Origin of the sequence: Acaryochloris sp. 'Moss Beach', from assembly GCF_021497025.1 — a bacterium.
In the GTDB taxonomy this organism is placed as follows: domain Bacteria; phylum Cyanobacteriota; class Cyanobacteriia; order Thermosynechococcales; family Thermosynechococcaceae; genus Acaryochloris; species Acaryochloris marina_A.
Genome location: NZ_CP071718.1, coordinates 57,672 through 288,357, shown reverse-complemented (window position 1 = coordinate 288,357; position 230,686 = coordinate 57,672). Strand labels below are relative to the sequence as shown.

Annotated in this window: 186 protein-coding genes and 21 pseudogenes (2 of these 207 only partly in view); 100 read left to right on the top strand and 107 right to left on the bottom strand. The window is 45.4% G+C overall.

Annotated elements, in window-relative coordinates; translation table 11 throughout:
• The 3 genes from HRE53_RS27840 to HRE53_RS27830 all read left to right on the top strand — a co-directional run.
• Window positions 1-187: the 3' portion of a hypothetical protein gene (locus HRE53_RS27840; protein WP_235111391.1), read on the top strand. It extends 92 nt beyond the left edge of the window; 187 of the gene's 279 nt are visible here — the last part of the coding sequence; its start codon lies off the left edge, out of view; its stop codon occupies window positions 185-187.
• Between the two features lie 413 nt (window positions 188-600).
• The gene (locus HRE53_RS27835; RefSeq protein ID WP_235111390.1) at window positions 601-1,140 is read left to right on the top strand and encodes a Crp/Fnr family transcriptional regulator; all 540 of its coding nucleotides are present in this window, start codon (window positions 601-603) and stop codon (window positions 1,138-1,140) included.
• A gap of 317 nt (window positions 1,141-1,457) precedes the next feature.
• Window positions 1,458-2,114: a hypothetical protein gene (locus HRE53_RS27830; RefSeq protein ID WP_212661540.1), complete on the top strand. Its 657-nt coding sequence runs from the start codon at window positions 1,458-1,460 to the stop codon at window positions 2,112-2,114.
• Between the two features lie 106 nt (window positions 2,115-2,220).
• On the opposite strand, the gene HRE53_RS27825 is transcribed toward HRE53_RS27830, so the two are convergent.
• Window positions 2,221-2,580, bottom strand: a complete 360-nt coding sequence (locus HRE53_RS27825; RefSeq protein ID WP_212661541.1) for a PleD family two-component system response regulator — start codon at window positions 2,578-2,580, stop codon at window positions 2,221-2,223.
• A 483-nt stretch (window positions 2,581-3,063) separates the two neighbouring features.
• On the opposite strand from HRE53_RS27825, the gene HRE53_RS27820 reads away from it, so the two are divergent.
• Together HRE53_RS27820 and HRE53_RS27815 are read left to right on the top strand one after the other, a co-directional pair.
• Window positions 3,064-3,468 carry a hypothetical protein gene (locus HRE53_RS27820; protein ID WP_212661542.1) on the top strand — a complete coding sequence of 135 codons (405 nt, stop codon included), beginning with the start codon at window positions 3,064-3,066 and terminating at the stop codon, window positions 3,466-3,468.
• 293 nt (window positions 3,469-3,761) lie between these two features.
• Window positions 3,762-4,457 (top strand): EAL domain-containing protein, encoded by a 696-nt coding sequence (locus HRE53_RS27815; protein ID WP_212661543.1) that lies wholly within the window; start codon window positions 3,762-3,764, stop codon window positions 4,455-4,457.
• On the opposite strand, the gene HRE53_RS27810 is transcribed toward HRE53_RS27815, so the two are convergent.
• From HRE53_RS27810 to HRE53_RS27800, 3 genes are all read right to left on the bottom strand, one after another.
• Window positions 4,431-4,589 (bottom strand): hypothetical protein, encoded by a 159-nt coding sequence (locus HRE53_RS27810; RefSeq protein ID WP_235111389.1) that lies wholly within the window; start codon window positions 4,587-4,589, stop codon window positions 4,431-4,433. The genes HRE53_RS27815 and HRE53_RS27810 overlap by 27 nt on opposite strands.
• A gap of 102 nt (window positions 4,590-4,691) precedes the next feature.
• Window positions 4,692-5,666, bottom strand: a complete 975-nt coding sequence (locus HRE53_RS27805; protein ID WP_212661544.1) for a ParB/RepB/Spo0J family partition protein — start codon at window positions 5,664-5,666, stop codon at window positions 4,692-4,694.
• A complete protein-coding gene (locus tag HRE53_RS27800) occupies window positions 5,659-6,432 on the bottom strand; it encodes a ParA family protein (protein ID WP_212661545.1) in 774 nt (257 codons plus the stop codon). Before HRE53_RS27800 ends, HRE53_RS27805 begins: the two co-directional genes overlap by 8 nt.
• Before the next feature lie 114 nt (window positions 6,433-6,546).
• Here HRE53_RS27800 and HRE53_RS27795 point away from each other — a divergent pair, with 114 nt between their 5' ends.
• Window positions 6,547-6,708, top strand: coding sequence for a hypothetical protein (locus HRE53_RS27795; RefSeq protein ID WP_212661626.1), 162 nt, complete (start codon window positions 6,547-6,549; stop codon window positions 6,706-6,708).
• Window positions 6,709-6,852: 144 nt separating this feature from the next.
• A complete protein-coding gene (tnpC, locus tag HRE53_RS27790) occupies window positions 6,853-8,304 on the top strand; it encodes an IS66 family transposase (RefSeq protein ID WP_396133477.1) in 1,452 nt (483 codons plus the stop codon).
• A gap of 28 nt (window positions 8,305-8,332) precedes the next feature.
• Here tnpC and HRE53_RS27785 read toward each other — a convergent pair whose 3' ends face one another.
• Window positions 8,333-8,665: a hypothetical protein gene (locus HRE53_RS27785; protein WP_212661546.1), complete on the bottom strand. Its 333-nt coding sequence runs from the start codon at window positions 8,663-8,665 to the stop codon at window positions 8,333-8,335.
• Window positions 8,666-8,934: 269 nt separating this feature from the next.
• On the opposite strand from HRE53_RS27785, the gene istA (HRE53_RS27780) reads away from it, so the two are divergent.
• From istA (HRE53_RS27780) to HRE53_RS27770, 3 genes are read left to right on the top strand one after another with little or no spacing between them, the layout of a single operon-like run.
• Window positions 8,935-10,461 carry an IS21 family transposase gene (gene istA / locus HRE53_RS27780; RefSeq protein ID WP_235111388.1) on the top strand — a complete coding sequence of 509 codons (1,527 nt, stop codon included), beginning with the start codon at window positions 8,935-8,937 and terminating at the stop codon, window positions 10,459-10,461.
• The gene (gene istB, locus HRE53_RS27775; RefSeq protein ID WP_235111387.1) at window positions 10,462-11,250 is read left to right on the top strand and encodes an IS21-like element helper ATPase IstB; all 789 of its coding nucleotides are present in this window, start codon (window positions 10,462-10,464) and stop codon (window positions 11,248-11,250) included.
• Window positions 11,251-11,284: 34 nt separating this feature from the next.
• The gene (locus tag HRE53_RS27770) at window positions 11,285-11,662 is read left to right on the top strand and encodes a hypothetical protein (protein ID WP_235111385.1); all 378 of its coding nucleotides are present in this window, start codon (window positions 11,285-11,287) and stop codon (window positions 11,660-11,662) included.
• Window positions 11,663-11,771: 109 nt separating this feature from the next.
• Here HRE53_RS27770 and HRE53_RS27765 read toward each other — a convergent pair whose 3' ends face one another.
• The 7 genes from HRE53_RS27765 to HRE53_RS27735 all read right to left on the bottom strand — a co-directional run bounded on the left by HRE53_RS27765 (window position 11,772) and on the right by HRE53_RS27735 (window position 17,560).
• The gene (locus tag HRE53_RS27765) at window positions 11,772-12,407 is read right to left on the bottom strand and encodes an alpha/beta hydrolase (protein WP_212661547.1); all 636 of its coding nucleotides are present in this window, start codon (window positions 12,405-12,407) and stop codon (window positions 11,772-11,774) included.
• Between the two features lie 109 nt (window positions 12,408-12,516).
• A complete protein-coding gene (locus HRE53_RS27760; protein ID WP_235111384.1) occupies window positions 12,517-13,323 on the bottom strand; it encodes an alpha/beta hydrolase in 807 nt (268 codons plus the stop codon).
• Between the two features lie 474 nt (window positions 13,324-13,797).
• Window positions 13,798-14,826, bottom strand: a complete 1,029-nt coding sequence (locus HRE53_RS27755; protein ID WP_235111383.1) for a rod shape-determining protein — start codon at window positions 14,824-14,826, stop codon at window positions 13,798-13,800.
• 3 nt (window positions 14,827-14,829) lie between these two features.
• Entirely contained in the window at window positions 14,830-15,465 is a 636-nt protein-coding gene (locus HRE53_RS27750) for a pentapeptide repeat-containing protein (RefSeq protein ID WP_212661549.1), read from the bottom strand.
• A 143-nt stretch (window positions 15,466-15,608) separates the two neighbouring features.
• Window positions 15,609-16,187, bottom strand: a complete 579-nt coding sequence (locus HRE53_RS27745) for a hypothetical protein (protein ID WP_235111382.1) — start codon at window positions 16,185-16,187, stop codon at window positions 15,609-15,611.
• Window positions 16,188-16,222: 35 nt separating this feature from the next.
• Window positions 16,223-16,885 (bottom strand): PRC-barrel domain-containing protein, encoded by a 663-nt coding sequence (locus tag HRE53_RS27740; RefSeq protein WP_212661551.1) that lies wholly within the window; start codon window positions 16,883-16,885, stop codon window positions 16,223-16,225.
• Between the two features lie 63 nt (window positions 16,886-16,948).
• On the bottom strand, window positions 16,949-17,560 hold the full coding sequence (locus HRE53_RS27735) for a hypothetical protein (protein WP_212661552.1): 612 nt from the start codon (window positions 17,558-17,560) through the stop codon (window positions 16,949-16,951).
• A gap of 392 nt (window positions 17,561-17,952) precedes the next feature.
• Here HRE53_RS27735 and HRE53_RS27730 point away from each other — a divergent pair, with 392 nt between their 5' ends.
• From HRE53_RS27730 to HRE53_RS27720, 3 genes are read left to right on the top strand one after another with little or no spacing between them, the layout of a single operon-like run.
• Window positions 17,953-18,411 (top strand): ATP-dependent zinc protease, encoded by a 459-nt coding sequence (locus tag HRE53_RS27730; RefSeq protein WP_212661553.1) that lies wholly within the window; start codon window positions 17,953-17,955, stop codon window positions 18,409-18,411.
• 16 nt (window positions 18,412-18,427) lie between these two features.
• The gene (rimK, locus tag HRE53_RS27725; protein WP_235111381.1) at window positions 18,428-19,333 is read left to right on the top strand and encodes a 30S ribosomal protein S6--L-glutamate ligase; all 906 of its coding nucleotides are present in this window, start codon (window positions 18,428-18,430) and stop codon (window positions 19,331-19,333) included.
• 30 nt (window positions 19,334-19,363) lie between these two features.
• A complete protein-coding gene (locus HRE53_RS27720) occupies window positions 19,364-20,314 on the top strand; it encodes a succinylglutamate desuccinylase/aspartoacylase family protein (RefSeq protein WP_212661554.1) in 951 nt (316 codons plus the stop codon).
• On the opposite strand, the gene HRE53_RS27715 is transcribed toward HRE53_RS27720, so the two are convergent.
• The 4 genes from HRE53_RS27715 to HRE53_RS27705 all read right to left on the bottom strand — a co-directional run bounded on the left by HRE53_RS27715 (window position 20,311) and on the right by HRE53_RS27705 (window position 23,034).
• Entirely contained in the window at window positions 20,311-20,790 is a 480-nt protein-coding gene (locus HRE53_RS27715) for a phosphatase PAP2 family protein (protein ID WP_212661555.1), read from the bottom strand. The two genes, HRE53_RS27720 and HRE53_RS27715, sit on opposite strands and share 4 nt — an antisense overlap.
• An 85-nt stretch (window positions 20,791-20,875) precedes the next feature.
• Window positions 20,876-21,022, bottom strand: a complete 147-nt coding sequence (locus HRE53_RS35025) for a hypothetical protein (protein ID WP_315876716.1) — start codon at window positions 21,020-21,022, stop codon at window positions 20,876-20,878.
• Window positions 21,023-21,066: 44 nt separating this feature from the next.
• Window positions 21,067-21,513, bottom strand: coding sequence for a DUF1622 domain-containing protein (locus HRE53_RS27710; RefSeq protein WP_212661559.1), 447 nt, complete (start codon window positions 21,511-21,513; stop codon window positions 21,067-21,069).
• 9 nt (window positions 21,514-21,522) lie between these two features.
• Complete coding sequence (locus HRE53_RS27705) at window positions 21,523-23,034, bottom strand: cation:proton antiporter (protein ID WP_235111380.1); 1,512 nt, start codon at window positions 23,032-23,034, stop codon at window positions 21,523-21,525.
• Between the two features lie 77 nt (window positions 23,035-23,111).
• On the opposite strand from HRE53_RS27705, the gene HRE53_RS27700 reads away from it, so the two are divergent.
• A protein-coding gene (locus HRE53_RS27700) for an IS630 family transposase (RefSeq protein WP_235108531.1) occupies window positions 23,112-23,986 on the top strand; the annotation gives its coding sequence in 2 pieces (ribosomal slippage) (window positions 23,112-23,441 and window positions 23,444-23,986; 873 coding nt in all).
• Between the two features lie 10 nt (window positions 23,987-23,996).
• Here HRE53_RS27700 and HRE53_RS27695 read toward each other — a convergent pair.
• The 3 genes and pseudogenes from HRE53_RS27695 to HRE53_RS27685 all read right to left on the bottom strand — a co-directional run.
• Window positions 23,997-24,605, bottom strand: a pseudogene (locus HRE53_RS27695) (cation:proton antiporter); the annotation flags it as partial.
• 94 nt (window positions 24,606-24,699) lie between these two features.
• Entirely contained in the window at window positions 24,700-25,698 is a 999-nt protein-coding gene (locus HRE53_RS27690; protein WP_212661562.1) for an RNA polymerase sigma factor, RpoD/SigA family, read from the bottom strand.
• Window positions 25,699-25,834: 136 nt separating this feature from the next.
• Window positions 25,835-26,968 carry a HAMP domain-containing sensor histidine kinase gene (locus HRE53_RS27685; RefSeq protein WP_212661563.1) on the bottom strand — a complete coding sequence of 378 codons (1,134 nt, stop codon included), beginning with the start codon at window positions 26,966-26,968 and terminating at the stop codon, window positions 25,835-25,837.
• A gap of 108 nt (window positions 26,969-27,076) precedes the next feature.
• Here HRE53_RS27685 and HRE53_RS27680 point away from each other — a divergent pair, with 108 nt between their 5' ends.
• The gene (locus HRE53_RS27680; protein WP_212661630.1) at window positions 27,077-28,564 is read left to right on the top strand and encodes an ATPase domain-containing protein; all 1,488 of its coding nucleotides are present in this window, start codon (window positions 27,077-27,079) and stop codon (window positions 28,562-28,564) included.
• Here the strand turns inward: HRE53_RS27680 and HRE53_RS27675 are convergent, their stop codons facing one another.
• Window positions 28,565-29,671, bottom strand: a complete 1,107-nt coding sequence (locus HRE53_RS27675; protein WP_212661564.1) for a cell wall metabolism sensor histidine kinase WalK — start codon at window positions 29,669-29,671, stop codon at window positions 28,565-28,567.
• A 136-nt stretch (window positions 29,672-29,807) separates the two neighbouring features.
• On the opposite strand from HRE53_RS27675, the gene HRE53_RS27670 reads away from it, so the two are divergent.
• Window positions 29,808-30,551, top strand: a complete 744-nt coding sequence (locus tag HRE53_RS27670) for a response regulator transcription factor (protein WP_212661565.1) — start codon at window positions 29,808-29,810, stop codon at window positions 30,549-30,551.
• Window positions 30,552-30,801: 250 nt separating this feature from the next.
• Here HRE53_RS27670 and HRE53_RS34655 read toward each other — a convergent pair whose 3' ends face one another.
• Window positions 30,802-30,927 carry a hypothetical protein gene (locus HRE53_RS34655; RefSeq protein WP_255801505.1) on the bottom strand — a complete coding sequence of 42 codons (126 nt, stop codon included), beginning with the start codon at window positions 30,925-30,927 and terminating at the stop codon, window positions 30,802-30,804.
• 94 nt (window positions 30,928-31,021) lie between these two features.
• Between HRE53_RS34655 and HRE53_RS34650 the strand changes: the two genes are divergently transcribed.
• The 4 genes and pseudogenes from HRE53_RS34650 to groL form a co-directional block, all read left to right on the top strand.
• Complete coding sequence (locus HRE53_RS34650; protein WP_255801504.1) at window positions 31,022-31,345, top strand: transposase; 324 nt, start codon at window positions 31,022-31,024, stop codon at window positions 31,343-31,345.
• Window positions 31,346-31,361: 16 nt separating this feature from the next.
• A pseudogene (locus HRE53_RS27665) lies at window positions 31,362-32,306 on the top strand (transposase); the annotation flags it as partial.
• Window positions 32,307-32,726: 420 nt separating this feature from the next.
• Window positions 32,727-33,251 carry a tetratricopeptide repeat protein gene (locus HRE53_RS27660; RefSeq protein WP_212661566.1) on the top strand — a complete coding sequence of 175 codons (525 nt, stop codon included), beginning with the start codon at window positions 32,727-32,729 and terminating at the stop codon, window positions 33,249-33,251.
• 492 nt (window positions 33,252-33,743) lie between these two features.
• Window positions 33,744-35,265 (top strand): annotated as a pseudogene (groL, locus tag HRE53_RS27655) (chaperonin GroEL); the annotation flags it as partial.
• A 56-nt stretch (window positions 35,266-35,321) separates the two neighbouring features.
• Here groL and HRE53_RS27650 read toward each other — a convergent pair.
• On the bottom strand, window positions 35,322-35,804 hold the full coding sequence (locus tag HRE53_RS27650; RefSeq protein ID WP_235111745.1) for a double zinc ribbon domain-containing protein: 483 nt from the start codon (window positions 35,802-35,804) through the stop codon (window positions 35,322-35,324).
• An 81-nt stretch (window positions 35,805-35,885) separates the two neighbouring features.
• Between HRE53_RS27650 and HRE53_RS27645 the strand changes: the two genes are divergently transcribed.
• The 4 genes from HRE53_RS27645 to HRE53_RS27630 all read left to right on the top strand — a co-directional run bounded on the left by HRE53_RS27645 (window position 35,886) and on the right by HRE53_RS27630 (window position 41,349).
• Window positions 35,886-36,056 carry a hypothetical protein gene (locus HRE53_RS27645; RefSeq protein ID WP_235111752.1) on the top strand — a complete coding sequence of 57 codons (171 nt, stop codon included), beginning with the start codon at window positions 35,886-35,888 and terminating at the stop codon, window positions 36,054-36,056.
• 40 nt (window positions 36,057-36,096) lie between these two features.
• The gene (locus HRE53_RS27640) at window positions 36,097-37,380 is read left to right on the top strand and encodes an IS256 family transposase (protein WP_235111375.1); all 1,284 of its coding nucleotides are present in this window, start codon (window positions 36,097-36,099) and stop codon (window positions 37,378-37,380) included.
• Window positions 37,377-38,165: a tyrosine-type recombinase/integrase gene (locus tag HRE53_RS27635; protein WP_235111744.1), complete on the top strand. Its 789-nt coding sequence runs from the start codon at window positions 37,377-37,379 to the stop codon at window positions 38,163-38,165. The genes HRE53_RS27640 and HRE53_RS27635 overlap by 4 nt, the downstream gene beginning before the upstream one ends.
• Before the next feature lie 223 nt (window positions 38,166-38,388).
• Window positions 38,389-41,349 (top strand): Tn3 family transposase, encoded by a 2,961-nt coding sequence (locus tag HRE53_RS27630; protein WP_235111374.1) that lies wholly within the window; start codon window positions 38,389-38,391, stop codon window positions 41,347-41,349.
• A 529-nt stretch (window positions 41,350-41,878) separates the two neighbouring features.
• Here HRE53_RS27630 and HRE53_RS27625 read toward each other — a convergent pair.
• Window positions 41,879-43,426 (bottom strand): annotated as a pseudogene (locus HRE53_RS27625) (ISL3 family transposase); the annotation flags it as partial.
• A gap of 133 nt (window positions 43,427-43,559) precedes the next feature.
• Window positions 43,560-44,390, bottom strand: coding sequence for a hypothetical protein (locus tag HRE53_RS27620; protein ID WP_235111373.1), 831 nt, complete (start codon window positions 44,388-44,390; stop codon window positions 43,560-43,562).
• Between the two features lie 1,051 nt (window positions 44,391-45,441).
• Between HRE53_RS27620 and HRE53_RS27615 the strand changes: the two genes are divergently transcribed.
• Window positions 45,442-46,170 (top strand): hypothetical protein, encoded by a 729-nt coding sequence (locus HRE53_RS27615; RefSeq protein ID WP_235111372.1) that lies wholly within the window; start codon window positions 45,442-45,444, stop codon window positions 46,168-46,170.
• Entirely contained in the window at window positions 46,124-46,843 is a 720-nt protein-coding gene (locus HRE53_RS27610) for a type IV pilin-like G/H family protein (RefSeq protein ID WP_235111371.1), read from the top strand. Before HRE53_RS27615 ends, HRE53_RS27610 begins: the two co-directional genes overlap by 47 nt.
• A gap of 1,243 nt (window positions 46,844-48,086) precedes the next feature.
• Here the strand turns inward: HRE53_RS27610 and HRE53_RS27605 are convergent.
• Both HRE53_RS27605 and HRE53_RS27600 read right to left on the bottom strand, forming a co-directional pair.
• Window positions 48,087-48,455, bottom strand: a pseudogene (locus HRE53_RS27605) (IS4 family transposase); the annotation flags it as partial.
• A 130-nt stretch (window positions 48,456-48,585) separates the two neighbouring features.
• Window positions 48,586-49,500, bottom strand: coding sequence for a hypothetical protein (locus HRE53_RS27600; RefSeq protein WP_235111370.1), 915 nt, complete (start codon window positions 49,498-49,500; stop codon window positions 48,586-48,588).
• Between the two features lie 488 nt (window positions 49,501-49,988).
• Here HRE53_RS27600 and HRE53_RS27595 point away from each other — a divergent pair, with 488 nt between their 5' ends.
• Both HRE53_RS27595 and HRE53_RS27590 read left to right on the top strand, forming a co-directional pair.
• Window positions 49,989-51,200 (top strand): MFS transporter, encoded by a 1,212-nt coding sequence (locus HRE53_RS27595; protein ID WP_235111369.1) that lies wholly within the window; start codon window positions 49,989-49,991, stop codon window positions 51,198-51,200.
• A gap of 93 nt (window positions 51,201-51,293) precedes the next feature.
• The gene (locus HRE53_RS27590) at window positions 51,294-52,541 is read left to right on the top strand and encodes a hypothetical protein (RefSeq protein WP_235111368.1); all 1,248 of its coding nucleotides are present in this window, start codon (window positions 51,294-51,296) and stop codon (window positions 52,539-52,541) included.
• Here the strand turns inward: HRE53_RS27590 and HRE53_RS27585 are convergent.
• The gene (locus HRE53_RS27585; protein WP_235111366.1) at window positions 52,531-53,037 is read right to left on the bottom strand and encodes a transposase; all 507 of its coding nucleotides are present in this window, start codon (window positions 53,035-53,037) and stop codon (window positions 52,531-52,533) included. The two genes, HRE53_RS27590 and HRE53_RS27585, sit on opposite strands and share 11 nt — an antisense overlap.
• Before the next feature lie 38 nt (window positions 53,038-53,075).
• The gene (locus HRE53_RS27580; protein WP_235111364.1) at window positions 53,076-53,594 is read right to left on the bottom strand and encodes a winged helix-turn-helix domain-containing protein; all 519 of its coding nucleotides are present in this window, start codon (window positions 53,592-53,594) and stop codon (window positions 53,076-53,078) included.
• A 101-nt stretch (window positions 53,595-53,695) separates the two neighbouring features.
• Between HRE53_RS27580 and HRE53_RS27575 the strand changes: the two genes are divergently transcribed.
• The gene (locus HRE53_RS27575) at window positions 53,696-53,914 is read left to right on the top strand and encodes a hypothetical protein (protein ID WP_235111362.1); all 219 of its coding nucleotides are present in this window, start codon (window positions 53,696-53,698) and stop codon (window positions 53,912-53,914) included.
• Window positions 53,915-54,037: 123 nt separating this feature from the next.
• Here HRE53_RS27575 and HRE53_RS27570 read toward each other — a convergent pair whose 3' ends face one another.
• From HRE53_RS27570 to HRE53_RS27525, 10 genes are all read right to left on the bottom strand, one after another.
• Entirely contained in the window at window positions 54,038-54,373 is a 336-nt protein-coding gene (locus HRE53_RS27570) for a DUF2470 domain-containing protein (protein WP_235111361.1), read from the bottom strand.
• Window positions 54,374-54,386: 13 nt separating this feature from the next.
• A complete protein-coding gene (locus HRE53_RS27565; protein ID WP_235111360.1) occupies window positions 54,387-55,202 on the bottom strand; it encodes a methyltransferase domain-containing protein in 816 nt (271 codons plus the stop codon).
• A gap of 58 nt (window positions 55,203-55,260) precedes the next feature.
• The gene (locus HRE53_RS27560) at window positions 55,261-59,229 is read right to left on the bottom strand and encodes a non-ribosomal peptide synthetase (RefSeq protein WP_235111358.1); all 3,969 of its coding nucleotides are present in this window, start codon (window positions 59,227-59,229) and stop codon (window positions 55,261-55,263) included.
• 14 nt (window positions 59,230-59,243) lie between these two features.
• Window positions 59,244-60,188: an isochorismatase family protein gene (locus HRE53_RS27555; RefSeq protein ID WP_235111356.1), complete on the bottom strand. Its 945-nt coding sequence runs from the start codon at window positions 60,186-60,188 to the stop codon at window positions 59,244-59,246.
• Window positions 60,189-60,224: 36 nt separating this feature from the next.
• Window positions 60,225-61,865, bottom strand: coding sequence for a (2,3-dihydroxybenzoyl)adenylate synthase (locus tag HRE53_RS27550; protein ID WP_235111354.1), 1,641 nt, complete (start codon window positions 61,863-61,865; stop codon window positions 60,225-60,227).
• Window positions 61,862-63,103, bottom strand: coding sequence for an isochorismate synthase (locus tag HRE53_RS27545; protein ID WP_235111353.1), 1,242 nt, complete (start codon window positions 63,101-63,103; stop codon window positions 61,862-61,864). The genes HRE53_RS27550 and HRE53_RS27545 overlap by 4 nt, the downstream gene beginning before the upstream one ends.
• A 47-nt stretch (window positions 63,104-63,150) precedes the next feature.
• Complete coding sequence (locus tag HRE53_RS27540) at window positions 63,151-63,945, bottom strand: 2,3-dihydro-2,3-dihydroxybenzoate dehydrogenase (protein WP_235111352.1); 795 nt, start codon at window positions 63,943-63,945, stop codon at window positions 63,151-63,153.
• 109 nt (window positions 63,946-64,054) lie between these two features.
• Window positions 64,055-65,332 (bottom strand): MFS transporter, encoded by a 1,278-nt coding sequence (locus HRE53_RS27535; RefSeq protein ID WP_235111350.1) that lies wholly within the window; start codon window positions 65,330-65,332, stop codon window positions 64,055-64,057.
• A 32-nt stretch (window positions 65,333-65,364) separates the two neighbouring features.
• Window positions 65,365-67,980: a TonB-dependent receptor gene (locus tag HRE53_RS27530; protein ID WP_235111349.1), complete on the bottom strand. Its 2,616-nt coding sequence runs from the start codon at window positions 67,978-67,980 to the stop codon at window positions 65,365-65,367.
• Between the two features lie 284 nt (window positions 67,981-68,264).
• Window positions 68,265-69,266 (bottom strand): AraC family transcriptional regulator, encoded by a 1,002-nt coding sequence (locus HRE53_RS27525; RefSeq protein ID WP_235111348.1) that lies wholly within the window; start codon window positions 69,264-69,266, stop codon window positions 68,265-68,267.
• 320 nt (window positions 69,267-69,586) lie between these two features.
• Between HRE53_RS27525 and HRE53_RS27520 the strand changes: the two are divergent.
• Together HRE53_RS27520 and HRE53_RS27515 are read left to right on the top strand one after the other, a co-directional pair.
• A pseudogene (locus tag HRE53_RS27520) lies at window positions 69,587-70,935 on the top strand (ISKra4 family transposase).
• Between the two features lie 38 nt (window positions 70,936-70,973).
• Window positions 70,974-71,252, top strand: a pseudogene (locus tag HRE53_RS27515) (ISKra4 family transposase); the annotation flags it as partial.
• A 171-nt stretch (window positions 71,253-71,423) separates the two neighbouring features.
• On the opposite strand, the gene HRE53_RS27510 reads toward HRE53_RS27515, so the two are convergent.
• Window positions 71,424-72,329, bottom strand: coding sequence for a TetR/AcrR family transcriptional regulator (locus HRE53_RS27510; protein WP_235111347.1), 906 nt, complete (start codon window positions 72,327-72,329; stop codon window positions 71,424-71,426).
• A gap of 505 nt (window positions 72,330-72,834) precedes the next feature.
• Here HRE53_RS27510 and HRE53_RS35335 point away from each other — a divergent pair.
• The 5 genes and pseudogenes from HRE53_RS35335 (at window position 72,835) to HRE53_RS27490 (ending at window position 77,010) form a co-directional block, all read left to right on the top strand.
• Window positions 72,835-73,515: a hypothetical protein gene (locus HRE53_RS35335; RefSeq protein ID WP_396133476.1), complete on the top strand. Its 681-nt coding sequence runs from the start codon at window positions 72,835-72,837 to the stop codon at window positions 73,513-73,515.
• A gap of 189 nt (window positions 73,516-73,704) precedes the next feature.
• Window positions 73,705-73,881 (top strand): annotated as a pseudogene (locus HRE53_RS35330) (hypothetical protein); the annotation flags it as partial.
• Window positions 73,882-74,362: 481 nt separating this feature from the next.
• The gene (gene istB, locus HRE53_RS27500) at window positions 74,363-75,112 is read left to right on the top strand and encodes an IS21-like element helper ATPase IstB (protein WP_304518439.1); all 750 of its coding nucleotides are present in this window, start codon (window positions 74,363-74,365) and stop codon (window positions 75,110-75,112) included.
• Window positions 75,113-75,348: 236 nt separating this feature from the next.
• On the top strand, window positions 75,349-76,188 hold the full coding sequence (locus HRE53_RS27495; RefSeq protein WP_235111345.1) for an alpha/beta fold hydrolase: 840 nt from the start codon (window positions 75,349-75,351) through the stop codon (window positions 76,186-76,188).
• Between the two features lie 201 nt (window positions 76,189-76,389).
• Window positions 76,390-77,010, top strand: a complete 621-nt coding sequence (locus HRE53_RS27490) for a hypothetical protein (protein WP_235111344.1) — start codon at window positions 76,390-76,392, stop codon at window positions 77,008-77,010.
• Between the two features lie 592 nt (window positions 77,011-77,602).
• Here the strand turns inward: HRE53_RS27490 and HRE53_RS27485 are convergent.
• The 6 genes from HRE53_RS27485 to HRE53_RS27460 all read right to left on the bottom strand — a co-directional run bounded on the left by HRE53_RS27485 (window position 77,603) and on the right by HRE53_RS27460 (window position 100,585).
• On the bottom strand, window positions 77,603-78,181 hold the full coding sequence (locus tag HRE53_RS27485; protein ID WP_235111343.1) for an SMI1/KNR4 family protein: 579 nt from the start codon (window positions 78,179-78,181) through the stop codon (window positions 77,603-77,605).
• A gap of 54 nt (window positions 78,182-78,235) precedes the next feature.
• Window positions 78,236-97,063, bottom strand: coding sequence for a putative Ig domain-containing protein (locus tag HRE53_RS27480; protein ID WP_235111743.1), 18,828 nt, complete (start codon window positions 97,061-97,063; stop codon window positions 78,236-78,238).
• Entirely contained in the window at window positions 96,954-97,517 is a 564-nt protein-coding gene (locus HRE53_RS27475; RefSeq protein ID WP_235111735.1) for a hypothetical protein, read from the bottom strand. The genes HRE53_RS27480 and HRE53_RS27475 overlap by 110 nt, the downstream gene beginning before the upstream one ends.
• Before the next feature lie 55 nt (window positions 97,518-97,572).
• Complete coding sequence (locus HRE53_RS27470; protein WP_235111734.1) at window positions 97,573-98,469, bottom strand: hypothetical protein; 897 nt, start codon at window positions 98,467-98,469, stop codon at window positions 97,573-97,575.
• A gap of 112 nt (window positions 98,470-98,581) precedes the next feature.
• On the bottom strand, window positions 98,582-99,340 hold the full coding sequence (locus HRE53_RS27465) for a hypothetical protein (RefSeq protein ID WP_235111733.1): 759 nt from the start codon (window positions 99,338-99,340) through the stop codon (window positions 98,582-98,584).
• 504 nt (window positions 99,341-99,844) lie between these two features.
• A complete protein-coding gene (locus tag HRE53_RS27460; RefSeq protein WP_235111731.1) occupies window positions 99,845-100,585 on the bottom strand; it encodes a hypothetical protein in 741 nt (246 codons plus the stop codon).
• A gap of 116 nt (window positions 100,586-100,701) precedes the next feature.
• Here HRE53_RS27460 and HRE53_RS27455 point away from each other — a divergent pair, with 116 nt between their 5' ends.
• Window positions 100,702-101,595 (top strand): Rpn family recombination-promoting nuclease/putative transposase, encoded by an 894-nt coding sequence (locus tag HRE53_RS27455; protein WP_235111730.1) that lies wholly within the window; start codon window positions 100,702-100,704, stop codon window positions 101,593-101,595.
• On the opposite strand, the gene HRE53_RS27450 is transcribed toward HRE53_RS27455, so the two are convergent.
• Together HRE53_RS27450 and HRE53_RS27445 are read right to left on the bottom strand one after the other, a co-directional pair.
• Window positions 101,590-102,441, bottom strand: a complete 852-nt coding sequence (locus HRE53_RS27450; protein WP_235111729.1) for a site-specific integrase — start codon at window positions 102,439-102,441, stop codon at window positions 101,590-101,592. The genes HRE53_RS27455 and HRE53_RS27450 overlap by 6 nt on opposite strands.
• Window positions 102,362-103,003 carry a phage integrase N-terminal SAM-like domain-containing protein gene (locus tag HRE53_RS27445; protein WP_235111728.1) on the bottom strand — a complete coding sequence of 214 codons (642 nt, stop codon included), beginning with the start codon at window positions 103,001-103,003 and terminating at the stop codon, window positions 102,362-102,364. Before HRE53_RS27445 ends, HRE53_RS27450 begins: the two co-directional genes overlap by 80 nt.
• 291 nt (window positions 103,004-103,294) lie before the next feature.
• Here HRE53_RS27445 and HRE53_RS27440 point away from each other — a divergent pair, with 291 nt between their 5' ends.
• Together HRE53_RS27440 and HRE53_RS27435 are read left to right on the top strand one after the other, a co-directional pair.
• The gene (locus tag HRE53_RS27440) at window positions 103,295-104,215 is read left to right on the top strand and encodes a DUF4351 domain-containing protein (RefSeq protein ID WP_212666895.1); all 921 of its coding nucleotides are present in this window, start codon (window positions 103,295-103,297) and stop codon (window positions 104,213-104,215) included.
• 186 nt (window positions 104,216-104,401) lie between these two features.
• Complete coding sequence (locus tag HRE53_RS27435) at window positions 104,402-104,710, top strand: DUF1816 domain-containing protein (protein WP_212666896.1); 309 nt, start codon at window positions 104,402-104,404, stop codon at window positions 104,708-104,710.
• A 491-nt stretch (window positions 104,711-105,201) separates the two neighbouring features.
• Here HRE53_RS27435 and HRE53_RS27430 read toward each other — a convergent pair whose 3' ends face one another.
• The 3 genes from HRE53_RS27430 to HRE53_RS27420 form a co-directional block, all read right to left on the bottom strand.
• Window positions 105,202-105,459 (bottom strand): hypothetical protein, encoded by a 258-nt coding sequence (locus tag HRE53_RS27430; RefSeq protein ID WP_212666897.1) that lies wholly within the window; start codon window positions 105,457-105,459, stop codon window positions 105,202-105,204.
• Between the two features lie 19 nt (window positions 105,460-105,478).
• Window positions 105,479-105,730 carry a DUF1830 domain-containing protein gene (locus HRE53_RS27425; protein WP_212666898.1) on the bottom strand — a complete coding sequence of 84 codons (252 nt, stop codon included), beginning with the start codon at window positions 105,728-105,730 and terminating at the stop codon, window positions 105,479-105,481.
• Window positions 105,731-106,419: 689 nt separating this feature from the next.
• A complete protein-coding gene (locus HRE53_RS27420; protein WP_212666899.1) occupies window positions 106,420-106,656 on the bottom strand; it encodes a hypothetical protein in 237 nt (78 codons plus the stop codon).
• Window positions 106,657-106,967: 311 nt separating this feature from the next.
• On the opposite strand from HRE53_RS27420, the gene HRE53_RS27415 reads away from it, so the two are divergent.
• From HRE53_RS27415 to HRE53_RS27395, 5 genes and pseudogenes are all read left to right on the top strand, one after another.
• Window positions 106,968-107,135 carry a helix-turn-helix domain-containing protein gene (locus HRE53_RS27415; protein WP_235111727.1) on the top strand — a complete coding sequence of 56 codons (168 nt, stop codon included), beginning with the start codon at window positions 106,968-106,970 and terminating at the stop codon, window positions 107,133-107,135.
• Between the two features lie 36 nt (window positions 107,136-107,171).
• The gene (locus HRE53_RS27410; RefSeq protein ID WP_235111726.1) at window positions 107,172-107,633 is read left to right on the top strand and encodes a hypothetical protein; all 462 of its coding nucleotides are present in this window, start codon (window positions 107,172-107,174) and stop codon (window positions 107,631-107,633) included.
• Window positions 107,634-107,811: 178 nt separating this feature from the next.
• On the top strand, window positions 107,812-108,015 hold the full coding sequence (locus HRE53_RS27405; protein ID WP_235111725.1) for a hypothetical protein: 204 nt from the start codon (window positions 107,812-107,814) through the stop codon (window positions 108,013-108,015).
• Between the two features lie 9 nt (window positions 108,016-108,024).
• Window positions 108,025-108,273: a DUF6399 domain-containing protein gene (locus tag HRE53_RS27400; protein ID WP_235111724.1), complete on the top strand. Its 249-nt coding sequence runs from the start codon at window positions 108,025-108,027 to the stop codon at window positions 108,271-108,273.
• Window positions 108,274-108,288: 15 nt separating this feature from the next.
• A pseudogene (locus HRE53_RS27395) lies at window positions 108,289-108,408 on the top strand (DUF6399 domain-containing protein); the annotation flags it as partial.
• Window positions 108,409-108,547: 139 nt separating this feature from the next.
• Here the strand turns inward: HRE53_RS27395 and istB (HRE53_RS27390) are convergent.
• Together istB (HRE53_RS27390) and istA (HRE53_RS27385) are read right to left on the bottom strand one after the other, a co-directional pair.
• Window positions 108,548-109,399 carry an IS21-like element helper ATPase IstB gene (gene istB / locus HRE53_RS27390; RefSeq protein WP_235109312.1) on the bottom strand — a complete coding sequence of 284 codons (852 nt, stop codon included), beginning with the start codon at window positions 109,397-109,399 and terminating at the stop codon, window positions 108,548-108,550.
• Window positions 109,400-109,411: 12 nt separating this feature from the next.
• Window positions 109,412-110,965 carry an IS21 family transposase gene (gene istA / locus HRE53_RS27385; RefSeq protein ID WP_235109311.1) on the bottom strand — a complete coding sequence of 518 codons (1,554 nt, stop codon included), beginning with the start codon at window positions 110,963-110,965 and terminating at the stop codon, window positions 109,412-109,414.
• A 73-nt stretch (window positions 110,966-111,038) separates the two neighbouring features.
• Between istA (HRE53_RS27385) and HRE53_RS27380 the strand changes: the two genes are divergently transcribed.
• Entirely contained in the window at window positions 111,039-111,446 is a 408-nt protein-coding gene (locus HRE53_RS27380) for a DUF6399 domain-containing protein (protein ID WP_235111721.1), read from the top strand.
• A 99-nt stretch (window positions 111,447-111,545) separates the two neighbouring features.
• On the opposite strand, the gene HRE53_RS27375 is transcribed toward HRE53_RS27380, so the two are convergent.
• Window positions 111,546-112,076, bottom strand: a complete 531-nt coding sequence (locus tag HRE53_RS27375; protein WP_212666900.1) for a phosphate-starvation-inducible PsiE family protein — start codon at window positions 112,074-112,076, stop codon at window positions 111,546-111,548.
• A 944-nt stretch (window positions 112,077-113,020) separates the two neighbouring features.
• Between HRE53_RS27375 and HRE53_RS27370 the strand changes: the two genes are divergently transcribed.
• Window positions 113,021-113,935, top strand: coding sequence for a LysR family transcriptional regulator (locus tag HRE53_RS27370; protein WP_212666901.1), 915 nt, complete (start codon window positions 113,021-113,023; stop codon window positions 113,933-113,935).
• Window positions 113,936-114,595: 660 nt separating this feature from the next.
• Here HRE53_RS27370 and HRE53_RS27360 read toward each other — a convergent pair.
• Complete coding sequence (locus HRE53_RS27360; RefSeq protein ID WP_212666902.1) at window positions 114,596-115,168, bottom strand: DUF1269 domain-containing protein; 573 nt, start codon at window positions 115,166-115,168, stop codon at window positions 114,596-114,598.
• Between the two features lie 1,089 nt (window positions 115,169-116,257).
• Between HRE53_RS27360 and HRE53_RS27355 the strand changes: the two genes are divergently transcribed.
• On the top strand, window positions 116,258-117,334 hold the full coding sequence (locus HRE53_RS27355) for a glycosyltransferase family 9 protein (RefSeq protein ID WP_235111718.1): 1,077 nt from the start codon (window positions 116,258-116,260) through the stop codon (window positions 117,332-117,334).
• 291 nt (window positions 117,335-117,625) lie between these two features.
• Here HRE53_RS27355 and HRE53_RS27350 read toward each other — a convergent pair whose 3' ends face one another.
• From HRE53_RS27350 to HRE53_RS34645, 11 genes and pseudogenes are all read right to left on the bottom strand, one after another.
• Entirely contained in the window at window positions 117,626-118,288 is a 663-nt protein-coding gene (locus HRE53_RS27350; RefSeq protein ID WP_235111717.1) for a Na(+)/H(+) antiporter subunit B, read from the bottom strand.
• Window positions 118,285-118,833: a DUF4040 domain-containing protein gene (locus HRE53_RS27345; protein ID WP_212666905.1), complete on the bottom strand. Its 549-nt coding sequence runs from the start codon at window positions 118,831-118,833 to the stop codon at window positions 118,285-118,287. The genes HRE53_RS27350 and HRE53_RS27345 overlap by 4 nt, the downstream gene beginning before the upstream one ends.
• Window positions 118,833-119,115 (bottom strand): annotated as a pseudogene (locus HRE53_RS27340) (monovalent cation/H(+) antiporter subunit G). The gene HRE53_RS27345 and the pseudogene HRE53_RS27340 overlap by 1 nt, the downstream one beginning before the upstream one ends.
• Window positions 119,115-119,363 (bottom strand): hypothetical protein, encoded by a 249-nt coding sequence (locus tag HRE53_RS27335; RefSeq protein ID WP_235111716.1) that lies wholly within the window; start codon window positions 119,361-119,363, stop codon window positions 119,115-119,117. The pseudogene HRE53_RS27340 and the gene HRE53_RS27335 overlap by 1 nt, the downstream one beginning before the upstream one ends.
• The gene (locus tag HRE53_RS27330) at window positions 119,360-119,746 is read right to left on the bottom strand and encodes a Na+/H+ antiporter subunit E (RefSeq protein ID WP_235110983.1); all 387 of its coding nucleotides are present in this window, start codon (window positions 119,744-119,746) and stop codon (window positions 119,360-119,362) included. The genes HRE53_RS27335 and HRE53_RS27330 overlap by 4 nt, the downstream gene beginning before the upstream one ends.
• Window positions 119,743-121,173 carry a cation:proton antiporter gene (locus HRE53_RS27325; protein WP_235111715.1) on the bottom strand — a complete coding sequence of 477 codons (1,431 nt, stop codon included), beginning with the start codon at window positions 121,171-121,173 and terminating at the stop codon, window positions 119,743-119,745. The genes HRE53_RS27330 and HRE53_RS27325 overlap by 4 nt, the downstream gene beginning before the upstream one ends.
• Window positions 121,170-121,505 (bottom strand): cation:proton antiporter subunit C, encoded by a 336-nt coding sequence (locus HRE53_RS27320; RefSeq protein ID WP_212663851.1) that lies wholly within the window; start codon window positions 121,503-121,505, stop codon window positions 121,170-121,172. The genes HRE53_RS27325 and HRE53_RS27320 overlap by 4 nt, the downstream gene beginning before the upstream one ends.
• Before the next feature lie 103 nt (window positions 121,506-121,608).
• Window positions 121,609-122,982 (bottom strand): cation:proton antiporter, encoded by a 1,374-nt coding sequence (locus HRE53_RS27315; RefSeq protein ID WP_212666456.1) that lies wholly within the window; start codon window positions 122,980-122,982, stop codon window positions 121,609-121,611.
• 367 nt (window positions 122,983-123,349) lie between these two features.
• The gene (locus HRE53_RS27310) at window positions 123,350-123,682 is read right to left on the bottom strand and encodes a P-II family nitrogen regulator (RefSeq protein ID WP_212666907.1); all 333 of its coding nucleotides are present in this window, start codon (window positions 123,680-123,682) and stop codon (window positions 123,350-123,352) included.
• 139 nt (window positions 123,683-123,821) lie between these two features.
• Window positions 123,822-124,910: a sodium-dependent bicarbonate transport family permease gene (locus HRE53_RS27305; protein ID WP_212666908.1), complete on the bottom strand. Its 1,089-nt coding sequence runs from the start codon at window positions 124,908-124,910 to the stop codon at window positions 123,822-123,824.
• Between the two features lie 488 nt (window positions 124,911-125,398).
• Window positions 125,399-125,524 carry a hypothetical protein gene (locus HRE53_RS34645; RefSeq protein ID WP_255801538.1) on the bottom strand — a complete coding sequence of 42 codons (126 nt, stop codon included), beginning with the start codon at window positions 125,522-125,524 and terminating at the stop codon, window positions 125,399-125,401.
• A 232-nt stretch (window positions 125,525-125,756) separates the two neighbouring features.
• Between HRE53_RS34645 and HRE53_RS27300 the strand changes: the two genes are divergently transcribed.
• From HRE53_RS27300 to HRE53_RS27290, 3 genes are all read left to right on the top strand, one after another.
• Window positions 125,757-125,945, top strand: a complete 189-nt coding sequence (locus tag HRE53_RS27300) for a M23 family metallopeptidase (protein WP_212666909.1) — start codon at window positions 125,757-125,759, stop codon at window positions 125,943-125,945.
• A gap of 475 nt (window positions 125,946-126,420) precedes the next feature.
• Window positions 126,421-128,223 carry a bifunctional diguanylate cyclase/phosphodiesterase gene (locus HRE53_RS27295; protein WP_212666910.1) on the top strand — a complete coding sequence of 601 codons (1,803 nt, stop codon included), beginning with the start codon at window positions 126,421-126,423 and terminating at the stop codon, window positions 128,221-128,223.
• Window positions 128,224-128,255: 32 nt separating this feature from the next.
• Entirely contained in the window at window positions 128,256-130,019 is a 1,764-nt protein-coding gene (locus tag HRE53_RS27290; RefSeq protein WP_235111713.1) for an EAL domain-containing protein, read from the top strand.
• Window positions 130,020-130,087: 68 nt separating this feature from the next.
• Here the strand turns inward: HRE53_RS27290 and HRE53_RS27285 are convergent, their stop codons facing one another.
• Window positions 130,088-130,624, bottom strand: coding sequence for a hypothetical protein (locus HRE53_RS27285; RefSeq protein ID WP_212666912.1), 537 nt, complete (start codon window positions 130,622-130,624; stop codon window positions 130,088-130,090).
• Window positions 130,625-131,045: 421 nt separating this feature from the next.
• The gene (locus HRE53_RS27280; protein ID WP_235111712.1) at window positions 131,046-132,038 is read right to left on the bottom strand and encodes a diguanylate cyclase domain-containing protein; all 993 of its coding nucleotides are present in this window, start codon (window positions 132,036-132,038) and stop codon (window positions 131,046-131,048) included.
• Window positions 132,039-132,704: 666 nt separating this feature from the next.
• Here HRE53_RS27280 and HRE53_RS27275 point away from each other — a divergent pair.
• Window positions 132,705-135,122: an ATP-binding protein gene (locus tag HRE53_RS27275; RefSeq protein WP_235111710.1), complete on the top strand. Its 2,418-nt coding sequence runs from the start codon at window positions 132,705-132,707 to the stop codon at window positions 135,120-135,122.
• 608 nt (window positions 135,123-135,730) lie between these two features.
• On the top strand, window positions 135,731-136,174 hold the full coding sequence (locus HRE53_RS27270) for a pentapeptide repeat-containing protein (protein WP_235111708.1): 444 nt from the start codon (window positions 135,731-135,733) through the stop codon (window positions 136,172-136,174).
• A gap of 152 nt (window positions 136,175-136,326) precedes the next feature.
• Here the strand turns inward: HRE53_RS27270 and HRE53_RS27265 are convergent, their stop codons facing one another.
• The 5 genes from HRE53_RS27265 to HRE53_RS35005 form a co-directional block, all read right to left on the bottom strand.
• On the bottom strand, window positions 136,327-136,518 hold the full coding sequence (locus HRE53_RS27265) for a diguanylate cyclase (RefSeq protein WP_235111706.1): 192 nt from the start codon (window positions 136,516-136,518) through the stop codon (window positions 136,327-136,329).
• Complete coding sequence (locus HRE53_RS27260) at window positions 136,469-137,299, bottom strand: response regulator (protein WP_255801552.1); 831 nt, start codon at window positions 137,297-137,299, stop codon at window positions 136,469-136,471. The genes HRE53_RS27265 and HRE53_RS27260 overlap by 50 nt, the downstream gene beginning before the upstream one ends.
• Before the next feature lie 65 nt (window positions 137,300-137,364).
• On the bottom strand, window positions 137,365-138,570 hold the full coding sequence (locus tag HRE53_RS35015) for an ATP-binding protein (RefSeq protein WP_315876775.1): 1,206 nt from the start codon (window positions 138,568-138,570) through the stop codon (window positions 137,365-137,367).
• 55 nt (window positions 138,571-138,625) lie between these two features.
• Entirely contained in the window at window positions 138,626-139,183 is a 558-nt protein-coding gene (locus tag HRE53_RS35010; RefSeq protein WP_315876773.1) for a histidine kinase dimerization/phospho-acceptor domain-containing protein, read from the bottom strand.
• Window positions 139,173-139,847: a hypothetical protein gene (locus HRE53_RS35005; RefSeq protein WP_315876771.1), complete on the bottom strand. Its 675-nt coding sequence runs from the start codon at window positions 139,845-139,847 to the stop codon at window positions 139,173-139,175. The genes HRE53_RS35010 and HRE53_RS35005 overlap by 11 nt, the downstream gene beginning before the upstream one ends.
• A gap of 329 nt (window positions 139,848-140,176) precedes the next feature.
• Between HRE53_RS35005 and HRE53_RS27250 the strand changes: the two genes are divergently transcribed.
• The 3 genes from HRE53_RS27250 to HRE53_RS27240 are packed head-to-tail and all read left to right on the top strand — an operon-like array spanning window position 140,177 to window position 142,415.
• Entirely contained in the window at window positions 140,177-141,316 is a 1,140-nt protein-coding gene (locus tag HRE53_RS27250; RefSeq protein WP_235111695.1) for a PAS domain S-box protein, read from the top strand.
• A complete protein-coding gene (locus tag HRE53_RS27245) occupies window positions 141,235-141,693 on the top strand; it encodes a PAS domain S-box protein (protein WP_315876777.1) in 459 nt (152 codons plus the stop codon). Before HRE53_RS27250 ends, HRE53_RS27245 begins: the two co-directional genes overlap by 82 nt.
• 2 nt (window positions 141,694-141,695) lie before the next feature.
• Window positions 141,696-142,415 (top strand): histidine kinase dimerization/phosphoacceptor domain -containing protein, encoded by a 720-nt coding sequence (locus HRE53_RS27240; protein WP_235111693.1) that lies wholly within the window; start codon window positions 141,696-141,698, stop codon window positions 142,413-142,415.
• Between the two features lie 75 nt (window positions 142,416-142,490).
• Here HRE53_RS27240 and HRE53_RS27235 read toward each other — a convergent pair whose 3' ends face one another.
• From HRE53_RS27235 to HRE53_RS27225, 3 genes are read right to left on the bottom strand one after another with little or no spacing between them, the layout of a single operon-like run.
• Complete coding sequence (locus tag HRE53_RS27235; RefSeq protein ID WP_235111688.1) at window positions 142,491-143,015, bottom strand: hypothetical protein; 525 nt, start codon at window positions 143,013-143,015, stop codon at window positions 142,491-142,493.
• Window positions 142,984-143,250 carry a hypothetical protein gene (locus HRE53_RS27230; RefSeq protein WP_235111687.1) on the bottom strand — a complete coding sequence of 89 codons (267 nt, stop codon included), beginning with the start codon at window positions 143,248-143,250 and terminating at the stop codon, window positions 142,984-142,986. Before HRE53_RS27230 ends, HRE53_RS27235 begins: the two co-directional genes overlap by 32 nt.
• A 27-nt stretch (window positions 143,251-143,277) precedes the next feature.
• A complete protein-coding gene (locus tag HRE53_RS27225; protein WP_235111681.1) occupies window positions 143,278-143,838 on the bottom strand; it encodes a DUF6431 domain-containing protein in 561 nt (186 codons plus the stop codon).
• A gap of 247 nt (window positions 143,839-144,085) precedes the next feature.
• Here HRE53_RS27225 and HRE53_RS27220 point away from each other — a divergent pair, with 247 nt between their 5' ends.
• Window positions 144,086-144,433 (top strand): response regulator, encoded by a 348-nt coding sequence (locus HRE53_RS27220; RefSeq protein WP_235111679.1) that lies wholly within the window; start codon window positions 144,086-144,088, stop codon window positions 144,431-144,433.
• A gap of 228 nt (window positions 144,434-144,661) precedes the next feature.
• On the opposite strand, the gene istB (HRE53_RS27215) is transcribed toward HRE53_RS27220, so the two are convergent.
• From istB (HRE53_RS27215) to HRE53_RS27200, 4 genes and pseudogenes are all read right to left on the bottom strand, one after another.
• Window positions 144,662-145,411: an IS21-like element helper ATPase IstB gene (gene istB, locus HRE53_RS27215; RefSeq protein WP_304518439.1), complete on the bottom strand. Its 750-nt coding sequence runs from the start codon at window positions 145,409-145,411 to the stop codon at window positions 144,662-144,664.
• Window positions 145,412-146,256: 845 nt separating this feature from the next.
• The gene (locus HRE53_RS35325; RefSeq protein ID WP_396133493.1) at window positions 146,257-146,628 is read right to left on the bottom strand and encodes a hypothetical protein; all 372 of its coding nucleotides are present in this window, start codon (window positions 146,626-146,628) and stop codon (window positions 146,257-146,259) included.
• 73 nt (window positions 146,629-146,701) lie between these two features.
• Window positions 146,702-148,369 (bottom strand): ISL3 family transposase, encoded by a 1,668-nt coding sequence (locus tag HRE53_RS27205; protein WP_235108595.1) that lies wholly within the window; start codon window positions 148,367-148,369, stop codon window positions 146,702-146,704.
• Window positions 148,370-148,447: 78 nt separating this feature from the next.
• Window positions 148,448-148,753: pseudogene (locus HRE53_RS27200) on the bottom strand (IS21 family transposase); the annotation flags it as partial.
• A 153-nt stretch (window positions 148,754-148,906) separates the two neighbouring features.
• Here HRE53_RS27200 and HRE53_RS27195 point away from each other — a divergent pair.
• From HRE53_RS27195 to HRE53_RS27180, 4 genes and pseudogenes are all read left to right on the top strand, one after another.
• Window positions 148,907-150,655 (top strand): annotated as a pseudogene (locus HRE53_RS27195) (putative bifunctional diguanylate cyclase/phosphodiesterase); the annotation flags it as partial.
• Between the two features lie 76 nt (window positions 150,656-150,731).
• Window positions 150,732-150,998, top strand: a pseudogene (locus HRE53_RS27190) (transposase); the annotation flags it as partial.
• A 269-nt stretch (window positions 150,999-151,267) separates the two neighbouring features.
• Window positions 151,268-154,057 (top strand): response regulator, encoded by a 2,790-nt coding sequence (locus HRE53_RS27185; protein ID WP_235111673.1) that lies wholly within the window; start codon window positions 151,268-151,270, stop codon window positions 154,055-154,057.
• A 696-nt stretch (window positions 154,058-154,753) separates the two neighbouring features.
• A complete protein-coding gene (locus HRE53_RS27180; RefSeq protein WP_235111671.1) occupies window positions 154,754-155,689 on the top strand; it encodes a M23 family metallopeptidase in 936 nt (311 codons plus the stop codon).
• 222 nt (window positions 155,690-155,911) lie between these two features.
• On the opposite strand, the gene HRE53_RS35320 is transcribed toward HRE53_RS27180, so the two are convergent.
• On the bottom strand, window positions 155,912-156,112 hold the full coding sequence (locus tag HRE53_RS35320) for a transposase (RefSeq protein ID WP_212667174.1): 201 nt from the start codon (window positions 156,110-156,112) through the stop codon (window positions 155,912-155,914).
• Window positions 156,113-156,211: 99 nt separating this feature from the next.
• On the opposite strand from HRE53_RS35320, the gene HRE53_RS27175 reads away from it, so the two are divergent.
• A complete protein-coding gene (locus HRE53_RS27175) occupies window positions 156,212-157,042 on the top strand; it encodes an AraC family transcriptional regulator (RefSeq protein WP_235111669.1) in 831 nt (276 codons plus the stop codon).
• Between the two features lie 40 nt (window positions 157,043-157,082).
• Here HRE53_RS27175 and HRE53_RS27170 read toward each other — a convergent pair whose 3' ends face one another.
• Complete coding sequence (locus tag HRE53_RS27170) at window positions 157,083-158,366, bottom strand: transposase (protein WP_235111667.1); 1,284 nt, start codon at window positions 158,364-158,366, stop codon at window positions 157,083-157,085.
• Window positions 158,367-158,456: 90 nt separating this feature from the next.
• On the opposite strand from HRE53_RS27170, the gene HRE53_RS27165 reads away from it, so the two are divergent.
• The 9 genes and pseudogenes from HRE53_RS27165 to HRE53_RS27125 form a co-directional block, all read left to right on the top strand.
• Window positions 158,457-159,410: an ISL3 family transposase gene (locus HRE53_RS27165; RefSeq protein ID WP_396133492.1), complete on the top strand. Its 954-nt coding sequence runs from the start codon at window positions 158,457-158,459 to the stop codon at window positions 159,408-159,410.
• 155 nt (window positions 159,411-159,565) lie between these two features.
• A pseudogene (locus HRE53_RS27160) lies at window positions 159,566-160,985 on the top strand (IS4 family transposase).
• Window positions 160,986-161,009: 24 nt separating this feature from the next.
• Window positions 161,010-162,326, top strand: a pseudogene (locus HRE53_RS27155) (ISKra4 family transposase); the annotation flags it as partial.
• Window positions 162,327-162,570: 244 nt separating this feature from the next.
• Window positions 162,571-164,271 carry a protein kinase domain-containing protein gene (locus tag HRE53_RS27150; RefSeq protein WP_235111666.1) on the top strand — a complete coding sequence of 567 codons (1,701 nt, stop codon included), beginning with the start codon at window positions 162,571-162,573 and terminating at the stop codon, window positions 164,269-164,271.
• 224 nt (window positions 164,272-164,495) lie between these two features.
• Window positions 164,496-165,242: an FHA domain-containing protein gene (locus HRE53_RS27145; protein ID WP_235111664.1), complete on the top strand. Its 747-nt coding sequence runs from the start codon at window positions 164,496-164,498 to the stop codon at window positions 165,240-165,242.
• A gap of 414 nt (window positions 165,243-165,656) precedes the next feature.
• Entirely contained in the window at window positions 165,657-166,100 is a 444-nt protein-coding gene (locus HRE53_RS27140; RefSeq protein ID WP_235111662.1) for a hypothetical protein, read from the top strand.
• A 29-nt stretch (window positions 166,101-166,129) separates the two neighbouring features.
• The gene (locus HRE53_RS27135) at window positions 166,130-166,555 is read left to right on the top strand and encodes a hypothetical protein (protein ID WP_235111660.1); all 426 of its coding nucleotides are present in this window, start codon (window positions 166,130-166,132) and stop codon (window positions 166,553-166,555) included.
• Window positions 166,556-166,566: 11 nt separating this feature from the next.
• Entirely contained in the window at window positions 166,567-168,600 is a 2,034-nt protein-coding gene (locus HRE53_RS27130) for a LysM peptidoglycan-binding domain-containing protein (RefSeq protein ID WP_235111658.1), read from the top strand.
• Between the two features lie 105 nt (window positions 168,601-168,705).
• A pseudogene (locus HRE53_RS27125) lies at window positions 168,706-169,139 on the top strand (ISKra4 family transposase); the annotation flags it as partial.
• 9 nt (window positions 169,140-169,148) lie between these two features.
• Here the strand turns inward: HRE53_RS27125 and HRE53_RS27120 are convergent.
• Window positions 169,149-170,501: an ISKra4 family transposase gene (locus HRE53_RS27120; RefSeq protein WP_235111657.1), complete on the bottom strand. Its 1,353-nt coding sequence runs from the start codon at window positions 170,499-170,501 to the stop codon at window positions 169,149-169,151.
• A 528-nt stretch (window positions 170,502-171,029) separates the two neighbouring features.
• On the opposite strand from HRE53_RS27120, the gene HRE53_RS27115 reads away from it, so the two are divergent.
• Together HRE53_RS27115 and HRE53_RS27110 are read left to right on the top strand one after the other, a co-directional pair.
• A complete protein-coding gene (locus HRE53_RS27115) occupies window positions 171,030-171,755 on the top strand; it encodes an IS1 family transposase (protein WP_235111656.1) in 726 nt (241 codons plus the stop codon).
• Window positions 171,668-172,132 (top strand): hypothetical protein, encoded by a 465-nt coding sequence (locus HRE53_RS27110; protein WP_235111655.1) that lies wholly within the window; start codon window positions 171,668-171,670, stop codon window positions 172,130-172,132. The genes HRE53_RS27115 and HRE53_RS27110 overlap by 88 nt, the downstream gene beginning before the upstream one ends.
• A 127-nt stretch (window positions 172,133-172,259) precedes the next feature.
• On the opposite strand, the gene HRE53_RS27105 is transcribed toward HRE53_RS27110, so the two are convergent.
• On the bottom strand, window positions 172,260-172,676 hold the full coding sequence (locus tag HRE53_RS27105; RefSeq protein WP_235111654.1) for a hypothetical protein: 417 nt from the start codon (window positions 172,674-172,676) through the stop codon (window positions 172,260-172,262).
• Window positions 172,677-173,228: 552 nt separating this feature from the next.
• Here HRE53_RS27105 and HRE53_RS27100 point away from each other — a divergent pair.
• Window positions 173,229-173,504, top strand: a complete 276-nt coding sequence (locus HRE53_RS27100) for an RNA-binding protein (protein ID WP_212666698.1) — start codon at window positions 173,229-173,231, stop codon at window positions 173,502-173,504.
• Window positions 173,505-173,554: 50 nt separating this feature from the next.
• On the opposite strand, the gene HRE53_RS27095 is transcribed toward HRE53_RS27100, so the two are convergent.
• A complete protein-coding gene (locus HRE53_RS27095) occupies window positions 173,555-174,391 on the bottom strand; it encodes a hypothetical protein (protein ID WP_235111653.1) in 837 nt (278 codons plus the stop codon).
• A gap of 141 nt (window positions 174,392-174,532) precedes the next feature.
• On the opposite strand from HRE53_RS27095, the gene HRE53_RS27090 reads away from it, so the two are divergent.
• From HRE53_RS27090 to HRE53_RS27080, 3 genes are all read left to right on the top strand, one after another.
• Window positions 174,533-175,336 carry a hypothetical protein gene (locus HRE53_RS27090; protein ID WP_235111652.1) on the top strand — a complete coding sequence of 268 codons (804 nt, stop codon included), beginning with the start codon at window positions 174,533-174,535 and terminating at the stop codon, window positions 175,334-175,336.
• 327 nt (window positions 175,337-175,663) lie between these two features.
• Window positions 175,664-176,446: a response regulator transcription factor RpaB gene (gene rpaB / locus HRE53_RS27085; RefSeq protein ID WP_235111651.1), complete on the top strand. Its 783-nt coding sequence runs from the start codon at window positions 175,664-175,666 to the stop codon at window positions 176,444-176,446.
• Window positions 176,447-176,643: 197 nt separating this feature from the next.
• Window positions 176,644-177,198, top strand: a complete 555-nt coding sequence (locus HRE53_RS27080) for a hypothetical protein (protein WP_235111650.1) — start codon at window positions 176,644-176,646, stop codon at window positions 177,196-177,198.
• 151 nt (window positions 177,199-177,349) lie between these two features.
• Here HRE53_RS27080 and HRE53_RS27075 read toward each other — a convergent pair whose 3' ends face one another.
• Window positions 177,350-177,874 carry a hypothetical protein gene (locus tag HRE53_RS27075; protein WP_235111648.1) on the bottom strand — a complete coding sequence of 175 codons (525 nt, stop codon included), beginning with the start codon at window positions 177,872-177,874 and terminating at the stop codon, window positions 177,350-177,352.
• 197 nt (window positions 177,875-178,071) lie between these two features.
• Window positions 178,072-178,689: a hypothetical protein gene (locus HRE53_RS27070; protein WP_315876759.1), complete on the bottom strand. Its 618-nt coding sequence runs from the start codon at window positions 178,687-178,689 to the stop codon at window positions 178,072-178,074.
• A gap of 115 nt (window positions 178,690-178,804) precedes the next feature.
• Between HRE53_RS27070 and HRE53_RS27065 the strand changes: the two genes are divergently transcribed.
• Window positions 178,805-179,062 (top strand): RNA-binding protein, encoded by a 258-nt coding sequence (locus HRE53_RS27065; protein ID WP_235111646.1) that lies wholly within the window; start codon window positions 178,805-178,807, stop codon window positions 179,060-179,062.
• A gap of 21 nt (window positions 179,063-179,083) precedes the next feature.
• Here the strand turns inward: HRE53_RS27065 and HRE53_RS27060 are convergent, their stop codons facing one another.
• Window positions 179,084-179,347, bottom strand: coding sequence for a putative dsRNA-binding protein (locus HRE53_RS27060; RefSeq protein WP_235111643.1), 264 nt, complete (start codon window positions 179,345-179,347; stop codon window positions 179,084-179,086).
• A gap of 794 nt (window positions 179,348-180,141) precedes the next feature.
• On the opposite strand from HRE53_RS27060, the gene HRE53_RS27055 reads away from it, so the two are divergent.
• From HRE53_RS27055 to HRE53_RS27035, 5 genes are all read left to right on the top strand, one after another.
• Complete coding sequence (locus HRE53_RS27055) at window positions 180,142-180,954, top strand: reverse transcriptase N-terminal domain-containing protein (protein WP_235111641.1); 813 nt, start codon at window positions 180,142-180,144, stop codon at window positions 180,952-180,954.
• Window positions 180,869-181,612 carry a group II intron maturase-specific domain-containing protein gene (locus HRE53_RS27050; RefSeq protein ID WP_235111639.1) on the top strand — a complete coding sequence of 248 codons (744 nt, stop codon included), beginning with the start codon at window positions 180,869-180,871 and terminating at the stop codon, window positions 181,610-181,612. Before HRE53_RS27055 ends, HRE53_RS27050 begins: the two co-directional genes overlap by 86 nt.
• Before the next feature lie 70 nt (window positions 181,613-181,682).
• Entirely contained in the window at window positions 181,683-181,871 is a 189-nt protein-coding gene (locus HRE53_RS27045; protein WP_235111637.1) for an HNH endonuclease, read from the top strand.
• A 786-nt stretch (window positions 181,872-182,657) separates the two neighbouring features.
• Window positions 182,658-183,023, top strand: coding sequence for a hypothetical protein (locus HRE53_RS27040; RefSeq protein WP_235111636.1), 366 nt, complete (start codon window positions 182,658-182,660; stop codon window positions 183,021-183,023).
• A 4-nt stretch (window positions 183,024-183,027) separates the two neighbouring features.
• Complete coding sequence (locus HRE53_RS27035) at window positions 183,028-186,447, top strand: SNF2-related protein (protein ID WP_235111634.1); 3,420 nt, start codon at window positions 183,028-183,030, stop codon at window positions 186,445-186,447.
• Here HRE53_RS27035 and HRE53_RS35315 read toward each other — a convergent pair.
• A pseudogene (locus tag HRE53_RS35315) lies at window positions 186,397-187,787 on the bottom strand (ISKra4 family transposase). The gene HRE53_RS27035 and the pseudogene HRE53_RS35315 overlap by 51 nt on opposite strands.
• A 58-nt stretch (window positions 187,788-187,845) precedes the next feature.
• Between HRE53_RS35315 and HRE53_RS27015 the strand changes: the two are divergent.
• The 3 genes from HRE53_RS27015 to HRE53_RS27005 are packed head-to-tail and all read left to right on the top strand — an operon-like array spanning window position 187,846 to window position 189,420.
• A complete protein-coding gene (locus HRE53_RS27015) occupies window positions 187,846-188,490 on the top strand; it encodes a hypothetical protein (RefSeq protein WP_235111625.1) in 645 nt (214 codons plus the stop codon).
• The gene (locus HRE53_RS27010) at window positions 188,450-189,136 is read left to right on the top strand and encodes a hypothetical protein (RefSeq protein ID WP_235111623.1); all 687 of its coding nucleotides are present in this window, start codon (window positions 188,450-188,452) and stop codon (window positions 189,134-189,136) included. The genes HRE53_RS27015 and HRE53_RS27010 overlap by 41 nt, the downstream gene beginning before the upstream one ends.
• An 11-nt stretch (window positions 189,137-189,147) precedes the next feature.
• Window positions 189,148-189,420 (top strand): hypothetical protein, encoded by a 273-nt coding sequence (locus tag HRE53_RS27005; protein WP_235111621.1) that lies wholly within the window; start codon window positions 189,148-189,150, stop codon window positions 189,418-189,420.
• Window positions 189,421-189,451: 31 nt separating this feature from the next.
• Here the strand turns inward: HRE53_RS27005 and HRE53_RS27000 are convergent, their stop codons facing one another.
• From HRE53_RS27000 to HRE53_RS26970, 7 genes are all read right to left on the bottom strand, one after another.
• On the bottom strand, window positions 189,452-189,961 hold the full coding sequence (locus tag HRE53_RS27000) for a type II toxin-antitoxin system YhaV family toxin (protein WP_235111620.1): 510 nt from the start codon (window positions 189,959-189,961) through the stop codon (window positions 189,452-189,454).
• Between the two features lie 2 nt (window positions 189,962-189,963).
• Window positions 189,964-190,296, bottom strand: coding sequence for a type II toxin-antitoxin system PrlF family antitoxin (locus tag HRE53_RS26995; protein ID WP_235111618.1), 333 nt, complete (start codon window positions 190,294-190,296; stop codon window positions 189,964-189,966).
• A gap of 275 nt (window positions 190,297-190,571) precedes the next feature.
• Window positions 190,572-191,081 carry a hypothetical protein gene (locus tag HRE53_RS26990; RefSeq protein ID WP_235111612.1) on the bottom strand — a complete coding sequence of 170 codons (510 nt, stop codon included), beginning with the start codon at window positions 191,079-191,081 and terminating at the stop codon, window positions 190,572-190,574.
• 22 nt (window positions 191,082-191,103) lie between these two features.
• On the bottom strand, window positions 191,104-191,649 hold the full coding sequence (locus HRE53_RS26985) for a KilA-N domain-containing protein (protein ID WP_235111611.1): 546 nt from the start codon (window positions 191,647-191,649) through the stop codon (window positions 191,104-191,106).
• A gap of 91 nt (window positions 191,650-191,740) precedes the next feature.
• The gene (locus HRE53_RS26980) at window positions 191,741-192,391 is read right to left on the bottom strand and encodes a sigma-70 family RNA polymerase sigma factor (RefSeq protein ID WP_235111609.1); all 651 of its coding nucleotides are present in this window, start codon (window positions 192,389-192,391) and stop codon (window positions 191,741-191,743) included.
• A gap of 145 nt (window positions 192,392-192,536) precedes the next feature.
• On the bottom strand, window positions 192,537-192,887 hold the full coding sequence (locus HRE53_RS26975) for a hypothetical protein (protein ID WP_235111607.1): 351 nt from the start codon (window positions 192,885-192,887) through the stop codon (window positions 192,537-192,539).
• 75 nt (window positions 192,888-192,962) lie between these two features.
• Window positions 192,963-194,567, bottom strand: a complete 1,605-nt coding sequence (locus HRE53_RS26970) for a DUF6399 domain-containing protein (protein WP_235110408.1) — start codon at window positions 194,565-194,567, stop codon at window positions 192,963-192,965.
• 124 nt (window positions 194,568-194,691) lie between these two features.
• Here HRE53_RS26970 and HRE53_RS26965 point away from each other — a divergent pair, with 124 nt between their 5' ends.
• Window positions 194,692-194,865 carry an EAL domain-containing protein gene (locus HRE53_RS26965; protein ID WP_235111605.1) on the top strand — a complete coding sequence of 58 codons (174 nt, stop codon included), beginning with the start codon at window positions 194,692-194,694 and terminating at the stop codon, window positions 194,863-194,865.
• Here the strand turns inward: HRE53_RS26965 and HRE53_RS26960 are convergent.
• The 4 genes from HRE53_RS26960 to HRE53_RS26945 all read right to left on the bottom strand — a co-directional run bounded on the left by HRE53_RS26960 (window position 194,846) and on the right by HRE53_RS26945 (window position 196,891).
• Complete coding sequence (locus HRE53_RS26960; protein WP_235111603.1) at window positions 194,846-195,133, bottom strand: hypothetical protein; 288 nt, start codon at window positions 195,131-195,133, stop codon at window positions 194,846-194,848. The genes HRE53_RS26965 and HRE53_RS26960 overlap by 20 nt on opposite strands.
• Window positions 195,134-195,153: 20 nt before the next feature.
• Window positions 195,154-195,444 (bottom strand): hypothetical protein, encoded by a 291-nt coding sequence (locus tag HRE53_RS26955; protein ID WP_235111601.1) that lies wholly within the window; start codon window positions 195,442-195,444, stop codon window positions 195,154-195,156.
• 416 nt (window positions 195,445-195,860) lie between these two features.
• Entirely contained in the window at window positions 195,861-196,538 is a 678-nt protein-coding gene (locus HRE53_RS26950) for a diguanylate cyclase (RefSeq protein ID WP_235111600.1), read from the bottom strand.
• Window positions 196,445-196,891 carry a response regulator gene (locus HRE53_RS26945; protein WP_235111599.1) on the bottom strand — a complete coding sequence of 149 codons (447 nt, stop codon included), beginning with the start codon at window positions 196,889-196,891 and terminating at the stop codon, window positions 196,445-196,447. The genes HRE53_RS26950 and HRE53_RS26945 overlap by 94 nt, the downstream gene beginning before the upstream one ends.
• Window positions 196,892-197,561: 670 nt before the next feature.
• On the opposite strand from HRE53_RS26945, the gene HRE53_RS26940 reads away from it, so the two are divergent.
• The 7 genes from HRE53_RS26940 to HRE53_RS26920 all read left to right on the top strand — a co-directional run bounded on the left by HRE53_RS26940 (window position 197,562) and on the right by HRE53_RS26920 (window position 202,372).
• Window positions 197,562-198,098, top strand: a complete 537-nt coding sequence (locus HRE53_RS26940; protein ID WP_235111598.1) for an FHA domain-containing protein — start codon at window positions 197,562-197,564, stop codon at window positions 198,096-198,098.
• Between the two features lie 119 nt (window positions 198,099-198,217).
• A complete protein-coding gene (locus tag HRE53_RS26935; protein ID WP_235111597.1) occupies window positions 198,218-199,552 on the top strand; it encodes a PAS domain S-box protein in 1,335 nt (444 codons plus the stop codon).
• 202 nt (window positions 199,553-199,754) lie between these two features.
• The gene (locus tag HRE53_RS35310) at window positions 199,755-199,865 is read left to right on the top strand and encodes a hypothetical protein (protein ID WP_396133490.1); all 111 of its coding nucleotides are present in this window, start codon (window positions 199,755-199,757) and stop codon (window positions 199,863-199,865) included.
• Window positions 199,866-200,299: 434 nt separating this feature from the next.
• Window positions 200,300-200,695: a transposase gene (locus HRE53_RS26930; protein WP_235111596.1), complete on the top strand. Its 396-nt coding sequence runs from the start codon at window positions 200,300-200,302 to the stop codon at window positions 200,693-200,695.
• Window positions 200,655-201,347, top strand: coding sequence for a transposase (locus HRE53_RS26925; protein WP_255801529.1), 693 nt, complete (start codon window positions 200,655-200,657; stop codon window positions 201,345-201,347). The genes HRE53_RS26930 and HRE53_RS26925 overlap by 41 nt, the downstream gene beginning before the upstream one ends.
• On the top strand, window positions 201,238-201,585 hold the full coding sequence (locus HRE53_RS34640) for a transposase (protein WP_315876746.1): 348 nt from the start codon (window positions 201,238-201,240) through the stop codon (window positions 201,583-201,585). Before HRE53_RS26925 ends, HRE53_RS34640 begins: the two co-directional genes overlap by 110 nt.
• 391 nt (window positions 201,586-201,976) lie before the next feature.
• Complete coding sequence (locus tag HRE53_RS26920; RefSeq protein ID WP_235111595.1) at window positions 201,977-202,372, top strand: pentapeptide repeat-containing protein; 396 nt, start codon at window positions 201,977-201,979, stop codon at window positions 202,370-202,372.
• Window positions 202,373-202,576: 204 nt separating this feature from the next.
• On the opposite strand, the pseudogene HRE53_RS26915 reads toward HRE53_RS26920, so the two are convergent.
• The 7 genes and pseudogenes from HRE53_RS26915 to HRE53_RS26885 all read right to left on the bottom strand — a co-directional run.
• Window positions 202,577-202,921 (bottom strand): annotated as a pseudogene (locus tag HRE53_RS26915) (diguanylate cyclase domain-containing protein); the annotation flags it as partial.
• Between the two features lie 16 nt (window positions 202,922-202,937).
• Window positions 202,938-204,310 (bottom strand): annotated as a pseudogene (locus tag HRE53_RS26910) (ISKra4 family transposase).
• A 97-nt stretch (window positions 204,311-204,407) separates the two neighbouring features.
• Complete coding sequence (locus HRE53_RS26905; RefSeq protein WP_235111592.1) at window positions 204,408-205,112, bottom strand: response regulator; 705 nt, start codon at window positions 205,110-205,112, stop codon at window positions 204,408-204,410.
• The gene (locus HRE53_RS26900; RefSeq protein WP_235111591.1) at window positions 205,109-205,813 is read right to left on the bottom strand and encodes a response regulator; all 705 of its coding nucleotides are present in this window, start codon (window positions 205,811-205,813) and stop codon (window positions 205,109-205,111) included. The genes HRE53_RS26905 and HRE53_RS26900 overlap by 4 nt, the downstream gene beginning before the upstream one ends.
• Window positions 205,797-206,801 carry a HAMP domain-containing sensor histidine kinase gene (locus HRE53_RS26895; RefSeq protein WP_255801526.1) on the bottom strand — a complete coding sequence of 335 codons (1,005 nt, stop codon included), beginning with the start codon at window positions 206,799-206,801 and terminating at the stop codon, window positions 205,797-205,799. Before HRE53_RS26895 ends, HRE53_RS26900 begins: the two co-directional genes overlap by 17 nt.
• A gap of 50 nt (window positions 206,802-206,851) precedes the next feature.
• Window positions 206,852-208,152 (bottom strand): annotated as a pseudogene (locus HRE53_RS26890) (NF041680 family putative transposase).
• A gap of 94 nt (window positions 208,153-208,246) precedes the next feature.
• On the bottom strand, window positions 208,247-209,101 hold the full coding sequence (locus HRE53_RS26885; protein WP_396133489.1) for a hypothetical protein: 855 nt from the start codon (window positions 209,099-209,101) through the stop codon (window positions 208,247-208,249).
• Window positions 209,102-209,427: 326 nt separating this feature from the next.
• On the opposite strand from HRE53_RS26885, the gene HRE53_RS26880 reads away from it, so the two are divergent.
• From HRE53_RS26880 to HRE53_RS26865, 5 genes and pseudogenes are all read left to right on the top strand, one after another.
• Window positions 209,428-209,847 (top strand): PAS domain S-box protein, encoded by a 420-nt coding sequence (locus HRE53_RS26880; RefSeq protein ID WP_235111587.1) that lies wholly within the window; start codon window positions 209,428-209,430, stop codon window positions 209,845-209,847.
• Window positions 209,841-211,853 (top strand): PAS domain S-box protein, encoded by a 2,013-nt coding sequence (locus tag HRE53_RS26875; RefSeq protein ID WP_235111585.1) that lies wholly within the window; start codon window positions 209,841-209,843, stop codon window positions 211,851-211,853. The genes HRE53_RS26880 and HRE53_RS26875 overlap by 7 nt, the downstream gene beginning before the upstream one ends.
• 22 nt (window positions 211,854-211,875) lie before the next feature.
• A complete protein-coding gene (locus HRE53_RS26870) occupies window positions 211,876-213,570 on the top strand; it encodes a diguanylate cyclase domain-containing protein (RefSeq protein ID WP_255801525.1) in 1,695 nt (564 codons plus the stop codon).
• A gap of 17 nt (window positions 213,571-213,587) precedes the next feature.
• Window positions 213,588-214,004, top strand: coding sequence for an EAL domain-containing protein (locus HRE53_RS34635; RefSeq protein ID WP_255801522.1), 417 nt, complete (start codon window positions 213,588-213,590; stop codon window positions 214,002-214,004).
• A pseudogene (locus tag HRE53_RS26865) lies at window positions 213,979-214,246 on the top strand (ISAs1 family transposase); the annotation flags it as partial. The gene HRE53_RS34635 and the pseudogene HRE53_RS26865, both read left to right, overlap by 26 nt.
• 722 nt (window positions 214,247-214,968) lie before the next feature.
• Here the strand turns inward: HRE53_RS26865 and HRE53_RS26860 are convergent.
• Window positions 214,969-223,560 (bottom strand): FG-GAP-like repeat-containing protein, encoded by an 8,592-nt coding sequence (locus HRE53_RS26860; RefSeq protein ID WP_235111584.1) that lies wholly within the window; start codon window positions 223,558-223,560, stop codon window positions 214,969-214,971.
• Between the two features lie 394 nt (window positions 223,561-223,954).
• Here HRE53_RS26860 and HRE53_RS26855 point away from each other — a divergent pair, with 394 nt between their 5' ends.
• A complete protein-coding gene (locus HRE53_RS26855) occupies window positions 223,955-229,633 on the top strand; it encodes a TIGR03032 family protein (RefSeq protein WP_235111739.1) in 5,679 nt (1,892 codons plus the stop codon).
• 530 nt (window positions 229,634-230,163) lie between these two features.
• Window positions 230,164-230,686 carry the 5' portion of an ATP-grasp domain-containing protein gene (locus HRE53_RS26850; RefSeq protein ID WP_315876741.1) on the top strand. 494 nt of this gene lie beyond the right edge of the window, so only the first 523 of its 1,017 coding nucleotides appear in the window; the start codon lies at window positions 230,164-230,166; the stop codon falls past the right edge of the window.

The window sequence follows — 230,686 nt, the reverse complement described above, 5'->3', positions numbered from 1 at the left end:
TATCGTCATTCGCAAGTTCAAAACCTCTGACTTTTACCAAGAGAACTACATCGACTATATGGAAGATGGTAGTTTCGATGAATGTTTGATCTGCACCTATATCTGTCCAGGAGGCACTAGTCTCTACCAGGAAGATATCTGGCAGCAAAATAGTGACATCAACCTTGAAATTTTTTATCTGGGTTAACCCGCACATGCATATTTGTACATTGGTTGTGCCCACTGGTTTATTCCCGTAGCGTTTGCAGAGAAACTTTTCAGTGTATTCCAGACGGGTGAGGTCAATGCTTGTCCAGGTTGGACAGCGGATTAGCGAGGCTCTTCACTTGCTTCTATCAGGCGTCTTTTGAGAATTGATTCGGCGGTTCTGCTCCCTCAATGCTCAAATCCAAGACATTGTTCACCAAGTAAATCAAGATGAATAACCTTTGAGGGTATCAAATGAAAGTGTTCTAGGATACAACAGAATAGAATTTATGTTCTCAGGGTGTTTGAGAAGATTTGTGGACATGGATTTGATAATCATGATCCTTGTTCTCATTGTGTCAGTTGCTTGAAGAACTCTGTCAGGGCCGTCAGACCTACCATTTTAGGAAAGGCTTGAAGATTCCTTTAAGCTCTCAGGAGATGTGGATTCTCCGCCAAGGCTTGGTTGTTTTGAGTACTTTTTTCAGTGACGGAGGTGAAGCAAGTCTTAGCTTGGTGTATCCTGATATGCCCTTTGGCCTGCCGTTAACCCAAGTCGATCCGTATGAGGCCATCGCGCTAACGGATGTAGCGTTGCTCCGCCTGAATCAAATCGAGGTTGAGAATTCTCCATCGTTGGCTCAAGAGATTCTCCAGCAGATAACTCGGCGTCTCCAGACAACGGAAGCTTTATTAGTCGTGATGCACCATAATTCTGTGAGCTGTCGTTTGCAGGCGTTGCTGTTGTTGCTGACCAAAGAAATAGGTGAACAGACACCGGAAGGGATACGGCTTGGCGTTCGACTATCTCATCAACAACTTGCTGATCTAGTAGGGACAACTCGGGTGACGGTGACTAAGACTCTCAAATCATTGCGAAAGACAGGATGGTTGTCTCTCGATCCGACTCAGCATTTCATCCTCCACGAATCTGCTGTTGTGGATCTTCAGTAATTGTCATCACCTGCACACTAATCATTAGCCCTGCTTAGTCTCCCTCCCTCCACCGATCAGAAACCCTAATCCCCCAATCCTTGTAGCACCAAGCCATCCACGCTACCCTAGTGACTAGGCAGTGGGGCATTCCCACCCAAAGTTTTTTCTCCAAATCCATCCCGCCCACGGCTCCAAATCGAGCCTGATTTTTGGCGGCGGTATATTCCCCAAGAGGCTAAGACCTCCCTTTTCGTTTTCCCAATATCCACTGAGCCGACTCGGTTGCACATGCCAGCCGTGCCTTATCCACTATTCGTTATCCAAAGGACACCGCTATGAAATTGATAACTTCTGTCAAAATCGAACAATCTGCCTCCACCGAAGTGATTGACTCTGCCGCTAAGAAAGTTGGCTTGGCTGCAAGCAAAGCCTTCTTGTTCGTCATTCGCAAGGAAGTCCAGGGCTGGAAAAACTTTACAATCCTCTGCTCTTGGGGACTGTCCAAAGTGGGCCAGAAGCATGGACCTATCTTTGATGAGGTCAAAGGAAATGCTGTGGCTGTCTTCCGCAAAGGTTGTCGGCAAGAGACGTTGTTCATCCAAACGCTTATCAAGACCCAGCTCACAGACCGGATTGATGCCCACTGGGAACTGCATGATAAAGCTATCGATTGGTTCAAGGTCCAGACCCAGGCATTCCTGGCCGACAGCCCGGTTGAGGATACTTCTGAGGTCGAGGCTGAGGATCAGGCTCCTGACTTTTCGGAAGACCTGGAGGAGATTGCATCTGTAGCTGAAGTGGAGGAGCCTATCAGCGAAGTCGAGGAATCCCCTGTTATGGTCTTCGACCCTGATCCACTTGATGATGAGCTGGGTGTTCCTCAAGACCCGACTCCTGTTGAGTCTAGTGGTGGGGGCAAGCGTCGGACTGCTAAGAAGAAAGTTGAGTCATCGCTGTCTAGCATGATGAGGGAAGAGGCCGCAAAGTCTTAGCCATGCAACCCCAACTCCCAGCCTCTAGAGAGAACTGGGGGTTGGGGTATCGTGTCAGGTATCCTAATCTCACCAATTGAAAGAAAGCTGTTTTTCAGCTCATTGCTTAGATAGCAGATTTAACAGCTTTTAAAAAATCTTCACGAGTGTAGGGCTTGGTAATGTATTCATCTGCCCCTTGCTTTCTACCCCAGAGCTTATCTAAATCCTGATTCTTAGTCGTGCAGATAATCACAGGTAATTGCTGAGTCGCTTCGTTCTTCTTTAGACTTCGGCACAACTCAAACCCACTCATTTCCGGCATGACCACATCGGTAATGACAAGATCAGGCTTTTGAGTTTCAGCTTTGTTCAACGCATCTTTGGCATCATCTGTGCTAACCACAAGATAACCCGCTTCTTTCAAATATAGACACATTAGCTTTAGTTCAGCCGGACTATCATCTACTACTAAAACGGTTTTCACTTGTTGTTTCTCCTATAACAAATAGAGGTAAGCTCGTAAACAATGGCTCTACCCAATAGATTTAGGATGCCCTTCTTTAATCTAATATTTTCTATTTTTTTACGTCAAAAATCCGCTTCCAGCAATGGATTCATACGCGATCTATTAGGTGCAAGCCCTGAAATTTTGGAGCTGAGTAGAGTATGCTTGCTGCTGACCCCAGGTGTCTGACTGTAGGGCTTACTGTTAGTCTTGGGGCAAAGCGTCGGATTGCCTTAATAGAGGTTGAGTTATCGCACTTTAGTAACATCAGGGACGAAGCCAACAAATTCTGGCGATGCACCTGACTTCTGAGGTGATCTGGGGGCTACTTTCTAGTTTGATAAAATAGCTGTACCTTGAGGTTAGTTGGCGATTGAGCTAAATCAACCTAGAAAGCAGCATCCTTATGGGTAGAAAGAGTACCTAGAGGAACTGGTAGATGATTCTGCATGAGGCTAGCTAATGATCAGTATCCCTTCCTTAACTCAGACTCAATTAGCACTTCTGAGGACAGCCAAAAAGCACCCTGAGAACACAGTGCGGCTTTACTATGAAACCCCGATCATTAATCATAGGAAGCCACCATTTAAAAATCCTCCGTTTATCCAGAAGCTGGTTAATTTAGGCTTAATTGAAGTCGAATTTAAACGAGTTCTCAATGGTCCATCACTTCTTGAGAAGGATAGCTGGTATGAATACTGTGCAGATTTAGAGCTACCGTCAATTCGGGCTTGGGAATTATGGCGTGAAGAATTCATTACCAGACAAAAAGAGGCTCCCAATATCCTTGTACCTGGAGAGGGATTCGAGGGATTTAGTGATGTCTGGATACAAGAAATCAATTACCATGCAGTACAGACAAGCTAGTTCAATCTGTAAATTAGGTAGACCTTATTTTCAAATTGGACTCAAGTAGAACAGGTTTGTGAAACCTTTGTGCTCAATTCAACTTGTTTTCCATCAATGGGCATACTAAGGAAGCGGAAAGCCTTAGCTTGCCTGGGTTGCTAACTAACAGCACACTCTGTAAATATTGTTTATCTTGATCTGGCCTATGTCTAACCTCATATCAGAGAAATCCACTTGTGGTTGAGCAGAACTCGATAGTAATGGGGTGTGATGGTTGTCTCAGTTCGCCTGGGCTAAACTTTGAGTTCACAATGGCCTTCCAGCCCATCGTTAATCTTGCAGATGGCAGCATTTTTGCTCAAGAAGCGTTGGTTCGAGGTACGAATAATGAATCAGCAGCTAGTATTCTGGGGCAAGTAACGGATGAGAACCGATATCGTTTTGATCAAGCCTGCCGGGTTCGGGCTATCCAACTTGCTGCAGAATTAGACATTCAATCGATATTGAGTATCAACTTCTTGCCTAATGCCGTGTATCAACCGGAACGTTGTATTCGGACAACACTTGAAACAGCTCAACAATGTAATTTCCCCATTAACCGAATTCTATTTGAGCTGACGGAAGTTGAAAAGGTTAAGGATTACGCTCATGTTCACGCCATCATTGAGCACTACCAAGAGCTAGGGTTTAGAACTGCGTTGGATGACTTTGGTGCAGGTTATTCAGGGTTGAACTTTCTGGCTGATTTCCATCCAGACTTTATCAAGCTAGATATGGCTTTGATTCGGAATATCGATAAAGATAAAGGTCGTCAGGCAATTGTTCGAGGGATTGTGCGAGTCTGTCGAGATTTAGCGATTGAACCCATAGCGGAGGGAGTTGAAACAGGTTTTGAGTTAGATGCTCTTAGACGATTCGGCATCCAATTATTTCAGGGCTATTACTTTGCAAAGCCTAGTTTCAGATCTGTGATCACCGATTTAAATCTCGCCCGCCAGCTTTGCTAGGGGGCTGTCAGGATGCACGGGTTGATTCAGCAACTGAGATGCCTGGTTTCGGGCCTCTACGATAGAAGCATAGGCTTTGCCCGCCAGGAACTCAGCCGCGAACAATTCGGCAAGGTCGTCTTGCTGCGACATCAGGATTCAGTTAAGTCGTCAAGTTTTGATGTGTTGAGACGATTTAAACAGGAATGGCGGCTGAGGGCAAGCGATTGAAAGAATGTCTAAGGTTGGGCTCTTTTACTCACATTCTGAAATAAGTGATTCAAGCTGATTAGTTAGTGATTCAACTTTTTTGCGAATCTTTTTGTCCTTTAATAATTTTGGGCTTGTAGCCCTTTTTAATACAGATCTAGCTCGATCACGCAAAATAATTTCTTCACTACTAGTTGTCTTACTTGAGACCGTAGTAATGAGACTCTGAAGTTGTTTAACTGTAAGCTCTTCTGCAACAACACGTTGTAACAATTCTTCCCGAATGTCTTCGTCTTTAACTCTAGCTATGCGGATAGCTTTCGTATATGAGACTTTTCCTGATTCAAGAAATGCAACTACATCATTAGGTAGATTGATGAGTTGCAGTTTGTTAGCAACGAAAGACTTCCAGTTTAGCCCCATCTCTTCAAAGACAGAGAGAATAAATCTCCTTTGCTCATCGTTGATAATAACGTTATTATCGCTACGACGGTTTGCTGCGTTAAAGAGTGAAGTCAAGATCTGAGAAACTTCGTCTTTACTCATTTGAAGGCCAGTGGATAGAAGTTGAATGATTCCACGAGTTCGTTCAAATGGATTAATATCTGACCGTGCTTCATTCTCGATAATGGCTATTTTTAATGCAATGAGATCATCAACCTCATCTACTTTTGCTGGCACTATTTTATGGCCTAACTCTTCAGCGGCAAGTCTACGTTGCGAACCTGCAATCAGCTCAAAATACTTACCTTTGCCTGGTATCGGTCTTAGTAAAAGCGGCTCTCTGATACCAACAGATTGAATCGTAGCCTTGATTTGTTCGATTTTCTCTCGATCGTAATAAAGCCTAAGCTGAAATTCAGGGAGAATAATCTTGTCAAGACTTATTTCCACAATTGGAGATGTACTCCAAGCGGGCTGGCCTTTAGAATTAAGAAGATCATCGTTAAGTACAAAGCTCTCTAATGCTGCTTCAGTATCTTTTCCCTTCCTGAGAGTAAGCGAACGACGGCTAGCCATTAATGATCCTCACGATTTCTTCAAAAAGTTCACAATACTCATTTCGAGCCATTTCTATAGGAGTGAAGTTTTTGTTTTTCTTTTTTAACTTTCTCTTTCTACGATTTTCTTCTAGGCGTTGTACTTCTCTAATCGCTGTAGTTCTCTGGCCTGGAGTATCCATTATGCATGTTCTTTGATGGATGACTGTATCAAGCGGGAACACATGCTTCCTGGTTTTCTCATCTTTGTCTGCCGCTTCAAGAGCTTCCCGTAATAAGATGGTGCCTTCCTCAGCACGGTTAAAGAATAGAACGGCTTTAGGTAAGCCCCCTCTAATATCTTGTGCAACTTCGACCATTTCAATAGTTTCATCGTTGCTATCCAAATCTAGTTGTGAGGTTTGACAGGGAATGACAACAATATCGCAACGGCTCAAAATTGCTCTGGAGACATCTTCCATACTTCCAGGAGCATCTACGATGACATAATCAAATTTTTCTTTTACATTTGGCAGCTCTCTTAGAAGCGTTCTTGCGTCTCCCATGACTGTATATTCTATTTCTGGACTGATTGCTGAGAGCCATTTGGAGCTGCTTCTTTGGGCATCTGCATCTATAAATCCTACAGAGCCAAATTGCTCAAACCAATCACGAGCATGTGTGGCTGTGGTGGTTTTGCCAACTCCACCTTTCTGGCTGAGAAAAGCAATGATTATGGGTTTAGTGGGGGGTATAAACTTCTTTTTCTTGGTGCTCAATTGCTTATCTCTTGTAGCTGTGATCATTTATATGCCTCTAGATGAGTCAAAAATATTCACAAAACCTGAAAGGATAATAACGTTATTATCAGATTTGTCAAGATATTGAATGTTCTTCAAAAATATTTTTCTTCTCAGGAAATGCTTTGCTTGGCAAGCTTTTTAGCTTTTTCCGAAGGTCTATTTGTGCTGACCCTACCCGAAATCCTGGAGTATCTGGACTTCAAGGTTTACGTTGAGACACCAGATGATCTGCGGATGAATCGAAGGATTATCAGGGATGGTACGGAGAAACTGAGGTAAGAGTCCAGTGTGATCCAGGAATGGCAGACTAATGTTATCTTCATTCGTTACTGCCCAGGCTTAAATCATTGTGTTGAGAATGAAGTTATAACTCTCTCTGGATCTATGTTTTAAGCACAACAGCAATCAATCCGTGATCTTCCGTTGAACAAGAAAGTCTCTGATCAAAAAATTAGTGAATCTGATATTCGAGCAATCTACCATCAAGGTGAGGATGCGGTTGTTGAGCTAGTCACCCGTCTTATCGAGCGGATAGAGCGACTAGAAGAACGTCTTGACAAGGATAGTCGTAACAGTAGTAAACCCCCCTCAGGCGATGGCTTTGGGAAGCGGACAAAAAGTCTACGGGGTAAGAGTAAACGCAAAAGTGGTGGGCAAAAAGGTCATCCTGGTCGCACATTGGAGTGGCGTGAGACCGTCGATGCCGTAGTTTTACATCCGGTGACTCAGTGTCAAGAATGTGGTACCTCTTTAACAGAAGTAGCACCACAACAATATGACCTTAGGCAGGTTCATGAGTTACCCCCCTTGTCATTACAGGTGATTGAGCATCAAGCAGAAGTCAAATATTGTGAGCACTGTCAAACCTTGAGTCGGGGTGTATTCCCTGCAGATGTCACCAATGTAGTTCAGTATGGCAGCAGCCTTAAAGGCTTGATGGTGTACTTGATGGACGCTCAACTGTTGCCGTTTGAACGAACGAGTGAGCTGTTGAAAGAAGTTTTTGGCTGCCAGGTTTCTGAAGGAACCCTCTGCAATGCCCGTACAACCTGTGCTCAGAAATTAGAACCGATTGAGGTACAGATCAAAGACGGAATTGAGCAAGCAGCAATAGGGCATTTTGACGAGGCAGGCCTGCGGGTGAACAGCAAGCTATGGTGGCTACATGTCGCCTGTACGAGTGGGTTGACCTACTACTTTGTTCATGCCAAACGCGGAAAAGCAGCGATGGACGAAATGGATATTCTGCCGAACTTTACGGGCACCAGCATTCATGATGGTTGGCAGAGTTACGCCACCTATGATTGTGCTCATGGTCTCTGCAATGCTCATCATTTGCGGGAGTTACGCTTTATCGTTGAGCACTATCAGCAACCTTGGGCTGAAGAGATGATGACATTGTTGGTGGACATCAAAACTCAGGTAGAGAGTGCTCATGCTGAAGGCTTAAAAGCTCTCAGCACAGAACAAATCGAGATGTTTGAGCAGCGTTACCGAAAAGTATTAGCCGATGGATTCAAGAGTAATCCAATCCTGCCAGTTGATGAAAACGCACCTAAGAAACGAGGCAAGAAAAAACAAAGTACACCGAAAAACCTTCTCGACCGATTTGAGAAGTACCAATCTGCTGTCCTGGCCTTTATGTATGATTTCCAGGTTCCCTTTGATAACAATCAGACTGAACGGGATATTCGCATGATGAAATTGAAGCAGAAGATCTCAGGCTGCTTCCGCTCGTTGGCGGGTGCCCAGCAGTTCTGCCGTATTCGCGGTTATATTTCGACTTTGAGAAAGCAAGATATCCCTGTACTTGATTCACTTAGAAGTATTTTTGTTGGAACTCCTGTGCTACCAATGCTTCAGCCTGGGCAGTAACCTTCATTCATACCATCTTGCTCAGTGTCTAAATATTTAATTGACCTGTGCTAAATAGTTGAAACCCGCTCACAAAACACCCGAAAGATAGACAGAATTGCCAAAGGCTAGTGGGATTGAGGACGGCATGGCTACTGAAGAAGATCAGCAAAACTCCAATTCCCATGAGCACCCACCCTAAAAATTTCTCTCGTCTGGGTAAGAAAAAGAGTGAGATAACTCCACCTGTTAGGAAAAGTACAGAAGCATCTGCTGAAATACCTCGCCACCAATAAGGATGAACATTGGTAGTGAAGTAAATGTTCTGGCCCATGAAATAGAAGCCTATTGCCAGCAGAGCCAAGCCCATTAATCTACCCATTCAAAATGTTCCTCAATACCAAGCATAGGGTTCATCTCTAGATTGCCCAATACTTGAAGGCACCGAGACAGTAGAGTTTAATGCAGAGCAGACTGACACAGGAACGAAGCAAGTAACTATGCAGGCGACAAATCCATCCGATCCTTAGTCAGATCCAAATACTCGATATTATCCCGGCACACCCATTTGAGGAGAATCCTTGGTGGATGTGGGTTTGCAGCGAACTTCTGTGAATTCCGGAAACTCTGACTGCACCAATTCCGGAAAGTTTGTCTCCAACATTGCCGCTATCTGAGCAAGATGAAAATAGTCATCTAAATCAGTGGCAGGTCCAGATGTATAAGCAATTGGAGCGTTACGTGGTGCAAAAACTTAGAAAGAAAAAAGTCTCCCAAAAGGAAGTTCGAGAACTCACGGGCATTAGTGAAAAAAGTATTCAACGGATTGAGAAAGAACCCGAGATCACCGACATTAATGAGGAGGCTTTCCGGAAATCTAGAAACATGGGTAGACCGAGTCCCGTTAGCCAATATGAGGCACAAATCTTGGAATGGCTTCAAGAACCTCGTGCGCCTGAAGATGGACTGATTAAAGGCCAAGAGATTCTGGCTCGACTCAGACAACAAGGGTATACCGGTGGTAAATCGGCTGTCTATGAATTAGTCAGGCGCATCAGACCGAAGGAGCCTCCAAAGCCTATCCTTCGGTTTGAGGGATTACCTGGAGAGTTTTCCCAGCATGACTTTGGTCAGCGTTGGGTCACCTTTGCAGATGGGACTCGCAGATTGGTTCGCTTCTTTGCCTCTCGGCTCAAATACTCTCGCTTTGTGGATATTCAGATCGTCGATAACGAACAACAAGAAACGGTAGTTCGCAGCTTACTCAAAGCCTTTGAGCATTTTGGCGGGGTGCCGATGATGGGGGTATTTGACAATATGAGTAGTGCGGTCAAATCCCGAGAGACGAAAGAAGATGGCAGTGTCAAAGTCCATTGGACAGAACGCTTTGGCCAGTTCGTGGTCGATTGCGGATTAATCCCCCTGGCCTGCTGGCCTTACCGTCCACAAGAGAAAGGGTCCGTCGAGAATCTGGTGGGGTTTGTCAAAGGTAACTTCTTCTGTGGTCGAACTTTTAAGGACATGGAGGATGTTCATCAACAGCTGCAAACGTGGATGCATCACGTCAATGAGCAACGACCTTGTGATGCCACCGGTGAGATCCCCGCTGTGCTGCTCAAGCGTGAGCCACTGCAACCGTTGAATCATCAGGCTCAAACCTATGCCTTCAAAGTCAGTGTCGTCGTCCGGCCCACGGCACGGGTTCACTATCGAGGGATAGAGTACTCCGTCCCTGGCCATGCGGTGGGTCAAACCGTGACTCTACACCTACAGCAAGAACAAGTGAGCATCTATCAAGGTGATCGCTGTTTGGGAGTCCATCCGAGATTTCCGGAAAATGGAAAGTCCAGTGTCTTGAGTGAACATGCTCAAGAGTTTTTCACCTCCCCCCACAAAAAGCCCTATGCCCAACGTCAAATCTTGTTGGATTTAGATCCATTAGTGGAGCCTTATCTGACAGAGTTGGTGCATCGCCGTCCCCAAGCTTGGGCAGAGGATGTGGACTTGACCTATCAGCTGTATGAGAAAGTGGGGCGGACTGAATTGTTGGCAGCGATTGAACTGGCAGTAGAAGCCCGTTGTATTGGCAGTGAATATCTCTTGGAGTTTGTAGAACATCCCCACGCTTGTGCCGACTCTCATCTTCTCCAGAACTCTTCAGAAGGGGGGCACTGCTAAATGACATTAGACATTATGTTGAAGCGATTGGGCTTGAGTACGGTCCAACGAGTCTTACCAGACCTGACGTCCATTGCGGAGAAAGAAGCTTGGTCTTATACCCAGTTCCTTGAGCGGCTAGTCTCTGAAGAGATTGCTCAACGGGCAGAAAATCGGATTGCCAATCAGGTTGCCAAAGCCAAGTTCCCGTTTCAGGCGACCATTGAAACCTTTGATTTCACTTTCAAAAGCGATCTCAAACTGCAAATGCTTGGACGGTTTCTAGGTCCTGAATTAGTCAGTGAACATCGTTCATTGATCCTTGAAGGTCCCCCAGGAACGGGGAAGACACACCTGTGTATTAGTATTGCCTACAAGTCAATTCAGAATGGCTTTTCAGCCCGTTTTACAACGGCAACTGCACTGATTAATGACTTAAGAGTTGCCCATGATCTCAACCTGGCTCTTAAGCCTTATCTGCAACCCCATGTACTGGTGATTGATGAGATGGGCTATCTCGGCTATGGATCTGGAGCAGCTGATGTTCTGTTTCAAGTCGTGGACCAACGCTATCTCAAAGGCAAGCCCATTCTGTTTACCACTAACAAACCCCTCAAGCATTGGGGGAGGGTTTTGCATGATGAAGAGCTGGCTCGGGCCATTATTGACCGGACCCTTCACCATGGCGAGTACATGAAGCTGACTGGAGCGTCCTATCGATTGAAAGGTCGAAAAATTGATTTGGATCTGCCAGCTATTTCTGAGCGCCCTACGGCCACAAAAGGGGGTGATACTAAATCAGAAAATTGACAGATAATGACAAGCTAAGCGATCAATAAATTTAGTGGTCAAACTTTCCGGAAAAGATCCTCGATCTGCCAGTCAGAGTTTCCGGAATTCACAACTTCAACATCACCTGATGGTATTGGTCTTCCGTCGTACTGGAATGCTGAAGCCGCTCCCAGTTCTCCGTCAGGTTTTGCAAGGTGTCATTGCCAATCTCACTACGAAAGGCCGTGGCAATCCCCATCTGTTCATCAATAGAGAAGAAGAAGAAATCACCGCTCTCGATCATGTGCTGCAATACCGCTTGAGCAACGGCATTATTGGGGTTGATCAGAACGTTGAAGGTCTGGAAGCCATAGAATTCAAAGGCAAAGCTTTAATCTGGCAACCCGAAAGGTTGTTTAATCCATATCTCTATTCAATCAGGAAAGCGTAAACCCGCCATCAGCAAAGAGGATGAAGATTTTTACATCCCCATCCTCCTATTGGACTAGTCCTATTGGTTTTCCTGCTTAACTCATCACATCCGCCTGGCACATCTATGACTATTGTGAACAGTCACAAATGAAACTACTCAGAACATCTTTGGCTACAGCTAAGGGACCTGTTCCCTCTACTGCCTCTTCACCACTACCTATGAGGCCATCAATCGTTCCAGCCACTTTTGCAAGTTTAAAGCCATCTACAACAAATTCTTGCGTGGGATATCGCTGTAAAAATTCCAAAAAGGATATGCGGTTGTCATCACTGAGAGAAAGGATGACGGCTGAGCGAAATGCTTGTAGATTAGCTTTTTTGCTAGGGGTCTGAAATATTTGCCCTGCCTGAAATAAGGCATATTCACCAGGGAGGATATGAAGTAGGCGATCTGCAGTCTGCAGCTTTACTTTTACCTCCTTGGTCATAAACTGACGGGCCGCTTCAGGATCTTGCCCTGACACATTCAAAAAGAACTTTAACTTAGAAGATGCTTTACCCGTTTGAGCAAAAGTTTCCAACTCATCTACAGTCAAGGATTGACCAAACTGCTTGTAGGTAAACACCACCTTCTCTGCAGCATTAGCAGAAGAACTGGACAATAACAGACTAGTTGTTGAGGCCACGGTAACAGTGGCTAAAGATAACCCTTTAACGACATCCCAATGACCCATCTTTGACAACCACGAGGGAAATATGGCCATAGATTGACTCCAATATACTTTGAATAATCATGTCAGCATTAATAAAGAGCGATTGTGGAGGGCAGCCCAGAAAACGAACCACCCAATACTGAAACACCACCCATAACTGCTATTGGACTTTGGCAGAAGTAGCCATGGGTTGAGTAGCTGGTCCTGTGGCTGTGTCTAATGGCTTGACTGTAGATGCATCTTCTTTTAGCTGGGCTGTATCAGAGGAAGTTGGTTCAGAAGATGTAGTAGGGACTACTACATCTTCGCAATCCTCTAATCCTTTCTGTGAATGATGTTGATGGCTAGAAACCGTTTGAGCTTTTGTCTCATTCGGAGATGCCTGAGTTGTATTGCAATCACAAATGAAGTCTGACAATACGCCTTTCGCAACTTCTAAAGCAGGCAGAATTCGCTCCACAAATCCACTTACATCGTTGTAAGTGCCTTCAAGATTTGTTATGTCTAGGCGAATGGTGTTTTGGGGATGTTTGTTGATAATTTCTAAGAAAGAAATACGATCATCCTCTATTGAGTTAAGCACCGCTGTTTTGATAGAATTCAGACCTCGCTCAGTTTTACCATCCGTGCTAGAAATAACCTGGTCAAGCTTAAAGAGCAGGAATTCACCATTTGAGCCTTCAATAAAGTTCTTCATGAATTTTGGAACTGTCAGCTGATCCGAGAGGATGGCCCGGACTACTTTTGGTAGCTCAGCATCTGTATTAAGCAGGGTTTGCAATGAAGATGGCAGTTCTCCAGTATTAGTAAAGTTATCCAGCTCCTGTCGGGTTACATTGACTTCAGTATCTTGATAGCGGACAAAAATGCTCTCAGCCGCTTGGGATTCAGTTGCTAGGAGTGGAACACCCATTACGGTAGCACTAGCTAATCCCAAAGGAAGTAAAGATTGAAGATAATTTTTCATAAAAACTCCTTGCAATTTAGTTCTATTAGGTCAATGAAGAGAGGTGAGAATGGATTTCCTTGCTATAGAGCGCCTATATTCGGCATGTTATCTACCTACGATTGTTGTTCATTTATCGTCAAATGAAATCAACTGTATGGACGTATCTAAATGTCCTCAACTTGTCCAATGGGACGATATGGCATCATCCGATGGGATGATTATTACTTCTGACTACGGAAGGACTGAAGCTAATCTTGCACCAATTCTGAGCTTTTATCATCCTTATGGCCTCGTCCAAATGACTACTTTAAGGGCTGATTTGTGAGGGAAAACCCTAGCAATGGCTTGCTAGGGCGGTTTGGTACAGGGTGTTAGGGTAAAGCGATGTATTAGAAAACGGTTTAGATTTCGTTGGGCTAAAACCGTTCAACAATGAGAATATGAATTTCAAAATCCGCTTGGTCATCGAAATGGACATCTAACTGATCACAATCAGTTAGATGTCATAAATACTCTGTCCCATTTTTGGCGATCTTCGAGAATCTTTCCAATTCCTAAAGCCACACAGTCAAGAGGTTTGAGAGCTACATGCACAAAAACACCAGTTTCCTGGCTGATTAATCGATCAAGTCCTCTCAACAAAGCTCCACCACCACATAGCATTAGTCCATTGGTATAAATATCTGAGACTAGTTCTGGTGACAACTTTTCTAAGGTTTGCTGAACGGTATTCACAATCAATGCAACTTCCTTTTGCAGGATGTCACGTACCTCTGCCCCCTTCAAAGTCAGTTGTTTAGGCAAGCCAGATTGAGAGCTACGGCCTCCTACTTCCATCTCCTCTATATCCCAATGTGGATGGATGAGGGAAGATCCTAGCTTATGCTTAATCGCTTGAGCCGTTTGTAATCCTACTAATAGATCATAATTACGTTTAAGGGATTGGCGGATCGCATCATCCATATGAGTACCAGCGACTCGGATGGATTGGCTACTCACCACCCCACATAAACTGATAACCGCCACTTCAGTTGTACCGCCACCGATATCAACAATCATATTCCCAAGAGGCTTATCGATGGGCAGATCTGCACCGATGGCTGCAGCGATCGCTTCATCAATAATAGAAATGTCTTTTGCACCAGCTAGTCCAGCAATATCTTGAAGTGCCCGTCGCTCTACATTTGTGGCTCCGTTAGGAATCGCCAGAGTCAATTGGGGAGGGAAAAAGGGTTTCCTTCCTAATCCCTGATTTAGAACCCGTTGTAATAACTGAAAGGCGATGTCTACGTCCGTAATGACGCCTTCGCGCAGTGGGTAGCTGACCATAATATTGGTTGGCTCCCTTCCCTCTAGGCGTTGGGCTTGATGACCGCAAGCTAAGATGGACTGATTTTCTGTATCCCTAGCAATAACCGTGGGTTGACGGATGATAATACCCTTTCCCTTGGCATACACCAACGTATTAACTGTTCCCAAATCTATCCCAATATCGGGTGAGAAAACTCTCAATAATCCCACCTATTATTTCTCCATTGGCATAAGATCTTTGAGTTCAGCCCCATCCAAAATTGCTAAATTTAGATTACTGCCAGAAATATCCGTATGGATCAGTTGTGCCTCACTCAGGTCTGTTCCTGTCAAAGTTACATCGACCAAATGAGTGTGGTGGAGTTTGGCTCTATATAGAATGGCATTCGATAAATTGGCACCATTCAAGACCGCCTTTTGCAGATTTGCTTCTCGAAGATTCGCTCTCGTTAAGTCTGCCCGATCTAACGCAACAGAAACTAAACTCGCCCTGATTAAGATGGCATTATGAAGCTGAGCCTCAATGAGATTCGCTTGGGTTAAGATGGCATCAGTCAAATTAGCCCCAGTGAGATGGGCATTATTAAGGTCAGCTTTCTCCATCTGAGCACCCGTTAGATTGGCCTCAGTCAGATTAGCCTCGCTCAGGTCCACTCCTCGTAAATCGGCCTGACAAAATAGGGTTTTGATGAGTCGCTTACCTGCAAACTTTACTCCTCGCAAATCAGCGCCTCTAAAATCCACACCACTTAGGTCCATATCCTGAGTATGGTCAAGGGGGCGGGGTTTTAAATCACAAGCCATTGCATCATCTTTATTTTCTGGATGGGCTTGGTTCCGCGTATACATAATTGAACCTTTGAATATTATTTATTGCACCTTTGAGCTAGCAGCTATCAGGATTTCTTAGGACAAAGCGTTTAACCTTTCTAGACTCCAGTTCGCGAAAGACCGAAAATCAAAATAGCTGAGCTGAGAGTCACTGCCTCTAACTAGGGTGATACCCTCGGTTGAGCGGAAGGTTGAGGTTCAGAAGAAGATGGTTGCGACTGAACCTCAGGTGCTGGGTTGGATTGACGGCTCCGAATGTCTGAACTGCCATTAGAACCATTGAGAGACTGAATATCCGTGGACAAACGCTTGACTTGTTGAACCACTTTTTGAAGCTGTTCTTGGTTATTCTGAACTTCTTCTGTCAAGGCTGATGGATCAAATTTCTTCAAGGACTTAACGTCCTGCTCCAGAGCTTCAATTTTGGACTCAAGAACAGTTTCAGACAGGTCTGCATTGATATTGGATGTTTGGGGTTCCTGTTCAAAAGACAGCACACGAATGGCTAACCAGACTGATACGCCTCCTAAGATCATGACGAAGGCAATCAGCATGCCGATGATAAAATTTGACCGACTTCGTAACCGCTCTGTCTCGATTTGAACTCCCGTCAGATCATTTTGTACACTCCGTTTCAAATCCTGAGAAATTTGAGCAAGGGATTCAGAAGTCAGGAGGTTAGGATTCCCTTGTGGGGTATTGCTAGGTTGAGGCGCTTGTGATTCCGAATAATTAGTCATGGTGTTAATTCTCCATACTGAAGATGAGTAATAAATCAGCTTGCAATCAGATTTGTGGTTTTAGGTCGTAGAGATATGTCAGCACGGTTGAATTTATTAGCATCAAAATTTAAATCCAGATGAAGATTGTGCAAAAAAAGATTCATGTTTGATTCAACGGGTGAAGTCGCAAGGCCGACAGTTGGGGGAAGACAGTCTTGCTTGGGTCTTTGTGAATCAACGGTTAGTTCTATTAAGAATCTATCCCCCTTATAGATCAGTTCAGCTGCGGAGAAGTCCAACAATTCAGGGAAATACCTCTGGTGTTCTGGGACTACGAACTGATACTGAAGGATTTCACCTGTATTAGCTTCAAAGTAATAGTCGATAAGGTTACCTAGCCAGTTACCTGAATGAGTCCATACTTCATTGCCTAATTGATAATGAATAGATGATTTGGGCTGGAAAATTAGTGCTGTACTTTCGGCAACATCTAACCAAGCCCCTTCAGGACTTACCGCTACCACCTGTTCCCAAGGCAGAGATCTTTGCTCATCTGCATTCAATAACGTTTTATACGTTAATCCTAAGACTTGGTGCAATTGCTTATCCACCCAGATTTGATGCACTGTGCCCAAGAGTTGCCCCGTATGACAATCCCATACTGGACAATCAATGAGTTGACTGAACTGGATAAGGGGATAGGTAGAGAGGCGCATAGTTATTCACTGGTTAAATAGGACAGTTATGATGCCAAGTTAGACTGGATCAACAGTCGAACATTACTCAACACTGTTGAATTTCTGAGCTGTAATAGGTGATACGGTGGGTGAGAAAGATGGAGAGTTGCTAGATAGAACAGTATGACTAGCGACCAAGAGGCTTCCTGTGATACCCAATGCTCCACAGAGCAAGCCTGTTCGCCACCGCAATTGCGATCTAAGTTTTTGGACTTCTATTGAGCAGTGATCGGGTATAAGACTAGCTGGAGGGACGACTGCACCCTCTAAAGTTGGTTGGCCAGTTGTCTGGGTTGGAGACTGGAACATGACCTGTTCATGCAGCCAATCTGTAATTAATTGTGGACAATTATGCTGGAACCAGCGGAGACCGACAAATCTAAATAAGGGCTTAGACTGGGTTGCAACCGCTCTGCTAATTCGATTGAGCGATCTTACAGTCACTTTTTGATTGATTAGGTTGATGGACCCGATGTCATACAGCCGATCCAAGATCAACTTGATTGTGGTCGATTCATGCCGCACAAGCTGTTCTAGTAACAGTGAAATTTCATCTACAGACTTTTGCTCCACTGGGTTAGCTCGATTCAGCAAGCCTGCAGCCGCAGTGGAAATGGAAGTGGAAGATTCGGAGGATTGAGAGCGCTTCAACATGAGTTTGTAATAACGCAATAACCTTATTTAATTCTGAATCCTCCCCCTTGAAATCGACCGCATGTCTAAAAATATGGATTTACTTCATCCATGAGGACTAGTCCCTTGAGATGTTGACGGACGAGTAACTATGTACGAAGGTAAGGAGGCTCGAATGCAACGATAACTCAACACTTTTATTACTCATCACAAAAGATGAATCGTTTATTTTCAGTAGAAAATATGCACTGTTTCTTCAGTTAATTCAATTTCATTCAACTAAAGACTGGGCTGCTCTGAATAACTCATATTGATCAGCGCTATCTCACCACAACACTAACAGCTAACTATTGAGGGTAAAAAATCCTTATCAAGGCCATCACAAACGATTTAATAATCTCGGAGAATATTTGATGACAGCTTCTTCGTCTCAAGTGATATTGCCTATCATTGGCTGGCGCGAGTGGGTATCATTTCCAGAACTAGAAATCCCCCAAGTTAAAGCCAAAATTGATACAGGGGCTCGTTCTTCCGCGCTACATGCATTTGACATAGAGCGATTCCAAGACAATGGCAAATCAATGCTTCGGTTCAAAACTCATCCTATTCAAAAGGATAAAACTACGATTGTTACAGCTATTGCCGAGCTGTTAGAAGTCAAACAAGTTCGAGATTCAGGAGGACATACTGAAATGCGTCCCGTCATCCTCACGGAGATCGCCCTCTCCAATTACTCCTGGAAGATAGAGGTGACCCTGACTGATCGCAGTTCTATGGGATTTCGGATGTTGTTGGGACGGCAGGCTGTTCGTCAGCGCTTTGTCATTGATGTAGGTCAATCCTATATCCACAATTCAGATCCTCAAAATTAATGTAATCGGAATAACTATGAAAATCGCCATCCTCTCCCAGCAGCAATCTCTCTATTCAACTCGGCGACTCTTAGAAGCGGGTGAAGAGAGAGGGCATGAAATACATGTCATCAATTATTTGCGATGCTACATGAATATCACGGCCCATAAGCCCAAGGTTCTCTATCAAGGAGATTCGCTGGAAGGCTACGATGCGATTATTCCTCGAATTGGGGCTTCTAAAACTTTTTACGGTACGGCTGTAGTCAGACAATTTGAAGTTATGGGGGTTTTCTCGGCCAATGAATCCCAGGCAATCTCGCGATCTAGAGATAAACTTCGCTGTCTGCAAATTTTGTCACAAAAAGGGATTGGTCTACCAGTGACAGGATTTGCCAATTCCTCAAAAGATATTGACGGATTGATTGAAAGTGTCGGTGGGGCTCCATTAGTAATCAAGCTACTAGAAGGTACTCAGGGAATTGGAGTGGTTTTGACAGAGACACATCAAGCGGCAAAGTCTGTCATTGAAGCGTTTCGGGGTCTGGATGCCAATATCTTGGTACAGGAATTTATCAAAGAAGCGGGGGGTATGGACATACGGTGTTTTGTCGTGGGAGATCGGATCATCGCTGCTATGAAACGGCAAGGTGCTCCTGGTGAGTTCCGCTCCAATATCCATCGAGGCGGTAGTGCTACTCAAATCAAGCTAACACCAGAAGAACGAAGCACTGCAATTCGTGCTTCAAAAGCAATGGGTTTGCGGGTTGCTGGGGTTGATTTACTGCGTTCCAATCACGGCCCAGTCATCATGGAAGTTAATTCTTCTCCTGGTTTAGAAGGAATTGAAACGGCAACAGAGATCGATGTTGCAGGTAAGGTCATCGAATTTTTAGAAAAGAATGCGGGACCAGGTAAGACCCGCGATCGCATTAAATATTAACCTTCACAAATAGTACAAAAATAAAACTATATGACCCCCATCACCGTCGGTGGTATTACAGTGGCCCCTGGCACTGAGCAACGCATCGAGTTGCCAATCGCTCGCCTTCCCACTCAGACCATGTTGTCCTTACCCGTTCATGCGATCAATGGTCATAGTGATGGTCCACACCTATGGCTCAGTGCAGCAATTCATGGGGATGAACTGAATGGCGTGGAAATTATTCGCCAAGTCTTGGAGCAGGTTAAGCCTAACAAGTTACAGGGAGCCTTGTTAGCTGTCCCCATTGTCAATATATTTGGCTTTATTGAGCAATCCCGGTACCTTCCCGATCGCCGGGATCTCAATCGGTCATTTCCAGGCTCTGCTAAAGGATCATTAGCTGGCCGGATAGCCCACCTATTTATGAAAGAAATAGTAAGCCATTGTAGCCATGGCATTGATCTTCATACTGCATCCAATCATCGGGTTAATTTGCCCCAAATTCGGGCCAATCTAGATGATTCAGAAACTTATCGATGTGCTCAGGCTTTTGGTGCACCTGCCATCATCCACGCCAACACTCGGGATGGGTCTTTACGGCAAGCTGCTGCAAAGCAAGGTATTTCCGTTTTGCTATATGAGTCAGGAGAAGCCCTTCGATTTGACCAAGAGGCTATCAAGGTCGGTGTTGAAGGAGTATTACAGGTGATGACTGCATTGAAAATGATGGACTCTGACTTCAAATCAGATCAGGGCAAAACACCACCAAAAGAGTCCAGAGAGACAAAATGGGTCAGAGCCTCTCAAAGCGGCATTCTACATTTGCAAATAGAATTGGGACAAACAGTTAACAAGCGCCAAAAAATTGGCTACATTGCCGATGCATTAGGTGATACCAATAAAAGGGTTCAGTCTCCCTGTGATGGGATAGTTATTGGTTTTACAAAAAATCCTTTAGTCAATCAAGGAGACGGTATCGTTCATGTTGCCATGCTCTAAGTTTTTTGATATTGAAGTTTCTGCAATTTCAGTATCGTAATACAAACACTAAGCCAAAGAAATCCAATCCCATAGCCACCGGTAATATCCGTGGGCCAATGGACACCTAAGTAGAGCCGACTGAATCCAATCGCACTAATTAAGAGGCTAGCTAGCCCATAGATGGTCACAGTTCTCCTCCTTCTCGAATGAAGGCTGGCTAACAAGTAAGCTAGAAAGCCATAGAAAACTATCGACCCTAGTGCATGGCCACTGGGATAGCTAAAGGTGGTCTCAGTAATCAATTGTGGCCATAGCTGGGGACGGGTTTTGTTGAATACTAGCTTCAGTCCAGTCGCCAAAACAGCACCACCGAAGCAGTTTACAGCAAGGATATAGGCTTCTTGTCGATAGCATCGCCACTCAAAAAGGATAAAACTGATGACTACGAGAGAAACGACAATACTTGGATCTTCTAACCGAGTAATTGCCAACATCACAGAATCCAGTGTGAGATTAGCAAACTGGTGGATTCAGAGCAGTGCGACTTTATCAAATGCAAAGGCTTCCCGCTCTAGGACTTCATTGGAGAGCTTTGCTGTCCCAAACCAGAACCAGCACACAAACTCCAAGCCCCACCGTTCCTAGGGTCATAATCAGACTATTGATCTGAGTATGAAACTTCCGGCCCCAAAGACTGGCTAAATGATGATGTGGTGGTTTAGACATGGGCTAACTACTATTCTCATTTTGGCACTCCCTCCCACAAGGCTTTATTGATCTAACTGAACAATCGGCTGCTGAGAAGAATAGTTGTTAATATTTGCTCCAATAGTGTCATAGTTACCCTCTTTCTTCGCTTGAGGAATGTGGTTAATAGCACGCTCAAGTAATAGATTGAGCAAGGTCCTCAAACCAATAATCAGAATTAACCGTCCAATATCTTCCAACTGTTTGGAGAACATAGTGTTGAGGATTGTAGCCCCGATCAAGAAACTAAGTCCCAAAGAAAAAGCGTATCCCATTTCGAGGCGACTTCTCTGAAATGCGATCGGAGTATGAGGTTGAAGGAGTGAATTCTTTAAGAATATGAATAAGCCCTTGCAAATTCCCACAAAAACTACAAACAGGGCCAATAGCTGGCATAAGCTAATTAGTATCGTATTCAGAAGCAATACTAAAACTGCTAAACCATCGGCAAAAGAATTAACAGATTCCATAGTCATTTGTTATTGACAACTTGCCGATAGTTCTTGGGTGGGATTACTTGTTGCTAAGCGATCATGAAAAATTTTATTTGGTTCGCTCACTAGGATTGTTGACACCTTGAGTCGCTCTAGAAGAGGAGTTGTATGGGTCCCAAGATTTAGACCATTCCCTAAACGACGATATAGCAATCTCAATATCACAAGGTCATAATCTTTCGATATCTGAGCAATAGCTGATATGGGTAATTCAGCTTCCAGTAGTAAAGTTTTTATCCTACATTCTACTGCTGGCAATTGATCAATAAGCCTCTCCATCTGCATTTTGATCCGGGCGCGTTCCTTTTCCGGGGATCGAGGGCTACAAATATGCAACAGTGTAATTTGGCCTTGGTTTGCCGATGCCAATATCTGCGCAAACCGCAGAGTTCTAAGAATGACAGGGTTTGGATCCTTGATGGGCACCAAAATATTTTGCAGATACAAGGGTGAGACTAGCAGCTGAGCAACTACGACTGGGCAATGAGCAGCACACATGACTGCATATTGGATGCTATTGAACCAGCGATCATTTAATCGAGTCCGTTTGCCCATGCCTAAGACAATTAAATTGGCATTTTCTTCCCGACCCACATGGCTAATCGCTTGGGCAACATTGCCGTCAATGCGAAGTTTGGGCTGCATATGTGCCCCAATGGATTTATTGAAACTTACAGCGGCAGTTAGTCGATGCTGACAGTATGACAAAGCCTTCTCTAGCTGAGGCGCATTCATCTGAGGTTGTGCTAATGCGATGGCTAAGGGAATGATTCGGCCATTTTCATAGCAGGAGATCAATGCTGCCAACTCAATTAAAAATTGTTCAGTTTTTGGGTTGTATACAGGAACCACAACTGAGAAGAGTTCGGGACTATTGCTGGGAAGTGGCAACCAATCAAAGGAAAGGTTCGGGTCAAAGGTCTTTTGTACTGCTAACTGGCGAGCAAACCGAGAAGTCACCAGCGGTCCTAAGATCGACGTGAGCAGCATCATGAGAATGACGCTGTTAAACACCTGAATATTGATGATATTGGCTTCGTAGCTCACCAACGCTGCAGCCAAAGTTGCAGCCACTTGAGGAATGGACAGTGACCACATGGCCCAAAACTGAGGCCAGCTATAACTAAAAAGATATTTGGTACAGAGGGATGCCAACATTTTAGTCGTGAGCAAAGTGCTTACAACTACCAACGGCAACTGTATCGAGGCAAAAATACTGCTGAAGGCTTTCAGGTCTAACAATAACCCCATGTTGATGAAAAACATGGGAATAAAGAGGACACTACCCAAAAATTCTGTTTTTTCTTTAACGGGGCCATCTCCAATGATGCTGTTAATGGCTAGCCCAGCTAGAAAGGCCCCAATAATATTTTCTACTCCAATCAATTGGGCTACTACAGCACTCAAAAAGACCGAGAGCATGACAAATAAGAACTGATTACCTTCATCCTTACCTGTCTTATAAAAAAAGAATCTCCCAAATCGTTTGAGTCCCACTAGAATTGCAAAGGTATAGCAAGCGCCATTTTATTCAGGACATAATAAACTAGAGATACTGTTATGTCTTTCAATGGATGCCTAAAATCTACAGCTACGATTTACGTTGCAAAGTGATCGATGCTATTGAACTTGATGGCATGCCTCCCTCAGAAGCGAGTGACACCTTTCATATCAGTCGTAACACCATTAATCTATGGCAACGTCTCAAAGCAGAAACAGGTGATCTTCATCCCATCCCTAGACAACACCTTGGCCATAGCCACAAAATCACAGACTGGGACAAGTTTCGAGCTTTTGCTCAAGAACATCGCTATAAAACCCAAGCTCAGATGGCCGAGTTGTGGGAGGGGAAAATCAGTGAGCGTACTATTTCAAGAGCGCTGAAGAATATTGGATTTACCCGAAAAAAAAGACCTATGGCTACCGCCAACGCGATGAGCACAAACGGGCTGAGTTCGTCCAAAAGTTAACAACAGTAGACCCAGACGATATCGTCTATGCTGACGAGTCAGGGATGGACAATCGAGATGAGTATGACTATGGCTATGGTCCCAAAGGTGAGCGGGTCTATGCTTTAAAGTCTGGTAGCAGAAGTGGACGAGTCAATATGATTGCAGCTTTGAGAGGAAAGCAGCTCATGGCCCCGTTCACGATTGAAGGGGCTTGCAATCGCACCGTATTTGAAATTTGGCTTGAGACTTGTTTGATACCGATGCTCAAACCGGGGCAGAAGTTAGTCATTGATAATGCCACCTTCCATAAGGGAGGGCGAATTGAGCAACTGGTAGAAGCCGCAGGATGTGAAGTGTGGTACTTGCCACCCTATTCTCCTGATTTGAATAAGATTGAACGGTCGTGGGCTTGGATTAAAAGTCGAATTAGACACCAATTAGAGCACTTCGGTTCACTTAGAGAAGCAATGGAACATGTGTTGTACCTAGCGTCCTAATTAGAGTGGCGACTGCTATATATAACGTCAACGCTCCTAAGAGGGTTAACAGTTTTATCGCTGTAAAGTTTCCCTGGTTGATGCCTAGGCAAATCGCTAGTACCAAAAGCGACCCAATATCCGTAAAAATAGTAGCCCCCACAGTTATTGTGATAGCTTCATCTCCGACTACCCCAAATTTCTGAATAATGGGATATGCCAGCAGAGTATGTGATGCCAAAAGCGACCCAATCAGAACGGCTGCTAGCCAGCCAAGTTGAAACAGTAGACCCACTGCAATACCACCTATCATTGGGATTGCAAAGGTCAGAAATCCAAAACTAAGAGAACGATTACGGGTCTTATGAAACTGAGCCAAATCAATCTCTAGGCCAGCGACGAACATGAGATAGATTTTGCCGATTTCTGACAGCAACTTCATAGTTTCAGTATCAGACCGCAACCAACCCAGACCACTTCCACCAAAAATTATCCCGGCAAAGAGTAACCCTACTAAACCAGGGAGTTTCAATCGTTCAAAAATAGGTGGCGTAATTAAGACAATTCCTAGCAGTAGGACAAACGTAGCTATAGGACTGCGTAGGGTTTGATCTGCAGACTCTACAAGTAACAAATACATAGAAAGTCTTTCCTAAAGAGTCAGATTCTCACCAAGTTTCAACTCAGATTGGCTATTGGAGGCTACTGAGTCAAGATCCTTGATTTTTTGCTACTCAGCCAGCGAGAAAGTCTTGCATACTCTCTTTATGCTTCTGTAAATTTTTAATCGCTTGCTTCTGTATCTGGCGTACTCGCTCTCGACTAACACCCATCTGACGACTGATGGCTGCGAGTGTATGTCCCTGCCCATCAATCAATCCATATCGAAGGATTACCACCTCACGCTGTTGGTTTGGGAGTGAATCTAATAATTGATTGATTGATTGATGAAACAATTTCTGTGTTACAAATTGCTCAGGTAATGGTTCCTCAGATTCTATAAAATCACCCACTGTCTGTTCCTGATCATCACCCACTTTGTGATCGAGAGAAAGCGTATGTTGAGCAAGACGTAGGGACTCTATAACCTGCTCGGGAGAAATAGATAACTCTTTCCCAATTTCTGACATTGTTGGGCTTCGTCCTAAAGATTGTGAAAGTTCTCGCTGAGCACGCTTGATCTTATTGAGCCTTTCAGTACAGTGGACGGGGAGTCGGACAGTACGACCTTGTTCTGCTATCGCACGAGTAATCCCTTGCCTAATCCACCAGTAGGCATAGGTAGAGAAACGATACCCCCGCTGAGGATCAAACTTTTCAACAGCTTTTGCCAGCCCCAAAGTACCCTCTTGTATGAGATCGAGAAACTCCAAATTACGATCTTTGTATTTTTTAGCTATGACAACCACCAGGCGTAAGTTGGCTGCAATCATTCTTTGTTTAGCCTTTTGGCCCTGTTCAAGTTGTTCCAATAGAGAAGCTACCACACACTGAGCTTCCTCAGCCCAAGCTTGCAGAGAAAGCTCACCCCCATCTCGCTGAATCAACTGTTCTTTGAAAACTTGTAACGTCACCATGGCCTGGACTTGCTTACTCAATTGCAACTCTTGGGCAGGAGTGAGTAGAGGAACCCGCCCTATATCACGCAAATAAAGACGAACATTATCCGTAACAACTTTTTGTTGTCTAGAAGGAGATTGATGCGGTCTGAGACGCTTGATGGTATTGGTCATGAAGGTTTTCTCTCTATAGACTGAAATAGAAATAGAGTAGGTGATTTTTATGGTGTTGTATTCACGCAATTACTCTATTTAATTCCAAATTCTGTGAGATGAGATCCACCGCATGTCTAAAATGATTAGGTTCAACTCATCCATTTGGACTAGTCCGCATGGGTAGTCGAACAGTCACATTCGTCCCTTGATCCACTGAACTGCTAACTTCGATGTGTCCGTTGTGAAGTTCCACACATTGTTGGACAATTGCAAGTCCTAGTCCGCTCCCCGGCAATCGTCCAACATTTGCTGCTCGATAAAATGGTTCAAATAAATGTTCTTGATCGTCCGAGGGAATCCCGATTCCAGAATCCTGGATTTGAAATTCAATTTGGTTTTCAATGTAGGCAAGTCCTAACTGGACTTCCCCACCATCAGGAGAGTATTTAATTGCATTCGCCAGCAAGTTCCCGAGAATGTAGCGTAATAATTTTTGATCCACAAAAAGAGGTTGTGCTGGATAGCAGGCATTTTTCACCTCAAACTGTAAGCGGCAAGGCTGAGTCGAGCTATATCTCACTTCTTCAATCAAGCGACGGCAGAATTCCTCTAAGTCCAGAGCCTCGGGTTCAAAGGTGAGCTTACCTACTCCAACTCGCCCCATCACTAACACATCATCCACTAGTGAAGTTAGACGCTTAAGAGAGTCTCGTATATGTTGGAAGAAATCTTGCTTCTTCTCTGTTGAGAGAGTGTTACCCCGACCTTCCAATAGCTGGATATATCCAGAAATAGCTCCTAAGGGATTACGAAATTCATGAGAAACCATAGAAACAAACTGAGACTTGAGCCGATTCATTTCTTGTAAATCTTCATTCGCCTGCTGTAATTTAGAATTAGCCTGTTGTAGCTCTAAAGAGATCTGGCGAGTCCGTAAAAGCACCTCTACCCTAGCTTGCAATTCAGCCATCTCAATAGGAGCAGTGATAATTTCTTCAATCACCTGCCAATACTGGGGTTTAATCGTGCTCATTTTTCCTTGGCCTACTATCAACAGCACGGGTAAAAGGACAGGTTTTTGGGCTGACCTGCAATCTGTGATGGACTGCCAAAGCTGTTCAAGCATTTGACCATCAATAATACATAAATCAAATGGTGTTTGAAGTAATTCCTGGGTCGAGTTTTTTTGCTCAGATTCTTCAGAGATAACCTCATGGTACTCAGACAACTTGCCTGTGATAAACGCACTGTTTGCAGATCTAGCAAATAATAATAAGATTCGAGCCATTTATTTATTGAGTATGAGTCCTAGACGTTCTAAACGCGATCATGGGTCTTTCAATCGTTATACTGCTCTAGTGCCATCATCTCGCAAATACACATTTTGGTTAGTAATGTGGGCAAAAACCCTAAAAAGACTAAGACCAATAAAGTTCGGATATCAACAGGAATATCTGGCCTTGATGAAATCCTTCAAGGGGGACTCATTGCTAATCGAGCTTACTTAGTACGAGGAGGGCCAGGAACAGGCAAAACTACCTTAGGGCTTCATTACTTAACTACTCAATTGCCTAAGGGGAAATCGTCCCTGCTCATCTGCTTTGGTGAACCAGGCAACCAAATTCTAGAATCTGGATCTGACATGGAGTTAGATCTAGATTGTCTGCACTGTCTTGATTTAAGTCCTGACTCAGCTTTTTTCACTGAGTCACAAACCTACGATTTTTTTAGCCCTGCTGAGGTAGAGAAAGATCCCATTACTCAGAAAATCGTGGATCAAGTGACTAAGCTAAACCCGGATCGAATCTTTGTAGATTCGATGACGCAATTTCGCTACATCACTGCAGATGCATTTCAGTTTCGCAAGCAGGTATTGGCGTTTATCCGCTTTATTCTTGGCCAAGGTGCAACGGTTGTTTTCACATCGGAAAGCAGTCCAGAAGAGCCCGACTATGATCTACAGTTCATGAGTGATGGGGTGATTAATCTGGAACTTACGCCCACACGGCGTACCGTGAGTATTTCAAAGTTCCGTAACTCAGGGTTTCAGCCAGGACAACATTCTCTACGATTAGGTCCCCAAGGCATGATTGTTTTTCCCAAATTATTACCTGAAGCTTACAAACGTAATTTTCAACCTGAACCATTACCATCTGGCATCCCTAGTCTCGACAAAATGCTAAAAGGGGGCATTGAAAGAGGAATGGTGACGCTATTTAGAGGAGCGAGTGGGGTAGGCAAAACCACCATTGGTCTTCAGTTCATGAAGGAAGCGGCAAGTCGTATGGAGCGTTCAGTCGTATTTACCTTCGAAGAAGATGTAGAAGTCATCTTACGACGTTCGGAGAATCTGAAAATTCCGGCACGGGTGATGACAGAGCAAGGCTCATTAGCCATTGTTAAAATCGAACCCTTGCAATATACCCCTGACGAGTTCTCTAGTATTGTTCGCCATGAGGTTGAGGAAAATAATGTCCGTATTGTCATGCTTGATAGTATCTCTGGCTATAACCTTTCCATGCAAGGAGAAGATTTTCTATCCCACCTTCATGCGTTATGTAAGTATCTGGCAAATATGGGGGTTGCGGTGATTCTTATCAATGAAACAGCATTATTAGATGAAGATGACAAGGCTACGGATGATAGTTTTACTTATCTAGCTGACAATCTAATTTTGTTGAGATATATTGATCGCCATGAAGATGGCAAGGTTGAGCTACGAAAGAGCATCGGTGTGATCAAAAAGCGGTTGAGCGATTTTGAGAAAACTTTAAGAGAGCTGAAAATAACGCGGTACGGTGTGGAAGTGGGTCCACCCCTGACTGGACTTCAAGGGATTTTGGATGGCGATGTTATCAAGTCTGAAGATGACGATGATGATTGATCAAGTAGGTATGCGGACCTTAAAACTACTGCCTTTCCCTACTTGTGACTTTACTTCAACCATACCTTGGTGGGCCTCGATGATTTGGCGGACTAGGTTCAGCCCTAAACCATTACCAGAGCAGCGGTGATTGCCTTGGAATTCTCGCTCAAACACGATGGGCTGCTCCTCATCTGAAATTCCACACCCAGTATCATCAACCTTAATTGTTAGATAATTACTTTGCCTATCAAGTTGAATCTGGATGGAACCATTATCTGTAAATTTAATCGCATTACCCACGAGATTCGTAATGACTCTTCTCAACTCCAACCGAGCACCGGACAGTTGGAAATCATGTATTGAATTGGAATTAGACTTCACTACTATTGTTAGTTCAAGTTCCTTCTCCTCAGCTAACGGCCTGAGTTCTTCAATCACTGACTCCGCTAGTTGTTTTACATCGAAAGTCGTATAGGGTAGTGCTTTTTGACCTGCTTCATATTTATAAATTTCAAGTAATGTATTGGTCATTTGCAGCAGATCATGGTTGCTATCTTTCATAGTGGCGATCACTGTTTGGCACTGATCAGGGATTGCCCCATACTTACCTCGCTCTAGTAATACAAACATCCGATCTGCTGCAACGAGAGGAATTCGTAAATCATGGGTGAGGCGATAGACAAATTCTTCCCGCATGACCGTCATTTGTTCCCGTTCGTCAATACTATGCTTTAGGCGCAATAGAGAACGGACGCGAGCTAACAACTCCGTAACCTCAACAGGTTTTCTGATGAAATCATCGGCCCCAGCATCAAGTCCCTCTACTACATCCGATTGTTCTTGGGCCGTAATCAGCAATATCGGGATGAAAGGCAACTCTTTTTGCTTACGAATGTGCCGGGTTAACTCTATTCCATCCATACCTGGCATCATCACATCCGATAGTACTAAATGTGGAACTGATATTTGAACTTGTTCGAGAGCAACTTTCCCATTCTCGGCTAAGCTGACCTGGTACCCTTCCGTCTCTAGAACGGCTTGAATAAAGCAGAGGTTTTCATAAGCATCATCAACAACTAAGATCTGGTCTTGTTGATCAACTGGAAAAGTGTAGTCGATATTCATAGAGGGACCTCAGAAACCTATAATCATTATTCTGTAAGGGATGTGGCATACTAAATTGAAGTTCCACTAGTTTATCCGACAACCTTCGGTATCCGCGTCAGCCTATTGGACTAAGCCCTATAGACATGATTGGTCTATGAATATCATCCGCATCGTAATTGTTGAAGACCATACCCTTACCCGCATGGGATTATTGGGGGCGTTAGAGGAGCAAGACAATTTTGAAGTTGTTGGAGAAGCAGCCACAGGTAATGATGGATTAGGGCTTCTGAAAGACCTTCAGCCTGATGTTGCGATAATCGATATTGGGTTGCCTGATTTTGATGGTATTGAGCTAGTCCAACAGTTCAGAAAACTGCAGTCGGATAGTAATGACACAGCAACCAAAATTCTCATTTTGACAATGCATCATCAGGAAGTTGAAGTCCTCGCAGCGTTTGCGGCGGGTGCGGATTCCTACTGTGTCAAAGATACTGATATTGAGCTATTGGTTGAGGCTGTGAATACAACAGCTGAAGGGCATTCTTGGATTGATCCTGCGATCGCAAGTATTGTGCTTGAACAGGCTCGCAAAGGTCAATTGGAAAATACAGCAACTGCTACCAGTGATAAAGGTGGAGTGGGTGAGGGGGAAGCTGTAACCATTCAGGGTATAGATCCTGAACAAGCTCAGCTATTGCAAGCTTCTCCCTTAACAGAACGAGAGTTAGAAGTTCTAGAGCTAATTGTAGGTGGCCATAGCAATACTGAGATCGCAGAGTCACTATTTTTGAGTATGGGAACGGTGAAAACTCACGTTCGGAACATCTTAAGCAAGCTTTGCGCGAGTGATCGGACGGAGGCAGCGGTCAGAGCCCTAAGATCTGGCTTGGTCAAATAGCCTCTAAGGAAATTAAGTATTAACTGGGGTCAGACGGAAGCGGTGGCAGCCTAAGCATTGAGCTTTTTGTAACATCTGCTCTGCTTGGTCCAACATCCCCTGACTGTTGGCTGAGGCATGTGGCTGGGTAATTTAATTACTCCCCCGATTTTGAGTGACACTGAAATCTCTGATCCATTGTTAAGACGGACTGGTTCGTCAAATCTAGTGCAGAGATCGCTACCATATTCAACGGCTGTATCCCTAGTGGTCATAAGTCGGTGTAAAGATCGGTACGTTGGATGGATTCTCGAAACAACTCTCGCTTAATTTGCTGGCCAGCAGTCTCAATGTGAGCTTCCAAAAGCTGGGGGAGATCACCATCCTGATTGGGCATTTTGTAACGGACTTCTAGTTAGTGTCCCGATTTATTCGCCATGAGCTGAGATAGCTGAAATGCTTTGGTAATAGATAATTCAGAGCATTCCTTGATGAACATTGCCCAACGCGAGCAGCAGATTATCCGTATTCAGTCTCAAAGTTCCTATGCCTCTATTAACAAAGCCCTAGAAGCAACCCTTCGCCTTGAAGCAAACCGAGTCACCCAGAACGCAGTAGAGTCAGCACTAGACGAAGAAGTTCAAGCTTATCTATCAGAGGTTCAAGGGGATCGACCTCGACGTTCAGGCTACTATCAACGGGTCCTCGATACTCAATACGGCCGTATTGCTCAGCTGTCTGTCCCTAAGCTACGGAAAGGGAATGCAGACCGAGAGTGGCAGATTTTAGAACGTTACCAACGAGTCTCTCGGTAGTCTCCTCGATTTTTGCCTCGGCTTGTACGTCATGGGGTTATCGCTTCGGGATCTGCAAGAAGCTCTCTATGAGATTCTAGGAGCAGTCTTATCCGTTAATGCCATTAACCGAATTACGCTAAAAGCTCAGAAGCAAATGTTTCAAAGCCGTCAGACTCGTCTTGAGGAAACCCCTCCTATTCTGATTGTCGATGGTGTTTGGGCTAGTGTTCAGTGTTCCTCAGAAGACTTTTGGGAAGACCAAGCTGGGCATATCCGGAAACTACGTCATGCGGAAGACCGAGTCATTCTAGTCGCTATGGCAGTGTGGCCCGATGGCACCCAAACGGTGCTTCATTATGAAATGGCGCCGCAAGAATCGGAGGCAGCTTGGTTACTGTTCTTTGCGCATCTGTGGCAACGGGGATTGCAACCCTATTCGGTGAAATTGATTGTCAGTGATGGCACGACTGGGTTGCCTAAGGTGATTCGTGCTCTGTTTCCCCTCGCACAACATCAGCGATGCATTACTCATAAGGTTCGAGCGATGCTCCGGCATTTGGGATATGAGCAATTGCCACACCTGGATGCTCAAGGACAAGAACTGTCCCACTCTGAAGCCAAGAAGCTGCGATATTCACAAATTAAACACGATGCCTATGCTATCTATAAAGCGCCAGACTGGGAAGAAGCGATTGTGATGTTGCTCGTGTTTGCACAGAAATGGACAGACCTTGAACCCGATGCGGTCAGAACCTTTATCAAAGATTTTGCCCTGACCTTGAGTTTCTATGATTTTGATGAATCCCTTCATTCGCTGATTCGTACTTCCAATGCCCTAGAAAGGCTGTTCCGGGAATTCCGAACCAAAGCTGATGAAATTGGTGCTTTCCCCAATGAGGAGAGCTGTTTAGCGATTTTCTTCCTCGTCTCACGCAGGGATCATGCCAAGCATGATCGCTTCAAAAACCATGGCGAATAAATCGGGACACTAACGACTTCTATGGTTGCTCTCACCGTGAGTACGCCATTATGAATCTCAACGGCTTGAGTGTCGAACTGGGTCTCGGGGTTTTCACTTCCCATTACCTGTATCCTGCTGCCAGTGCAGAGCAACGCTAACACGAAGCTCCTAATTTATCGTTCGCTTGAGATAGGCCAATCTTTACACCAACTTATGACCACTAGGGACTGCTCACCACGAGCTAGATGTAGGTAATGACATACCCCAAGATCAACCGATCGGACTAGTCCAAAAGGAGGATGGGGATGTAAAAAAATTCATCCTCTCTGCTGATGGTGAGTTTAAGTAATTTTGCTTCAATGAAGATACGGTTTCAACAATCTTGTGGGTTGCCAGATTACAGCTTTACTCAAGCCATTTATTATAAGAGATTGAACCATGTTTTCTAGCCGTCCCACTCAATGGATTCTTAGCACTACTTTCCTCGTAAGCAGCCTGGCCCTAGTTGGTTGCCAATCTATTCAGGCTAGACCTAATAGTGATTCTTCTCAAACAAATCCTGCGGCAATCCTTCAGCCTGGGAAAAACCAATCCCAAGATTACCTGATGACAGGGATTCAAAAAGCCTTTACCGAAGACTATGTGGGTGCGATTGAAGCCTATGATCTAGCGATTCAATTAACAACCTCGAATTCGGAAGTTTATTACAATCGTGGTGTTGCGTATTTCTCAATTGGTCAGACTGACAATGCGATCAAGGATTTTAACCGTGCCATCGAACTAACTCCCACTATGGCTGAAGCTTATGGCAATCGCGGTACGATTCGTCTGCTGATGAATGATCGTCAAGGTGCCTTATCTGATTTCCAGACAGCTGCTCAGTTATTTGACGCACAAGAAGATCATACCTCTGCAAACATGATGCGTGGGTTGATTGAGCAAAACAAGACTCAGCCCTTATAGAATTTTGAAACTCCCTTCAGTATTGGCCCACCAGGCGAAATAACATTCATCTCCCTTCTATCTGTAATCACCTTTAGATCATGACTCATACACTCTCTCAGGCAGTAGGGTGTTCCTCATCTACCCCAAAAATCACAAAACTCTCATGGTGGAAATCTGTTAGACCCCTGAGATACCTATCCTATGATTTGGGCATTGACTTGGGTACTTCCAATACTTTGATGCACAGTTCTCATCAAGGAATCGTGTTGTAAGAATCCTCTGTTATTGCGATCAATTCAACAACTTAAATGAAAATATCAGTGCTGAGTGTCTTAGATTATCATTCTCAATATTATTGACTATTGAATGCAGTTTTTCTGACATTGACACGAGGAATTAACTTTTTCAAGAACTGAATTTTTCTAAAATTCTCAATCAAAATTCTGGATACTTCAGTACTAACACTTTTCTGATTTGAACAGTATCCCCAATTATTAGAGGTAAGCCTTAATGGCTAAGTCAATTCTGTATGATATTGATGCTCGTCAGGCCCTAGAGCAAGGAATTAACCTACTTGCTAAGGCTGTTGCGGTGACATTAGGGCCAAGAGGGCGCAATGTCGTTCTAGGGAGTGAATTTGGTGTCCCTCAAATTGTCAATGATGGCATCACCATTGCCAAGGGAATTGAACTGGAGAACCATCTAGCCAATACCGGGGTTTCATTATTACGCCAAGTTGCAGCCAAAACTAATGATATTGCAGGGGATGGCACCACTACAGCAATTGTTTTAAGCCATGCCATGGTCAAAGAAGGGTTGCGGAATGTTGTCGCTGGTGCCAATCCGATCTCAATCCGGCGAGGTATCGACAAAGCCACTCATTTTATCTTGGATCAAATTGTAGAGCATGCTCTGCCAGTGAAAGACTCCACCGCTATCACGCAAGTAGCAACCATTGCAGCAGGAAACGATGAAATCGTTGGTCAAATGATTGCAGAAGCGATGGCCAAGGTGGGTCAGAAAGGGGTAATTACCTTAGAAGAAGGTAAGTCGATGCATACTGAAATCGAAATTACTGAGGGAATGCAGTTTGACAAGGGCTATATCTCACCCTACTTCGTCACAGATGCCGAACGAATGGAGGTCATCCTTGAGGATACCTACATTCTACTAGCAGATAAAAAGATCACGTTGGCCCAAGAGCTACTTCCGATTCTGGAGAAAGTCTCTCAGACGGGCAAACCCTTCTTAATCATTGCAGAAGACATCGAAAAGGCAGCCCTAGCAACACTTGTTCTTAATCGGCTGCGGGGGGTTATCAATGTATCTGCAGTCAAGTCTCCTGGATTCGGAGATCGCCGCAACGATCTATTGGCTGATATGGCAGTGTTAACCGGAGGCCAGGTAATCAGCGAAGATGTAGGTCTGACGCTAGAAAACACTACGTTGGAGATGTTGGGGCAGGCACGACGGGTAACGATCACAAAAGATAATACTACCCTCGTTGCCGAAGGGAATGAGGGTAGTATTGAAGCCCGGTGTGAACAGATTCATCGTCAGATCGAGGAAACAGAAGCAACCTTTGAAAAAGAGAAACTGCAAGAGCGTCTAGCGAAACTCACTGGGGGAGTAGCTGTACTCAAGGTCGGAGCTGCTACAGAAACAGAGATGAAGGATCGTAAGTTGAAATTGGAAGATGCGATTAACGCTACCAAGGCGGCGGTTGAGGAAGGGATTGTACCAGGTGGGGGGGGGGACAACTCTAGCCCATCTCGTACCCCAACTAGAGGAATGGTCTGCTGAGCATTTAGTTGGAGATGAACTCATTGGGGCAATGATTGTAACTCGTTCTCTCTCAGCTCCCCTAAGGCAGATTGTGGAGAATGCGGGTCGAAATGGCTCGGTGATTGCAGAACGTATCAAGGATCTGGCCTTCAATACTGGCTATGACGCTATAGCAGGCGAGTTTGTAGATATGTTTGCAGCGGGGATTGTAGATCCCGCTAGGCCTAAAACGACCGAAGCTGCGATATGGGGCAATTTAGTATGGGTGTACTGGAATGAGTAGCCATTCTGCCGCCATTACCCTCAGCTTTCCTTTTCCACATGAAGTGATTTTGGGGCTTGATAGGCTGTTCCACAGTAGGGACAGAATCGATGCTTAAGAGAAGTAATCTGTTCATCACAACTTACACATCTCTCTCGAAGTTGCGTGCCACAAACATAGCAATATTGAGCACGGCTATGGAGCCAGATGGAATCTGGAGGCGTTCCCGGCTGCCAACACTGAGGGCAAAACCTTATTCCTTGGTTAGGACTGATCAGCGTTCCACGGCAGACCGCATCAAGATAGTCACTCGGAACTTGGAGAGCAGCAGCTAATCCCTGCTTCGTTTTCCGATTTAAAGAACTGGTTTTATTGCGTTCCAGCTTTCCATAACTTTGAGCATGGACCCCTGCCTTTATCGCCACTTCCTTTTGAGACAAACCGAGTGTTGTTCGGAGGCGACAGACATAATCGCCCAAGGATTCTCCAGCTTGTGGAGCTGAACCAGATTCTAAACGCTGTATTGAAGACTTACTCATCAATCGTTCTTTGGAGGTATACTTCATGCGACTATTCAAGCCTTAAGACTTAATAGAAAGATCATCATGTCACAGTCTTTGGCAATGGTTGCAACCGAGTTTTTGGATCGCCCCGGCTTGGCTGCAAGCACAGTCCGCTCCTATGAATTCACCCTAATGCCCTTGCTTAAACAATATGGCCGGTGGCCCATCAAATTATTGTTAGTGTCCCGATTTATTCGCCATGAGCTGAGATAGCTGAAATGCTTTGATAATAGATAATTCAGAGCATTCCTTGATGAACATTGCCCAACGCGAGCAGCAGATTATCCGTATTCAGTCTCAAAGTTCCTATGCCTCTATTAACAAAGCCCTAGAAGCAACCCTTCGCCTTGAAGCAAACCGAGTCACCCAGAACGCAGTAGAGTCAGCACTAGACGAAGAAGTTCAAGCTTATCTATCAGAGGTTCAAGGGGATCGACCTCGACGTTCAGGCTACTATCAACGGGTCCTCGATACTCAATACGGCCGTATTGCTCAGCTGTCTGTCCCTAAGCTACGGAAAGGGAATGCAGACCGAGAGTGGCAGATTTTAGAACGTTACCAACGAGCTCTCGGTAGTCTCCTCGATTTTTGCCTCGGCTTGTACGTCATGGGGTTATCGCTTCGGGATCTGCAAGAAGCTCTCTATGAGATTCTAGGAGCAGTCTTATCCGTTAATGCCATTAACCGAATTACGCTAAAAGCTCAGAAGCAAATGTTTCAAAGCCGTCAGACTCGTCTTGAGGAAACCCCTCCTATTCTGATTGTCGATGGTGTTTGGGCTAGTGTTCAGTGTTCCTCAGAAGACTTTTGGGAAGACCAAGCTGGGCATATCCGGAAACTACGTCATGCGGAAGACCGAGTCATTCTAGTCGCTATGGCAGTGTGGCCCGATGGCACCCAAACGGTGCTTCATTATGAAATGGCGCCGCAAGAATCGGAGGCAGCTTGGTTACTGTTCTTTGCGCATCTGTGGCAACGGGGATTGCAACCCTATTCGGTGAAATTGATTGTCAGTGATGGCACGACTGGGTTGCCTAAGGTGATTCGTGCTCTGTTTCCCCTCGCACAACATCAGCGATGCATTACTCATAAGGTTCGAGCGATGCTCCGGCATTTGGGATATGAGCAATTGCCACACCTGGATGCTCAAGGACAAGAACTGTCCCACTCTGAAGCCAAGAAGCTGCGATATTCACAAATTAAACACGATGCCTATGCTATCTATAAAGCGCCAGACTGGGAAGAAGCGATTGTGATGTTGCTCGTGTTTGCACAGAAATGGACAGACCTTGAGCCCGATGCGGTCAGAACCTTTATCAAAGATTTTGCCCTGACCTTGAGTTTCTATGATTTTGATGAATCACTTCATTCGCTGATTCGTACTTCCAATGCCCTAGAAAGGCTGTTCCGGGAATTCCGAACCAAAGCTGATGAAATTGGTGCTTTCCCCAATGAGGAGAGCTGTTTAGCGATTTTCTTCCTCGTCTCACGCAGGGATCATGCCAAGCATGATCGCTTCAAAAACCATGGCGAATAAATCGGGACACTAACAAATTATTAGACCGGCAGACTCTAGAGGAATACCTCAATTCCTTGACTCACCTATCGTTCAAGACTCACCATCGGCATCAAGCTATCCTACAAGCGCTCCTCAATTTTGCAGTTGAGCAAGGGTACTTGCGGTCTAATCCACTGACCCATATGAAACGGCGTAAGCCAGATCCTGAAAAAGCAGAGCATGACTCAGACCAGATCATTCGATACCTGACCCCAGACCAACTACAGCTGCAATATCAACTGGTCAGCAAAGATGTCCGTACTTCGGCCCTTGTCCGCTTACTCCATCGCACCGGTGCCCGAATTTCTGAACTACTCAGCTTAGATCTCGAAGTGCTAGATCTTGAACAGCGAAAGTTTCAAGTGATTGGCAAAGGCAACCGACAACGGTGGTGTTTTTACAGCGAAGATGCAGCGGAAGTATTGCAGAAATATTTGGCAGGATATCGGCATCCTGGTTCTCCAGCGCTGTTTACAGCACAGCAATACTTGAGTGGTCAGGTGAATCGATTGAGTTACCGGAGTGCCCACCACAATTGGAAACAGCTGATCAAGGGCCATCGCGAAATAGCCGGAATTCGGCTCCATGATCTGCGCCATACGTTTGCCACAGAGAGAGTGGGAATCATTGCCCTAGAGGAGCTAAGGGCCTTGATGGGACATCAGAGTATTCAGACAACCTTACGCTACCAAAAGGTCACCTCTGGGCAAGCACAGAATGCTGCTCAAAGAGCCTTTGACAAACTCTCTAAAACCACCATTTAAGGTGAGTTTAGTCTTCCTTGAGAAATTGTCTTTTTCCATATCTGTACAGGAATAGAGCTAAGAATAGAGAGTATGGACAGTACTCTGCAAGTGCAGACTATGAGTCAATTTAAAAGCCTGGGATCCTAGCTAAGGGCTACAGCAATAGCAGGACATGCACCTTTGGATTTATCTATGAAATCCGCTATCTTGTCGCGAGGGAGTGGTAATCGGAGCAAACGATATGAAGCGCCAATGGCAACCGGATGAACTGATTGAATCCTTCATTTTGTTACCCAATGAATTGGCGCTTGTTCCCAACTATCAGACCAATGCCACAGAGCATAACCAGCTGGGTTTCGCTGTTCTGCTGAAATTCTTTCAACTTGAAGGTCGCTTCCCCAAGCACCTGGGCGAGATTCCTCAGATCGTCGTGGAGTTCATTGCCAAACAACTGAAGCTGACGCATCAAAGCTGGGTTGATTACAAATGGAAAGGCCGGACTATCAAGGAGCATCGAGCTATCATCCGTTCCTTTCTTGGGTGTCGCCCTACTCAGCGACCCGAAAAAAAGTCGCTGATGACCTGGCTCAAAGAGAAAGTGATGCCTCTGGGGCTCCATTTGAATGCGATTCGAGAGCAAGCCTATCAACGTCTGCGCCACCTCAAGCTTGAACCCCCTTCCCCCAAAGAATTGACCCGGCTTATCAGCTCAGCCGCCCACAACCATGAGCAAGACTTTTGCCAAACCATCGCCGCACGACTCCCAGCAGATACTCGAACAAAGATGGATGTTTTATTAGAAACAGAATATACCCGAGACCATGAGGAAAGCCAATTTCGGCAGTCCGACTTCAACCGTCTCAAATCAGATCCCGGGCGTCTAGGCCTGAAAAGTCTCTTCAATGAAATCGATAAGCTGCAAAGTATCCGACAGATTCAGCTGCCTAAAGATCTATTCGACTCCTATTCTCTTAAGCTGATAGAGCAATATCGGCGTCGGGCCTCAGCTGACCTTGCAGGACGCCTACGCCGCCACCCTAAAGCCATTCGCTACACTCTCATTGCTTCGTTCTGTTATCAGCGAGAGAAAGAGATCACCGATAATCTGGTCGATTTGCTGATCCAGATCATCCACCGTCTCAGCATTAGTGCCGAGCGTCGCGTAGAGCGAGAACTGATCGCCAATTTCAAGCGCGTCAACAATAAAGAGGCCCTTCTATACCAAATTGCAGAAGCTGCTTTAGCCAATCCGGATCAACCTGTTAAAGAGGTGATCTATCCGGTCGCCAGCCCCGATAAATTGACCCATGTGATTGAGGAGCGAAAACGCACCGGAATTACTTACCGAGAGAAAGTGAATGTCAAGATTCGAGCCTCTTATTTGCATCACTATCGGCAGATGGTGCCGGCCATCCTAGAGACCTTGGCTTTTCACTCCAACAACGAGCAGCACCGCCCTGTCATTGATGCCATTGCATTGCTCAGGCAGTATCAGGGCAGTAGAAAGCGATACTTTGCTGAGGATGAAAAGGTGATCACCACCGGCGTCCTCAAAAGCGGTTGGCGCGATCTCGTCGTCGAACCCAATGCCAAAGGCCAAGACCAGATCAACCGCGTCAATTACGAAATCTGTGTCTTGCAATCGCTGCGTGAAAAACTGCGCTGTCGAGAAGTGTGGGTGATGGGTGCCAAACGCTACGGGAATCCTGATATGGATTTACCCCAGGATTTTGAAGCTCAACGGGAGCAGTACTATTTAGAACTGAATCAACCGTTGGATGCTGAGACCTTTGTCAGGACACTGAAACAAGATATGACGACAGCTCTTGCCTCTTTGAATACCAGTATCCCAAACGACCCACTGGTCAATATTCTGCCCCGAGATAACGGCTGGATTAGTGTTACCCCCTTCCCGGCTCAAGATGAACCCGGTAATATCCACAAACTGAAGCAGGAAGTGGCGAAACGCTGGCCAATGACCAGCTTATTGGACATCCTTAAGGAAACGGATCTGCGAGTTAATTTCACTGATCAGTTTCATACTGTAGCCTCACGCCAGCAGCTCAATGGTCCCACACTTCAAAAACGGCTATTGCTCTCTCTGTTTGGCTTAGGGACCAATATGGGGCTCAAGCGAGTCTGTGCTGGGATTGCCGATGAATCTTATGCCAATTTGCTTTACGTTAAACGTCAGTTTTTGCATCGGGAGCATCTGCGCAATGCCATCAGTGAAGTTGTAAATGCCACTCTCAAGGCTCGTATGGAACACCTTTGGGGAGAGGCGACAACGGCCTGTGCTTCTGACTCAAAAAAGTTTGGGGCTTGGGACCAGAATCTGATGACGGAATGGCACAGCCGTTATGGGGGCAAGGGTGTAATGATCTACTGGCACGTTGAAAAGAAGTCGCTGTGCGTTTACTCGCAACTAAAAACCTGTTCCTCTTCTGAGGTCTCATCGATGCTCACTGGGCTGTTGCGACACAACACGGATCTGAAACTGGAGAAGAACTATGTTGATACCCACGGTCAGAGTGAGCTGGGCTTTGCCTTCTGCCATCTTTTAGGGTTTCAGTTGATGCCCCGTTTCAAGCGTATTGGTGCTCAAAAGCTCTCTTTGCCAGAGGCAGGGATGAAAGAAGTCTATCCGAATCTCAAGCCGGTATTATCGAGGGCGATTGATTGGGAGCTGGTGACTCAACAGTATGACCAAGCCATCAAGTACGCTACGGCATTGCGGTTGGGAACGGCTGAAGCTGAAGACATTTTCAGGCGCTTTGGGAATGCGGAGATTCAGCATCCGACGCATAAGGCTTTGCTAGAGATAGGCAAGGCGGTCAAAACCATTTTTCTATGTCAGTATCTTTCGTCTGAAGCACTCAGAGTTGAAATCAATGAGGGGCTGAATGTGGTGGAACGATGGAATGGAGCCAATGACTTTATTTACTTTGGTCGTGGTGGAGAGTTCGCGACCAATAAGCGGGAGAATCAAGAGCTATCAGCACTGGCCCTACATCTGCTGCAAGTCAGTATGATCTATATCAATACGCTCATGATTCAGAATGTGTTGAGTGAACCTAAATGGATGCAGAAGATGGAGACAGAGGATTTGAGGGCTTTGTCACCCTTGATATGGAATCATGTGACACCTTATGGATGGTTCAACCTTGATTTCACACAGCGGATTGCACTCGATATTGTTTGAGGCAAATCATGAATTACTATTATGAATTTTTACCTAATTGCCTCATATCGCAGCTTCAGTTGTTTTTGGCTGTTTGTGCTGGAGCTCAAGTAACAAATCCTTTATGGCAAGGCAAATTTAGTGAGTAAGTGACGGTGGGAGAAAATAGTTCATATGTAATGGACTTGTACTGTGACCAGAGTGATTGCAGCTACGACTCCATGGAATTCCCTCATACTTTTTATGGTGAGACCAGAGGAGCATGCAAGAGAGACGCACTTCTCTATGGTTGGCAGTGGTCTCGCAATCGTGGATTATTGTGTCCGCAGTGTTCTAAGAAGCCCAACTTGCTGAAAAAGAAGAAGTGATTTATCTGCTGAACCAGAATTTCGAGGGGCAGGTGTGGATGCACAGCAGCTGCTTCAGGAGTTGGATAGATGATTGATCAATTTACGATTGATGCTCAATAGTGCCGCTTGATATCTGTTTTATTTGTAGTATTTCTGTACTAAATTGCCCCATATCGCAGCTTCGGTCGTTTTAGGCCTTTCAGGGCAGCTTTGACCGCTTCGTAGTCATCTGCCAATCCTTTTGCAAAACTCTTAAAAGGTCTCAGTGTGCTATTTTTAGCTCTGTCCAACCAAAAGTCTAGATGTTGGGGTAAACGCTTCCTGACGATGAAGAGAAAACTTTGAGCTAGGCCAATCGCTTCTGATAGCTCAGATTGTTGACTCAATTGATCGAGCATCTCTTCATCCTCTTCAGTGAGCCGCTCTATCTTACGCATCACTAACCAAGCAGCACTGCTGACCGTCAAAGGCTTTTGGGGCTTCAATTCGGGCGGAGGAGCAGGTCCAAGCCCAGGTAGTTCATTGAGTGAGTCTCGTTTTGGCCGTGGTGGTAGAGACTCACGAAATTGGTGAGTATAGCGGGCAACAGTAGCATAACTACCCTTGTAACCCTGCTGTTGAATCGCTTCAAACAGTTGTTTGGTATTTTGATGTCCGTTGTTCCATTGCTCAAGAAGATAGGGTGTGTATAGATCTAGGCCACTTCGTCTACATCGTGAATGACTCTTATATTCGGGAAACGTATCAGCCGCTAAATAGGTCTGAACTGTGCGCTTCCCCATGCCAAGGTGATGGGCAATATCTTTAATCTTGTATCCTTGCTGCCTTAAAGCATGGGTCTGTTCATAATTTGCCAATCGCCGAGCCCGATTTTGGGCCTTGCGTGAATTCGGATCAACGGGTGGATCTGAAGGTAGCGATATCGACTCTGTTTCCTGATGCTCAGCCATTTTGGATCTAAAAAGCGTGTACTCTGCGGTCTTGATAGCTTGTGAATCAGAGCTGAAAACTTTTTCTAACGTTTCTTCTAAATTTTTGAGTAGGTGAAAGCGATCTGCGACCTGAATCGCATCGGGTGCACCTGCTGTTATGGCTGATTTATATGTCTTCGAACGATCACGAGAAACGATCTCGATACCGGGGTGATCGCGTAACCAACCTGCTAAAGTGTCTGCCTCGCGATCTGGTAATAGGACAAGGGGTTGATGTTTCTCGAGGTCCACCAGAATGGTGCCGTATTGATGGCCTCTACGGAATGCAAAATCATCCACCCCTAATATTTTAGGAGTTGAAATTGGCGGAAGGGGTAGCTTAAAGACAGCTCGTAATAAGGTATTGCGACTACTGCCATAATTGATCCGATAACTCAAACGAGCTGCAGCTGCACCCCCAAGAGCTAAGCCAATCTCACCTAGGTGCTCAGCAAAACGAACTGTCCGTCGAGCCCAAGGGACAGCCACCTGAGGTAATCGCTCAGTGAAGATCCGACGCTTACAGGCCTCATTAAGGCAGAAAAACTTGCAAACTTGAAGCAAGATGGTTAAGCAGAAATCCACACAGGGTAAGTCTCTTAGGGTTCGCTCATAACGACTGTGGACACGATGTGCTGTCTGATTACAGACTGGGCAACAGGTCACAACTTGGGTTGAAGAAACATGGAAGGTCATCTGATGGTTCATAGCATCAAGATCCCAACTTTCCAAATGGAGGGTGCTTTGGCACGGAAGGAATTGTCGGAGGAGTTCCATAACCTTACCTGGTAAGGGTTGATCCCTCTATTCTCCAACTCTTATTCCGCATCACCAAAAGCTGGGAAGAGCCCAAAGTAATTGACATCTTACACTCATCTAACGCATTGCTAATTAAGGGTATTGGCTAGGATTACAATATGTCCTCAATGGAACAGTTGGCAGCAATATATGTCTTAACCTTGTCACGTGACCTAATCACGTCATTTTGACATTTAGTAGTCAGGTCAATAAAAGCAGCAACATCTGTTGTGTTATCAAGAGAAAACCGAGTCTCATCGCCTTTTACTTTGTATCCATATGGCGACGTTCGTGGATCAAACTCAGCATCTCGAAGCATGAGAACTTTTCCATCAATCTCTTGATCAAGCCCCAAACGGAATAGTGCTTCGACAAATCCTCCATCAGCAAACCATGCCCTATTAAAAGTCGAAACTATTGCATCATCATAAATTCCTAGAGCCCTGAGCTTGTCCGGCTGGTGGTGAAGTCCACGGAGGTCCCATGACTCAGCAGACATGATGTTCGCAAGTTTACTGATTGCTTTGTTTAATCTACGAATGTCGCTTGAAAGAACTGATGGAAGAATATCGCGGTACTTTACTCTCTTTGCTGGAGTAATCTGTTCAGTTCCATTTTCAGCCAATTGATAGGTCTGTATCTCAAGGTATCCGCTGCTATGGCCTCTAGTGATGACAAAATCCGGGCCTTGCCTATCAAAGACTGAGCGGTCCAAGTCCTTGGTGATTCCGGTGATGTCCTCAACAGTTACTGTGATATTCCTAAGAGCCTGAGCTATCTCATCAAGCGCTTTGTAAGTGTTGAAAATGTCTTTAGCAAATATACGCCTCCTTCCTTCACCAGAGTTGATTTGTAGAAAGACATCGATGGTTTTATTAAGCAACGTCGTAATAGCACTGAACATAACAAATCCCCCCCCTTCAAAAGCATTTGACGCTTGCATAGCATTCTGCCTATGTTCAGATCGTAAGTCATCACTTCTGAGGACTGAACAATGCTAGACATCACCACCATCAACTCCAACATCAAAAACGGTGCCCGCTACTACACCAAAGAGAAGAGCTACTACAGCCAGAATGAAGAAGTCCAAGAAATGACCCACCTGTAAATTATTCCGGGTTCACTTACTCTGCATTGGTTTGAGGGAACCAGAGCTGCTGCTATTGGCCATTTAGTTCCGCAGTTCTCAGTACAGTTAAGGCGCGAGTTACTCGTTCAGACTAGCTTATCCCCTTATTCTTCTGGCGAAACTTACTGGTAAGACATTGCCGTAGTCATCACTGAGTACAATTTTGACTTTGACAAAAAGAGATGCCTTCCAATTTGAGTGGAGTGAAACCATTGTAAAACCTCCAAAACTCAGGCTTGGCAAGTTAACCCGGAGAAATTTACAGATGGGCAATTTCTGCCTCTCGCTACACCCCCTTAACCCAGATCTTTTGGCCGCTAACGCTGTAGCTGACCGGCACAACGTCGCCATCAATAGAGCAGGTGTTACAGTTAGCGCTAAAAACCTTTGAATTTGTTCAATCTCTTTTAAATCAAGGGAAGGATAGTATCAAGCATCTAGATAAGACTTTTTACATGCTTTTACGCTGAAATAAATTGTGCTCACCTAGGACAGGCACCAGCGTAGAGGTTTTGTATCACTGCAGCTCACCTGATATACCAGGCTGACTTCATGCAATCTTGGATTAGTCTATGGACCTTGATTATACTCACTATTTTATATGGTTGCTCTTCTAGCCAGAACAGTCAGCCATTAGAGGGGAAGAAGAAATCTCATCACACTGCTTGTTCAGACAATCAACAATATGCAGGCACTTGAGCGTTATTTCCTGCACATGGGAAGAAATTAATCAATGTTGTCTTGGACACTCAGCAAAACTAGTATTTCTATGTGCTAGATGAGTCAGGCATGTCTAGAGCTCAAAGAAGATGACATTCAAAAGAATTCAACATCATCTTAAAGACAAATTTTTATTAATTCAAATATGACCTATAAATCACTAAATAAGATTATCTACAAAGACCTAGCACTAGGCTTATTAGCAATATCTTGCATATTCTTTTCCAGTTGTTCTATAGACAAATCATTAAAGGAGAAATCAGAAAATTTACCGAGCAAGACGACATCAACTTCTTTTCACACAAGTAAAGAGAAAAAAACTAGTGCTAAAAGCAAAAAAATTACGTCGCCAGAAGATAAAGATAGCAGTTCACTCGTAAAGTTGGAAGACCCTCCTCAGCCTGTAGAATTGAAGTCAAAGCATCAGCCAACTTCATGTACAGAGGCTAAGAAATGGGAAGGAACTTGGAAGATGTCAGCTATATATGATAAATCTGCGCTTATTTCTTTAGAGCAAGATCAAACATGGAAGCTATTCAGTCTCGATAATTCCGATTTGCCCACCACACAGATGGATATTGAGGTTACAAAAGTATCAGATAGCACCAAGCTTCCAGAAGGAATACATAATGCTCCTCAAGAGATGAATCAAAAGCAATCTAACAACAGCCAGTTTATCCGTAATTGTCCCGATATACAGAAATGGATAGGAACCTGGAGAATGAGCGTACCTTATAGTCCATCAGCGACAGTTATTTTGCATCCAGATTATAGATGGTCACTCATCCAGAACAATGAGCTTGGCATTCCCTATAGATTATTGAATATTGATACACAAAAAAATTTCCAATACAAATACTTCGCTACATCCTAAAGGCATAGAATCAAAAGCTAAAAGTGCAATTGGAGCAATTAATAGAGCCCAACAAGCTCATCGATTTGAACATCCAACTTTTGCAAGTTCTTTCAATGAGCTAGGTATTCATAACATTTTTGCTGCAGATGAATTCTATGATATTCAAATTGTGTCAGCAGATGCTAAGCAAGCTTATGTAACAGCAAGATCGAAGCGTTCAGACACTAAAAGCTTTAGTGGTATAACCATCAAGAAAAGTCGTGTAAATCCAGCTGAAATCTGTGAGACAAAATCTGCGTCTCAAACCCCTCCACCTATTAATTGCTACTTATCTTTATCCAATACCGTTCCTGCAGAGCCAGCTCATTCAAGAGAAGCGGATGCTAGGGGAATTCTTAGATTCATTAACAGAATTCAAGAAGACCATCGAGCTGAGCACCCAACTTTTGTAAATTCTATCGATTCTCTAGAAATTGTTAGCAGTCATCTAGCACATAAATACTATGACATTCAAATTGTTTCAGCAGATGCTAACCACGCTTACATAACAGCAAGATCGAAGTACTTAGATGCTAAAAGTTATAGTAGCATAGTCACCCTAAAAGGGAACAGAATTACGTCCAAAATCTGTGAGACACAATCTAAGTCTCAAACTCCTCCGCCCATCAACTGCACCCCATATTCGGACTAATTCCATCTGCTTATCTGCAGAAATTCACAGACAACCTTGCCTTCTATAACCTTTCAAAACGTAAAGTCAAATTATTACTCTGGAAAAAATTAATTCTAACTTGTAGATTCATCAGCTTCAAGAATTTATTTTTGGGAATTTTAGTGACAACATTCATATTTGTTGCAGGCTGTTCTTCAGACAGCCCATCAAAAGGTGATGATGGGGTTGAGGGTCTATTTGGACAGAAAACAACTCTAAGACTGTAATGCTCTGACAGCATAGGTTACAGAGGCTAAATTTACCTTAACTTAGAAGACTTAAATCTCTGTAATCCTTGCTAGATATGTAATTGAGACTTTTGATCTTTTTAATTTCGGCCATTCCAGACCTGAAATCATTGTCGTCAAAGGCTTTCAAGCATTATTCCTCCTTTAGACTACCATTCCGCTCGCACTCATAGTCTACTGGTCCAGAGTACATTAACTACTCCGGTGCTTTGACTGAGATTGTTGAATATTGACTCATCTATGTCATTACTGATGGTAGGAATCTCTAAGAAATAGTAGACTTCCTGAAGTCTATTATCTAAGCACTTCTACACGAAAAAGGCGTCACATCCTCTCGTGTGCAGAACTTAAATATGTTGATGTTCTTGTACAGTGAGAAGTTTCTCAAGACAAGTCATTCCTATCCATGAGAGACAAAGCTAATAACGTAGAATAATCCTTAGAACCTTTTACCTAAAGCTTATACAGCGTCTGACTCTTAACAGTATCACCTGCTGAGCAGATGGTAAGTAGTGTTGATACCTAGCTTTCTGGGTACTGATGATGTAGCTTATTTGGTCGAAGAATATCTTTGCTGTCATAGCACCATATAGGTCGATTCTGGACCTAAAATATGTGACCCAAGAGATTGTAAAAATATACCTTGATAATGTTGCTTACTAAGATGCTATCTATGGCGAAGAAAGTCGGAACTTCTATGAATCACCATTCGAATCCCCTACAGAGAGGTTAGCTGCTTTTTAGATCAAAAGATGGGAATTGTATGCCTGAGAATCAATGATTGCAAGGCTTTCAGGTATATTCAGGTTGAAAACCAAAACTTGTAAAACCTTGGAATACTTATGTGGGAACGGTTCTGGCGATTTTCATCCTAGAAAAACACAATTTTTAGGAGCTGGAAGCTATGCTGTCAAAGCATTACAGCCTTAGAGTTGTTTTTTGTCCAAATAGACCCTGAACCCCTTATACCCACCTCTATCTTTGACCGTTGGACGATTCGGGTCACGAGTCCATAGTTGAACAGTGCTCAATCCAAGCGGGAAACCAGTAGCTGCATCTAAGGCTAGGGTGGGGTGAACAAAAAAGCCCACATCACGATCATTACCGACGACACCCAATTCTTCTGTTTTGATGCGTCCAGAATGAGACTGCAAGTTGATCTCACTAGTGTCACTGATCGCTAAAATATGTCGCTCTTCTACCTGTTGCTGGCAGTGGTCACTGAGGCTTTTGACCAACTCAGATATAGACACGTTCTCATTCTCTAAGAAGCGGTAGTAGCCCACTTGCTCTGCGCGACCTTGGCTGATTTGACGGATGCTGACACTCTGATGGTGATTAATGGCATCGAATAATGAAGCCCCCTTTTGAGCAAACGAAGGTCTCCAAAAGTAGTTCCATCAATCAGTTCTTCGTGCACCAGAATAGGATTTTCCATATCTATGAGGATGCTCTATACGGCTCTCTTACAGTCTAATTCAGACTTGTGTGTACACCGTAGCTTCTGGCGTAACTCTGGTGAGGTGACATTCTTTTTGGTCCATTTGCGTAGCTTCCGTAAACTCTTCTGAAAGCGGGTCTTGTTAGGTTGCTTGTAAGCAGCCCTGTGAGATTTCTCAAGATCTCTGGAGTACGACGACAACTTTTCTGAATCTTCAAGACAGCATGCAAAAAACATAGAATCAAAGTCACAGTGGGAAACAGAGCTTTCATCGCCATCTGTGTTGCTAGCCAGCCATCATGATTAGCAGTAATTGGCGCATAGGTAGGATCGAGCTGTAGAGCTTCTTGTTGAAATACTTGGTAGCCTGCTTTCAGAGCTTCTGGACTTGCTGAATCTGTGACGTTGACGCCCAGAATACAGCCATTGGCTGCTGTGGTGGGAAGATAGACTCGCTTACCTTGCAACCAACTATGTTTTTCATCCACCACCAGATGCTTGGGCAACCGTTGAGGATCTTTGATAGTTGTCCCAACAATAGAAGCTCGACTCAGCGAGGCATAGGCCCGATACCAGTACATTGCACGACCAAACACATAGGCGATGGCATCGAAGGGGACAGCAAAGCGGCAGAGGTAAAGGGCTTTCTCCATGTCATGAGTCTTGCCAACCATATACGGCATCATAAAATTAGGTCGAATTTGATAGATGTCGCCATTGGCCGTCAGTTTGATCCGTCTCAGCGTCAGATCTTGTTTGATGGAATGGACGAAATAATGGAAGTTAAACCCTTCTAGCATTTGGGGTGGGAACAGTTCAGGGTGAGCAGTCAAAGCCTGACCAATAAAGAGTCTAAAGGCTTGAGAATCTGTGACCAGTTGTCGATATTGAGTTTCACTTTCGACGGGTAAACAGATGGTTTGATCGCCACGAGTTGAAGCTGTCATGTATGAGATTTTTCCCTTCGCTGCTAGAGTGCTCAATGACTCTACAGTGAAAGAGGAGATAGATTCTCGAAACTCTCAATAGGGTTGAATTCTAATTGACCCCAGAATCCGTTAGAACCAGAATAAGCCATCGAATATTGATGGCTTATTTGTCGCAGAAGTGTAACCCAAAATTCACTGTTTTTAAACAGTGCCAAATGTTGGTATAGTTTGGAATTCTGTTTGATTATTTGCAGTATCTAAAAAACACGAAACACTTTTGAATTTCCTTAAATTAGTTGCCAAAATCTTTATGGTAAGCCTCCCTAAATCTCTGAGGACATTTTTCTCTACCTCCAAATTATCGGAGGTTTACCCTTGCGGCTTGCATAGATTCTCTAATGAAAGTACTTCTAGAAAAATCCCATTAGAATCTGGAGCGGTTCGTGCCTGACCTTAATCAAGATAGAGCTGCTAGCCATCAGCCTACGATCTCCCCTGCTACTGCCATGATTAAATCTCCCGGAACTATTCACCCGACTGTTCGAGCGTTGGGATGGGTTAGTCTTTTTAGCGATTTTGCGAGCAAGATGGTGTATCCAATTACTCCACTTTTTTTAACCGCTGTCTTGGGCGCTCCAGTATGGACTGTGGGCTTTGTTGAAGGAATTTCAGAGAGTACAGCGAGCTTGCTGAAACTGTATTCGGGTTGGCTATCTGACCGGACAGGACAGCGAAAAACGTTTGTAGTCACAGGGTATGGATTGGGAGCAATTTCTAAGCTTGGCTTGGCAATCGCAAGCAGCTGGACTGCTGTGTTAACCGTTCGCCTTCTAGATCGAGTGGGAAAAGGATTGAGGGCTGCGCCACGAGATGCGCTTATTGCGGAGAACTGTGCGCCACATCAGCGGGGCCAGGCATATGGTTTTCATCATAGTTTGGAAAGCGTGGGTGAGGTGTTGGGTCCACTGGTGGGCTTTGTGTTTCTGTGGAAGTATGTAGGGAATTATCGCGGAGTGTTTGTACTAGCCTTTTTGCCTGCCCTAGTCGGTGTTTTAGTGTTACTCAAGTGGGTAAGAGAACCAGGCCAAATTCAGAATGATGGGGGACACCGTTGCGACTCCTCTCCTGCGAATAATCATCCAGTTTCTAGTCTCAAAAAATTTACCTTCAAGGGATTAAGCCCGTCGTATCGCAAGTATTTGGGCGTGATTGGGTTGTTTGGATTAGGGAACTCTTCAGATGCATTCTTATTAGTAAGATCGCAGGACTTGGGCTTTAGCGGATCACGTCTGCTGTTATTGTATGCAGCATTTAACCTGATGTCTGTTATTCTCAGCTTTACCATTGGCCGATTTTCAGACCAGGTAGGGCGCAGGCCACTTTTGGTGATGGGATATGGGTTGTTTGGACTTGTGTATTTGGGGTTTGGATTTGCACAAAGCCCTACTTTGATTTGGATATTATTCATGTTTTACGGGCTTTATACTGCCCTTACACGGGGTGTTCACAAGGCGTTGGTTGCTGACTTAGTGCATCCAAGCAGACGAGGCACAGAGATTGGAACTTTTCATATGCTTGTTGGGCTAATGGCCTTGCCTGCTAGCTTGTTGGCCGGATTTCTTTATACTCAGGTTTCGGCCAGTGCACCTTTTTATTTTAGTGCGGGGATAGCTACGATCTCAGCGATATTGCTATGGCAATGCCGATTGAAAGCGTAAATATCGGCTAGGTTCAAAACCAGGTAACAGTGTCATGAGCGATCAGGGTAGTCTGGAGGCTTGTCGTTTCCTCCTCTGAATTGATCGCTTAGCATGATTTCAACCCCTGCTATTGCAGCTGGTCTTTCTCCAAAAATCCGCAAAGATATCGGTATCCAGGCTCTATCCAGATCCATGCCTATTGCTCGGATTGCCAGAGAGAATCAAGTCAGTCGGAAGTTTGTCTACGAGCAAGAGGGGATTGCTGCGCAAGCGTTAGATGAATCCTTTCTCGCCACTAAAGGTGATGACGAGGTGCTGTTCTATCTACCAATCACAAAAACTTGGCTGTTCCAACTGATTCTAGCTTTAGTGTTGATCTGCCATAGCTCCTATCGAGGTGTCGTTGAGCTATTGCGCGATCTGTTTGATTGGTCAATTAGTGTAGGAACCGTTCACAATCGTCTGCAAGTCGCAGCTGTAAAGGCAGAAAAGATCAACCAAGCTCAAGATCTGTCTACGATTAAGCAGGGTCTTCATGATGAGATCTTTCAAGGCTCAATGCCAGTACTAACAGGGGTCGATGCCTTCTCCACTTACTGCTACCTCCTCAAAGCCGCAGAGCATCGAGATGAAGACACTTGGGGCTGGTACTTACTCGAACTCCAAAACCGAGGATTCGACCCAGATTACACGATTGGTGATGGTGCAAAAGGCTTGAGGGCTGGGCAAAAAGCAGTCATGTCTGATACCCCATGCCATGGCGATGTCTTCCATATCCTCAAACAGTTTAAAGACTTTGTTCAGAGTTTGACGCGCACAGTTCAAGGAGCAACCTCATCACGACTAGAACAGAAGGAGGACATTGCTAGAGCTAGACTTAAAAATCAAGTTTCCCGATCTATGACGAGCAAGTTGGTCCATCTCAAACGCCGAGAACAGAGACTCCTGACTTTACTCAAAGATATCAAAACCCTGTTTCAATGGATGGTTCATGATGTCCTCGAACTGGCAGGTCCCATCTTTTCAGTACGCCAGGAGTTGTTTGACTTCATCAAGGTAGAACTCAAACAGCGTGACGATGGTGAATTTCCCATGATGCGCAAACTCTGGAAAGCATTACACAACCAACGTGACCAACTCCTGGCATTCTCAGAGATCTTAGATCAAAAGCTTGCAGAGATTGCTACCCGTTTGGATGTTCCTCTCGCCAAGGTTAGAGAAGTCTGTCTGCTTCATCGTAAACAGAACACTTCCAATGCTTACTGGGAAAAGTGGAATCAATTGCACCGGGGACTTTCTGGAAAGTTCCATTCCCTGATGGAAGCCGTTACTGATACCAATTTGCGTTTTAAATCGTAATTCTCATATGAGGAAAATTGGTCATAGAAGTCAGCCTATCGGGTAAATCCATGAGTTCTTTGAGTCCCTTGCACAAGGTATCGGATACCGCATCTAAAGAATCAAAAACCTGATTGTAGAAGTGCTTTTCTTTCACCTCCTCCCAGATATGCTCTACAGCATTGAGTTGTGGACTGCGAGGAGGCTGAACAATCAAGCGTATATTGTCTGGAATGACGAGCTTCTTTCTGGTGTGGTAAGACGCTCCATCGACCTGCATCACCACAAAATAGTCTGAAAATTCATCCGCCACTTGTGCTAGGAATAAGTTCATCATCTGAGTATTGGAAAAGGGTAAGACTAAAGCACTCATCTTTCCTAACGCAGGAGCAACAGCAACATAGCCATAGAGATATTCACGGACAAGCTGCTGCCCACTTTCGGGTCGAATTCCAGGCGCACACCAAGCTCTTCTTACTTGCCCTAGACGACCAAAGCGCCCTTCGTCTGCTGCCATGATCACAATGGGACGTTGGTCTTCGGCTGAGCGATCTGCTACAGCAGTTTGGACCAGCCCCCGAAAGTTTTTTTAAAAGCCTCTCGTGCCGCTTTGTTCCCATTGGGATGGGACGGACGAGGCATGAGTTTGCGCCATCCGTGTCGGTCTAGCAAACGATAGATAGTACTGGGTGCCACTGACGTCTCCACTTTAGTCTCAAAGGCCGTTTGGATCTCTTGAACCGTTGTTAAATGACCTTGTTGAGCACGTTCAATAAACGATTCTAAAAATTCAATCTCTTCCTCAATACTCAGATAAGCACCGGGATTCTTCTTCCGTTTAGCCCTAGGAGCAATTGCTGCTGCTCCTAGGCGATTGTAAGCGGAAATCACCTGATGGACCGTTCGAAGACTAGTTGCAGTATGCGTGGCTATTTCGATAGCTGGGCGAGGATCTACCAGGGCGTTATAAATAATCATCCATTTTTGCTGACAGCGGGCAGTCGGAGCCGTGGCAATTTTGTCTTTCACCTCATCCACTGTTAGATGCGGTTTAACTGTACTAACTCGACTCATATATTTGCGAAATGAACATAGGATTAGATCCTATCTAAATTACATCTCAAAACACAAATTGGTATGAGGCACTCAAACAGACGCCTAGAGCCAGTTCTCTGGTGGAGAATCTCAACTCCCGGCTGCGCAATTACTTCTTTCTTCGTCGTACCCTTGGGAACTCCTATTTGGGACTGTTGCAGTACTTCTTGAATCACCGCTGTTTTATGCGAAGTGAGCTTCCTGAACGAGAAGGTAAAAGTCCCAAGGAATTGCTGACAGGAAAAGCACATTCTCACTGGCTAGAGCTACTGGAATTCAAGCGATTCCAACGGGCATAGTCTGATCTGATTGGGAAGAAGTAGACCTCAAGTCATCGATAATTGATGGCTTATTTTGTCGTGGAAGTGTAACCCAAAATCTACTGTTTTTGAACCACGCCGACGGCACAACCCCTATAACCACTAGGAATCGCTCTCTTCCACAGGTGTGAATCTTAGCTGAGAGCGACTTTTAACGATGACTGTCCCCAAGATTTTCTTAAAGGTAAGTACGCCGTTTGCAGTTTCCGGGAAATCGATTCGCAGTGGCTGTGTCTGACCATTTCCGCTAACTTCGAGCTGAATCCCAGCCGCATCTAAACTGAGCACCCTGGCCTGCTCAGCCCAATCTACTTGGGCTTTAGCACAGGCTAGCAAATCCTCACAATGGTCTTGGTTTAAGTGATTAGCGATGGCGGCCAAGAGCTTATCGGTTAGTGGTGCGCCATCGCCCTTACTTGAGTGCTTAGTACTCATCATAATTCACCTCACATTAAGTGGGTTTGCAACCAACTACCGTAAATCCTGTGACAGCACTAAAGAAGGTGCCGTCACCATCAGCTTGCTGTAGATCTGCGAGCCAGGCCGAGATGTGGGCACTCAAATCTGGTAGCTGTGCTTTCGCCCAGGCAGCTGCATCCTCTAAACCAAAGAGTCGGTTAGCCGTTGAAAAATCTGTCAGAATCAGGGTCGAGGTGTCTGCCACAGCAACTTGGGTGAGTCCAGCCTGGTGGAACAGTCGAAACAGCTCTCCCCCCGAAGCGCTATGGCGTATAGAGTGATCGAAATGCTGCCGGAGAATCTGTCGAGTCAAATCTCGATGGGCATGATCAACAATCAGAGTATCCCAGTCTGGTTCTCTGACTAAAATCCGTCCGCCAGGCCGAGTGACTCTGGTCATTTCGGCTAAGGCTTGCTGCCGATTCGCAATGTGCATAAACAGGCGATCAGCGCGGCAGCCGTCGATGCTGTCATCGGCAAGCTTTAGATGATGCACATCCCCTACCTTAAATGTTAGAGGTAGGTCTTGAACGGTAATCCGTCGACGCGCCTCCTGGATGAGAGCATCACTACAATCCAGACCAATCACTTTACCATCAGGGCCAACCCGCTTAGACAAGGCCACAGCATCTTCCCCGGTGCCACACCCAACATCTAAAAGAAAAGCGCCAGGCACTGCCAAGAGATCATAGGTTTTTTGTTTATACCGCTGCATTTCGGCCTGAGCTGTCGCGGTGTCTAGGTAGTCAATAAAGGGGGTAGGCTCCGTTGTATCAATTTGGCTCCAGTTTAGAGTTTTGGTATTCATAAGTCGTTTCCTACTTGAGGTCGTTTGTGAGGGATTAAGGGCGATCAGCCCTGCCAAGCTAGTGAGTCAGTTGAGTAGCAATTGCCTGTACGATGGTTTGCAAGCAATCACCCGTCAGAATCTGTGCATGGTCAGCCTCCAGATCGTAGTTCACGATTGATCCGGTGATGAAGGGCTGCCAAGCTTGATGGATGAGACCAGTATCTCTCTGCCCTTGGGTCGCCGTAAAGAAGAGTAGATCGCCGTGATATTCCTCAGGCAATGGAGCTTGACAGGCCAGCTCAATATTGAGGCGCGTAATATCTATGAGTGTATTCAGTATGGGCAAATCGAGCTGGATTCCTGTTTTTTGCTGTCGCAGTTGGATCAGAAGAGCTTCTTTATCCTGGAGACTTTGGATTGGCTTTGAAAACGCCTGTCCCGTTGCCTGAAGTAGCAGGGCGAAGACTTCTTGGTCATCAGACCGCTGCCGCTTTAGCTGCTGACCGGGATAGGCATCAAGTAAAATCAGCCGATCAACTTCATTCCCCTGTTGCTGAAGCCGAGTCGCCATCGCTTGAGCCATCATTCCACCCAAGGACCAGCCCAGCAGGTGATATGGCCCTTGGGGCTGAACCTGACGAATTAGTGCTAGATGTGCTTCGAGGATATGCGTCCAATGCTCTTGAGGAGATTTTATAGCGGAGATCTCAGCTTCCAAGTAAGGAGATTGCACGCCGTAGAGTGAGTGGTAAGAACTCAGTTTTTTGGCTAAGCCCATGTAGCACCAGCTAATGCCAGCGGCAGGATGAACACAGAATAAAGGTGGCAGTTCGCTTTCTGTAATTGGCAGAAGGGGGGCCAACAGCGTTTTGTGCAGGTTTGGCTCCGGGACAACGATCCCATTATCCATTAGTCCGCCATTTACCTGGACGATGGGGGCTAAAGCTGCTGCAAGTTGTGCAGCCGTTGGATGGCGGAAAATCGTTGCGATAGGAATCTCATGGTTCAGCTTAACACTGAGCCAGCTTGTCACCTGAATGGTCTGCAGTGATTGTCCACCCAGTTCAAAGAAGTCATCCTGTGCAGTGAGTCCCCGTTGACCCAAGATCTCTTCCCAAGTACGTAAGATTAGTGCTTCTAGGGGAGAAACGGCGGTCAGATCTGACTCAGTGAGCCAGCTAGGAGTATGGGCCTGTAAGGATGATCGATCCACTTTGCCTGAGGAAGTCTTGGGCAGAGCATCCATAACGCTGAACCCAGCCGGGATGATAGCTGCAGGTATGATTTGGGCAAGATGCTGACGCAGAGCTTGAATGGAAGGACACGGAGGTTCGGTAACCAGATAGGCACAGAGACGCTTGATACCCTCCGGTAGGGAATAGCCAACTACAGCCACCTCCCGAATTCCGGGTGTTGCCGCCAGTATAGACTCAATCTCAGCTAGATCAACGCGATGGCCACTGATCTTGAATTCTGTATCAAGGCGACCGATATACACCAATTGACCGTCCTGTCGCATCAGCACCCGATCACCTGTTCGATAGGCTCGGGGACGTCCCGGGAACTGATCTAAGTAAACAAACCGATCGGTGGTCAGTTGCAATTGCCCTAAATAACCCATCGCCAGGGTTGGCCCTAGTACGTAAAGCTCACCTTCCTCACTACCGGAGACTGGATATCCATTGGGATCTAGCACGACCACTTCTACCCCTACCAATGGACGGCCAATCGGTACCGCGCTTTGATAGCCAGATTCTGTTTCCAGAAGGGCTACCGTAGCCACCACCGTGGTTTCACTTGGGCCATATGTATTGAGCAGTGTTACCTCATTCCCAACAGCCGAATGCCACTGGTGAACACGCTCAGGATGGGCAGCTTCACCACCGATGATTACCACTCTCATGCAGGAAGGGAGGCTAGCTTGATCCTGGCTTAGGCAAAATGCTAGTTCGTGCCAGAAGGCAGTGGGGAGATCTAGGACGGTGATTTGTTTAGCATCGCAGATCCTTAAAAACTCAGGCATGGACTGCAACATAGGCTCTTCACGCAGCACCAGGGTTGCGCCACAACAAAGGGTCATGAAAATTTCTTCGACGCTGGCGTCAAAGTGCAGCGCGGCAAATTGCAGCACCCGATCGCCGGGTTGAATACCGTATTGCTGTAGAGCACCAGCAGTAAAACTTGCCAGGGCCAGATGATCGATCATGACACCTTTGGGATTTCCCGTAGAGCCAGAGGTGTACACCACATAAGCTAAGGTATTGTTCTGAGGATGGTTGACGCTAGCTGTAGTCGGAAACTCATCTAGACGATCTAGCCAGATCTGGGGTGGTAAGTTTGAAATAGACTGAGGCTCTTGATTGGTTTTAGTAACAAGTAGAAAGGGCTGCGCATCTTGGAGGAGACTAGCAGTGCGGGCAGGGGTAGCTTGCGAGTCAAGAGTCATGTAAGCTGCCCCGGAGAATAGTACCCCAAGAATCGCCGCGATAGCTTCACCACTGCGAGGCAGATAAATCGCAACTAGCTGCCCCGGTTTGACCCCTGCTGCTACCAGTCGGGAGGCAATTTTCTGGGAATTCTGAAGTAGCGTGCCATAGGACATACTCATGTCCCCTTCGATCACCGCATCAGCATGGGGATGGCGCTGGGCTAGGTCAATAAATCGATCAAGGACGAATTGTACGGGAGCATTATGTGGTTTACCCTTGATCAGCTTGCCTAAGGTTCGATCTGGCTCTGACAATGAAACTGGTGTAGCTCTAATGATCTGGTCGGGAGTTTCCAGAGCTGCATATAGTCCTGCTAACCAGTACTGCTGATGTCTCATGAGATCTTCGTGGGAGTAGCAGGCTGGATTGCCGTCTAGCTCAATCGTGAGAGCTGGGCCGTAGGTACGAATGTTGATAGCGAGATCTTCCACTGGCCCAGCGGAAAAGTTGCTGATGCTGGTCGGCATGTTGCCAAAACGGATGTCATCGTCGAAGGGCATGATGTTTATGACTGGCCCAAACAATCGACGACCTCCTCCCACTCGCTTGAGATCTCGTCGAAGCTGTTCATAGCGGTAGCGATAATGGGGACGGATGGCCCGCAAATGCTCGTCAATCTGTTTGACCAGGCTTGAGAATGAGATACCTGGACTGACCAATACCCGTAGCGGCACTATATTCATTACAATGGCTGGGACTCTTAATGCAGCTGAGCCTAAGCGACCCATCATAGGCAGGCCGAGGGTGAGGTCTGTGGCTCCCGTGACCTGATGCAGATAGACCACAATCGTTGCCAGTAGAACATCTGGCCAGGATGCCTTCATCTGTTGGGCGACGCATTGTAACTGCTGGAAAATCTCAGTGGGGAGAGTGTGCCTGCAGCGTATACTAAAGGCATTAATGGGGGCCGTCTCAACGCTCAAACTGATAGGCTCAGGAGCACCCTCAAGAAAAGTGAGCCAGTAGGCACGATCCTCCTGCTGTTGTGTTGAAGCTTGGTAAGCAAAATCTTCCTCCAGTACTGCTTGCAAGCAAGTAAAGCGGGTAGGAGGAACTAGCTTCCCCTGGCTCAAAGCTGTGTATATCTCTGCCACGCGTTGTAACAGTAGAGATGCACCGTAACCATCGATTGCAATGTGATGAACGCGTTGATACCAGCAGTAACTTTCTGGTGCAATGCGGATTAGGGCCTGCGCAAAGAGGCAGCCTGCACCCAAATCGACAGTCTGCTGAAGATTCTGTTGCATCCATTCTTGGGCCGCCTGTCTTGGATCAGCGACATCACTCAGATCGAGATGTTGAAGATGCCAAGGAAGGCTGGTATCTAAATACTGTCTCGGTTTCTCTGCCTTGTGATCAAAGCACAGATTGAGGGTTTCAGTCTCTTCTACCATTTGGCATAGCGATCGCTCAAATAGATCTACATCTAGGGGGCCACAAATTTCGATGCATTCCGCTGTGTTGTAGACAGGACTACAGGGACTGAGCTGCTGGCCCACCCAGATGCCCATTTGCGAAGCGGAAAGGGGCCAGAGACCTTGTAGGAATTCAGCCATTGTTAGCTCTCCTTCTAAATCCTACTGCTGTTAACTGGGTTACTCGCCTGTGAACTTGATAACATTTGCGTCCAGGCAGAGATCGTTGGCCGTTCCGCTAGATCGGCAAAGCTCACATTCGCACCTCTGCTGCGCCAGGTCTCCACCAAACTCATGAGGCGCAACGAATCCAGCCCCCAATCAAGTAAATCTTCTTCCACTCCGAAGGATTGTGGAGAATGTTGCAGAAGCTCACTGAGCTGTTGTCGAAGTGCTTGAGTCACTGCGACTTGAGACAAGTTGAGAGAGAGACGCTCTTTCTCCAAGAGGACGGAATTCGGAGAACTTTCCAGCATCTCTTTTAGATTTTGACTTGATACCGTCATCCCGCAGCGCTGAGCTACGTAGTTCATTGCCATGTGATGGTTATTCAAGGAGAAATCTGCAATCGCATCCCCGATTAAGAAGGGTTGAATATCATTCATAAAGGCGTCACAGGCGGTCATTAGACAGCCAATGTGACCGTACACTCCGCAAACAATGAGTTGGTTGCGACCAAGCTGTTTCAGCAGAGATTGCAATTTCGTGCGCTGAAAGGCGCTGTATCGCCACTTTGTTAACACCTCTTCGTTCTCAGCAGGTTTCAATAGCTCTGGAATCACTTCCTGCTCAGGATGAGAGCCTAGGCCCGGCCCCCAGAAGTCAGTGAGTAAGCCACGCTCTGACGTAGACTGTTCTGCAGGCTGGGCCGTATAGAACACAGGAATTCCTCGTTCTCGACAGCAGTCTCTTACATCTGTGATATTTTGCAGCAAGGCTGGAATCGGAGTCGTATTCACATCAAAGAAATTGAGAAAATAGTTCTGCATGTCGTGGATGAGCAGTACGGCTCGGGATGGCTGCACTGACCACTCGACTCGGTTGAGTGGAAAGACCTCTGCCGTAGGCATTGGATAGGGTGAAATCCGAGGAATTGTCATTAGAGACCTCCTTAAAGTAGATCAGTAAATATGAATTCATAAATCAGCGATGGCGTTGCTCAGTAAAGTCTGCAGCGTTTTCTTGTCAACTTTACCTGCACCAGTTTGAGGTAGGACCGTCAACCATATAAATCGGTCTGGAATCTTGTAAGTGGCCAGCCCACGACCGCGAAGAAATCCCTTCATCTGCTCAGCTTCTAGTTCAGCTCCATTGCGGGCCATGAGGCAAGCACAAATTGCTTCCCCTAAAAAGGGATCGGGTATCGCAATTACGGCGGCATTGTAAATAGCCGGGTGGGCCAAAAGATTGTTCTCCACCTCTTCGCTGCTAATCTTTTCTCCCCCACGGTTAATTTGATCTTTGGCTCGTCCTTCTACAACTACATATCCAGAGGGATTTAGCCGCACCCGATCACCAGTGCGGTAAAACCCATCTGAAGTGAACGATCTCCGATTTTGTTCAGGAGCCTGGTAGTAGGCACGAATGGTATAGGGACCACGCGTGAGCAAGTTGCCTACTTCTCCGGGAAGAACGTCTTGATCGTAATCATCCACTACCCGAATTTCATCGGCGGGAGAGAGGGGTCGTCCCTGGGTGTTCAGAGTAATCTCTGTGGAATCATCAAGTCGGGTGTAGCAGACTAGCCCCTCTGCCATGCCAAACACCTGCTGAAGCTGGCATCCTAGGGTGGAGGTTATACGCTTGGCTACCTCGAATGAAAGCTTAGCTCCCCCGACCTGCAAGACTTGAAGACTTGAAAGAGACTGGTGGCGGGTGGCAGTGGCCTCTAGCCAAATCAGCACCAGTGGCGGCACTAGCGCTGTAATCGTCACCTGTTCCTTGGCGATCAGGACAAAGGCATCGTCGGGGTTCGGGTGGTGAGCTAGCACAACCTGCCCCCCGGCATAGAGTGTGCCAAGGCTACCAGGGGAGCTAAGGGGAAAATTATGAGCTACTGGCAGAGCTACCAGATAGACACTGTCTCGCGTGAGGTGACAAATCTCAGCACTAATTCGCACGCTGTAGAGGTAATCGGCATGGGTTCTAGGAATTAGCTTTGGTAACCCGGTGCTGCCGCCCGAGAGCTGGAAAAATGCTACGTCTTCAGCCCGAGGTTCAGACAGGGTTGTGGCGGGTAAATAGAGACGATCAATCGGGTGAAATTCTTCAGCTTCACCCACAACGACGACGTGCTGTAAAAATTTGCACTGTGGCTGCACTTGACGAGCCAAGCCTCGGTAGTCGAAGTTCCAATCTTCATTGACGATGATGTAGGCCACCGCATTAGTTTGGATGAGAAAACTTTGAATCTCTGCCTGACGATGAGCAGGCAGGGCGAGCACTGGCAAAGCCCCCAACCGTGACAAGGCAAAGAATATGGCAAAAAATTCTGGGATGTTGGGCAGTTGAATCACGATGCGATCACCTGCTAGAATACCAAGTGACTTAAATCCTGCTGCCAGCTGATCGGCCCGCAAGTCCAGTTCTCTATAGCTCCACCGTTGATCCCCTCCAACCAGGGCCAACCGCTCCCCATATTCCTTGGCTTGATGCCGCAACATTTGCCCAAAAGTCTGGTCTTGCCAGTACCCAAGATGACGGTAGCGGTTGGCGAAGTCTGGGGGCCAGTGTGGAAAATCTAAGGTCAGAGGCTGAGAAGTCGATTGCTTGTTCATGCCGCAACCTCCAGCAAGTGCTCTAGACCCAGTGCTTTTAGCATGGTGCGAAACTTGGCCGAAGTCTCAGCCAACTCTTTCTCAGCCGTTGACCCAGCGACGATACCAGCCCCTGCGTAGAGCCGCAGGCAACTACCGTCTGTTTCCCCACAACGAATGGTCACAGCCCATTCCCCATCCCCTTGACCATTGACCCAGCCAACAATGCCAGTGAAGTAGCGCCGCGCAAACGGCTCGATTTCATGAATTGCAGCATAGGCACCCTGAGAAGGATAGCCACAAACTGCAGGTGTCGGATGTAGCTCCAGTGCTAGAGAAAGGGCACAGCATGATGCATCTCGCAGCGTACCGCGTAGGCAAGTGGAGAGATGCATCATGCTGTCGGTCTGGAGGATGCAGGGGCTAGACGGAATATCTAGCTCACTACATAGGGGCCGCAACATTTCTGAGATCGTATCCACCACCAGCACATGCTCTCGGCGGTCTTTGTCGGAATTTAGCAATTCCTGGGCCCGCAGTCGATCAGTCGCTAAATCACCACTACGGGGAGCCGATCCCGCCAGTGGATTGGCTTCTACCTGCATTCCCCGACGACGAATCAACAGCTCAGGACTAGCTCCAATCAATGTTTTGCAGGAACGTTCTAATCCGAGCAGTGAGGGCGATGGTAAGTGGAGCAGATAGGTATAGCCGTATCGGTTATGGTGGACCAGATTAGTTAACAGCCAGCTTAGATCGAGTGACTCTGGGAACGACAGCTCCAGAGAGCGGGACAGCACCACCTTTTGCAACTCTGAATGCTGAATCTGATTTAAAGCCTTGTCAACCCCCTGCATATAGCCTGCAGGCTCTGGAACCATCTGCAATGCGCACTGATTTGGGCTTAAGCCTGTGGATTTGAAAACCGTACGGCCCTTTTCTATTGGTCCCGCTTGATAAATTTGCTCCGGCACAAACAGGTGAACGGCAGCACTGTCGTCAAAGGGGATGGCCCCTATCAGTGTTGCTGGTAGTGACCCAGAGCCGGTCTGTTTTGCCAGTAAATCCATGGCCTGTCTCGGTAACTCCTGGCGAGGAATTCCCCTTTGAGGTGAGGGCAGGACCGCTCGAATACCCTGAGCTAATAAAGTCTGGGCAGGAGTCGCAAAGAAACAGGATGTCTGATCGTTGTAGGCGTCCAGCAACTGCCTAGCATCCATTAACGGATTGGGGCAGTTCAATGGAGAAATTGTACTCATTAGATCTTCCTATTGCAATTTATTTAGAAAGAACAGGTGGTTGGGCCTCAATGTCCCAACGTCGCGCCACCGTCAATTCGCAGGTCATGCATTGTGATGTGAGAAGCCTGTTCAGATAGTAAAAACAGAACACCGTTGGCAATGTCTTTAGGGCTGGCAATTTTACCTAGAGGAATGCCAGTACGAAACGTTTTCAGTGATCCCAGTAGCGCTGTCTCTTGAGTGGCGGCATCAGTCCGTAGGAGCTGCTGCATGGGGGTATCTGTAGACCCTGGTGAAACGATGTTGCAGCGAATACCGAAGCTAGCTAGTTCTAATCCCAGGCAGCGAGTAAAGTGAGTGGCGGCTGCTTTAGAGGCGGCATAGGCTGCCATCTGCTGACGGGGGACGCTAGCCGCATTGGAACTCACAGTAATAATCGTGCCACGTCTACGAGAAATCATCTGCCGAGCTACGCTGCGAGACATGTTAAAGACACCAGTAGTATTGACAGCAAATGTCTGCTCCCAATCGGCATCTGTTAAAGCAACTACAGGCTTGCTTCTTAAAATGCCAGCTACATTGACCAAACCAGCAATTGGACCTAAATTATGTTCAATCTGCTCAATGCTCATCTCAACCTCTTGGCTGCAGCTCACATCAAGCTGGTAGGCACTGAACTCTTGCGGCTCCAGAGCAACCCGAAGGTCATCCAGTTTATCAGCTTGTATATCTAAGCCAACAACCTGTGCACCAGCCTGAACCAGAGATTTCACAATGGCAGCCCCAATCCCTTGGGCAGCCCCAGTTACAAGAAATAATTGATCCACAAAATTAAACAATTGCATTTCAGTCACGCTCATTGATGTAACAAAGATTTAACTGATCTTCTTTAAAGGCAAGCTCTAGAAATGCGAGTGCAGATTTGAAGCCAGTGTCTCTAAAGGGCTAGGAGATATCTGTTATGTCATCTCAGGTGAGCCCAATTCCTGGTTTTTGGTTTGGCTTGCCAACAACATGGGGTACTAGCCACAGGCTTATAAGGCTAATAACAAAGCCAATGAGAAAAACGCCAGAGTAGCCTAAAGTATTAGCAATAAAGCCGCTCAAAGCAGGGACGCCAATGTGGTGACCAAGAATGAAAATTGAAGATTGAAGGGTGTAGTCACTACCAGCCATTTCGGTCCGGCTTTTGTCCATCATCACTGTGAACAGAGCCGTATTGGCCAGGCTGCGGGCAAAAACTTCGCTGATACTAACACCATATAATATGACTGGGCTACGGACACCCATTGCTGGGAGAGTAAGTGCGAACACAGAGATAGCCTGCATCATACCGAATAGAATCAGTGATTGCTGCCGACCTAGTGGTTGAATCAGTACACCTGCTAAGAGGGAACCGATTATTGCCGCTCCCGATCCTACAATGCCAGTCATCCAGCCAATCTCGACCATCGATAGCCCCAAATCCACCAACAGGGGACGAAACATAGTTGCCGCCATACTGCTGCCGGTGACGTAAAGCAGAATAAATAGCAGCCAGATCAGCATCCCTGATTGCTGAACAAAACTCAGCAATGTATTCAAGTAGTTAGCGATCGCCTGCTTCACTCCTATCCCTTGCCTCACTGCTCCTACGTTGCGCCGGGGCTCTTGGTAAAAACACAGCGGTACTAAGGCAAGCAGTACGCCCCCTGCCAAAATCCTGACGCTGACCTGCCAGCCCATCTGATTTAAAACCAGTAGCATCACGCCACCCCCTAAGATCCCCCCAGTTGCTCGACCGGCACTCTGGATACCGTTGCCCCAGCCCCGTTCATGGGGAGCCAGTATGCGGATCGCCAATGCATCTGTAGCGATATCCTGAGTAGCCGCGAATGTCACCATTAAAAATATGCCTTGGAATAACCCCATGGCATTATTAGAAGCATCCATGGATGCGCAGCCCATCAGTGTTAGGGCAAGCAAAAATTGGGTGACAAAAATCCAAGATTTGTAGTGTCCCCATCGGCGAGAGCCGTAGCGATCGACCAGCGGTGCCCAGAGAAACTTCAGCATCCATGGTAGGGTTAACAGCCCCAATAGCCCAACCACCTGTAAAGATGCACCTTGCTGTCGCAGGAAGATGGGCAAGGCTTGAAAGAAGAAAGCCGACGGTAAAAATTGCGAGGTATAGAGACTGCTGAGTAAGAGAAATTTATAGGCTGGATGCAGACTCTTTTGGGTGGATTTTTCTAGGTTAAGCGTCATAGTGAGGTTCAGCAGGGATTTTTAAAGGTTAATTAGAATTCATAGCTAATCGATCCAATCACCGTAAAGGGTTCTCCGGGCTGGATACCACGGGTACGGGTGCGGGGGGTACCAGAGATATAGTTCACATCAAAGATGTTTTGGAAATTGAGGCCAAACCGCCAGTTGTCACGCTGATAAGCAATCGCTACGCTGGTGAGGAAATAGCTGTCCAGGTTAAAACTGTTTTGGAAATCTCCGGTGCGATCACCGACCCAGTTAAAGCCAATCCCAAATTTCAGTCCTTCTAGGCTACCGGTCTGAATCTCATAGGTGCTCCAGAGGCTGGCACTATGTTCAGGGACGCCTGGGAGACGGTTACCGACCTCGAACCGATTGTCAGCAGTGATTTCAGCATCGGTGTAGGTATAGGACCCAAGGACGTTCCAGCCCGATAAAATTTCGCCCGTTAGACTCAATTCAAGACCTTGGCTTTGCTGTTCACCCGTCGCAATTGAAAAGCGTGGATCGGTTGGATCTGCGGTGGCCACGTTTTGGCGGGTGAGGTTGAAGTAGGCTAGTGTAGCCAGCAACTTCTGATTCAACAGTTCTGTTTTAATGCCAATCTCAAACCCTTCCCCTTTTTCGGCCTGAAGGGGATTACCATCCACTGTCACTGCTGCACTAGGGAAAAACGATCGTGCATAGTTGGCATAGAGGGAGAGGTTCTCGATGGGCTGATAAACTAAGCCCACCCTTGGGCTGAAAGCATCCTCGCTCAGGTCAATCGCAGTGGTTTGGCCGCCACGAATTGTAGTGGTGTTTTGACTGACCGTTTCATAATTAAGTCCCGCTACAAGAATCAAATTGTCCAGCAGTTTGATTTGGTCTTGGATGTAAATTTGCAGGCTATCGGTGTCAATCGTTTCGCTGCTGGTGGGAGCCTCAAGACGATCAGGACGGGGGACAGCACCATATACGGGATTGAAGATATTAATCGGTACGCGCACATTGGGTGGGAAAAAGAGCGTGAACGATTCCGAATCCAAACGATACCGCGCTAAATCCACCCCCATTAGCAGCGTGTGGTCAATGGACCCCGTGGTAAATTTCCCAACAACATTGGTTTGTAGCGCTAGGGTCTCATTGGCAACAGTTTGTTCGGCAAAGACGCGACTGAGGAGGCCAGTTGTTTCATCCAAACCACCAATAAATGGAAAACTGAGAGTCGCACTAATGTCGTCGTTCGATTCAAGATATCGGAAGGCATTACGTAGGGTCCAGTTTTCGTTAAACCGATGCTCAAAATCGTATCCTACTCGGATAAACGTGCTCTCGATTCGATCGTTCGGCTCACCCAGAATGCGATCGCGCGGAATATCCGCGACCCGATTACCGAGGGCTACCAGTCCTGGATCCAAGGGACGTTCATCATCTAGGTACTCTAGCTGAAAGTCAACTTCGGTGCGATCACTAATACGCCAGGTTAGGGTTGGGCCGATAAAGAAACGATTGGTCTTTTGGGCAAAGTCTCGAAAGCCGTCCTCCCTCTGATAGACGGCATTTAGGCGATAGAGTAGGCTACCATCCTCAGTCAGTGGACCGGAGAGATCCACCTGTGGTCGCACTAATCCATAGCTACCCGCCTGTAGCGCGACCTTATAAAACGGAGTCTCGAGGGGGCGTTTAGACACTACATTGACGGCCCCGCCCGGATCTAGCTGGCCAAACAGAATAGAGGCTGGCCCGCGCAGCACCTCAATACGTTCAACATTGGCGATTTCAGGGAAGCCTTGCCCCGCTGCATCACCGTTGTCATTGGGACTGAAAAGACGGAATCCATCTCGAAATACTGGAACACCGTCAAATCCACGCAGATTAATCTGAAACCCTCTCCCTTCTGTTGTACTAACAGTGGCACCAGCAATATTCTGTAATGCATCGTCCAACTCAGTTACCTGTTGGTCCTCCAACACCTGCTTAGGAATGACTTGAATCGAAGCGGGTATATCTAGGATGGGGGTGTCCGTTCTGGTTGCGGTGCTAGCATCGGGAACAAAGTAATCGTCATCGGCTCGCTCAGCAGTTACGACCACCTCAACCAAGTCTTCTCCAGGCGCTTGGGTTGTTGAAACATTAGGCGTTGCGCTCACGACTAAAGCCTTCATACCAGAGCTGATCTCAACAACAGGTGGTGCTTCTTTTCCTTTAATAGAAATGCGCACTTTATTATTAGGGAGATTGGTGACATTCACGACTGAAATGCCATCTGCTGCATTGAGAGCGGCAAAATCCTCTCCCTTGGGCAGTCTTAAGATTGTGTTGGGAAGATCCGCTATTACGGCATCCCCAGTTATCGAAGTCAAAGGGATCTTTAACGGGCTAGTCGTTTCGAGTTTTAGCCTAATGCCAAGGTTAGTTTTCTCAATCTGAACCTCGGTGATTTCAATCAAACTGGTCGGAACGTTCTGCGCTAGCCAATTATCAACTGACTTTGCAGGAGGATTGTCATGAGAGGGTTCCATTGTCTCCTCAACATATACAGCTAAACTCTCTTTTAAGGTGGGTCCAGCCATTCCTTCTGCAATCTTTCCCTGATTTATCAATAACCACATGCCAACTGTCAACTGAAGCGGCCAAAAGCCCCAAGTTTTCCAATTTGCGCTCATATGTATTTTTCTACTAACATTAGATAAGAAAGATTCTCATTAATAACTGTAAGCAGATAGTACCTCATGTGTCTTATTATTTTCTTTGCTAGCCGGACTTTTTTCTGTCTTTGCCGGACTTTTTGAATTATTGTGGGTGAGAGAATGGGAGTCTATATTTGTGAACTGTCCCCGAAGCTGGCTTTTACGTAAAAGGTCTTAATTGATGAGTATTAGGTTTAGAGAATATCCAAAACCTAGCATCCAACATCCAATAATCTTGATCCACCTATTTATCAATCTCTCTAGCCATTCTTCAACTGATATGCCTTGGGATTGATCATAAATGTGCGGCGAAATGAGACGCTGAAAGCTTCGGGACTGCGGTATCCAACTGCCTTTGCGACGCTAGCGATTGTGGCTCCTGGCATCAACAATAACTGCTTGGCCTGTTCCATACGGTGGTTGTGTAAGTATCCGAAAACAGTAGTTCCGAAAATTTGTCGAAATCCTTGCTTGAGCTTGCGATCGTTCAGGCCGATTTCATGTGCAAGCTCTTGTAACGTTGGTGGGTTCTCAATACGGCTCAGCAAAATACTACGTGCGTGGTGAATGCGATCAACTTCATCAAGAATTAGGTTGCTTTTTTGATGCTGTGATGTCTGCCTGGAAAGCATTTGGTCAAAGTATAGGCTCATCAGTTCAAGGGTTTTACCCTCAATGTAGAGCCGCTGAGTAATCCCTTGGTAGGGGCATCGCAATAGTTGGCGTACCGTCGAAGCCATAAGGGGAGTCATATAGCCAGACTGATAATAAGATGAACGATCTAGCCCATCGATTGCCTCTCGCAATGGCTGGGGTAACTGCTCCATAGATCCCTGGGTAGACAAACCAATAGTATCTGGTAGCACATGGCAGTGGACAAGTAAAACCTTTTGTCTCTCAGCGTATTCAACTCGCCGTCTGCCACTATTAATTACCCCGAGACTGACCTGCCCAGCCTCAAACTGAAGCGTTTTGTCAGCCTTTAATCCCACACCTCGAATTAGACCTGCCAAACAAAAACTCAACCCTAGTTGCGGGTTTTCGATTAGGGAGTCACGATCAACTACAACCTTTTCTTGAAATTCCACCTCATAAATCATCAGTTCTAGCCCTGGACGAAGTCGCCAACGTCGAATCGAACCGCTACAAGTTGGACTGGGAAGTTGTAAAACTTCTGCTTGATTGGGGTGTGGAGTCAAAGATTCTGGTTGTAAATTGTTAATCGCTTCAGAATTTACTTGGGTAGAATGATGCGATCTCATAAAGGAATAACGATTGTGATGATCTTAAGTTATTGCAAATAATTCCTAAAATCAACTAAATCTTTTCGTCACTATTTCAACTCCAAGCTAGAAACATACACCCCACCTTCATAAAACCCTCCCCGCTGTTCCATCCGAAAGCTCCTGCATATTCTCACTAAGTGCGATTCGTTTTAGGCGACGCTCTTTATGGATTCCAGGGATCTACTTAAGGAGGCATTCTAAAAGAGTTGAAAGCAATCAAAAGCGTAATATATTTACAATTTATATGTATTCATGCTACGTTCTTTTGAGTGAGGTAGATGGCATGGAGTTTTGAGATGGATTACGAATTACGGGTAGTCGTTGAGAAAGTATCCGTCAGTTCTCAAGAGGTCTTAAAACGTGACACTCTTAAAGTTTATGACATTAAGTCACCAGAATCCATTTTAGAGTTAGGTCTGCGTCATGAAGAGCAAATCTCACTGTTAGAAAAGATTCAGAACTCTGTTTTAGCCGTGCAATCAACCTTGATTAAAACAGGCTATGATGTTTGCCCAAGATGTGGGGATAAGCTCAAAAAGATGGGATTTACGCCCTCTAAATTTCATGCTGTTTTCAGTGATCATAAAGTCCGCATCCAAAAACACAAATGTCTTAATCCAGACTGTAAATGGCAAAGTACCCCTTCAACGGCCTCTGTCTTTGGCACTTGTATCCACCCAGATTTAGCGAAACTGCAATGTGAGCAAGGTGCTTTATACAGCTTCCGAAAAGCCGAGACTAATTTGGAGCAGTTGACGGTTCATCGCCGTCCGGTCAATAACCATAACAAAATCAAGCTGCTCACCAATGAAGTGGGGGCAACCTTAGCCCAAGAGAATCTCAAACCATTGGCAACACCCAAAGGTACTGCCATTGCACAAGAGATTACCCTCCAAGTGGATGGCATATCCCTGACAAAGATAAGGATAAACGTAGCTTTGAAGCGCTCTCTGCTGTTGTTTACCGTCCAGAAAATATTATCGAAGTGGATAGCCATCATCGTCAGATCAAGGATAAAAGCTGTGCCCTCTCAGCCCAAGATGACGAACTAGCGACCATGAAGCTCTTTACGCTCAATGCAGCCCGAAAGCAGGGTATGACGAAAAAGACTAAGGTCACGGCTTTAGCCGATGGTGCTCAAAATTGTTGGTCAGTGATTTTAAGCTTGGCTCCACACTGCAAAACTCTTCTGTGTATATTGGATTGGTTTCATCTTGCCATGCGATTTCAGAATGTCAGAGGGGCGGTAGAAGACGCCTTCGAAAAAACCTTAGAGGGAGTGAAGTGGAAATTATGGCATGGCAAGTCGGATGAGGCGTTGCAGAAATTAGAACTGCTGATGAACAATATTACTGATTCAAAGAAGCGCTCAAAACTGAAGAAGTTATATAACTATCTAGAGAACAATCAAGCCTATCTAGTGAATTATGAAGAACGAGATCAACAAGGTCTGAGTTACACCAGTCAAGTGGCAGAATCTCATATCGATACGATTATCAATGACCGCTTTAAACGAACTAAGAAAATGCAGTGGACTCATGATGGAGCCCATAATATCTTACAAATCAGAGGGATGATCACCAGCAATGAATGGGATAAAAACTGGCAAGCACCTGTACTCTCAGCTTTGACAGCAGCTGCATGATGAGTCCATAGATTGTAGATATATTACGCTTCTTTTATAAGTTCCGGATTTATATCGACAATAATCAGGACTTTATCCAAAATTATGGGGAGCGATATCGTTGCGGAGAAAGGATTTCAACTGGGTTTGTCGAGTCGGCTGTTAACCAAGTGATTGCCAAGCGGATGGAGAAAAAACAACAGATGCGCTGGACACCCAAGGGTGCCCATTTACTCCTTCAGGTGAGGACTAAGGTTCTCAATGGTGAGTGGAAGAATACTATCCGAGAATGGCATCCACGGGCAGAGCTGGTTGATGAAATACCTATCGCTGCTTAATTCCCCCGGTTCTGATCACTCTCCTAATTCATCTATAAAAGGCGTTCTAGGCTAATTTAGCAAGGGCTGGTGAGAAAATCAGGTAAAGTGTTACCCTGCCTGCCCTAATGTCGAACAGCGCCGAAACATCACCATGCAATGTCGTAAGTTTTTGAATTTTGTCGTAAGATATTATCCCTCGGTTGCAATGCGGTAAATAAGCTGGTTGGTGTTACCTTCACTTTTAAGGACTCTCATTGTCACCAGTTGTTTAAGATCTCGTTGAAGCGTTCGACGCGATGGTTTTGGGAACATGACCTCAAAGGTTTGGATGGAAAGGCTGTCATGGTTTAACACATGAGAGATCGCAGCTTGTTGCCGCGGGTTCAGAGGGTGCTGCTGGGTCAATGCTTCGACTTGTTCCTGAATGGCTGTCTGTGAAGCAAGGAGACTGCCGGGCAATTCCGCGCAAACTTCATCCCCAACATAGGGCTCCAGATAGTTTGTGAGAACTTTTTGAATCTCTAAATGTAGTTGACTTCGGCGAGCATCATCACTTCGTAAAGCCACTAATAGCAAGGCTTGGTAGGTTCTTAAAAAGACCTGCGCTAGCAGATCGCATTTTTCTAGCGTAAGGGTTGGATTTCGCAATTGCAGCAGCTTTGAAAAGCCATTGATCACGCTCTGGTCAAAGCTTTCGTCGAAATACAGAAAAATATTTGGGGTCAGATAGTATTGGATATAGACGATTCTGGGGCCTAGATTCTCAAAATACTCAGCATAGGTGTTGACCATTTTTCGAAGAATCACGACCAAAGGTAGCTGGAAGAATTCAGAGTTCATTATCTGAGGCATGGTCGCGTCAAGGTACTCTTTATGGCGCTTCTCAAGCAAATGAAAAATAGCGAGCTTATTTGGGAAAAAGCGATATAACGTTCCCACCGCAGTTTGGGCTCGTTCGGCAATGTCATGAGTTGTCGCCACGTCATAGCCTTTTTCCCAAAATACTTCAGCAGCAGCCTGCAGAATTTGTTCAATCCTGACCTGACTACGCTGCTGTTGTGGCGGACGACGAAAACCGGAATTCTGTGCTGACATGCTTGAACCAATTATCCCCTTGACAAATTCAAGCTCAATAGAATTACTATGGTTGAAGATGAATAATTTGTCGTTTTTTTCGGCTGTGAAAACTTCATAGAAGCTGTAAACCCAATGAAGCTGAAGTAACTTGCGATGTCCTCGAAAAATAATATTGAAGCTAGAGAATTATATGTCATGCCCAGTCTTAAGAAACCTGCTGTCCCACAACCACCCGAACCAGCAGTGTCCCCTCTATACTCACCGCGAGGCGCTAAGCTTGCAACGAGAATCTGGAGCAACAACACGAAAGGCGGAAGTCCACGTGTGATAGGCGACAATTGCATAGACCGAATACATGACCGCCTGACAATTACGTAGACCTCTCTAGAAATCAGGATCTCATTCTCAAAACACAAGAGATCTCAAATCAGTTCAGAGAGCATCTATACCTTTTCACTTTTTTTATAACTCCATACAGGAAAGACACTAGGGTTTGTACACCTAAGACGATTAGGGACCTCTAGTGCCAGCTCCTATTAAACCTCAACAGGTACAGCTTTATATGAAAACAAAACAATCCGGCTCTTCCCAAGACACTGCAGCTGCCAAAGCAGGGATCTCAACCCGCACTGCCCGTCGTATTGATAGTGGCACCCATCGTCCCCAACGAGGCCGCCCTCATGACTGGAAAACCCGTGAAGATCCGCTGGATGGATTATGGGAATTAGAACTTGAGCCGATGTTAGAGCGTGAGCCTCGATTAGAAGCGACTACTCTATTTGAGACCTTACAAGAGGACCATCCTGGGCAATATGATGACAAGATCAGAACCGTGCAACGCCGAACCGCTAAATGGAAGGCAGCTCATGGCAAGCCCAAAGAAGTGATGTTCAAAATTCAACATCATCCTGGAGAGATGGGACAGTCAGACTTCACCCAGCTCAAAGGTTTCAGTGTGACGGTTCAGGGTGAAACCTTTCACCATATCTTGTATCACTATCGACTGAGTTATAGCGGCTGGCAGTACGTGCAGGTGATTCAAGGCGGAGAGAGTTTTATCGGCTTATCTCAAGGACTACAAAATGCCTTATCTGCCTGTGGTGGTGTTCCTAAGACCCACCGTACCGATAGTCTGAGTGCCGCCTATCGCAATACCGGCGGTCGTAACCCCCCAGCTGACTCAGTTGTATTCCACTCTGTGTGACCATTACCGGATGGAGCCGACCCGCAACAATCTGGGCGTCTCTCATGAGAATGGCGGCATCGAGAGCTCCCATGGCTATTTCAAGCGGCGATTATGCCAGGCCCTGTATCGTCGAGGCAGCTTTGACTTCGAATCCGTAGCTGAGTATCAACAGTTCATCGAGCAAGTCATCGCTAAGCTGAATGCCAAGTGTCAAAAGAAGTTTGCACTGGAGCTCCCCCACATTACAACCTTTGCCCAAATATCGCACCCCCTGATTATGAAATCCGCAGCGCTAAAGTCAGCTGCAACAGCACGATTGCCGTCCGCTGTGTCCTGTACACAGTCCCCTCTCGCTTAATTGGTCATCGGTTGAAACTGCACCTATACCATGACCGCCTTGTCGGTTTCTTAGGCACCACTCCCGTAGTGGAATTGGCGCGGGTCCATGTCCATGGCTCTGGGAAGAAGAGACGGGCTCGTAGTATCGATTACAAGCATGTGGCAGAAAGTCTCAGGAGAAAGCCCCATGCGTTTCTCTACTGCCAATGGCAAGCAGACTTACTGCCCAATCTTCAATGGCATCAGCTATGGGAATCCCTCAAAGCTGACTTTGAGCGGGACCAGGCTGCCCGTTTGATGACAGAAGCCCTCTACATTGCTGCAACTCAGGATCAAGAATCCCAGGTAGCTGACTATCTACAAACCCAACTGGAACAGTCCACCCTGACCTTGAGTAGATTAAAACAAGCCTTTGAGTTCAAGCTCTCGACTGAGCAATATCCTGACATCATTTCACAACAGCACGCTCTCTCCGACTATGACCAACTCCTCCAATGCAGCACCGGACAATCCATACGACAATTTGATGATGACGCTCAAGCAGCTCCGGTTAAGACATTTCCTCGACGAGTGGCAGAGCATCGAGCATCAAGCGACTCAGGAGAATTGGTCCTACGCCCAGTTTCTATTGGCTTTAGCCCAAGGGGAAGCCAGCCGTCGAGAACAGAATCGGATCTCCCGCGCGCTAACCGAAGCGCAGCTGCCCTACGGCAAGTCCTGGACCAATTTTGAGTTTGACCATATTCCCAGTCTCAATCCAGCAGCCATCATGGAGTTTTCCCAAACAACTCACTGGCTAGAGTCGGGCAGTAATATTTTGATATTTGGGCCAAGCGGAACAGGGAAAACACATGTCAGCTCTGCATTAGGGACTTCTATTGTTGAGTTGGGGAAACGGGTGAAGTTTGTCACGGCCACAGCGTTGGTGCAACAGCTGGAACTGGCAAAACTCCAACTGGAATTGCAGAGCCTGTTGTCTAAGCTCGACCGGTACGATCTGCTCATCATTGATGACCTCGGCTATATTCAAAAGTCTGATGTTGAAACCTCGGTCCTATTCGAACTGATTGCTCATCGCTATGAGCGAAAGAGCCTACTCATCACGGCTAATCAGCCTTTCAGCCAATGGGATAAGATCTTCCCCAACTCGATGATGACAGTGGCTGCTATTGATCGCTTAATTCACCATGCCACCATTTTCGAGATGCAGGCTGAGAGTTTTCGAAAACAAGCAGCTGCTAAAAACGCGGCCAATTCTCCAAAGACTTCTAGCTAATCCCAAGCGAGAATAAACCTCCTTTACCCCACCATCAATAGAGATGCTTACTCGAAAGCATCTCTATTGATGGTGGTTTTATTGATAATTGTCATTTGCTCTCTGTCGCGATGGTCTCCGACCGGCCTTCGGCCATCACCGAGGCAGAAGATCATCGATCTCAAGTACAAGTGACAAAGCTTCAAATCAAATCTCTAATAGCAGGAGGAAAATCAAAATACTTTCGGACTATGTAATTGACATTCGACACCCGTGCCATTTGCCTGATTGTCCCAGGCGGGGGCTGGCATTCTGGCTACTATGAGCCACTCGCTTTGTTCTTGAACCAGAAAGGTTTTGCCTGTTCAAGTTACGATCCGGTCTGTATGGGATACTCCGAGGCCGAACCTGGTGCTCCTGAAGGGTATATGTACATCAAGGAGTTCGACGACTTGGTAGAGGACGTCTTTGCAGCCGTGGTTTGGACCAAGAAGCAGCTTCAATGCTCGGTGGACGTACCAATCTTCCTCATCGGCGAATCGTTCGGTGGTCTTCAAGTACTAGCAGCTGGCCTTGCCGAAGATAGAGCAAAAGCGAATGAAATCAACCTGGCAGGGATTATTGCGACAGGTACTACGCTCGAGGTCAATTCAGCCATGTTGCCTCCCAAATCTCTCATCAAGGTATTGACCTTTCTCTCTCTCTATTTCCCTAGACTGAAGATGCCAGCAAGCGACTTTTCAGTCAACTTTGACGAAGCGTTCGGAAACAAGGAGTGGGCCAAGGTCGCCCGTCTCGACCCAGTTGTCCAAGTTTCTCCTAAGGTCACAATGGCTGGAGTTGTTGCTCTTCTTACAACCGGAGAGAAGCTTGCAAGAAGAGCCAGGGCATTTGGAGTACCGTTGCTGGCGATTCATGCCATCAAAGACTCCCGAACAATATGTGAGGCAATGCAGAAATTTGTCGATCAATCAGGCCCCCTGACGGAAGGCTTCTGGGTCGAGGACACTACAGGCCATCAACTATTTCAGGACCGAGAAGAGATCACCAGCCTTGTGATGGGAAAAATGGCTAGCTGGTTGCTCGAACGGACGTGAGCTACATATTCACTGGCGTACTTTTTGTCCGCAATCTCGGCGTCGCAATGTGTTGACCTGGAATCTCTCTAGGAATTCAACCCTAGATAATGTTCAAATCATTGAAACACTTTTCACTAAATCTAGATTGACAGAAATCATCCCAAATATACCTTTCAGAATTTACACTTACATCAAAGTGTTACCCTGACTGCCTCGATTTTGAACAGTGCCGCCTTTAGAGATAAGCCTTGCCATGGTGATGTATTCCACATCCAGCACCAGTGTCAGACTCTGGCTAACCGTCTCAATCGAAAAGCAATGGGGGCTCAGTCTCGACGCCAAGAGCTAGAAGCCAAGATGGCAGAGGCCAAGCAACAAGGACAATGGCATCCCCTCTGTGTCCGTTTGGGAAAAGCGAGAACCCAAGAGAAGCAATCAGTGCAACTGGCCAGAGACATTAAGACCCTGATAGAGTGGCTCAATCATGATGTCCTCCAACTGGCCGGTCCCTGTCATTCAGAACGGCTGGAACTTTATGACTTCATCGTTGCAGAGCTTCAGCAACGTGAGCATCTAGGAGGCAAGCAGATTCGAGTCTTACGCAAAGCATTGAAGAATCAACGCGATGATCTATTGGCCTTTGCCAAGGTGTTTGATGACAAGCTGGCTGAGATTGCCCAGCAATTCGAGACACCGCTGTTTCTCGTCAGGCAGATGGTGCGGTTTTTCCGGAAACAGGCGACCTCCGAGGCCTACTGGAGGAGCTGGGGCGATCTGCATCAGAGGCTGAGCTGGAAGTTCTTTCAACTCCATAAAGCGATCCAAGATGCGATGAAATAGACACCCAGAGCCAGTTCTTTGGTGGAGAATCTTAACTCCAGGCTGCGCAATTATTTCACGCTTCGCAAACATCTTGGGACACCCTATTTAGGACTGCTTCAATTCTTTCTCAACCACCGACAATTCATGAGTAGTGGTTGTGCAGATAGGATGGGAAAAAGTCCTAGAGAAGTGATGACAGGAGAGAAGCATCCTCACTGGCTAGAATTGCTAGGATTCAAACTCTTCAAAAGAGCTTAGGAAACGCAATAAATTCTGGACTGGTCATTTCTAGAGATGGCCTGTTTTGTCGTGCTAGTGTTACCCATTTTTGGCCATTTCTGAACAAAGCCGTTTGCAGCGGAACATGTCATAGCCGAGGTTAGTTTTACGCTGAAGAAAAGAGACTCGGGTTGAGTGGCAATGAGGGCAATCCATTAAATACAGACAGAGTATGGCTCAGGGACAGTACTCAGCCTATCAGGATGGCGATGGTTCATCAATTCTGGACAATCAGACCTGACAATTTCGTTAGATTTAGTTCTCCCTGAAAAATAAAAAGCAGCTTAAGAATTAGCTTTCTAATATAGGATATTAACGCTTACAAAGAGCTTCAAGGATATATACCTGGATTATGTACTTTTCGGATTTGCATTGCAAGTCGGGGATTAATATCGAGAAAACCATACTCCCCTCCATCTGGCCTGACAATAAAAGCACCATCTCTGTAAAGAGAAAGCATAGTATCAAGCATAATTGTGAAGCTTGAGTATACTACTTCGATCCCCTCAAATATATCGATGACTGGGCGACTTAAGTTTGCATTCAGTGGCTGTGGACCAACTGGTAGGACAAACACATCTCCTTCATAGCCTGCAAAAGGGAAACAATTTGTCAAGTATTCGTCTCCGTTATTCTCTTTATAAAATTGAATACCAAGGTATTCGTTTATTGCTTCTTCTATAGATAGAAAGTTAAGATCATCGAAAAGTGGCACTTTACAAGCGGAACTTTGTCCATTATGCCAACAATATAACTCGTTCAGTTCTTCTGGAAAGGGAGAAGGGAACGGTTCAGTTAGGGTATCAATCTCATGTTGACTAAGGCCAGCATGCAAATAGTTACTAATCGGGTAGCCTTGGTTCTCTATTAAGCTAACTAAGCTATCTAGCCTGTCAAGTATCTGTGACATTGATTGAGTTGTATTCTAATTAAAGATTATGATTTAGAAAACAGTAACTTTTTATTAAAAACTTCGAAGCCTACCTTCCCTGTCAATCCAAGAAGTTGTTATTGCCGTTGTATAGTTTCCAAACCAGCTAGTAGGGTCACTAATACCTCCAGTCGTCACATTTGCTTTACTCGAACTATAAAAACTCCTTAGTCTTGACGCCTGCGAATTAGTTGCCCACCTTTGTTCCCTATTTGGTACTGGATGTATTGAAACCAAACCTAGCGCGTAATTTCCGGATCCTCCTTGTGCTGTTGAAGCATAAGGAAACTCATCACAAACATCTCGCTCACCATTGATACTCCCACGGTTTTCACATTGACGTTGATGCTCATACCAACCTCTAGGATTCGTACCTCTTCGAACACGACTTAGAGTATTAGAAATTGACTTTGATAAAAGTGTTAGGCCTTGAGGATTATCACTTGTATAGCCCGAACGATTCAACGCTCTGCTGATATGGTCAGTAGTCTCAGGTAAGTCGGAGCCCCAAATGATAGCTGGGATGCTAAATCGTCTTGAGTGTTCGCTTGCAGTTAATACACTAGCACTAACTACCGTTGCCAAGACCTGTACCAATCTCAAACCTATTCGCCCTCCACTTGTGACATCGAGAACAGGATGTGGGACAGATTGAGAAGACAAAATTGACTCAAGCTTGATACGTTCTTTTAGTTTGCTTAAGGTAAATAGCCCAGTTGGGTCGATTGCATTAACTGGATTAGCATGTGTGTATAGATATTTATGCAAACTTAAAGGATTCGCTAAAGTTCCCTCATAAGTATCTCTTCTTGTAAATCGACCTACATTCTGATCGTAGAACCTCTGTCTTAGGTAATAGCTGCCTATGCTGTTGTCGAACTGCTCTCCAGCAAACCTATAGCTATTATCTGTTCCCCCGTCTGAACTTAGCAACCTTCCAAACGCATCATAATCATAGCTGTCAGTTACATTGCCTTGATCGTTGGTCAAAATTCGAGTGCTACCTAAACCATCAACCTGGAAATAAGAGTTCTCTCCACTGCGAGTTTGAGAAATTAAATCGTTGCCGTAGACATAAGTAGCAACTAATTCATCGCTGTTAAATTCTTCAAGCACTTGAGAATAGGGGCGGTTCTTATCGATAAGATAGTCAGTTTTTTGGCCATTAATCGTATTGCTGACACGTATACCATCATCATCATAGGTATATTCAACTAAATTCCCATTAGGTAATTCAGCTCGTACTAAGCGATTGTCATCATTCCAAACATAGAGATTTTTCTCGGTATCGTTCAGTACACGTTCAATCAAGTTGCCATTATCATCATAGCTATAGATGATAGATTCAATGATGCTGCCTCCTTGACTTCGCGTTTCTGTCAGGAGAAGATCATTTTCATCGTAAGTATAGTTGCTAATACCATCAATAGAGTCATCTTTTGTAAGGCGGTTTCCTACATTGTCATAGGTATAACTAACTATACGCTCGTTACCATTGATCCTTTCATTAGTTAAGCGGTTGAGATCATCGTAGGTATATTGCACCTGTCTACCCGTTCCTTCAGTTACTGACAATCTGTGACCAGCCTGACTTAGCTCATAGCGATAGCTGGATAGAACGACTCCACTAGATTTATTACTCAGATAGACTAGGCGATTGAGTTCATCATACTCTCGTGTTTCTACAACGCCATTAGTGAACTCCGTACGAACTAAATTGTTCGCGTCGTCATAATCGTAAGTAGTAATATTGAAGTCGGAATCAATCACAGTCTCAAGCCGACTACGTTCATCATAGGTATAGCTAATATTGCTATTGGGGGTTCTTACTACCGTACGATTGTTCGCACTATCATATGAATACTCAATCGTGGCACCACTATCCAGATATGGGCCTTCTGGATCTATCCGAGAGATAAGCCGCCCCTGTACATCGTAGCTAAAACGAGTTTCACCTCGACCATCAGTAATAGTTTCAACCTCACCTCCAGCAGCATAGGTGTACTTGACATCGGCATTATCTTCGTAATCTTTCAAAGTGAGACGATCAAGTGAATCATATAGATACTGTGTCGTTTCACCATTAAAATCTGTATAAGTCAGTAATTTACCAATGGCATCATAAGTGCTGGTAGATCGCTGGCCCATTGGTAGTTCAACTGCAGTACGACGTCCAATCCTATCGTACTCATACCTAGTTATCTGGCCATTGGCATCCTCCGCTTCAATGAGACGACCAGCACCGTCATAGCGATATTTTGATAGGTGACCTAAGGTATCCTTTACACCTGTCAGGCGACCAGAATGATCATAGAGGAACTGTGTGACTTTACCTTCCTGATCAGTCACGCTCTCTTGTCGCCCCAAAGCATCATAGCTGACTTGAGTACTGGTACCGTCATGGAAGATGGTCTGAATTAATCTATCAGAGCTGTCGTACTGATAACGGGTTGTATTCCCTAGTGCATCAGTTTCAGAAATTCGGCGACCATTAACATCGTAGTCTACTGTTGTTGCGGGATTATCGCTGAGGTCATTAGGAGTACCATCAGCAAAAATAGTTTGAATGGGCCGACCTGCGGCATCATATCGATATTCAGTCCGATTGCCCCTACCATCGATATTAGCCTTGATTCTACCATCCTGAGTATACTCAGTCCGAGTACGGATATTATCGCTTAGATACTCAGGAAGATTATCGGGATAAACAACCTCACTCCAATTTATGGTGTCCATAGACTCTCCAGGAGCAATGGCGGCTATCAACTGTTCGAGCATCTCGCCATCATCAGGGTAGATGGTTTCAATCAAACGACCCACGGCATCATAAACATAGTGAATCGCTCGACCAGCAGGATCAATTGAGGCTCGAAGACGGTTCCCACGATCGTAAAGGCCAATAGTACGCGTATTGTCGCTCAGATCATCGGGAGTTTCATCAGGATAGATTGTCTCAACCAGCTCGTCACGATCGTTGTAGCGGAATTCAGTACGACGCCCTAAGGAATCAATGATAGCTGTTTGGTTGCCATTAGCATCATATTCATAGGTCGTAGTTCCTCCTTCAGGATCAACGATGGTTTTCACTCGACCTTCGCTATCATATGTCCACAGATTTACTATTTCTTGAAAACCACCAGTAGTTGTAAAGTTTAGAATTTCATGGGTTGTTCGACCGTTTGCGTCATATTTGTATCGAGTTGTATTACCCTGAGTATCAGTTTGACTTGTAACTTCTCCTAATAGGTTGTAGCCAAAAGTCATGGTGTTCCCCAATGCATCCTCAATTTGATGCAAATTGCCTTTGCCAGTATAAGAAAAGTTGGTGGTGTTGCCTGCTGGGTCAATCGATGTCAGCCAATTATCGCGAGAATCATATTGGAAAGTGGCTGTATTGCCAAACGCATCTGTTCTGGTTAGAAATTGGCTATTTGCTCCGTAGATTGAGCGTATAGTAGTGACACCTAAAGGATTAGTGCTGGTTAGTTCATTACCACGACCATCATAGGTATAAACGGTAGTCCATCCATTTGGACCACTTTCATCGGTGATGACGGTTTCAGCCAGCATATTATTGTGCTCATCATAGGTGCGCTTTGTTTTTAGACCTACTTCATCGATCTCTTGAACAATATTGCCTCGCTCATCGTATTCATAGATACTGGTATTTCCAAATATGTCTGTCACTGTGTAAACTGAATTTTCGAGAGCATATGTGAATTCTATTGATTCACCATACACGTCAATCATTCTTGAAAGACGACCTGTTTCTTCATCGTATTCAGCTCTGGCCCCTTCTCTACCCAAAGGATCAATGATTGATTCTAGGAAGTGTGCTTGTTGGTTATGGTAGTCAAACTGTGTCGTATTCCCTTCTCTGTCCGTGACGGCCACAAGATCACCCAGAGCATCATACTTATATGTCACCTGATTACCCAATGGATCTGTCACTGTCGTAATCCGGTCTTGAGCATCCCGCTCAAATGTCACCTGCTGCCCGGTGGAGCTGGTAATCGCACTATCTGTATAGGTCAGAGTATTGTTATTGGTATCCGTGACGGTGAGCAAATCGCCCGTCTGCCCATCAATCTCATAAACAATGCCTTCCTTGGTGGTCAAGACATACACCCCACCAAAGTAGCTATCCGCTGGGTTGTAAACTTGTCCCGCTGGATTGATATAAACCCCATCTTCTCGGCGGATTAACTGACTACTACTATTTACACGGACACTCAGCGTATCCGTCACACCCTGATCTGGTTCAAAGGCTGGATTCAATAACTGCAATTGTTCAGGGATTCTTGCCCCTTGTTTTAGCAATTTAGCAATCTCAGGATTCAGCACCGGCTTGAAGGTAAACCCTTGACGCTGTCCCCCTGGCAGAGTGATATAAACCCGCGTATCAGCCTCAAACCCAACCGTACGAATACCCAACTGCTCAAAGGTCTTATCCTGGGGCAAACTGGTCCTCAGATCCGTATCCCGGAACTCTAATCGCCAGCCATAGCCAAAATCATCGGTGGTATTGCTGGTCAAGGTATCGTAAGTCCGAGTCACCGAGATGGGAATCCCCGTTACCGGAATCGTCAAATCCGTGAACGACAGCTGGAAGTTCCCCAACTTCAGCTCACCTGCAACATTCACTACTTCATCCTGGGTGACGACATTGCCCCCAGCATCCATAGCCGTTAATCGCAACGTGTAGGCGTCATTCTCCAATAGTGATGGATCAAAGGTACCCAACACCCCATCCACAACTGGATCGCTTCCACGGAAAATCTCGCGGAATTCATCCGACCCCACCTTAGCCATAGACAGACTGTAGTAAACCAGATTGTCATCATTAACAGTCCCCACAATCTCCGTAGGAGCTGTAAACACCTGACCGCTCAAATCAGGAAGGCTAATCTCAGGCGCATCCACATCCGTCAAATCTAGAACAGAGAAAGTGGTCTCAGTCTGGGTGGTATTCCCAGCAGCATCCGTCGCTGTCGCGATCGCCGTCACCTCACCCACGACATCTGGGGTAAAGGTATAAATGCCATTGGCATCCAGAGCCACCGCTTGGCCATTCACCGTCAAGCTCAGCAGATCCACCCCAACGTTATCTGTAGCAGAGGCAAACAGAGAGACCGACTCACCCAAGGCAGCGGGTTCCACACTCGGCACCAAGCGCACCTCGGGAGCCACATCATCCGTCTGCACCGTCAGGTCAAACTGTTGCTCAACACTGGCTCCTGCGGCATCGGTTACCGTCAAGGTAATCGGATAGACACCGACCTGGTCCGCCGTCGGCATCCAGGAGAGACGGCCATAGGCATCAATGGTGACTCCTAAAGCTTGAGCATTAGCATCCAAGGTATAGGTCAGTGCCCCACCCTCTGGATCTTGAGCCTGGACATCATAGCGATATTCACCCCCGACAAAGGCCGTTGTCTCTGGTGTGGAGCGAATCACGGGCAGCTCATTGGCTAAGGCCCTGAGGGTATAGCCTTGAGCTGCCCCTAATCCCTCGGCATCATAGGCCGCGACAACAATGCGATGGTCACCCGCCACAGGTGTATCCCAGGTCAATACTCCTGTTTGGGCATCCACGGTAATCCCCACTGGACCTTCCAGTAATTGGTAGGACAACGCCCCACCTTCTGGATCTGTGGCTTCAATTTGATAGGTATAGGGTTGTTGCAGGTCAGCCTGGAACAGCGGACGGGAGGTAATCGTTGGAGCCTGATTAATCGGAGCTTCACCCACCTCTAGCTGATAGGTCTGGGTACTCACGGCTCCCTGGCTATCACGCACCTGGACTTCAATTTCATGGAAACCCAATTGACTGGCTTCCGGGGTCCATTGGATCAGACCCGACTGGGCATCAATCGTCATGCCAGCGGGGTTAATCCCCAAGTTATAGGTCAGTTCATCTTGCTCAGGATCCTTAGCAATGACCTGATAGGAATAGGCTTGGTCTTGAGCGGCTCGGGTGGAAGGTGTAGACAAGAAGGCAGGCGGTGTATTCGCCCCATTCACCTGCACTTCAAAGATCTGTTGTGTCGTCAATCCATAGGCATCACTCAACTCCACCGTCAGGGAATGTGCTCCCAACTGATCCACCGTCGGCTGCCAGCGTAAGCTGCCTGAAGACGGGTCAATCACCGCCCCATCAGGTCCATTGACTAAGCGCCATTGCACCAGGTCGCCATCCGGATCATTCCCCGTCAGGTTGTACTGATACTCCCGCTCCACATTGGTAACTAAATTGGGTGTGGAGGTAATTGTTGGGGCCGCATTACTAAGCTGATTCCCCACCGTCAGAGAATAGGTCTGGTCAGTCATCCCACCCTGGCCATCATCCACAGAGATGACGACCTCATGTTCACCCATCTGATCTGCCGTGGGCGTCCAGACTAAGATATTGTCTTGGAACGCCATCCCCGTTGGAGCGGTCGATAAGCTATAGGTGAGTGGATCGCCATCAGCATCCGTGGCATTCACCTGATAGAAATAGGTATTCCCCAACCGGATTCGCTCTCTTGGGGTGGAGGTAAATGTGGGAGCCTGATTGGGTAAGGGATTAATCACCCTTAGATCCAGGGTCTGAATCGCCTCTCCCCCTTGGCCATCCAATGCTTTCAGTTGAACGGTGCGATTCCCTAACTCAGAACTGATGGGTGTCCAATTCAGTAGCCCAGTCTGACTATCTAGAGTGACGCCACTCGGACCGGAGACCAGTTCATAAGTGAGCACATCCCCATCGGCATCCACAGCTTTGGCCTGATACTGGAAAGCTTTGCCCACTTGAGGTTGGGAGTAATCCAGTGTAGAAGTGAAAGTGGGCGCTTGATTATTGGACTCCACCTCCAATTCAAAGGTTTGCAGCGTAATGCCCCCCTGGTCATCCCTCACCCGCAGAATCACATCAAAGGTGCCCACCTGCTCGGCTTGGGGAGTCCAAGTGAGAATGCCTGACTCATTAATCGTTACCCCGTCTGGGGCCAACGGCAGGTCATAGCGAATCGGATCTGCATCGGAATCTTGGGCAATGGCTCGATAGATAAATTCATCACCCACCTGGAGGGGCGTGGTCGGTGCCTCCGTGATAAACACCGGATTTGAATTCGCGGGTCCACTAATGGGATGGAGGCCAAAGAGATGCTCATAGACTTCTCCCCCAGAGACCGTCACTTCATCTACAAACGCTCCACTGCTGGGATTCGATTCTTCATAGCCGTTGGGTACGACCTGACGGACGGTATAGGTCCCTGGCAATAGATTCTCAAAGGAGTAATAGTAGCGGGTCTCTCCTAACCGGGAGTTAGAGTTATCCCGCTGAGTCAGTTGATAGGGTTCATTGGGATCTAGAACGCCATTGTTGTTGTTGTCCAAATAAACCGTGATGTTATCCAACAGAGGTTCTACGGAATATCGAGGATCCCAGCCGCTAAAGATATTGACCAGCTCATCAACATTGGAGATTTGAATCGCATTGGGGTCCACCTTTTGGATTTGGTCCAGACTGGACCCGGCTCCAATCCCAAAGGCCGTTAGGTTAATCCCTGCTTCATTAATCTCAGTGACAATAGTTTCATCCAGGTCCCCCCGACCATCAGACAGGAAGATCAGGTTTGGATCACCCCCCAGGCTGTCCAATACTCCTTTTGCCGTGGTCAGTCCGGGGGTGAAGTCTGTAAAGCCACCTGAACTAACTGTTTCCAGTGCTTCTCGTAGATCGGCGATGCCATTGTTATTGGTATCGGCTAGGGGAGTGGTATATAGCTGGATACCGGGTTGGGACAGATCCATATCCAAAATCTGACCGCCGGTATTCCATAACACCACCCCAATCTTGGCGGTATTTCCCAGCCCCTGGTCAATCAGCTGTTCGCTTAACGCAATCGTCGTTGCTAGCTCTAAATCGAGGATAGAGGCGGTGGTTTCATCCAAGCTGCTGATGTCTTGCGTTGTTAAGTCAACGAGGCGGAATCCCGTACTCCCAGAGACATCAATGGCAAAGACGACATCGGGGGAGTCCCCTTGTACCAGACTGGTATCGCGATAGCCATTGTTATTGAGATCAGAGAAAACAACCCCTTGAATCTTGCCCAGCTGTCCGACGACATCGACCTCAAAGGTTTGCTGATCTGAATTGCCAAACCGATCATCGACCTGCACGGAGAATTGCGCGGTGCTGCCAGCCGTCACGCTGGTATTGGGATACCAAAGCAGCTCTCCCGTCTCCTGATCAATCACGGCACCCAGGGGAGCATCCAGCAGTTTATAGACCAAGGGGTCACCCTCAGGGTCATTAGCCGTGAGCTGATAGCGATAGACTTCGTCCGCTAGGCCAAACTGGGTGACGGGAGTGCTGGTAATAATCGGCCCGTCATTGTCTTGATTGGGCCATAAGCGTAAGGAGTAGGATTGGGTGGTGCTGTTGCCCGCCGTGTCTTCGGCCTGAATCTTGACGGCAAAGGTTCCTAAGGAGCCATCAGTATTGTCCTGGGACTCTCCCGTTCCTGGGGTAATGATATTGGGAACATCAGGATCTGAGGCCCAAACTTGGAATCCAAAATCAAACGGGGTGGTGGCGTATTGACCATTGATATAGAGGTAATAGGGACCATCTTCCTCAATGAGTACGGATGCGTCCGTTCGTTGTTCTTGATTGAAAAGAACTTGATGATTGGCATTGTAAAGTTGCCAACGGTACAAGGATGCGGCCGCCCCGTTAGAACGCACACTGTCAAAGTAAAGGACCTGTCCGGCCTTGGCCGACAGCTGATAGATGGCCCCCTCACGGCCATCGGTGAGGATGCCATTGACCTTTTGCCCAAAATTAATCTCAGGGGCTGTGGATAAATCTAGAACTTGGAACGAATAATCTACATCAGACCCAAAAGTGTTGTATAAAACCAGCTGATAGAGCCCATCTTCTGTCAGTGTTACGGGTCCCTGGTCTGAGAACCCAAAAGCGCCATCGGTTGCAAATAGAGACGTTCCCAAGGGGCTAAAAAGGGAAACGGCGGTTCTGTACCCTTGGATGCCATTAAACAAGAGCTTCTGACCAGCACGACCTGCAATCGTCAAGATTTTTGCGGCACTCCGGTCTACCGTCCCCGTGGTTACCCCACTCCCTTCCAGTAGATTAATGCCTGCATCATCTAGGGAAGCGGGGACTTCCAAGAGCTGAAATTGATTCCCAGACCCTCTGCTGTTATACAGCTGTACCGTATAGGTGCCCGTTTGAGTCAAGCGGATAATATCTGTATCGGTTTCAGTATTATGATCCCTAAAGACAACAGAACCATCCGGGTTGGATAACTGTGCCAAACTTTTCGTACTAAAGATGGCCAGACCATCGAAAATAATTTGTGTTCCAGCCTTGGCTGTGAAGGTAAAGTCAGTACTACCATTCCCCCCTCCTGTATAGATCGTATTCAATCCTGTATTTTGTAGGGCTGGGGTCGTATCTATCAGATTCAGGCTGTAATCAATAGCTGAGTTGGAGCCCGAAATCGCTAGGGTATACGCTCCATCCAAAGGCAATGTACCGTCCGTTCCATTGGCAGATGAGGCCAGGGACTGTCCATTCGCGCCATAGAGAGTCCATTGGGCCGTAGGGTCTGGAGTATTGAGATCAATGTTGAGATGTTGTCCTCGGTATCCAGAGATCTGATATAGGTGGGCCTGCTGGGCTGCTTCAAGTGTCCCGGTAATGGTCGTATCCAGTGGCAGCGCAGTCGCATTCTCTCTATTGCGCAAACTAAAGCTATAGTCGCCTAAGTTATTGCTATCGCCGCGAATCACTAGCTCATAGGCACCTGTTTGAAAGAGCTTAAAAGAGGCCCAATCCCCATCAATCGACTCAGAGGTCAACAGAGTGCGATCTGGCCCATAGAGCAGTGCCGTCAGGCCACTACCGCTCAGGGTATCGAAAAATAAGGACTGACCTGCTTCACCCGTGAAGGAATAAATATCGCGGTCTCCCGGATTCTGAATGGAGCCTGCCGCCCCTTCTCCCAACGTAAGAGACAGCAGATCATATTTGGCTTCGGTCAACTTGAGACGGTAGTTCGGGTCAGCTGCCCCCTGGCCTTGGACCACCAGGAAATAGTCTCCATTCCCTAGGGCCGTGAATTCATAATCATCCGTCGTTCCGTCCACCAGCGACCCACTCTGCAGCTGCTGGCCACCCGGTCCATAGAGGGTCCAATTATTATTGGCTTGGCTCCCACCCATATCCAGGTAGAACCGTTCGCCTTTGTTGGCTCGGAACTGGTAAGCGGCACTCCCTAAACCATTGTTGTCGAGTACCCCTGTGACTTCCGTATCTAAGGGCAATACAGGGGCTGATAAATGATCTAAAAGTCTGAACCCATAATCGCCTGTATTCTCACCATCACCGTCAACGATGAGGCTATAGGTTGCAGACTTGGTCAGCGTCAACCCTTGATCTGGACCCCGATTAATCCGACTATCAGAAGTAGAAGAATCATAGAGCTGCCGACCCGTATCATCTAGGACCTTGACTCTAAAGGCAGATCCACCTAAGGCATCAAAGAATAGCTTCTGTCCTGCTTGTCCTTCAAAAGTATAGGTATCCTGTTCCCCTTTTTCAGAGATGCTTCCAGAGATATCGTCACCGAAGGAAAGGGATGTCGTCAGCAAGTCGGGAGTAATCAAGCGCAAACCATACTCTGCTTCTGCGCCCGTGCCCTGCATTGCTAGCAAATAGTTGCCTGTATCCAACCAGAATTCTTCGTCCGTGCTGAAGGTGCTGGAATCAACCTGTTGGCCATTGGCAGAGTAGAGAATCCAGTTGGCATTACCCTGGAGACCATCAAAGAAGACATATTGCCGCTGATCTAGATTGAATTGATACAGCGTCGTTCCCTGAGTACTGGGTTCAAAGGTGCCCAGGATATCCGTATCCACATCAATGGTGGTTGCCGCTGCTCTATCTAAGACTTTGAAACTATAGGCTCCACGACCTTCGTCATAGCCATCAATGGTGAGACGGTAGGTACCATCAGTACTAAGAACAAGCCCCTGAAAAGGTTCTCGGTCAATTCGACTATCGGTACTCGTGGAGGTAAACATCTGCTTACCGTTCGGATCTATCAGCTGCCAACGGAAGCGACTGCCACCGAGTGCATCAAAGAACAGCTGCTGTCCAGATGTCCCTGTGAAGGTATAAGTATCCTGCTCCCCCTTTTCATCAATCGTGCCGGATACGGTCTGGCCCAAAGTCATGGGAGTAGAGACTAGCTCAGGCGTAATGATGTTGAGGGTATAGTTAGCATCTGTTCCTCGACCCCGCAGTGCCAGCAAATATTCCCCAGCCCCTAAGCCAAACTCCTTATTATGGGACGTTGCACCACTGGTAACCAGTTGACCATTGGCTCGATAAACGTCCCATAGCCCGTTTCCTTGCAGGCCATCAAAGAAGAGATAGCGACTCTGATCAAGGTTGAAGGTATATAACGTTGCTCCCAAGGCATTGTTATCAAACGTGCCTGTGATATCCGTATCAAGATCCACCTCCGTTGCCAGGGTCTGATCCAACAGTCGGAAAGCATAGCCCCCTGTTTGCCTACGGACACCATCAATAACGAGTTGATACTCCCCATCAACGGTTAATTGGAGGCCACCACTGGGTCCCCGATCATTATTGGTCCGAGCATCAAAGAGTCGGCGACCGGAGGGGTCAATCAACTGCATCGGCAGGTCAGATCCACCTAACGCGTCAAAGAACAGTTGTTGACCCGCAACCCCTGTAAACGTAAACCGATCCTGTTCTCCCTGCTCAGCCAACGTTCCCGTGACGACTTCTCCAATATTGATGGATGCCGTTCCAAAATCAGGGGTAACAAGATTAACTCGATAAGACGCGGTCGTCCCTTTGCCGTTGACGGCCAGTAAATAATCACCTGCCCCTAGAGAAAACTCCCTGAGGATAGTTGCATCGCTATCAATGACCTGCTGACCGTTGGTCCGATAGAGGGACCAAGAATAATTTCCACTTTGAACGTCCATAAAGACGTACTGGGTGTCACTCAAGCTGAATTGATACAGCGAACTCCCCAGTCCGTTGGCATCGATGGTGCCCGTGATATCCGTGTCCACAGCCACCGTCGATGCACCCGCCCGATCCCACAGGCGGAATGAATAATTCCCCGTCTCTCTTTCACCAATCGTCAGGGTATACTCCCCATCTGTAGCCAAGACAAAGCCTTGATTGGGGCCATGGTCAGTACGGCTATCCAAGTTACTAGAACTATTGAGGATATTGCCATCGGAGTCAATCAGTCTTACCCGGAATTGACTACCGCCCAGAGCATCATAGAATAACTGCTGTCCTGCAGTGCCTGTAAAGGTATAGCTTTGAGTCGCTCCAGAAGTACTATTCGTGCCATTGACGACAGCATTGAGATCCAGCGGCGTAGCCGTACTAGGGGGAAGCGCCTCCATCTCTAAGAATTGAATGCCAAGCTCATAGTTGGGGCTCGCACTGCCATTGCCCTGGACTGCCAGCAGATGCTCCCCTGGATTCAGCCAGAGATCTAGATCACTACTGAGTGCCTGGGCCTCAATCTGGCGACCGGTGGGACTATATAGGGTTAATTGGTTGGTAGAAGTAGCCAGGGGATTAAAATTGAACCGCTGCCGCTCTGTTACCGCTAACCGATAAATATCTGTACCACTGCTATTGATCAGGGTGCCATTCAGGGTAGTATCTGCCGTGATTTCTGGGGCTACCGCCTTATCGAGCAAGCGGAATTGATAGCTGCCCGTTGCCTCACCACTGCCATCAAACACTAATCGATAGCTACCGCTGGTCGTTAAGGTGAAAGAATCAGGTCCCAGATCACTCTGATTAATGATATTAAATCGATTCTGACCATTGATGTCATACAGGCTCACCCTCAGATTCGGATCAATGCCCAAGGCATCAAAGAAGAGCTGTTGCCCCGCAACCCCCGTAAACGTATAGGTGTCCTGCTCTCCTTTCTCTACAATCTCACCCGTGATGGTTTCACCCACCGTCAAGGCCGTTGAGACAAAGTCTGGTGTTGTGATCCTGAGTCCATAATTAGCGTTCGTGTTCGTGCCCTGGAAGGCAATCAGGTACTCACCTTTGCCTAAGGACAGTTCTTCGTCCGACGATAAGGAACCCGATTCCACAGAAATGCCACGGGCATCATAAAGAGTCCAACTACCATTCCCCTGCAATCCATCAAAGTATAGATATTCTGGCTCATCCAGGGTGAAGCGATAGAGATGCGTGCCCCGGCTATTGAAATCAACCGTGCCCGTAATATCTTCATCTAAGTTGACCTCGGTGGCCAAGGCTCGGTCTAGGAGACGGAAATTGTAACCTCCCGTCCGATCCGTGCTGCCATCAATCACCAACCGATACTGCCCGTCTTGGGTCAAACGAACGGGGCTGCCATCCGCACGAGTCGATGTAGTTGCAAGTCTTTGACCATTCGGATCATAAATCAGAGCATTGTTATTGAGACCAGAATCTGTGGTCAGCGCATCGAAGTAAACCTGCTGCCCCGCAGTGCCTGTGAAGGTATAGGTGTCCTGCTCTCCTTTCTCTACAGTGGCACTGGTGATCACCTCATCTATCGCCAATGTTTCCGTGACAAACTCTGGGGTGATCATCCTTAACCCATAGCTGGCATTAGAGGAACCAAACCCCTGCATCGCCAGTAAATAATCTCCAGCACCTAGGGAAAATTCCGTATCATTCCGCTGGGATTGCGTGCGGATCGGCTGATTGTTGGCACTATAGAGTGTCCATGTTCCTCGACCTTGTAGGGCGTCAAAGTAGATGTATTGGCGCTCATCCAGTGAGAATTGATAAAGGGTGGTGCCATAATTGTTGTCCAGGTTGCCCGTGATATCAGCATCAAGGTTGACAGTCGTCGCTGCCCCCCGATCCAAGAACCGAAATAGGTAGCCACCTCTAGCCTCATTGGTACCATCCACGACCACGCGATACTGGCCGTCGGTGGTGAGGGTGAGGTCTTGGTGGGGACCTAGGTCAAACCGGGGGTCAAACTCTGTGATCTTGAAGCCATTGGGGTCATAGACATTGACCTTGAGATCTCGGGTCGTCGTATTCATCGTGTCAAAATACAGCTGCTGACCCGCTACACCGTTGAAGGTATAGATATCCTGCTCACCCTTCTCGCTGATGGACCCAGAAATATTGGTATCCAACGCCATGGGTTGAGTGATTAAATCTGGGGTGATCACCCTAAAGGAATAGCTGGCAGACCCCGTAAATCCAGAGCGACCCTGAAGCGCTAGGGTATAGTCCCCAGAGATCGGTAGAGTGACTTCTAAGTCACTAAAATTACTGCTGGAGGCCACCGCTCCATTGCTGGAATTGTAGAGGGTCCAGCCAAAGGTGCCGCTCTTGTTCAGCGCATCAATAAAGAGCTTCTGACCTTGATTGCCCGTAAATCGATACAGCTTGGACTGGGTTCCCGGTCCTAAATCCCCATTGATGGTCGTATCTAAGGGAATTACAGGGGCCTGCTCATGGTCAATCACTCGGAAACCATAGTTGCCCAGCTGGACATTGTCCGTGGAGATGGCAATCCGGTAATTCCCCGTCTCAGCTAGCTGCAAGAACTGGTCCCCGACCAAGGTACTGTCTGCCACCTTGACCCCACTGGGGCTGAACACCTCAAAGTTCCAGTTGCGGTAATCCCCCGTATACTGCAGGGCATCAAAGAAGATGGTTTGACCTTCAGACCCACTAAAGCTAAATTCATCCCGGTCCCCTGGAATCCGAATCCGACCGAGGACGGTATCTCCCACCACTAAAACGGGGGGTGGGGTAAACTCCGCTAAGCCCGTATCCGCCTGAATGGTAAAGCCTTCTGGGCCGAGAATGAGATTAAAGGTCAGATTATCGTTGTCCGGGTCAATGGCATTGGCATCATACTGATACAGCTGGTTGATATAGGCATCCACCACCGGATCGCTGGTAAAGAGGGGAGGGCGATTGGGGCGTGGTTCCGTAATCGAGAGGGTATAGCTTTGCTGAGTGGTGCCGCCACGACCATCACTGACGGCCACTTGAATGGCATGATGTCCCACAGGGGTATTGGGGTCTGTGGCGGGCAGGAAGTCTGGGGACCATTCAATCAAGCCCGTCTGGCCATCAATGGTCATCCCCGTCGGACCACTCAAAAGTTGATAGGTGAGGTCATCCCCATCAGCATCCGTTGCTTGGACCTGGTAAGTATAGGGCTGACCAATAATCCCCTCTGCTAGGGTCTGGCCCGGAGCCACGGGGTTACTCTCAATCACAGGAAGCTGATTGAGGTCCGCTAGAATCTCCAGCTCATAGGTAAACTGCACCTGGTCGGGGTTGGCAAACACTAAAGTCTGGCTGGCAGAAACCCCTTCAGGATTGAGTTGGCCCTCGACGAGCAGATGGGTGAAGTCGTAATAGGGTAACCCCTCAGCGGTGAGTCCATCCGCTTCTCTGAGTTGGACATTTAAGTCACTGATGTTTTTCACTACCAGGACCAAAGGCCCATTAATTCCATAGGTACCGATATTGCGGAGGACCACATCCGTCAGCAGTAGATCTGACTCTGTATCAAAGCTAGTGCCCTGATACTCTACGGCCACGCTAGGAGAAACATCGGTCAGGGAGGCTAAGGAGGCAATGGTCGAGGGGGCGTTGCCTTGACCCGGCAAACTGGGCTGGAGGGGTACCGTTGCCCCACTGGGCAGATCCGTCAGGGTCAAGTCACTGATGCGAACCGTGGTTGTCGTATCGCCATCATTATTAACGAGTCGAAAGGCCAGATAGGCGGGGGTGCCGGGAGCGACCCCTTTCAAGTTCAGGGTAACCGTCTGGTCTGTCTCGTCATAGGTGACTCCAGGGGCGAGCTGCACCCCTTCGCCTTCCGTCCAGTTAAAGAAGCTACCCCGGCGTTGGCCAAAGGTATGGACCAAAGATTGACCCTGGTCATCCACCAAATCCACCTCAAAGGCATCATTGATGGCATCGATATCGGACTCATCAAAGGTTAACGGGTTGATCTTAAAGCTCAGCTGGGAAGGTGTCTCGGGAATCAGCAGAGAGAAGGTCTCTTGAGGGGCAAAATCGTTGTTTTCTGCTAACTCAAAAGCGGTAAACAGCACCACAGTCTGTTGGCTGTTGGCCCCCTGATCATCCGTAGCGGTGAGAGTAAAGGTATGCAGACCCAAATCAGCGGGGGTGGGTGTCCCTGATACAGCAGCGGTCCCATCGCCATTATCCACAAAGGTCAGCCAGCTCGGTAAATTGCTGGCGGTCAAAGTCAGAGGATCATTCTCTGGATCTGACGTGGTGACCGTATAGGTATAGGGTTGATTGGCTTCAATATTGGTAATGGGGCTGCTCGTGAAGACAGGAGCCTCATTCACATCCGTCACGGTAATGACCAGAGACTGTTCTAGGGCTTGAGGAGGCTGACCATTATCCGTACTGCGAATCGTGACTGTATGGCTAGGGTTGGTCTCAAAGTCTAGGAGGACATCTGGGGCGATGATCAGCTGATTGTCTACAATTTGGAAGCGATCGCCTGCATCATCTATCAGCTCATAGGTATGGGTATCGCCACTCTCTGGGTCAATGGAAGCAAGCTCTCCAATAACGGTCCCTGAAACACTATTCTCATTGACCTGAGTCTGACTCAGAGTAATCGAGGTGGGGGCTTCATTCACATCGGTGATAGAGACGGTGAAGACCTTATCAAGGATTTCTCCCCCCTGATCCGTCGTTCTCACCCGCAGGCTGTAAGAGTCTTGCACCTCAAAGTTGGGAGAGGTCTGAAAGAACAGCTGGTCTCCTTGAATGAGGAACTGGTCATTATCCGTATCTCCTATCCCAGGTACAAAGGTATAGGTATGACTATCCCCAGCATCCACATCTAAGGTTCTAAATTCACCGATAGAAGTGTTCCCAGGAGTATTCTCAGGAATCAGACCAATATCTAAGGTCAAATCCGTGGGGGCTTCATTGATATCCTCCAGGCGGATCACCATCTGCTGGGTGCGGCTGAGGCCCCCGGCATCGGCGCTGAGAATTTCAATCGTGTATTCGGTGGCCAGTTCAAAATTGAGCAAAGACCCATCTGCCACCTGGAGCTGATTGCCGACAATCTGAAAGCGGCCCCCGGCATTTTCTAGCAGGCTATAGGTATGGCTATCTCCTGCATCTGGATCTGCTGTGCTCAGGGTACCAATGACCGTGCCATCACTACTGTTTTCTGCCACTAGATCCGCACTGAGGGTGATTTGGGTCGGGGCTTCATTGACGTTCGTAGTGCTAATCGTCATCACCTTATCCAGGCTCAAACCACTGGTGTCTGTACTGCGGACCAGAATGCTAAAGGCAGGCTGGGTCTCAAAATTGGCGGAATCATTGATAAAGAGCTGGTCGCCGACAATTGTGAAGGCATTATTGTCCGTATCCCCCGTTCCCGAGACCAATTCATAGGTATGGGTATCCGTGGCTTCTGGATCTAAGGTGTCGAACTGACCCACCAGAGTATTGACGGGCTCATTCTCCGCCACCCGATCTGGCGTCAGGGTAATATCCTGAGGCGCTTCATTCACATCCACAACGGTAATCTGTAGTTGCTGGGTCGTACTTAACCCGCCTGCATCCGTCGTCCGGACCGTAATCGTATGGGTCGTCTCTCGCTCAAAGTTGAGGATGGCCCCTGGTGCCACCTGCAGCTGGTCTCCCACAATCTGGAAATGGTTGCCTATATCCTCCACGAGTTCATAGGTGTGGGTATCATTGGCATCCGGATCCAGGCTGGTAAAGGTACCAATGACCGTTCCAGCATCACTGTTCTCATCCACCGTCGTATTGCTGAGCAGTAGTTGAGTGGGGGCTTCATTGGCATTGTCAATTTGGACGGTCAGGACCGTCTCGGTGCTCAGTCCAGCTGCGTCTGTGCTGCGGATGCGAAGGCTATAGCTAGATTGAGTTTCAAAGTCAGGTGAGTTTTGCAGATACAGCTGATCATCTGTGAGGGTAAAGGCTGCATTATCGGTATCCCCCGTCCCGGACACTAACTCATAGGTATGGGTATCTCCTTGATCTGGATCGTCTGTAGTTAAGGAGCCAATCAGGCTATTGTCTGGAGAGTTTTCCAGTATCGCGTTGGGAGAGAGGGTAATCTCCGTTGGAGCCTCATTGATATCCGTGACCGTGATAGTAAAGGCTTGGGTATGGCTTAAGCCACCGACATCGGTACTGCGGACCGTGAGGTTGTATTCTGTTGCTGTTTCAAAATCTATCAGCGTGCCATCTGCGACTTGCAGATGGTCCCCGACGATCTGGAAGCGACCTTGGGCGTCGTCTACTAACTCGTAGGCATGGGTATCTCCACCATCGGGGTCTAGACTGGTCAGTTGACCAATGACCGTTCCCGTAGATTGCTGTTCAGCTACCGTTGCTTGAGACAGGGCAATCTGGGTGGGCTGTTCATTGATATCGGTAATGCTAACCGTGAATACTTTCTCAACACTCAATCCCCCCTGGTCACTACTCTGAACTCGAATGGAGTAACTGTCCTGAGTCTCAAAATCGGGAGCGGCATTGATCTGCAGCTGATCACCCACAATGCTAAAGGCTGCGTTGTCCGTATCCCCGCTGCCTGGGATGAGAGAGTAGGTGAAGGTATCCCCTGCATCTGGGTCTGTGGTGGTGAGTTGCCCAACGGTGCTATTGGCTGCCACATTCTCCAAGACTGCGGTGGTACTTAGGGAAAGGTCTGTGGGGGCGGTGTTGCTGGGGGGCAGTGGGACCAATCCCAATGATTGTAGCCCTGCCATTAAAGACGACATTGCCCTTCGCTCCAATGGAGCCATAGATGGTGGAATTGCCATTGAGGGTGAAATTGTTCACACTCAAGAAGTGACCCCGAGTATCTGTAGAGCCATTAAAGGTAATGTCTCGCTGGGATATCACCGTAAGCACATCGTCTGGGTCGGTGGTCTGGGTAGCCCCATTAAAGTTAATGCTCTGGTTGTTGCCCGTGGCAATCAGAGAGGTGCCGCCAAACCGAGCCCCCCCATTCATATTGATGGACTGGGAGGAGAGAATGGTTAGATCCGTCCCCTGGATATTGCCCAAGTTCATGCCGCCATTGTGGGTGACGAGGGTGACATTATTGAGCTGATGACCATTGCCATTGAAGTTGAGATAGCCGTTCTCTAACTCAATAACCGTGTTCTCAATCGTGACTCCCCCTGGAATATTCAGTCCCCACCCGGAGACTTTGACCACCGTGGGTTGTTCAGGAGTTCCACCTGCTGGGAAATGTTGAGCCCAATCGGAGGCATTATTGAGGGGGGTTTGATAGGGGTTGAAGTTGATGGGGGGTTGTCCCAGCGGGGATTTGGTCCCCTAGGGTTTCAGCTTTGAGGGTATCAAAATCAGGAATCCCCACCACCTGCTCTTCCACGATTTGGGGAGGGATGAGATTCCCATAGGTATTGTTGGGAGCATTGAGGGTGGAATAGTTGGCGGAGACGGCAACGGCATTCTCAACTAACAGGGGACGGCCATTGCCATCAAGGACGGGTTGGCCGAACTCATCGAGCTGAACGGGTAGAGCAGGTCTGCCATTAATCGTGAAGCCATTCCCGGCATAGATCAGGGCATCATCACTCAGATCTAAGGGGTCACCATCAAAGTCGCTGTTGCCATTGATAGTGACTGTTCCTTCAGCCCGGACGGCAAACCCGAGATTGGGAGAGGAGGTGGCTGCTGTGGGAACGTAAGGATCTACGACTAAAACTCGTTCCTCTGGCGTTCCAGGCTGAGAGGTAGCGGTTGCTGGAGCTGGAGAGGGTGAAGATTGTAAGGAGAAACTCGTCGAGGTGGGGGTTCCGACTAAGGGGCCTTGGGTTGTTCCCGTTAAGGCATCTCCCGTTAAGGTACTGAACTGAGGCAGGGTCGTGGGTGTAGGCAGGGAGGGTGTGACTCCTCCTGAGTTGGGGATAATAGTAGAAGGCGGAGCCTGGATTGGGGCAGCACTTTGAAGCCCAAAGCGAGAGGGGTCAGGAAACCCTGAGCCACTGGCCGATGGTCCTCCCCAGGACAGACCTAACATCACGTCTAAATCCGTGAAGTCTCCCAGTAGATCTGCTTGGTCCAGCAGCGAGCTTCCTAGGAATCCTTCCTTAGGAACTAATCCACCACCGATGCCACCCGAATGGGAACGACCGTTACTCATCGTTATGCCTTCTTAAAAAAATGGATCACAAACTTTCCCTAATCTGTGCCAACGGTGGAGGTCAACTCTTGCCGTTGGCGCAGATTAGGGAGATACAGAAAAGGGAGCGGAACTAGACGATTGCGGGGAGTTCCTCAGCGGGCTCTGCAGTGGGAATGGCATCCAAACTTACTGTGGAGGAATCTAGGTTGTCTGCTTGAGCAGTGAGAAACTGCTCAACAACAGTCCGATAATTCCCTAAATTACTGGGCCAATTTCCCACGAGTTGCTGAACCTGGCCTAAGCGATCTGCGGCAGCAACTTCTCTCAAATCGGTTTCAAAATTGCCTGTAAACATCAGGATGGGCACCTGCTCTCCTTCAGGGAGTTGCAGTGCGGCTTCTTGGACACCTAAGTTCAGGCGGTTGTCTTCAAAGGTGTACATCAGATTCAGACCGGCTCTAACAGGAGCGGTTCCCTGCTGCTGCCAAGGACCAGGGGCAAGAAGCGTGTTGAATAAGTAGTCATGGGCACTCTCTGCACCACCAGTGAAGGTGACATGGCCTCGGAAATTAACGCCTACAGCTTGGTACTCAATGTTGCGGAGGATTTCAGAAAAGCGTTGGGCCACTCCGGCAATTTGGATTTCGTCTTCTGCTTTATCACGCAGAGATTCAACAAATACGGTCTGGTTGGGGTGGGCCACAATGTTGACCCCATTTTGGAAGCTGACCTGTGACCCTTGGGGTTGGCGAACAGGCTGCTGAGCTAATTCCCAAGCTTCAGGGATGATACCGCTATAGTGCAGAAATTCTGGGTTTAATAGAGTCGGATCTTGACGCTTAACGGCGAGGACGAGAGCGAGTTCTTGAATTTCTAGAGTCTTTTGCATGTGGGTATGGACCAAGTATTTAGTAATGAGTAGAAGCGGTCAAAACCACTCAGGCGCACAGATCGATTCCACAGCTATGGATCTATGAATAAGCAGCAGGCTCCGCACAGATCTAATACTGTGAAAATATACAAATCTAGAGGCCAGCATGGTTGACCATGAGCCAATGGTGACGTTGTTGCCTGATGTCCCCCACATCCCTGGTTAGCTACCCCAATGGATTGGGCAGCTCAGCCAGTGTCAAATACCACAACGAACGTATGAATGCTGAAAAATCAACAATATAGAGTTGTTTTTCTCGATTGACTAATTAATCGTTCCCAACATAACAAGGGAAATTAACATCCGCAACACAAAAAAAAATTATAAAAATACCTGAAGGAGTCTTTCTCCTTTTTTTTGCTGACGAAGTTGTCAGTTTTAAAAGCAACAAAAAATGACGGTCTGGCTAAACGAATCTAAAACCTGCTGGATGGAGTCGGAGTTATCCCCATTTTAAACCCTTTACGAGCTTCCTCTCTCCTTCTCGGCTTGGGTTGACCCCTTTATAATCCGCTGCAAGAGAGATTGAATTTCCTTTGACTCTCTGGCGGTAATATCAACCTCATAAGTCTGATTAAATGCCTCTATCGCTTGATGGTAATCAATATCTGACTCAAAACTCTCCTCAAATAACGTTCCATCCCGACATCCGTAGAGAATAAAATTAGAAGCGACTTGTTTAAGGAAGGCAGATGGAGAGATTTTACACACCCATGTTGAAGCGCCCTTGAGATATCCATAGAGATAGCCAATAAATTTGTTGATCGCTTCAGTTGGAAACTCAAGCTCATAGGGTGCACGGTAGGCATCAATGTTATACCCTCTAGCCCCCTGCTCTAGGAGGCGATAAAGTGGGAAATCGACGCAACCCCGATGATCCAAGATTCTCAACAGATAAAAATACCGCCCCTGTTTTTGGGTTAACATCATCAACAAGGGAAAACTAAATGAACCTTTCCATGGATCATATTGATTAGACGTCTTCCCAAACAGGGCTTCTAAGGTAAGGAATGCTTCAGGTAAAGTGAGGCGATCTGGGTTGCAATGTTCACTTAAGGCGAGCTGAAACATAAACCCAGCATCTTGTTTGATGGGTAGGCTATGTTGACGTAACTGCTGATACTCGTCATCCCCCAAACGCCATAGGTTGAATTGGGTGTCCTCTAGCTTAAATGAAATCTGATCTCGGGTTGAGTCGGTCATAACCGTACGATGAGTTGCAACTATTCAGGACAGATGATCTCTTCTATCCCATCCAGTAGAATAACCGGAAGGATGTAGAGCGATCTTCAATGGGTTGCTGTCTCAAGGCTGAGGAAATGCCCAAAGTTTCAGACATTGGTGGTAAACGATTACTGGGACTGGCTCCTGATGCTTGGGCACAGTGGGTTACCCAACAAACTGACGTCATTGCACTTGAAATCCTAGGGTCTGAATTTCAATGGGTCAGCCGTGAAAATGATGTGCTGATGAAGGTACAAAGCCCCATTCATGGGGAATTCTTGATCCTCACTGAGCTACAACTGCGCTATACGGACAAAATGCCCTTGAGGATGAGAGCCTATGCTGCTCTGGCCCAAGAACGGTATGGCTGGCCAGTCTATCCAGTGTTGGTCAATATCTTGCCCCACTCTGCCCAGATTGAGGTGAGCGACCGCTTTGAGTCGAATTTCTTGGGCCTTCAGGCCCGGCAAGATTTTTGCGTGATCAATCTGTGGGAGGTCGATGCTGAAATTGTCTTTGAGCAGTCTCTGGATACTCTGCTGCCTTTTGTTCCCGTTCTCAAAGATGGAGGCAACCAGCAGACCGTCAAACGCGCATTGGTGCAGCTCCAGCAGAATCAGGAATTAGTTGAGCTAGAATCGTTATTAGGGTTCTTTGCCAGCTTCGTTCTAGATACAGAGCTGGTCCAACAGATTATGAGGTGGGACATGACCGTATTACGAGAGTCGCCCTGGTATCAAGAAATTCGGCAGGAGTCTTTGCAAGAAGGCCGTGAAGAAGGGGAACAGAGTGGCATTATCAAAGGGGAACAGTCCCTTGTCCTCCGCCTGCTCACCCGACGCATTGGTGACATTCCGTCAGAGACGCGATCTCAGATTCAATCTCTCTCCCTTGACCAACTCGAAACCTTGGGCGAAGCCTTGCTCGACTTTACGAAAACTGCTGATCTCATAACCTGGTTAGAGGAACACTCCACTGGGGCATCATGAAATGGCATCCCTTGACCCAGGGACTTCCTTGAGCCACTTGACTTTCACTGAGCAATCATCCAACTCCGCCAGCAGAGTTATATCCCACTCCATCTGCGAGAGAATCGCTGACAATTCATTGTCTTCCCCAACAACCGTCAGCTCATACTCATTCCCTCTCGGCTTGGGTTTGACCATCTGAAACTGACTCAGCACCCGCTCCTCGATCTCCTTTCTAACCTTGGCCTTTTTCTTTCCTGAAACCTCAACCGTCAGCCTCACCTGAACCGCATTCAAGGGCAGATCCACCGCAGTAATCTTGGGCCAGTTCGCAGGCTCATCAGTGACAACTTTAAGCTCAATTGCCTCTTCAGCCACTGGCACCTCGCTAAATTCAACCAGCTCTTCCAAAGACATGGGCTGTCGCTCCATCTCCCCTTTGTTTTCCAGAAATACTCCTTTAGCCGTCCGATACCTGACCTTCTGGGAATAGACCTCAAATGCCTTTACAGATCGCTGCCTCATCAACGTCATCGCCAGGTACGCATCCATGCCATTCTCAATCAGTTGGCTGGCATAAGTATGTCGTCCTTTATGGGGATGAATATCAGGCCAGCCTGCATCCTGAGCCAAGGCTTTGACCATCTTGTAAATCCCCTCATACCCCAATCGTTGCCCTTTATTGCGAGGACTTGTAGAGATAAATATCGGATCATCTGTCGTCATCCCTCCCTCACAGTCCGTCATCCGAACTCGGAGATTGGCCCGCAGTGCTTCATCGGTTTGCTCATCCACAGGCACCCGACCCACAGACCCATGCTTGGCCTGACGAATAGTGATTTCTACCCCCGTTATAATCCCTAGCATTAAGATGAGAGATTTCCTCAGCCCGCATCCCGGCAAACACCATCAGACACAGGATCGCCCGATCTCGTCTCTGTGTCTTCCGCTTCTCCAGTGCTTCAAAGAGTGCTTCTACCTGAAATAGCTCCAGATTCTTCCCTTCAGTCTCTGGCGTTACCGGAATACTGATCGCGGCCCCTGGATTGCCCTCAATGTATCCAGCCTTTTTTAGCCAGGTAAAGAAACTCTTGAGAGCCGTCAATACTGCCCCGACTGACCCCTGTTTTAACTGCCGACCCGACTCCAGATAAGTCTTGTAGCGCTTCAGATCGTTCATGGTAATCTGGTGCCAGTCCTTGTTCACCCAGTATCCGAACTGCCGTAAATGGCGTTCATAGTTGCGTCGGGTGTTAGCGGCCAGATTTTTCAGGGTCAGGAACTGTTCAATCCTGACTTGGCGCAAATTCCCCACCGCTGGCTTAGATAAGGGTGGCTTCTCTAAGGGCTGGCTCGCCTCTGGTTTTTCCGTGCCAAACTCAACGAGACGGATTGGCGGGATGTCGGAGCGTTGAGCGAAACGCGACATAAATTACTCCACAGAGCATAGATTCCAAGATCACTATATTAGATCTGAGGTTTTAATTCCAGATTTTTATCCAAAATCTGTATTACACAAAAACTTACACGAAAAAATGACTCTCCCAGACTCGTCTCTAGAATTCTTTCCCCGATTGACTTTGGAGATTCCGGTGTTCGCTGGTGGTCCTGGTCGGGCTGGTCTTTTGTCAGATCTGTAGGCCGCTTGACTCAAATTTATTGAGAAGAAACTCGGTGATACACTCAAGCAGCTAATCGAATGTGATAGATGGAGAAGCGGGTGACACAGCAAGGGTCCATTGACCACGATGGTTTGTTTAAAGAACTGATTGAAACGTTCTTTTGGGAATTCCTAGAATTGTTTTTGCCTCAAGTCTTGGACTATGTTGAACGTGGACCTGTGATATTTTTGTCCCAGGAGGTCTACAGCAGTATTGGCGCTGAAGAGAAGCGCATTATTGATCTTCTGGCTCAAGTTCAATTCCGAGGTCAGGAGAGCTATTTCCTCTTTCACATCGAACCGCAATCGTCTGATCAGCCTGACTTTGAGAAACGAATGTTCTACTACTTTGGACGATTGCATGAGAAGCATGATCTGCCCATTTATCCAGTAGTCATATTCTCTTATGACAGCCCTCGTAAAGCAGCGGAAAGTAGCTACAAAGTTGATTTTCCCGACTTCCAGGTCTTGCAGTTCAATTTCCAAGCTATTCAACTCAATCGATTGAATTGGCGGGACTACTTGAGACAGAATAATCCAGTGGCTTCTGCTTTGATGGCCAAGATGCAGATTGCTAGAGAAGATCGGCCCCAAGTCAAGGTGGATTGCTTGCGAATGCTAGCCACCTTGCAGCTTGATCCGGCGAGAACAGAGTTCATTTCTCAGTTTGTAGATACTTATCTCAGGCTGGAGGCAAATGAGGAGCAACGCTTTCAAGCGGAAGTTGATAGATTAGAGTCAGGAGAACGGGAAGCGATCATGCAAACTTTAACCAGTTGGGAAGAGAAAGGTTGGCAAAAAGGAGAGGCCACAATTGTTCTGCGTCAACTTCATCGGAAATTCAAAAAGCTGTCTCCTGAAGTTGAAGCCCAAATCCAATCCTTAGAGATTGAGCAGCTAGAGACGCTGAGCGAAGCACTTTTAGAGTTTGAAGGAATAGACAATTTAACCTCTTGGTTACAAAATTTGGAAACTTCCTGAACTAACTTGGAAGCGTAACAGATTCCTAGCCTAAGATCATTCAGTCAAAAAATTACAGGAATTTGCCAGAAAATAGATAATTACTCAGCATAGACTAGGAATCTGTTACGCTTCCTGATTCAATTATCATTATTGAGGAACTATATTTTGATGTCGCTACTCCAGACACCAAGTATTCTGTATAGAATGAAGGAGCAACAAAATATCACAGGTAGGATAATTGCTCTATTGAGTAACATTGCTGGATTAGTCAATTACTTGGGCCTAGCCTGGTGGGCTGAGATCAACACATCATGCCCTACTTGCACATACTATTTTGGCCCATTTATAAGTCGTCAGGAAGTGGAAGTAGCCTTGCCTGGTTATATTGAAGATTTAGAATCTGAACAAGCTGAAAATATTGTCACTAATATTCAGCGTTGCAAGCCGGCCCAATTGACCAACTGCTATTTTGACGATTCCCAAAACTTACAAACGTTTGAACTTCAGAGTTAGTATCAAATCTCTAGGCAATCTGTGGTTAGGTTGAAGGATTTTTAGAAATGCTGAGGGAAAGTTTAGGGCAGAGTCTAAGCATCATACAGTGATTGCAAGTCAGTACTATTACCACTCATAGTCGGTATAAGCAAATAACATCTTTCAGATTAAAACTGCCCATCATCGAATTATCTTGCTGCATAAGGAACCTTGCCTTATTGAGAGGAGCAGGATGATGATGACCTAAGACCGTTCAGAGAACATCGCCCCCTAGTATCACTGTAGTTGATTCGTCTGAATCGAACCTAAGAGATGGGGGGATTTACCATAGGGGCGGTCGGTAGTGCGCTAGCGAGGCATGGATCAATTTCCAAGAGGCAAGGGTAACACTTTTCCAATGAGATAAATCCTTAAAACCAATGTCTTGAATGGATTTCAGAGTATTTTGTAAAACTAAAAGTGTTACCCTCCTTTGGAGCATTCCTCATCCGCAGACATTGGGGTTTGTCTTACAAACTCTCTTTGTATTGATTGGGCCGACACTCAATCACCATATCCATAACGTCTGGCATCACAATGATGAGCCGCTCAACCCCAATATCTAATCGGGCAATGGCATCAGCTTCGTGAAATAAAATTTCTGGTTCACTTAGATGCTGACAGTGGATATAGACCGTCTTTTTGTCTGGCTCATAACGCAACTGGCTACCCTTACACCACGGAAACCGACGGCACAAGTAGTCTGATAATGCATGGATACAATTCATCAAGTATTCCTCAGTCAATTTAGGTTGCTTTGACAGTCAATTGCTTACAGGGAATACAGTCCACTTGAATAGCCGTGGCAATTTCACTGCTATGAACTTCAAGATGTGCTTTTCGAGGTGCGTTGAATATTAGATACTGCTGCGGGAAAATAACCCGCTCAAAGTACCAGTTCTCAACATTGGTGACCCGTAACACCTGAACCCGAGAGGTGGAGTTACGGTAACTGCAAAATACGAATTCTGACTGCTGAGGCTCAAGAGTTTTAATCATAGGTAATGGCAAACCAGCCCTCAGATCCGAGTTCCAAGGGCTGGCTTGACGAATAATTTAAGTAGGAATTTATAAGCTGACCAGTGTTTTTTTATTAGAAAGATATAATCCTCTCCAAGAACATTTCTCGTAGCAGGGATTTGTCGCTTTTATTATGACAATTACATTAACTTATTTATAGTTTCTTAATAAAACCCTTTATAATGTCTTTATAATCTTCTTGATTTATATCCACTCTAGACTTCTGTGCCGAAAGCCAGTTCATGCTGATGGTGAATTGCTTTGAGGGATTTAGTGCTTAGGTTTTGCATTCACCCATCTCGCTATCTATGGGATATTCATACAACCTGTTAGATGATAAGCGATAGCTCTATTTTTTACGCTTCTTAATTTAATTCTCAGCTAGAGAAATGATTTAAGGGGTTGAATGTCCGTAACGAATCGCTAATCCAAGCCCTTATCTTGATTTCTGTGAAATTCTGCTGCAGATAAATCTGCTTTTTAGCTAATGACGCCGAAGATACCATCTCCGCCACATCAATTGAGCAAACTATTTTGGCTTTGTGCAATCCTGTTCGGCCTTATCTCAGGGCTGCTATTTCTAAGTCTCTATGGTTTCATTCGCTGGCGATGTTGCCTGGATGAGTTGCTATGTACCCTGCTCTTCCACTCGATCCAGTTTTAGAGCATCAACCCACTAGAGGACAATGATGTTGTTGTTGCGAGTCCGCGATATCACGAATCAGCATCATGTGGTCATACAGATAGCCTTCAGCAGCTTTCCGTTCATCTGTTTTCATCGGTTGGCGATTTTCTAAGTGAGACAATACCCAGCTCACCAAACCTGAGTCATCAAGTCTCCCCAAAGAGTGGTAGGGAATCTCTTCAATCATTTGCCAGAGTTGACGTAGAAGGGGAGTAGACATAGCAGTAAAATTACCTGATTGCTTGGGTCTATACACATTGTAATTTAATTATTTCTTAAGATGTGCAGTAATTTTGATCTTAAGAGATGAGCTTTAACTTTGGGGTCAAAGTATAGACATCTTCACGGCAAAGCACCTACGACCCCTTCAAGTAATACTTTTTATTGCAACAAACGGCTACCATCATAAAGCGGGAAAAGACTTGAGTATTTCCAGATAGGATCGCACTCTTTTGAAGGTGAAATAGGAAAGAGTTCTGCGATTAGTCACAGAGAGCTGTATCGTACCTTTGCAAGTCAACAGAGGAAACGATGAGCCTGACAATACGAGAGCGCTGCCAAGCCGTCACTGATTGTCTGTTCAAACAGGGAGTAAAAGGGATTGCGAAAATTGCTGCTGCGACAGGTCTGTCAAAAAGCAGTGTTCATCGTCATCAACAGGCTATTGCTCGGCGTAACCAATATCCAGAGTCACTATAGTGGGAAAGCCGGATAGGGAGTCAATGGCTCAGGATAATGGTCCTAGGAGTGGTGTACTATTTCGGCGTCAAACATGGGGTGGGAGCTGAGAGTCTATCAGAATTTTTTACAGCGATTCATGTCGATGCTCATGTGGGTGTTTCAGCTAGCTCTCTTCGGCTATTGAAACGCAAGATGCGGGACGCGATTATCGCCTATGAGGTTGCCCAACAAGAGCATTGCCAACCCAAAGAAGGTCAAGGAATCTGTGTCGGTGGGGATGAAACCTTTTTTGGTTTGCCTATCTTAGTGATGTTGGAATTGGCTAGTGGCTTTATCTTCACAGAGGTGGAACGTCCCAACCGTACTTATGCAACCTGGCAAGTCCAGATTCAGCAGTGGTGGACCCGCTGTGGATGGCATTTTCATTTTATGGTGAGTGATGGTGCTCCAGCCCTGATTAAATTAGCTGTGTCAGGCTTAGGCTGTGTCAGGCTTAGGCTGTGTCAGTGTTTCTGACTTATTCCATGCCCTGAGTGCCTTAGCCCAACCTATCGGCAGTGATATGGGTCGTCAAATCAGTCAGTTGAACAAAAAAGCGACTGTACTTCAACAGTAACTTCTCAACGTTCGTAGTGAGGCTAAACAGCAACAACTCCAACAATCAAGGGCAGAGATTTCTGCTCAGCAACAGTCTTTGGAGCAGGACAAGACGGCCTATCATCAAGTTCTTCATCGCCTTACCCAAGTCATTCATCCGTTCAATATCAAGACTTTAGAATGGCAACTGTTTGATGATCTATCGGCTGAGTTGAATGCTCCCCTCGCCCAGATGTCTGCTCTAGCCAAAACCTATGGTGCTCAGAAGGGAAGCAAAACCATTGGCTCATTTCAACAATAGATTCCATCAATGGCTCAGGGGATTCATGCTTGGTGGCAATGGGTGACTCAAGCGCTAAAAGTATCCACGGATGATCTAGAGCTACAAAACTGGGTACTCATGTACTTATTACCCTGGACTTATTGGCAACAGCAAACGGACAAAACCCGGCATCCTCAACTCAAATCAGATTATCAAAAGGCGGCTGAACGAGCTTATGAACAGTTGCTTAAGCACCCCATAACTCAACAGATGGACTCTCAAAAAAGCCAGGAGTAGGCAGACTGGGCGCAATGGATGAGTACAAAGTATCAACGGACTTCCTCCGCAGTTGAGGGACGTAATGGCTATCTATCTCGATTACATCATGCAGCCTGCTGCATAATCATGACTTCTCCGGTTGAGTGGCACTAACTTCTCCACCCCCAACCAAAAAAATATTGGCCAACCATTTTCGACAGGTAGATATGGAATTAAGGGTTGCAATTCATAGGCAAAAATTCAGATCTAAATCCATACATATCACGAATGGAAGATCGTGATCTCATCCGGTCTATTCCTCCATCTGTCCCTCCTTTTTTTCATTCCTCTTCTCCTTTTGTGTTTTAAGGGTTGTCTCTCTCGTTGTATTCTCCTCATCTGAACGGTTAATACTCATTTCTCCTTCTGGCTTCTGGGTCAGCTTGCTGGTCAATTTCCTCATGGATTCTCCTCGAAGCAAGACCTTCATCGCATCATGGATAATCCGGTCGAGGATGGCATCGGCCAGAGTGGGATCTTGAATTTGTGAGTGCCATTGCTCCAGGGGCATTTGCGTGGCAAATAAGCAGGAGGCTTTGCGAAACCGCTCGTCTAAGATATCGAGCACTTCTCTAGCCTCAAAGACAGATAGAGGATCTCTAAGCCATTCATCCAGCACCAGTAGATCGTAGGCCGCTAATTGTTTTCGGAGTTTTGGATAAGACCCATCTCCTTTGGCCAGCTTCAACTCCAGAACGAGATCAGCAGTTTTGATATAGCGGACGCTATGGCCTTGCTTACACAAATGATGGGACAATACGGCCGCCAAGAAAGACTTCCCAACGCCCGTCGGTCCCAGGATGATCAATGACAGATTTTCCTGGAGCCAATGACCTTGAGCAAATTCAAGGAACTGGATTTTACGAAGTCCTCTGGGCACATCGAAATCTACTGCATCTAAGGTGGCGTGCACCGGCAGTCGAGCTTGCCTCAGTCGGCGTTGCATCCGTTGATTCTGACGCCGGATGTATTCGCGCTCTACCATCAAGGCCAGTCGTTCATCGAAAGACAGATCATGATAGGTGGGCATCGCCTGCTGTTCTCGCCAAGCTTCGAGTATGCCGGTGAGTTTCATTTGTTGTAGCTGTTCAATCATTGCTTGCATCGCTGTCTTCCCCTACGTCGCTTGATAATATTCGGACCCTCGGACATTGGCATGGTGAATAGGAATCACCTTATGGGTTTCATCCGGTAAGGGGTCTGATTCAAGTTTGTTTTGGAGCATAGATTTGAGATAGCGTTGGCCCACCATCCCCATAGCATTAGCCCGATTACAGGCGGCTTCCAACCTTTCAGCACCATGGGTTGTTCTTAGATGTTGCACCCCTTTCAAAGCACGAAACGCCTGTTCATCATGGGCTTTCTTCTCAAAGATATCTATCACTTGCTGCTTCGTCGCTGGTCCAACATTCTGGGCCCAAGCCAGGAAGGTCTCTCTCGATTGGGTTTTGTAAGCCAAATGCGCTGGTGGCATATGCCCCTCTTCAGTGGAATGCTGAAACGGCAAGCTAGAACGTTCATGTATCGCAATGCGCTGATGGTCATGAAAAATCTGCACCAAAGATTCCGTAATCTTGACGGATACTGATTTCCCCACATATTCATAAGGGACACTGTAATAGTGGCGGTTCACCTCAATGTGGTAATCAAAACTCACTTTCGCGGTTTTAAATTCGCCAAACTCAAACGCATGGCTGGGCAAGGGTCTGAGTTCTGGTTGGTCCACTTGCTCAAATAATTCTCGACGGGATAGACCATAGGATTTCATGGTCCGATGGTTGAGTTTCTCCAACCCTGCTGCAATCGCTTCATTCAGTTGCTTGAAACTGGTAAAGGTCTGGTCTCTCAAGGGTGCGAGAATATGACGTTCCACTTGCTGCACCGCATTCTCCACTTTGGGTTTATCCCGAGGGCATTTGGGGCGAGCGGGCAAGATGATCACGTTGTAGTGTTCCGCAAAGTCTTGATAACTCCGATTGATACCGGGCTCATAACGGCACGGATCTGTGACTCCTGACTTGAGGTTGTCTGGAACGATAGCGACCGGCACTCCACCAAAGAAGGCCAATGACCGTTGATGAGATCCGAGCCAGTTCTTGATGGTTTGGCTTTCGGTCGCCTCTGCATAGGTGTAGTTACTCGCTCCACAGCAGGCCACAAACACTTGAGCTTGAGTGACCTCACCGGTTTTGGGATGGACCACCGGCACGGTCATACCACAGTAGTCTACAAAGATTTTTTCCGCTCCCTTGTGGGTCTGGCGCATGGATAGCGAGTGCTGTTTTTTCCACTTGCGGTATCGACGGCAAAAGCCACTATAGCTACAGTTCCAATCCCCTCTCTCTTTACCTTCCATCCACAGTAGGCCGAGGGTGACCCCTTTACGTTGCATCTCTCGATGCACATACTCGAAGTCAATCGCAGGCTTCTTACGGGAGGACTGACGTTGACCTTTTCCCAGCAGATGCTGGATATCACTATCACTTAGTCGGCTTAACTGGTCATAACTGAGGGATTGACCCTGAGCACGATGCAGATAGTCTCGGACAGCGGTACGGGAGATGAAGCAGCTACGGGCGATCTCCGATTTATTGTGGCCGAGTTCATGTAAGCGAATAATTTCTCTAAATTTACTCATCGACAGGGTTGCTCCTTGACGTTTATAGGCCATTGCCATCTCCATTCCTCTGGCTAATGCACAGAAGTTTAGAGGATGGCCTGGCTAGGGATAATGACCTGTCGAAATGATGGTTAGGGGGGGTGGAGAAGTTAACTGCCACTTATCCGGTGAAGATAACTTCCACAAGGGTGGAGAAGTTTATTGCCATTTGACTGGCGAAGATAACTTCCACAGGGGTGGAGAAGTTACTGCCATTCGACCGGAGAAGTTACCCTCCCAAGGGGTGGAGAAGTTACTGAGAATATGCACAGCCCGAGGGTTCTCGGAAGAATCCTTGAAGGTACTCACCATCATCCACAATTTTGACCTCAAAAGAGCAGATGGCACTACCGCAGCACAACGGCTTTTTGGACATCCTTTTCCTGATGTGTTTGAGTCAGTTGTTAACTCTATGGGGGAATTGCCAGTGGCACGTCAGTCTTCAAAGACAAAACGGCTTAACCCTTTAACCCAAACTATTTTCCCGGCTTAAATTGATACCTTAATTAGCGATTGTTCTGGAGATTTTAACTCATTAAAAAGTGTTAGCCTGGTTTTAAAACGGTCGAACTAAGAGTTTAATGCTAAGCACTTAACGTAGAGATACATTGGATAACGGGGATTGTGGTGGTTGATCAGTTTTTAGCTCAGTCCGACGACGCTTAGAAAGATGCTCTTCTGGGTCAATGCCTTCAAAGGTGGGTGGTAACCATACCCGAACGACAAGTAAAAAGGCCAAGGTTATTAAAAATACGCAAGTGACCAATACCTGTTGCCAAGGGGTTTCGAGAATACCGTGAACAATCATTTCTCGGAGGGCAGACACAATGGAGACTTCTACAGTTACGCCAATGGAAACTCGCTTCTCACCCAAGTAAATAATCAAGAGACGAAATAACTCGACCAAAATCAGGAGAAATAGAATATCTGCGGTAACAGCTGCTAACTCCAGGGGTGGCAACAAAGACATAAACATATCCCGCAGTTGGAGCACCATAAAGCTAAATAAACCAATACAGAGGCAGATGACGATCAGGTCTTGCACAAATTCAAGACAACGGACTAAATTCCTGCGATTCATCCATTGCAGTTTAGAGAGGAGTGAGGTGTTCGAAAGGGGCATAAACGTTATCTCCTTGGCTAGTTGGGAGCAAAAAAGCAATATAGAAGTTTGAGTCCGATCCGTGCTGTACCAACAAGAACAATAATGATTGCCAACCTTGCGATAATGAACTGCCGTTGAAGCATCTAGCTTGGATACTTGACTGGCTGCTGTAAATGATTCAAAGATCCTGTGGGATAGGAAAGGAACTCAAGCATCACCACCTCTATCTTCGCAATGGAACGAATAGTCTGTAAAATGTCAATGATTTATTTCTCAAATAAGAAATATTAATGAATATATTGCCTAAATATTTATATAGACTATATCTAGATATAGAATAAGCCTCTATCCCTATTTAGAAGATGATTTAGAGAATTTAGCAATCGCAGTAGCCCAGATAAAAATGCCAAGAGTCATAATTAAAGCTTATGATAGATTTTGTTCTATGAATAATGCATATAACATTTTATTTTATCTATGCTCAGATTAATATATTCTTAAAACAGATAAGATTTTTCGGTAAATCAAGCTTTTGGTTGATCAACAAACAGTAGTCGTAGTTTGTTTTGATTTTTTTACGCCAAAAACCCAAACTTAAGTGTTTAGACTACTAATTAGTTATTTATATAGATCAATTGAATCTATATTGATATCTCTGTGACTCAAGAGATGCTCGTAATATCAATGTACTTGTTGCTTAAGCTCTGTTAGCTCTTGAAAGTTTTTTACAAATAAGCTGCGCACTTACCCCTGGATTACCTATGCCACTAGTTTGTTCACGATGACGTGGTCTGATGACCTCATAGCAAGTTATTAGAATCTGGTAATTATCTTCAGAGTCAATAGTATCCCTCCTCTTTAACTCTATTTGCTTTAGCTGAATTAAAAAGTAGACATTAGCCTATTGCAATAAAAAATATACAGAGGATTCCCACAATATTTACTACTCCGGTGCAATCACTATGCAACCGACCTTCCATCAACTCAAAGTTTTTGAAGCGGCTGCACGTCATGGTAGCCTTACCCGAGCCGCTGAAGAACTCTGTCTTTCTCAGCCAACGGTCTCAGTTTCAATGAAACAGCTTTCCAAAACGGTTGGCTTTCCTGTATTTGAGAGAATAGGCAAACAGCTATACCTCACTGAGGTGGGCCATCAGTTATTATCCACCTGCTATTCTATTTTTGAAGAATTAGACCAGTTTGGAATGCTTCTAAACGACTTGCAAGGTACGACCCAGGGCAAGTTATATCTGGCTGCCGTTACTACTTGCAAATATTTTCTCCCGCGCCTGCTCGGTTCATTCTGCGGCCAATATCCAGGTATTAATATCTCCCTGAAAATTACCAACCATCTGCAACTCGAAAAACGGATGGCGGAGAGTCTAGATGACCTGTATTTTTTCAGTCATCAACCCTCATATATTGATCTCAAAGTTCAACCTGTGATGAAGAATCCCCTAGTGGTTGTGGCACAACCATCACATCCCCTTGTGGGTAAGAAAAATATTGCTATCGCTAACCTAAATCAAGAACGATTTATTATACGGGAACTAGGATCGGGTACTCGGAAAGCGATACAAGATTTGTTCAGTAAACACCAGGTAAACGTTAAAATCAAGCTGGAACTGGGTAACGACGAAGCAATCAAACAAGCGATCATAGACGGGTTAGGAATTTCGGTCTTGTCTCACCACTCCCTCGATAGTCAGGATTACACTGATCTAGCCATTTTAGATATTGAGAATTTCCCGATTGAGCAGCAATGGTCTGTTGCCTATTTGTCTGAGAAACATTTGTCCGTTGTGGCAAGAACTTTTCTAAACTACTTTTTTTCAATCACAGATCAAAATGGTTTAAATCTCAATCACTTCTGCTAGATGATCTCCCAATACTATGGCTTAGCAACCCATAAGAGTATTGTTAATCAACAAACTGGCAGCATGACTAGGAACAATATTATGACTACCTTGATATGGGTTCAATAAATACGAGCTCCCAACAGCAAGGTTTCAAAAAATATACGCGGACTACCTTTCAAATCTTGAATGGTCAATTCAATCTCTTTAATTCTGCGCTGACGTGGTTGGCAAAATTTATTGAGAGAATAAACTATGGGGGCTGTATGTTCAGAATCTCTACGATATTCTAGTTCTGCAGCTTCAGCTTGGTTCCAAATGGCCCATAGAAATTGATGTAAGGAGGATTTGCAGTACCAACCTCTAACCACCAACCAGAACATAAAGTATCAACATTATCAGTAAATTTCACTGAGATTATCCTGTTGGTGTGAATCTACTACGCCGATCACTCTGGGAGCATGTCACCTTTGCAGATGCACAAAATTTGGAATCAAAAATTTAATGTCTGAAAGCAAAGCTAGCAAAGATTTCTGGGATAAGTATAAATACTAGATTGCAAAGGTGACATGCTCCCGATCACTCAGACTAAAAGTTAAACTTGAGTATTGTGTGAAGGCTGCCCTACTTTTTCTAGGGTACTTTCCAGAGACGTCATTACCTTAGTTCGGTAGCTAAGCCTTAAGAGAGATTTTTTTTTGTAGCTCTGGGCGGCTCTGGTTTGAAAAATACTTTCCATTCTTGAATTTCTTGCGAGGTGAGAATTGTTTCAGCATTTTGAATTTCTTCCATTATTCCCTCGACAAGAAGAATGTAGTAGCCCTTAGCAACAAAATTGTTGTACACAGCAGCATCTTTTTCAGGAATTCTCATCCTTACCAAGGCACCTATAAGTCCGCCTGTAGCAGCTCCGAGAATACTGGTCATTAATGTAGTCGCCGTGACCCCAGCTAGCATAACTGGCCCAAGACCTGGAATTGCTATCGTTCCAAGTCCTACAAGTAGGCCCGAAATCGCTCCCACTGTCCCCCCAGTCGCAGCTCCTTTCTTAACAGGACTCTTGATCTGCGACTGAATTTCTACGGATGGGGGGACATCATCTTCAAGCTCTGAATCTTGAGCAATTACAGATACTTGTTCCATCGGGAATTCATTATCCTTCAACACCTGGAGTGCTTGTTCTATATCAGAACGGTTGGCCAAGATGCCAATCGCTTGTCGGTATTCTTGTACATCTATGTTTGGACTAATCATTAGTTCATTCCACCTGAATTAATATCTTTGGCTTGCATATCACTTTCTACTGTGCGAGCTATAGGAAGTTTCAGATCTGAGTAATGATGTCAAAAATTTATCTGATGCTATTCCTGGAAACGCCTATTCTAAGACTGCAATGTCGGTCAGTCTTGGTATCTATTTAGTAGGCCACTTCAAAAAAATTTCTCGTATCGAGTAATCGTTTAATGAAATTTTGTCTGGAATATATTCCCAGATTAGATCGAATATCATTGGGTTTCAGAATGTATTAATTGAGAATGCCATCAAATTATTGAACCCCTTATTAGCAAAGCTTTATTCTCATCACAGAAGCCCAATAAATGACCTCAAGCTCGCAAAGGGTAGAAATGAATTAACCCCCAAAAACTAAGTCCCAGCAACAGTTGCACGGAAGGAGGAGCTATCACAAAACTACAGAAACTACTTAAAAGTCCTGCACTGGTCGCAGCAACAGCATGTACTTCCTCAATTTGTCTTAATTTAATACCTAGGATGATGCAGATAACTGCCACAACGAAGAAGAAACCACTAAACATTGAATTCTTTAATAAATGAGCATTATGTAAAGAGTCAGTAGATTACATTTAGTCTATTTACTAAACTAAATGAATAACTTAGCAAGTATTGCAATAAGTCTATCATTAATGCTTTAAGTATTTTTTGCTTATTTTATTTGTATTGGTGATGGCAATGGTTATACCTACTTATCGCAAAGTAGCCCTCTTCCCCCCTACGCCTTCAGGCCGGGGAGTAATCAACTAGTCTGACTCACGGTTTACTAGACCTCTTGCATAATTCAGCTACCGATATGGTAGATGACTAAAAATTCATGTCAGATTGCGGCATAAATTGAGTGATTAACACATCATGAAACAAATATTGCAAGAGGTCTAATTTGCGTTCGTGTAATTTTATTCGTTTGGCTTGAGCACTAAGGTATATTCTCAATTAGGTGTTGGCATCTGAGGATTGTGAAACCGCAAGATTTCAATAATGAAGCGCTCACCCATACAACATCTGGCGAGTGGTAACCGTAGACTTCAACCTTTACAGCTGTAATAAATAATGACCCGCATATTAGCTTTACTCCCTGGTGATGTTGGCCGTCAACTGTTGTTTTTCCCGACTTTAGAAACACTTCAACATCAATATTCTCAGGTAGAGATAGATGTAATTGTTGAACCCCGAGCTAAGCAAGCCTATCGACTTTGCCGCAATGTTGAAAATGTATTGACCTTCCAATTTGAAAACCGTAATGGAGCAGCAGATTGGGGAAACTTAATTGGAAAAATGCGAGATCGACGTTATGACGCGGGCATAACCCTCAGTCGAGATTGGACAGCAGGATTGCTCTGTTGGCTGGCTGGCATTCCTAAACGAGTCGGATATGAGAATTCGAATCTTCCTCCTTGGGTTCGCTTTGGTCGCCAACGTTTACCGACAGTTGGTGGAGCACTTGCTGACTTAGCTGGTGTGTTTCTCTCTTCTAAAGTGACTCCCAATGCTCGTCCCTATGATGCCCAACGGTATCATGATCTGTTGCTGGGATTGAGCATTGATCAGCCTTGTCCTGACATTGCTATTCATATCCCTCAAGCAGATATTCAATGGGCTAAAATAGAGCGGAAACGGCTTGGCATTGCGGATCAGCCCTATATTCTTTTACATGGTGGCACAGGGGCCGAAAATTCTGACGATGAGCCCTCTCAATTCTACCCAATTAAAAGTTGGGAGTCAGTGATTGAAGGGTATTTAGAGCGGCAACCAAATACACCATTCATGATCGTGCAAAGTCCTGATAACAAAGATTGGGTCACCTCTTTACTCGCGGTCTGTCCGCAACTGAACATCGTCACCCCTCAACATGTTGGCCAACTTGCGGCGTTGATTGATGCTGGACATTTGATGATTTGTGCGGATCGAGCACCACTACATTTGGGCGTTGCTGTAAAAACCAAGCTTGTAGCTTTGTTTGGATCCTTAGAGCCGAGTAGACACCTACCACCAATGCATTATTTTGCAGGTTTAAAATCTCTGACCAGTAAAGTAGCTGATATCCCACCTATTCAAATATTGGAAAAGGTATGGAAAGTTGAAAGCACTGGTTCGAGCGCAGACATCAAGTTGATAACATTAAAGTAAGCTGAATAGCTGATGTTGTCGTTCAATCATTCATTGCTAGTGTTACTCAGTTTTTGGCGAACCCATTGTGTCTTATTCCCATCCCACTCCATAATTGAGGAGCCCTTTGGTCCCAATCTCCACAAATGTGGAGATTGCCGACTACGCAATCTACTACCGGGAAGGGAGTATTGCTAGACAATAAGATCATAAATAATCAACCCTTTCAGAGACTCCACTGATCAGAGTGACTAACGTGGGCTTATAAAGAAGCATTGGCAATGCTTAACATCTGCCAATTTTTCGAGTCTTTTACAATAACCCACGATATCGAATAAATACCAAGATGACAGCCCAAGAGCCAAGGGCAACCTTAATCGCCACCAACACATTGAGAAGAGGAATCACACCCCCACTCACCAAAGCACCGAGTTCACCATGGGGCAATTCAGAACCAGCCAATGTTATGGCTGCCAATACAAGAAATACTAGAACTGAGATTTTCTCCCATATGGCTGCCCGCCAGCGCTGATAAATACCCTGCATCCATTTGGATGAAGAGGTAATGGCAATTAGGCCAATCGCTGTACCGCCTGCCACACCCGCAGCAAATCCACCCCCAGGACTCAAATGGCCACGAATCGCCAGCTCGATACTGACTAATGAGGCAATGGTAGCGCCTAGTCTGGCCAAGACAATGGAGGGTTCATCTGTAAACCGATACACCTTTTTTGAGGGCTGCTCATCAGAGAGTAGAAACCGGACACCCATAATTGCAATCGTAAACACCACTACTTCAAAGATGGTGTCATAGAGGCGGTTTCTGAAAATGATGCCTGCTAAAGCATTGGGAACACCGCTATCCTTAACAACAGCCTCCACAATCGACAATTCAGCAACATCCAATTCTGGATTGGGCATGACCAAAATTTTGACATACAGGGCAAGGCCCGCAATGATATAAAGCCACTTCATACCTTTGCCTCCGCTAAATCAGCCACCGCCACATAGGTGAGGGTTGTTTCCGGTGACGTTAATTCTGCCTGCATGATTTCATATAGTCGGGGGATACGGATCAGAGCCTGATCCTGCACTGTTTCTGCGGCATGGTGCTGGGGTAGGTAAATCGCATGCACTTCTTTTTCATTCAGAGCTTGATGGAGATCTTGGTCATTGGGATAATCAACCAGTTCTAAGCGCATATAGTGCTTAGAAAATATGGCCCGACAGCCTTCGACCCAAGCTTGAAACCCCTGAGGTTCTGCTGCCTGGAGCACACCCAAGCGCACCACCAGGGAGGATCGGACCGCTACTGCATAGAGGGTAATCGCCAGCATAGTGCCCACCAGTGCTTCAGTTAAGGCCACGTCTGCCGCTCCCAAAACGGCATAGACAAGGGCCGCCACTGCCCCCAAAATTCCGCGAATAATCAGGGCATGGTAAGGATTGACCTGAAACACCACCATCGCTGCGGTTAAGGGCAGCAGGGCAGTAATGATATACACATAGCTATCAGTCATCACGTCCCCGTTTCCTTAGTATCACTAGAACAATAGGCCAACACATATCCCAGCACGGTATTCCAGATCGCTAGGGAGAGAATGGCCAGAACCAGCAGGGGCCATTCCCGTGGAATTTTCAGAAGCAAACCAACAACAATTAACATCGACCCCAAAGTATCGGCCACAGAGAGGCTATGAAGTTTGTAGAGCACCGAGCGGTGACCAACTAAGGGCCAAGTCCCCCCAAAACCAAAAGAAAATCCCAATGCCCATCAAGACATAACTAATCGCGTTAATCATCAGTCACTGATCCGTTTAATAATCTGGGCCAAAAGCATTAAGGCCGCATTGCCAACACTGAGGATTAGCACCCCCACGACGCCAATCATCCAGTCATCCCGTAGGACAGAAATCACCAAAATCATGATCGATGTTTTGCTGGCGATACTGGCAAAGGCCAGCATTTTCTGCCACACATCCTCATCCTGGCAGGCTTCATAAATGGGAATCGCCAGGGCCAAAATCATGGCAATTAGGATGATATTCATGACTTTTTCCTTCGTTCGATACGGTGGACTTCGTACAACCCTTCCTCGTGGTACTTCAGCACAATGGTTTTGGGGGTAAAGGTAATCACAAAAATATCGAGAAAAATCAGACCAGGGGTGCGTTGCGGTTTGACATGTTCCATCGTGATCGCTTCATAGCGGTGAGGACGGACCATAATTTCAATCGCCTCAAAAAAGGCCTGGGGAATGGCAATGATAATTTCCCCGATCGCATGCAGCCAATCTTTTAAGGACCCCAGACTGGCGCGGCGCGGCAAGAGCAAGGCCACACAGACGCCAATAATGATATTGGCAATGCCAAAATCAGCGGTCAGCAAAAACCAGATGGCTAAGCGCAGCAGAATATTCAGATATCCAGTCATGCCAACACCATCCAGAACAATAGAACCAACATTAAGCTCATGCCCCCAATTAAATGTTCGAGTTGCTCTTGGACCCGAGGCAATTTCAGCACCACGCGGCGGATGACCAGCCAATAAACCAACCAGCCTATTCCCACCTTCGATAAGGCTTTGCCGATATTAGCTAGGGTATAGGCCTGATAATAAGCGCCGTTTGCTGCCAGCAAGCCCCCTAGCAGCAACAGCACCGCCACCCAATACCCCGGTCGAATCAACTTTGATTCACTTTGATGAGGCAAAAAGATAAATTTGGCAAAAGTAGCAATGGTGCCCACTGTGGCGATATTGAGGGCGATCATTTGCCAGGACAGGACACTTTTCAGGGTTAATGCCTTGGAGGCAAACCCAGCCCATAGAGGAATACCGGAAATGGAGCAACTCGCCATCACCAGGATCAGCCATAAGGATCGTGGAATCGGCTGCTTATGCAGTTCCTGAAAATCTCGACTAGGCAATGTCCCGGCAGTTAAAAATAAGGTGGCTTTCACTAATCCGTGGGTCAAGGCGTAGAATCCACCGACCGCAGGGGCAGCCATGATAAATCCCAGTTGGGAAATGGTGCTTTGAGCCAAAAGTCGCTTGGTATCTTGCTCGAAGAGGGCCAAGCTAATGCCCAAGAAGGCGGTGCCAATCCCAAATAGAGTGATGACTGGAGCAACTTCATCTACCATCAAGGCCATCCGAGCCAGAGGAAAGACCCCGGTTTTAACCACAACACCAGAGAGCATGGCAGAGACAGGCGTTTCTGACTCAGAATGGGTTAAGGGTAACCACAAACCCGACACAAAGATGCCACCTTTGGTCAGCAGTCCCATAAAAATCAAGGCCAGGGCTTCGGGGGGTGCCTGTTCCAAGCCCGTATAGGCAAAAGAGTTATTGGCTTGATACACCAACACAGCGCCCACCAAATAGAACAGCATGGCCGTGTTGCTGATAAATAAGTAGCGCAGGGCCACCCAAATCGCCCGATTCGTGCGCGGGTAAGACACCAGCAAGAAAGCGGCAATCCCAATGACCTCTAAGGCCACATATAAGCTAATGAAGTCAGCACAGATAAAGACAGCATTGACGCTGCCATGCAAAATGATGGTTTGGGTATAGAAAAAAGCGGATTTTCCCGTACCCCAGCAATAGCAAATGACGGCAGCTGTCACCAAGGCATTGGTCAAGATAAAGTAGCCACTGAGACTATCAATCCTGAGGGTGACCCCAAAGCTGTCCATCAGCTGAATGGTCAGCGGGTCTGGCTCCATCAACACCCGAGCCGCATAACTGGCAGACACCAAGGTCATAGCCAATGCTAAGTATCGATCCAGTTTAGGGATCAGATATCCTACAAACCCGACAAAAAACGGCAGGGCAATCCAAACGATCGTAAGGGTATTCATGGTGTGTAAGTCTTTTCAATCTCGCGGCTTTCCAAGGTGGGATTGTCGCGCGAGAGCTTCATCACTCCCACCAACATCAAGGCCTGCACTGAAAAGCCAATCACAATTGCTGTCAAAATCACGGCTTGGGGAACGGGATCGGCATAGGCTCCCTGATGGGTATCTGTGATGATCGGGGTGAATAACCCTTGACGAGCGGAGATCTTGACGTAATAGGCGATCACGCCTGTACTCATCACATCCATGGCAATAATTTTCATCATCAGATTTTCTTTGAGGATGATGCCAAAAAAGCCACAGAGAATCGTCGCAAATATAAACGCTTCTAACATGGTGATTTAAAAAGGATTAGTAAAAAAGAGGGTCCGAGGATTTATGAGAGAGAGTTGCGATGGCCACAGGCCGGTCGGAGACCATCGCAGCCATCCTCATCAATTAGTTGTTCGTTGCCGGAGACTCAATGGCGATGGCACCGCTTTTAAACGCCACCCGTAACAACGGTGGGGCCACAAAGGTCGTCAGAATCACCATCGTAATAATCGCAGCTTCCAAGGGTTTATCCAAAACACCACTCGCTGAACCAATTCCAGCAAAGACCAAGCCCACTTCTCCTCGGGGAATCATGCCGACGCCAATTGCAAATCGATTAATGCCAGGTTGCCCCACAACGGTCCAGCCAGTGATGAGCTTACCGATCATTGCCACCACAATTAAGAAGGCGGCAATCACGAGACCTTCTCGATTCTCAGGAATGGCAGGATTCAAAACGCTTAAGTCTGCTTTTGCCCCCACGGTGACAAAGAAAATCGGGACGAAAATATCGGCAATGGGAATCACCTGTTGATCTAGCTCTTTGCGCTTATCGGTTTCATCTAGCACCAAGCCAGCGGCAAAGGCACCCAGAATCGCTTCTAGATGAATCGCATTGGCAAGGAAAGCCATGATAAAAGCAAAACTCAGGGCAGGAATCACTAGCTTTCCGCGGGTCTGCAGCTGATCGGCAATGGTCACAAAGGCTTGATTGAAGAATCGGCCTAAGAAGATGGAACCCACGAGAAACAGGGTGGCACTACCAATCAAATACAGAACATTAACAACATCCACTTCGCCTGTTTTAGCCAAGCTGGCGACCACAGCCAGGACGATAATGCCTAACACATCATCAATAATGGCAGCCCCAACAATGATTTGGCCTTCCTTAGACTTGAGATAACCTAATTCAGACAAGACTTTAGAGGTAATCCCAATGCTGGTTGCCGTTAACGCTGCCCCGGCAAAGATCGCTGGAATCGTCGGCATATGAAACAGGAAAATCAATCCGGCTGTCCCGGCAGTAAAGGGGGCAACAACGCCCACAATCGCCACCAAAACGGCCTGATACCCTACTTCTGTTAACTCTCTAAGATCAGACTCCAAGCCAATCTCAAATAATAGAATAATCACCCCCAGCTCAGATAAAATCTCAATGATTTCGCTCTGGCTTTCAAAAATTGAGGTAATCGATTCAGCACTGAGATTGCCACCGATAAACTGCAGAATGGGCATCAAGGCCGAATCAGCGGCAACGGTTCCATTTTCAGCAAAGACCAACAGGTGAAGAGCCGAGGCCCCAATGGCCACGCCTCCGACTAGTTCTCCTAAAACAGGAGGTAGATTTAAAAGCTGAGATAGCTCACCGCCCAGCTTACTGGCCAGATAAATGACCACCAGAGTGAGCAAGACACCTGAGAGAATCAGGGGAGCTTCATCTGCATTAGCCGTTGCGATTAGCCAGGGCTGAGAGATGCCCCCTTGGAGGAGCGGTGACATTGATAAAGTATCGATGAATGTATTCATATCTAAAATTCAAGTCAAACAATTACGTCAAAGCAGAAAGACATTCTTCGATTCGCTTAAAAGTTAGTGTCCCGATTTATTCGCCTTACATCAGAAAAAAATGCCATTCTGAAAGCATTACTAAATAAAGGTTTTAGAAAATCACTTACAGCGGATCGCAGGTTGGTAGGGGACATATTCAATCTTGGAGCATTTACTGATCAAGCTTTTTAAGAGTTGTGGCTGTCCCCCATCTACATGAAAACCGCTGTAATTGCCCTCTTAGCAATGGCTAGTAAATCGAGACACTAACTGAATTCTTATAGATCTAAAATTTTGTGAGAACGAGCGTCGTTTAGATTCAACAGCCGTCCGGCCCACAAAACTTGTACGAGCTCAGTACCTCCGCGTTACAGAGATAGGCGATGCCCGAATAATCATCGAAAAACTGCGCTGCGACCTCATCCGAAATCTTTAGGGCCATCTCCCGAGTTTCGGCGATCACCTCTAACTTTATATTCGAGAAGGTATCGGAAATGCTGGGTTGTCCCGACGAGCGCACGTTACGACTTCCCTTACCGCCAGCGTCTACCACTGTATAACCAGTCGCACCGACTTCTTCGATGATCTTGGCGATCTTTTTCAGCAGTAACTTTTCAGTGACGATGACGAGCTTAGTAGCTGGCTTGGCCATGTGGGTTACCTCTTGTGTGAATTCAATAAACTACATAGAAACTCAGGAAAACGCTAGAGCTGAGTGCTATCACCTTGATCTAGCCTTGGTGTGGGTTGCCGGGTCAGGGGAGTACCGACAAACCGCGACCCGGCTAGGATCAGCTACCTCCCATCAGGGCTTGGGCAAGCCCGATGTAGAGCGGTATTCCCAAGGCAAGCGCAACTGGCGTGCCGACGGCTGTGGATGAGCCGATATAGGCGGAGGGATTAGCTGACGGAATGCCAGCTCTTAAGGTAGGCGGCCCTGAGATATCTGAACTTGAGGCAGCGATGACGGCCAGGATTACGCAGCCACCAGGGCTAAATCCCGTAGTGTAGTGGGCAATCATACCGAAACCAAAGGCGATGAGCCCATGAAGTAGTGGGGCTATTGCAGCATAGAGGGCGTACCACTGGCCCACCTTGCGTAGCTCACCAATCCTTGCCGTGGCCTCCATACCCATGACCAGCATCAGTATCGAAAGCAGGCCGCGGAAGAGGGGATTGAAGAAGCTCTCATAGACACTTTCTGGTCGGGTTAGTATACCTAGGGCAAGGCCGAGTAGCAGTGCCGATAGGGCAGAACCCTGAAGACTTTCCTTGACGATGGGCCATATCTTAACCCGCTTGGTGGTACGCTGCTTGCGGCGATACTCGACTGCGGTACCGCCCTGGTTACCGAGATACTCCTGCTTGCTAAGAACCTCGTCTGCGGTATCGTACTGCTTGCTGATATAAACGCTAGCCAAGACGATCGCAGTCACGAGAGCTGGGATATCCATGAAGGGATAGAGGGCAGCGGCCCAGGGTTCATATTGGATGCCTTCCGTTTCCATTAGGGTCAGGGCAGCGGCGAGGGTAGAGCCACTCACGGCACCAAACAAGCCCGCGGTCGCGATCGCATCCACGGTTTTAACATTCGGCATCTTGGCCAAGGTGTAGCGTCCGATGAACACGATTAGAATCCCCACGACCATGGCGAATACTGCAGGCAACAGCATCTCCGCCAGATTGGCATTGCGGATCGCAATACCGCCGCTCAGGCCAACTTTTAAGAGCAGCATGAAGACGATGAACTTATAGATCGCATCTGGAATTTGCAGGCGGCTATTGACGGCGGCAACGACCATACCACCAATCAGAAAGCCGAGGGTTGGAGACTGCAACTTCGCCAGGAAGAGTGTCATGAAATCGGACAAAAAATCCACGTTGAATTCCTCCTTAATCAGAAAAAATTTGAAGAAAGTAAGAGTGAAGCAATTCACCCTTAAAACACAGGAATTAAGCGAGAACCTGTCAACAGAGTGTCCAGAGATGGCCGTTCTCTAGAACAGGGCAGGGAGGCAAGCTGTCCTGAAACATATTGAATAGATAAATATCTATCAATAGATCTTCTTGTATGTACTAAAGTCTATCTTAAAATGTGTCCTAATTCGCACTGGACAACACAAAATGGGAATACGATGTCAAATACAAATTATAAATTTTTCTTATATTTAACTAATTTCAATATATGTCTAGCTAATGTAAATCGCGATCACAGCTTTTTCTTCGTTGCTGCTTTTCACCAAGGGCTGTAATTGCTTGCACTCTCCCCATTACGTTGGATTACACCTTCGATGGCTGTAGAGCTCAGTGCTAGTGCCTGAAACGGCGCATACCTTCTATAGATCTACAGATAAAGATCCGTGATTAGCTAGGCAGCTTGTGTACCCAAGGTTTTGCAATATTTGCCCATTAAGACAGTAATTTCATTGGGAGTCTGACTAAAGTACAGTAGCCCCTCATCGACCTGCTGAACTAAGTCATCCCTAGTGGTCATAAGTTGGTGTAAAGCCTGAAAACTTTTAAGGGCCTTGCTTTTTATTGAGCATTGCCTTGTATTGGTATCTGGATAAGTATTATAGGAAGTTAGAAGATTCTGATCCCTTCGTTGTTCTATATGGTCAACCCCATACCGAAAATGAATTGGATGCTTATCTATAGGGGAAAGGAGCCAATTTTTAAGGCTTCCCCGCCAAGATAATTCTTACACCGACTTATGACCACTAGGGGTGAATCTTAAAGCCGGAGATTACGTCACTGCAGGCCAACTCATTGGCTACAGCGGCAATTCAGACTGGAGTTCTGGTCCTCATTTGCATGTTAAATTGCAGAAGCCTAGCCAAAGACAGCATTTTACAAAAACAGTACCCTTTGCTATTTCAGGAACTTGTAAAGAAGAACCATTCGCTCAGAAATGATAGGGCTGTTGTCAGACTGCATTAAGAAGTTTTTCTTGGCAAATTGATATTATTCGGTGTGAAATCTTCATCTATTCTCTGAAGACTTCTTCATCTATTCTCTGAAGACTTCTTCATCTATTCTCTGAAGACTTCTTCATCTATCTTTAATTTTTTTGAAAAAATAGGTATCATCACTGAGGTTATAGCACGAATTTAATGAGATCAAGACGGATGAAGTAGTTAGTATCACTGACTTAATACTGATAATTTAACAAGATTAAAACAGTGAAGTACGTATAATTTCGGGCAAATATTTTGCTCCAATACGTTATACCTAAAGGGCACTCCGAAAAACAGATTTTCTTAAGAATTAGACACTGTGCAACTCTTGCAAAACGGTTGCCCCCTCACATTAGTACTTAACTATTTGCCATCAAGAATAATTTTTTCGAGGTGCCCTCAAGATATTTAAGCAGAATCAGGGTGGATATCGATGCAGATGGGCGGAACTCAAATATTGATGATTGAGGATGATGATCAAGATGTAGAGATTGTCAGGGAATTGCTGGATGTTAAACATAATTCAGTCACCCTTCAGCATAGTCGGACACTATCTTCTGGTATAAAGTTACTCAATGAATTCAATACCATTGATGTGGTTCTACTGGATCTATCCTTAACGGATACCCAAGGGTTAAGCACATTCCATCGGGTACATCAAGCCTTTCCGACCTTACCTTTGATTATTCTCAGCGGCAATGCAGACGAGACAATTGCCCTTGAAGCGATGCAGGAAGGGGCTCAAGACTATCTTGTTAAAGGCCGCTTTAATAGCACGCTTCTAGCTCGCACTATTCAATACGCATTAGAGAGACAAAAACAGCAATTAGAGTTGCAGTACAAGAACTTGGCTTTACAGGCTCTATCAGAACAGCTAGAAATTGCGAATCATGAGTTAGAGCATTTAGCTACCTTCGATGGGTTAACCAGAGTTAATAATCGACGCAAGTTTGATCAAGTCTTTCAAGCTGAGTGGCAACGCCTCATGCGAGAAGGGCGGCCTTTATCCTTGATTCTATGCGATGTCGATCACTTTAAGGCCTATAACGATACCCATGGCCACCCAGCAGGAGATCGCTGTTTACAGCAAGTAGCAAGAGCCATTGCTAAGGTTGCCAAGCGACCAGCAGACTGTGTGGCTCGGTATGGCGGGGAAGAATTTGTGGTGGTGTTACCCAACACAGATCGCTCTGGAGCAGTGCATGTCGCTGAGGCCATCAGAGCAGAAATTGGGGCACTCCAATTACCTCATGAGGCGTCTTCAGTGGGTAGTTACATCAGTCTTAGCTTTGGGGTGGCGAGCCTGATTCCTAATGAGGATGTTGCTCCCGCTCTACTGATTGAAGCAGCAGATCAAGCCTTGTATGCTGCCAAAGAACACGGTCGAAATCGAGTATACTCCCATGCTGTTGATTGTCTAGATCCAGCTTTGGACGCTAGCGATACTCAACGATGGGTGAACAGATTACAACTCGCTTTGGACAAAGATCACTTTCGGCTTTATGCCCAGCCTATCCAGCGACTCAATTCCAGTTCTGACAAGCAATATTTTGAGATTTTACTCCGACTATGGGAACAACCCGGTGTCATTAGTTCACCGGGTTTATTTCTACCCATGGCTGAACAATATGACTTTATGACCCGGATTGACCATTGGGTCATTGATCACTTATTTGCCGATCTGCATGAGATTAAAGGAATCATGCAGCATGATGCTCAGTTCTTTATCAATTTATCTAGCAGTAGCTGTAGGAACAACGAACTATTACATTTTTTGAGTCAGAGATTAGTTCACCATGACTTACAGGCGGAACAATTTTGTTTTGAAATCACAGAAACGGTGGCTAGCAATCATATTTCTGCAGCCGCTGAGTTAAGTCGTGGCCTCAAAGATATAGGCTGCAAGGTTGCTTTAGATGACTTTGGCAATGGTCTATCTTCGTTCTTACACCTCAAATCAATCCCGGCAGATTATGTAAAAATTGACGGCTCATTTGTCAAAGATATAGCTGTTGATCCAGTTTCGATTGAGATTGTTGGGGCCGTTCATCGGATAGCTAAAAGAATGGGGTTGGAGACTATTGCTGAATATGTAGAATCCCAAGCCATTCTTGACTCAGTTTCAAGTTTAGGAATCGACTATGCCCAAGGCCATTATTATGACCCAGCTCAACCACTGATTGACACTTTAGTGAATTACCAATCCATTCCATATCGCCAATCGATCAATAACTAATCAAATGCATCCATGCATTTACGGGGGGATCCATGCAAGTAGCTAGTACGCAGATATTAATGATCGAGGATGACGATCAAGATGTTGAGATGGTTCAGCATTTTCTTGATGATATGCCCATAGTACCGTTTACTCTCAAACACAGAAATACTCTGTCAGGGGGGATTAATATGCTTCAAGATAGTGAAGCCATTGATCTCATTCTGCTGGATCTATCCTTGCCTGATGCTCATGGCTTAGATACTTTTCATCAAGTACATCAAGCTTTTCCTCAAAAGCCGCTCATTATCCTAAGTGGCAATTCAGATCCAACAGTAGCCGATGAAGCCTTGCAAGAGGGAGCCCAAGATTTCCTCGTTAAAGGGGACTTTGATAGCACTTCTCTCTGCTTCTCTATTCAACATGCTTTAGAACTTCAAAAGCATCGAGTTGAGCTAGAGCTTCAGGACACCACCATCAATGCCTTATCAAAACAGTTGGAGATCGCCAGAAGAGAAATTGAAAAACTGGCAACCCTAGACTCTCTGACCAGCGTACTGAATAGAAATGGCTTTGATGAAGTCTGTTTGTCAGAATGGAAACGACTTCAGCGAGAACAGAAACGATTGTCCCTGATCCTATGCGAGATAGACCCTATAGAAGGAAAAAACAATTGCCCCTCTCAAGCCTGGAAAGATAATTGTTTGCAGCAAATTGCAAAGGCAATGACCAAAGTGGCCAAGCGTCCTGGAGATTGTGTCGCTAGATGTAGCGAAAATCAGTTTGCTATCCTCTTACCCCATACCGATATCCTTGGGGCTACATTGATCGCTGAATCCATTAGAACTGAAATCCATGGGCTCAGCATGAATTATTCCTCAGGCTTACATTGCCTACCGATCACCTTGAGTTACGGAGTCACCAGCCATATTCCCACTACTAATGATTCTCCTTCATTGTTGTTAGAAGCGGCGAATCAAGCTTTAGCTGGAGCGAGGAGACAAGGTCAAAACCGAGTATTTTGGCAAACTATTGGTGATGTTAATACCGATCTATACACTTATCAAACTTTGTATTGGGTTGGCAGACTCCATCAGGCCCTGCTGTCCGATCAGTTTCAGCTATACGCTCAACCGATTCATTCCCTCAAGGGTCAACCAGAAATCAAGGGATATGAAATACTGCTACGCTTAAACGACCAGCAAGGAATTTCTTCCCCTGGAATGTTTTTACCAATGGTAAAACAGTATGACTTTATGACCCAGATTGATCAGTGGGTGATTGAGCAACTGCTACGAGCGCTTTCAAAAAGGCAAGCCAAGAATCAAGATAAATCCTCATTCTTCATCACTCTATCTGCTGCTACTTGTAAAAGCGGAAGAATCTCTGATTATATCCAGCAGCAATTAAGCAGATATGATTTTCCTGCTGAACGGGTTACTTTCCTCATCTCAGAAACCACTGCATTGAAGCATCTATCCAAAACAACAACCCTGTGCAACTCACTTAAAGCTTTGGGCTGTCACATCGCATTGAATGATTGCGGGAGTGATATCTCAGCCTTTAGCCAACTAAGGACGATTGGGGCCGATTATGTGAAAATCGATAGTAATTTAGTCGAAGGCATCACCACTGATCCTGTCATTCAAGAAATTGTGGCATCGATACAGGAAGTAGCCAAAGTCATGAAGATGCAAACAATTGCTGAGCAGGTTGAATCATATTCCACCCTTAAAGCACTATCAGAATTAGGGATAGATTATGCTCAAGGACATTGTTATGAACGAGCAACACCACTCAAACAAATCCTAACGTAATTTCTTTTCTTACTAAGAACTCTCCCTTCGTCAATGAAAAGTGAGACATCAATAGAGCAATCAATTTTTTATCCATAAAAACTAACCACGTTGTTTAGCAGCATCCCTGTTGATTGGACGGAAGGTGGAACTTCTGCATTCCTCTGGTTTGCCAGGAACTGCTTCCAAGCCGCAGTAATAGTGGAAGGTGCAACACCAACAAGCATTGCTAACAAGTTATTTGGAATTCTTTGGATCTCTTCCAGACTGAACTGTTGGCTAAACATTACTAATATAGCGATTCCCCTATTGAGGGGGGAGCTGATCTCACAGATTTCCTTTAATTGTTCAATGTTCTTTATCCGATTCTGAAAAGCACTGAAGCGCATCTCGTCAGTTTTAGGAATTTCATATTCAACTGCTCCTAATACATGGATACTGATACATTCTGGGTCAAATGGACCTCCAATAGCTGCACCAGGGCCAATGTACTCTGCATAGTATTTCTTTTGGAGAATAACACCTGTTTGTTGATGATTCACAATCGACCATAGATGTCCGTTCTGTAGGATTTCAATAGATAGATGCTCTCGCATATTTGGAGAAGCTACTTTATGTTGTGACATAAGTGAAATAAATGAATAAATGCTAGAAATATGAATTTTTAGGAGTAAGATACTTTGACTATTATCATCAGAGTTATATTTATTCTAGTAAAGATTAGAATAGGATATTACTTGTCTGTTCAATGTATCTATAGCCATCATAATATTTGACTATTATTTTTTTCATCCGTAATAATACGGCAAAATAAATTTTTAATTAATATATAATTCAGTACTGATAAGCTCTATACAAAGTATACATATGAATAGTATGAAAGCCTTTACTGTTGCTTAAGTGCAGCTATTTAATGGATTATTTTGTGCTATTTATAACTTATACATCGCAATGACTTTATGTTTATCGTTACCTGATAGAAGTATTTCTTTGATTTTTAAATCTTAGACTAAACACAATTTTTTATAACTAAACTAGATTGAAGATCTACATCTGAATAGGTTGGAAAAAGTGAAGGCAATTGCGACCTTGTTCCTTGGCCATATATAGAGATTGATCTGCCAGTTCAATTAATTGAGAGGGAGCGATTTCTTTCTTTGGAATAACACTGGCTACCCCTAAACTGAGACTAATCCAATGACCCACTGAGGAAGATATATGAGGAATATGGAGTGCTTCAATTTCTGCTCTGATGGCCTCTGCAACATGGACAGCCCCCGATTGATCTGTGTTAGGTAACACTACTGCAAATTCTTCCCCACCATACCGAGCCACACAGTCTGCTGGCCGCTTGGCAACTGTCTTAATAGCATGGGCTACTTGCTGTAAACAGTGATCTCCAGCCGGGTGACCATAGGTATCGTTATAGGCCTTAAAGTGATCGACATCGCATAGGATTAAAGAAAGGGGTTGCCCTTCCCGCATTAATCGGACCCACTCAGACATAAATACTGTGTCAAATCGACGTCGGTTGCTAATCTTAGTCAAGCTGTCTATTACAGCAATATTTTCAAGTTTACGGTTTGCTATTGTTAACTCTTTGGAGATTTTTTTCAAAGATTCGTTCTTCTCTCTCAATTCTGAGCGTAAATTTTGTCGTTCTAGAGCGAATTGAATTGAACAACATAATACAGTGGCGTCAAAATGTCCTTTGAATAGACAATCTTGTGCTCCATGCTGCAATAGGTGAAGTGCTTGCAATGGGTCCAGATTGCCACTGAGAATAATCAGAGGCATTTCAGGGAAGGTCAGCTGAATTTGTTGAAATGCTTCTAGGCCATGGGCATCAGTTAAAGATAGATCAAGGAGTATGAGGTCGAAGGCAGGATGATGGTGAAGTCGAGCTATCCCTTCTGCCAATGTCTTCCTATGTTCAAGAGTAGCGGAAAAACTGTGACGGCCCTCCAGTAATTCTTTGATGATTTCAACATCTTGTTTATCATCTTCAATCATCAAAATCCGGGTATCACCAATCTGCATCGCCTTACTCCCCTATTCTTTTTAGACAATGGCACATGCATATTAAAGTATGAACTCAAAAAAAATTTGTTAATTCCATAATGTTTTCTCATCTCTCAGAATAATGTCTGCATATCTATAGTGAATTGAAAATTAACAGAAAATACAACTAATGACGAAGTAAAGATTCAGTTAAGATCTTCTGTGCTATTTGCTACTGTTATTCAATAAATTGATGCTTTACTAATCATGCTAAGTATCTTATATTCTTAGTCCTAAAATTAACCTCAATAACTAATAAGAATTGACTTGATACCAATTAGCACCTAAGAGTGTAATTTTAATTATTTGCTAACCCAACTCAGTATTGGGTTTCACGAGTTTGAGAGTTACACCTTCAGGCACAGCTTGGTATAAGCTACAAATACCTAGCCTATAAAAAACTCTATTTAAATTTAATGTTCGTCAATTAACTAACATCAAGAAGAGATGTTTTCTGTTAATTTTTTTTATTCACATAAGAAATATAATTGCATTATTGCTTGGAGGCAATGAAATAGATTTGCCGAAAATGTTCTTTACTTCATTCGATTGTCGTTTAATTTAGGTAGATACTGGAAGTTAGTTGTTTTCTATAACGGGCATATTAATAAGAAGTAGTTTAGATGGAACTAATTTAGTGCATCGATGATTGGGACAACATCTTCTACAAAAGTTCAGCATTTTCTTGTTATTGAAGATGAATTAGGGAAGCGTACAATTCCACTACTGGAAACGACTTGTTCTATTGGCCGAGATCCCAGCAACTCGATTGTGATTCAATCACCATCAGCATCTCGTCAGCATGCTTTACTGATGAGGGTCACGATGCCTGATACCGATAGCCACATGTTTCGCTTGATTGATGGAAACCTCCAAGGTAAACGCAGTAAGAATGGTTTGAAAGTTAATGACCATACTTGTACCACACATGATTTGAATCATGGTGATGAAGTCATTTTTGGCGAGGATGTGCGGGCCAGATATTACATGACGAACAATATCGCTGATGTGCATTTTCTAGAGTCTTGTGCTGCTGATGAAGTCACGGGCTTTTTGTCTAATCTTCATAATCCAATGCAGACCTTAACGCAATCAGGTGAGGTACTTGCTAGCTTTAATGAGGCTGCTATTGTCCGTTTAGCATCTTTCCCAGAGCTCTTTTCTAACCCCATCATCGAAATTAACTTAAAAGGCAAAACTACTTATTTAAATCCCGCTGCCGTAGCCCAATTCCCTCAACTACGGGATCTTCAATCTAAACACCCAATATTGGAGGGGTTAGTCACATTAATTGCCAAGGATCATGAAAAGTTTTTTGTTAGAGAAGTAGAAATAGGAACCCAAATTTTTGAGCAATCCGTTCACTTTATTGCTGAGAGTGATCTGATTCGAAGTTATATCGTTGATATTACAGAACGAAAGTTAACGGAAGCGGCTTTGAATGATAGTGAGCGCCGATTTCGGGCTATTTTCAATCAAACCTTTCAGTTCTCAGGTCTTTTGAAGCCTAATGGTATTTTGTTGGAGGCTAATCAAACTGCTCTGGAGTTTGGTGGTCTCCATTTAGAAGATGTGATCAATTGTCCACTCTGGGAAACTCGATGGTGGACCAATTCAACAGAGACTCAAAGTCGGCTCCAGAATGCTGTATTGGAGGCGGCTAGGGGAAAGTTCGTTCGGTATGAGGTGGATGTACTTGGAGCCAAGGACAAGGTGACAACCATCGATTTTTCTTTAAAGCCCGTCCGTGATGAACTCGGTGTTGTCGTGTTGCTGATTTTCGAAGGTCGAGATATCAGCTATCACAAGCAAGTTGAAGCAGACTTACAGCAGGCACATAGCGAACTTGAGTTAAGAGTGCAACAACGAACAGCTGAGCTCAAGCAGAGTAATGAGCAATTAAGAAGCGAAATTGGTGAACGTGAGCGTGCCGAAACAGCTTTGCAATCGAGTGTTGCCACTAATCGGGCCTTGATCAATGCAATGCCCGATTGGATGTTTCGCATTAATAGGGATGGTATTTTCGTCAATTATAAAGATGCCTTGAACACCAAGTTCCCCCTTCCAACTGAAGAGTTTTTAGGTCAGTCCCTAGAAAGGATCTTTTGCCAAGACACGGCACAGCCGTTTTTTGACTGTATTCAAGCAGCATTTACCACTAAGGAGATGCAGCTACTCGAATATCAACTGGAGTCTGAGAGTAACCTTTGCTTTTTTGAAGCTCGGATTGTAGTGAGTGCCGAGAATGAAGTGATGGCTGTAATTCGCGATATCACTGACCGCAAACGGGCTGAAGACGATATCCGCACAGCCCTGACCAAGGAACGGGAACTCAACGAACTCAAGTCTCGCTTTGTCGCTATGACCTCCCATGAGTTTAGAACCCCCTTGGCAACTATTTTGTCTTCGGCGGAGCTGTTGGAGCATTATGGCCACAAGTGGGACGATACTCGGAAGCTCAAGCACTTGAAACAAATTCAACAATCTGTAGAACATATGACAGGCCTGTTAAATGATGTGCTTCTACTGGGTAAAGCAGAATCAGGGAATCTCGCCTTTAAACCCATCCACATGCACCTAACAGATTTTTGCAGAGGTCTAGTAGAAGAGCTGCAGATTACTACGAATACTCATGAGATTGTATGCCAGTTGCAAGAACAAACTACAGAACTACATATGGATGAGAAATTGCTTCGGCATATCTTTACGAATTTACTCTCTAATGCAATTAAATACTCCCCCCAAGGAGGACGAATAGATTTTGGTTTGGCCTTTGAAAATGACTATGCAATCTTCAATGTCCAAGATCATGGTTTAGGGATTCCCCAAACGGAGTGTGATCGCGTTTTTAATTCCTTTAATCGGGCCAGCAATGTTGGCAATATTTCAGGGACAGGATTGGGGTTGGCTATCGTGAAACGTTCTGTTGATTTGCATGGGGGTGAAATCTCACTCACTAGTCAAGAAAAGGTCGGAACCACCTTTACTGTACGACTGCCAGTAGGGGGAATTAACGGGATTGGGGAAAACAAATTTCAAATGACGTTCCAGCCTCTCGCTTGACAGTTATGGTACCTGAAATCTGTTTTGTTAAGGTGTTAAGCATCCGTAAGCCCAAAGTGTGGGATCTTGCAACGTTCAGGTTAGCGGGTAAACCAATACCGCTATCGAAAATTTTCCACCTGTAAATGTTTCCGGGTTAACTTGCCAAGCCTGAGTTTTGGAGGTTTTACAATGGTTTCACTCCACTCAGATTGGAAGGCATCTCTTTTTGTCAAAGTCAAAATTGTACTCAGTGATGACTACGGCAATGTCTTACCAGCAAGTTTCGCCAGAAGAATAAGGGGATAAGCTAGTCTGAACGAGTAACTCGCGCCTTAACTGTACTGAGAACTGCGGAACTAAATGGCCAATAGCAGCAGCTCTGGCTCCCTCAAACCAATGCAGAGTAAGTGAACCCGGAATAATTTACAGGTGGGATTTTTCTAAGCTGTGTCGCCAACCAAGCAACTTATTTGGGTGAATGTGCTGACGCCATTTGAACAGTTTAGGGGTTAGGGAGAGATGCCTAGGAGATTCAGATGGGTCAGCAGGGAGCGTTCTATAGGGGTGGGGTTTATATTGAGAAATAAGGGTATTTGGTGAACAATGATTTCTGAAGGTAGAAAGACATGGTTAGGGCTTTACTCAGGTTTGGTTCTGGGGATTTCGACTTACTTGAGATTTTGCGGAGAGGGCCAGATGCTTGGAACCAGTGGCGTGAGAAAAATCCTAATCAGGAGATAAATCTCAGTGGTGCTGACCTCAGCGGTGCCAATCTCCACAGTGCCGACCTCCACAATGCAAAACTAAGCAGTGCAAAACTCAACGGTGCCGATCTCCGCAGTGCCGACCTTAGCGATGCAAAGCTCAACGATGCGAACCTCACCCGTGCAAAACTAAGCAGTGCAAAACTGAACAATGCGAACCTCGTTGGTGCCAACCTTTTTGGTGCCCACCTCTTCAATACTGATTTCACGAATGTCAACCTCAGACGTGCCGAACTATTCGGTGCTATTGTTTTTGAAGAAACTAAGATTGATCCTAAATGGCTTCCTAAACCTCATCCAAGATGAGATCTGGAGTTTTTAGATCTTGGGTGTTTTTGCATAGATTCTTTTCGGGGCTTATGCGAAATACCTTCTATATATCAACAGTTTTGATTCTTTTGATTAATTCTCAGTAAAAAAGGGCTCTTGTCCTCTTTTGTCGTCATAAAAAGTTATTTTTAACGTCTTTCTCTAGCTTTTTGCATAGCAATTTCAGCATTTTTCAAAGTAATATCAACCACATCATCAGCTGCCTGACCATAGCCAACACCAATGCTACCTGTGATAGTGATTTCATGATCTTGAATTGCAAAAGGCTGTTCAAGGCAAAATAACACTTTCTCCACAAATAAATCTACCTGTTTTTTCATCTGTTAATTTGCTAAAAAGAATAGCAAATTGATCTCCTCCTAAACGAGCTAACATATCGTCGGGATTGATTACCTCCTGTAGCTTTACAGCTAATTGTTTCAATAGTTCATCCCCAACACAGTAGCCAAAAGAGTAATTAACCTCTCTAAAGTGATCGCAATCGATATAGAGCACGGCGAATTTATAAGATTTATCCATCTTGGCTAAAAATAGAGACTGTTCCAAACGCTTCAAGAATGAAGCTCTATTGGGGATATTTGTGAGTAGGTCATAATGACTTGTTTCTAGTAAGCGGGTGTTCGAAAGTTTCAATTTACTATTCTGCTCAATGACCCATTCTTGGAGTTGGTTATTCAAACCCAGGATTTTTTCTTGAGCTGATTTTAATAAAAGCTGATTATGCACCCGTGCTAATACTTCTTCAACTTGAAAAGGTTTTGTGAGATAGTCTACCCCTCCCACATCAAAGGCTTTGACTTTATCTAAGGGATCGTCTAAAGCACTAAGGAAAATAATGGGAATATTTGCTGTTTGGGGATTCCGTTTTAGTTGAACACAAACTTCATACCCATTTAGATCTGGCATGAGGATATCTAATAGGATTAAATCGGGTAGGAGAGAGTCTACAGAGTTTAACGCCATTTCACCACCCGTTGCTTTTCGAACAGAATAGCCCTGAATAGACAACATGCTAGAGAGCAACCGCAGATTTTCTAACGTGTCGTCGACAATCAGAATCTCACTGGGAAGTAATTGGGTGGCTGGACTGGAGAGATCCATATTCAGATTAGTATGGAGTTCATTCATGGTTGGTTTTAAAGTGCGATGGGTCAAATTTGGTTGCATCATTCCATCAAAGCGTCCATCAACTGAACGATTTTCTCGAATTGATAATTCTCAACCCAGTTGGTCAAAGCTATGGCTAAAGATTGATGCTCTGAAGGGATTTGCTCAATGAGTTGTAAAAGGAGGACATCGTTTCCTTGACTCGCTCTTTGACCGATGCCCTTTATCCAATCTGGTGGCATGATCCTTAAGCTCTCTGGATCAAGATTTCCATGATTATGGGGTTGGTCTTTATTCTGGGTATCGTGATTTTGAAGAGAGTCTTCTGTTATATATTTCACTCCAAGATGGGCTGCGATTTTCTGTATCAGTTCATTTTGTTGAAAGGGTTTGCGTACAAAATCATCACATCCTGCATCAAATATTTTTTGTTTGTTTTCTTCAAATACACTTGCTGTCAGGGCAATCACAACAGTCTCCTTCCCTTGAGAAGTCGCCTTAATGTGTTGTGTTGCCTGGTAGCCATCCATTTCAGGCATACGTATATCCATCCATATCAAATGGGGCTGCCACTCTTGCCAGATTTTTATCGCTTCTCGACCATTCTTGGCTTCTCGCACTGAGAAGCCCATCAAACATAGGAAATCAACGAGGGGAGCTCGATTCGTTTGCTCATCATCAGCAACAAGAAGGCGAAATTCAGGTTGATTGGGGGCCACACAAACAGGCTGAACCATCGCTTCACTGTCAGTGTCTGTCGGCATACCATTGGCAATCACTAAGGGAATATGAAAGACGAATGTAGAGCCTTGTCCTTTTTGGCTATTGACGGAGAGATCCCCTCCCATCAGTCGTACAAACTTCTTGCTAATACTGAGTCCTAAGCCCGTACCTTCTCTTGATTCCAAGCCAATATCACCCTGCTCAAATGCAAGAAAGAGTTTATCCAGGCTTTTAGAATCTATTCCAGGACCTGTATCGCTGATAGCAAACGTCAAAGTCTGAGCGTCTACAGAAACATATAAGTCGATCTGCCCCTTTTGAGTAAATTTGATGGCATTACCCAGAATGTTAATCAACACTTGACGGAGCTTACCTTGATCCGCCTTGATATATCGAGGGACAAGGGCTTGTCCATGAAAATAGAGTTGCAGCTGCTTGCTTGAGGCTTTGAGGCTAAACAGCTCTTCCAACTCGATGAGCAAGTTGTATAGGTCAAAGCTGATAGGCGTGAGATGGAGTTGACCTGCCTCAATTTTGGCCATTTCCAACACATCATTAATTAATGCTAGAAGGTGTTTCCCACTGCGGTTAATCGTATTAACGTACTTGGTATCCTGCGCCCCCTAGGTGTTGAGAGCGCTGCATCAGCTGGGCATAGCCTAAGATGGCATTAAGAGGGGTACGGAGTTCATGGCTCATATGGCTTAAGAAATCGCTTTTTGAGCTATTAGCCCTTTCTGCCTCCTCTTTCGCAGCTTTGAGTGCTTTAGTTTGTTTTTGCGAATGGGCTAATAGCTCAGCTTGCTGTACTGCTACCCCTAATTGGGTCCCCACCTGAGTCATGATTTGGGTCGCTGATGAGTCCCAATGGAAAGGAGCAGCATCTTGAGTCGCCATAAGTAATCCCCATAAATGCGTACCATCGACAATGGGAACCACGAGATAAGATCCGATGTTTAATCGCTTTAAGACTTTAAGGGTATAAGGATCAAATCCAAACTCATTGACATCTGTGATCGTTCGACAACGCACTTCTTGACTGGGGTCTCCCAAGGCAAATTCGTAAAGATAGGTTTGACTCAGTATTTGTTTTAGGCCCTTTGGGGGAGAAATCTCTACAGTCTTAGCTCCCGGATGAGCAGCTTTAAGAGCCATGATGGAGGGGGCTATTCTGGCTCACCGACTCAGCGACTAACGTCCCGCTCCAATCGGATTTAAACTGATATACCAAAGTCCGATCGCAAGCAATAACCTGCTTTAATTCTTGAGTCGTATCGACGAATATAGTCTGTATATCTAAGGTCTTTCGCATGCGCTGAATGATCCCAGAGAGGGCATGTTCTCGTTCAGCAGCTTTTTTCAATTCAGCCGTTCGTTCTTGGACAAGGGTCTCTAAACCATCATTGAGATTGCGGAGTTCAACTTCGGCTCTTTGGCGTTCCTGAATTTCTTTTTGTAAGGCTTGATTGACTGTTTCCAGTTGTTCTGGCGTTTTCAAGGATAAGAATTTGGGAAGTAACGTTGCCATTTCCGTAGCTGTATAGCAGGAGACTAGAGCAGTGATAGCTTGCTCAGTCCCAGACAGCCAGTAGGCAGGGTGCCATAAGGTCCAAATTTCCAGTAAATGGCCTGTACCACAGAGAACAATGAATGCTCCAAACAACAGAAAAATATTCTGAAAAGGGACATCGCTCCTTTTGGAGACGAAGTAGAGCAACATCACAGGAATGGAAAAGTAAGCCACTGCAATTAGTAAATCACTGATTACATGTAGACCTACCAAAGGAGTTTGCCAAAGGTAACAATGACCGTGAGGCATGTATTGCTCTGGGGAAAACAGATTTTTTAAAGTATTCCAAAGACTATTCATATATCCTGGCAAGTGATTGACATAAAAAAAATAGTCACTAACACCGACTTGTCTTCTGATATTTCTTTCTCAAACTGATTGTTCTGAATTGGAGATGAATAGCCGCTTTACATCAGTTAAAGCTTGCCCCCAAAAAAAGATATGAATATGCATTAATCCTAGATATTCAGTTGATTTAGATAGATGCTTGGAGATCATTCCTAAAGACTGGGAATGCTGAGATCTAAATGGGTTGAGCATCCGGCCACTTTGGATATCAGTAGGGGGAAGTTTCATTAATGGCAGATCAACTAACTGCAACAACGGTGCAGCAAACACAAGCCTGGCAACAAGCCATTCTGGACAGTGCAGACTTCACGATGATTGCAACAGACCCTCAAGGGATTATCCAAACCATTAATGCTGGGGCACTGCGCAAATTAGGCTATCAGCCTGAAGAAGTGATTGGTAAAGTTACACCCGCCATTATTCATGATCCACTAGAAGTTCAGGAAAGAGCACAACAACTCTCATGCGAATTGGGCTATTCTATTGAACCTGGCTTTGAAGCCTTCGTTGCTAAGGCTCGATTGGGAATACCTGATGAAAATATTTGGACTTATATTCGTAAAGATCAGAGTCATTTTCCTGTTTGCCTGTCAGTGACAGCCTTACGTGATGAGGTAGGTAATGTGACGGGTTTTTTGGGGATTGGTAAAGACATCACTGAACAACAAAAGACTAAACAATCCCTTGATGAAAGTGAAGCCCGTTTTGCAGGAGCATTTCAACATGCAGCTATCGGTATGGCTCTGGTCTCACCAGAGGGGCATTGGCTAAAAGTCAATGCGTCAATTTGCGACATTGTAGGCTACTCAGAATCAGAGCTATTGTCGCTTACATTTCAAGATATAACCCACCCAGATGATTTAGGAACAGATTTAAGGTATATCAAGCAGCTTCTGGCGGGTGAAATTGACCATTACGACCTAGAGAAACGCTATATCCATAAACAAGGCCATGAAGTTTGGATTTTACTCAGCGTCTCTTTGTTGCACAAAGATGATGGCCAACCGCTATATTTCATATCCCAAATCCAAGACATTAATAAGCGCAAACAAGCAGAGTCAGCTTTGCAGAAATTCAACACCGATCTAGAGAAGCTGGTTGCGGAACGCACCAACCAATTAGAGAATGCCTACCTAAAACTAAAAACCTCAGAAGCACAATACCAAGACCTTTATGACAACGCCCCTGATATGTATTTATCCGTGGATGTTCGCACCAGCAAGGTTCTGCATTGCAACAAGACTTTATGCAATATTTTGGGTCTGAGCAAAGATGAACTCTTAAATCGATCCATTTTGAACTGTATCACCCTGACTGTCACCCACAAGTTAAGAAGACTTTTCAAGCCTTTGTCGATACTGGAGAAGTAAAAGATGCTCAACTTGTTGTGCAACGACAAGATGGGAGCAAGTTAGACGTTAGTCTTAATGTCCGCGCCGTTCGTGATCAAAATGGAACTATTCTACATAGTCGTTCTAGTTGGCGTGATATCACTGAGCGGAAACAATTGGAAACTCAGTTGCAAGAGGTCAATGTAGAACTAGAGCGGCGAGTCGAACAACGCACCCAAGACCTTCATGCAGCTAATCAGAGACTAGAGCAAGAAATGAGTGAGCGACAACAAATAGATCTAGCTCGGCAGAAAAGTGAAGAGCGTTTACAACTTGCTTTAGAAGGATCAGGGGGATGGGATATGGGATTGGGATATAGCGACAGGTGCTCTTTACTTAAGCCCCCCAATGGCTAGCAATGTTGGAATATGATGTGGGTGATTTACCTCTACAAGTGAGTACTTGGGAAAAGTTAGTCCATCCAGAGGATCAACCCTGGGTGATGAAATTACTCAACGACCATCTTCAAGATCCTCTTCAACCGTATGCCTTTGACTATCGAGTCAAAACTAAATCAGGTCACTGGAAATGGATTGGCAACTTTGGTAAGTTAGTCGCCAAAGATTTGGAGGGAACCCCCCTCCGTATGGCAGGGATGCATAAAGACATCACTGTTCGTAAATATAGAGAGGAGCAGATCAAAACTTCCCTCCGAGAAAAAGAGGTCATGCTACAAGAAATTCACCACCGAGTGAAAAACAACTTGCAAGTAATTTCAAGCCTTTTGAATCTCCAAGCTAGAAATGTGAATGATCCGGGCACATTAGAAGTGATCAAAGAAAGCCAGAACCGAGTTAGTTCGATGGCATTGGTTCATGAAAAGCTCTATCAATCGAAGAATTTAGACAAGATTAACTTTTCAGAATATATCACTGACCTAGTGAACTCCCTCACCCGCTCCTACCAAAGTCAATCCAATCAAGTCAAAATTAAAATTGATGTGGAGCATGTTGCCTTCAAGCTGGATATAGCAATACCTTGCGGTCTGATTATCAATGAATTAGTCTCTAATGCTCTCAAGTATGCTTTTACAGATAGTTTAAAGCCAGAAATAAAATCTCTATGCATACAAGCGTAGAACATGAAATAAACCTAGTCATCGCTGATAACGGTACTGGAATTCCTGAGCAGATAGATCAGAAAATGGTGTCTGCTAGAAAGTAGGCGCAAGCATGGCATCCAGACTTCCCACGGTGCATAGGTTAAGAGCCTCCATCCAAGGCATACCTTTGAGCTGAACTCCGAAATGTTCCGCTAAAGATTGCCCCGCCTTTTTCGCATCAGGGAGAAACTGTCGTAGATTATTCACAATCGCCCAGGCATTCACCATGGGATTAATGGCATCCTCTGCTCGATATTGCCCAAATTTTATGAGCTTCTTGTCCAAGAATCGCATGGAGCGATCTAAAGGTGCAGAATAGGCGGAAGCGTCTTTATGTTTCAGGTGATTCGTAAACAGAAAGCGTTTGTGCTTGAGAATATCTAATCGTTTGAGCAACATTGGCTCATCGGCATAGCGTTCACGATTGCGCCGTACCCTTTGTGAATAAGACGCTAGTGAAGAAGCATTTAGAACTGAATCGAAATCATCTTTGAGTTGTTGGAGTTGGTCAGGTAGCCAATCAGGGTGGGTCTTTGAGAAATCATCAAACGTGGCACTCACCCGTTTTTTGGCCATGGAGTTTGCACTCTATCAAGTCGAGGCCAACCTCAGATATCCAAGCATTTTGAGAAGCGACCCAGCCGTCGGTGGTCACCGATGCGGGGACATACAGTTGTGCTTGATCCAAGTGGCCTGTGGCTTGTGCGGCGGCGTCCATTTCCGTCAGAAACCGATGGATGGTGACTTGAAAAGCATCCTCATCCGTGGACTTCATCAATTCGGTATACCAAATCAATTCAGCTTGAGCCACCAAAAACAAGTAGATTTGCTCCCCCCTCTAAACTGGCAAACTTCTCGTCACTGAGTAAATGGGCGGGGGGGGGGTGAGTCCCAGACGCAGTAAAAGTAAATACACAGGCATCAAGTTCCCCAACCACTGCACCAGACTCCAAACCCAACCGGGTTGCCAACCTCGCTCTGCTCCCTGCCAGCTATAAATCGTAGCCGTCTCTCTGTTGCTCAGTCCCATGCCTAAATTCAACTCCAGCAGTTTCCCCAAGCAGTCGGCATCTTGACGACGATAGCGCAGGATAAAGCTGGGCAAAACCGTGAAAACGGCTCGACAGCTTTGGCAGCGCACTCGACAGATAGGGATTGTCTCGACTGGTCCTAACCACCCTTGAACTTGGCGCTCTCGTAGAGCATGGAGCGTATAACGACTGGTATCACGGCAGCAGGGCTTATGACGTTCTGGAGAGAGTTGGGCTGTCAGGGGCGCTTGCAGATACTCGATTAAGGGGCGGCGATTGTCTGCTTGCACCAGGTCTAAATAGTCTTGTTTGGTTGCACCAAAATGAACAATTGCCGTACGATTTTGATGGGCTTGTTTTTCAGTCATGACTAATTCGCTACGCTCAGAGTCACTGAAGTATAAGCTTTTCAGACCTTTGCTGTCTCAGACACCATTTTCTGATCTATCTGTCCTGAGAACTTTGACTGGCGACAATCTCGATCACTAGGGCTAAGGCTCGTTTCCAACTTAACAAGACAACTGTCTGGAAATATCGATCTTCTTGATCATGAAGGCACTGTATTTAACTTAACGTTCCCCATAACAGCTTAATTTTTTTGGCTCGGTAATACTTATGACTGCAACTAAGATTCTGATCGTCGAAGATGAAAGTGTTGTTGCGATTGATATTCAAGATAGTCTCATGCACTTGGGATATGATGTTCCCTTTATTGTTGATACAGGTCTTGATGCAATTAAAACAGCTCAAGAGTTTAGTCCTGATCTCGTCTTGATGGACATCCACCTTAAAGGTGATATGGATGGTATTGAAGCCTCAGAACATATTTACCGGAAGCTTGGTATTCCCATTATTTACCTGACAGCCAACGCAGATGAGGCAACCTATGCTAGGGCAAAATTAACGGGTCCTTTTGGTTACTTGCTAAAGCCCTTCCGGGAGTGTCGAATGTCAATTACATAGTCCGAAAGTATTTTGATTTTCCTCCTGCTATTAGAGATTTGATTTGAAGCTTTGTCACTTGTACTTGAGATCGATGATCTTCTGCCTCGGTGATGGCCGAAGGCCGGTCGGAGACCATCGCGACAGAGAGCAAATGACAATTATCAATAAAACCACCATCAATAGAGATGCTTTCGAGTAAGCATCTCTATTGATGGTGGGGTAAAGGAGGTTTATTCTCGCTTGGGATTAGCTAGAAGTCTTTGGAGAATTGGCCGCGTTTTTAGCAGCTGCTTGTTTTCGAAAACTCTCAGCCTGCATCTCGAAAATGGTGGCATGGTGAATTAAGCGATCAATAGCAGCCACTGTCATCATCGAGTTGGGGAAGATCTTATCCCATTGGCTGAAAGGCTGATTAGCCGTGATGAGTAGGCTCTTTCGCTCATAGCGATGAGCAATCAGTTCGAATAGGACCGAGGTTTCAACATCAGACTTTTGAATATAGCCGAGGTCATCAATGATGAGCAGATCGTACCGGTCGAGCTTAGACAACAGGCTCTGCAATTCCAGTTGGAGTTTTGCCAGTTCCAGCTGTTGCACCAACGCTGTGGCCGTGACAAACTTCACCCGTTTCCCCAACTCAACAATAGAAGTCCCTAATGCAGAGCTGACATGTGTTTTCCCTGTTCCGCTTGGCCCAAATATCAAAATATTACTGCCCGACTCTAGCCAGTGAGTTGTTTGGGAAAACTCCATGATGGCTGCTGGATTGAGACTGGGAATATGGTCAAACTCAAAATTGGTCCAGGACTTGCCGTAGGGCAGCTGCGCTTCGGTTAGCGCGCGGGAGATCCGATTCTGTTCTCGACGGCTGGCTTCCCCTTGGGCTAAAGCCAATAGAAACTGGGCGTAGGACCAATTCTCCTGAGTCGCTTGATGCTCGATGCTCTGCCACTCGTCGAGGAAATGTCTTAACCGGAGCTGCTTGAGCGTCATCATCAAATTGTCGTATGGATTGTCCGGTGCTGCATTGGAGGAGTTGGTCATAGTCGGAGAGAGCGTGCTGTTGTGAAATGACGTCAGGATATTGCTCAGTCGAGAGCTTGAACTCAAAGGCTTGTTTTAATCTACTCAAGGTCAGGGTGGACTGTTCCAGTTGGGTTTGTAGATAGTCAGCTACCTGGGATTCTTGATCCTGAGTTGCAGCAATGTAGAGGGCTTCTGTCATCAAACGGGCAGCCTGGTCCCGCTCAAAGTCAGCTTTGAGGGATTCCCATAGCTGATGCCATTGAAGATTGGGCAGTAAGTCTGCTTGCCATTGGCAGTAGAGAAACGCATGGGGCTTTCTCCTGAGACTTTCTGCCACATGCTTGTAATCGATACTACGAGCCCGTCTCTTCTTCCCAGAGCCATGGACATGGACCCGCGCCAATTCCACTACGGGAGTGGTGCCTAAGAAACCGACAAGGCGGTCATGGTATAGGTGCAGTTTCAACCGATGACCAGTTAAGCGAGAGGGGACTGTGTACAGGACACAGCGGACGGCAATCGTGCTGTTGCAGCTGACTTTAGCGCTGCGGATTTCATAATCAGGGGTGCGATATTTGGGCAAAGGTTGTAATGTGGGGAGCTCCAGTGCAAACTTCTTTTGACACTTGGCATTCAGCTTAGCGATGACTTGCTCGATGAACTGTTGATACTCAGCTACGGATTCGAAGTCAAAGCTGCCTCGACGATACAGGGCCTGGCATAATCGCCGCTTGAAATAGCCATGGGAGCTCTCGATGCCGCCATTCTCATGAGAGACGCCCAGATTGTTGCGGGTCGGCTCCATCCGGTAATGGTCACACAGAGTGGAATACAACTGAGTCAGCTGGGGGGTTACGACCGCCGGTATTGCGATAGGCGGCACTCAGACTATCGGTACGGTGGGTCTTAGGAACACCACCACAGGCAGATAAGGCATTTTGTAGTCCTTGAGATAAGCCGATAAAACTCTCTCCGCCTTGAATCACCTGCACGTACTGCCAGCCGCTATAACTCAGTCGATAGTGATACAAGATATGGTGAAAGGTTTCACCCTGAACCGTCACACTGAAACCTTTGAGCTGGGTGAAGTCTGACTGTCCCATCTCTCCAGGATGATGTTGAATTTTGAACATCACTTCTTTGGGCTTGCCATGAGCTGCCTTCCATTTAGCGGTTCGGCGTTGCACGGTTCTGATCGGTTCTTCCCAGCTTTTGGTGATTCGGTTTAAACCCTTACTCAGAAAGAGATTTGCTTCTTTCTCATGAAGCCATAATTAGTCGCTTGGCGAGTAGTGTTAATCCTGCCCTGCCAAACATCTGACGCTTAAGCATTTTTAGTTTGTTGTTGAGTCCCTCCACCGGACCATTACTGACCTCCATCATCATGCTGGCTTTGACTGCAGCATAGTCATCCATGAGACCCGCAGCAAACTTTTTCAACGGTTGAATTGGACAGGTCAATGCCTTCATCAACCAACAATCAAAAGCATCGGCCTGTCGTTGTCTGAGCAACTCAAGGAACGTATGAGCTAAATCAACAAGGGTTGCTAAGTCCGGGTGTTGTTTGACCAGGTATTCCAACAACTCTTTATTTTCGGGTTCTCGATTCTCTTCTTTGAGCACAATTAGATAGGCTGCTTGACGAGGTGTAAAAGGAGGAGCTTGAGGATCAATGACAGTGGGTAAGGACTTTGTCACTGGAGCACGATATGAAGGAAGGCTCTGAGCTTCGCGGAACCCACGAAGGTAACGCTGGAGAGTGCGTTGGGAGCCTTCATAGCCATTCTGTCGGAGCAATACCATCAAGACTTTGGAGTTCGTTATTCCAGAATTCCACCAAGCCACAACCTCCTGTTTGTAGGGGTCGAGTAGGCTCCTACCCAAGGTCGGACGTCGGTTATAAGTTTCTGGAAAATCAGGTCGGGTACCATATTTGCGAACAGTACATTCACTCACTCCGACTTTGTCTGCAATAGCTGCAGTCGACCATTGTTGTTCGCGGAGAGCTTTAATTTCTTGCTGCTGTTGTACCCGAATTTGATGGTTTGCCTGTGCCCGTTCTTGAAAGGTTGCAGTGGCAGTCGATTGAGGAATTACAACAACCGTTGCAGTATGCCCTAGATTTGAGCTAGTGACTGGGTATTGCTCCCGTGAAGCGGCTTTAAGCTCAGCATGGTAGTTTTCCAATGAAAGCTCAAGCGCTTCACTCAAATTTTTGACTAGATGAAAGCGATCTGCAACTTGTCTGGCGTCTGGCGCAGCCTTATCCATGGCACTTTTGTAGGTCTTGGAACGGTCACGGGATAATACTTCTATACCTGGATGCTCTCGTAGCCAATCGACCAATGTGTCTGCTTTGCGATCTGCTAGCAGGGCAATAGGTTGATGAGTCTCTAAGTTGACTAAAATTGTGCCGTAATTATGGCCTTTTCGGAACGCAAAGTCGTCTACCCCTAACACTTTTGGAACCTCGAACTCAGGGAGGGGAAGGCGCTCTAAGTGGTTGAGTAGTGTACTGCCACAGCTAAAATAGCCCAGACACTTGCCTAGACGAGAACCAGCAGCACCGCCTAAGGCTAACCCAATCTCCTGGAGATGCTGAACCTGGCGTACGGTTTTCCTGGCCCAAGGTGCCGCCACCTCTGGAATGCGTTCGGTAAAAATACGACGGCGACACTCTGAATTCGGACAAAAGAATTTGCAGACTAGCACGAGCAAGCTTAAGCTGAAGTGCAAGCAGGGTAAGTCGGCAAGGGTTCGTTGATATCGACTGTGCACTCGATGAGCCACGCTACCGCACAAGGGGCATGGAGCCACCGTTTGGGTGGACATAACACTCAATTCCAAATGCTGGTGTTCTACATCCATTTCATAGTCGTTCAATTGGAGCCCGTTGGGGCTAGGTAATAAAGCTTGGAGTAATTCCATGGCCAGAATATTGCAAAGACTCTAGCTTCAATGGTTTCACAGATTTTTCATCGCATCACCAAAAGCTGGGAAGAGCCTTCTGATCTTGTCATCATATTGCCCAGGATGGTCCTCTTGTAAGGTCTCAAATAGAGTAGTCGCTTCTAATCGAGGCTCACGCTCTAACATCGGCTCAAGTTCTAATTCCCATAATCCATCCAGCGGATCTTCACGGGTTTTCCAGTCATGAGGGCGGCCTCGTTGGGGACGATGGGTGCCACTATCAATACGACGGGCAGTGCGGGTTGAGATCCCTGCTTTGGCAGCTGCAGTGTCTTGGGAAGAGCCGGATTGTTTTGTTTTCATATAAAGCTGTACCTGTTGAGGTTTAATAGGAGCTGGCACTAGAGGTCCCTAATCGTCTTAGGTGTACAAACCCTAGTGTCTTTCCTGTATGGAGTTATAAAAAAAGTGAAAAGGTATAGATGCTCTCTGAACTGATTTGAGATCTCTTGTGTTTTGAGAATGAGATCCTGATTTCTAGAGAGGTCTACGTAATTGTCAGGCGGTCATGTATTCGGTCTATGCAATTGTCGCCTATCACGGGAGGAAGAGCTACATACAACCATTGGCATCGCTCTCTACAAACACCAAGTTGATCAAGAAAAAGAAGAACAAGAACAGCGCTTGACCACGATTCTGCAGAGTATTGGTGAAGCCGTGATTGTAAGTGACCATGAAAGTAAAGTTACTTTTATCAATCCTGTAGCCGAAGAAATAACTCACTGGAAATCGTTGGAGGCCATCGGTGAAAAAGTCTCCACCATTGTTCCTATTCTGAGCGATGCGACGTTACTCCCCACAACACACCCGGCTGACAATGCACTGAAAAGCCTGTCCACGGTCGTTATGCCTGAGAACATTCTGCTCGAAACTAAAGGCCATTCAAGAATACCCATTGCTCTAACCGCCGCTCCCTTAAAAGATAGAAAGGGCAAAGCAATGGGGGTTGTCACGGCTTTTCGGGATATGACGGACCATAAACAAGCTAGAGAGCTTCTGATTCGGAATGCATTCTATGATTCCCTAACAACTCTCCCCAATCGGGCTTTGTTGATAGATCGCTTAAATCAATCCCTAGAAAGAGTAAAGCAATATGCCAATGATTCTTTTGCCTTACTTTTCGTTGATATAGACCGATTCAAAATGGTCAATGACAGCTTAGGGCATCCCTGTGGAGATCAGCTGTTACTCGCCATTGGCAAACGGTTGCGTCAGAACCTTTTTGCTACGGATACCGTGGCTCGCTTTGGGGGGGATGAGTTTGCCATCTTACTTGAGCATGTTTATGACAACAAAATGGCTTCTGAAGTCGCTGCACGCATCAATCATGTTCTCCAACAACCGTTTTTGGTTGAAGGGCAGACGGTTTATACCTCTGCCAGTATTGGTGTAGTTCTGGGTAGTGCCAAATATCAGAATGCTGATGACTTGCTCAGGGATGCAGATATTGCCATGTACCGTTCTAAAGAACAGGGTAAAAGCTGCTTCACGGTGTTTGAGCCTTCAATGTATGCTCAAGTCAAAGGTTTACTGCAATTAGAGAACGATATCCGTGATGCAATTGCCAACCGAGAATTTGAAGTTCATTATCAACCGATCCTAGCGTTATCGACCCAGGAAATTGTTGGATTTGAAGCGTTGGTGCGGTGGCGTAAACCTGGGCAGGGACTGATATCACCAGGAGTGTTTATTCCTGTCGCTGAGGAAACAGGCCTGATTGTCCCGATAGATTGGTGGGTGATGGATGAAGCTTGTCTGCAAATGCGCTTTTGGCAGCAACAGTTTCCCTCGTCCCCACCCTTAACAATCAGCATCAACATCTCCAGCAAACATTTTGCTCAACCCTCTCTCGTGGAGCAGGTTCGTCAAGTTTTAGAGAAAACGGGTCTGCCTCCGCAGAGTTTAAAGCTAGAAATTACTGAAACTGCATTGATTGAAAATCCTGATTTCGCCAATGTTGTTCTGACTCAATTGAAGCAGTTGGGCGTAAAGCTATGTATTGATGACTTTGGTACAGGTTATTCATCTTTAAGCTATCTACATCGGTTTCCCTTGGATATCCTAAAGATAGACCGCTCCTTCATCAATTCCATGCATGAGAATGAGGAGAAATTAAAAATCGTCAAAGTTATCATTACTTTAGCGAAGACGCTAGATATGCCAATCGTTGCAGAGGGGATTGAAACAGAGCAACAAGCTGAAATTCTGCGACAATTAGGTTGTGAATATGCACAGGGATTTCTGTTTCACAGACCTGTTGAATCAAGAGACGCTGAAATTGTATTACAAGAAACAAATAAAACTTCAACGGCTGAGCAAAGCCATCCGACAGCATTGATCGATTGAGAACCAACTCCACTGGGTCTTGGACGTGACCTTTGGCGAAGATGCTAGCCGCATTCGCACAGGACATGCGCCGGAAAACATGGCCATCCTGAGACGCTGGAGCATCAACCTTCTCAATCAAGAAACGTCCTTTAAGAAAAGTACCCGTCAAAAACTAAAACGGGCGAGCATGGATGAAGCGTATATGCTCAAAGTTCTAGGCGCTTCTATTCCTTTACAGTCTAGCCTTTCAGAGGCTTGATTTTCTTGCGCTTACCCTGCACAAATAACACAAGTTTCAACGAGATATAAGAGAACTATCTCTGGCACAGGCTAAGTTGCAAGTTTTTCGTCACCCTTAAAGGAAGATTTAAATCACATTGAAAAAAAAATTATCTTTAGCCTACCATTCTATCTCCGAAATATTTATTACAATGCACTACTGGAGTTAAACTTGGGCACTGTAAAAGGGTGATCAGTAGTCAAATAAGTAGATTAGTCAACTAATGGCTGAATCATCCTCTATTTATAGTGAAAAAAATACTTTTGGGAGAAAATATTATCCAAAGCCAACTATTGCAATTGGTCATGGATAATCTACCAGAATGTATTTTCTGGAAAGATATTAATTCAGTCTATTTAGGATGTAATCATAAGTTCGCAAAAATAGCAGGAGTTGATACACCAGACAAAATTATTGGTAAAACGGATTATGACTTAGTTTGGCAGGCAGAGGAAGCTGAATTCTTTCGACAGTGTGATCGCAGAGTGATGGATTCTAACTCATCAGAGTTAGGTATTATTGAACCGCAATTACAAGCAGATGGTAAACAAGCCTGGTTAGAAACCAATAAAGTCCCCCTTCATGACGAGCAGGGCAATGTTATCGGGATTTTAGGCACCTTTCAAGATATTACAGAACGAAAAGAGGCAGAATTAGCCTTAAAGCAGCTCAATGAACAACTAGAGCATCGGGTTGAAGTAAGAACATCAGAGCTACTTAAAGCGAAAGAAGCTGCTGATAGTGCCAACAAAGCAAAAAGCGCATTTCTCGCCAATATGAGTCATGAACTGCGTACCCCTATGAATGCTGTCATAGGGATGACAGGATTACTGACCCATACCTCTCTAGATGCTCAGCAACAAGACTTTGTCGATACGATTCGCAGCAGTGGTGATGCCCTTTTATGTCTCATCAACGATATTCTTGACTTCTCTAAAATTGAAGCAGGAAAACTAGATCTTGAAAAACAACCTTTTGAAATCAGGCAATGTATTGAAGGAGCACTGTTAATAGTTGCGTCTAAAGCCTCAGAAAAAAATCTAGAACTGGCTTATCTGATCAACTCACCAATTCCAACTGCCATTCTTGGGGATATCACTCGATTAAGGCAAGTTCTAGTCAATTTGCTCAATAACGCTATTAAATTTACGGGAGAAGGAGAAGTCGTTGTCTATGTATCAGCAAACCCCATTGAGGAGCAGCGGTCTCAAGCTGATGCAGAATGTGTAACACCTGTGGTTGCAGATGCAACCTCATATGTCATTCAATTTGATATCAAAGACACAGGGATTGGAATTCCACCTGACAAACTGAAGCGCTTATTTAAATCTTTTTCGCAAGTGGACGTTTCCACCACTCGGAAATTTGGGGGAACAGGGCTGGGATTAGCCATTAGCAAGCAGCTGAGTGAGCTGATGGGTGGGAAAATATGGGTCAACAGCGAAGTGAGCAAAGGGTCAACTTTTTCCTTTACGATTATCGCTTCTGAAATTCCTGACTTTGTTAGCCCTCATACCCTTACAGATGTAGAACTAGCGGGTAAACAGTTGCTAATTGTGGAAGATAATGCCACAAATCGGGAAATTCTTACTTTACAAGCTCAATCTTGGGGAATGTTGACCTGTGCCGTTAAATCAGGGGTAAAAGCCCTGGAATGGCTACAGCGAGGTGTGACATTTGATCTAGCTATTTTAGATATGCAAATGCCTGAGATGGACGGTGTGACTCTGGCTCAAAAAATACGCAAGCAACCAAGTGGTAAATCCCTACCCCTGATCATCCTCAGTTCATTGGGAAAAGAAGATATCCGCTCACGAGCAAAAGAGAACAATATTTCAGCCATATTAAACAAGCCGATACAACAGACACAATTGCATAATGTTCTGTGCCAAGTCTTGGGTAATCCATCAGCCCAAGTAGAGCAAGTTTCAACTGAAGAACAAATATCTACAAATTTAGCAGCCCAACACCCGTTACGAATTCTATTGGCAGAAGATATGGTTGTGAACCAAAAGGTGGCTTTATTAACCTTGAAGCAACTGGGGTATCAAGCGGATGTTGCCAATAACGGCTTAGAAGTTATAGAAGCATTAGAACGGCAACCCTATGATCTGGTGTTTATGGATGTGCAAATGCCAGAAATGGATGGTCTAACAGCCACAAAAGAAGTGTGTCAACGGTGGTCTCCAGAAGAACGGCCTTACATTATCGCCATGACAGCTAATGCCATGCAAGGGGACCGGGAAATCTGTCTAGCAGCAGGTATGGATGGTTATATTACTAAGCCAGTGCGTATGAACGAACTTAGGGATGTTCTGAGTCGTTGTCAACCGATAAACGACGATAGTTCAGAAGACTTAGCCCCGCCTTTGCCCCAAGCACAACTTGACACTCAGACGCTCTTTACTCCTATTGAGGATCTTACCCATACTGAAAAATCAGATGAAAGTATACTCTCCTCACAGCCATCTAGAAAAGAAAGATCGGCAGATTTGCCATCTACCTCCAATACTAAGTCCTCTCATGACTGGCCTACAACTGAAGGAAATTCGAGCGATCTAGACTGTCAAAACTGTCTGAGCGTTGAACCGCCACCTATAGCTTCTAGCACCCAGGACTCTCACTCTTCTGTGATCACAATGGAGCAGTTCAACATAGCTAATACTCCTATTGATTCAACCATTTTTGATCCCTCAGCTCTCGAGAGTTTTCATCAAATGGCAGGAGAACATGCTTCCCTCTTAATCTCTGACTTACTGAGCACTTATATCGAAGATGCACCAGAGCGGGTAAACAGAATGCAGCAGGCAGTAAGTGATAGAAATCCAGAACTATTGAGTGATGCCGCTCATGCTTTAAAGTCGGCTAGTGCCAATCTTGGGGCCAAACAACTCTCTAAGCTTTGTGCTCAAGCTGAAACATTAGGACAGGCTGGCACCATGGAGGGAGCAGAAGATATTGTCTTCAAAGTTGCCCAAGCCTACCAAACAATCTGCACTATGTTTGAGGCAGAAATAAAAAAGCTATCAGCATTTTGATATCTAAGTTATCTCTAATCCCAACTTTATTGGGTGGTGCGGCGATCTGTCTTGGAAGCAAAAATAATTTGTAGCTACTATATGCATGGCTTATAAGTGTAATTAGCGTCTAATCATAGCCTTGATCTTTTGTGGCCAGGTAGGAGGAATTTAAGGAGTTCGCCTTATTCGGGGGTAAGGTCACTCGGATATGATGTACGCATTGCTCTTTGATGGCCATCGTTTGGTGATGGCAGCCTATTCACAAAGGGCTTGCTTATGGAAGACTTGAATTCTCAAACATCCCTCCTTCTAACGAATTCTGGAGTCTATTAGAATTCAGGTCTATTGAGGGTTTCGAGAATTTACATCTCCTTTCACTGTAGAGTCGTTGAGCACTCTAGCAGCGAAGGGAAATACTCCATACATGGCAGCTTCAATTCATGGCGATCAGACCATCTATTTACCCGTCGAAAGTGAAACCCAATATCGACAGATAGTCCTTGATCCTCAGGCCGGGGAAGATGTCAATTTTATGAATTTTTAGGGCAGACTAAACTCAAGATATTAGTCCTATATAAGGTGATTGCAAGAACACCCTAGCTTTGAGTTTAACTGCTAAATTCCCAGGCTAGATCCATCTTGATTAAGGAAAAACTCTTATCTCAATTCTTGAACATCAGATAGCACCCTCCTTCCCTACATCAGGAGCAGTCCATGTCACAGAGAAAAGCTCCCCTCCCAAAAATTCGGATTGGTGAACTTCTCCTTCAGAAAGGATTCATCAACGCCACTCAACTCAATCAAGCACTAGACTTCCAACGCAATAGCGAATTAAAACTGGGTGAGATTCTCATCCATCAAGGTCTGATTAGTCCTGAGCAGCTGCAACAAGTCTTGAATGAGCAGCGATTGCGTAACTTAGTGACATCAGTATTACTATCAGTTAGCGCATTAACCCCTAACTTACCTCAATTAATTGCCGATAATGGGGGCCAAACTATTGAGGTACATAAAAAAGCCATTCCTACCCAGACACACCTATCCGAGAACGACAGTCAAGAGCAGATTGAACAACAGCACCAAGGAGGAACTCCCATCCAGGCGAGCCTCCCAAAAGCCCAAACCTTATTTGCTTCAGCTAACCCTCTCCCCCAAAAACCTACCGTAGAATTTCCCCTGAGAGGGTTTTGTCATCCCCTGAATGGTGAAGGTTGGTTAAGCCAAGGCATTCGTGGCAGAACTCATCAAGGTCGAATGGAATATGCCTATGATCTAGCAGTGAGCATTGGCACTCCCATCTATGCCATGCGCTCTGGTAAAGTGATCGCGGTGCGGGATAAATACCCCGATACAGGCGGTGGCAAGGAAAATGCGACTCGTTTTAATTTTGTTTGGATAGAGCATGAGGATGGCTACCGTTCTGCCTATGTTCACTTGCAGCAGGGATTTCGGTCAAAAGTGGATCTCAAAGCCGGAGATCATGTTGAAGCAGGTCAACTCATCGGCTACAGTGGCAACTCAGGTTGGAGTTCTGGTCCTCACTTACATGTTGAAGTACAGAAACCCTATCGAAGACAGCGTTTCACCAAAACGGTTCCCTTCTCTATCTCAGGATCTTGCAAAGACGTGCCATTTGCCCAAAAGGGATAGGGTTCGTCACTTGTAAGCCGATGGCTTCCCTCTAGGCAGAATCATATTCCAAATGGGCTTGGTTCAAAAATAGTGAATTTTGGGTTACACTTCCACGACAAAATAAACCATCAATTTTCGATGGCTTGAAGTCTACTTCTTCCCCATCAATTCAGACTATGCTCTTTGGAATCGCTGGAATCCTAGTAGCTCTAACCAGTGAAGATGAGTTAGTGTCCCTATTTATTCGCCACGGCTTTTGAGTCGATCATGCTTGGCATGATCCCTGCGTGAGACGAGAAAGAATATTACTAAACAGCTCTCCTCATTTGGGAAAGCATCACTTTTATCAGCCATATTTCTGAAGTTCTGGAATAGCAGTTCGAGTGCATTAAAGGTACGAATCAGCGAATAGATGGATTCATCAAAATCATAGAAGCTCAATCCTTGAACCAGTAACGATTTTATTCATAGCAGCAATAACAATCAAATTAGCTAGATGAGAAACATGCATACTGTAATCGTGCTAACGCGAAAAGTAATATGGGGCCTGTTGAAAAAGCACTCTGGTTTATTGAAAGCCACTTCAATAAAAAACTAACATTATCGGCTATTGCAAACGCAAGTGATGTCTCTCGCTATCACTTGACACGAGTGTTTGGTATCGCAACGGGATATTCCGTAATGCGGTATGTCCGTAGTCGACGTTTGACTGAAGCCGCCCGTGCGCTCGCTGTTGGTGCTCCTGATATTCTTGCTGTAGCACTCGATGCGGGCTACAGCTCTCATGAAGCTTTTACGCGGGCCTTCTGTGCTCAATTCGGTATCATGCCCAAGCAAGTTCGCGCAAAGCGTCATTTCGACTCAATTCAGATGGTGGAGCCTATTGTAATGAATGAAAATCTGATTGTTAAGCTCGAATCCCCGTACATTACATATGCTGATACTTTCCTCATCGCTGGACTAAGGGATCGTTATACATTTGAAACTAATCACGGCATTCCTCTGCTGTGGCAATGCTTTGGACCCTATATAGGACATATCCCAGGGCAGGTTGGAACAGTGACCTATGGAGTATGTTGCAATAGTGATGGTGCAGGAAACTTTGACTATATTGCCAGTGTAGAAGTTTCCTACTTAGCAGACCTTCCTGATGACTTCAACTACGTACAAATTCCTGCACACAAATACGCTGTGTTTTCTCACCGAAATCATATTTCTACCATTCGTAATACTGTTTATACCATTTGGAATCAATGGTTACCCCAATCAATATACAATCCATCCGAAGCACCGGAGTTCGAGCGCTATGATGAGCGTTTCGATCCTCAACTAGGAACAGGTGTGGTAGAGATTTGGGTACCCATAAATTAAATCTAAATGGGTTCTCCAGGAATTAGGTTAGTGTCCTGATTTATTCACGATGCTTTTTGAAGCGATCATGCTTGGCATGATCCCTACGAGAGACGAGGAAGAAAATCGCTAAACAGCTTTCCTCATTGGGGAAAGCACCAATTTCATCAGCTTTGGTTCGGAATTCCCGGAACAGCCTTTCTAGGGCATTGGAAGTACGAATCAGCGAATGAAGTGATTCATCAAAATCATAGAAACTCAAGGTCAGGGCAAAATCTTTGATAAAGGTTCTGACCGCATCGGGTTCAAGGTCTGTCCATTTCTGTGCAAACACGAGCAACATCACAATCGATTCTTCCCAGTCTGGCGCTTTATAGATAGCATAGGCATCGTGTTTAATTTGTGAATATCGCAGCTTCTTGGCTTCAAAGTGGGACAGTTCTTGTCCTTGAGCATCCAGGTGTGGCAATTGCTCATATCCCAAATGCCGGAGCATCGCTCGAACCTTATGAGTAATGCATCGCTGATGTTGTGCGAGGGGAAACAGAGCACGAATCACCTTAGGCAACCCAGTCGTGCCATCACTGACAATCAATTTCACCGAATAGGGTTGCAATCCCCGTTGCCACAGATGCGCAAAGAACAGTAACCAAGCTACCTCCGATTCTTGCGTCGCCATTTCATCATGAAGCACCGTTTGGGTGCCATCGGGCCACACTGCCATAGCGACTAGAATGACTCGGTCTTCCGCATGACGTAGTTTCCGGATATGCCCAGCTTGGTCTTCCCAAAAGTCTTCTGAGGAACACTGAACACTAGCCCAAACACCATCGACAATCAGAATAGGAGGGGTTTCCTCAAGACGAGTCTGACGGCTTTGAAACATTTGCTTCTGAGCTTTTAGCGTAATTCGGTTAATGGCATTAACGGATAAGACTGCTCCTAGAATCTCATAGAGAGCTTCTTGCAGATCCCGAAGCGATAACCCCATGACGTACAAGCCGAGGCAAAAATCGAGGAGACTACCGAGAGCTCGTTGGTAACGTTCTAAAATCTGCCACTCTCGGTCTGCATTCCCTTTCCGTAGCTTAGGGACAGACAGCTGAGCAATACGGCCGTATTGAGTATCGAGGACCCGTTGATAGTAGCCTGAACGTCGAGGTCGATCCCCTTGAACCTCTGATAGATAAGCTTGAACTTCTTCGTCTAGTGCTGACTCTACTGCGTTCTGGGTGACTCGGTTTGCTTCAAGGCGAAGGGTTGCTTCTAGGGCTTTGTTAATAGAGGCATAGGAACTTTGAGACTGAATACGGATAATCTGCTGCTCGCGTTGGGCAATGTTCATCAAGGAATGCTCTGAATTATCTATTACCAAAGCATTTCAGCTATCTCAGCTCATGGCGAATAAATCGGGACACTAACCAATATTCTGGCCATGGAATTACTCCAAGCTTTATTACCTAGCCCCAACGGGCTCCAATTGAACGACTATGAAATGGATTTAGAACACCAGCATTTGGAAATGAGTGTCATGTCCACCCAAACGGTGGCTCCATGCCCCTTGTGCGGTAGCGTGGCTCATCGAGTGCACAGTCGATATCAACGAACCCTTGCCGACTTGCCCTGCTTGCACTTCAGCTTAAGTTTGCTCGTGCTAGTCTGCAAATTCTTTTGCCCAAATCCGGGGTGTCGCCGTCGTATTTTTACCGAACGCATTCCCGAGGTGGCGGCACCTTGGGCCAGGAAAACCGTACGCCAGGTTCAGCATCTCCAGGAGATTGGGTTAGCCTTAGGCGGTGCTGCTGGTTCTCGTCTAGGCAAGTGTCTGGGCTATTTCAGCTGCGGCAGTACACTACTCAACCACTTAGAGCGCCTTCCCCTCCCTGAGTTCGAGGTTCCAAAAGTGTTAGGGGTAGACGACTTTGCGTTCCGAAAAGGCCACAATTACGGCACAATTTTAGTCAACTTAGAGACTCATCAACCTATTGCCCTGCTAGCAGATCGCAAAGCAGACACATTGGCCGACTGGCTACGAGAGCATCCAGGTATAGAAGTATTATCCCGTGACCGTTCCAAGACATACAAAAGTGCCATGGACAAGGCTGCACCGGAGGCTATACAAGTTGCGGATCGCTTCCATCTCGTCAAAAATCTGAGCGAAGTGCTGGAGCTTGCGTTGGGGAGCTACCATGCGGAACTGAAGGCTGCTGAACAAGCGCAACACCCACGCACTACTGTAGATGAGCAGACTGAAACGGTTGTTGCCATCCCTCAGCCGACTGCGACTGCAGCCGCTCAAGAACGGACTAAGAAACACTATCAACAGCGCGTCCAACAGCAGCGAGAGATCAAAGCACTGCGTGCCCAACGATGGCCAATGGAAGCGTAATATATTTACAATTTATATGTATTCATGCTACGTTCTTTTGAGTGAGGTAGATGGCATGGAGTTTTGAGATGGATTACGAATTACGGGTAGTCGTTGAGAAAGTATCCGTCAGTTCAATGTCACTGACTTAAGAAAGTAGAAAAGGGCTGCAAGTCTTGATAGATATAGAATCAAGACTTGTAATCCATCAATAATCTGCCTTCCACTATGTCTCAGTCAGCCGAAATTCTCAAGCACCAGTTTTCCCAAAGCCTGGGATTGCCCTGGACGGATATTCTTCCTGCTTCAAGGCTGACCGACATCCTAGCAGAGGAATCAATCTCTTATCGCAACCGTGTGTATACGCCCATCGTTACGTTGTGGGCCATGCTCTACCAAGCATTATCTGCAGACAAAAGCTTGCGCAACACAGTCAAATGCATCACCACCTGGCTCACTGCCGCAGGACTCCAACCCCCATCATCAGATACAGGAGCCTACAGTAAAGCCCGAGGAAGATTACCTGAGTCCCTGCTGCAACGGTTAATTCCCGAAACTGCTAATCACATAGAGCAAAGCATTCCCCAAGAACACCACTGGTGTAATCGAACAGTGAAAGTCTATGACGGCACGACAGTGCTGATGGCTGATAGTGCGGCGAACCAAGGGGAGTATCCTCAACATGGCAATCAGGCTCCTGGCTGTGGATTCCCCATTGCCCGTTTAGTGGTGTTTTTTTGCTTAATCACAGGGGCAGTGGTCTCAGCCTGCATTGCCCCCTGGAGCATGAGTGAAATCGTCATCAGTCGGCTGCTTTATGAGGATCTGGAGGTTGATGATGTGGCCATAGCAGATCAAGCCTATGGCAGCTATGTTGATCTAGCCCTGATTCAACAACAAGGAGCCGATGGGGTTTTACATAAACATCATGCCCGTCATACAGACTTCCGTAAAGGACGTAAGAACGGGATAGGAGACCACCAAGTTCAATGGCAAAAGCCCACACGGTGTCCCGCCCACATGAGTGCAACGGAGTTTGCAGAGATTCCCAAAACGTTGACAGTCAGGGAGGTATCGCTACGTCTATCGCGTCGAGGCTTTCGAGACCAGTTCATTATCGTTGTCACGACTTTACTGGATGCTCAGCGCTATAGTGCGAAACAATTGACTCGCTTGTACGGATGGCGATGGCAGGCGGCTGAAGTCAATTTGAGACACCTCAAAACCACCTTAAAGATGGAAATGCTCACGGCAAAGACACCTGAAATGGTGCGCAAGGATATTTGGTCTCATTTGCTAGGCTACAACTTACTGAGAAGTCTCATGGAACAGGCTGCCCCATGGGCAGAATATGACCGCTCTCGACTCTCTTTACAAGGGGCTCGACAACACTTTAATCAGATGCTGGTTTTGTTAGCAACGGCGACACAAGCTATACGTCAACGGTTGTATGCTCATCTGCTTGAAAATATTGCTACTGACCTTCTGCCTGTTCGACCCCATCGACTCGAACCCAGGGTCGTTAAACGAAGACCTAAGCCCTTCCCCAGAATGCGACAACCGCGCTCTGTCCTCAAAGCCAATCTGGCTGCTTGATTAAGCTTATCTCAGTGCCATTGATCCGTCAGTTCTCAAGAGGTCTTAAAACGTGACACTCTTAAAGTCTATGACATTAAGTCACCAGAATCCATTTTAGAGTTAGGTCTGCGTCATGAAGAGCAAATCTCACTGTTAGAAAAGATTCAGAACTCTGTTTTAGCCGTGCAATCAACCTTGATTAAAACAGGCTATGATGTTTGCCCAAGATGTGGGGATAATCTCAAAAAGATGGGATTTACGCCCTCTAAATTTCATGCTGTTTTCAGTGATCATAAAGTCCGCATCCAAAAACACAAATGTCTTAATCCAGACTGTAAATGGCAAAGTACCCCTTCAACGGCCTCTGTCTTTGGCACTTGTATTCACCCAGACTTAGCGAAACTGCAATGTGAGCAAGGGGCGTTGTATAGCTTCCGTAAAGCCGAGACTAATCTGGAGCAGTTGACGGTTCATCGCCGTCCGGTCAATAACCATAACAAAATCAAGCTGCTCACCAATGAAGTGGGGGCAACCTTAGCCCAAGAGAATCTCAAACCATTGGCAACACCCAAAGGTACTGCCATTGCACAAGAGATTACCCTCCAAGTAGATGGGGGGCATATCCCTGACAAAGATAAGGATAAACGTAGCTTTGAAGCGCTCTCTGCTGTTGTTTACCGTCCAGAAAATATTATCGAAGTGGATAGTCATCATCGTCAGATCAAGGATAAAAGCTGTGCCCTCTCAGCCCAAGATGACGAACTAGCGACCATGAAGCTCTTTACGCTCAATGCAGCCCGAAAGCAGGGTATGACGAAAAAGACTAAGGTCACTGCTTTAGCCGATGGTGCTCAAAATTGTTGGTCAGTGATTTTAAGCTTGGCTCCACACTGCAAAAATCTTCTGTGTATATTGGATTGGTTTCATCTTGCTATGCGATTTCAGAATGTCAGAGGGGCGGTAGATGACGCCTTCGAAAAAACCTTAGAGGGAGTGAAGTGGAAATTGTGGCATGGCAAGTCGGATGAGGCGTTGCAGAAATTAGAACTGCTGATGAACAATATTACTGATTCAAAGAAGCGCTCAAAACTGAAGAAGTTATATAACTATCTAGAGAACAATCAAGCCTATCTAGTGAATTATGAAGAGCGCGATAAACAGGGCCTAAGTTACACCAGTCAAGTGGCAGAATCTCATATCGATACGATTATCAATGACCGCTTTAAACGAACTAAGAAAATGCAGTGGACTCATGATGGTGCTCATAATATCTTGCAGATTAGAGGGATGATCACCAGTAATGAATGGGATGAAAACTGGCAAGTACCTGTAATCTCAGCCTTGACAGTAGCTGCATAACGAGCCTATAGCCTGTAGATATATTACGCTTTCAATCAAACTTATCCTGGACTTACATCACCCCAAAACGATAAATTCCAACTAGCGAAGTAAAACTACCAGATCATTATTTCTAAAGCCCACTTGAAAATGTGACATGCTTGTAGGTCTGAATGGGTATGCTTTATCAGTGTGCAACTACTCTTCAGAATACAGTTTATTCTCAATGAGATAACCAACAGAATCTACTCAGATATTTATAGCTATGAGACTTTGCATCAACCCTGCCTGTTCCAATCCTGACAACCCCGACGATGAGTTGTTTTGCCAAGCTTGTAGTACAGAGCTTCTAGTGAAGAACAATTATTACGCTATTAGTGTATTAGGGGAGGGTGGATTTGGAAAAACTTATGAACTACGGGGTAAGGGCGACCGTCAAGTCCTTAAGGTCTTAAAAAAAGCTAGTGATAAAGCCATAGAGCTGTTTAAGCGTGAAGCACAGTTTCTTCAGAAAAATCAGACTCCAGGTATCCCGAAAGCTTTAGCAGGAAGCTATTTCGAACATCCTTGTACAGATGATACTCCACTGCACTGTCTAGTAATGGAGAAGATAAAAGGACAAAATCTAAAGGATTACATCAAAAAGCGAGGTAGGCCTATAGTAGATGATGTTGCTAAGGAATGGTTAGTAGAACTCACTACTATTCTCACTGAGGTACATAAGCAAGGCATTATTCATCGCGATATCAAACCTCAGAATATTATTCGCCAGCCTAATGGAGCGCTCGCACTCATTGACTTCGGGGCTGTTAGCGAGGAAGAATTAACTGATAATAGTGGAACTGAAACAGCCAGTGTAGTAGGTGGTACTGAGACAGGGACAAGAGTTTTTACTAATGCCTATGCAGCACCAGAACAAATTAAAGGTCAAGCCCTTTTTCAGTCAGATATCTACTCATTAGGTAAGACATTTATATACTTGTTAACCAACAAGGAACCAAATGACAAGTCAATGTACGATGCATTTGATGATTGCGTTAATTGGCAGCCCCATGCTCAAGAAGTCTCGGTTGAGCTAGCAAAGCTTATCAACTTGATGACAGCGGCTAAAGCAAAAGACCGACCAACTGATGCGCAAGCATTATTGAAAGAGGTTAACTATCTAGATAAAAAAGTCAAAAAAGGTACAGATATTAGGGTTAACCTGAAAATTGATACCATCGACATAGTCGAATCAAAAATTGGCAGACATCCAAAGATTTCTGTTGATAGGCTAATTAACGTTAACGGCACCTTAAAAAATGAGGTTTCAGAACTTAATGTAGAACTACCTCAAAATTGGGAAGATGGACAGATAATTATCATTGAAGGAGCTGGAAATGCCGGTGAATATGGTGGTAAACCCGGCGATGTTTTAGTAAAACTTAAAGATATTACTGATATTGAAGATGACCTAAACGATTTTAAAGCTGCTGTAGATGCCCTAAACAATACTGAGTTTGATGATGTTATTGATCTCTTGAAAGATACTGATTCGAATAAAGAGGAAGATACCTCTAAAAAGGAAGATACCTCTGGATGTTTGGGTTGCTTGGCAATGGTAATAGGTTTGATCGCTGCAGGAGCTTTTGGTGTAATATCATCTTTAAATTCTGATGATTGGTCGGGAACTACCCCTTCACCTACATCTGAACCTACTGTACCTGTTGGATTCCCGAAAGCATCTTGTGGAAAGGGAGGAACGTCCAATGCAGTTCTTCTAAGACCTGAGGATGGCGATCTCAATACCTTGTTAGATTATGTAAAACAGAATTTTTGTGCAGATGCTTATCTTTTTGATTTTATAGATGAAAGGTACGTTAGGATTGCTGCATTCGGTGATAAACAAGGGGCTGAAGAATTTGCCAATTATATTACCCCATACATTAATTATGATGCTAAAGTTTTTGTTACATCTAGAGAATAATCAAATATATTTAAGCACTATGATTTTATCAAACAACAATTTCAGACATATAGTTCAAATTAGTTAAGAGTACTTCTATATTAAGGATATCTAAAAAAAATTTATTTTTTTTGCCTTTTTTATGTCAGATTCATCACAGAAACAATTAATATTAGCCAGTCAAAAAAATTACACAATTAATTTGTCGATTACGTGATATCGATTCATCTCCATTGCTTGAAGAAATGTTGACAGGTCATCAAAATATATTGAATTTCTCAGAAACAAATTTAAAAATAAAATTTGTAGTTGTTTCAGATTCACTGACACGTTCAAATAAATTTTTAAACTTAGTGTGCGGATATAAAGAATTAAAATCTAACTATGATTTTCAATCGATCAGTCTTGATTCAATATTTAGAAATATCAACTCAAAGACTCAAGATTTTAGTTCTGCATGCTTAATTTTTCGAAATAGCCAAAATCTGAATAGTTCACATCAATCAAAACCTCTTAAAAAGAAACTGGTTATTGGTCGTGACTTGAATAAATTACGACAGCAAGCCATAAATAGTAATTCAGACATATTAGATTTTCCTGAGTATAAAAAGGTTTCTTCCGTACATGCTGAGATTATAATTAAGCCATATTCTAATTCTCAAATCTGGCAAATTATTGACTTAGGTAGCAAGAATAGTACTTATGTAAACGGTGAAAAGTTACTACCTCATTCAAGTAGAGATCTCTATGATGGGGATAAGATTATTCTTGGTTCTCCTTCATCAAGTGAAAAGTATCCAGAGTTTACTTTTAATAATCGTAATGTAGCAAGCAGTTATGAAGGTAACAAAATTGATGATTTGATCAATCAAAGATTATTTATCCTTGTTATTGATCCAAGTAAGTTATTCGATGAAAATTCTCAAGCTTTTATTAAAAGAGTTTCTAAACTAGAAAAAATCTTTCATTCTGATCGTTGGAAACTTAGCTGAAGTTGATGAATTAAAACGGCCTGAATCAAAGAGAAATACAGCTAAGATTCTGGATTGGATCAAAAAAAAGCATCCCAAACTTTCTATTGAATGTGCACTACTAGATTTATCTCTCTTTTCATCAGAAAAAAACGATGCTAATATTCAACACTTAAGACACGAGTTTAAGAAATTCTACAAAATATTGGAGAACTACTCTAACTCTTATACTCAATTTCACAAGGGAATAAATATACGAGATGGTCTCAGAAACGAAATTAGTTGTCTAGAGGAATATATACATGACCAAGAAATTTCAACTCGAGTTAAACTAAAAAAAATAGATGAGAAGCTAGACAACCAAACAATTGATGAATGGAATTGGAAAAAAGCAATCTTCCTTTCGAGAAATAAATGATGATCGGGAAGTATTTAATGAAAAAAGTTAGGCGTGAAATAGACGCAAGTTTTAGTATAATTATAAGTAATAATAGACCTGGAAGTTTACCAAGACAGCTAAAAGAGCTTGTAGATGGTTTCAAGCTTTCAGTCGATGAAAATGGGAATCAAGTCCAAGTACAATTGAAGACGCAACATGATCATTCTGTTCATGATGAGATACTTAGATTTTGCAAAGACAAACTTAATTATTGGGCAGAGCAAGAATGGGAAAAAGTCTTAAATGAGTATGCTGAAGGTGGCTTTAATGGTCTATTAAACCGAACTTTTTCAAATTGTTATTTACCTCCTTCAATATCGGCAAAATCCTTCTTTGATCGGGTGATCGATAAGCCAAACTTTCAAGCTAGCTTAGATACCTCTTTTCTAGAATTAGAAGAGTCTTTCCACTCTTACGAAAAAAATTTCAGAAAACAATAATTTTTTTACAGCTTGGAGTTGAAGGTGCTATGGCTGTAGGCACAGCTTTTTTTAACCCCACAATGGCTGCTTTTCAAGGAGTTCGTTTGTTTTCAAGCTTGATTGGAAGATCTATGGATAAAAATCAGATAGCGCGAGCAGATGCACAACTGCAAAATGTTAGTAACACTCTAAGGCAAAGAACTTATAGTTACTATCAAGGTCTCTCTAGAGCAGTATCAGAGGAAATAAAGCGAGATATATTTGATTCTTTGATGTCATTGAATAGACAGTTCCGAAAAGCTTTAACTAATAGTGATGAACAAGCCATATTTTACTTTAGAGAAATACAGAAATCAGCAAATTACTATACTAAGAGATTAGACTATTTTGAAAGAGAAAAAATATTTTTTGACCGATATCAAATCAATCCTGATGTAATCTTAGTATTTACATTATTGAAATTTTATGGGTAAATATATATGTCTTGGTTAAAAAAATAATATTGACAATGTTATTTCTAATATTAAAAAACACTGGAGAAGCAATTTCCGAGGGTGATTTTGAAGGCGCAGCAAATAGTATTATTGATACCACAACTGAGATTGCTAAGGCCCCAATTACAAGTACTAATGCAGCACTACAAGAGATAGAAATCGATGCTACACCTATTACAAAACCCTTAGAAGAAATCATTGAAATACCATTGGATACGAGTAAGTCTTTCGTAACTGGTGTAGTCAAAACTTCTGACGGTATTTTCGAAGGAGATTTTGAAAAAGCTGGCCAGGGGATAGTTGATATTCATGTTGCTCCCATTGAGGAACAACTTAAAGGATATTCCGAAGCGGCTCATGCAGCAGGCACTGACTTAGAAACGGTTGGAAAGTTTGGTGGTGCAATTGCTGGTGCTATTCTTTATGGAGATCCAGTCTCTGGATCTGCCATTGGATTAGGAGTTGGTCGTCTTGGAGACAAATTAGCTGCGGGCGAAGATTTGAGTCCAGAAGACTTAGTTGAAGTGTCCACAACTGCTGCGGGAGCTTATTTTGGTGGCCCAACTGGGGTGGCTGTCGCACAAGCTGTTTCTGATGGAAAAATTAAACCTGACGAAGCACGAAATATATTAAGCCAACACCTTGGTGGAGAAGAATATGGTCATCTTGCTGGTCCTATTCTAGATGCTGTTGCAGATGGAAAGTTAGATCCACATGATGCCCGTATGGTTTTGATAGAGCAAGTAGCTGGAAAAGAATATAGTCATCTGGCCAATTCTTTTCTAAAGGTAGCAGAAGAAGGCAATTTGGATCCTAATGATGCTAGACAAATCTTAGCTGAACAATTAGCAGGTCAGGAAAATGGACAAATTATAAATTCACTACTGACTGCTACAGCAAATGGAAAATTGGACACGGCTGATGCTCAAAACCTTTTACTAGAACAGATTGGTGATGAGAATCATAGCCAGCTTGCAACTCAAGTACTTACTGCATTAGGCGATGGCAATTTAGATGTGAGTAACGCGCGTCTTATCGTGCTTCAGCAAATAGAGACGGAGCAAACGGGCAAGATTTTTAACGTTCTCGCAAATGCAACAGAGAATGGAACTATTGATGTCGAAGATGCCCAAAGATTGTTATCTCAGCAATTGGGAGATGAACAGTATTCAAACTTGAGCAGCCAGGTTTTACAAGCTGTGCAAACCCAAGGTCTTGATACTACTGATGCCCATGAGCTTTTTATGCAACAGCTAAATAATATTCAACACCGAGAGATTGCAGAAAGTATCCTACAATCAGCAGCTAACGGTCACCTTGATGCTCATACTGCTACAGAGTTACTGACTAATCAATTAGAATCAGATGCTTATCAAGTCGTTGGAAATCGTATTTTTCAAGCCCTTACTGATGAAGAAGTTAGTGTAAATGATGCTCGAGAAATTTTATTCGAGAAAATCTCTGATCATGATTATGATCAGCTCGCTAGTACTCTTGAACAGATGGTTGATAGGGGCTATATAAATACTTCCACCTCCCAATCTATTCTAGAACAACAATCACAGCTCAACGATATAGACCAAATTGGTAATTCTGCTTTTAGCCTGCCAACCGAAATGACTTCGAATAACTTGGATATCACAGTTAATGTTGTAAGTAAAGATGATCTCTTAAACCCATATACAGTGGAAGATGGGGACAGTCTTTGGGGGATTGCAGAACAAGTCTACGGTGATGGTAATCAGTGGACTCAAGTTTACTCTTCCAATAGTCATATTATTGGTTCTGATCCAGATTTGATTCATCCAGGTCAAGAATTTGTTTTACCAAATATTGATACTGAGGATGTTCTATTATCACACCAAGAAACATCAATTGTAGAAACTAAATTTGAAGATAATCTTGATGATTCTAGTTTAGATAATTGTGAAGAAAGCGTTTATCCTATAGAACAAGATTCTATTTTCAGTGATATCAATTTAGAGGATGATGCCTGGCACTCCCATGATACCTTCGAAAGCTAGAAGTGGGAAAGTTTCAGTACTAAGTATCCAAGGAAGCGTAAGTATATTGCAGATTGAATAAATTGATGATAAACGCCCTTCTGAAAGTATTTAGAGAGTTATCCGTTGGAGTACAAATTACGAGTCATTGTTGAGAAGGAAGAAGTAGTCCAGCGTTATACTCTCAAAGTTTACGACATTGCTCTTCCAGCATCGATTAAAGAATTAGGTCTGCGTCACGAAGAACAAATATCGCTTCTAGAAAAAGTCCAGAATTCACTCTTAGCTGCCCAATCAAAACTGATTGACACTGGCTATGGCACATACTCTAAATGTGGCCAAAAACTTCATAAATGAGGATTTACTAAGTCAAAATTCCATGCTGTTTTTACAGACCACAAAGTTGGTATTCAAAAACACAAGTTCACGAATCCCGAATGTAACTGGCAAAGTACCCCTTCAACGGCCTCTGTATCACCTCAATCTACCCAGATTTAGCGAAATTGCAATGTGAACAAGGGGCCATGTACAGCTGTAAGCGTAAATATCACGTATTAGAAAGCTAATTCTCAAGCAGCTTTTTCTTCTTCAAGGAGAACCAAATCAAGCCACTTATCACTCCATTCATTACTGATCATACTGGCTCTGATTTGCAAGACATTATGGGCACCATCCCGAGTCCATTGCATCTTCTGCTTCTTTTTATGGCGAGCATTAATGATGGTGTCAATATGAGATTCAGCAACTTGACTGGTATAAGCTAACCCTGCTTTATTTCGCTGTTCATAATTGACGAGATAGTCACGGTTATTCTTCAAGTAGTCGTGTAAGCTCTTAAGCTTTGTTTGCTTCTTCTCATCTGAGATGTTGTCTCGAAGCAACGCAATCTTCTGCAGAGCATCATCTACTTTGCCATGCCATAAACTCCACTTTGCACTATCAAGGGAATCTGTGAAGGTTTCCCCCAGTGCATTGCTGACATTCTGGAATTTCTTGCCAATGTGAAACCAGTCCAAAATGAGGTCTAAGGTTTTGCAATGGGGTTCAAGGGCTAAAATAACGGACCAACAGTTGTGTGCTCCATCGGCCAAAGCGGTAATCTTTGTCTCTTGGGTCATCCCTTGTTTGAGGGCTGCATGATGCAGATAGGTCTTGATGGTTTGCAACTCATCCTCTAAAGCGGAAACAACACAGGTCTTTTCAGTAATTTGGCGATGATGTTTATCGACTACTTCAAAAGCACTGGGACGATAGACAATGCCAGATAGGGCTTCAAAACTGCGTTTGTCTTTATCTTTAGTCGGGATATGCCCGCCATCGACTTGAGCAATGAGTTCTGCTGCAGGGGTGGGTAACTCTTCTTTCTGTGGAGGGATAGTGTTCGCTTGAGATAAGCGCTCACCGACTTGATTGGTTACGTTTTTGATTTGGACATGATTATTCACACTCCGGCGTTGAGTGTTCAGGCGTTCCATATTATCCTGGGCTTCTCGATAGCTATGTAGGGCACCATTCTCACACTGCAGTTTCACTAAGTCAGGGTGAGTATCCGTGCCAAAGACACTGATCGTTGTTGGCGTACTTTGCCACCGACACTCTGGATTCTTACACCGATGCTTTTGAATACGGAGCTTATGGTCGCTGAAGACGGCATGGAAAGTAGATGACATGAAACCAAGCTTTCCGAGTTTCTCGCCACATTTAGTACACTGCTTTAGACCGATGTCGATGAGGGTAGATTGTTCAGCTAACAGTGCGCTTTGGACTTTGGAAAGTAGAGAGATTTGTTCTTCATGGCGCAATCCTAGATCTAGAATAGATTTAGGTTGCTTAATGTCATAGATTTTTAGAGTGTCTCGTTTAACGACTTCCTGGCTGGTGACAGAGACTTTCTCGACTATTACTCTAAATTCGTAATCCATCTACCACCGCTGCTCTCTAACCTCTACAAGAATTAGAGTATCACGGAAAACTATATTAATACGCGATATTTACGCTTACTGAAGCGTATATGCTCAAAGTTATAGGCGCTTCTATTCCTTTACAGTCTAGCCTTTCAGAGGCTTGATTTTCTTGCGCTTACCCTGGGATCTATAGTCTCAAGTTTTATTAGTCTTTAGACCTAAAATGAGATAGGTAATTGGTACCATTACTGAGCAATATTTACCTTTGAAGTAACACAGTACTAATATTCTGTTGACACGAAGCGATTCTATATTATCAGCATGAAATGCTGAGTTCATTTCCTGAAATACTTTCAGCATTTCAGTCTTTTCGATAGGTAGGAAGTGTAACCCAATTTCACATGGTTGAAACAGGCCGAAATTGAAAATATCAAAAAGAGGCCCAATTCCGTCTGGGGTAGTTAGGTGAGATTATCTCAGCCCCTCTAGCTAAGGGAGGCTCGAAAAAGGTATTGCTGAAGGGAGTTATTGAGCCAAGATACTCCCATGGAAGAGAAAAAAAGGCCATTACTTTCAGAGCTAGCTTGCGTGAACTCTAACTGTGAAAGCTATGGTCAAGCGGGCCTTGAGAATTTAACAGTACGTAAAGTCTACGGACAAGATCGAATACGGTATCTGCGCTGTCATAGCTGTGGAGCAGAGTTCAGTGAACGCAAGAACACTGCCTTTTGGAATACAAAAATCCCTGAATCTCGAGCAATAGAAGTAGGTCGTCAAATTGCAGAAGGAACGTCTATCAAAGGAACATCACGTCTGACCTCCACCCATCCGGATACGGTGAAACGTTTGACCCTCAAGTTTGGTCAGCATGCCCAGGACTTTCATGAGCAGGAAGCTCAGCAACTGGATATCGACATACTAGAGATGGACGAACGTCATGGATACGTCGCCAGCAAAAAGCAGCAGTGTTGGGATGCGGTATCCATTGATGCCGCCAGTAAATTCATTGTCCACGTGGCCGTTGGTCCCCGTAACACAGACCTGATAGAAAGGCTGATGCAAGGCAGTCACAGACGACTAGCTCATCCCCAAGACCTGGTGCTGATGACCGATGGAGAAGCGAGTTATCGCACTCTCTTTCCGGTCATCTTCGGGGTGTCTTACCTCCCCCCCGTCAAAGCACGATGGGTCGACCTCCCAACCCCAAGTATCGGATTCCTCGAACCCTTGCCCACGTCCAAGTCATCAAGCATCGTCAGGGACAAAAGTTAGAAGCCGTAGAGGTGAGCAAAGCTCATGGGAGCTGGCAACGGATCAATCAAGCGCTAGATGAAATAGGGTACAACATTCCCAACACCTCAACTGTGGAGCGTTTCAATGGCACTGCACGACGGATGAATGCTCATCAAGTCAGACGCTCACTTGCTTTCGCTCATCGCAGTAATACTCGTCAGGCCGTTGCTTGGTGGAGTGCTACAGTTTACAACTGGGTGAGAGTGCATCGCAGTTTACGAACTCCTCTAGAAGTAACCGAGGGTAAAAAGCGCTTTCAACAGAGAACTCCTGCCATGGCAGTTGGATTAACTGAACACATTTGGACCGAAGCTCAGATCCTCAGAGCACCGGTTTATATAGCTTCTCAAGAATAGGGGGCTGAGATAATCTCACCTAACTACCCCGTCTGGGAAGTCATATCCAAACAGAACTGGGCCTCTTAAGAAGAATCTATCTTAACGCTTCTAAATTAGTGTTTGCCAGCAATATAGTTAACGAGATTTAATCATCATTTCGATTTCTGCGATTGAGCCACCGGTCAAGCTTCTCTTGATAATCGCCGCGCTTGTCGCCTCTACGCCAGTCTCTATCATCATTGCGATCCTTACGATTTTCCCATCGATCTTTGCGATTCTCCCATCGTTTACGATTGCGCCAACGACGATCTCTACGATTTTCCCGTCGGCGGTGATTTTCCCACCTGTCGTGACGCCCCCGATCATCTCTTCTACAGTAAGTTCGGCCATATCGCCGCCAACAGATGCGCTTGCCCTGTCGTCTATCAACTATGAGGCTCTGATTATCTTCCAGTTTTTGCAGTGTATTTACTTGGCTTGAAATTGCTGCTTGGGCGGGCGAAAGGATAGCCGTTGACCCTAACATTAACGCAGCAGCCAACACTACAGAGAATTTAGCCATTGCCTTTCCCTCAGTTATATTAGTTACTCTCAATTGTGAGATTAGTCTTTAAAAGCCCAGCATGTCAGGCGAATAGTTTTATCAATAAAGGGAAAAAAAATTCTATTTAAGTAGAAGAATGTGGAACTTACAGTCGTGGATTAAATAATCTCCAGAATTATGCCACTTGAGGTTTAGCGGTATCGTTCCATTGTTGCAAGTAAGTACCACCCGTAAATTTTTCCGGGTTGGATTAACCAGTCTCAGTTTTGGAGGCTTTACAATCGTCATTGAGCAAGCAGCTGACCATTTTTTGCTATTAGGCTCAGCCCATGCCGGATTGCACCACCATAAAATATTCGACCCATATCTTATGTAGACCAAAACACATTAAAATCTGCTTGCCTTTTCCAACGACTAGTACACCAGGCATAGCTGTGGTTTTAAGCATATGTAGGCCAACTGAGTGTCGCTACCCTCCAATTCTGAGATCTCTATGAAGATTGCTTTTACTCTCAAAAGAAGAAATAGGGATCGGGTAGCATAATCATGATTAATCTTGGATATCACCTCATGTCGATTTACGTTGGTAACCTCTCTTATGACGTTACAGAGCAAGACCTAAATACCACTTTTGCCGAATATGGAACCGTAAAAAGTGCCAAGCTTCCCACTGACAGAGAAACAGGGCGCAAGCGTGGATTTGCCTTTGTCGAAATGGGTGATGATGCTGAGGAAGCCAAAGCTATTGAAGAACTTGACGGTGCTGAATGGATGGGACGTACCCTGAAAGTGAATAAAGCAAAGCCCCGTGAGAATAGAGGTGGTGGTGGTGGTAACCGCTGGTAGAAATTCTTTGTATTAAATGGATTGAAACTCATAGCTCTAAAACAATTGAGCTATGGGGTTGCCAGGTTAGAATTCTTCTCTTCACTCACAACAGCCTCCACACCCACGATCGTGACCGTGATTCCCTCCCTCTGACATTCATACTGATACAGCTTCCCACCTTCCAACTTCTCTAGACATGCCTCTTTCACTAGCGGAGAATGTTGAAGGATGCGCCTGCTCTGATCGCATTTCTGATCTCGCTGTACCAACACCCTCTGATTCCCTGAATTCCACACCCCAATCATCACCCAGTCTTCAGCGTTCTCAGGGGTCGGTTCAGCAGTGCCACAAAACTGCAAGAAAACAATTTGACCATCAATGATTTGAGGGTAGCATTTCACCATCAAAGGAATATCCAATGACGCTCCTATCTTTTTTCTGAACCGATTCTTTACCCTCAAAGGGAGCTGATGACCATCCACCTCTATGAAATAGACTGGCCGTTCTCCCTCTACTTCCGCTTCCTGAACTCGGATGATTCCCGGTAGCCTGCACCAAGCCCGGTGGGTGCCATTGCCGGAGAGCAAGCGTGATTTACGGCTGCGATTATCTCGCGATTTAGATTTAGCCTGAGAAGTCTTTGTGGCCTGCTGTTGTTGGGTGGTTGCTTTGGGTTTTCCCTTGGCCTGATCCTGGTCTGTGGATTGACCATTGGTACTAGCCTGAGAGGCTTTTGGTATTTCTTTTGATGGTGCTTTGGCAGAACCTGTTGTGAGTTGTTCTATCTGGAGCTGAGATTCGAGTTTCGCAATCGTCCGTTTTAGGAGAAGGGCAGCAGTGTCATTGTTGCAATGCTCAAGCTGAACTTTGAGTTGGTTGAGCTTGTCGATAGTTGCAGAGGGCATAGGAAACCTCACTAGGGACAGACTTGCAGCCATTCTAATGTAGAGAAGTGAGATTTGGGGATTTTGCCGTAATGCTGGCTAGACAAAACTAACCTATAGCGTTCTCTGTTTTACTAGAACTACACCGAGATGAAAGAACCTATGGCCGCTGACAACAAATACTCCGAAGTACTCCTTGAGTTAAAAACCCACTACCAGGAGACACTGGCTGAACTTGAAGCCCAAACGAATCAACTCAAGACTAAACTCACGTCTCTAGATACGTTGATTGAAGATCCTTTATTGGGCACAGACATCCTTTCATTTCTTCAAGGAGAAGCAGACTTACTACCCCCAGCAGAACCAACCCCAGACGCCAAAGCCGCTGACACAGTAGAGCCTAAAGCTGAACCTAAACCTAAGAAAACTACTCAAAAAGCTGCTTCAAAGAAGAAATCTGCAACTCCCAAGAAGCCAGCTTCAACCGCAAAGACAAAGGGAACAGTAGAACCCAAAGCTGAAGCTACCCCAAAAAAAGCTGCTCAAAAAGCTTCACCCTCATCCGGGAAGAGAAAATCTACAATTCCCAAAAAAGCTGCATCTCAGACAGCGGAGAAGAAGAAAAGTCAGAAGAAAACAAGCGGCTCTTCATCCAGCGTTCTGACAATGAACAAGCCTTATGACCAGATGACCAAGATTGATGCAATCACACAGATCATGCACGAGAATCCTGGAAAAGTCATGCATACCGATGATTTGATCTTTATTATCTTTGGTGAACTGAGTCCAGAACAACTTAAAGCTGAGCGAAATCGGATGTACAAAACCATGTATGACGGAACAAAGCAGAACCGATGGATTAAATCCCCTAATGTACCCATGAGTTATATCTTTGAAGAAAATTTACAGGTTAAATCTGAGGAACTTAAAACAGCTAAGACTCAGAAATCTCCTAAGAAAACCTGAAAAACAACGTTCAGTTAACTCAAAATAACTGTATATCTGGGGATAATCTTAAGAATTCAGTTCTAGGTTGGACTCAGAATCATTAAAATCGCGAGTCACTGAGTTTTCTTATATCAATTATGATCACAATATCTAGAACAGGCTAATACGCCAGCATCTTGCAAATATGTGAGGCAAGATGATACATCTGTAGACCATGTTTCTAAAAAAATTTAACTCGAAAACATCTATTGACATGGTTTTAAATATATTTTAATTTTGGGAAATTAATTCAGACTAGAATATTGGAGGTTTTCCCAAGACTTTCATAAAAGGAAGTCTGACTCTATGGATAGTGAAAGTAAACCACAATATAGAATTTTAGTTGTTGATGATGAAGCTTCTACCCGTCAAATCCTAGATACTCGCCTCTCCATGATGGGCTATGAAGTCATCACTGCTACAGATGGCATTGAAGCCCTGGAATTGTTTCATACTCAGCATTTTGACCTGATCATCTTAGATGTGATGATGCCAAAACTTGATGGCTATGGTGTCTGTCAATCAGTTCGAGAAACATCCAGAATTCCAATCATTATGTTGACCGCACTGTCGGAAGTCAAGGATCGTATCTCTGGCTTAGATATGGGGGCGGATGATTACATGATCAAACCCTTCTCACCTAAAGAATTAGAGGCCCGGATTCAATGTATTCTCCGACGCTTGGAAGCTCTTAAGCTGTCTGACTCTCAATTTAGCGGTGTAGTGCAGATGGGCTCATTACACATTGATACCAACAAACAGCAGGTGTTCCTAGATGGTGACCGCATTAATCTAACCCATATGGAATTCTGTCTATTAGAATTCCTAGCAATTCACCCTAATACAGAAATTTCTCGCCAAGAGCTTTTACAAAAGGTATGGGGATACAGCATAAATTCCATGATCGATTCTCGGGTTGTTGATGTTCACATCTCTCGTCTGCGTCATAAGCTTAGAGCAGACGAAGAAAAGTCTATGTCAATTAAGACTGTTCATGGAGTAGGTTACAACTTGCAACCTACTCATTATGAAATAGCAGAACATGCTACACACAAAAATACTGACGACCTCCCGAAGTTGAACACATGATAGATTGGAGCTTGGCCGATGGTTGGTCTATTCCTAAATGTGCTAACTAGCTCGCTTGAATTCTCGATACCATACCGCACCAGCAGGAAATGTACACTATTTTTTATGCGTTAAGCATACTCCTGTAATCTACCCTCCGAAAACTTCAATGAAGCTCACATTCTATTCGAATGTAAGCATTAGCAGAGGTCCTATTAATGAGCAATTCACCATACCCTTCTAGCTCAGATCCTAATTTTCATGAGCCGTCCCTAGAATCATCAAATGCGACCAAGTATGCAGAACTAGATCGGACGGTTCATGACATCAGAGTTGAAAATACCAGACTCAACTCTGATGTTCAACAACTGCGAGGTCGTACTGCGACCCTCATAGGGTTGCTCATTGGGCTAATTTTATTGATGATTGGTGGATTTGCATGGCTAGCAATCAGCTTGCAAAATCTAGAAAAAGAAGAACAACAAAGAGCCAATGGTATTGATCCAGCACTTGCTAAGCAAGTTGAACAACTAGAGAAAGAAGTAAACGATCTCAGTAAAGCCCTTCCCGGAAATTTAACAGATACCTTGCAATCCAATCAAACAACATTAGCGCAGCTGCAAACCCAACTCCAACAGGTGACCAGTCAGATCAAAGCACTAGAGCAATCGTCGAATAATGTCCAACCTCAACCCAATACTGCACCCCAAACTCCCCCACCCTCTAATCAACAGTCTTCAGAATCTCCACAACCTACAAGCAGTCCACAATAGAACTATTCAAAGCCAAATCATCCTTAACTGCTGAGATAGATTCAAGAATGGTTATGATCACGACCCACTCACGATCCAAGCTAGCTTTTACCCCCAAAACAGGTTGACTCCAAAGACCTCAACCTGAGGAATGAATAAACTGGCTTATGAATTAGAAAGTATCCTGAAAAAACTCTTTGGTGTCTTCAGCTGCATCGCCAACCGCATCTCCAGTATCGTTAAGACCTGACTCAGTCGCATCAACTGCATCTTCTGTTGTGTCAGCAGTTACATCCGCTGCGTCGCCCGCAAATTCTTCAGTTTCATCAGCTGCATCTCCTACAGCATCAGCTGCATCGTCTGCTGAGTCTTCTATCGTATCAACAACATCTTCTGTTGTATCAGCAGTTGCATCAGCCCCATCTTCTAAGCCATCTTTAGCATCATTAGCAACATCTTCTGTAGTACCGACTCCTTCCTCGATACCTGATTCTACGTCTTCCTCTGCTTTATCTAGTCCTGCTTGGAGATGGGCAAAATCTTTATTCAGCTGGACCTGTGCTTGTCTTTGTTCTGCTGTAATTTGCTGGGGAGTGGCTGTATTCCGAGCATAACTAGCTTCACCCAAAGCAAAAGAAGTGATACCTACGGCCAACGCAGGAATGCCCATTTGAGCAAGTCGTAAGATAATTTGCATAGAGAAGCTTTCTCCTTTGAAATAATTTGAATCAAGATCTATATCAGTTCAAACTTAGTGTTTATTGATATCCAATAACATCAATAGAAAGGTAGAGATAAAAAAGCAAGATATCTAACTTTGAGTAGAGAGAAGACGTTGAGTTCCTTTTGAAGATATTAGCGGCCAAAACCCGAAGTTATTAAACACCATTCCAATCACCCCCAAACCCTACTCACCCGCTCCCGCTCCAACCACACTCCGATCATCTCCCCGATTCGCTCCATAGTCTCACCTGGCCTCAGCTCAATCACCTGAAGAATCTCAAAGTTCTCCTCAATCTCAATGGCGCACTCCAAGCAGAACTCAGGCGTAGCAAACACCTCCCTCACAAAAGGCTTCCCCGTTCCCTTCACCGTAATCCAGTACTGCCCAACTCCATTCTTAGCAACGGCCAGATACTCCAGCTCCCCTCCCTTCCTAGTCTGCTCAACCAACTTCTTCTGCCCCAACTCCAGATTCCTGAATCGCCTCTCTAGGTCAGCCGATATGCTGGGAATTCTCGGTTGACGGGTCTGGGTAATTTCTGAGAATTTGGGCTGAGGGGTGCGCTCTGGTTGGGTTGACCTTGAGGTAGGTCGGGAAGTGCGATTGTTCTTTACCAGCTCTCCCTGTCCAGCTTCTCGCTTGGCTGGTCGGGTGCCTTCCGGTGCTTTCTTGGGGGAGGCTATTTTGCTTAGGAACTTTGGGGGTGGGAGTGACGGGCTTGGGTTTTTCTGGGGTGGTCTGGGGGGGGGGTGGGCTTGGAGTTGAGGCTGATGATTTGGGGGGTTCATTAGCTTTTGCTGGATACGTTAGCATGATCATTGAGAGTGCCAATATCAAATCACCAGTTACTTCTCTGAAGTTGGCACAAAAACTTAAGCAACATACTACTTTGGATTATTTGTCATGTCGATTTATGTTGGCAACCTTTCCTATGAAGTTACTGAGGAAGCCTTAAGCAAAATATTTGCGGAATACGGTGCTGTGCAAAAGGTTAATATTCCCACTGACAGAGAAACAGGCAAGATTAGAGGGTTTGGCTTTGTAAAGATGATTGACGAAACTGAAGCAGCTCAGGCCATCGAAGACTTGAACGGGGCTGAGTGGATGGGGCGCACCCTGAAAGTGAATATGGCAAAGCCCCGTGCTAGCAAGGGAGGGTAACCCCTACGAAATGGAGCCAGCTTAAGAAAGTAAACCCAACAACTTCCCCGCAGCCCTCACCTTCGCCTGTTTCTTAGACGAACCCTCACCAACTCCTTCTAGGCCCATCGCCCGCACTATGCAGCGAAAACCTTCCGGTATCACCTCAAACTTATATCTGGGCATAGAGATTTGCTGACGTTGACATAACTCCTGCAACTCACAGATCGGATTCTCTATCACGCCACCAGCCAAGCTCACGGGTTCCTCCTGGTCTTCATCAGCTTCTTCCTGGCCTGGGTGCAAGACCCTCACCTATTGTTCAGCTTTGCGGATGGCTCGGTTTCTGGCGCGATCTAGAAATTTGATCAATGCATCTTCTGGGTCATCATTGGGATAAAGGTAGGCGAGGAATCCGAGAGTGCGATTCGTTCCTACACGAAAGGCTAAAAAGCTAATAAGGTAGGGCTTCTGAGAGATAACCCCTTCTGGGTTGAGTTCGCACTTTAATCTCTCTCAGATGATAACTTGATGTACTTGTAGGTGATGCCTATGAATCTAAGAAACAGAAGCTAGTCCTACCCACCCGGTATAAGGTGTGAAAGCATAACCCCCATCTCAACGGTTTAGTGCCAATGGGATGAAGCGGGGATAAATGTCGGTATCTGGAAGCCTAATCTGGAAACCCGGCTAGCACGTGTGCATGAGTAAAGCTCAATGAGCCTGAATGTATGACTGAACCATCGTGATCCTCAACCAGTGAAAAGGCTGAAATGATTATCCAGCAATGCTTGACAATCACAACACTGGAAACAAAAGTTACTGATTTCTCGAACCTTCTCATGCTTGGAAAGAAGGTTTTATACCCATAACGAAATCCGGTGGAAAGTACAACTCTAAACACACAAACAAAGAACATCAGGAACGAAGTAACCTGACCAGTTTTTCACTCTAGAAGGTCGAATATCTAGAGCAGGTACTAAACCGAATGGACTGGCAGGAGGGATGGTCTAAGAAGCCAATGCCTGGGGTAATGCCCAGGATACGCAGACGTAGACCCGATAGTACGGAATGAAGAGCCTTTAGTCAGAGTAAAGACGATGACACACTCAATTATGGGTAGTGATGAATGGACAGACATCAACTGGAAACAAGTCCAGAAGAATGTCTATCGACTCCAAACCAGAATCTTCAAAGCCAAACATCGTGGTGATACTAAGCAGGTTCACAGACTCCAGAAACTATTGATGAAGTCCAGATCTGCCAAGCTTCTAGCAGTCAGACGGATCACGCAGGATAATCAAGGCAAGAAAACAGCAGGAGTGGATGGGGTAAAATCCCTGACACCGGAAGAACGGCTTGACCTCGTGAATAACCTGTACCTAACCGGAAAATCTAAACCGACGCGACGGGTGATGATCCCAAAACCCGGAACGACGGAGGAAAGACCGTTAGGAATCCCTTGCATGATGGAAAGGGCAAGGCAAATGCTAGTGAAACTAGCACTTGAAGCCGAATGGGAAGCGGTTTTTGAAACCAACACCCACGGCTTTAGAACTGGACGGGGTGCTCATGATGCAATCGAGACAATTTTCAACGGTATCAAGTCCAAAGAAAAATATGTTTTGGACGCTGATATTTCGAAATGTTTCGACAGGATAAACCAGAAAAAGCTATTGACTAAGCTGAACACCTTTCCCAGCTTAAACAGGCAAATTAAAGCCTGGTTGAAGTCGGGAGTGGTACTAGATGGCCAACTCTTTCCAACCAATGAAGGGGTACCCCAAGGGGGGACGATTTCCCCATTATTAGCTTTAGTAGCCCTTTATGGATTGGAAACAGCGATTAGAGAATGCATACATCCAAGTAAGACGGCACAACAGGAATTATGTGTCTGTTTTTTATGCCGATGACTTCGTCATTCTCCATAAATCGCTAGATGTCATTTTACGGTGTAAATCAGTAGTGGAAGCCTGGTTAAAGGAGATGTCTCTAGAATTGAAACCTAGCAAAACCTGTATTTCCCATACACTTATTCCGTATGAAGGAAAGGTTGGATTCGATTTTCTCGGCTTCAATATCCGTCAGTATCCGGTTGGGAAACACCAATCTGGTAAAAGCCCACACGGTAAAAAACTAGGTTTCAAAACAATCATCAAGCCCAGCAAAAAGAAGGTAGCCCTGCATATTCAGAAACTTAGAGATACCATCGATGCTTATAAAACAGCGTCCCAAGCGGCACTGATTAACAAGCTCAACCCGATAGTTAGGGGATGGTGTAACTACTACTCACGGGTATGCAGTAAACAAACCTTCGCAAGTTGTGACAAAGTTCTGTTTTCACAACTAAGAGCATGGGCAAGGTACAGAACCGGAAAATTTAATCCCAAAACCCTGCTCAAATACTGGCATTACATTGAGGATAGGCTTACTTTCTCAACGCAGAAAGGAATGAAATTAATCTCTCATTCTTCTATCCCAATCGTGCGCCATATAAAAGTAAAGGGGAACAGGAGCTTCTTTGATGGGGGATGTACTGTACTGGAGTACAAGAAGAGGCAAACACCCTGAATTACCTAACCAAGTAGCCTTACTACTTAAAAGGTACAAAGGGAAATGCCCAGCATGTGGACTACTGTTTATGGAAGGCGATTTAGTTGAGGTTGACCACAAAATTCCGAAATTGGATGGTGGGACAGATAGATTCGACAATCTGCAACCGCTTCATCGCCATTGCCACGATGTAAAAACCGCCCGTGATAACGCTAACCGTAAGGCTTTGGTACAGGAAACTGAATTAGAGTCAATCGAAAGCGTCATCAAAATATAGGGCAAATGGTACTGATGACAACAGCCGTATTGTTGAGGAGCGGTGTGAGTTCGAAAGTCTCATGCACCGTTCTGAATGGGAGGGTGACAGGGTGACCTGTCACTCGACCCTAACTGTTCAGGGGTTAGGTGGATGGTTAGGCTGGAGGTGTGTTGGGGGACGGCCTTCCAATAGCAACGGTACCTGTTGGCGAACGTGTTATATGGAAGAAATTGAAGGTACTACAAGTGCAATAACTTACTAACTTTCGTTGTTTACATGAACATGTAACACAGTTGTAGAGGTAGTTGAAATACATTCGCCAACAGCAACGGAACCATACGGCGGTTAGGTAAAACAAGAAATCTTGAAATCCCCTATTCATAGGCATTACAGAATTTCAGGTATTATGTGATCTGATTTCAGAGATAGATGTTTCTGATTTTCCTTCACTGTCCCATCTTGACCTGTTAATGGGACAGTTGTTTTCTAAAATCCTTGTAAACCAGGGTTTTGAAGGCGTTAACCAAAATTACTCTAGATATTATAAATGGAACAGTTCTTCTTCTAACCTCTATATGGTTCCATTGCTATTGGAAAGCCATTCTCTATCTTTTTTAGTAAATATGTACTTATTTTAGTGAAAATTACCTGATTCCCTAAGAGTAATTCGCAAAATTTGCCTCACCAGCCCGTTCACCTCCTCAAACTCTGGGTAAGTTTCCAATATCCGTCGAGAATCTATCGGCAGATTTGCCCAAGTCCATTGTGCAATGATCAAGTCGATCAATTCACAGGTAAATTCCCATGACTGATTCCAAGAACCTACCCAAATGGGCCAGCGCTTATGTCGAAAACATGAAGCAATATCGGCCCAAAACCTATGCAGAGTGCATAGAAGCAGGAAGTCTCGAAAGAATTGCTTTGTCTGTGCAGGAGGGTGCTGAGGCAGCTTACCAACAGCTTGTGCAGCACTACATGAGTACAGGCTCAGATGAATCTTCAGCCCAAGCCTTTGCCAAAAGTGATGTGATGCGCCAGCACATCTGCATTGCACCGTCGCCAGATGAGGAGGATGACGACGAGGGAGAAGTTGAAGACTGGGACGAAATGTATGGAGGCGAATACGAAGAAAATTATGACTCTAATGACATTTATATAAGTAGAGACTAAAAATATGGCTGATCACTTCCGTTCCCCTGAACATGCGCTACGAGAACGATTACCACCTGATTCAACCCTAAAGAATTTTGGCTACATCGCTCAAAAGGACATCATCTGGCAACGGCGTGGGGATTGGCTGGAGCCTACAAACTTCAAAGGTAAACGGGCGCAAAGGATTAAAGGAATGCTAGAAATCCGCGATGCCGTTCAAGAGATGTTTCGGGTGCAAATTCGAGGAGGGCCTGATGATAATTTAGGTGCTGCTCAGGCTAAATTAAATCAGGTTTACGACAATTTTGTAGACAAATTTGGTAATCTCTCTGCTTCATCTAACACAAGAGTTTTCAATTTAGATCCAGATGCTCAACTCATCCTGGCCCTTGAGCAAAAAAATGAAGACACTAAGGAGATTGAAAAAACTGCTGTCTTCACCCAACGAACGGTTCGCCCCAAACAGATCAAAGAGTCTGTCAAAAGCAGTCAGGAAGCATTACTTGCATCCTTAAATGAGCACAACGAAGTCGTATCGGGTTACATGGCTCAGTTGTTGGGAGAGAAAGAAGACACCGTACTCTCAGACTTAAAGCGCCAGGGATTAGTCTTCAAGGACCCAGGCACAGAACAATGGCAAGCAAAAGATCACTATCTTTCAGGAGGGGTGCGCGAAAAGCTGAAAATTGCCCAAGCTGCGGTGCTGGGGAATCCCGAATTTCAACCTAACGTTGAAGCTTTACAAAAAATCCAGCCTCGCAACCTAGGTCCAGGTGAAATTGAGGTTCGCTTAGGTTCCCCCTGGATTCCTCCTGAAGTGATCGAGGACTTCACCCATGAGTTGCTGCAAATCCCGAAAGAAAATAGTGGCATCGTAGTTGAGAATAAAAACCACCTTGCATTGTGGGCGGTGATGGCTGATTCCTCCATCAGAGAGAATCCCCATAACCAGACAACCTACGGGACAAAAAATCTCTCTGCCTTAGATCTGATACAGCATTCACTCAACCTTAAGGATGCAACCGTCTACTACAGAGGTGATACGTATAAGCTGCTGGTTGATCAGGAGGCTACTCTCTCTGCTCGAATGAAGCAAGATCAAATCAAGGAGCGATTCAAGAACTGGGTCTGGCAGGACCACAGCCGCTCAGAGCAGTTATGCCAAATTTACAATGACCGCTTTAACGGCACGGTGATCCGGGAATTCAGGAATCCCAACTTGGAAATGCCGAGATCCAACCCCGATATCACCCTTAACCCACATCAAAAGGATGGTGTTTGGAGATCGTTGCAATCTCCCACGACACTCCTAGCTCATGAGGTTGGCGCAGGTAAGACCTTCACGATGGTTGCTAGTGCTATTGAGATGCGACGGTTAGGTGTTGCCAAAAGGCCAATGATTGTCGTTCCCAACCATATGTTGGCCCAGTTCACCAATGAGTTGCAGCAGCTCTATCCTAATGCCAAAGTCTTGGCACCAGGGGAGAAGGATACTAAAGTAGCCAAGCGCAATGAGCTAATGGCCCGGATTTCCACGGGGGATTGGGATGCCGTGATCGTGACTCACTCTACGTTTACCCTGCTACCCCTTTCCAAAGAGCAGGAGAAGGCTTTTTATACTCAGCAGTTAAAGGAAATCGAATCCACCTTAAACAATCAGGATGGCAAGCAGAGTAATGCGATCGTTAAGGCATTGGCACGAGAACAGCTCAAGTTGCAGGATCGGATTGACGCGATCAGCCAAAGGGATCGGCAGAATGATGGCCTATTTTTTGACCAGCTTGGCATTGATGCCTTGTTTGTTGACGAGGCGCACCTGTGGAAGAACTTGGGCCGAGCCAGCAAACTTCAAAACATCACAGGGCTATCCAACACTACGTCTCAGCGGGCGATGGATGCCTTTATAAAGTGTCAGCTCATCCGCAAGCAAGGTGGTCGCCTGGTATTTGCCACAGGGACACCGATTTCTAATTCCATTGCAGAAATGTATACGATACAACGGTTCTTGCAGCCTGAAACGCTGGAGAAACAGGGCATTAGCCACTTTGATGCTTGGGTAGGAACCTTCGCAGAGAAGATAACTGCACCAGAGATTGACGCAACGGGGCGGTTCAAGCTTACGACGCGCTTAACCAAGTTCACAAACGTACCGGAATTAATGAATTTGTTCCGGGAAACCGCAGATATCAAGACGATCGAACAGCTTAACTTGCCTGTACCGGAGGTGGAGCAGATCACGGTGGCTACCCAAGCTTCCCAAATGCAGTTGAAATACATGGAGCATCTGATCCATCGAGCCGAATCTGTGACTGCTCGTTCAGTCGAACCTGATCAAGACAATATGCTATGGGTGACCACCGATGGTCGCCGATCTTCTTTAGATATGCGCCTGGTTTCTCCTGAGCTACCGAACCATCCTCAAAGCAAAGTGAATCAGGCAATTACCAACATCCATCAGATTTGGGAAAGCACGGCCCAGAATCGGCTGACCCAGATGGTGTTTTGTGACCTGGGAACCCCTAAAAAATTAAAGGCAGGGCAGACAGTCCCCTTTAGCCTCTATGGGGAAATCAAAGCAGGGCTGATCGCCAAAGGTATTCCATCTGAAGAGATTGCCTTTATCCATGATGCGAAAAACAACACCCAGAAAGAAGATCTCTACGCCAAGATGCGTAATGGAACAGTGCGTGTCCTCATCGGCTCGACCTCTAAATGTGGCGTAGGCATGAACATCCAGACCCGTTTGATTGCGGAGCATCATATGGATGCCCCTTGGCGTCCTGCGGATATTGCCCAGCGAGAAGGTCGTATCATTCGGCAGGGCAACCGAAATAGTAAGGTCATGGTGCTCACCTACGTCACGCAAGGGAGGGATGGGCAGATTGGGTTTGACTCTTATTCCTGGCAGACCTTAGCCCGCAAAGCAGAGATGGTGGGTCAGGTCATGAACGGCGACTCCACGATGAGATCCGTAGATGATATTTCTGGAGCGGCCCTGAGCTTTGATGAAATTAAAGCAATTGCCACGGGGAACCCACTCATCATGGAAAAAGCTACTGTGGACAATCGAGTAACGGAGCTGACCCGATACCAACAAGCTTATTTGAATGATCGCTACGGAACACAGCAGGAAATCAAATACCAGATTCCGCAAGAGATAAAGCGGTTAACCCAGAAAATCCAGGGATTGAGCGAGGATATCGCTAGGCGACAAGATACCAGTGGCAATAAATTCACAATCGACATAGGAAATCGCACCCTAACTGAACGCGAACCAGCAGGCCAGTTGCTCCTGAAAATCCTTAGTGAGGCTGAACAACAAAACAAAACGGGAACTCAGAAGATTGGAACGTATGCAGGCTTTGACCTCAACGTTCACAATGGGGCGTATTTAGCGGATCGGGGATGCCTTAGTTTTCGGAATGGTCACCTCTGGGAATAAGGAGTCAAACCGTTCATTGACCCAGGCAATTCTCAAGATCAGTAAATGGTTGAAACCATCCTCACTCCAGCGCATGCCAACTCCCTTAAAGCGCTGCTGAATCAACCACTTGCATGCACTTTCAACCATTCCTGACCCGAGAGGAATCTGTTGCTGTTCAAAGTGCCGATAACGGATGTGGTGATGATGGCGTTGGAAATAAGCCTGCACCTGGAGCAACGTTGAAAAAGACTTTCCCGTTAACAGTTGTGAGTGAATCAATATCGTCAAGGACCGTAATACAAGTAGGTGTTGCCCGTGTCGCAATTGGTGTCGCCAGTGCCGGAACCAGGCTTGGGCTTGAGCAGAGCGGGCATCTCCAAACATCGCTTTAGTTGCTCGTGCCAGATGGCCTGCTGAATGAAAAAAGTCGAGGACTGCCACAGCACAATGAGAGAACAAGGTGCGATAGACTCGCCAGAAGCCTCGTCCCCCATCACTGAGCCAGATGACTTTTGGAGCAGATTCAAAGTCTTGTTTGTGAGCTTCGAGTTGAAGTAAAGGGATGAACTGGTCGATATCGCCCAATACTGCCACCAGTCTTCGACGCAGTAATTGGGGGACCTCCTTTTTAGCTCGGGTAACCCGTGTTCCCAGGCGAGCTAAGATGGCGACTTTGACTTCTCGCCACTGGATTTTTCCCTTGGGTGAGTTCGGGGTGGGCGAAAGGGGACCATCACACCATCGGCGGCAATGGCCAAAGGTAGAGCAGATAACATCTCTGAAATCGCTTCACAAGGGGCCTGAGTCCCTGATGATTGAGCGTTGAGTTGAGCTTCTAATTCCTGCTGAGCTTTGTTACCCACGGATTGCACCCAGTTCCACAAACTGGATGGACTCACGGATAGACCACTCCACTGACCCAGCATCCAACTGGCCAGTTCATAGGGCATGAACAGACTCAACAAGCAGCCCAGACGCACCAGTTCTTCGCTGCTGTGCTGATAGGGGGGAATCCCAATGGCTTGATCCAGGGGAGTCAACAGACTGCCTGGACATCCTTTGGGACAACGGCCCACCCGTCGCTTTCAAGAGATAGTGCCTACCAGTGTCTGCATCTGACGAGATTCCCATCCCTTCGAATGTAAGCGGGTTCCGCAGGTAGTACATACAGGCCATACAAATACTGCTTTCGCGCGCCTTGAGAGTTCATCCTCCAGAAGACAGCGAGCTAGAAACAAGCCCATTTGCAGAACGATATAAACCATCTGACTCAGGCTGGTTGATACTTTGAGTGCTTCAGTTTGTTCTAGAAATTCGTCATGGGCTAGCACGGTTAGCAATTGCGATGGTAGGGGCATGATAGTTTTTTGGTTCGGGTACAGGATCTATTGTCCTTGACCCGTTTTTCTTTGAGCCATGCATCCCCGATCCTTTGCTTACGCCCTTCACAATGATTCCTGGTATACAAAGTTGGTACTGCAATCGGAGAGTGGGCTATCCCATGAGGTGAATTGGGCAGAGACACCATCCGGGGTAATTCGCACTTTGGGCAACACCCTTAACAAGCTCTCTGAGCACCTGGAGTCAAGCCAGGAGAGTCTTGCTCAGCAGCAGGCTAAGCTGAAAGTGGTTGAGAAGGAAGCAACTCAGCCGTTCGAGTATGAGGCTGAATTGGAACAGCTATTAACCCGCCAGAAAGAAATTAATACAGAGCTGGGGCTGTATAAAAATGATGAACAGGCGATCGCTAAGGAAGCAGAAAATCCTGACGAGTCACCAAAACAATCGCAGAAAGAAGATCAATCTGAAGGCAAGGATGAAACTCTGAGCAACTTAGATGATCTAGGTAGCATGGACAGAAGCCTGGACTGGCTAGACGGCGTAGATCCTTTGGAAGAGGTGTATGTTCCTTGTGAGCCTACACCAGAATTAATGGCGGTGTTGCAAGACTTAGGCACCTTTGCCCTTGATCTAAAGCAAGTCGCCACTACGGTCCAGGTTGAAAAGGCAGAGATAGACAATGCATCTCAAGATCTATCTCCACCCCCCAGACCCAAGTGAAGTGAAAGAGTCCGAGGCCAAAGAAGCTAAGGCACCCACCCCTAAGACACCAGAGCCAACTGCCCGTGATATCGAAACATTCAATTTATTGAAGCAATGGCATCGGACAGCCCAGAAGCTTGGTAAATCTGACGCATACCGCGCAAGCATTGCAGATGTTGCCGCAGACTTCCAGGCAGGAAAACCTTTTTCTAATGAAACCCTGCAAGCAATGCAGCGAGACTTCAAGCAGTTAGATTTATACCAGAATACATCTCAGGTTGTGGAACCCACTGTCGCCCAACAGCTAGACCCCACAATTCAATTTAATGGGACTAAGGTTAGCATTACCCAGGCACGATCTATTTCGGCAACCGCAACCACAGTGTTAGATAAGGCAGGTGTTCAGCAGTCGGATGGCACCATTAAGTTCACTGGAAAACAGTTCGACCTCCAACGAACACCCGACCGTTCACTGCTAATCTCAATGGAGAAGCAAGGGGTGAAAGTCCCCCTGTATTACAACGGACAATTCAGCAATCGAGCCACCCACGCTGACAAGCAAGCCGTCAAAGGCATTCCCCAACGCTTAAGTCAGTCGATTGAACGAGCTAAACAGCAAAAATCTCACCAACAGAAGAAAAATTCTCAGCATCGACGTCACTAGGAAGCAATCTTATGAGTATGAATAATTCCCACCCACATCAAACGAACGTTGAACGCGATCTAGTAGTCACCAATCTAGGGGGGCACCTTTGCAGTCTTAGAACGCTAGCAAAATGCACTCTGGAATCTGCACAGCGGGCAGAAACCTGCTCACGAGAGATTCAGCAGGAGGGTCTAGCCAATAAGCTTGCTGCCCTTGAGTATCAAATTGTGGAAATTCAGAAGATGATCGATGACTCTGAAATTCAGGAATGGACTGGACCTGAGATGCATGTGCCTTTTTGATAACTTAGAACACCTGAAAAACAATGTAATTTCAAAAGTGTTTCTGAGTCCAACCTTGGGCAACTTTACCCAAGCGATGAGTCTCGGATTTTGCTTCTGAAAGTAAAATGCCCCAATTATCAGGAGGGTGACCACTATCAAGCATTCTCAAGAATGTTAGATAAGCATCTGTTTTACTACCATATGCCCGCTTGCACTTCTCATCGTTGACCCATGCGTAAATAATGATCTTGCTCTTGGAATGGTAACGAAAGAATAAGCGATATTGTTGATAGAATTTAGCCCTAAACCAATGCTTATGCTCAGATCCAAGAGTATTGCCTTGACGATATTGAGGAGCTTCAGGATTCTGAGGGATAACATCAAATGCTAGCTTCGATATAGCAGCTAAACGTTTTGTAGAATTCTTTGTGCGGTATCCACCAGGATCCTTGATAGCTATTCTTTGTACCTTTTCATAAAGGCTTTCTACCTGCATAAGGAAAAGGGGATGAGCAAAAATATTCCACCCATGAATAACTAGCGGTTGGTTACTAGCCAACCTTATTCATCCTCATCAGATAGGGGTGAGTCTAGGTCAATTTCAACACCAGCAACTAAAGCCTGAATATTTTCCACTAACTCAGGTCTTATCACTTGTATATGTTGCGGATTATTTGTCATATCTGTTTCAATAAATTTTAGAAAACTACCAATTGCAGGATCATCCTCTATTGGTTCTTTCTTTGAAATGACAACACTATTGTCAGGGAGGACACTGTAATAGATCCAATCCCCTTTTTGTAGCCCCAATAAGTTACGGACAGGACCTGGCACAGTCGTTTGATATTTTCCAGTGAGCTTAGAATTTGAAAGTGGAGCTAGTGCTGAAGACATAAATACTCCTCCAATCGGATATACTTTAAGGTAATGCAAATGCATTACCTTGTCAAGTGTGCCCACATTTGAATCTCTGCAAACATCTCGGGTTCGCTTCCAAGATTAATATGGCAAGAAAAACGCCTTATCCTTAACTCAAATTCATTTAACTTGCAGGAAGTAGAAGACTTTAATCTCTTGCTCCCTGATGTCTTACATAGTTGTTTTCTCTACCGAATAATTTAGAGAGTAGCTTCCTCTCATATCCAAAATACTTCGATTATTATTGTGTATCAGAAGACATCCCAGAAATCTATATCCAGGTCATCCAAATCAATGGGTTCATCACTGGCTGGAGTGCGATTCAGGGGAGGTAAGGCAATAGCCTGCCATTCACTCTCGTAATCTAATCGCTGAACGGTCAGGGTATACCGAGCCGAATTGGATAGTAATAGATCACTTGTCCCAGTCCCTTTTCCCAGTGCTATCCCTATGGCATAAAGAAGATTACCCAGACCCTCTACGGTTCCAGCAACACGTAGCCCACCAGCCTTCGTATAAATTTGAACCACTGGCAAAGCCCGCCAGTCCTGGTCGTCGTTACTCATGACTAATTCCTTCTGTGTTTGTTGGGTTTGGATAAATTTGGGTAAGTCGGGGATATTGAAATCCTTGCAAGCTTCAGAGGTTGGCTCTCGGTGCATATAGCTGGTAAGGGCACCTTCTTCTTCCAGGCGAACACCACAGCATTTGTGTTGGCGATTGAAGTAGATGCATTTCCCGCATTGGTTTGGTTTATTCATAGCGATTTTTCTTTAAAAGACTCTATTCTTTAGGGGTGGGGGAGGGTAAAGCGTTCAGACCTTCGCCCATCATCGCGGACCATTCTGGATGGGTCCGCTTGATTGCGCTTGACTTTGCAATGGCGAGTCTTGCAGGTTCTGCGACTCTTCCAAAGACGGCTTCCAACACAGACTCAATCTCATGTGGGCTAGGCTGCTCAAGCTCGGCCTTAGCGGAAGGATGTTGACTTTGCTTCCACTCTTTGACCCATTGGGTTAGTTGGTATTCAAACTCGACTGATAGCCAAGTCCCAAAGGCAATAGCTAGGTCAGGGTGAATCCAGGTGCCTTGTTTTTCGGGTATTCCACCTTGGCGAGTAATGACAAGTTCCGTTATCGTCTTTCCGGTAACGGCTGATACATAAGCGATGTAGGCTCTTGCTCTTTTCGTTTCAAGCCAATGTGCAGGTATTTTTTGCTTCCCCGTCGCCACTTTATACGCCTCACAAGCTTTCGTTGCATTCACATATCCATCGGCTTTTTGAATCCCCACCGATATGCCATGTATTCGATATTTATTTGTCTCCATATCATCCTCACAGTGGATAGGTTTATTTCTACTAGCCCAGACAATAGGCAGAGTGGGTGGGCTATAACCCACCCACACCAAGGGATTGCTCCTAGCTAGGATCTGCAGAAAAAACGAACGTGGCTAACTCTTTGAGTTGTGGGTTTTCTCGAAGCTGTTTGCAGGACTTCCTAATATGCCACATGACTGTTTTAGGTTTAATACCCAGGCTGGCAGCAATGTATTTAGATTCCTTGTCCTCCAGATAATAGTCATGCATCAACTTGGCTTCGTGTTCAGGCAATGAATCATTAATAATCTGTTCGAGCTTTTCTCTTAAAGCTTGATAAAAAGCCGACTTGAGAGGGGTATATCCATTGCTAGTGCTGTTGCTATGAATCTGTTGGTCGCAAGCGGCTTTGTTTCTGCGCTGATATCTAAATTCTTTATTAAAAGAGTTAATAAAGCGTTGGTTCAGTTGAAAGGACACCCAGTTCTTAAAACTTCTTTGCCTTCCAGGTTTATGAGGATTATGGTTATTCGCTGCCCGCTCTACACACATCACCCCCAGTTGGTACATTTCATCCCTTGGAATGCGGTGGGACAGGTTGGAGCGATAGATTTTATCCCAAATAACCGGGCGACACTCATTAATAAGTAACCTCAGCGCGCGTTCGCCTCTGATGCAAATCCGTTTCTCTGCGAGTGTCAGACCCTCTTTTTTACGTTTGAGCAATTGGGTCCGGGCCTGGACATCGGCCACTAACGCCCATTCTTTATCAAGTGTTAGAGGGGGGTCTGGGATCTGGGTTACTCTGGCTAGTTTGGGCAGTTTGAGTTTGTGTCATGATAAATTGACCTCTGTTTGTAGGGGTTGACTAGAGGCGATCACTTGTGTCCGTCAAAACTCAGTGATCGCCTTGTTGCATTGAAAGTTGTTGGGTAATCCAATGATTAGATGAAAACTGACTGATTCTTTCCCTACGCTCCTGTACCCGCAGAGTGTTCATGGTTGGTAACTTTCGCAGGAGTTCTTGGGTGGGCGAAAGGCCGAACTTTTGAGCGCAACGAGGACAGAACCACTTGAACTTTGACCGCTCTGAGTTGCCAGTGGGCATAGCCGCGATCGCAAGTCGATACTGACGGCAGGAACAACAGTGAGTCATCAGTGGTGTTTTGAGCAGGTACACTCCTGCCTTCTTTTCTAAGCACCAGTCTCTAAGCCTGATGCGGGTCGGCATTCTCGCTTTGGTTTGCATGATGAAATCTCCTTAAATGCAAAAGGATGTTAGGACGATCAGCCATATAGAAGGGGGCATCCCTCGGGTATCAATTTAAGCCGGGAAAATAGCTTGGGTTAAAGGGTTAGGCCGTTTTGTTTTTGAAGACTGACGTGCCACTGGCAATTCCCCCATAGAGCTAATAACTGACTCAAACACATCAGGAAAAGGATGCCCAAAAAGCCGTTGTGCTGCGGTAGTGCCATCTGCTCTTTTGAGGTCAAAATTGTGGATGATGGTGAGTACCTTCAAGGATTCTTCCGAGAACCCTCGGGCTGCATGATGCAATCGGGATAGATAGCCATTCCGTCCCTCAACTGCGGAGGAAGTTCGTTGATACTTCGTACTCATCCATTGCGCCCAGTCTACCCACTCCTGGCTTTTTTGAGAGTCCATCTGTTGAGTTATGGGGTGCTTAAGCAACTGGTCATAAGCTTGTTCAGTCGCCTTTCGATAATCTGCCTTGAGTAGAGGATTCCGGGTTTTGTCCGTTTGCTGTTGCCAATAAGCCCAGGGCAATAGGCACATGAGTACCCAGTTCTGTACATCAAGATCATCTGTGACTCCCTTTAGCGCTTGAGTCACCCATAGCCACCAAGCATGAATCCCTTGAGCCATTGATGGAATCTGTTGTTGGAATGAGTCAATAGCTTTACTCCCTTTCTGAGCACCATAGGTTTTGGCTAGAGCAGACATCTGGGCGAGGGGAGCCTTCAGCTCAGCCGATAGATCATCAAACAGTTGCCATTCCAAAGTCTTGATATTAAACGGATGAATGACTTGGGTAAGGCGATGAAGAACTTGATGATAGGCCGTCTTGTCCTGCTCCAGAGACTGCTGCTGAGCAGAAATCTCCGCTATTGATTGTTGGAGTTGTTGCTGTTTAGCCTCACTTCGAACGTTGAGAAGTTGCTGTTGAAGTACAGTCGCTTTTTTGTTCAACTGACTGATTTGACGACCCATATCACTGCCGATAGGTTGGGCTAAGGCACTCAGGGCATGGAATAAATCAGAAACACTGACACAGCCTAAGCCTGATACAGCTAATTTAATCAGGGCTGGAGCACCATCACTCACCATAAAATGACAATGCCATCCACAGCGGGTCCACCACTGCTGAATCTGGGCTTGCCAGGTGGCATAAGTACGGTTGGGACGTTCCACCTCTGTGAAGATAAAGCCACTAGCCAATTCCAACATCACTAAGATAGGCAACCCAAAAAAGGTTTCGTCCCCACCGACACAGATGCCCTGACCTTCTGTGGGTTGGCAATGCTCTTGTTGCGCAACATCATAGGCGATAATCGCGTCTCGCATCTTGCGTTTCAACAGCCGAAGGGAGCTGGCTGAAACGCCCACATGAGCATCTATGTGAATCGCTGTAAAAAATTCTGATAGACTCTCAGCTCCCACCCCATGTTTGATGCCGAAATAGTACACCACTCCTAAGACCATCACCCTGAGCCATTGACTCCCTGTCTGGGTTTCCCACCATAGTGACTCTGGATATTGGTTACGCCGAGCGATAGCCTGTTGATGACGATGAACACTGCTTTTTGATAGACCTGTCGCAGCAGCAATTTTCGCAATCCCTTTTACTCCCTGTTCGAACAGACAATCAGTGACGGCTTGGCAGCGCTCTCGTATTGTCAGGCTCATCGTTTCCTCTGTTGACTTGCAAAGGTACGATACAGCTCTCTGTGACTAATCGCAGAACTCTTTCCTATTTCACCTACAAAGGAGTGCGATCCTATCTGGAAATACTCAGGTCTTTTCCCGCTTTATGCTGGGAGCCGTGGCATCGATACAGGAAGTAGCCAAAGTCATGAAGATGCAAACAATTGCTGAGCAGGTTGAATCATATTCCACCCTTAAAGCACTATCAGAATTAGGGATAGATTATGCTCAAGGACATTGTTATGAACGAGCAACACCACTCAAACAAATCCTAACGTAATTTCTTTTCTTACTAAGAACTCTCCCTTCGTCAATGAAAAGTGAGACATCAATAGAGCAATCAATTTTTTTATCCATAAAAAACTAACCACGTTGTTTAGCAGCATCCCTGTTGATTGGACGGAAGGTGGAACTTCTGCATTCCTCTGGTTTGCCAGGAACTGCTTCCAAGCCGCAGTAATAGTGGAAGGTGCAACACCAACAAGCATTGCTAACAAGTTATTTGGAATTCTTTGGATCTCTTCCAGACTGAACTGTTGGCTAAACATTACTAATATAGCGATTCCCCCTATTGAGGGGGGGAGCTGATCTCACAGATTTCCTTTAATTGTTCAATGTTCTTTATCCGATTCTGAAAAGCACTGAAGCGCATCTCGTCAGTTTTAGGAATTTCATATTCAACTGCTCCTAATACATGGATACTGATACATTCTGGGTCAAATGGACCTCCAATAGCTGCACCAGGGCCAATGTACTCTGCATAGTATTTCTTTTGGAGAATAACACCTGTTTGTTGATGATTCACAATCGACCATAGATGTCCGTTCTGTAGGATTTCAATAGATAGATGCTCTCGCATATTTGGAGAAGCTACTTTATGTTATGACATAAGTGAAATAAATGAATAAATGCTAGAAATATGAATTTTTAGGAGTAAGATACTTTGACTATTATCATCAGAGTTATATTTATTCTAGTAAAGATTAGAATAGGATATTACTTGTCTGTTCAATGTATCTATAGCCATCATAATATTTGACTATTATTTTTTTCATCCGTAATAATACGGCAAAATAAATTTTTAATTAATATATAATTCAGTACTGATAAGCTCTATACAAAGTATACATATGAATAGTATGAAAGCCTTTACTGTTGCTTAAGTGCAGCTATTTAATGGATTATTTTGTGCTATTTATAACTTATACATCGCAATAGATTTATGCTTGTCGTTACCTGACAGAAGTCTTTCTATGAGTTTAAAAAAATCTTAGACTAAATACAATTTTTTACAACTAGACTAGATTGAAGATCTACATCTGAATAGGTTGGAAAAAAGTGAAGGCAATTGCGACCTTGTTCCTTGGCCATATATAGAGATTGATCTGCCAGTTCAATTAATTGAGAGGGAGCGATTTCTTTCTTTGGAATAACACTGGCTACCCCTAGACTGAGACTAATCCAATGACCCACTGAGGAAGATATATGAGGAATATGGAGTGCTTCAATTTCTGCTCTGATGGCCTCTGCAACATGGACAGCCCCCGATTGATCTGTGTTAGGTAACACTACTGCAAATTCTTCCCCACCATACCGAGCCACACAGTCTGCTGGCCGCTTGGCAACTGTCTTAATAGCATGGGCTACTTGCTGTAAACAGTGATCTCCAGCCGGGTGACCATAGGTATCGTTATAGGCCTTAAAGTGATCGACATCGCATAGGATTAAAGAAAGGGGTTGCCCTTCCCGCATTAATCGGACCCACTCAGACATAAATACTGTGTCAAATCGACGTCGGTTGCTAATCTTAGTCAAGCTGTCTATTACAGCAATATTTTCAAGTTTACGGTTTGCTATTGTTAACTCTTTGGAGATTTTTTCAAAGATTCGTTCTTCTCTCTCAATTCTGAGCGTAAATTTTGTCGTTCTAGAGCGAATTGAATTGAACAACATAATACAGTGGCGTCAAAATGTCCTTTGAATAGACAATCTTGTGCTCCATGCTGCAATAGGTGAAGTGCTTGCAATGGGTCCAGATTGCCACTGAGAATAATCAGAGGCATTTCAGGGAAGGTCAGCTGAATTTGTTGAAATGCTTCTAGGCCATGGGCATCAGTTAAAGATAGATCAAGGAGTATGAGGTCGAAGGCAGGATGATGGTGAAGTCGAGCTATCCCTTCTGCCAATGTCTTCCTATGTTCAAGAGTAGCGGAAAAACTGTGACGGCCCTCCAGTAATTCTTTGATGATTTCAACATCTTGTTTATCATCTTCAATCATCAAAATCCGGGTATCACCAATCTGCATCGCCTTACTCCCCTATTCTTTTTAGACAATGGCACATGCATATTAAAGTATGAACTCAAAAAAAATTTGTTAATTCCATAATGTTTTCTCATCTCTCAGAATAATGTCTGCATATCTATAGTGAATTGAAAATTAACAGAAAATACAACTAATGACGAAGTAAAGATTCAGTTAAGATCTTCTGTGCTATTTGCTACTGTTATTCAATAAATTGATGCTTTACTAATCATGCTAAGTATCTTATATTCTTAGTCCTAAAATTAACCTCAATAACTAATAAGAATTGACTTGATACCAATTAGCACCTAAGAGTGTAATTTTAATTATTTGCTAACCCAACTCAGTATTGGGTTTCACGAGTTTGAGAGTTACACCTTCAGGCACAGCTTGGTATAAGCTACAAATACCTAGCCTATAAAAAACTCTATTTAAATTTAATGTTCGTCAATTAACTAACATCAAGAAGAGATGTTTTCTGTTAATTTTTTTTATTCACATAAGAAATATAATTGCATTATTGCTTGGAGGCAATGAAATAGATTTGCCGAAAATGTTCTTTACTTCATTCGATTGTCGTTTAATTTAGGTAGATACTGGAAGTTAGTTGTTTTCTATAACGGGCATATTAATAAGAAGTAGTTTAGATGGAACTAATTTAGTGCATCGATGATTGGGACAACATCTTCTACAAAAAGTTCAGCATTTTCTTGTTATTGAAGATGAATTAGGGAAGCGTACAATTCCACTACTGGAAACGACTTGTTCTATTGGCCGAGATCCCAGCAACTCGATTGTGATTCAATCACCATCAGCATCTCGTCAGCATGCTTTACTGATGAGGGTCACGATGCCTGATACCGATAGCCACATGTTTCGCTTGATTGATGGAAACCTCCAAGGTAAACGCAGTAAGAATGGTTTGAAAGTTAATGACCATACTTGTACCACACATGATTTGAATCATGGTGATGAAGTCATTTTTGGCGAGGATGTGCGGGCCAGATATTACATGACGAACAATATCGCTGATGTGCATTTTCTAGAGTCTTGTGCTGCTGATGAAGTCACGGGCTTTTTGTCTAATCTTCATAATCCAATGCAGACCTTAACGCAATCAGGTGAGGTACTTGCTAGCTTTAATGAGGCTGCTATTGTCCGTTTAGCATCTTTCCCAGAGCTCTTTTCTAACCCCCATCATCGAAATTAACTTAAAAGGCAAAACTACTTATTTAAATCCCGCTGCCGTAGCCCAATTCCCTCAACTACGGGATCTTCAATCTAAACACCCAATATTGGAGGGGTTAGTCACATTAATTGCCAAGGATCATGAAAAGTTTTTTTGTTAGAGAAGTAGAAATAGGAACCCAAGTTTTTGAGCAATCCGTTCACTTTATTGCTGAGAGTGATCTGATTCGAAGTTATATCGTTGATATTACAGAACGAAAGTTAACGGAAGCGGCTTTGAATGATAGTGAGCGCCGATTTCGGGCTATTTTCAATCAAACCTTTCAGTTCTCAGGTCTTTTGAAGCCTAATGGTATTTTGTTGGAGGCTAATCAAACTGCTCTGGAGTTTGGTGGTCTCCATTTAGAAAATGTGATCAATTGTCCACTCTGGGAAACTCGATGGTGGACCAATTCAACAGAGACTCAAAGTCGGCTCCAGAATGCTGTATTGGAGGCGGCTAAGGGAAAGTTCGTTCGGTATGAGGTGGATGTACTTGGAGCCAAGGACAAGGTGACAACCATCGATTTTTCTTTAAAGCCCGTCCGTGATGAACTCGGTGTTGTCGTGTTGCTGATTTTCGAAGGTCGAGATATCAGCTATCACAAGCAAGTTGAAGCAGACTTACAGCAGGCACATAGCGAACTTGAGTTAAGAGTGCAACAACGAACAGCTGAGCTCAAGCAGAGTAATGAGCAATTAAGAAGCGAAATTGGTGAACGTGAGCGTGCCGAAACAGCTTTGCAATCGAGTGTTGCCACTAATCGGGCCTTGATCAATGCAATGCCCGATTGGATGTTTCGCATTAATAGGGATGGTATTTTCGTCAATTATAAAGATGCCTTGAACACCAAGTTCCCCCTTCCAACTGAAGATTTTTTAGGTCAGTCCCTAGAAAGGATCTTTTGCCAAGACACGGCACAACCGTTTTTTGACTGTATTCAAGCAGCATTTACCACTAAGGAGATGCAGCTACTCGAATATCAACTGGAGTCTGAGAGTAACCTTTGCTTTTTTGAAGCTCGGATTGTAGTGAGTGCCGAGAATGAAGTGATGGCTGTAATTCGCGATATCACTGACCGCAAACGGGCTGAAGACGATATCCGCACAGCCCTGACCAAGGAACGGGAACTCAACGAACTCAAGTCTCGCTTTGTCGCTATGACCTCCCATGAGTTTAGAACCCCCTTGGCAACTATTTTGTCTTCGGCGGAGCTGTTGGAGCATTATGGCCACAAGTGGGACGATACTCGGAAGCTCAAGCACTTGAAACAAATTCAACAATCTGTAGAACATATGACAGGCCTGTTAAATGATGTGCTTCTACTGGGTAAAGCAGAATCAGGGAATCTCGCCTTTAAAACCCATCCACATGCACCTAACAGATTTTTGCAGAGGTCTAGTAGAAGAGCTGCAGATTACTACGAATACTCATGAGATTGTATGCCAGTTGCAAGAACAAACTACAGAACTACATATGGATGAGAAATTGCTTCGGCATATCTTTACGAATTTACTCTCTAATGCAATTAAATACTCCCCCCCCAAGGAGGACGAATAGATTTTGGTTTGGCCTTTGAAAATGACTATGCAATCTTCAATGTCCAAGATCATGGTTTAGGGATTCCCCAAACGGAGTGTGATCGCGTTTTTTAATTCCTTTAATCGGGCCAGCAATGTTGGCAATATTTCAGGGACAGGATTGGGGTTGGCTATCGTGAAACGTTCTGTTGATTTGCATGGGGGGTGAAATCTCACTCACTAGTCAAGAAAAGGTCGGAACCACCTTTACTGTACGACTGCCAGTAGGGGGGAATTAACGGGATTGGGGAAAACAAATTTCAAATGACGTTCCAGCCTCTCGCTTGACAGTTATGGTACCTGAAATCTGTTTTGTTAAGGTGTTAAGCATCCGTAAGCCCAAAGTGTGGGATCTTGCAACGTTCAGGTTAGCGGGTAAACCAATACCGCTATCGAAAATTTTCCACCTGTAAATGTTTCCGGGTTAACTTGCCAAGCCTGAGTTTTGGAGGTTTTACAATGGTTTCACTCCACTCAGATTGGAAGGCATCTCTTTTTGTCAAAGTCAAAATTGTACTCAGTGATGCGTAGTGTCCCGATTTATTCGCCATGAGTTGAAATTCCTGAAATGCTGTATTAATAGTGACTTCAGAGCATTTCTTGATGAACATTGCCCAGCGCGAACAACAGATTATCCGCATCCAATCCCAAAGCTCCTATGCCTCTATTAACGAAGCCCTGGAAGCAACCCTACGCCTGGAAGCAAGCCAAGTCACCCAGAAAATAATAGAGGCAGCACTAGACGAAGAAGTTCAAGCCTATCTATCCCAACTTCAAGGGACTCGACCTCGGCGCTCAGGTTATTATCAACGGGTTCTAGATACGCAGTATGGTAGGATTCCTCAACTGTCTGTCCCTAAACTACGTAAAGGGAACGCAGACCGAGAGTGGCAGATTTTAGAACGTTATCAACGTGCCCTTGGCAGTCTCCTCGATTTTTTGCCTCGGCTTGTACGTCATGGGTTTATCGCTTCGGGATCTGCAAGAAGCTCTCTATGAGATTCTAGGAGCAGTCTTATCCGTTAATGCCATTAACCGAATTACGCTAAAAGCTCAGAAGCAAATGTTCCAAAGCCGTCAGACTCGTCTTGAGGAAACCCCTCCTATTCTGATTGTCGATGGTGTTTGGGCTAGTGTTCAGTGTTCCTCAGAAGACTTTTGGGAAGATCAAGCTGGGCATATCCGGAAACTACGCCATGCGGAAGACCGAGTCATTCTAGTCGCTATGGCAGTGTGGCCCGATGGCACCCAAACGGTGCTTCATTATGAAATGGCGACGCAAGAATCGGAGGCAGCTTGGTCACTATTCTTTGCGCATCTGTGGCAACGGGGATTGCAACCCTATTCGGTGAAATTGATTGTGAGTGATGGTACGACTGGGTTGCCTAAGGTGATTCGTGCTCTGTTTCCCCTCGCACAACATCAACGCTGCATTACCCACAAGGTTCGAGCCATGCTGCGGCATTTAGGCTATGGGCAATTGTCGTACCTGGATGCGCAAGGACAAGAGCTTTCACTGCCTGAAGCTAAGAAACAGCGGTATGCACAAATTCAACATGATGCCTACGCCATCTATAAAGCGCCCACCTGGGAAGGGGCAGTTATTTCATTTCTGGTGTTTGAGAAAAAAGTGGACAGACATCGAACCTGACGCCGTCAGAACCTTTATCAACGATTGTGCCCTGACTTTGAACTTCTATGATTTTGATGCATCTCTTCACTCACTCATTCGAACCTCAAATGCACTCGAGCGGTTGTTCCGGGAATTCCGAACCAAGGCGGATGAAATTGGTGCTTTCCCTAATGAAGAGAGCTGTTTAGCAATTCTCTTCCTCGTTTTTCGTAGGGATCATGCCAAGCATGATCGGCTCAAAAACCGTGGCGAATAAATCGGGACACTAACCAGTGATGACTACGGCAATGTCTTACCAGCAAGTTTCGCCAGAAGAATAAGGGGATAAGCTAGTCTGAACGAGTAACTCGCGCCTTAACTGTACTGAGAACTGCGGAACTAAATGGCCAATAGCAGCAGCTCTGGCTCCCTCAAACCAATGCAGAGTAAGTGAACCCGGAATAATTTACAGGTGGGATTTTTCTAAGCTGTGTCGCCAACCAAGCAACTTATTTGGGTGAATGTGCTGACGCCATTTGAACAGTTTAGGGGTTAGGGAGAGATGCCTAGGAGATTCAGATGGGTCAGCAGGGAGCGTTCTATAGGGTGGGGTTTATATTGAGAAATAAGGGTATTTGGTGAACAATGATTTCTGAAGGTAGAAAGACATGGTTAGGGCTTTACTCAGGTTTGGTTCTGGGGATTTCGACTTACTTGAGATTTTGCGGAGAGGGCCAGATGCTTGGAACCAGTGGCGTGAGAAAAATCCTAATCAGGAGATAAATCTCAGTGGTGCTGACCTCAGCGGTGCCAATCTCCACAGTGCCGACCTCCACAATGCAAAACTAAGCAGTGCAAAACTCAACGGTGCCGATCTCCGCAGTGCCGACCTTAGCGATGCAAAGCTCAACGATGCGAACCTCACCCGTGCAAAACTAAGCAGTGCAAAACTGAACAATGCGAACCTCGTTGGTGCCAACCTTTTTGGTGCCCACCTCTTCAATACTGATTTCACGAATGTCAACCTCAGACGTGCCGAACTATTCGGTGCTATTGTTTTTTGAAGAAACTAAGATTGATCCTAAATGGCTTCCTAAACCTCATCCAAGATGAGATCTGGAGTTTTTAGATCTTGGGTGTTTTTTGCATAGATTCTTTTCGGGGCTTATGCGAAATACCTTCTATATATCAACAGTTTTGATTCTTTTGATTAATTCTCAGTAAAAAAAGGGCTCTTGTCCTCTTTTGTCGTCATAAAAAGTTATTTTTTAACGTCTTTCTCTAGCTTTTTGCATAGCAATTTCAGCATTTTTCAAAGTAATATCAACCACATCATCAGCTGCCTGACCATAGCCAACACCAATGCTACCTGTGATAGTGATTTCATGATCTTGAATTGCAAAAGGCTGTTCAAGGCAAAATAACACTTTCTCCACAAATAAATCTACCTGTTTTTCATCTGTTAATTTGCTAAAAAGAATAGCAAATTGATCTCCTCCTAAACGAGCTAACATATCGTCGGGATTGATTACCTCCTGTAGCTTTACAGCTAATTGTTTCAATAGTTCATCCCCAACACAGTAGCCAAAAGAGTAATTAACCTCTCTAAAGTGATCGCAATGGGCGTATTTAGCGGATCGGGGATGCCTTAGTTTTCGGAATGGTCACCTCTGGGAATAAGGAGTCAAACCGTTCATTGACCCAGGCAATTCTCAAGATCAGTAAATGGTTGAAACCATCCTCACTCCAGCGCATGCCAACTCCCTTAAAGCGCTGCTGAATCAACCACTTGCATGCACTTTCAACCATTCCTGACCCGAGAGGAATCTGTTGCTGTTCAAAGTGCCGATAACGGATGTGGTGATGATGGCGTTGGAAATAAGCCTGCACCTGGAGCAACGTTGAAAAAGACTTTCCCGTTAACAGTTGTGAGTGAATCAATATCGTCAAGGACCGTAATACAAGTAGGTGTTGCCCGTGTCGCAATTGGTGTCGCCAGTGCCGGAACCAGGCTTGGGCTTGAGCAGAGCGGGCATCTCCAAACATCGCTTTAGTTGCTCGTGCCAGATGGCCTGCTGAATGAAAAAAGTCGAGGACTGCCACAGCACAATGAGAGAACAAGGTGCGATAGACTCGCCAGAAGCCTCGTCCCCCATCACTGAGCCAGATGACTTTTGGAGCAGATTCAAAGTCTTGTTTGTGAGCTTCGAGTTGAAGTAAAGGGATGAACTGGTCGATATCGCCCAATACTGCCACCAGTCTTCGACGCAGTAATTGGGGGACCTCCTTTTTAGCTCGGGTAACCCGTGTTCCCAGGCGAGCTAAGATGGCGACTTTGACTTCTCGCCACTGGATTTTTCCCTTGGGTGAGTTCGGGGTGGGGCGAAAGGGGACCATCACACCATCGGCGGCAATGGCCAAAGGTAGAGCAGATAACATCTCTGAAATCGCTTCACAAGGGGCCTGAGTCCCTGATGATTGAGCGTTGAGTTGAGCTTCTAATTCCTGCTGAGCTTTGTTACCCACGGATTGCACCCAGTTCCACAAACTGGATGGACTCACGGATAGACCACTCCACTGACCCAGCATCCAACTGGCCAGTTCATAGGGCATGAACAGACTCAACAAGCAGCCCAGACGCACCAGTTCTTCGCTGCTGTGCTGATAGGGGGAATCCCAATGGCTTGATCCAGGGGAGTCAACAGACTGCCTGGACATCCTTTGGGACAACGGCCCACCCGTCGCTTTCAAGAGATAGTGCCTACCAGTGTCTGCATCTGACGAGATTCCCATCCCTTCGAATGTAAGCGGGTTCCGCAGGTAGTACATACAGGCCATACAAATACTGCTTTCGCGCGCCTTGAGAGTTCATCCTCCAGAAGACAGCGAGCTAGAAACAAGCCCATTTGCAGAACGATATAAACCATCTGACTCAGGCTGGTTGATACTTTGAGTGCTTCAGTTTGTTCTAGAAATTCGTCATGGGCTAGCACGGTTAGCAATTGCGATGGTAGGGGGCATGATAGTTTTTTGGTTCGGGTACAGGATCTATTGTCCTTGACCCGTTTTTCTTTGAGCCATGCATCCCCGATCCTTTGCTTACGCCCGATCGCAATCGATATAGAGCACGGCGAATTTATAAGATTTATCCATCTTGGCTAAAAATAGAGACTGTTCCAAACGCTTCAAGAATGAAGCTCTATTGGGGATATTTGTGAGTAGGTCATAATGACTTGTTTCTAATAAGCGGGTGTTCGAAAGTTTCAATTTACTATTCTGCTCAATGACCCATTCTTGGAGTTGGTTATTCAAACCCAGGATTTTTTCTTGAGCTGATTTTAATAAAAGCTGATTATGCACCCGTGCTAATACTTCTTCAACTTGAAAAGGTTTTGTGAGATAGTCTACCCCTCCCACATCAAAGGCTTTGACTTTATCTAAGGGATCGTCTAAAGCACTAAGGAAAATAATGGGAATATTTGCTGTTTGGGGATTCCGTTTTAGTTGAACACAAACTTCATACCCATTTAGATCTGGCATGAGGATATCTAATAGGATTAAATCGGGTAGGAGAGAGTCTACAGAGTTTAACGCCATTTCACCACCCGTTGCTTTTCGAACAGAATAGCCCTGAATAGACAACATGCTAGAGAGCAACCGCAGATTTTCTAACGTGTCGTCGACAATCAGAATCTCACTGGGAAGTAATTGGGTGGCTGGACTGGAGAGATCCATATTCAGATTAGTATGGAGTTCATTCATGGTTGGTTTTAAAGTGCGATGGGTCAAATTTGGTTGCATCATTCCATCAAAGCGTCCATCAACTGAACGATTTTCTCGAATTGATAATTCTCAACCCAGTTGGTCAAAGCTATGGCTAAAGATTGATGCTCTGAAGGGATTTGCTCAATGAGTTGTAAAAGGAGGACATCGTTTCCTTGACTCGCTCTTTGACCGATGCCCTTTATCCAATCTGGTGGCATGATCCTTAAGCTCTCTGGATCAAGATTTCCATGATTATGGGGTTGGTCTTTATTCTGGGTATCGTGATTTTGAAGAGAGTCTTCTGTTATATATTTCACTCCAAGATGGGCTGCGATTTTCTGTATCAGTTCATTTTGTTGAAAGGGTTTGCGTACAAAATCATCACATCCTGCATCAAATATTTTTTGTTTGTTTTCTTCAAATACACTTGCTGTCAGGGCAATCACAACAGTCTCCTTCCCTTGAGAAGTCGCCTTAATGTGTTGTGTTGCCTGGTAGCCATCCATTTCAGGCATACGTATATCCATCCATATCAAATGGGGCTGCCACTCTTGCCAGATTTTTATCGCTTCTCGACCATTCTTGGCTTCTCGCACTGAGAAGCCCATCAAACATAGGAAATCAACGAGGGGAGCTCGATTCGTTTGCTCATCATCAGCAACAAGAAGGCGAAATTCAGGTTGATTGGGGGCCACACAAACAGGCTGAACCATCGCTTCACTGTCAGTGTCTGTCGGCATACCATTGGCAATCACTAAGGGAATATGAAAGACGAATGTAGAGCCTTGTCCTTTTTTGGCTATTGACGGAGAGATCCCCTCCCATCAGTCGTACAAACTTCTTGCTAATACTGAGTCCTAAGCCCGTACCTTCTCTTGATTCCAAGCCAATATCACCCTGCTCAAATGCAAGAAAGAGTTTATCCAGGCTTTTAGAATCTATTCCAGGACCTGTATCGCTGATAGCAAACGTCAAAGTCTGAGCGTCTACAGAAACATATAAGTCGATCTGCCCCTTTTGAGTAAATTTGATGGCATTACCCAGAATGTTAATCAACACTTGACGGAGCTTACCTTGATCCGCCTTGATATATCGAGGGACAAGGGCTTGTCCATGAAAATAGAGTTGCAGCTGCTTGCTTGAGGCTTTGAGGCTAAACAGCTCTTCCAACTCGATGAGCAAGTTGTATAGGTCAAAGCTGATAGGCGTGAGATGGAGTTGACCTGCCTCAATTTTGGCCATTTCCAACACATCATTAATTAATGCTAGAAGGTGTTTCCCACTGCGGTTAATCGTATTAACGTACTTGGTATCCTGCGCCCCTAGGTGTTGAGAGCGCTGCATCAGCTGGGCATAGCCTAAGATGGCATTAAGAGGGGTACGGAGTTCATGGCTCATATGGCTTAAGAAATCGCTTTTTGAGCTATTAGCCCTTTCTGCCTCCTCTTTCGCAGCTTTGAGTGCTTTAGTTTGTTTTTGCGAATGGGCTAATAGCTCAGCTTGCTGTACTGCTACCCCTAATTGGGTCCCCACCTGAGTCATGATTTGGGTCGCTGATGAGTCCCAATGGAAAGGAGCAGCATCTTGAGTCGCCATAAGTAATCCCCATAAATGCGTACCATCGACAATGGGAACCACGAGATAAGATCCGATGTTTAATCGCTTTAAGACTTTAAGGGTATAATTGGAATTTAGACTAAAAAAAGTACCTTCAGCAGAAATTATCACGCAAGAGAAGTACTGACGTGAATGCAGGTGGTGGGAGTTAAATCGGTAGATTAGGCTGCTACCTTCTCCTTCTTTTTGGGCTTAGATGCTCTTTTCCTTACAGTTGGATAGCGAGGTCGCTGAGTTCTTTTTCTACCTGTTGTCCACCCCGGCGACTTTCCACGAGGTTTGGGGTCAGTTGCAGGGGAACCAACCCTAGCTAAAAGTGCAGTAATAGAGTCAGCAACCCGTCCTGGAGACAATGAGGTCAACCTTTTTTGCCAGGGTAGTGGCGTATCTTTAACGATGGTACGAGCCAGCCATAGTTGCCAGGTAAGCACTGGCATCAGGTCAGACCAGGCTTCCATTTGCTCCGCTGTGGACAGTTGCGGGACGGTCCAATGTAGACGTTGACGAACAAACCGATACCAATGCTCCAGGGCAAATCGACGGAGATACTGACGCCACAATTGAGTCACGCTCAGATGCTGTTTGGAAATCCAAACGAGCCACAACGGTTTTGAGGATGGAGCATCCAATCGCTCTATTAAAATGACTGAAAACGGATGTTCTGCTGCCTGCTTGAAATGCAGAGATGTCCAGCACCTCACTCGCACTCGTCCCAGCTCATTGTCCTCGAACATCAGCTGCTCTTGAGGTTCATGCCACGTATCTGGAGCTTTGAGGGCGAATTTAGCACCATGTTTTCGGGGTCGACCTTTGCCCTGATATGGAGGAGGTTCCTGATAGAGGACTCGGTTGGGACGTAATCGCAAGAGTTGGTCACAGAGTATATCTGCACTCTGTTTGAGAAAGGGGGGGCACACCCATACTCACTATCTGCCAAAAAGAGAATCAGACCCGTCAGTTGGAGACACACTTGCCGCAGTTGAGTAGCGGCTTTCTCCAGTGGCGTTTCAAAACTGGTGATGCGTTCATGCACTAAAGGTAATGCCCAACTCCCTTGGGCTTCAGGAATCCAGGCTATGCTGCTGTACCCTTGGCCAAGGGTGATGGGTTTCACACCACTTAGCGGTTGAGGTTGGTGTTCATACGTGCGTTCACGCAGAGTCTTAGCATAAATCCGTGGCCAGGCCGTATGGTCTCCCGCTAAGACGATCAGCTCTGAGGGGGGAATCTCCTTGGCATATGCCTCCATCAAGAGTTGACGAGAAGGATCGGCATCTTGAAGGGCTTTATAAATACTCGGCCATTTGCGGCGAAACAGGGGACTGAGGGACAGCTCTACAAATGAACTGATGCTGCGAGTGGTAAGTACTGCATCCATCAAGTCGAATAAAGCATCCTTCGCATTCCCTAATCGGTAGTAGATTGACTGGCGAAAGTTCTTTAGTTTGTCCAGACTAGTCATGATAAAGCTGTTGAGAGGTTCAATCTTCAGCTTTAATCATTGGGCAGTCGGTTGCTTCAAACTGACTGTCTTTTCTTTTTCTTAAAAGGAGCTATTAGTCTAAACTCCAAGTATAAGGATCAAATCCAAACTCATTGACATCTGTGATCGTTCGACAACGCACTTCTTGACTGGGGTCTCCCAAGGCAAATTCGTAAAGATAGGTTTGACTCAGTATTTGTTTTAGGCCCTTTGGGGGAGAAATCTCTACAGTCTTAGCTCCCGGATGAGCAGCTTTAAGAGCCATGATGGAGGGGCTATTCTGGCTCACCGACTCAGCGACTAACGTCCCGCTCCAATCGGATTTAAACTGATATACCAAAGTCCGATCGCAAGCAATAACCTGCTTTAATTCTTGAGTCGTATCGACGAATATAGTCTGTATATCTAAGGTCTTTCGCATGCGCTGAATGATCCCAGAGAGGGCATGTTCTCGTTCAGCAGCTTTTTTCAATTCAGCCGTTCGTTCTTGGACAAGGGTCTCTAAACCATCATTGAGATTGCGGAGTTCAACTTCGGCTCTTTGGCGTTCCTGAATTTCTTTTTGTAAGGCTTGATTGACTGTTTCCAGTTGTTCTGGCGTTTTCAAGGATAAGAATTTGGGAAGTAACGTTGCCATTTCCGTAGCTGTATAGCAGGAGACTAGAGCAGTGATAGCTTGCTCAGTCCCAGACAGCCAGTAGGCAGGGTGCCATAAGGTCCAAATTTCCAGTAAATGGCCTGTACCACAGAGAACAATGAATGCTCCAAACAACAGAAAAATATTCTGAAAAGGGACATCGCTCCTTTTGGAGACGAAGTAGAGCAACATCACAGGAATGGAAAAGTAAGCCACTGCAATTAGTAAATCACTGATTACATGTAGACCTACCAAAGGAGTTTGCCAAAGGTAACAATGACCGTGAGGCATGTATTGCTCTGGGGAAAACAGATTTTTTAAAGTATTCCAAAGACTATTCATATATCCTGGCAAGTGATTGACATAAAAAAATAGTCACTAACACCGACTTGTCTTCTGATATTTCTTTCTCAAACTGATTGTTCTGAATTGGAGATGAATAGCCGCTTTACATCAGTTAAAGCTTGCCCCAAAAAAGATATGAATATGCATTAATCCTAGATATTCAGTTGATTTAGATAGATGCTTGGAGATCATTCCTAAAGACTGGGAATGCTGAGATCTAAATGGGTTGAGCATCCGGCCACTTTGGATATCAGTAGGGGGAAGTTTCATTAATGGCAGATCAACTAACTGCAACAACGGTGCAGCAAACACAAGCCTGGCAACAAGCCATTCTGGACAGTGCAGACTTCACGATGATTGCAACAGACCCTCAAGGGATTATCCAAACCATTAATGCTGGGGCACTGCGCAAATTAGGCTATCAGCCTGAAGAAGTGATTGGTAAAGTTACACCCGCCATTATTCATGATCCACTAGAAGTTCAGGAAAGAGCACAACAACTCTCATGCGAATTGGGCTATTCTATTGAACCTGGCTTTGAAGCCTTCGTTGCTAAGGCTCGATTGGGAATACCTGATGAAAATATTTGGACTTATATTCGTAAAGATCAGAGTCATTTTCCTGTTTGCCTGTCAGTGACAGCCTTACGTGATGAGGTAGGTAATGTGACGGGTTTTTTGGGGGATTGGTAAAGACATCACTGAACAACAAAAAGACTAAACAATCCCTTGATGAAAGTGAAGCCCGTTTTGCAGGAGCATTTCAACATGCAGCTATCGGTATGGCTCTGGTCTCACCAGAGGGGCATTGGCTAAAAGTCAATGCGTCAATTTGCGACATTGTAGGCTACTCAGAATCAGAGCTATTGTCGCTTACATTTCAAGATATAACCCACCCAGATGATTTAGGAACAGATTTAAGGTATATCAAGCAGCTTCTGGCGGGTGAAATTGACCATTACGACCTAGAGAAACGCTATATCCATAAACAAGGCCATGAAGTTTGGATTTTACTCAGCGTCTCTTTGTTGCACAAAGATGATGGCCAACCGCTATATTTCATATCCCAAATCCAAGACATTAATAAGCGCAAACAAGCAGAGTCAGCTTTGCAGAAATTCAACACCGATCTAGAGAAGCTGGTTGCGGAACGCACCAACCAATTAGAGAATGCCTACCTAAAACTAAAAACCTCAGAAGCACAATACCAAGACCTTTATGACAACGCCCCTGATATGTATTTATCCGTGGATGTTCGCACCAGCAAGGTTCTGCATTGCAACAAGACTTTATGCAATATTTTGGGTCTGAGCAAAGATGAACTCTTAAATCGATCCATTTTTGAACTGTATCACCCTGACTGTCACCCACAAGTTAAGAAGACTTTTCAAGCCTTTGTCGATACTGGAGAAGTAAAAGATGCTCAACTTGTTGTGCAACGACAAGATGGGAGCAAGTTAGACGTTAGTCTTAATGTCCGCGCCGTTCGTGATCAAAATGGAACTATTCTACATAGTCGTTCTAGTTGGCGTGATATCACTGAGCGGAAACAATTGGAAACTCAGTTGCAAGAGGTCAATGTAGAACTAGAGCGGCGAGTCGAACAACGCACCCAAGACCTTCATGCAGCTAATCAGAGACTAGAGCAAGAAATGAGTGAGCGACAACAAATAGATCTAGCTCGGCAGAAAAGTGAAGAGCGTTTACAACTTGCTTTAGAAGGATCAGGGGATGGGATATGGGATTGGGATATAGCGACAGGTGCTCTTTACTTAAGCCCCCAATGGCTAGCAATGTTGGAATATGATGTGGGTGATTTACCTCTACAAGTGAGTACTTGGGAAAAGTTAGTCCATCCAGAGGATCAACCCTGGGTGATGAAATTACTCAACGACCATCTTCAAGATCCTCTTCAACCGTATGCCTTTGACTATCGAGTCAAAACTAAATCAGGTCACTGGAAATGGATTGGCAACTTTGGTAAGTTAGTCGCCAAAGATTTGGAGGGAACCCCCCTCCGTATGGCAGGGATGCATAAAGACATCACTGTTCGTAAATATAGAGAGGAGCAGATCAAAACTTCCCTCCGAGAAAAAGAGGTCATGCTACAAGAAATTCACCACCGAGTGAAAAACAACTTGCAAGTAATTTCAAGCCTTTTGAATCTCCAAGCTAGAAATGTGAATGATCCGGGCACATTAGAAGTGATCAAAGAAAGCCAGAACCGAGTTAGTTCGATGGCATTGGTTCATGAAAAGCTCTATCAATCGAAGAATTTAGACAAGATTAACTTTTCAGAATATATCACTGACCTAGTGAACTCCCTCACCCGCTCCTACCAAAGTCAATCCAATCAAGTCAAAATTAAAATTGATGTGGAGCATGTTGCCTTCAAGCTGGATATAGCAATACCTTGCGGTCTGATTATCAATGAATTAGTCTCTAATGCTCTCAAGTATGCTTTTACAGATAGTTTAAAGCCAGAAATAAAAATCTCTATGCATACAAGCGTAGAACATGAAATAAACCTAGTCATCGCTGATAACGGTACTGGAATTCCTGAGAACTTTGACTGGCGACAATCTCGATCACTAGGGCTAAGGCTCGTTTCCAACTTAACAAGACAACTGTCTGGAAATATCGATCTTCTTGATCATGAAGGCACTGTATTTAACTTAACGTTCCCCATAACAGCTTAATTTTTTTGGCTCGGTAATACTTATGACTGCAACTAAGATTCTGATCGTCGAAGATGAAAGTGTTGTTGCGATTGATATTCAAGATAGTCTCATGCACTTGGGATATGATGTTCCCTTTATTGTTGATACAGGTCTTGATGCAATTAAAACAGCTCAAGAGTTTAGTCCTGATCTCGTCTTGATGGACATCCACCTTAAAGGTGATATGGATGGTATTGAAGCCTCAGAACATATTTACCGGAAGCTTGGTATTCCCATTATTTACCTGACAGCCAACGCAGATGAGGCAACCTATGCTAGGGCAAAATTAACGGGTCCTTTTGGTTACTTGCTAAAGCCCTTCCGGGAGGAAGAGCTACATACAACCATTGGCATCGCTCTCTACAAACACCAAGTTGATCAAGAAAAAGAAGAACAAGAACAGCGCTTGACCACGATTCTGCAGAGTATTGGTGAAGCCGTGATTGTAAGTGACCATGAAAGTAAAGTTACTTTTATCAATCCTGTAGCCGAAGAAATAACTCACTGGAAATCGTTGGAGGCCATCGGTGAAAAAGTCTCCACCATTGTTCCTATTCTGAGCGATGCGACGTTACTCCCCACAACACACCCGGCTGACAATGCACTGAAAAGCCTGTCCACGGTCGTTATGCCTGAGAACATTCTGCTCGAAACTAAAGGCCATTCAAGAATACCCATTGCTCTAACCGCCGCTCCCTTAAAAGATAGAAAGGGCAAAGCAATGGGGGTTGTCACGGCTTTTCGGGATATGACGGACCATAAACAAGCTAGAGAGCTTCTGATTCGGAATGCATTCTATGATTCCCTAACAACTCTCCCCAATCGGGCTTTGTTGATAGATCGCTTAAATCAATCCCTAGAAAGAGTAAAGCAATATGCCAATGATTCTTTTGCCTTACTTTTCGTTGATATAGACCGATTCAAAATGGTCAATGACAGCTTAGGGCATCCCTGTGGAGATCAGCTGTTACTCGCCATTGGCAAACGGTTGCGTCAGAACCTTTTTGCTACGGATACCGTGGCTCGCTTTGGGGGGGATGAGTTTGCCATCTTACTTGAGCATGTTTATGACAACAAAATGGCTTCTGAAGTCGCTGCACGCATCAATCATGTTCTCCAACAACCGTTTTTGGTTGAAGGGCAGACGGTTTATACCTCTGCCAGTATTGGTGTAGTTCTGGGTAGTGCCAAATATCAGAATGCTGATGACTTGCTCAGGGATGCAGATATTGCCATGTACCGTTCTAAAGAACAGGGTAAAAGCTGCTTCACGGTGTTTGAGCCTTCAATGTATGCTCAAGTCAAAGGTTTACTGCAATTAGAGAACGATATCCGTGATGCAATTGCCAACCGAGAATTTGAAGTTCATTATCAACCGATCCTAGCGTTATCGACCCAGGAAATTGTTGGATTTGAAGCGTTGGTGCGGTGGCGTAAACCTGGGCAGGGACTGATATCACCAGGAGTATTTATTCCTGTCGCTGAGGAAACAGGACTGATTGTCCCGATAGATTGGTGGGTGATGGATGAAGCTTGTCTGCAAATGCGCTTTTGGCAGCAACAGTTTCCCTCGTCCCCACCCTTAACAATCAGCATCAACATCTCCAGCAAACATTTTGCTCAACCCTCTCTCGTGGAGCAGGTTCGTCAAGTTTTAGAGAAAACGGGTCTGCCTCCGCAGAGTTTTAAAAGCTAGAAATTACTGAAACTGCATTGATTGAAAATCCTGATTTCGCCAATGTTGTTCTGACTCAATTGAAGCAGTTGGGCGTAAAGCTATGTATTGATGACTTTGGTACAGGTTATTCATCTTTAAGCTATCTACATCGGTTTCCCTTGGATATCCTAAAGATAGACCGCTCCTTCATCAATTCCATGCATGAGAATGAGGAGAAATTAAAAATCGTCAAAGTTATCATTACTTTGGCGAAGACGCTAGATATGCCAATCGTTGCTGAGGGGATTGAAACAGAGCAACAAGCTGAAATTCTGCGACAATTAGGTTGTGAATATGCACAAGGATTTCTGTTTCACAGACCCGTTGAATCAAGAGACGCTGAAATTTTATTGCAAGAAACAAATAAAACTTCAACGGCTGAGCAAAGCCATCCGACAGCATTGGTCGATTGAGAATCAACTTCACTGGGTCTTAGACGTGACCTTTGGCGAAGATGCCAGCCGTATTCGCAAAAGGACATGCACCGGAAAACATGGCCATCCTAAGGCGCTGGAGCATCAACCTCCTGAATCAAGAAACGTCCTTTAAGCGAAGTACCCGTCAAAAACTAAAACGGGCGAGCATGGATGAAGCGTATATGCTCAAAGTTATAGGCGCTTCTATTCCTTTACAGTCTAGCCTTTCAGAGGCTTGATTTTCTTGCGCTGCCCCTGAACGCAGACCCAAACCTTTTCCGCGAATGAGACAACCGCGCTCGGTTCTCAAAGCTAAGCTAGCTGCTTGATTGAGCTTAAGTCAGTGCCATTGATCTCTAGATACGTTGATATTCTCGATATCTGGGTGCTCTGGGCATATTCGCCCAAGAATACCTTTATAGATAAACGACATATCGTCTTCCATGTTGAGATAGCCAACAATATCAATAGAGTGCGAGAGATCTATTAATTCTTTAACAGCTTTATCAATGGCCTTTTTTGGGTCCTTAATATTAACAATAACTTGATACTCTTCTTTAAGATTTGGATAATATCGATCACAAACTAGAACTGAATGTAGACCTCTATTTTTTTACAAGCCGATTTACCATCACACTTTCTCTTCTGGCAATCATAGTAGACAAAAAGGCTTTTCTCATAATCAAATCGCCTAATTAAGAATAAGAGTATTTCTAAAAGAAATCTTAATTTGAATTAACTATAGCAATCTGAAATCAATCGTGAGATGTAGAGAGGCTGAAATCTTTACCAGTATCCATTTAGGTTGAATATAATTCTCACAACTCACGTCAGATCGCTATAGTTTAACTAAGTATTGCTAAAAAAAAGTACTGCTATAAATAATGAATCACTTGGTCAATTAGGATTAGATGCTGTCCTAATTAACCAAGTGATTCATTAAGGCTACTGGAGCCAATCGTTAGGGAGTGCTAATCAAATTGATGTGATTATTTACATCAAATCCAGAGGGTCCAGTGAGAATGGCCAATGTATTGTTGTAAGTACCACCCACGAACAACTCACCTGTTGATGAGTTAAACGAAATATCACTAAGGCTAGTTACCCCAAAAACAGCCTGGTCAATCTCGATGATATCTCCCTGCATGGTGTTGAAGTCAGTAATGCGGTCAATCCCCCCCGAGGCAGCATTTGTAGAAAAGACAAATGTATCTGCATTTGTGCCACCAGTAAGAATATCGTTACCTGCACCACCGACCAGGCGATCATTCCCTGCTCCACCAATAAGATTATCGTCCACACTCACAGATAGCGACACATTCACCTGACTCTCTCCAAAGCCAACGATATCGGCCTGACCATCGCCATTGACATCCGCCAACTGTCGAGGTTGCTGATCAGAAGTAAGCCCTCCTCCCCCAACTGTGGAAAAATATTTGTGAACAATAGATGCAGTGCCAAAAGTGCCATCACTTTGACCTAAAGAAACAGCGACAGCATTGTATCCAAAGCCGACAATATCGGCTCGACCATCGCCATTGACATCTGCTACTTGACGGGGGAAACGATTGTCACTGGTCCAGCCTCCTAACCCAGTAAATGCAGTAGTGGTAGTGAATGCAGTATCAAAAGTGCCATCACTTTGGCCTAAAGAAACAGCGACTGAATCGGGTCCAAAGCCGACAATATCGGCCCGACCATCGCCATTAACATCCGCTACTTGACGGAGGAAACGATCGTTACTGGTGTAGCCTCCTAACGTTGCAAATTCAGTGGTTGCAGTAAATGCAGTGTCAAAAGTGCCATCACTTTGGCCTAAAGAAACAGCGACTGAACTATATCCAAAGCCGACAATATCGGCCCGACCATCGCCATTGACATCCGCTACTTGACGTGGGAAACGATCGTCACTGGTCCAGCCTCCTAACCCAGTAAATGCGGCAGTGGCAGAGGTTATTTCACCAAAGGCAGAAGCATCAAAGTTAACCGCCCCATCACTCCCTTCATCAAGGAGGACATCATCTCCTGCACCTCCACTGAGAATGTCGGCACCGAGCCCTCCTGATAGGGTGTCATTGCCACCATTTCCACTGATGCGGTCATTGCCGTCTCCGGCATTGAGGTTTTCCGCAAGGCTGCTGCCGGAGACAGTATCATTCCCATCGCCAGTGTTGACCTGGATTGCTGGACCTGTGACTAAATTAGAAGGCACGGTGATCGTGTTGGTGCCGTCACCTGTTGCTCCAGGAATAACATTAGAGAGGATACTGTCAGGGTCACTAATGGCAAAGTTACTGCCATCGGTGGTAATCGTCAAATTATCATCATTGGTATTGAAGCGGTCGGTGATATTCAGGTTACCAGTCCCATCTAAGGAGACTTGAGTATCATCGGCATTGAGGATGGTAACAGTGTTTGAATAGTTGTTGGTTACGGCTAAGTTGAGCCGTGAATCTCCAACAAAGTCACCAATTGCGATAGATCTAGGATTAGTACCCGCTGCAAAGGTGGTTTGGCTAGTGAAGCCTCCAGAACCGTTCCCTAATAAGACAGAGACAGAACCAGAACTGACTTCGTTGGCAGTTGCAATGTCAGCTTGGTCATCCCCATTGAAGTCTCCAACGATCACAAATTCAGGATCACCACCTACCGCAAAGGTAGTTTGACCAGTGAAGCTTCCAGAACCATCTCCTAATAGAACAGAAATAGAAGAGTTACCACTGTTTGCGGTCACGATGTCAGCGACAGAATCACCATTGAGATCCCCCACAGCCACAGAGTAAGGACTACTCCCAACTGCAAAGGTAGTTTGGTCACTGAATCCTCCAGAACCATCCCCTAACAGGACAGAGACATTGCTGCCACTATTGTTTGCGGTCACGATGTCGGCTAAGGAGTCGCCATTGAAATCCTCCACAGCCATAGAGAAGGGACTACTTCCAACTGCAAAGGTAGTTTGGCTAGTGAAGCCTCCAGAACTATCCCCTAACAGAACAGCAACAGAAGAGCTTCCACTGTTTGCGGTCGCGATGTCAGCGACAGAGTCACCATTAAAGTCCCCCACAGCTATGGAGTAAGGGTTACTCCCTGATGCGAAGGTGGTTTGGTCACTGAATCCTCCAGAACCATCTCCTAACAGGACAGAAATATTGCCGCTACCATTGTTTGCGGTCGCGATGTCGGCTGTAGAGTCACCATTGAAATCTCCCAAGACCATGGAGGTGGGGCTACTTCCAGTCGCAAAGGTGTTTTGACCAGTGAAGCTTCCAGAACCATCCCCTAAAAGGACAGAGATATTATTGCTGCCTCGGTTTGCAGTCGCGATGTCAGTTACAGAATCACCATTGAAGTCTCCTGCAACCACAGAGAGAGGATCGTTCCCTGTCTCGAAGGTGAGTTGACCGTTCAAGTTAATCGAGAGTTCATCGTTGAGAATCGTGCTTGTAGCTGTTGCTGTACTAATTGTGCTTTCTTTGCCTGCAGTTGCATTACTGAGGGTCACTTCAATGGTTTCTGGCGATTCAACGTCAGTGTCGCCTAATACGTCGAGGGTGATGGTCTTACTGGTCTCACCAACAGCGAAGTTAATGGTGCCCGTGATAGAAGTTGCACCACTATCTCCACCGATATTGTTGAAGTCGCTGCCATTAGTGGCGGTTCCGCCAATGGTGTAATCGACACTACTAGCCCCATCTGTAAAACCCGAGCGAGTAATGGTGAAGGTCAGGGTTTGACTGCCACTATCGCCTTCGAATACTTGAAGGGCAGAAGTACTGATGGCATGGTCAATGGGGAGAACACCGAGTAAAGAAACTGTGTCGTCACTCAAGTTTGTCACGACTAGTTCAGATTGGAGATCGCCTTTGAAGTCTCCAATGGCAACAGCATAAGGGTTATCCCCAGCGGCGAAGGTGGTTTCACTGCTAAAGCCCCCAGAGCCATCCCCTAAGAATACGGAGACAGTGTCATCAAAGCGATTGGACGCCGCTAAGTCCGCTTGGCTATCGCCATTTAAGTCACCAACTATGACAGAGATGGGGCCATCTCCCACCGCAAGGGTCGTTTGGGTACTAAAGCCTCCAGAGCTATCTCCCAGGAAGACTGAGACATTGTCGTCTAAGAAGTTAGCAGTGGCTAAATCAGCTAAGGAGTCGCCATTGAAATCTCCCACTGACACAGAAAGAGGTTGGTTCCCAGCAGCAAAAGTGGTTTCACTACTAAACCCTCCCGAGCCATCCCCAAGTCGGACTGAGACATTGTCACTTGTGCGATTTGCAGTAGCTAAGTCAGCTAAGGAGTCGCCATTGAAGTCTCCCACTGAGATAGAGACAGGTCCCCCCGGTGCTGCAAGGGTGACTTGGCTATTAAGCCCTCCTCCACCATCGTTGAGGAAAACAGAGAGGGTGTTGTCGTTAGCATTAGCAGTGACTAGGTCTGCTAGAGAATCCCCATTGAAGTCACCCATGGCAACGGAACGGGGTGCATCCCCAGTAGCAAAGGTCGTTTGACTACTGAAGCCCTCAAATTCTCCTTCGCCTCCTTCGCCCAGAAGGAGGGAGAGGGTATCGCCATATTGATTCGCTACCGCGAGATCCGGCAGGGTGTCTCCATTAAAGTCGCCAATCGTGACCGAGCGCGGACGATCTCCGACAGCGAAGGTCGTTTGGCTACTAAATCCTCCTGAACCATCTCCTAGCTGGATAGAGACAGTATCATCAAAGCTGTTTGCAATGGCGAGGTCTGCTTGGCCATCGCCATTGAAGTCCCCAACTGAGACAGCAGCTGGTCCCGCTCCAGTGCCAAAGGTGCTTTGGGCGGTGTAGTCAACGGATAGCTCATCATTGAGGATAGCGCTGGTTGCTGTTGCTGCACCAATCGTGGCTTCTATCCCAGCCGCGGCATTACTGAGGGTGACCTCAATCGTTTCAAAGGGCTCAAATTCAGTGTCCCCTAGTACGTCTAGGGTAATGGTTTTGCTCGTTTCCCCTGCGGCAAAGTTAATGGTGCCTGTGGTTGTAGTCGCGCCACTATTGCCGCCAATATTGTCGAAGTCGCTGCCATCCGTAGCAGTACCTGCCAAGTTGTAATTGACACTACTGGCTTCATCCGTAGAACCTGAGCGAGTAACGGTAAAGGTCAGTACTTGGCTACCGCTATCTCCTTCAATCAGTTGAGTAGCAGAAACGCTGATCGAATGGTCGATGAAAGGGATGGTGAGGATGGATAGGTTGTCGTTATTCAAGTTGGGTGTGGCTATGTCAACTCGAGAATCCCCATTGAAGTCTCCAATAGCGACAGAGTAGGGACTATCTCCAGTAGCGAAAGTCGTTTGACTAGTGAATCCCCCAGAGCCATCTCCTAATGCAACGGTGATGTTGTCATCAAAGCGATTTGCTGTCACTAAGTCAGCTTGACCATCTCCATTCACATCTCCAACTGATACGGAGACAGGACCATTCCCTGCCGCATAGGTAGATTGGCCACTGAAACCACCAGAGCCATCTCCTAGACGGACAGAGACGTTGTCGTCTAATAAGTTTGCGGTGGCTATATCGGCTAATGAGTCACCATTGAAGTCACCAACTGTGACGGAAAGAGGCTGATTCCCAGTAGCAAAGGTGGATTGGCCACTGAAGCTGCCAGAACCATCTCCTAAGAGAATGGAAACATTGTCGTCTGTGCGGTTTGCGATCGCGAGGTCGGCTTGGGAGTCCCCATTGAAGTCCCCTGTTGCCAGGGATACCGGTCCATCTCCTGTTGCAAAAGTGCTTTGCTCACTCAGTCCTTCACCACTTAAGAAGACTGAAACGGTATCTTCATTTGCATTCGTTGTGACTATGTCAGGTCGGGAATCGCCATTGAAGTCTCCAGTCACCATGGAAACAGGACCATCTCCTGTGGCAAAGGTGAGTTGGCTACTAAAGCTACCGGAGCCATCCCCTAACAAGACTGAAATCGTGTCGTCATATTGGTTCGCTATGATGAGGTCGGCCTGGTCATCCCCATCGATGTCACTAACGACTACCGAGCGAGGACGTGAACCTGCAGCGAAGGTGGTTTGACTTGTGAAACCGCCAGAACCATCAGCTAATTGAACTGAGACGGTATCTTCAAAGCTGTTCGCTGTGGCTAGATCGACTTGACCATCTCCATTGAAGTCTCCGACAGCTATAGAGACTGGACCTGCCCCAGTACCAAAGGTGGATTGGCTACTGAAGTCGCTAGAAAGCTCATCGTTGAGGATGGTGCTGGTTGCGATAGCATCACTAATTGTGGCCTCTATGCCAGAAATTGCATTGCTGAGAGTGACCTCAATTGTTTCAAATGGCTCAAAGGTAGTGTCGCCTTGCACATCCAAGGTGATGGTTTTACTAGTTTCCCCTGCAGCAAAGTTTATCGTGCCGGTTGTTGCAGTAGCTCCACTGTCACCAGCAATATTATCGAAATCGGTGCCATTAGTAGCGGTTCCTAAAATGGTGAAATCGATACTACTAGAATTATCCGTAGAACCCGAGCGAGTGACGGTAAAGGTCAGGGCTTGGCTACCGCTATCTCCTTCGATCACTTGAGGAGCGGAAACACTAATGGCATGATCGATAGTGAGGGTAGGAAGACCAAGAACTGAGATATTGTTACCACTACTGTTTGCCGTAACTAACTCGGTTATGGAATCACCATTGAAGTCACCAACCGTCACGAAATCAGGGCTACTCCCAGTCGCGAAAGTCGTTTGACTACTGAATCCCCCAGAACCATCCCCTAATAACACTGAAACGTTAGCGTCATTAATGTTCGCTGTCGCTAAGTCGGCCACAGAATCGCCATTGAAGTCACCAACCGTCACGGAGCGGGGGTCACGCACAGTCGCAAAAGTAGATGGGCTCGTAAATCCCCCAGAGCCATCCCCTAACAATACTGAAACGTTGTCGCTATTAACGTTTGCCGTTGCTAAGTCGGCCACGGAATCGCCATTGAAGTCCCCAGTCGCCATGGAGAAAGGTGTAATCCCACCGGTAGCGAAAGTCGTTTGACTACTGAATCCCCCAGAGCCATCACCTAGCAATACTGAAACGTTCCTGGCAACATTATTGTTTACAGTCGCTAAGTCTGCCTGGGAATCACCGTTAAAATCTTCAACAACGATGGAGAAAGGAAAATCTTCCACTGCGAAGGTGGATTGATTCGTAAATCCCCCAGAACCATCTCCCAGTAAAACTGAAATGTTGCGACTTTGTGAGTTCGCCGTCACTAAGTCAGAGAGGGAATCGCCATTGAAGTCCCCAACCGCAACAGAGTAAGGAAAATCTTCCACTGCGAAGGTGGATTGATTCGTAAATCCCCCAGAACCATCTCCCAGTAAAACTGAAATGTTAGCGTCATTAGCGTTTGCCGTGACCAAATCGGCTATGGAATCGCCATTGAAGTCCCCAACCGCCACCGACTGAGGAGAATTCCCAACTGCGAAGGTAGATTGGCTCGTAAACCTCCTAGAACCATCTCCTAACAACACTGAAATGTTAGAGTCATTAGCGTTTGCCGTGACCAAATCGGCTATGGAATCGCCATTAAAGTCCCCAACCGCCACCGACTGAGGAGAATTCCCAACTGCGAAGGTAGATTGACTACTAAAGTCAACATCATCGTTGATAATGGTGCTGGTAGTTGTTGCTGTACTAATCGTGGCCTCTACTCCAGCCGCGGCATTACTGAGGGTGACCTCAATCGTTTCTAAAGTCTCAAATTCGATGTCACCTAACACATCCAAGGTGATGGTCTTGCTGGTTTCTCCCGCAGCAAAGTTAATCGTACCTGTGGTGGTGGTGGCTCCACTATCACCCCCAATATTGTTGAAGTCGGTTCCATCAGTAGCGGTTCCTGCGATGGTGAAATCGACACTACTGGATTCATTCGTAGAACCTGAGCGAGTGACGGTAAAGGTCAGTACTTGGCTACCACTATCTCCTTCAATCAGTTGTGGAGCAGACACGCTGATAGTGTGGTCAATGGTGGGGGTGGACGCTAGAAGTACTGAGACGTTATTGCTATATAGGTTTGTCGTTGCCAAGTCGGCTATAGAATCGCCATTAAAGTCCCCAGCCACCACAGATTGGGGAAGAAAACCAGCCGCAAAGGTGGTTTGGCTACTAAATCCTCCAGAGCCGTCCCCTAAAAGCACAGAGACGTTATCTGCATTTGAATTTGCTGTGGCTAAGTCAGCAATAGAATCGTCATTGAAGTCGCCCACAGCCAAAGATTTAGAACCATCACCAGCTGCAAAGGTAGTTTGGTTACTAAATCCCCCAGAGCCATCCCCTAAAAGCACAGAGACGTTGTCGCTACTAAGGTTTGCCGTGGCTAAGTCGGCAATAGAATCGTCATTAAAATCTCCAACGACCACAGAGCGAGGACTATCACCAGCGGCAAAGGTCGTTTGGCTACTAAACCCCCCAGAACCATCTCCTAAAAGAATTGAAATATTGTCACTGTTGATATTTGCTGCGGCTAAGTCGGCAATGGAGTCGTCATTGAAGTCTCCAACCTTTACGGAGCGTGGAGTATCTCCTGCCGCGAAGGTGGTTCGGTTACTAAATCCTCCAGAGCCATCCCCTAAAAGCACAGAGACGCTGTCGTCAAAATTATTCGCTGTTGCTAAGTCCGCGATAGAATCGCCATTGAAATCCCCTACCGCTACGGAGTAAATATCTCCAGGGGCGAAGGTGGTTTGTTCACTAAATCCCCCAGAACCATCTCCCAGTAAAACTGAAACGTTATCACTAATCGTGTTCGCTGTTGCTAAGTCCGCGATAGAATCGCCATTGAAATCCCCTACCGCCACGGAGTAAGGATTAGTCCCAACTGCGAAGGTAGTTTCGCTGCTAAACCCACCAGAACCATCTCCTAAGAGTATAGAGACGCCGTTCCCATCCGCCGTCACTAAATCGGCAATAGAATCGTCATTGAAATCCCCAACTGACACGGTTCCGGAGTTCTCAACTGCAAAGGTGCTTTGATCACTAAAATCGACTGCTAAGAGAGCGGGATAGGTACTGAGGGTGGTCGCCGTGAAAGGAAGCTTTGTGGATGCACTGTTTGTCCCCAATGCCGAATACCCCCCATCAGATAAATTCCAGTTACCCCCTAAGGCAGCATTTCCTGTCGGACCCTCATTAGCGGCAATGCAAGTTCCCGTTAGTTGACTCAGTCGTTGCACAAATTGCTGCCCCAGTTCCCCAGCAGCCACCTGACAACCATATAGAAAGACCTTGACCCTACCCGCTAACAGATCTTGCCACTGCTGCAGTTCGGTAGCATATTGTCCAAGATTCTCTAGGGTCAGAGGACCGTTACCCAACTGCAATTGCCCCGGTGCACCGTGACTGACCAGATGAACCTCATCTACTGAATTCTGCGCTCTTAATGCTTTAGTGATTTGAGGGATACTCTCTTCTCGAGGGTCGAGGACCACCACTGTTGCACCTGGGACCACACCATTGACTAAGTACTGAGGTGCGTCAATAGTTGAGTCGATAATGACTAAACGTTGGGAAGTCATCGGGCTGTAATCCTGTTGAGATAAGGGATTCAATTTCATTGTCGTGAAGAAATATAGATAAACAGCAGAAAAAGCCCCTCAATTAGCCGAAGTGCTGGCTAGAGCGAAGGACTGCTGGTCTCCCCAGAAGGGAGCCAGTTTTAGCTAATGGAGAAAATTCTTAGGTTATGCCTTGAAAAATGAGTGCTGAAGTGGACGAATGGTCTCTTGGAGGTATCAGGACAGGACTTACTAGTTCTCTTTTGCCCCACTCAAAAGAACTTCTATACATTTTTATTACATTTCTTTACGAAACTATTTTTTTTGTGCTGAAATTCAAAATATTTCTCCAGAAAGGGGGGCAATCTATGGAGAATCAATGCTGTAATGCAAACTATATTCGTCCATGGATGCGATGCTTCAAACCACTCCTTCTACCCCAGGACATGACATCACTGCAGATCGCCAGTTTGTTCCCTGGCTCACCCAACAGCAGATCAGCATTGCCTGCACCACGTATCAGACCAGTCGCCTCATGCTTTTGGGAGCCAACTCAGACAAGGAGAGTATTTCTGGATTTGAGCGCATCTTTGATCGGGCCATGGGACTCTATGCCACCTCAGATCGTCTCTATCTCAGTTCCAAATATCAGATCTGGCAATTTGATAATGCATTGTCCCCCCAGCAATTGCACAATGGCTATGACAAACTCTACGTTCCCAGAATTGGTTACACTACAGGCGATTTAGATATTCATGATATTGCTGAAGTAGAGCGATGGATTGACGGTACACCTTGGCAGCAGACGTTACCTGTACCCTTTGTCTTTGTCAGTACCTTACTGAACTGTGTCGCAACGGTTAGTGAACGTTATAGTTGCCAGCCCTTGTGGAAACCCCCGTTTATTTCACGGGTGATTAATGAAGATCGCTGTCATCTAAATGGCTTAGCAGTGGTGGATGGCCAACCCCGCTATGTCACTGCCATTAGTCGCTCCGATGTCATTGATGGTTGGCGAGATCGCCGTCAGGATGGGGGCATCATCATGGACATGACCACCAATGAAGTGGTGGCCACGGGATTCTCCATGCCCCATTCTCCCCGCTGGTATCAAGGCCGACTCTGGGTGCTCAATTCCGGTCGCGGGGAACTGGGCTATGTTGATTTGCAAACTGGAACCTTTGAACCCATTGTGTTTTGCCCTGGCTATTTAAGAGGGTTAGCCTTTTGGGGTGACTTTGCCATTGTCGGTCTGTCTCAACCTCGTAATGGCGATAAAACCTTCTCGGGTCTACCTCTTGATGATTTGCTAAAAGCAAAGGATACCAATCCTCGCTGTGGGCTGATGGTGGTGAACCTCAAGAGTGGGGCTATTGAGCATTGGCTACGATTCGAAGGCGTAATTACGGAACTCTATGACGTCCAGATTATGCCACAGGTACAGCGTCCTATGGCCTTGGGATTCCAGAGTGAAGAGATTGCTCAATGCATTACTTTGGGACCGTTATCGGATGGCAGTCATCAGATACAGAGCAAGGAGAACAATAGTCTGTCTGCAGATCCTATCCCGCTAACAGCATCCAACCCATCTCACTCACAGGGCCAGGAAGCCATCTTAGAGTTAAGACAGCAGCGTCACCAGTTAGCACAACAGTGGTTGAATCTACCCCTGGAACAATTAGAAGCAAATTATGCCAGTGAATTAGGTCAAACCCACCGGATATTGCTCAACCATGAGCTGCGATACCAGGAGTTAACGGCAACAGAACAAGCGTTTGTTGAACAACTCATTACAGGGTTGACTCATCCCGCCAAAGCATTGCCGTCTTTACTGGCGCTAATGTTGTACCGTGCGGCTTATCAATTACCAGCCCGATGGTTTGAACCCATTACCATTCCGTCTTGGATGGTCAATGAATACTTGGCCTACATGCAAGCAATCCCCTTATTTTTTCAAGCGGTCGGAGAAGCGGATCGCTATGCTGAGTACTTGCAGCATTGGTTCACATTTATCCATCGCAAGATCAATCAGAACTCCAGTTCAGCATCTTGGCAAAGCATTGCTAGGGTTGTTTCGGAAGCTGTGCTTGCCCCTATCTACTTCAACGACCTAAACCTCAAAGATACGTTTGTGAAGTGGGCCGCGATCACTGAGTTCAGTTTGGAAAGTCAAGGATTTACTCTCCATCAGCAATGCCCTCCTAGACCCGCCAATCGCACTAAAATTCGCCTCGGCATCCTCAATCAAGCCTATAGCCCTCATTCCGAAACTTTTGCAACCCTCCCTTTCTATGAATATCTAGACCGTGAGCAATTTGAAATCATTCTCTATGCCGAGTCTAGTCAAGCTCATCCCTTAGAAGCATATTGCCGAAGTCGAAGCGATCAGTTTGTGGAGCTGCCCCAAGATCTACGGGAAGCCGTTCAGTTAATTCGTAACGACGACTTAGATATTTTATTGTTTGGCATCAATATTTCAGTTGGGAACAAGCTCTCTACCTTGTTGGCCATGCACCGATTGGCAAGGATTCAAGCAGCCTCTGCCGCATGCCCTGTAACAACGGGAATTAGCAATATTGACTATTACATTTCTGGGACTTTAACCTCTCCCATCGACATCTTTCAATGCCAATACAGTGAAAAGCTCGTTAACTTAAAGGGCCTCGCGCATTGCTTTAGTTATCCTCTGACTGAACAAAGCCCAATCCAAACCCTGACTCGTTCTGATTTGGGGATTGCATCTGATGCGGTTGTCTATATCTCTGGGGCCAATTTTTTCAAGTTGATTCCAGAACTCAGATTGACATGGGTTGAAATTTTAGCCTCAGTCCCCCAGGCGATCTTGGTATTATGTCCCTTTTCACCTTGGAGTAATCACTATGAAATAACAGCCTTCCGCCAACATATGGCAGCACTATTCACCCAATATCAGATTGAACAAAATCGATTAATGATTTTGGATGCTGTCCCCAATCGGGAATCACTCAAATCGATCTTGCAACTCGCTGATATTTACCTAGATGCCTATCCCTACACTGGCTCCACTTCAGTTATTGATCCCTTGGAAGTCGGTTTACCAACGATTGGGAGAGTGGGAAACTCTTGGCGTTCTCGTCAAGGTTCCACATTCCTCAAAGCATTGGACCTAACTGAGCTGATAACGACTGATGAAGCCTCCTACATTGACCTCGCCGTGAGGCTGGGTCAGAACCCTGAGTTGCGGCAGCACTATCAGACTGCGATTCAACAGAAGATGGCAGCCAACCCATCTTTTCTAGATAGCCGAGCCTATAGTACTCAAGTTACGACCTTGTTTAGACAGCTGCTGCCTTCCTCGTCATCAAACATCGAGAATGACCATCAAGCGGTGCACCACGGGCAGCGCAAACGGGTGATTGCCTTTAGCCTCTGGGGGGCTAATCCTAAATACACGATGGGGGCCATCAAAAATGCTGATTTAGCTCCTTCTATTTATCCAGGCTGGATTTGCCGCTTTTATGTTGACCATACAGTACCCCAAGAGGTTATCGAGGATTTAAAGGCTCGTGAGCAGGTCGAAGTGATTGAATTCGAAGGAGACTGGGGTTGGAAGATGTCCTTTGCTCGGTTTTATCCAGCGGCAGATCCAGACGTGGATGTTGTGATTTGTCGGGATACGGATTCCCGGCTCAATCTGCGCGAGAAAGCTGCCGTTGATACTTGGCTCCAGAGCCAGCGGAAGTATCACATCATGCGCGATCACCCCCGCCATAATGTGCCAATGCTAGCGGGCATGTGGGGAGTGAGAGGCAATGTCTTGGATATACAGCTGCTTGTAGAACAGCACCTCATTGATCAAGCCGATCTGGGTCTGAGATATGGTATTGACCAACATTTTTTAGCGATAAAAATCTATCCTCGAACTCACTCATCCTGTTTAATCCATGATGAGATCTTTCAGGAACATCCCTTTCCTCACCCTAGAGATGCCTTTGAATATGTGGGGCAAGTGTTCCTCGAAGACGACAGTACTCTTGAACCCATCGATGAGCTTTTGCAGCAGCATTTACTCAAGAATGATTCTTTATCTCTGCATCTATTTGAGCAATCTCAAAGTCTGTCTACCCCTACATCAACCCCAACTGCCCCTCAGTCTGTGCAAGCCTTGTTCGAGCGCAGTCGCCAGTTAAAACAGCAGGACAAACTCACTGAAGCTGAATCTTGCCTGCGGGAGGTGATTCAGATATACCCCAATCACTGGGGAGCCTATAACAACCTAGGAACACTGCTCCAAAATCAAGGGGAAATTGAAGAGGCTAAAGCTTGCTATCAACAAGCCCTGCAACTGAATGCCAATTTCGCTGAGGCCCACTCCAATCTCGCCAGTATTTGGCAACTGAATGAGGATCTAGAAAAAGCTAAGACTGGATTTCTTCACGCCCTGCAACTGAAGCCAGATTACGTCCCAGCTCATTTGAATTTAGCCAACATCTATAAACAACAGCGGCGTATGGCAGCAGCGATTAACCACTTCCAAAAAGTTGTGGTGGCAGACCCTCAACATACAGAAGCCCATTTCAATCTCGGACAAATCTTTGAATATCAGGGCAAGTCGGAAGCGGCTTTAGAGTGCTATCAGCAGGCCCTTAAAGGAGAACCCGATGCCCAGTATCTCTGCTTCTTTATCAGTTTGGTGAAGCTCAAACTCTGTATTTGGCAAGACTATGATGTCCAGGTTCATCAACTAGAGCAGATGATCGCTCAGTCCTTCTCTGGCAAATATACTCCTAATCCCTTTGTTCTCAGTACCTTTAACTTTCCCTTAGATCTGCACCAATCAGCAGCTCGCAACCAAGCTAAAAATGCGAGACAAGCTGTTGCTAAACTGCAACCTTCACTCTCCTTTACTCATCACCGTAACACCACATCCAAACTACGGATTGGCTACATCTCTCCCGATTTGCGCGACCATGCGGTTGGACGTCTGATTGTGGAACTCTTTCCACACCATAATCGAGACCTATTTGAAATCTATGCCTACACAACCGTCGATGTAGAAGATCACATTACTCAACAGATTCAAGCAGGCTGCGATGTTTTTGTGGACCTATCTTCGTTATCCACTGCAGACTCAGCACAACGGATCTATGAAGATGAGATTCAGATTTTGATTGACCTAGCGGGCTATACCATTGGCAATGCAGCCTCAGTTCTTGCGTTGCAACCCGTGCCGATTCAAGCTCAGTGGTTAGGTTATCCTGATACGATGGGAGCTGAGTTTATCCAATATGCCATTGCTGACGAGTGGCTGATCACACCAGAAATTGCGCAGTCGTACACAGAGAAAATTGCCTATCTGCCCCATGCCTTTGTTGGGTCTCCCTTAAAGATCTCCAGTCGTTCAATGACCCGAACTGAATTTGGGTTACCAGAGTTTTCGTTTGTATTTTGCTGTTTCAATTCTCACTACAAAATTACGCCTGATCTATTTGATGTATGGATGCGAATTTTGCTGCAAGTGCCTGAGTCAATCCTCTGGCTATTAGAGGGTACTCAAACCATCATGGACAATCTAAGAGCCGAAGCGCAACAACGGGGCGTGAACCCAGATCGATTGCTCTTTGCCTCAAAAATTTCTCATGAAGACTACCTTGCCCGGTATGCTCTGGCAGATTTATATTTGGATACCTTTGTATATAATGCGGGTTCAACAGCCGTAGCGACTTGCTGGTCTGGACTACCAATGCTGACTTGTCCCGGTCCTACAAATGCATCTCGGATGGGGGCGAGTATCTGTGCCGCAGCTGGACTAGAGTCACTTATCTGTAGAAGTGTAGCGGAATATGAGCAGAAAGCCGTTCACTTAGCGACTCATCCTCAAGCATTAACTAAGATCCGCAACACGTTGAAGCAGCAGCTACAATCGGTCGATACGTATCCGCCCCTATTCCAAATGCAACAATTTGTCGCTTCCCTGGAGACTGCTTTTCAGCGGATGTGGCAAAACTATTTAAACAATTCACCCGTCAATGATCTATATATTGAAGAAATTACTAGTCATGATGAGGAATCAAGAACTAGCAGCAAAAACCTTTTAGTAGTTTTAAATAAGTAAAGACATCTCAGCTACTGTTTTAATACTGTTTCATCTTCATTCAGCCTAAACTCATTAGGATTTTGAGTATTAAAATTTTAGTGTGTCTTAATATTTAGAAGTTTTTTATTCATATGAGACATAGCTTTTTATATATTCTCTTATATAAAGCTTTAGACAACCAAAAAATATATTTTGAAAGGGCTATAACGCTTCAAGATATCATAGTCTCGCTAGAATTTTAGTAGTATTTAATTACTACAAATAGCAGTTTAATCTTCAAAGTTCTCTTATTCTAAATACAGGGATTTGAATATGAAGAAAGCTTTTTTATCTACAGCAATTGACGGAAGAAAAAAATATTACGGTAAATCGACTCATTAAAAAATAGAGGTCTTCATTCAGTCATAGTTTGCGATCGATATTATCCAAACTTTAAGGAGAGCCATCAAGTTATCGTCAATATCAAGGATCCCAAAAAGGCTATTGATAAAGCTGTTCGAGAATTAAAGAATCTCTCGCACTCTATTGATATTGTCGGTTACCTTAACATGCAGGACGAAATGTCCTTTATCTATAAGGGTATTCTTGAGCGAATATGCCCAGAGCATCCAGATATCGAGAACATTAACGTATCTAGAGATAAGTACAAAATGAGATGTGTTCTGAGAGCTAGGAACATTTCTCAACCTTATTTCGCTTTAGTCAATTCTGAAAGTGCATTACTTCGTATAATAGAGTCTTGTCCATTTCCTTGTGTGAGTAAGCCACTGTCAGGTTCTGGGTCATACCTTATCCGTAAGAATGACTCACCAATAGAGCTTCAGGAGTCATATCTTGAACTGAAAGAGATATTTGAGCAAGGACAGCATGCCCCTTTTTTGGAACAGCCATTTCTACTTGTTGAACAATATCTGCCAGGTAAGGATTTCCATGTGGAAGGAATCATTGATAATGGACAGATAAGAATACTGGCATGTCATGAAAAATTATCGGCATTCATAAGTGATAACTCTTTTTCACCAGCAATTAGCATCTCTCCACCAATCTCTTTAGATCGAGCAAATACAAACA

Coding starts and splice junctions, on each gene's coding strand:
- HRE53_RS27830 (WP_212661540.1), top strand. CDS start 1,458: ATGAAATTGATAACTTCTGTCAAAATCGAACAATCTGCCTCCACCGAA.
- HRE53_RS27820 (WP_212661542.1), top strand. CDS start 3,064: ATGATCAGTATCCCTTCCTTAACTCAGACTCAATTAGCACTTCTGAGG.
- HRE53_RS27815 (WP_212661543.1), top strand. CDS start 3,762: ATGGCCTTCCAGCCCATCGTTAATCTTGCAGATGGCAGCATTTTTGCT.
- HRE53_RS27810 (WP_235111389.1), bottom strand. CDS start 4,589: ATGTCGCAGCAAGACGACCTTGCCGAATTGTTCGCGGCTGAGTTCCTG.
- HRE53_RS27805 (WP_212661544.1), bottom strand. CDS start 5,666: ATGGCTAGCCGTCGTTCGCTTACTCTCAGGAAGGGAAAAGATACTGAA.
- HRE53_RS27800 (WP_212661545.1), bottom strand. CDS start 6,432: ATGATCACAGCTACAAGAGATAAGCAATTGAGCACCAAGAAAAAGAAG.
- HRE53_RS27795 (WP_212661626.1), top strand. CDS start 6,547: ATGCTTTGCTTGGCAAGCTTTTTAGCTTTTTCCGAAGGTCTATTTGTG.
- HRE53_RS27785 (WP_212661546.1), bottom strand. CDS start 8,665: ATGGGTAGATTAATGGGCTTGGCTCTGCTGGCAATAGGCTTCTATTTC.
- istB (WP_235111387.1), top strand. CDS start 10,462: ATGACATTAGACATTATGTTGAAGCGATTGGGCTTGAGTACGGTCCAA.
- HRE53_RS27765 (WP_212661547.1), bottom strand. CDS start 12,407: ATGGCCATATTTCCCTCGTGGTTGTCAAAGATGGGTCATTGGGATGTC.
- HRE53_RS27760 (WP_235111384.1), bottom strand. CDS start 13,323: ATGAAAAATTATCTTCAATCTTTACTTCCTTTGGGATTAGCTAGTGCT.
- HRE53_RS27750 (WP_212661549.1), bottom strand. CDS start 15,465: ATGTATACGCGGAACCAAGCCCATCCAGAAAATAAAGATGATGCAATG.
- HRE53_RS27745 (WP_235111382.1), bottom strand. CDS start 16,187: ATGACTAATTATTCGGAATCACAAGCGCCTCAACCTAGCAATACCCCA.
- HRE53_RS27740 (WP_212661551.1), bottom strand. CDS start 16,885: ATGCGCCTCTCTACCTATCCCCTTATCCAGTTCAGTCAACTCATTGAT.
- HRE53_RS27735 (WP_212661552.1), bottom strand. CDS start 17,560: ATGTTGAAGCGCTCTCAATCCTCCGAATCTTCCACTTCCATTTCCACT.
- HRE53_RS27730 (WP_212661553.1), top strand. CDS start 17,953: ATGACAGCTTCTTCGTCTCAAGTGATATTGCCTATCATTGGCTGGCGC.
- rimK (WP_235111381.1), top strand. CDS start 18,428: ATGAAAATCGCCATCCTCTCCCAGCAGCAATCTCTCTATTCAACTCGG.
- HRE53_RS27720 (WP_212661554.1), top strand. CDS start 19,364: ATGACCCCCATCACCGTCGGTGGTATTACAGTGGCCCCTGGCACTGAG.
- HRE53_RS27715 (WP_212661555.1), bottom strand. CDS start 20,790: ATGTTGGCAATTACTCGGTTAGAAGATCCAAGTATTGTCGTTTCTCTC.
- HRE53_RS35025 (WP_315876716.1), bottom strand. CDS start 21,022: ATGTCTAAACCACCACATCATCATTTAGCCAGTCTTTGGGGCCGGAAG.
- HRE53_RS27710 (WP_212661559.1), bottom strand. CDS start 21,513: ATGGAATCTGTTAATTCTTTTGCCGATGGTTTAGCAGTTTTAGTATTG.
- HRE53_RS27690 (WP_212661562.1), bottom strand. CDS start 25,698: ATGACCAATACCATCAAGCGTCTCAGACCGCATCAATCTCCTTCTAGA.
- HRE53_RS27685 (WP_212661563.1), bottom strand. CDS start 26,968: ATGGCTCGAATCTTATTATTATTTGCTAGATCTGCAAACAGTGCGTTT.
- HRE53_RS27675 (WP_212661564.1), bottom strand. CDS start 29,671: ATGAATATCGACTACACTTTTCCAGTTGATCAACAAGACCAGATCTTA.
- HRE53_RS27670 (WP_212661565.1), top strand. CDS start 29,808: ATGAATATCATCCGCATCGTAATTGTTGAAGACCATACCCTTACCCGC.
- HRE53_RS34655 (WP_255801505.1), bottom strand. CDS start 30,927: ATGCCCAATCAGGATGGTGATCTCCCCCAGCTTTTGGAAGCTCACATT.
- HRE53_RS34650 (WP_255801504.1), top strand. CDS start 31,022: ATGAACATTGCCCAACGCGAGCAGCAGATTATCCGTATTCAGTCTCAA.
- HRE53_RS27660 (WP_212661566.1), top strand. CDS start 32,727: ATGTTTTCTAGCCGTCCCACTCAATGGATTCTTAGCACTACTTTCCTC.
- HRE53_RS27645 (WP_235111752.1), top strand. CDS start 35,886: ATGTCACAGTCTTTGGCAATGGTTGCAACCGAGTTTTTGGATCGCCCC.
- HRE53_RS27640 (WP_235111375.1), top strand. CDS start 36,097: ATGAACATTGCCCAACGCGAGCAGCAGATTATCCGTATTCAGTCTCAA.
- HRE53_RS27630 (WP_235111374.1), top strand. CDS start 38,389: ATGAAGCGCCAATGGCAACCGGATGAACTGATTGAATCCTTCATTTTG.
- HRE53_RS27620 (WP_235111373.1), bottom strand. CDS start 44,390: ATGCAAGCGTCAAATGCTTTTGAAGGGGGGGGATTTGTTATGTTCAGT.
- HRE53_RS27615 (WP_235111372.1), top strand. CDS start 45,442: ATGACCTATAAATCACTAAATAAGATTATCTACAAAGACCTAGCACTA.
- HRE53_RS27600 (WP_235111370.1), bottom strand. CDS start 49,500: ATGACAGCTTCAACTCGTGGCGATCAAACCATCTGTTTACCCGTCGAA.
- HRE53_RS27595 (WP_235111369.1), top strand. CDS start 49,989: ATGATTAAATCTCCCGGAACTATTCACCCGACTGTTCGAGCGTTGGGA.
- HRE53_RS27590 (WP_235111368.1), top strand. CDS start 51,294: ATGATTTCAACCCCTGCTATTGCAGCTGGTCTTTCTCCAAAAATCCGC.
- HRE53_RS27585 (WP_235111366.1), bottom strand. CDS start 53,037: ATGGCAGCAGACGAAGGGCGCTTTGGTCGTCTAGGGCAAGTAAGAAGA.
- HRE53_RS27580 (WP_235111364.1), bottom strand. CDS start 53,594: ATGAGTCGAGTTAGTACAGTTAAACCGCATCTAACAGTGGATGAGGTG.
- HRE53_RS27570 (WP_235111361.1), bottom strand. CDS start 54,373: ATGATGAGTACTAAGCACTCAAGTAAGGGCGATGGCGCACCACTAACC.
- HRE53_RS27565 (WP_235111360.1), bottom strand. CDS start 55,202: ATGAATACCAAAACTCTAAACTGGAGCCAAATTGATACAACGGAGCCT.
- HRE53_RS27560 (WP_235111358.1), bottom strand. CDS start 59,229: ATGGCTGAATTCCTACAAGGTCTCTGGCCCCTTTCCGCTTCGCAAATG.
- HRE53_RS27555 (WP_235111356.1), bottom strand. CDS start 60,188: ATGACAATTCCTCGGATTTCACCCTATCCAATGCCTACGGCAGAGGTC.
- HRE53_RS27550 (WP_235111354.1), bottom strand. CDS start 61,865: ATGAACAAGCAATCGACTTCTCAGCCTCTGACCTTAGATTTTCCACAC.
- HRE53_RS27545 (WP_235111353.1), bottom strand. CDS start 63,103: ATGAGTACAATTTCTCCATTGAACTGCCCCAATCCGTTAATGGATGCT.
- HRE53_RS27540 (WP_235111352.1), bottom strand. CDS start 63,945: ATGAGCGTGACTGAAATGCAATTGTTTAATTTTGTGGATCAATTATTT.
- HRE53_RS27535 (WP_235111350.1), bottom strand. CDS start 65,332: ATGACGCTTAACCTAGAAAAATCCACCCAAAAGAGTCTGCATCCAGCC.
- HRE53_RS27530 (WP_235111349.1), bottom strand. CDS start 67,980: ATGAGCGCAAATTGGAAAACTTGGGGCTTTTGGCCGCTTCAGTTGACA.
- HRE53_RS27525 (WP_235111348.1), bottom strand. CDS start 69,266: ATGAGATCGCATCATTCTACCCAAGTAAATTCTGAAGCGATTAACAAT.
- HRE53_RS27510 (WP_235111347.1), bottom strand. CDS start 72,329: ATGTCAGCACAGAATTCCGGTTTTCGTCGTCCGCCACAACAGCAGCGT.
- istB (WP_304518439.1), top strand. CDS start 74,363: ATGATGACGCTCAAGCAGCTCCGGTTAAGACATTTCCTCGACGAGTGG.
- HRE53_RS27485 (WP_235111343.1), bottom strand. CDS start 78,181: ATGTCACAGATACTTGACAGGCTAGATAGCTTAGTTAGCTTAATAGAG.
- HRE53_RS27480 (WP_235111743.1), bottom strand. CDS start 97,063: ATGGCAGGGCTACAATCATTGGGATTGGTCCCACTGCCCCCCAGCAAC.
- HRE53_RS27470 (WP_235111734.1), bottom strand. CDS start 98,469: ATGAGTAACGGTCGTTCCCATTCGGGTGGCATCGGTGGTGGATTAGTT.
- HRE53_RS27465 (WP_235111733.1), bottom strand. CDS start 99,340: ATGCAAAAGACTCTAGAAATTCAAGAACTCGCTCTCGTCCTCGCCGTT.
- HRE53_RS27460 (WP_235111731.1), bottom strand. CDS start 100,585: ATGACCGACTCAACCCGAGATCAGATTTCATTTAAGCTAGAGGACACC.
- HRE53_RS27455 (WP_235111730.1), top strand. CDS start 100,702: ATGCCCAAAGTTTCAGACATTGGTGGTAAACGATTACTGGGACTGGCT.
- HRE53_RS27450 (WP_235111729.1), bottom strand. CDS start 102,441: ATGCTAGGGATTATAACGGGGGTAGAAATCACTATTCGTCAGGCCAAG.
- HRE53_RS27445 (WP_235111728.1), bottom strand. CDS start 103,003: ATGTCGCGTTTCGCTCAACGCTCCGACATCCCGCCAATCCGTCTCGTT.
- HRE53_RS27435 (WP_212666896.1), top strand. CDS start 104,402: ATGAAGGAGCAACAAAATATCACAGGTAGGATAATTGCTCTATTGAGT.
- HRE53_RS27430 (WP_212666897.1), bottom strand. CDS start 105,459: ATGAATTGTATCCATGCATTATCAGACTACTTGTGCCGTCGGTTTCCG.
- HRE53_RS27425 (WP_212666898.1), bottom strand. CDS start 105,730: ATGATTAAAACTCTTGAGCCTCAGCAGTCAGAATTCGTATTTTGCAGT.
- HRE53_RS27420 (WP_212666899.1), bottom strand. CDS start 106,656: ATGTCTACTCCCCTTCTACGTCAACTCTGGCAAATGATTGAAGAGATT.
- HRE53_RS27415 (WP_235111727.1), top strand. CDS start 106,968: ATGAGCCTGACAATACGAGAGCGCTGCCAAGCCGTCACTGATTGTCTG.
- HRE53_RS27410 (WP_235111726.1), top strand. CDS start 107,172: ATGGTCCTAGGAGTGGTGTACTATTTCGGCGTCAAACATGGGGTGGGA.
- HRE53_RS27400 (WP_235111724.1), top strand. CDS start 108,025: ATGGCTCAGGGGATTCATGCTTGGTGGCAATGGGTGACTCAAGCGCTA.
- istB (WP_235109312.1), bottom strand. CDS start 109,399: ATGCAAGCAATGATTGAACAGCTACAACAAATGAAACTCACCGGCATA.
- istA (WP_235109311.1), bottom strand. CDS start 110,965: ATGGCCTATAAACGTCAAGGAGCAACCCTGTCGATGAGTAAATTTAGA.
- HRE53_RS27380 (WP_235111721.1), top strand. CDS start 111,039: ATGATGGTTAGGGGGGGTGGAGAAGTTAACTGCCACTTATCCGGTGAA.
- HRE53_RS27375 (WP_212666900.1), bottom strand. CDS start 112,076: ATGCCCCTTTCGAACACCTCACTCCTCTCTAAACTGCAATGGATGAAT.
- HRE53_RS27370 (WP_212666901.1), top strand. CDS start 113,021: ATGCAACCGACCTTCCATCAACTCAAAGTTTTTGAAGCGGCTGCACGT.
- HRE53_RS27360 (WP_212666902.1), bottom strand. CDS start 115,168: ATGATTAGTCCAAACATAGATGTACAAGAATACCGACAAGCGATTGGC.
- HRE53_RS27355 (WP_235111718.1), top strand. CDS start 116,258: ATGACCCGCATATTAGCTTTACTCCCTGGTGATGTTGGCCGTCAACTG.
- HRE53_RS27350 (WP_235111717.1), bottom strand. CDS start 118,288: ATGAAGTGGCTTTATATCATTGCGGGCCTTGCCCTGTATGTCAAAATT.
- HRE53_RS27345 (WP_212666905.1), bottom strand. CDS start 118,833: ATGACTGATAGCTATGTGTATATCATTACTGCCCTGCTGCCCTTAACC.
- HRE53_RS27335 (WP_235111716.1), bottom strand. CDS start 119,363: ATGAATATCATCCTAATTGCCATGATTTTGGCCCTGGCGATTCCCATT.
- HRE53_RS27330 (WP_235110983.1), bottom strand. CDS start 119,746: ATGACTGGATATCTGAATATTCTGCTGCGCTTAGCCATCTGGTTTTTG.
- HRE53_RS27325 (WP_235111715.1), bottom strand. CDS start 121,173: ATGAATACCCTTACGATCGTTTGGATTGCCCTGCCGTTTTTTGTCGGG.
- HRE53_RS27320 (WP_212663851.1), bottom strand. CDS start 121,505: ATGTTAGAAGCGTTTATATTTGCGACGATTCTCTGTGGCTTTTTTGGC.
- HRE53_RS27315 (WP_212666456.1), bottom strand. CDS start 122,982: ATGTCACCGCTCCTCCAAGGGGGCATCTCTCAGCCCTGGCTAATCGCA.
- HRE53_RS27310 (WP_212666907.1), bottom strand. CDS start 123,682: ATGGCCAAGCCAGCTACTAAGCTCGTCATCGTCACTGAAAAGTTACTG.
- HRE53_RS34645 (WP_255801538.1), bottom strand. CDS start 125,524: ATGACCACTAGGGATGACTTAGTTCAGCAGGTCGATGAGGGGCTACTG.
- HRE53_RS27295 (WP_212666910.1), top strand. CDS start 126,421: ATGCAGATGGGCGGAACTCAAATATTGATGATTGAGGATGATGATCAA.
- HRE53_RS27290 (WP_235111713.1), top strand. CDS start 128,256: ATGCAAGTAGCTAGTACGCAGATATTAATGATCGAGGATGACGATCAA.
- HRE53_RS27285 (WP_212666912.1), bottom strand. CDS start 130,624: ATGTCACAACATAAAGTAGCTTCTCCAAATATGCGAGAGCATCTATCT.
- HRE53_RS27280 (WP_235111712.1), bottom strand. CDS start 132,038: ATGCAGATTGGTGATACCCGGATTTTGATGATTGAAGATGATAAACAA.
- HRE53_RS27275 (WP_235111710.1), top strand. CDS start 132,705: ATGATTGGGACAACATCTTCTACAAAAGTTCAGCATTTTCTTGTTATT.
- HRE53_RS27270 (WP_235111708.1), top strand. CDS start 135,731: ATGGTTAGGGCTTTACTCAGGTTTGGTTCTGGGGATTTCGACTTACTT.
- HRE53_RS27265 (WP_235111706.1), bottom strand. CDS start 136,518: ATGAAAAAACAGGTAGATTTATTTGTGGAGAAAGTGTTATTTTGCCTT.
- HRE53_RS27260 (WP_255801552.1), bottom strand. CDS start 137,299: ATGGATCTCTCCAGTCCAGCCACCCAATTACTTCCCAGTGAGATTCTG.
- HRE53_RS35015 (WP_315876775.1), bottom strand. CDS start 138,570: ATGGCCAAAATTGAGGCAGGTCAACTCCATCTCACGCCTATCAGCTTT.
- HRE53_RS35010 (WP_315876773.1), bottom strand. CDS start 139,183: ATGGCTCTTAAAGCTGCTCATCCGGGAGCTAAGACTGTAGAGATTTCT.
- HRE53_RS35005 (WP_315876771.1), bottom strand. CDS start 139,847: ATGCCTCACGGTCATTGTTACCTTTGGCAAACTCCTTTGGTAGGTCTA.
- HRE53_RS27250 (WP_235111695.1), top strand. CDS start 140,177: ATGGCAGATCAACTAACTGCAACAACGGTGCAGCAAACACAAGCCTGG.
- HRE53_RS27240 (WP_235111693.1), top strand. CDS start 141,696: ATGTTGGAATATGATGTGGGTGATTTACCTCTACAAGTGAGTACTTGG.
- HRE53_RS27235 (WP_235111688.1), bottom strand. CDS start 143,015: ATGGCCAAAAAACGGGTGAGTGCCACGTTTGATGATTTCTCAAAGACC.
- HRE53_RS27225 (WP_235111681.1), bottom strand. CDS start 143,838: ATGACTGAAAAACAAGCCCATCAAAATCGTACGGCAATTGTTCATTTT.
- HRE53_RS27220 (WP_235111679.1), top strand. CDS start 144,086: ATGACTGCAACTAAGATTCTGATCGTCGAAGATGAAAGTGTTGTTGCG.
- istB (WP_304518439.1), bottom strand. CDS start 145,411: ATGATGACGCTCAAGCAGCTCCGGTTAAGACATTTCCTCGACGAGTGG.
- HRE53_RS27205 (WP_235108595.1), bottom strand. CDS start 148,369: ATGGAATTACTCCAAGCTTTATTACCTAGCCCCAACGGGCTCCAATTG.
- HRE53_RS27180 (WP_235111671.1), top strand. CDS start 154,754: ATGTCACAGAGAAAAGCTCCCCTCCCAAAAATTCGGATTGGTGAACTT.
- HRE53_RS27175 (WP_235111669.1), top strand. CDS start 156,212: ATGGGGCCTGTTGAAAAAGCACTCTGGTTTATTGAAAGCCACTTCAAT.
- HRE53_RS27170 (WP_235111667.1), bottom strand. CDS start 158,366: ATGAACATTGCCCAACGCGAGCAGCAGATTATCCGTATTCAGTCTCAA.
- HRE53_RS27165 (WP_396133492.1), top strand. CDS start 158,457: ATGGAATTACTCCAAGCTTTATTACCTAGCCCCAACGGGCTCCAATTG.
- HRE53_RS27150 (WP_235111666.1), top strand. CDS start 162,571: ATGAGACTTTGCATCAACCCTGCCTGTTCCAATCCTGACAACCCCGAC.
- HRE53_RS27145 (WP_235111664.1), top strand. CDS start 164,496: ATGTTGACAGGTCATCAAAATATATTGAATTTCTCAGAAACAAATTTA.
- HRE53_RS27140 (WP_235111662.1), top strand. CDS start 165,657: ATGAAAAAAGTTAGGCGTGAAATAGACGCAAGTTTTAGTATAATTATA.
- HRE53_RS27135 (WP_235111660.1), top strand. CDS start 166,130: ATGGCTGTAGGCACAGCTTTTTTTAACCCCACAATGGCTGCTTTTCAA.
- HRE53_RS27120 (WP_235111657.1), bottom strand. CDS start 170,501: ATGGATTACGAATTTAGAGTAATAGTCGAGAAAGTCTCTGTCACCAGC.
- HRE53_RS27115 (WP_235111656.1), top strand. CDS start 171,030: ATGGAAGAGAAAAAAAGGCCATTACTTTCAGAGCTAGCTTGCGTGAAC.
- HRE53_RS27110 (WP_235111655.1), top strand. CDS start 171,668: ATGGGTCGACCTCCCAACCCCAAGTATCGGATTCCTCGAACCCTTGCC.
- HRE53_RS27105 (WP_235111654.1), bottom strand. CDS start 172,676: ATGGCTAAATTCTCTGTAGTGTTGGCTGCTGCGTTAATGTTAGGGTCA.
- HRE53_RS27100 (WP_212666698.1), top strand. CDS start 173,229: ATGTCGATTTACGTTGGTAACCTCTCTTATGACGTTACAGAGCAAGAC.
- HRE53_RS27095 (WP_235111653.1), bottom strand. CDS start 174,391: ATGCCCTCTGCAACTATCGACAAGCTCAACCAACTCAAAGTTCAGCTT.
- HRE53_RS27090 (WP_235111652.1), top strand. CDS start 174,533: ATGGCCGCTGACAACAAATACTCCGAAGTACTCCTTGAGTTAAAAACC.
- rpaB (WP_235111651.1), top strand. CDS start 175,664: ATGGATAGTGAAAGTAAACCACAATATAGAATTTTAGTTGTTGATGAT.
- HRE53_RS27080 (WP_235111650.1), top strand. CDS start 176,644: ATGAGCAATTCACCATACCCTTCTAGCTCAGATCCTAATTTTCATGAG.
- HRE53_RS27075 (WP_235111648.1), bottom strand. CDS start 177,874: ATGCAAATTATCTTACGACTTGCTCAAATGGGCATTCCTGCGTTGGCC.
- HRE53_RS27070 (WP_315876759.1), bottom strand. CDS start 178,689: ATGAACCCCCCAAATCATCAGCCTCAACTCCAAGCCCACCCCCCCCCC.
- HRE53_RS27065 (WP_235111646.1), top strand. CDS start 178,805: ATGTCGATTTATGTTGGCAACCTTTCCTATGAAGTTACTGAGGAAGCC.
- HRE53_RS27055 (WP_235111641.1), top strand. CDS start 180,142: ATGACACACTCAATTATGGGTAGTGATGAATGGACAGACATCAACTGG.
- HRE53_RS27050 (WP_235111639.1), top strand. CDS start 180,869: ATGGATTGGAAACAGCGATTAGAGAATGCATACATCCAAGTAAGACGG.
- HRE53_RS27045 (WP_235111637.1), top strand. CDS start 181,683: ATGGAAGGCGATTTAGTTGAGGTTGACCACAAAATTCCGAAATTGGAT.
- HRE53_RS27040 (WP_235111636.1), top strand. CDS start 182,658: ATGACTGATTCCAAGAACCTACCCAAATGGGCCAGCGCTTATGTCGAA.
- HRE53_RS27035 (WP_235111634.1), top strand. CDS start 183,028: ATGGCTGATCACTTCCGTTCCCCTGAACATGCGCTACGAGAACGATTA.
- HRE53_RS27015 (WP_235111625.1), top strand. CDS start 187,846: ATGCATCCCCGATCCTTTGCTTACGCCCTTCACAATGATTCCTGGTAT.
- HRE53_RS27010 (WP_235111623.1), top strand. CDS start 188,450: ATGCATCTCAAGATCTATCTCCACCCCCCAGACCCAAGTGAAGTGAAA.
- HRE53_RS27005 (WP_235111621.1), top strand. CDS start 189,148: ATGAGTATGAATAATTCCCACCCACATCAAACGAACGTTGAACGCGAT.
- HRE53_RS26995 (WP_235111618.1), bottom strand. CDS start 190,296: ATGTCTTCAGCACTAGCTCCACTTTCAAATTCTAAGCTCACTGGAAAA.
- HRE53_RS26990 (WP_235111612.1), bottom strand. CDS start 191,081: ATGAATAAACCAAACCAATGCGGGAAATGCATCTACTTCAATCGCCAA.
- HRE53_RS26985 (WP_235111611.1), bottom strand. CDS start 191,649: ATGGAGACAAATAAATATCGAATACATGGCATATCGGTGGGGATTCAA.
- HRE53_RS26975 (WP_235111607.1), bottom strand. CDS start 192,887: ATGCAAACCAAAGCGAGAATGCCGACCCGCATCAGGCTTAGAGACTGG.
- HRE53_RS26970 (WP_235110408.1), bottom strand. CDS start 194,567: ATGAGCCTGACAATACGAGAGCGCTGCCAAGCCGTCACTGATTGTCTG.
- HRE53_RS26965 (WP_235111605.1), top strand. CDS start 194,692: ATGCTGGGAGCCGTGGCATCGATACAGGAAGTAGCCAAAGTCATGAAG.
- HRE53_RS26960 (WP_235111603.1), bottom strand. CDS start 195,133: ATGTTTAGCCAACAGTTCAGTCTGGAAGAGATCCAAAGAATTCCAAAT.
- HRE53_RS26955 (WP_235111601.1), bottom strand. CDS start 195,444: ATGCGAGAGCATCTATCTATTGAAATCCTACAGAACGGACATCTATGG.
- HRE53_RS26950 (WP_235111600.1), bottom strand. CDS start 196,538: ATGTTGTTCAATTCAATTCGCTCTAGAACGACAAAATTTACGCTCAGA.
- HRE53_RS26945 (WP_235111599.1), bottom strand. CDS start 196,891: ATGCAGATTGGTGATACCCGGATTTTGATGATTGAAGATGATAAACAA.
- HRE53_RS26935 (WP_235111597.1), top strand. CDS start 198,218: ATGAAAAGTTTTTTTGTTAGAGAAGTAGAAATAGGAACCCAAGTTTTT.
- HRE53_RS26930 (WP_235111596.1), top strand. CDS start 200,300: ATGAACATTGCCCAGCGCGAACAACAGATTATCCGCATCCAATCCCAA.
- HRE53_RS26925 (WP_255801529.1), top strand. CDS start 200,655: ATGGGTTTATCGCTTCGGGATCTGCAAGAAGCTCTCTATGAGATTCTA.
- HRE53_RS34640 (WP_315876746.1), top strand. CDS start 201,238: ATGCACAAATTCAACATGATGCCTACGCCATCTATAAAGCGCCCACCT.
- HRE53_RS26920 (WP_235111595.1), top strand. CDS start 201,977: ATGGTTAGGGCTTTACTCAGGTTTGGTTCTGGGGATTTCGACTTACTT.
- HRE53_RS26905 (WP_235111592.1), bottom strand. CDS start 205,112: ATGATGCAACCAAATTTGACCCATCGCACTTTAAAACCAACCATGAAT.
- HRE53_RS26900 (WP_235111591.1), bottom strand. CDS start 205,813: ATGCCGACAGACACTGACAGTGAAGCGATGGTTCAGCCTGTTTGTGTG.
- HRE53_RS26885 (WP_396133489.1), bottom strand. CDS start 209,101: ATGCCTCACGGTCATTGTTACCTTTGGCAAACTCCTTTGGTAGGTCTA.
- HRE53_RS26880 (WP_235111587.1), top strand. CDS start 209,428: ATGGCAGATCAACTAACTGCAACAACGGTGCAGCAAACACAAGCCTGG.
- HRE53_RS26870 (WP_255801525.1), top strand. CDS start 211,876: ATGACTGCAACTAAGATTCTGATCGTCGAAGATGAAAGTGTTGTTGCG.
- HRE53_RS26860 (WP_235111584.1), bottom strand. CDS start 223,560: ATGACTTCCCAACGTTTAGTCATTATCGACTCAACTATTGACGCACCT.
- HRE53_RS26855 (WP_235111739.1), top strand. CDS start 223,955: ATGCTTCAAACCACTCCTTCTACCCCAGGACATGACATCACTGCAGAT.